The following is a 187,465-nucleotide window of genomic DNA, read 5'->3' on the forward strand; positions in this document are numbered from 1 at the left end:
GAGCGGCTACTGAAAGCAGAAAGAGCGCTGCTTAAGTTAATTAGAGAACGAACACTCTTTACATACCTTGATGAAGAATTGAAAGATGATTTTTCAGCACCATTTACGAATAATCGAATTGAAGGTGGCGTTAATTCGAGACTCAGAGAAATGCTGAGAAACCATAGAGGTTTGTCGATTGAAAGAAGAATAAAAGCGGTTTACTGGTGGTGCTACATGCACTCGCCAGAACCACTTCCATTATCTGAAATCGTAAAAGTGATGCCCACAGAGCAGAGCATAGCAGCTATATATCAGAGGATGAATGAGAAGAACCGATTGGAAAAAAAATAAATAATGTATAAAAAAAAAGCCCGTAAATACAGGCTTTTCCAGTGGAAGTAATGGGGCTCGAACCCATGACCTCTCGCGTGTGAGGCGAACGCTCATCCCAGCTGAGCTATACTTCCGTATTTATAAAATGTTTGTTCCATGGACCTGAAGGGATTCGAACCCTCGACCTCTGCGTTGCGAACGCAGCGCTCTCCCAACTGAGCTACAAGCCCCTGGTCAAATTTATCTGACTGTTTTATTGTAGCACGTTCGTTAAAAAATGCAAGAAAAAAACAAAAGAAAAAAGAGTTCTTCTTCAAGAACTCTTTTTTAAAACGTCGGCGTGACAGGATTTGAACCTGCGACCTCTACGTCCCGAACGTAGCGCTCTACCAAGCTGAGCCACACGCCGTTTTACTAACTCGCCGTCAGCAAGGTTTATATTATCATAAAAGAAGGAGTTTGTCCAGTAGAAAATTAAAAAAATGCAAAGTTTTTTCGCTAAACCAAAAACAGAGGAAGCTGTCGCTGAAACAGCTCCCCGTGGAATTATGGTTTGTGATCTCAGGAATGGAAAAGATGACTGATTCGCAGATAAAAGTCCGGATTCTTTAACAGAATGGAATTCGTCTCATTGGAGAAGATCAGGAGCAGTCCCCGGCTAACGGTGAGAAGCAGACCAAAGAGCACGATGATGTACAGAATCCGGGCGGAACGTGTTCCATCGTAGTGAATCTGGCTCAGAATCAGGAAGAAGGCTGTGAGGCTCATGACCAGGCTCAAATCGCACACGTAGCGAATGTGAATGCCTCCAAGCAGAAAGTCCAGATAACCGAGTATCAGAAGGGCAGGAATCAGGAGCAGAAGGATGGGTTTCTGAAGATTCCGAGAATTTTGACTGACGGCCTTCTTTTGGTAAAGCAGGCAGGGAGCCAGAAAAATACCCAGGTTCAGAGGCATTTGGAAGAGACCGACACTGTATTCCTGATAGAGGTAATTTCCGAAGTCCACGCATTTTTCAGTGGTGAAGCGCAGGAACGGGAAAAACTCGAGAGATACAAAGGGCTCCGCAAAGTAGTGATACAGCATGGAAGAAAGATGATGAAGGCTAAAGCTTATCTGATTGTAGCGAATATCACTTTCGGTCAACTGGTAGGAGGTTCCGAATTCAAAGAAGGAACCGAAGCGCAGATAATTGTAATACATGATGGCTGCAGCGCCCAGAACTACAGGAATCAGGAAGGGCAGTGCGCTTTCCAGGAAACGTTCCCTGGGGGAGCGCTGCCGATCAAAGAGAAGCTGAAGAAAGAGGGGAGCTGCAAAGGCCATGGCCAGCAGAACCGAATTCGGTCTGGACAGTACCAGCATCACCACGGACAGCCCGCAGAGGAAAAAGAGCAGACTTCGTTTCCGGGCAGTGGAGGCGGAGACGGCAAAGGAGGCCAGAACCGTAAAGGCAGCCAGCCATCCGGCTGCAGCCAGAAGAGGCAGATAGTAAAAGCTGGAGGCGGAAGCCTGCAGCATCCAGAGGAAGCTTCCGCCTGTGACGGCCAGCTCTCCGGTAAGGAACAGAAGCAGGTTCACCCGGGGCCGGAAGAGCTTCAGAAGCCCCTGAACGGCCAGAAAGAGAGCCAGAAGGGCAAAGACTGCCAGAACTCCGCCCGCAAATTCCGTGGTGGGCAGCATGCCGGTGAGCAGGTAGACGGGATAATAAACCATAAAGAGCGGAGCCAGTCCGAAGTAGGAGTAGTATTTTCCGTTATAGTAGGCCCGATCCCAGTGGCAGGTAATCTCCTTTTTATCCCGCTCACCCTTGTCGTAGGGATTGTCCAGGGCTTCCAGTTCCGGGTTCACATCCAGATCCAGTTCGAGCTGGCCCTTTTCAAAGGCGTCCAGCTGCTGCATATAGGCGTCAACCACCATTTCCGGAGAACGGATTTCCTCCAGAGTCGGATAGGGACGGAGCAGGGCGTGGGAGCTGTCACTTCCGTAAAAGACGCCGCCGGAAATCAGCAGGCACAGCAGAAGCACAGCCAGATTCAGAAGACGATGGCTGCGCCGGGCAGGCTGATAGTCCGTCTCGTAGAGACGGAAGCGGAACACCAGGAAGAGCGCAGTCAGAACCAATGTCAGGAGAAGAACGCGCAGCCCATTGATGGAGAGGGGCTGACGGGCATTCAGAGTCACGGAGAGCAGGAAAACCGGCTCCGTCAGAGTGTCTGTAAAGGTGATACGCAGACGGGAAAGAGTTCCGCGGCTGTCAATACGGGCGGTGAAGGTATTCTCCGTGCCGCCGGGATTCACCTGGAAAGAGGCGGCACCCACGGTCTTTACAGCGCTGGCTTCATCGCAGATGCCGATATTGCCGGAAAGCACGGCGGCGGGGCCGGAGGTACGGACTGTGACGCTGCGGACAGGGACGGAGAGATTCTGAAAGGAAACAGAAGGGTTCTCGGGCAGAAGGGCCAGGGCTTCCCCGTTCCAGCCGTCCAGGGTACTGAGATCCAGGGTGGTTTCGGGATAATCAGAAGAAACCTGCTGAAAATAGCGGAACTGAAAGACGCCGACTTCCAGAAGCAGGGAAAGAACCAGACCGGTGATCACAAAGAGGAAAGCGGATGCGGGAAGGGAAAGCTGCCGCATCCGGGCGGTTAATTTTTTGAGATTCGTAACGTTCATAAAGGAAGATCCTTTCTATAAAAAATTTCTAAAAAATATTTATAAAATATGAGATATAAAAGTGATAGAAAAAAAGCGTTTCTACTCTGATAATAACAGAGGCATGGTACTTTGACAAGGATAAGGAATTGACAAATTGACTGAAAACTTTTATGATAAAGATAAGATGAAGAAGCAAAGAGGAGGTTTTGTATATGGATCATTTTATCATTGCAATCACAAGAACCTGCGGAAGCGGAGCGACTTCTATCGGAAGAATTCTTGCAAAGAATCTGGGCGTGGAGCTTTACGATCGGAATATCCTGCGGCTGGCCTCGGACGATAGCGGAATCAGCGAGGAACTGTTCGCCAGAGCAGACGAGGATCAGAAGCAGAGCCTGCTGTTCCGGGCTTCTCAGAAGGTATATACAGGCGGTCTGATTCCTCCGGAGAAAGAGGATTTTACTTCCAATAATAACCTGTTCAATTATCAGGCAAAGGTACTCCGGGAACTGGCGGACGAGTCCAGCTATGTGGTCATCGGCCGGGCGGCGGACTATGTGCTCCGGGATAAGCCGGATCTGGTTCGTGTATACATCTACGCATCCAGAGAAAAGTGCATCCAGAAGGAGATGAACCGCCAGAAGATCGACTGGAAGGCGGCGGATCGGTTTATCTCCAAGACAGATAAGTACCGTCGGGATTATTACCGTTATTTTACCGGTCAGGAGTGGGAGAATATGCAGAACTACGATTTGTGTATCAATACCACCCAGATGACCTATGAGCAGGCTGCGAAGGCCATTCAGGACTTTGCGGAAAATATGCTGAGTGCAAAACAGTAAACAGAAACAGTAGAGATAAGAGGGGGGATCTCGGTGACTGTCTCTGCAGGGAACTGCGTGAGAGGTTCGGAGATCCCCTTGTTTTTGGAATGAATCATGTAGTAAGAGAACACAAAAGAGAAAGGGAGACGGAATGGCTCTGAAACGGGAATTTACCTTTCTATCGGGGGACGGAGCGACCCAAATCCATGGCATAGAATGGAAACCGGAGTCCGGTAAGATCTGCGGAATTCTGCAGATCTTTCACGGCATGGTGGAATATATCGAGCGTTATGAGGACTTTGCCGAATTTCTGACCGAAAAGGGCTTTCTGGTGGTAGGAAACGATCACCTGGGACACGGAAAATCCGTAAAAACCAAGGAAGAGTACGGATTTTTCGCAGAGAAAGACGGCAATAAAATCGTGCTGGGAGACCTGCACAGGCTGTATTGGAAGACGGCGAAAAAGTATCCGGGCGTGCCCTATTATATTCTGGGACACAGCATGGGATCTTTTTTACTGCGTCAATATCTGTTCCGCTACGGCAAGGAGCTGGACGGAGCTATCATCATGGGAACGGGAACCCAGCCGGAAGGAGTGCTGAAGCTGGGGAGAGCCCTGTGTTCCGTGATTGGTCGATTCCGGGGCTGGCACTATCGGAGCCGGCTGGTGGATAGCATGGCCTTCGGAGGGTATAATAAACATTTCAAGCCGGCCCGGACAGAACGGGACTGGCTGACCAAGGATGGGACGGTTGTGGACGCCTATCTGGCGGATGAACGCTGTACCTTCCGGTTTACGGTAAACGGCTATTATAATCTGTTTACCAGTATTCAGGAGGCATGCCGGGAAGAGAATATGAAGCGGATGCCCAAAGATCTGCCGGTTCTTTTTGTATCCGGAGCGGAGGATCCCGTGGGAAACTTCGGAAAGGGCGTGGAGCAGGCGCGAAAGGCCTTCCAGGCAGCAGGAATGGAGGATGTGACCTGGATTCTCTATGAGAATGACAGACACGAAATATTAAATGAGACAGACCGTGACACGGTCTATCGGGATCTGTACGCATGGCTGTATGTGCGGCTGGCGGATCCCCGGCGTAAAACAGGAGGAAATTAAAATGAAAAAGTGTAACAGATGGATTTCTTTATGCCTGGCTCTGGTTCTGACCCTGAGCTTCGGAATGACCGCTCTGGCTGCGGGCGATGAAAAGCCGATTCTGGCCCTGGGCGCGGATCTGAGCTCCGAACAGAAGGCCACCGTATTAAAGCTTCTGGAGATCGACGGGAACGATCTGGCAGATTATGATGTGATTACCGTAACCAATCAGGAGGAGCATCAGTATCTGGATGCTTATCTGAGCTCCAGTGTTATCGGAACAAAAGCTCTTTCTTCCGTACTGATTCGTCCGGCAGAGGAGGGCGCAGGCCTGAATGTATCTACTTATAATATCAGTTACTGCACCATCGACATGTACACCAACGCGCTTTTAACCGCAGGTCTGGAGGATGCGGATGTGTATGTGGCAGGTCCCTCGAATATTTCCGGAACCTCCGCCCTTATCGGAGCGGTTAAAGGCTACGCGGAAATGAATGGCAGCAAGGTGGATGAGCAGGCGCTGGAGACAGCGGTCAATGAGCTGGTGGTAACCGGAGAACTGGGAGACAGCCTGGGAGATTCCGAGACTGCTTCTGATATGATCGCTTATATCAAGCAGCAGATCATTGAGCAGGGCGTCAGCAGCGACGCGGACATCGAGACCATCATCCGGAACGCCATGAAGGAGTTCAATATCAATCTGACTGACGAGCAGGTAAAGCAGCTGGTTGAACTGATGAATAAAATCAGCAAGCTGGATATCGATGTGGACGCCCTTTCCAGGCAGGCAGGACAGCTCTATGACAAGCTGAAGGGAATGGGACTGAATCTGGATAATATCGATACCGAGAAGGTAGGAAACTTTATTACCCGCTTTTTTGATTCAATTATGAATTTGGTGAATAAGCTGATTGGATAAAATGCGGCATGGGGGAGCGGCAGTTTATGTATAAGGTATTGCTGGTGGATGATGAGGCGCTGATTCGCGAGGCGATCAGTGAAAATATCCGTTGGGAGGACATGGGCTTTCAGCTGATGGCCAGCTGCGAGAACGGAAGGGAGGCCATGGATGTGATCCGGCAGAATATGCCGGATCTGGTCCTGACCGATATTTGTATGCCTTATGTGGACGGCATCGAGCTGGCCCGGTATGTGTATGAGAACTGTCCGGATACAAGAACCATCATTATCAGCGGCTATGATGAGTTCGAGTACGCCAAGCAGGCGGTGCGCTATCAGGTGATGGAATATATCCTGAAGCCCATCACACCCGCGGAGCTTACGGAGATTCTTGTAAGGGCCCGGGAGCGGCTGGATGAGATCCACGCGAAGAAGCAGACCCTGCGGAAGCTGAAGGGCGCCTATCAGGTGAACCGGCCTCTTCTGCGGGGACGTTTTCTGAACAGTCTTCTGCGGGGGGATGAGAACCCGGAGAGTCTGCAGGAAAAGATGGAGGAGCTGGAGATCTCCCTTCCGGGGACTGTGTTCAATACGGCTGTGCTGGAGGGGGATGATCTGACACCGTTCCTGCAGCAGTATACGGGCGTCCGGGAGGAACTGGCCCGTTTTTCCATCTATAATATTACTCAGGAGCTGATCGAGCAGAAGCAGCAGGGCGTGGTATTCCAGAATATGGGCGGCCAGACTGTGATTATTTTTTACGGGGAGACCCGGGAGGAGCTGGAGGAACGGGAGAACAGGGCCCTGGCTGAGGTCCGGGAAACCGTAAAGGAGCTGCTTCATATCGAGACCTCCGTGGGTCTGGGAACAGAGACCACAGATCTGAATAAACTGTACCATTCCTGTGAGAAGGCGAAGGCGGCCCTGGAGTTGAAGTGGCTGCTGGGCGGTTCCCAGGTGATCCGTCCCGGCATGCTGGACGCCCGGAGAAGCACGTCGGTGGACGTGGCCCACTGGGCGGATCGGGTGCTTTTCTGCGTGAAGGGCGGCGATGAAGGAGAGATTGATAAGACCGTGAGGGCCTTTGCCCAGGAACTGCGGGAAATGCGGATCAACCGGAACCGGGCGATCATCTATATGCAGAATCTGCTGCTGACAGTGGTGAATACGGCGGATTTGACCGAGGAGCAGGAGACGGAGATCCTGAAGGACGAAAGGAAGCTGATGAACCGGCTTTATACCTATGAACGGCTCCGGGATATGTCCACGGACATCATTGCCATCTGCTGCAGTATCGCCCGGCTTTTGAACGAGCAGAAGGACAGCTACGGCAAGAAGCAGGCCATGAAGGCCCTGGAATATATCGATCAGAACTATATGAATTCCGATGTGAACCTGAATTCCGTCTGCAGCCATCTGGCCATGAGTACCAGCTATTTCAGTACCATGTTCAAAACCCACACGGGCGAGACCTTTATCGAGGCCCTGACCCGGAAGCGGATGGAGAAGGCCCGGTATCTGCTGGAGCATACCTCCAAGCGGGCCTATGAGGTGGCTGAGGAGGTGGGATTTGCGGATCCCCATTATTTCAGCGTGTCCTTTAAGAAGGCCACAGGGCAGACGCCCACAGAATATGCCAAGGAGAAGCGCAGGAAATGAGAAAAAGTATTCTGACGCGGTTTCGCAGCATCCGGACGTCCATGATCGTATCCTTTGCCACGCTGATCATTTTCGCGCTGCTGACCTTTTTAGTGCTCTCTCTGCGCTATACGGAGAGCACGGTTCTGGAGAATTCCACCGAGTACACCTCCCAGCTCATCGGGCAGGTGAACAATGATATCGATTCCTATATTAATTATATGGAGAATCTTTCCTTCATCGTGGCCAACAACACGGATGTGAGAGATTATCTGTTTGCGGAAAATCTGACAGAGCAGCGGAAAAACCAGCTGCAGGAGCGGATTACGGCTTTGTTTGAAAATGTGAAGGACACCCGCGGGGATATTACGAATATCGCTGTGATACCCCAGACCCGGGAGCCTCTGATCAATAACGGTGTGGAGCGGCTGAATCCCTATGTGGACGTGAAGGAGCTGTCCTGGTATCAGGAGGCCCTGAAGGCCCGGGGGGAAGCCGCTATTTCCTCATCCCATGTGCAGAACGCGGTGCAGGAGCATTACGACTGGGTGGTAACCCTGAGCCGTTATATCTCCAACCGGGTGACGCCGGAGATCGGCGGTGTCTTTTTCGTGGACCTGAATTATAATGCTATCCAGGATCTGTGCGAGCGGATCAGCCTGGGAAATAAGGGGTACATTTATATTCTGGATCAGAGCGGAGCCATCGTGTACCATCCCCAGCAGCAGCTGATCTACAGCGGTATGAAGCAGGAGCTGCTTTCAGAGGTCATGGAGACGGAGGAGTCTTCCTTTCTGACGGAGGACGGAAAGCTGTATACCATATCACGGTCAGAAGCCACCGGATGGACTGTGGTGGGCGTGTCCTATGTGAGCGAGCTGATGGCGGGGGCGGATTCCGCCAGACTGGTCTATGCCCTGACGGCTCTGGTGCTTTTCGCGGCGGCTCTGGCCCTGGCTTATCTGCTGTCCCGGGAGATCACCAAGCCAATTCAGCGGCTGCAGGGCTCCATGAAGGAAGTGGAGAGGGGTAACTTTGACAATGCGGCCATCCAGGTGTGGGACGACAATGAGATCGGATCCTTAAGCCGCAGCTTTAACATCATGACGGAAGAGATTCAGAAGCTGATGAAGCAGAGTGAACGGGAGCAGCGGGCTAAGCGGAAGTATGAACTGCGGGTCCTCCAGTCCCAGATCAGTCCCCATTTCCTGTATAATACCCTGGATTCCATCATCTGGATGGCGGAGTGGGGCAAGAATCAGGAGGTGGTGACCATGACCTCCTCCCTGGCCCGGCTGTTGCGGCGTACCATCAGCAACGAGCAGGAGCTGGTGACCATCGCTGAGGAGATCGACTGTACGGAGGCTTATCTGACCATTCAGAAAATGCGTTATAAGGACAAGCTGGAATATGAGATCGAGCTGGAGGACGGAATCGGCCGGGAGAAGATCGTGAAGCTGGTGCTGCAGCCTCTGGTGGAGAATGCGATTTATCACGGAATCAAGTACAAGGAAGGCCGGGGGCTGATTCAGATCCGGGTATTCTGCCAGGATGACTGCATCGTTCTCCAGGTGGAGGACGACGGAAAGGGCATGGATGAGGAGACTCTTGCCCATATCTTTGAGCAGCACATTCGGGATACCCGCTCCAACGGCGTGGGCGTCAACAATGTAAACGAGCGAATCCGTCTCTTTTACGGAGCGGAGTATGGCTTAAGCTTCAAGAGCGAGCCGGAAAAGGGAACCACAGCGACCATCTGGATTCCGCTGGGAAAGGACGGGGAGAATCATGATAATGAGTAAGAAAAAGACCCGTTTCTGCCTGGCGGCTGCAGCAGGACTGCTGCTTCTGGGCGGCGGAATTCTTTATGCCAAAAAGGAGAGTGACGCGGTGCGGGTGCAGAATATCGTGCTGATTCAGAAGGCCCTGGACGATACAGACTTCTGGACCTCCGTATACCAAGGGGGCCGGATGGCCGCCGTGGAATACAACGCCAACCTGACTGTGAAGGGGCCGGCCAACGAGCGCCAGGTGGTGGAGCAGAATCAGATGATTCTCGAGGCCATTGCGGCAAAGCCGGACGCCATTGTCCTGTGTCCCTGCAGCAGCGAGGAGACTATGCCTTATGCGGAGGCCATTGAAAAGGCGGGTATCCGGCTGATCATAGCGGATTCCACCATGGATGAGGAGCTGGGAAGCGCTGTGGTGGCCACGGATAATTATGAAGCAGGTTATAAGCTGGGCAGTTATATGAAGCAGTTTGTAAAAGAGGACACACAGATCGGTATCGTGGGCCATGTGAAGGGAAGCTCCACGGCCACTGGCCGGGAGGCGGGCTTCCGGGCAGGTCTGGAGGAGAAGGCGTCCCAGGTGGCGGAGATCGTGTTCTGTAATTCCGATACGGACAAGGCTTATGCCCAGACCCTGGATCTTCTGGAACGGTATCCCGGTATGGATATGATCGTGGGACTGAATGAGTATTCCGCTGTGGGCGCGGCCCGGGCCGTGCGGAAGCTTGGCATCGAGGACGTGGTCTGCATGGGCGGCATCGACAGCTCCACAGAGCAGATTCAGTTTCTGGAGGCGGGCGTCTTTGAGGCCCTGGTGGTACAGAAACCTTTTAATATGGGATATCTGGCGGTGGAAGCGGCCGTGGAGACCGTAAAGGGCGAGCATGTGGAGAAAAATATCGATTCCGGCTCCGAACTGATTACCCGGGAGAATATGTACACGGAGGAGAACCAGAAGCTGCTTTTCCCGGTGACGAAATAAAGGCTTAGCAGGCCCGGCGCGTATGCGCGGGTTTGTTAAATCTTTATTTATGTTGGAATTCAGTAGATTTTTTCCCTATTTACGTTGATTTAAAGAAGATTTTCACCTTTTCCAAAAAGATTTTCTATTACTTTATTCATAGTTTGGACATATAATAGTCATAGATTGACAGAGCGGACAAGACTTAAGAGACGGTTGTTCCGTTCCTTTCGTCTCTTCTGAGGGGAGGGACCGGAGGAACAGTCAGAAGTTAGGAGGAAGGAAAGTGGAGAAGATAAAAGAAAATGCATTCGTCAAGAAGATTGGCTTTAACACATTGGTTCTGCTGTGTGTTATGGTGGTGCTGTACATACTGTTTGCCATTGCAACGCCGCTGATTAAGACAAATGCAAGCTTTGTAAGTTATTCTCGAATCGTAAGTGCTCTGAATTACGCTTACTTTTTAGGATTTCTTGCACTGGGTGTAACATTCGTAATTGCGACCGGAGGAATCGATTTCTCAATCGGACCGGTGATGTTCTGTTCGGCACTGATTTCAGGATATATGCTGACCCTGAAGGGTGTACCGCTTCTGGTATGTCTGCTGGTAAGCGTTCTGGTAGGAACCATCTTCGGTGTCATCAATGGTTTCCTGGTAGCTTACGCAGGACTGCCTTCCTTCATTACCTCCATGGCGAGCATGATGATTGCGAAGGGCGTCGGCTCTGTATTTACCAAGACACAGTCTGTCAGCTGGCCCCAGTCAGCAGATGCCAACGGCTGGTTCCGTAATCTGGTAAAGATGAAGATAAACGGTATAGATATTCCCACCGGTCTTATCTACCTGATTATCGGCGCGGTTATCTGCTCCATTATTTTAAATAAGACAAAAGCCGGAAGATACATTCTCTGTATCGGAAGCAACCGCGAGGCGGTTCGTCTGTCCGGTGTAAATACAAAGAAATGGGAAATGCTTGCCTACATCATCTGTGGCCTGCTGGCAGGACTTGCAGCTATCTTCTATGTAGGAGCATACACCACCGTTCAGCCGGGTCTGGGCGATACCTTCAACAACGAGGCAATCGCAGGCTGCGTAATGGGCGGTACCTCCATGACCGGTGGAGTGGCATCCATCGCCGGAACTCTGGTAGGAGTTCTGATTATAGCCCTTCTGCAGGAAGGAATCCTGGCTATGGGATTCCAGATCAATTATCAGTATATCATTACTGGTATCATCGTACTGGTGGTTGTTTACGCTGACCTTAGAAGCCGGCGCAGACGGAATTAATCGGAAGGGGGAAGCGAAAAATGGGTGACGTAATTTTAACCATGAAGGGAATTGACAAGTCGTTCCCCGGCGTACATGCGCTGGATCACGTAGACCTGGAGGTCCGTAAGGGAGAGGTTCACGCCCTGATGGGTGAGAACGGAGCCGGCAAGTCAACTCTGATGAAGGTTCTGACAGGTATTTACCATAAGGATGCGGGAACCATTACCTATGAGGGTAAGGAAGTAGAATTCACCAATCCGAGAGAGGCCCAGGATGCAGGTATCGTTATCGTGCACCAGGAGCTGAACATGATGGGTCATCTGACCGTAGCTCAGAACATTTTTATCGGCCGTGAGTACATGAATGGAAAGCTCATCGACGATAAGAAGATGAATGAAGAAGCAAAGAAGCTGTTTGATCAGCTTGGCATCAATATCGACCCGAAGGAGACCATGAGCCGCCTGACAGTCGGAAAGCAGCAGATGTGCGAGATTGCGAAGGCTATTTCCCACGAAGCGAAGGTTATTATCTTTGACGAGCCTTCAGCAGCGCTGACCGAGGCAGAGATCGAGGAGCTGTTCAAGATTATCCGCGACCTGCGCGACAAGCAGATGGGTATCGTATATATCTCACACCGTATGGACGAGATTAAGGTTATTACAGACCGTGTAACTGTCATGCGTGACGGCGGATATGTGGGAACCCTGATTACCAAGGATTCCACCAAGGACGACATTATCAACATGATGGTTGGCCGTGTTATCTATGAGGACCCGAAGACAGAAAGCCAGGTTGCGCCGGACGCGCCGGTGGTTCTGAAGGTAGAGCACCTGAATGCGGGAAGAATGGTAAAGGATGTAAGCTTCGAGCTTCACAAGGGCGAAATCCTCGGCTTCTCCGGACTGATGGGCGCGGGCCGTACCGAGACAGCCAGAGCGCTGTTCGGAGCAGACCCCAAGGACAGCGGCGATATTTATGTCAATGGACAGAAGGTAGACATCAAGACTCCGCAGGACGCTGTTAAATGCGGTATCGGTTACCTTTCCGAGGACCGTAAGCGCTTCGGTATCGTAGTAGACAAGACAGTAGCTGAGAACTCCACCATGGCATCCATGGAGAACTTCATGAAGGGAATCTTCATTGATAAGAAGAAGGAGAAGGATACAGCGCAGGAATATGTAGAGGCCCTGAAGACCAAGACCCCCAGCGTGGATCAGCTGGTAGTCAACCTGTCCGGAGGAAACCAGCAGAAGGTGGTTATCGCCAAGTGGCTGGTAAGAAACTGCGACATCCTGATTTTCGACGAGCCTACCAGAGGTATCGACGTAGGCGCGAAGAGCGAGATTTATCACCTGATGAATGAACTGGTAGCGGAAGGAAAATCCATTATCATGATTTCTTCAGAGATGACAGAGATTCTGCGAATGAGTGACCGTATCGTAGTAATGTGTGAGGGAAGAAAGACCGGCGAGCTGGGAATCGAAGAAGCCACACAGGAGCGGATCATGCACGCGGCAACGCTTAGAAATTAGGAGGGAATAAGACAATGACAGACAAGAAAAACGGAAATGCTTTTACAAACAATCCGCTTGTGAGAGCGATTGGTTTACAGAAGATTGTCGTCGTGATTGTGCTGATTGCCCTGATAGCGTTCTTCAGCGCGGTAAGCCCCTCATTCCGGCAGTATTCTACACTGTTAAGTATCATGGATTATACATACTACCTGGCATTCCTTGGAATCGGTGTAACCTTCTGTCTGATTACAGGCGGTGTTGACCTTTCCATCGGAACCGGTATGTTCTGCTACGCGCTGATTGGCGGATACCTGATTACACGTCAGGGAATGCCGGTTATCGTAGGTATTCTGGTAACCCTGATTTGCGGTCTGATTATGGGTATCGTGAACGGGCTCATCGTTTCCAAGGGCGGACATGCTCCGTTCCTGGCGACCCTCTGTACCATGATGATCGCCAGAGGTCTGGGCGCTATCGCCACCGGCGGAGCCAGCGTAACCTGGCCGGGCGCTACCGCACCCAACGGCTGGACCAGAAGCCTGTTCAAGCTGACGGTAGGCGAGATAAAGCTTCCCCTGGGCTTCCTGTGGGTTATGATTCTGGCAGTGGTTATGAGCATCGTGCTCAATAAGACACGTACAGGACGTTACATCATCGCAATCGGAAGTAACAAAGAGGCAACCCGCCTGTCCGGTATCAACGTAGCAAAATATCAGACCATGGCGTATGTATTCTCCGGTATCTTCACAGGACTTGCAGCGCTGGCTTACAGCTCCGCGTTCCAGTCCATGGCACCCGGCGGCGGCGGTGGTGTAGAGCTGAACGCTATCGGCGGAGCTATCATCGGAGGAACCTCCATGAGCGGTGGAGCCGGAAGTATCTCCGGTACTATCCTGGGAGTATTCATTATGTCCGTACTCCAGACAGGACTTCCGCTTATCGGACTTCAGGCAAACTATCAGCAGATTATCATCGGACTGGTACTGATTGTAGCTGTTTACATCGACGTACTGAAGAATAAGAAGCTGGATAAATAAGGAAAATTCAAAACTATATAACGATGTGTACTGCGGCGAGCAGTTCATATAAAACAGAATCCAATAAGGAGAACTTAATAAAAGGAGGATTTTTACATGAAAAAGAAGGTATTGGCAGCAATTCTTGCAGCAACGATGGTAGTTGGACTGACCGCATGCGGCGGCTCCAAGGATGCCACCACAACCACAACTCCTGACGCGGCAACTGAGGAGACCACAGACGACGCAGCAGCTCCGGCAGCTGACGCAAGCGGAATGTCTTTCGAGATCGTTTCCAAGGGTCTGCAGCATCAGTACTGGCAGGCAGTTAAGAAGGGTGTTGAGCAGAAGGCTGCAGAGCTCGGAGTTACTGTTAACTTCGTAGGTCCGGACAGTGAGTCCAACATTTCCCAGCAGGTTCAGCAGCTTGAGAGTGCTCTGAACGCTAACCCGACAGCAGTTGGTCTGGCAGCTCTGGATACAGAGTCCGTTAAGGATCTGCTTCAGAAAGCAAAAGACAGCAACATTCCGGTAGTTGGATTTGACTCTGGTGTTCCGGGTGCTCCGGAAGGATCCGTACTTGCAAACTGCTCTACTGACAACTACGCAGCAGGCGCTCTGGCAGCAGAGAAGGTTTATGAGGCAGTTAAGGATCAGGTAGCTAACGCAACCGCTCCGGTTCGTGTTGGTGTAGTAGCTCAGGATGCTACTTCCGAGTCCGTTATCAACAGAGGTCTTGGCTTCATCGACAAGTTCGCTGAGCTGGCTAAGGCTGATGGCAAGACTGCTAACGTAGTTGGAAACGACAAGTACATCGCAGATTCCAAGGCTGAGAAGACCGATGGCGCTGACGTTGTTATCGACGTTCGTGTACCGGCAAGCGTTACCTCTGAGCTGTCTGCAGCAGATGCAACCGCTCTGATGAACGAGAAGGATACTATCGCAATCTACGGCTCCAACGAGCATTCCGCAAACGCTATCATCACCGCAAACGAGAACCTGAACAAGTGCGGCGTTGGCGAGGGCAAGATCGTTGCAGCAGGCTTTGACTCTGGCGCAGCTCAGATTCAGGCAGTTAAGGACGGCGTTCTTCTTGGTTCCATTACTCAGGCTCCGGTAGCTATGGGTGAGACCCTGGTTCAGCTTCTGTACGATGCAGCTACAGGCAATACCGCAGCAGTTAAGGATACCGATACAGGATGCCAGTGGTATACAGCAGAGAACTGCGGAGACGCAGAGATCGCTCAGAACCTGTACGAGTAATTCATAACCTTATCCAATCTGAAAATCAAATAGAAAACAGAGGGGCACACCGTTTGGTGTGCCTTTTCTGAAAGGAGCAGCTTATGTTAAAAGGAATTCCGAAAATTTTATCCCCTGAACTGTTAAAGGTACTCTGTGAAATGGGCCACAGCGACCGCATCGTCATTGCGGACGGCAACTTCCCGGCTGAATCCATGGGTAAGGACGCCATCGTGATCCGCTGCGACGGACATGGCGTACCGGAGCTTCTGGACGCCATTCTCCAGGTGATTCCACTGGATACCTACGTGGAGAAGCCCATGAACCTGATGGAAGTTATGCCGGGCGATCCGGTGAAGACCCCCATTTGGGATACTTATAAGGAGATTGTGGCAAAGCACGATGAGAGAGGCGCGGCCTGCGTGGGCAACATCGAGCGGTTCCAGTTTTACGAGGAGGCAAAGAAGGCGTACGCCATCATCGCCACCGGTGAGAGTGCGGTATACGCCAATGTTATGCTCCAGAAGGGCGTTGTCATTAACTAAATCGTGAAAAAACTGTGAAATATTCTTAATATTTTCGGTATTTTAGGGGATATGCCTTGCGGCATATCCCTTTTTAAGTTATACTTTACACCGTGTTAACAGAAAGAGACGGGGAAGTTATGAAAAAGTGGAAAAGATGTCTGCTGGTGTTGCTCTGCGCGGTTCTGACCCTGACTCCCGGAGCGGAAGCTCTGGCCTATGAGCAGGAAACGGTCATAGGAAAACGGCTGGAGTCGTTGATGCCGGAGCAGGCGGACTGTATGTTTGAGGACGGTGATGTGGTCGGTTTTATCGGAGACAGCATTACCCAGGTGGAATACACAGGAATCAGCTATCAGGAATTTATCTACAATTACTATATTACCAGACATCCGGACTGGAATCTGGAATTTCGGAATCTGGGAACCGCTTCCTATATGGCTTCTGACGCGGTGCGGCTGTACAGTAAAAGTGCCATCGTCACAGATAAGGCCATAGATGGAATCAACAAAGCGGTCATTATGTTTGGAATGAACGAGGCGCTTCATGACTGGGCAGCGGTCCGGTATATTCAGAGCGTCAATCAGCTGGTGACCATTCTGAATCAGAAGGGAATCAAAAATGAGGACATCATTCTGGTGGCGCCCACGCCCTTTGATCAGACCCGGAGCTCCAATTATACGGAGGATGGCGAGCAGATCGAGGATACGGATGACCGGCTGGCGGAATATACGGGAGAGCTGAAGATCCTGGCGGAGGAGCTTGGAACGTCTTTTATCGATCTGCATACCCCCATGCTGTGGATCAACAGCATTGTCCAGAGCAGGAATGCCGACGATACCCTGACAGTGACCGATAATGTGCATCCCAATGCCATGGGAAATGTCTTTGCGGGATTTTTCTTCCTGTATCAACAGGGAGCCGGAAAAGAAGTAACTTCAGTGGAGATTGGAGAGGATGATTCCATCGCGGCCCGAAATGCGAAGGTCAGCAGACTGAAGCGAAAAGGGGAGCGTTATGTGTCCTTCCGGTATCAGCCCTTCAGTCTTCCCATGGCGGTGTCCTATGAATTCAACGAGGCTACTCAGTATTTTGAAATCGTGGACGAGATCAGCTGGGAAAACCTGCAGATGGACGGGCTGCATGCGGATGTAAACTACAAGGTTTACATGAACCATCTGATGGTGGGCACCTTTACAGGAGAGGAGCTTCAGAAAGGCATCAATCTGACGAATCTGGATCTGAATCCGGGCCAGACAGCGGCCAAGCAGATCGAAGTATTGAATCAGAGCTGGCATACGAAATCCTCCGATTACCGGGCGGTGGTGCGGAAGGCCATGAAGCATGAGGCCACCCAGGAAGACGTGGACGAGGCCTATAACCAGTGGGTAGCCACCACGGAGGCCATCCGGGCCCAGATGTTTGATATCGCGGAGAATTATACCGAGCGGACAGTGATTGTGGAAGTAGTAAGTGAAGACTATCATGTCTTTATGGGACGGGAAGTATGGCAATGGCTGGTGGGAGCTGCAGCTTTCGTGGCGGCAGCGGGAACACTGGTCTTATGGAGAAAGCGGCGTAAGAGCCGGAAGAAAGAACAGGAGAATGAAGGATGAAAAAATTACTGGTAATGCTGTGTGTGGCAGGGCTGCTTACCGGGTGTGCCGTGAGCGGTGAAAAGAAAACGGATCAGAAGGATCAGAAACCGGCGGCAGAGGAGCAGAAGGAGCCTGTCGCTGAGGAGAAAACCAACGAGACGGAAGAAAAAGACGGAAAAGAGGCGGACAGCAAGGACTATCGGGAATATTTCCAGATCGAGGCAGACGGTATCGATTATCTTTCCGTGGACGATATCCAGATCCCGGAAGGATCTGCCATCGTGATGATTGGCAAGGATTCCGGCAGCGGCTTCTGGAAGCGGGTGAAAGCAGGAGCCGAGCAGGCGGTGACGGATCTGAACAGTGCTTTGGGCTATACCAGCGACGCAAAGGTGAAACTGACCTACGACGCGCCTTCGGGGGAGGATGTGTCCGAGCAGATCGATATTATTGACCAGATGCTGGACAAGAATCCGGACGCCATGATCATCGGCTTCGTGGATGTGAATTCCGGCAAGACCCAGCTGGAGCTGGCGGAGGCCAATGGCGTACCGGTGTTGACGGTAGATTCCGGCATTGAGAATTCTCTGATTGTAAGCAGTGTTCAGACGGATAATTACGCGGCAGGGGCAGAGGCGGCCAGAAAGATCTGCGAGGAGATCGGGGATGCAGGCCAGATCGCGCTGCTGGTGCACAGTTCTGAGACCGAGACAGGCATCGAGCGTGTGAAGGGATTCACCGAGGAGATCGAGGCAAATCATCCGGATGTGGAGATCGTAAGCACCGTATACCGGAACCAGGATGAGCGCAGTGTGGCGGATATCGTGGCCGCAGTCCGGGCGGAATATCCGGAGCTGAAGGCTTACTTCGGAACCAACGATACGGTGATGAAGGATCTGATCAGCGCATTATCGGTAAACGGCAGCGAGGAGGATACCCTTGTGGTGGCGGGCTTTGACGCCTCTGCCCGGCAGATAGACGCGGTGAAGAATGGAAAAGAGGCCGGGGTCATGGCTCAGGATCCATTCGGCATGGGATACGCAGCGGCAGTTTCCGCCTTCCGTTCTGTGGCGGAGCTGGACAATGCGCAGACTATCCATACGGGATATTACTGGATCACTTCCGGAGATCTGGAGGATCCGGAAACGGATATGCTGACCTATAAGTAAAGGAATAAAAGCAGAAAAGAATGGAAAAGCTTCTTCTGCGGCAGATTTTCAGCCGTGGAGGAAGCTTTTACTTGTAATCAGCGGGAGGGTATTATAAAATAATACAGCGAGAGAGTATGAAAAGAGGGATGTTATGAGTAAAATCAATCAGCAGGCTCTTTATGCAGACGAGACGGCGTCCTACCGGATTCCGTTGGAGCCGAAGGCCGGAGAGAGGGTAACTCTGCGGTTTCGGACTGCAAAAGACGATGTGGACAGGGTATTTTTTATCTGTGGCGAAGAGCGGAAGACCATGGAAAAGGTCTGTTCCAGAGGCCGGTTTGATTATTTTGAAATAGAGGAAGAGGCAGGAACTGAAACAAGCTATTATTTCTTTGAGATCCGTTCCGGGGAGGAGCGGATTTTTTATAATAAGCGAGGCGTGACCGATAATCTGCAGACCTGTTACGCGTTCAGTATCGTTCCGGGCTTTTTCACGCCGGACTGGGCCAAAGGCGCAGTCATGTATCAGATCTATGTGGATAGGTTCTGTAACGGAGATCCGTCCAACGATGTACAGACCGGGGAATACAGCTATATTCGCGAGCAGGTAGAGCAGGTGGCGGACTGGAATGAACCGCCCGAGGGCATGGATGTGCGCCGGTTTTACGGCGGTGATCTGCAGGGGATTCTGGATAAGCTGGACTATCTGCAGGAGCTGGGCGTGGAGGTCATCTATATGAATCCGATCTTCGTATCCCCCTCCAACCATAAATATGACTGTCAGGACTATGACTATATCGATCCCCATTATACCCTGATTAAAGAGGATGGCGGGGAGCTGCTTCCGCCCGGGGAGCTGGACAATAAAAAGGCTACAAAGTATATCAAACGGGTGGTCAGCAAGGAGAATCTGGAAGCCAGCAACGAGTTCTTTATCCATTTTGTGGAGGAGATTCATAAGCGAGGCATGCGGGTGCTGCTGGACGGCGTCTTTAATCACTGCGGTTCCTTTAACAAATGGCTGGATCGGGAACGGATCTACGAGGATGACAGCGACTACGAAAAGGGCGCCTATGTATCCGAGGACAGCCCTTACAGGAGCTTTTTCAAGTTTAATAATACCCATGAGTGGCCGTATAATCCCTATTACGACGGCTGGTGGGGACACGACACTCTGCCGAAGCTCAGCTATGAGACCTCAAAAGAGCTCTATGACTATATCATGGGAATTGCCCGGAAATGGGTGTCTCCGCCCTATAATGTGGACGGCTGGCGGCTGGACGTGGCGGCGGATCTGGGCCTGTCTGCGGAGTTCAACCACCGGTTCTGGAAGGATTTCCGGAAAAATGTAAAGGAGGCCAATCCGGAAGCTGTGATTTACGCGGAGCATTACGGAGACGCCACGGCCTGGCTGAAGGGTGACGAGTGGGATTCCATCATGAATTATGATACCTTTATGGAGCCGATTACCTGGTATCTGACCGGTATGGAGAAGCACAGCGACGGCTATGAACCGGATCTTCTGAATAATGCGGAGGCGCTTCTGGATACCCTGCGGGAAAAGTCCTGCGCCTTTTCCGGACAGTCCTTTCTGATCGCCATGAATCAGCTGTCCAACCATGATCATTCCCGGTTCCTGACCCGGACCAACCATCAGGTGGGCCGTGTGGATGAGCTGGGAAGCGAGGCGGCGGAGGAGGGCGTGTCCAAGGCGGTATTCCGGGAGGCAGTGGCTCTGATGATGACCTGGCACGGAGCGCCCACCATCTACTATGGCGATGAGGCGGGGGTATGCGGCTTTACGGATCCGGACAGCCGGAGGACCTATCCCTGGGGCCATGAGGATCAGGAACTGATTCGGTATCACAGGGAACTGAGCCGGATCCGGAAGGCGAATCCGGCCTGCAGGACAGGCTGCGGTACGCCGCTGTACGCCAAGGGCGGACATTTCGCTTTCGGCAGATTCCAGGATGAGAATTACGTGGTGACTGTAGTCAACAATACAAAAGAAGGAACCCGGCTGGAGCTCCCGGTCTGGCAGATCGAAGTGCCGGACGGCACGCTGCTGGAGCGGCAGATCCTGTCGGTGGAGGATGACTTCAGTCTGGTGAAGGCCCATTATCTGGTGGAGCATGGTGTGATGGACATCTTCATGCCGCCGTTTTCCGCAGCAGTACTGACGTATCAGGGATAATAAAAAGAATGGAGGAGTACACGTGATAGGCGAGATTCCCATGCGGATATTCGAGAGTGAAGTGAGAGACCGGAAGATCATAGCGGCCATGCTGGACGAGATTCCCATCGTGCATGTGGCGGCCCAGGACGGGGAATATCCCTATGTGGTGCCCTTGAGCTACGGCTATGAGATGACCGATGAAAAGCTGCTGGTCTACGTCCACGGAGCCAGAGAGGGACACAAGGTGGATGTGTGGCGGAAGAATCCCAAGGTGAGTCTGACCTTCAGTACCTTTTGCAATCATCCCAATGAAAAATATAAGGGTTCCCTCCATGACTATCGTTCCGTCATGGCAAATGGAATCATCCGCCCCGTGTACAGAGGGGAGCCGGGCGGAACCCATGGCCATGCGGTGCAGGCTTTAATGAACCATAACGGCCGGAAGCCGGGACAGTTCAGCGTCCGTCATTACGGCTTTATGGCCATGTTTGTGGTGGAGTGCGACTGGGCCCACGTGTCGGCAAAGACAGAGGTTCCGGTGGAGCGGCCGGAGGATATTCCATTCCCCACGCCGGAGGAGATACGGGCCGGCGCGGACAAGCCTTTTGACTATGCCTGTTATTTTAACCGGAAGCCCTATGGATATGAGGCGCTGCCGGGGCTGTTGGCGGCGGAGAGCCCGAAGGAGGAGCTGTGCCGGAGCGGGGAAACGGAGACCTGGCTTGCAGGGGTTCCGGGACAGGGGCTGCGGCTGCGGGTGAACTGGACAGGGGCTCCCGGCTTGGACTGCGATATTTCCGCGGTGCTGTTGAATGGCGAGGGGCAGGTGGCCCGCCGGTACGATATGGCCTTTTATAATCAGAGAAGAGATCGCTATCGGGCTGTGTACCATGAGGGAGACGATATCCTGAACCGGCCGGGGCAGGAAGCACTGCTGGTGGATGCGGACAGAATGCCGGAGGATTACCGTGAGGTGGTGGTTCTGGCCGGAGTCTATGACGCGGAGAACCGGGGGCAGTCCCTGGAGCAGGCAGGAACTTTTTATCTGACGGCGGAACTGGCAGAGAACGGAGAATTTCTGGGCAACTTCCGGGTGCCGATGGAAGCGGAAGCTGGAGCGCAGCCGGCCATGGCGCTGGCACGTCTGGTCCGCACGGAAGCAGGTTGGAATCTCTGCCGTGCGGGAGAGCCCTATGGAGACTGGCGGCTTACGGCCCTGATGGCCGAGTACGGATTGAAGCGCTGGAAGGAATAGGGGTAAGCCGGAATACAAAATAAAAAACAGGAGTTGACAAATCCCTATCATTGTGATAGCTTTATAAATAATTTAATGAACTAAACCGTTGAAGCGGAGATAACGATGTTCATGCGCGCCCAGAGAGTCCGGGGAGGTGGGAGCCGGATCGAAATGCAGGATATCAAATGGACCGCAGAGGGCGCAGGGAAAGGTTTCACCGGGAAACAGGAGGAAGCCGAGTATTCTGCGACGTAGGGCATACGTCAGTTGCCGGGAATATACAGGTATTCCGCAAAGCGCACGGGTCGTTCCGTGAAACAGGGTGGTACCGCGGGTGGTATAATTTTTGTAGAACTCGTCCCTGACAGATGTAGAAGTCTGTCAGGGATTTTTTTATGTAATAGGAAATTCCTATGGAATCCCCTATTACATAAAAAATATTATCGCACTCGGCGCAGTGGAAGATGGTTGCCAAGGCACATTCTTTTTAGAACAGGAGGAAAAAGTGATGTATCCAAGCCTTGAGGAAGTAAAGAACATAGCGTCGTCGGGAAAATACCGCAGAATCCCCGTAAGCCGTGAGCTATACGCAGACCGTTATACGCCGGTGGAGGTGCTTCAAACCTTACGGGGAGCCAGCCGCCACTGTTACCTGCTGGAGAGCGCCAGCCAGACGGAAAGCTGGGGGAGGTATTCCTTCCTGGGCTGTCATCCCACCCTGGAACTGAATCTGACGGACGGGGTGCTGACTCTCCGGCGGACAGCGGAGGCAGGGGCCCGGACAGGGGCAGAGGAGGCCGGAACGGGAAGAACAGCTGACGCAGACACATCGGAAACAATAGAAGTCCGAAAAGTCACTCACCCGGGTGAAGCCCTCCGGGAAATTCTGAAGGATTACAAAAGTCCGGTACTGGAAGGGCTTCCCCCATTTACCGGCGGCCTGGTGGGTTACTTCTCCTACGACTACATTAAATACAGTGAGCCGAAGCTGAATCTGACGGATGCGGAGCAGCAGGACTTCCGGGATATGGACTTGATGCTTTTCGACGAGGTCATTGCCTTCGACCATTATAAGCAGAAAATCTACCTGATTGCAGGTGTGCGAACGGAAAATATGGAGGAATCCTACCGGGAGGCGGAAGAAAAGCTTGCGAAGCTGGCAGAGCTTATCCGTACCGGACAGAAGCCGGAGTTCCGGCCGCTGACCCTGAAGTCTGAGATTCAGGCGAAGTTCCCGAAGGAACGCTACGGTCAGATGGTGGAGAAAGCGAAAGAGTATATCCGGGAAGGTGATATTTTCCAGGTGGTGTTGTCGAATCCCATGCGGGCCAGGGCCGAGGGCAGTCTCTTTGATACCTACAGGGTGCTGCGGGCCAGCAATCCTTCGCCCTATATGTTTTATTTCTCCAGCGACGATATCGAGATCGCCGGCGCGTCTCCGGAGACGCTGGTGAAGCTGGAGGATGGCCACTTGAGCACCTTCCCGTTGGCGGGCACCCGCCCCAGAGGCCGGACAAAGGAAGAGGATCGGGCGCTGGAGGAAGGGCTTTTGAAGGACGAAAAAGAACTGGCCGAGCACAATATGCTGGTGGATCTGGGAAGAAACGATATCGGAAAAATCAGTAAAATCGGAACGGTGCAGGTGGAAAAATATATGACGGTGGAACGGTTTTCCCACGTAATGCATCTGGGATCCACAGTCACCGGAACCATCCTGGACGATAAGGACGCCGTAGACGCGGTGGACGCCATTCTCCCGGCGGGAACCCTATCCGGAGCGCCAAAATTCCGGGCCTGCCAGATCATCCAGGAGCTGGAGCAGTCCAAGCGGGGCATTTACGGCGGGGCCATCGGTTATCTGGATTTCGCCGGAAACCTGGACATCTGCATCGCCATCCGGCTGGTCTACAAGAAAAATGGAGAAATCTGTATCCGCTCCGGTGCGGGCATTGTGGCGGACAGCATACCGGAGAAAGAATTCGAGGAGTGTTGTAACAAGGCCCGGGCTGTGGTGCAGGCCATCGAAAAGGCACAGGAGGGACTGGAATGATACTTTTAATCGACAATTACGACAGCTTTTCCTATAACCTCTACCAGCTGGTGGGCTCGGTGGAGCCGGACATCCGGGTCGTCAGAAATGACGAAGTCACTGTGGAGGAAATAGGAGACATGAAGCCGGAAGCGATTTTACTATCGCCCGGCCCCGGAAAGCCTGCGGACGCAGGGGTGTGCATCCCGGTTATCCGTTATTTTGCAGGCAGGATTCCCATCTTCGGAGTCTGCCTGGGGCATCAGGCCATTTGCGAGGCTTTCGGCGGAACCGTCTCCTACGCAAAAGAGCTGATGCACGGCAAAAAGAAGCTGATTCATAAGACAGGAGAAAGTCAGTTGTTTAAAGGACTGGACGATACCTTTCCGGCAGCCCGGTATCATTCCCTGGCGGCATTGGAGGACACCTTGCCCGGGGAGCTTCGGGTGACGGCCCGTTCCGGGGACGGAGAGATTATGGCAGTGGAACATACGAAATATCCCATTTTCGGCGTACAGTTTCATCCAGAATCGGTGATGACGCCAGATGGAAAACAGATGATAGAAAATTTTATGGAGGTAGTAAAATGATTAAGGAAGCGATTTTAAAACTGGCAAAGAAAGAAAATCTGACTTATGAAGAGGCAGAAGCAGTCATGAATGAGATCATGAGCGGCGAGGCGACGCCGGTGCAGATGTCCTCTTATCTGACGGCCCTGTCCCTGAAGGGTGAGACCATCGATGAAATTACGGCTTCGGCGGCTGGCATGCGGGCTCACTGTGTGAAGCTGCTTCACGACATGGATGTGCTGGAAATCGTGGGGACCGGCGGCGACGGCTCCAATTCTTTTAATATCTCCACCACGGCTTCCATGGTCATCGCGGCAGGCGGCGTCCCCGTAGCCAAGCACGGCAACCGGGCGGCTTCCTCCAAATCCGGCGCGGCGGACGTGCTGGAGGCCCTGGGCGTGAAAATTACCATTTCCCCGGAAAAGAGCGCAGAGCTTCTGAAGAAGATTAACATCTGCTTCCTGTTTGCCCAGAATTATCATATCGCCATGAAATATGTGGCTCCCATCCGCAAGGAGCTGGGTATCCGCACCGTATTCAACATTCTTGGACCCTTAAGCAACCCGGCGGGAGCCAATATGGAGCTGATGGGCGTCTTCGACGGCAGCCTGGTGGAGCCCCTGGCCCAGGTCATGGAAAATCTGGGCGTAACCAGGGGTATGGTGGTCTACGGACAGGATAAGCTGGACGAAATCTCCATGTGCGCGCCAACATCCGTCTGCGAAATCCGGGGCGGCAAGTTCATTTCCTGCGAAATCACACCGGAGCAGTTCGGCTATATCCGCTGTGAGAAGGATGCGCTGAAGGGCAGTACCCCACAGGAAAATGCGGAGATTACCAAGGCTATTTTAAATGGCACTGACAAAGGTCCCAAACGTCAGGCAGTCTGCCTGAACGCAGGCGCGGCCCTCTATATCGCAGGTAAGGCCGAGACCATGGAGCAGGGCGTGCGGATGGCCGAAGAGCTGATCGACAGCGGCGCAGCCCGAAAAAAACTGGAAGAGTTTGTAAAGGAAAGTAATGCGGAATGAATATTTTAGAGGAAATCGCGGGAAAGACAAGGGAACGAATCGAGGCGGAAAAGAGGCAGTGCTGTCCGGCGGAAATGCGGGTGCTGGCGGAAGAACGGCTTCGGACTGAGAAAAGCGGCGGAGCGGAGGTTTTGGCGGGCGCTGCAGGCGGACGCTTCTACCGGGCACTGGCGGCTCCGGGCATGTCCTATATCTGCGAGGTGAAAAAAGCGTCACCCTCCAAAGGGCTCATTGCTTCGGACTTCCCCTATCTGGAGATCGCGAAGGAATATGAGGCGGCAGGCGCGGCGGCCATCTCCTGCCTGACGGAACCCTTTTATTTTCAGGGGTCTGACCGGTATCTGAAAGAGATTACGGATACGGTAGGGATTCCGGTGCTGCGGAAAGACTTTACCGTGGACGAGTACATGATTTATCAGGCAAAGACATTGGGAGCATCGGCGGTATTGCTGATTTGCGCGATTCTCGACAAAGTGCAGCTTCGGGACTACCGGCAGTTGGCGGAAAGTCTGGGGCTGGACGCCCTGGTGGAGGCCCACGATGAAAGAGAAGTGGAAATGGCCCTGGATATGGGCGCAAAAATCGTTGGCGTCAATAACCGGGATCTGAAGACCTTTCAGGTGGATATGCAGAACAGTATCCGGCTTCGGAATCTGGCTCCCCGGGAAGTGCTTTTCGTATCTGAGAGCGGTATCAAAGGGCCGGAGGAAATCAGCATCTTGAGAGAGCATCAGATAGACGCAGTGCTGATTGGGGAGACGCTGATGCGGAGCGTGGATAAGAAAGCGGAGCTGGAACGGCTGAACGGAAGCCCGCTGAAGCGATAAAGGATAGGCAGTTTTCTGCGGAGCGCGCCGCAAGGAGTGAAAGAACATGACAAAAATCAAGATCTGCGGCCTGAAACGGCCCGAAGATATCCAGGCAGTGAATGAGGCAAAGCCAGACTTTGCGGGCTTCGTTATCGAAGTATCGAAGAGCCGACGGAATGTGAGCGCCGAACAGGTGCGGGAGCTGGTAAAAGGCCTGGCGGAACAGACAGAGGCTGTAGGCGTTTTCGTAAACGCGCCCCTGGAACTGGTGGCAGGACTTCTGAAGGACGGCACCCTGGCGCTGGCACAGCTTCACGGCGGCGAGGACGAGGCCTATATCCGGGAACTGCGGCAGATGACAGATAAGCCGTTGATCCAGGCTTTTTCCATCCGAACGAAAGCAGATATAGAACGGGCTTTACAGAGTACCGCAGACTACCTGCTTCTCGATCAGGGAGACGGCGGAACCGGCCGGTGCTTCGACTGGTCCCTGGTGCCGGAGCTTTCAAGGCCCTTTTTCCTGGCGGGCGGACTCAGCGTCGTAAATTTGTCCGAAGCCATTTCCCAGGTGAAGCCCTGGGCGGTGGATTTAAGCAGCAGCCTGGAGACGGATGGCGTAAAGGATCCGGCGAAGATACAGGCGGCGGTGGAAATGGTGCGAACACTGGAAACCGGTTCCCGGTAAAAGAGATAAAAGATAGAAACGATCAGACTGGGCGGAAAACGCGCAGCCAACATACAGGAGGAACAATATGTCAAAGGGAAGATTTGGAATCCACGGAGGCCAGTACATTCCGGAAACACTGATGAACGCAGTGATTGAGCTGGAAGAGGCCTATAATCACTATAAGGACGACCCGGAATTCAACCGGGAGCTCACCGAGCTTCTGAACGATTACGCAGGCCGTCCCTCCAGACTTTATTACGCGGAGCGTATGACCAGAGATCTGGGCGGCGCGAAGATCTATCTGAAGCGTGAAGATCTGAACCACACCGGGGCCCACAAAATCAACAATGTGCTGGGTCAGGTGCTGCTGGCGAAAAAGATGGGCAAGACCCGCGTCATTGCCGAGACCGGCGCAGGCCAGCACGGCGTAGCCACGGCCACCGCCGCGGCGCTCATGGACATGGAATGTGAGATTTTCATGGGAAAAGAGGATACGGAGCGGCAGGCACTGAACGTGTATCGGATGCGGCTGCTGGGCGCAAAGGTGCATGCGGTTACCAGCGGAACGGCCACCCTGAAAGACGCGGTTTCCGAGACCATGCGGGAGTGGACAAACCGGATCGCGGATACCCATTATGTGCTGGGGTCCGTCATGGGACCCCATCCGTTTCCGACGATCGTAAGAGACTTTCAGGCGGTTATTTCCAAGGAGATCAGGCAGCAGCTCATGGAAAAGGAAGGACGGCTGCCGGATGCGGTGCTGGCCTGCGTGGGCGGCGGCTCCAATGCCATCGGAAGCTTCTATCATTTCATCGGGAACCCGGAGGTGCAGCTGATTGGCTGCGAGGCAGCAGGACGGGGCGTGAATACGGCGGAGACGGCGGCAACTATTGCCACCGGACGCTTAGGGATCTTCCACGGTATGAAGTCCTATTTCTGCCAGGATGAATACGGACAGATCGCGCCGGTATACTCCATTTCCGCGGGCCTGGATTATCCGGGCGTGGGGCCGGAGCACGCACATCTCTACGATATGGGCCGGGCTCAGTATGTGCCGGTGACCGACGACGAGGCTGTGGATGCCTTCGAGTATCTGTCCCGGACCGAGGGTATTATCCCGGCCATTGAGAGCGCCCATGCGGTGGCCTATGCCAGAAAACTGGCACCGACCATGGGGAAGGATCAGATTATCGTCGTTACCATTTCAGGCCGGGGCGACAAGGACTGCGCCGCCATTGCCCGCTACAGAGGGGAGGATCTTCATGAGTAAGAGAGTCATGAATAAAAAAATTTCAGACGCATTTGCAAACGGAAAGGCATTTATCCCGTTTATCACCTGCGGCAACCCGTCGCTGGATATCACAGAACAGCTGGTGTACGCCTGCGAAGAAGCGGGAGCGGATTTAATCGAGCTGGGTATTCCGTTTTCAGATCCCACAGCCGAGGGTCCGGTGATTCAGGCGGCCAACATGCGTGCCCTGGCGGGCGGCGCGACCACGGACAGGATATTTGCCATGGTGGAACGGATCCGGCAAAAAACCGACATTCCCATGGTATTCATGACCTATGCCAACGTGGTATTTTCCTACGGAAAAGGCACGGAGGACTTTATTCGTAAGGCGGCGGAAATAGGAATGAACGGTCTGATTCTCCCGGATGTCCCCTTCGAGGAAAAGGAAGAATTTGACATCCCCTGCAAGAAGTATGGCCTCGACCTGATTTCCCTGATTGCCCCCACCTCCCATGAGCGTATCAAAATGATCGCGAAGGAGGCGAACGGATTCGTCTACTGCGTATCTTCTCTCGGTGTCACCGGAACCCGGACGGAAATCACCACAGATATCGGGGCCATGGTGAAGATGGTAAAAGAAGCCAAGGACGTCCCCTGCGCGGTAGGCTTCGGCATCTCCACACCGGAGCAGGCGAAGAATATGGCGGCTCAGTCCGACGGAGCCATCGTGGGATCCGCCATCGTCAAGCTCTGCGCGGCCTATGGCGCGGAGTGTGTGCCGAAGGTGAAGGAGTATGTGAAGAGTATGAAGGATGCGGTGCGGGAAAATTAACGGCTTCCGGGGTAGATCAACCTGTATAAATATGGTACAATACCAATGTTAGAAAGTTGTTTTCAGAAACGGAGGGAATCATTTATTATGGTAACATGGAAGAACCTGGATACACTGGAAAGTTATCAGGAACTGAAAAATACGGCGCGCGTGAACCTGAAAGAGGTTATGTCCGGTGAAAACGGAGCGGAGCGCGTGAAGAAATACAGCGTGCCCATGGCAGAGGGCATGGCATACAACTATGCGGCGAAGGCCGTGGATGATCAGGTGCTGGAGGCTCTGGCGAAGCTGGCGAAGGAAGCGCAGCTGACCGAGAAGTTCGCAGCTCTTTACAATGGAGAAGTCATCAATACCGGCGAGAAGCGCCTGGTACTGCATCACCTGACCCGCGGACAGCTGGGTGACAAGGTAGAGGCAGACGGCGTGGACAAGCGCGAGTTCTATCTGGAGCAGCAGAAGAAGGTGACAGAGTTTGCCAATAAGGTACACGCAGGCGAGATCACCAATGCAGCAGGAGAGAAGTTCACCACCGTGGTACAGATCGGTATCGGCGGAAGCGACCTGGGCCCCCGCGCCATGTATCTGGCCCTGGAGAACTGGGCGAAGAAGAATGGCACCTTCAAGATGGAAGCGAAGTTTATCAGCAATGTGGATCCGGACGACGCGGCAGCCGTTCTGGCCTCCATCGACGTGGCACATTCCCTGTTCGTACTGGTATCCAAGTCCGGCACCACGCTGGAGACCCTGACCAACGAGTCCTTCGTAAAGGACGCCCTGGAAAAGGCAGGCCTGGATCCCTCCAGACACATGCTGGCAGTCACCAGCGAGACTTCGCTGCTGGCAAAGAGCGACGACTATCTGGCAGCCTTCTTCATGGATGATTATATCGGCGGACGTTATTCCTCCACATCCCCAGTGGGCGGAGCCGTACTGTCCCTGGCCTTCGGACCGGAGGTGTTCGAACGCTTCCTGGCAGGCGCGGCCGCAGAGGACGAGCTGGCGAAGAAGGAAAATCTTCTGGAGAATCCGGCTATGCTGGATGCCCTCATCGGCGTATATGAGCGGAACGTGCTGGAGATGGGATGCACAGCCGTACTTCCCTACTCCCAGGCCCTGAACCGCTTCCCGGCCCATCTGCAGCAGGCAGATATGGAGTCCAACGGCAAGTCTGTAAACCGTTTTGGCGAGCCGGTAAACTATGTGACCGGACCGGTGCTTTTCGGCGAGCCGGGCACCAACGGGCAGCATTCCTTTTATCAGCTGCTTCATCAGGGAACGAATATCGTACCGCTGCAGTTTGTAGGCTTTAAGCAGAACCAGTGCGGCAGCGATGTGGTGATTCAGGGAAGCACCAGTCAGCAGAAGCTCTGCGCCAATGTGGCAGCCCAGATCATGGCTTTCGCATGCGGCAAAGAGGATGAGAACCAGAATAAGTATTTCGCAGGCGGCCGTCCCTCCAGTATCATCATCGGCGAGCAGCTGACTCCGGAGAGCCTGGGCGCGCTGCTGTCCCACTTTGAGAATAAGATCATGTTCCAGGGCTTCACATGGAATCTCAACAGCTTTGACCAGGAGGGCGTACAGCTGGGCAAGGTACTGGCAAAGCGGGTATTGGCTCATGAGACTGACGGGGCTCTGAAGGCATACAGCGATCTGCTGAATATCTAAATCAGGGGTTCGGAATAAGAAAAAGAAAGATCAAGGCTCTCATGTATGGAAAGGTTCTGTACATGGGAGCCTTTTGAATTTACAATTCTGTCTCCCCTGTGCTAAAATGCTGTTCATAAGGAGCCAAGGATACAACTATGGATATAAATCAGAAAAAGACAGTCACAACAGAATTTGGAGGCCCTCTGTACCGGAGTCTGAAGAAGTATGGGGATTCCGATTACTATGCCTTTCACATGCCGGGACACAAGCGGCAGCTGGGCCTGTTTGAGAATCCTTATCAGATCGATATCACGGAGATCGATGGCTTTGACGACCTGCATCATCCGGAGGCGGACGGGATCCTGGTCCGGGCGGAAGAACGGGCTGCAAAGGTATACGGGGCGGAGGAGACCCATTTTCTGGTCAATGGCAGTACGGCGGGCATTTTAAGTGCCGTATCCGGCTGTACCAGCCGGGGTGGAAAGATCCTGATGGCACGGAACTGTCATCGTTCGGTGTACCATGGAGTGGAGCTGCGGGCTCTGCATCCGGTGTATCTTTATCCACAACAGATCGAAAAGCTGGGGATAAACGGAGCGATTTTGCCGGAGAATGTGGAAAAAGCCCTGGAAAAGGAGAGAGACATTCAGGCGGTGATAATTACTTCGCCCACCTACGACGGAGTCTGCTCGGATGTGAGAAACATCGCTGAGATCTGCCACCGCTTTGAAAAGCCGCTGCTGGTGGACCAGGCTCACGGAGCCCATTTCCCCTTTTCGGAGTATTTTCCGGAGGACGCTCTTCGGGCGGGGGCAGACGTGGTCATCCACAGTGTTCATAAGACCCTGCCGTCTATGACCCAGACGGCGCTGCTTCATCTACAGGGAAGCCTGGCGAACCGGGAGCAGGTGCGCCGCTATCTGTCGGTCTATCAGAGCAGCAGCCCATCCTATGTATTGATGGCTTCCATCGACGCCTGCATGGAGCTGCTGGAGCAGGATGGAAAAGAACTGTTCGCGGAGCATGAGCGGGAGCTTCGGGTCTTCCGGGAGAGCTGCCGGGAGCTGAAGCTTCTGTATCTGGCAGGGACGGACAGCGAGAACGGAGGTAAATGGCAGGAGAAAAGGAAACAGACGGAATTCGGTCCGGGGGCGGATTTTGACCGGAGTAAGATCCTGATTTCTACAGGGAGAGCAGGAATCTCCGGCGGCAGGCTTTCGGAGCTTCTGCGGGAGCGCTATCATCTGCAGATGGAAATGAGCGGGCCGGACTATGTGGTGGCTATCGCGGGAATTGCAGATACAAAAGAAGGCTTCGATCGGCTCAGGGATGCACTGCTGGAGCTGGATCAGGAACTGGCGGAAGGACGGAAAATCATAGAAAAGACAGAAACGGAGAAGAGGAATTTCGGCGGCTATCGGCTGCCCGGGCTGCCTCTTCGGCTGGCGCCGGGAGAAGCCTGGGAGCGGGAGAGTACGCTTTGCGCCCTGGAGGACAGCGTGGATCGCACGGCAGGAACCTATGTCTATCTGTATCCGCCGGGCATACCGGTGCTGACGCCTGGCGAACAGGTGACCAGGGAGTTGACAGAGGAGCTTCGGGACTGGATGGAGCAGGGCTTCCAGGTACACGGACTGGAGAGTCATGGCGGAAGCCGGGCGCTGCTCAGGGTACTGCGGGAAGAGTAAGGAATAAAAGGAAAACAGAGATGGGAAAATTATTTTATGTAATAGGAAAAAGTTCCTCAGGGAAGGACACCATTTTCCAGAGACTGTTGAAGGAAGAAAGTCTGAAACTGCGGCCCCTGGTGCTGTATACCACCCGGCCCATGCGGGCGGGGGAGGAGCCCGGGGTGCAGTATCATTTTACCGATGAAGCGGGACTGAAGGCCTTGCAGGAGCAGGGGAAGGTCATCGAGCTGCGGGCTTACGATACGGTGTATGGTGTGTGGAAGTACTTCACAGCGGACACGGAAGCGACGGATCTGGAGAGCGGAGACTATCTGGGAATCGGCGTGCTGGAGTCCTACAAGGCCCTGCGGGATTACTACGGATCGGAACGGGTGGTTCCACTCTATATCGAGGTGGAGGATGGAGAACGGCTCCAGCGGGCCCTTAACCGGGAGCGCGCCCAGGAGAAACCCCGCTACGCGGAAATGTGCAGGCGGTTTCTGGCGGACAGCGAGGATTTTTCCGAGGAACATATCCGGGAAGCGGGCATCGAAAAGCGATTTTATAACCGGGATCTGGACGCCTGTATGGAAGAAATCATGGCCTGTATGAAAAATACTGTTTTTTAATGGAAATCTGTGATATACTAAAACGGAATGTGGAGAAAGGAGGGAGATTCTATGGCAGGTTTTAACGGAATCATCGGACATGAGCAGATCATCGAACATCTGCGGAACGCCATACAGCTGAAAAAAGTCTCCCATGCCTATATATTGGACGGGGAAGAGGGCGCAGGAAAGAAAATGCTGGCCGCCGCCTTCGCACAGACCCTGCAGTGCGAGGAGGGCGGAACGGAGCCCTGCGGGCACTGTCATTCCTGTAAGCAGGCGGAGAGCGGCAATCAGCCGGATATCATTTATGTGAGCCATGAGAAGCCGAATTCCATCGGCGTGGAGGAGATCCGGGAGCAGCTTTGCGGGGATATCCTCATCCGGCCCTACAGCAGTCCCTGGAAGATTTATATTGTGGACGAGGCGGAGAAGATGACGGTGCAGGCTCAGAATGCCCTGCTGAAGACCATCGAGGAGCCGCCGGCCTACGGCATCATTCTTTTGCTTACGACCAATGCGGATGCCTTTCTGCCGACCATTCTTTCCCGGTGCGTGACCCTGCGGCTGCGCCCGGTGCGCGATGCTCTGATTCGGGACTATCTGATGGAGCAGCTTCATGTGCCTGACTATCAGGCGGACGTGTGTACGGCTTTTGCCCGGGGCAATGTGGGACGGGCCAGGAAACTGGCGGAGTCGGAGCAGTTTACGGAGCTTAAAGATCATGTGGTACATCTGATGCGCCATATTGACGATATGGAGATCAGCGAGATTACCGACGCGGTCCGACGGGTTACCGAGTATAAGACGGAGATCGAAGATTATCTGGATCTGATCATGCTCTGGTATCGGGACGTGCTGCTGTTCAAGGCGACCCAGAAGATAGACGGTCTGGTATTTTCCGATGAGATCAATTATATCAGCGCCCGTGCGAAAAAGAGTTCCTACGAGGGACTGGAAACCATCATAAAAGCGCTGGAGAAAGCGAAAGTGCGTCTGAAAGCCAATGTCAACTTTGAGCTGACCATGGAGCTTCTTCTGCTTACGATAAAGGAGAATTAGAATGGAAAAGGTCATAGGAGTCAGATTCCGAAACGCCGGAAAGATTTACTTCTTTTCCCCGGGAAAGCTGTATATTCCCAAGGGGAAGCATGTTATCGTGGAGACGGCCCGGGGCGTGGAATACGGCTATGTGGTAGTGGGTACAAAAGAGGTGGATGATAAGAAGATCATTCAGCCCCTGAAGCCGGTACTGCGCATCGCCACACCGGAAGATGATACGAAGGAAGCGGCGAATCGGTTTAAGGAGAAAGAGGCCTTTCGGATTTGTCAGGAAAAGATCAAAAAGCACGGCCTGGAAATGAAGCTGATCCAGGCGGAATATACCTTTGACAATAATAAAGTCCTGTTTTATTTTACTGCGGACGGAAGAATCGACTTCCGGGATCTGGTAAAGGATCTGGCCAGCGTATTCCGTACCCGGATCGAATTGCGGCAGATCGGCGTCCGTGACGAGACAAAGATGCTGGGAGGCATCGGAATTTGCGGAAGAAGCCTGTGCTGCCATACCCATCTGTCCGAGTTTGTTCCTGTATCCATCAAGATGGCCAAGGAACAGAATCTGTCCCTGAATCCCACAAAGATTTCCGGTGTGTGCGGCAGACTCATGTGTTGTCTGAAACACGAGCAGGAGACCTACGAGGAACTGAACAGCCATCTTCCGGGTGTGGGCGACTATGTGACCACCGCGGATGGACTGAAGGGCGAGGTACAGAGCGTAAATGTGTTGCGCCAGAAGGTCAAGGTGGTGGTGACCGTGGATGGCGACGAGAAGGAGATCCGGGAGTATCCGGTGGAAGAGCTGAAGTTCCGTCCCCGGAAGCGGAAGGAGAAGGGCGACAAGGGAGGCGGCTCTGTGGAGAAGGAGCTGAAGAAGCTGGAGGCCCTGGAGAAGCAGGAGAGGAAATCAAAGCTGAATGACAACTAAACTGAAAGATGGAGAAAGGCTGGACGATCTGCAGCGAAACGGCTATCAGATCATTCAGAATCCGAATAAATTCTGTTTTGGCATGGACGCGGTGCTACTGTCCGGCTTTGCCCGGGTGAAAAAGGGAGAACGGGCGCTGGATCTGGGAACCGGCACGGGGATTATCCCCATTTTGCTCCGGGGAAAGACGCCGGGACGGGATTTTACCGGGCTGGAGATCCAGGAGGAGAGTGCGGATATGGCCAGACGCAGCGTGGAGCTGAATGGCCTGCAGGATTCGATTTCCATTGTACAGGGCGATATAAAGGAAGCGGCTTCTGTCTTTGGAGCGGCTTCTTTTGATGTGGTGACCTGCAATCCGCCCTACATGACGGGAAATCACGGACTGGTGAATCCGGATCTGCCAAAGGCCATTGCCCGCCATGAGGTGCTGTGTACCTTTGAAGACGTGGCGCGGGAGGCAGCGAAGATTCTGCGGTCGGGCGGCCGGTTTTATCTGGTTCACAGACCCTTCCGCCTGGCAGAAATTATAACCATGCTGGTGAGCTGCCGGCTGGAGCCCAAGCGGATGCAGCTGGTGTACCCTTACGTGGATCGGGAGCCCAATATGGTGCTTCTGGAGGCCAGCCGGGGCGGCCGTTCCCGGATGACGGTGGAGAAACCGCTCATCGTCTATAAGGAGCCCGGGGTCTATATGGATGAAATCTACGATATTTACGGATATTAGAACGAAGCAGGAGGACAGGCGGATGCAGGGAAGCTTATATTTGTGCGCCACCCCTATCGGGAATCTGGAGGATATCACCTTCCGGGTTCTGCGGGTATTAAAGGAAGTGGATCTGATCGCGGCGGAGGATACGCGGAACAGTATCCGGCTTCTGAATCATTTTGAAATTCATACGCCCATGACCAGCTATCATGAGTACAATAAGTTTGACAAGGGCCGGGAACTGGTGGAGAAGCTGCGGGAGGGAAAGAATATCGCCCTGATCACCGACGCGGGCATGCCGGGTATCTCTGATCCGGGAGAGGAGCTGGTGAAAATGTGCGCGGAGGCGGGAATCACCGTGACCGTTTTGCCGGGAGCTTGTGCCTGTGTGACAGCCTTGACGCTGTCGGGGCTGGGAACGAGACGTTTCGCCTTTGAAGCCTTTCTGCCTTCAGATAAAAAGGAACGGAAAGCCGTTCTGGAGGAGCTGAAGGAAGAGACCCGGACCATCGTTTTATACGAAGCGCCCCATCGGCTGGTGCGTACCCTTGAGGAGCTTCTGGAGACCCTGGGGAATCGGCGGCTGTCCGTGTGCCGGGAGTTGACGAAAAAGTATGAAACCGTGTTCCGGACTGACCTGGAGCAGGCCATCCGACATTATACGGCGGAGGAGCCCAGAGGGGAATGCGTGCTGGTGCTGGAGGGCCGGGATGTGAAGGAGCTGCAGCAGGAAAAGCAGGCGGAATGGGAGAAAATGACGCCTGCGGAGCATGTGGAGCTCTATGAAAAACAGGGAAATTCCAGAAAAGAAGCTATGCGGCTGGCGGCCCGGGATCGGGGCGTGTCCCGCCGGGATATCTACCAGGCGCTTTTGGAAACAGAATAAAGCAGAATAAAAGAAAAACCGGTAACCACGTATGTGGTCTGCCGGTTTTTTACGGACACTTAAATCAAGTTCGCCTTCTTTGCCAATTCTTCAATTGACTTTTTTGACACCATCTTGCCATGGAATTCAATGAGATCTTCTCTCTCTCCAGTGAAAATATCCGTCGGTGCATACTTTTTTAAAATAATTTTGTCATCTTCAACATAGATCTCAAGAGAATCGCGTTCTTCAATGCCGAATACTTTTCGTAATTCCATTGGAAGCGTGATACGTCCGAGTTCATCCAGTCTTCTGACAACTCCGGTGTTCTTCATTGCTTCTCCTCCTTATTTGATGGTAACACTTGATTCGACTATTATAGCAAATAATCCCATGGATTCCAATAGTAAATTTCACTGATTCCACAAAAACCTCGAAAGGAAATGTAAAAAATGTATGAAAAAAGGATAAAAAGGAAAATTAAAGAGGAAAATTTATACTGCATGGAAATATCTGAAAAATTGAGTAAATCGGGAAGAGGGAAAGGGGGACATACAGGCAGGGATCCGGGACATATATATACCAAAAAGGAAAAGGGGATAACCTATGCTGAACTATCTGTGGGCCCTGATGCTTCTGGTGGGGGTCCTGTACGGGGCTTTCCGGGGGCGGCTTCCGGATCTGACCGGGGCGGCTCTGGATTCGGCCAAGGAGGCAGTGACTCTGTGTATCACCATGACAGGTGTTCTGTCCCTGTGGGTGGGACTGATGGAGATCGCCCAGAAGAGCGGCATTATCCGGGGCGCGGCCAGGCTGCTGCAGCCCTTTATGGACTTTATGTTTCCGGAGCTTCCGAAGGAGCATAAGGCTCGGGAATATATGACCACGAATATCATCGCCAATATCTTCGGACTGGGCTGGGCGGCCACGCCTGCGGGACTGAAGGCTATGGAAGCCCTGCGGGATCTGGAGGAGGAGCGGAGAAAGCGTGGCGTTGGCCGGCCAAAGGGCACGGCCGGAAATGAGATGTGTACCTTTCTGGTACTGAACATCGCGTCCCTGCAGCTGATTCCCATTAATATCATTGCCTACCGGAGCCAGTACGGAAGTGAGAATCCGGCAGCGATTCTGGCTCCGTCCCTGGTGGCGACCCTGCTGAGCGCAGTGGCTGCGGTGCTGTTCTGCAAGAGCAGGAATATGGGGAGAAAAGGAGGCGGGCGATGATTCGGGTTCTCCTTTATCTGTCGGAAATCCTGGTGCCCTTTCTGATCTTTTATGTGGTGGCCCGGGGGCTGGAAGCCGGGCGGCCTGTCTATGAGGACTTTATCAAGGGGGCGGAGGAAGGCTTTCGTACGGTAATTAAAATTATGCCGACCCTGGTAGGCCTGATGACGGCGGTGGGAGTGCTGCGGGCCTCAGGCTTTCTGGAGTTTCTGGCGGAAATCCTCGCTCCGGTGACGAAGCTTTTGCATTTTCCGGCGGAGCTGGTTCCGCTGACGTTGGTGCGGATGTTTTCAGCCTCGGCAGCCACCGGGCTGGCCCTGGATCTCTTCAAGGAATATGGGACGGACTCTTATTTGGGTCTGGTGGCCTCGATTCTCATGGGGTGTACGGAGACAATTTTTTATACCATGAGTATTTATTTTATGACAGCCGGGGTGAAAAAGACCCGTTATACCCTGCCCGGCGCGCTGCTGGCCACTGCGGTGGGGATCGGAGTCAGTGTGTGGCTGGGCGGGCAGATGGCTCTGCCGGGGTGACAGTCCGGAGCTAATCCAGAGCGGTCCGGAAGGGGAGACAGGACCGGATGACGGAAAAAGGAGCGGGGCCTGTGCGGAGTAGGAAGCTGTGAAAGTCTTTCAGAGAAAATCGGCCGCCCAGGGCAGTTTCCGCTTCCTGCCGCAGCTTCAGGATCTCCAGAGCGCCCGCGTAGTACTTAAGGTAATTGGCGGGATCCTGTCGAATGGCCTGCCAGATCTCTGTAAGAGCAGCGGTATTTCGGATGCCATACCCCTCCCAGAAGCGGTTCAGCTCTTCCTGGCTCCAGCCATCCCAGTGGACGCCGATATCGGAACGGGCGTAAAGACCCAGCAGAAAAAAGGAGTGGGCGCCAAGAAGCTCTGCCAGATCCGGATCCAGCTTTGCGTAACCGTAAGAAAACCGTTCCGCGTATGCGGCCCAGCCCTCCACATACCCGCCGAAGTAAAAGAGACTGCGGACCGGATCCGGCTGGCAGGAAGCCTCAAAAACCGTCTGATACAGGTGGCCGGGAAAGCCCTCATGGGCCAGGGTGGTGAAGAGAGAGAGGCCCTGGCAGCCTGCGGCCGGATTAATGTAGATCACGTGGCTTTCCATGCGATCCAGAGGTGGAGTCAGGTAGAAGGCAGGGCTCAGCTGCTTCTGCAGGGAGGGGACCACGGTTTTGACCGTATAGGTCAGTTCATCGGCAAGGGCAGGAAAGTCCCCGGAGCAGGCTGACTGTAAATGCTCCAGAATCTGCTCCGGGGTCCGGGCAGAGCCCGGATCCAGTTCCCCGGACAGATCCGTTATCAGTTCCGGACGCCGGGCGGTGAGATCGGCCATGAGCCGGGCGTCCGAAAGAAGCTGATCTTCGATGAGACTTCGGATCTCCGGGATGGAACGCCCAGATCCGATGACAGAATCTACCAGAGCCTGGTAGTAAGCCCGCCCTTCCGGAAAATGGAAGAGGCCGCCCTCATTCCGGCCGGAATCTCGGAGCCGGGAAAAGCCCTGAAGCAGCAGTTCATAGGCAGGAAAGACATGATCGGTCAGAGCGTCCCGATTGGCCTCCTCCAGAGAAGCCCGTTCCTGATCTGAGAGAAAATCCGCCTCCGCAAGCCGCTCGGAAAAAGAAGTAAGCAGAAAATGCTGATCCTGGTTCTGCAAAAAGCTGCGGCAGCCCTCCATGACGCGGGAGGCAGTGTCGGAAGACATAAAGAGTCCGGCCTCCGCCTTCTGTTCCTGGTAGGTCAGCAGTGCTCTGTAATAAGCGTCCAGCTGGTTCAGCAGGGCAAGGTAGTCATCGATATCCTTCCTGCAGTAAAAGGCATATTCCGCCAGCAGCACCGGCAGCTGGGCCTGGACGCCAAGCAAGGGACTGCAGGGCTCCCCGTAAAAGGAAAAGGAGGACAGAGCCAATTCCCGGGGGAGCTGCGCATCCAGAATCTTCCAGGTGAGCCGGTTAGAGGAGGAGAGTGCATCCGGATCGAAGTCCGACAGCCGCTCCAGGGCGTTTTCCAGAACAGTGGCAGAAGAAAGGGAGCTGTATTCAGAATCTCTGGCGAAGGTGGCAGGAACCCGTGGGATACCAAAGGTCTCCGGGTCAGCCAGGGTATAGTGGAGATTCAGGGTGCTTTCCGTGATACAGGTGCGGAACAGGTCGTCGGTGTAGGCTTCAAAGACTTCATCGGCGGAAGACGTGTCCGATCCAGACAGACAGGAATGGGAGAGGAGAATCGCTGCAAAAAGAAGTGCAGAGAGTAACAGAAAAAAAGACAGGTGCTTACATAACAGTTTCATAGGGAACCACCGAAAGAGATCTTAAAGAAGTGTATGAAAAATTCACACAAAAAAGAAGCCCGCTCCCTCTGGAGCAGGCCCCTTATTTATTCCACTGTTCTGTTTGATTATGCCTCTGCGGTCTCGCCGTCAGCATCTTCATCCGCATCTACGGTAGAGTTGTGAACTTCGATGACGGTAGCAACGGTAGCTTCCGGGGAAGTGTGCAGGTCAATGGCAGGATTCTTGGCAATATCCAGATCCTTTACCTTCAGTGTCTCGCCCACCTTCATGTGACTGACATCTACTTTGATCCTGTCAACCAGATCTGCGGGCAGTGCCTTGTAGGTAATTTCCTGAAGCATCTGCTGTACCACACCGGCCTGTACGTCGTCCTGACCAAGCAGAATCACCTCAGCTACGGAATGAACCTTCTCATTGCTTACCAGTGCCTGGAAATCGATCTCCAGAAGCTGTCCTCTTAAGGAATCATAATCGATCTCCTTAATCAGCGCGTCGTAGGTCTCGCCTGCGACCTCCAGCATTACCTGGCTTCCTTTTCCTTCGGATCTTAAGATTTTCTCAGCGTCTGCCTTGGTAATCTGAAGAGGAATGGATTCCTTCATCTCGCGGCCGTAGATATTGCCGGTAACATAACCTTCACGTCTAAGTTTCTTGGCTTTCGTCAACATGTCTCTTTTTTCAGCTTTTAAAGTATTCATTTATCTTTTCCTCCAAAATCTGAATCGCTTAGCAGCCTTCCACTTTGTGTAACAAACAGGTATTGTTAAGTGGTTCTATATTCATTTACGGTGATTATTATAGCACTGATTTTTTAAAGTTAAAGAGTAAATTTCAACAAAAATAAGCATCGAAATTCGATAAAAAACTGAAAATTTTTAAAGGAATAAGAGAAGAAAAGTCGGCAGGCTTGACAAAAGGTTTTGGCCGTGTTACGCTTCTTTTATCTGAGCAAAATGCAAACGCGATGAAGAAAAGAGTAGGCTGTATGCGTCTTTTACAGAGAATTCCCGGTGGCTGAGAGGGATGGAGATAAAACGGCTGAAGATGGTTTCTGAGCGGCACGGATGAACGCGAAGGGATTTCTATATGGGAAATGGTTTTGCGATAAGCCGTGATGGGTGCGCCCGTTACAGCGTCAGGGTATGCAGGTACCCGCAGAGGCCGGATCCGCGAGGGTTCGGTGAACAGAAGTGGTAACACGGGAATCATCCCCGTCTTCTTTAAGATATAAGGAAGACGGGGTTTTTTTGCTCTATAGGAAACATGATACTATATGAAAGTGTAAAAGTTATGCTTCCTATAGAGCAAAACCCTCCGGGGGATCGCACTGCGGCGGAATGGAATTGTGTCGCTGGAGCGACCCGCCGCAGGCGGAGAATCCTGCAAAGCAGGATTCTTTCTTGATCTTTCGTTTGCAGAGAAAAGAGAGGTAAAAAATGGAAAAGAAAAAGTTTTACATGACCACGGCCATTGCCTACACATCCGGCAAGCCCCACATTGGAAACACCTATGAAATCGTACTGGCGGACGCCATCGCCCGTTTCCGGAGACTCCAGGGCTACGACGTATTCTTCCAGACCGGAACCGACGAGCACGGTCAGAAGATCGAGCTGAAGGCTGAGGAGGCAGGCGTTACTCCGAAGGAATTCGTGGACAATGTGTCCGGCGAGATTAAGCGCATCTGGGATCTGATGAATACTTCCTATGATAAATTCATCCGTACCACCGATGATTATCACGAGAAGCAGGTACAGAAGATCTTTAAGAAGCTGTATGACCAGGGCGATATCTACAAGGGCGCTTACGAGGGTATGTACTGTACTCCCTGCGAGTCCTTCTGGACCCAGTCCCAGCTGGTGGACGGCAAGTGTCCGGACTGCGGCCGCGAGGTGCAGCCGGCTAAGGAAGAGGCTTATTTCTTCCGTATGAGCAAATACGCTGACCGCCTGATTGACCATATCAATAAGCATCCGGAATTCATTCAGCCGGTTTCCAGAAAAAATGAGATGATGAATAACTTCCTGCTTCCGGGCCTGCAGGATCTCTGCGTATCCCGTACCTCCTTCAAATGGGGTATCCCGGTGGATTTCGACCCGAAGCATGTGGTATATGTATGGCTGGACGCGCTGACCAACTACATCACCGGCATCGGCTATGAGTGCGATGGAGAGTCCAGCGACCTGTTCAAGAAGGAGTGGCCGGCAGATCTGCATCTGATCGGCAAGGATATCATCCGTTTCCATACCATTTACTGGCCCATTTTCCTGATGGCACTGGATCTGCCGCTGCCGAAGCAGGTATTCGGTCATCCGTGGCTGCTGCAGGGCGACGGCAAAATGAGCAAGTCCAAGGGAAATGTGCTCTACGCGGACGATCTGGTAGATATGTTCGGCGTGGACGCGGTGCGTTACTTCGTGCTGCATGAGATGCCCTTCGACAACGACGGCGTGATCACCTGGGAGCTGATGGTGGAGCGTATGAACTCTGATCTGGCTAACACCCTGGGCAATCTGGTGAACCGTACCGTATCCATGTCCAACAAGTACTTTGACGGCGTGGTCAATAACACAGGCGTGCTGGAGCCGGTGGACCGGGAGCTTCGCGAGGCTGCTGTAAGCGCTGCAGAGAAGGCTTCTGCGAAAATGGACGATCTGCGCGTGGCAGACGCCATCACCGAGATCTTTAACCTGTTCAAGCGCTGCAACAAATACATCGACGAGACCATGCCCTGGGCCCTGGCCAAGGATGAGAGCAAGAAGGATCGCCTGGCGACCGTACTCTACAACCTAGTAGAAAGCATCAGCATCGGCGCAAGCCTTCTTGAGCCGTTCATGCCGGAGACTGCCGAGAAGATCCTGGCACAGTTGGGCGCGAGAAAGCGTTCCCTGGAGGTTATGAACATGTTCGGTCTGTATCAGTCCGGCAATAAGGTAACCGACAAGCCGGAGATCCTGTTCGCGCGTCTGGACGTGAAAGAGGTTCTGGAGAAGGTCGAGGCAAGGAAGGCTGCGGACGCGGCTGCAAAGGAAGAGCCGGAAGAGGCAAAAGAGGAAGCAGCTGATGTCATCGACATTGAGCCGAAGGCAGAGATTACCTTCGACGACTTCGCGAAGCTGCAGTTCCAGGTGGGCGAAATCATTGCCTGCGAGGCCGTGAAGAAGTCCAAGAAGCTTCTGTGCTCCCAGGTCCGTATCGGAAGCCAGGTAAAGCAGATCGTATCCGGCATTAAGTCTCATTACACACCGGAGGAAATGGTCGGCAAGAAGGTCATGGTAGTCGTGAACCTGAAGCCCGCCAAGCTGGCAGGCATCCTCTCCGAAGGAATGCTGCTGTGCGCCGAGGACGCAGAGGGAAACCTGTCCCTGATGACGCCGGAGAAGGATATGCCGGCAGGAGCAGAGATCTGCTAGAGGATAAAATTTCATAAAAGGGACGCTCAAAAAGCAGGAGCCCATCCTGACTGATACGCTTGCGTTTCCAATAACTCACACACGGCTGATTCGCTGCGGCTACCGCAAACTCACGCCCTTCGGGCGCTCAGACATGCTCTCGCCGCAGCTGCCAGTGTGTTCGCCTATCGGAAGCCGCGCTAACATCAGTCAGGATGGGCTCCTGCTTTTCGAGCTGGTTTTTTAAGAAATAAGTAGATTTCATCGATGACAGAACAGGAGAGTCCTTGCCCGGAATATGTTAGCTTGATTTTTGAGTGTTTCGCCTGCCGCGGATCAGCCGCGCGGGCGAAATGCCAAAAATCGGGCGTATGTTCCGGGCAAGGACTCTCCTGTTCGTACGTCGAAAGGCAGACTCAACGAAACTTCTCCACCTCAATCTGCCGCACCTGCTCCAGCAGAAACTTATAGCGCTTCTGCACCGAATAAATCTCATAAGTATAACAGTCGATCAGATCCGGATCGACCACCGATTCAAAATTTGCGTAGGCCGTGTCCAACGCATTCTTAGTAAGTGTCAGGTCTTCCATCAGCTGCCGTCTGGCCGAGAAACGTTCATACTCCTCCAGTGGCTCTTCTTTCTTAAAGAATCCCATAAAAACCCCCGTATCCGGAAAATATTTTATGATATGAGTATAGACAGGGTATCTGAAAAATATACGGGAAATAGCATATCCTGGATCCGGAAGCCATATATTTGAAAAAAAGAAACAGGCGGACATTATGAAAATCCTGAACTTTCTGCTTCGTATGGTATTTGGGGCTGTGGGAATAAAACTCATCAACGCGATACTGATTTCCCAGAATATTTCCATATTTGTAGGCCTGAATCTCCTGACCCTTTTGACAGTCGGAAGCCTTGGAATCAGCGGGCTCGGGCTGCTTTACGGGATTGCAGCCTTTGGAATTTTGTGAAAAATTTACAATAGACAGAAAAAACAGGAAACGCTATAATGCAGACATGATCGATCAGGTAACATTCTAAGAATCGGCGAAAGCCGGTTATCATTCAGGGTTGAATCAACCCACTATTTCCAACAGGAACACATAAAAGGAGGAGCAAATTTTTGCGTGCGCTGTGGCAAAACAGGGTGCGAAAGATAAGAATCCGGGTTCTGATGCTGGGAGCCGCCCTGGGAATCCAGCTGTCAGTCAGTCTTCTGACGGGACTTCTGTGTTACAGAGGAGGACTCAGATGAAAACAAAACAGATACTGGTTTGCGATCCGGATGAAAACTATCTGCTTCATTTTTTGAATTATGTAAACCAAAAGAAAAATCCACTTTTTGCAGCAAGGGGATTTCGTTCCCGGGAAGAGCTGGCGGCCAGCCGGGAGGCCGGAGAGGGGCAGAGCGTCATTTTGCTGTCGGAGCTTCTGGAACATGAGTTGGAGGAGAGCTTTTCCGGGAAAAATGTGATCCTTCTTGTGGAAGAACCCTGGCAGGAAAAGCAGGAAAAGGCCGTCTATAAGTATCAGTCCGGCCGGAAGCTTCTGAGCCAGCTGCTCAGTCTCTGCGCGGAGGAGGCGGAAGAAGAAAAACAGGTGGCCCTGCGCCCGGAACGGATGAAATGTATCGCCGTGTATTCTCCGGTGGGGAGATGCGGAAAGACGGACTTCGCTGTGACCCTTGGAAAAGAACTGTCCCGGAAAAAAAGAACCCTGTATCTGAATCTGGAGGCCTGTTCCGGGTTCGAGGTACTGTACGGGGACAGCGAACAGACTTTATCGGAGCTGCTATATTATCTGAATCAGGGCAAAGGAGCTTTTCCGGTGAAGCTAGAAAGCGTGATTCAGCGGATGGGGAACCTGGAATATATACCGCCCTTCCGGGTGCCGGGAGAACTGTGCCGTATCCCGGGAGAAGAGTGGAAAAAGCTTTTGGATACACTGGAACGGGAAAGCCGGTACGAGATTCTGATACTGGATCCGGACTGTGCCATGGACGGCCTTCCGGAGCTGCTGGAGCGATGCGAAGCCGTCTATATGCCGGTGAAGGAGGATGAAAGGGCGAAAGCAAAGATCCGGCAGTATGAGGAAACCCTGGAGGCTCTGGGGCTGGAACAGGTCAGGGAACGGGAAGAGAGATTCTGTTTTAAAAGTTATGAGGAACTGGAGACTGCGGCCAGAAACTGCGCCGGAAGGTGGTGTGGGGAATGAGACAGAATTCGGAAGAACTGCAAAGACAGATCCGGCAAAGGGTCCGGGAACGGATGGACTTGTCCCGGGAACTGACGGACGAAGAGGTACTGGAGCTGATCGATGAAGAGGTTTTAAAGGCAGGAAGGAACGAGCCCCTGTTTCTGGACGAGAAGCTGCGTCTCAGAAGAGAGGTTTTTCACTCCATGCGGGGACTGGACATGCTTCAGGAGCTCATAGAGGATCCGGAGATTACGGAGATTATGGTAAATGGAGCCAGCGATATCTTTATCGAGAAAGACGGAAGAATCCGACGCTGGGATCGGAAGTTTTCCTCCGGAGAACGGCTGGAGGATGTGGTACAGCAGATCGTAAGTCTCTGTAACCGCAGCGTGTCCCGGGCCAGTCCTGTGGCGGATGCCCGTCTGGCGGATGGATCCAGGGTAAATATCGTGCTGGAGCCCGCCGCGGTGAAAGGGCCGGTGATCACCATACGGAAGTTTCCCGGAACGCCGGTGGGAATGAGCCAGCTGCTGGCCTGGGAGTCTGTGACGGAGGAGGCCGCGGAATTCTTAAAGGCGGCGATCCGGGCCCGCTATAACATCTTTGTAAGCGGTGGAACCGGTTCCGGCAAGACGACGCTTTTGGGGGCACTGTCCGAATACATTCCCTCAGAGGAGCGGCTGATCACCATCGAAGACAATGCGGAGCTGCGGCTCATCGGAGTGGAGAATCTGGTGCGGCTGGAGGCCCGGGGAGCCAATGCGGAAGGCGAGCATGAGATCACCATCCGGGATCTGATCCGAACAGCCCTCCGAATGCGGCCGGATCGAATTATCGTGGGCGAGGTCCGTGGCGGAGAGACCCTGGATATGCTGCAGGCCATGAATACGGGTCATGACGGATCCTTAAGCACCGGCCATGCCAACAGCCCAGCCGATATGCTGAATCGGCTGGAGACCATGACCCTGATGGGAATGGAACTGCCTCTTCCGGCCATCCGGCGGCAGATCGCTTCGGCGGTGGATCTGATCGTCCACCTGGGGCGGCTGCGGGACGGAAGCAGAAGAGTACTGGAGATCGCGGAGGTGGACGGAATCCGGGACGGGGAAATCTGCCTGCATTCTTTGTTTTCCTTTGAGGAAGAAGAACAGGATACAGGTGGGAAAAACCGGGTGCGGGGAAGCTTAAGACGCCGGGGAGAGCTTTTACACCGGGAAAAGCTTCAGGCCGCGGGAACAGGAGGAACTTAGATGGATTACAGAAAGCTTCGGCTGGAACGAAACGAGATCATACGGTACGCCCTGGAAGCCGGGGCCCTCACCGGACTGGTGGGATTCTGTTTTTATAACAGTCTGGCTGCGCTGCTTCTCTATCCTCTGGTATTGCTTTTTTATCTGCGCTATAAAACGGAAACCCGGATTCGGCAGCGAAGGGAAGAACTGAAGCTTCAGTTCAAGGACGCGGTGCAGGCCATCGCAGCGGCCCTGCGGGCCGGATATTCTGTGGAAAATGCCGTGGCGGAAGCCGGGCGGGATCTGACCCGGATGTATTCCGAAAAGGCGGACATGGTACAGGAACTGGCGGCTATGCAGAGAAAGATGGAAGGAGGACAGACCATAGAGAGCGTCATGGAAAACTTTGGTGAGCGAAGCGGGATCGAAGAGGCGGAGACCTTTGCGGAAATTTTCGCGGTGGGAAAGAGGAACGGCGGCGATCTGATCGGTATCATGAATGATACGGCCAGGACCATCGCCCAGACCGTGGAGACAGAGCGGAGTGTGGCGGCGTCCCTTGGTTCCCGTAGATATGAGCAGCGGATCATGAATGCCATTCCCTTTGTCATGTTTCTCTATCTGCGGGTGGGCAGTCGGGGCTTTCTGGATCCCCTGTACGGGAATCTGACGGGGATACTGATTATGACCTTGTGCCTGGCGATCTATGTGGGAGCCTGGATGCTGGGGAAGAAGCTGCTGGGGATCGAGGTGTAGGGAGGAAGAGCTTGAAAGAACGATGGAGGAAATGGCAGGAAGCCCTGGGGAAACTGTGGGTGAAAAAAGCGGGAAAAAGCGCGGAACGGGAGAATATATCCCGCACCATGGAGCTGCTTTATCCGGAGGGCGACCGGGAGAAACAGGCGGAAAGCTATTGCCGGAAAAGATGGAAAGGAATGGCGCTGGTACTGGCAGCAGGTCTTTTACTGGCGGCGGTTCTGTGGCTTACTCAGAGCCAGAACGGAATCCTGGAGGATGGTTACCTGCTTCCCAGAAAGGAGCAGGCCTATGAACAGAAGATGGAACTGATCCCCGAGGAGGGAGAACCGGAGACCATCACCATTCAGGTGGCACCCCGGAAGCTGACGGACGGGGAATGCGAGAAGCTTCTGGAGGAGACGGTGAAGCAGATGGAAAAACGGATCCTGGGAGAGAATCGTTCTCTGGAAGAGGTGCGAAACGATCTTAATCTGGTACAGGAGATCGAAGGGACGCCGATAACGGTGGAGTGGGAGCTGGACAGTTATAAGGTTCTGAATCTGGACGGAAGTATCCGAAGGGAGGCGGTAAAGGAAGAGGGAAGCCTGGTGGAACTGACTGCCCGACTCCGGTGTGGGGATAAGGAGCAGATTTATCAGGCCAGGGCCCGGATTCTGCCGCCTATCCAGAGTCCCCTGGAACAATGGCAGGCGGAACGGGACGCCGCCGTGAAGGAAGCGGATACGAAAAGCGAGAAGGAGGATTATCAGGAACTGCCGGATCAGATAGGCGATAGAACGGTGAACTGGGCGGAAAAGAAATCCACAGCCGCCGGGGCAGTGCTGCTTCTTACACTGGTCTGCATTCCCTTCGTGTATACAGCGGGAGACCGGGAACTGAAAAAGAAGCTGAAGAACCGGGAACGTCAGCTACAGCAGGATTATGCGGGGATGGTGAGCAAGCTGCTGCTTCTCCTGAACGCAGGGGCTTCCGTGCGTATGGCATGGGAGCGGATGATACAGGATTACAGAAAGAAACGGGACAGAGGCCAGGGAGGACAGCGTTTTGTCTATGAGGAAATGATCCGGACAGGACGGGAGCTGCAAAACGGAATGTCGGAGGCCCGGGCTTACGAGCGCTTCGGACAGCGCTGTGGTCTGGTGTGCTATCTGAAGCTGGGCGCCCTTCTGGAGCAGAATCTGAAAAAGGGCAGCAAGGGACTGGGGGAGCTTTTGCAGGCGGAGGTTCTGGAGGCATTTGAGATGCGAAAGGATCTGGCCAGGGTTCGGGGAGAGGAAGCGTCGACCAAGCTTCTGTTTCCCATGATTCTCATGCTGCTTCTGGTGATGGTGTTTATCCTGGTTCCGGCGGGGATGTCCATGAGAATGTAAAGGCAAAAAGGAGGAATATGAAATGAAGGGAATCAAAAAAAGATGGACGGCGATCTGGAAGGATGAGAGAGGAATCGGAACCGTGGAAATGATTCTGATTCTGGTGGGAATATTAACCCCTTATCATTGAGTGGGTATAAGGTGTATAGAGTTAAAATATGTAGATAAACAGAACTGAATATACAGCGAGAGGTGAAAGTGTGTATGAGGTCAAAGGGAAAAACAGCAGATGGGATTGTAGTGCTCAGATATTATAATGTACTGTTTTACTTATTTTTTAGAGCTGAAGTAGATGATTTTAAGAGACAATGCTTAGTAAACAGAATCGATGCGGGGGAATCCATACGGATGAAGCAAATACAGGATTGGTGCGACTGTCACCAGATTCCATTTACAACTAGATTTATATATAGAAAGGATTTCCCAGTAAAAGCAAACCTGTGGAATCTATATTCATATTGTAGATTTAGGGCTGAACTGTTAATGTTACATTTGACAGGGTCTTAAATTAGTAATACTTTTTAATATGAAAAACATCTGAAAATAATTTGTTGAAAAATGTATTCAAAGCAGTAAAAGAATATTATAATGTGATTTAGAAATATTTTTGGAGGGCGGTATGGATACATTGAGATGGTTACATTTATCAGATGTACATTTTTCTGATGGTGAAAGTTATGAAATTAAGAGAATGAGAGACAGCATCATTGATAAAATGAAAGAAGTGTTCGAAAAAAATAAAGTGGATTTTGTTGTGCTTTCGGGAGATTTGGCGTATCAAGGTGGTGGATACGATGCAAATTTGAAAAAATTTATTGAATCTTTAGTAGATGTTTCTGGTGTAAGTATTGATGAATTGTTTATAGTGCCAGGAAATCATGATTTAAAAAGAACCCAGATGAGAAGTGTTTTGTTAAATGGGATGAGAACAGAGCAGTTTAAATTCGAAAAAGAAACAATAGAACAGTTACAAAAAGATTTCAAAAAATATATGACGTTTTATAATAAAGTAAAGGGTGAAAACAGTAACTACATATATCGTCTCGTAAAAAAGGAAAAGTATAATATCTTTTTAATGAATACTGCATTTACAGCAGGAACAGATGAAGATGATGGAAAACTAATTTTGGAAATAGATTCATTTTATAATGAAATAAAGCAGCTTAAAGATCAAGAGAATTGTATTAACATAGCGATTGGCCATCATCCTATTTCGTGTTTTATGAATGGTATTCAGAAAAAGATATGGAATAATTTTAATGATTTTAATATTGATTTTTATTTGTGTGGTCATTTGCACAAGGGAGCATATGATTATGACTTAAGTGGAGGTAGGACAATTCCAACATATCAGTGTGGAAGCGGTAGAGTAGATAATTATGCAACAGTTACATTTATAATAGGCGAATTAGATATGGATACTAAAAAAGGAAAGTTAATATCCTATAAATGGCTCAAAGATGAAGAATGCTGGGCGATTGGAGGAATAGATGGTCGGAGAGCGGTTCCTGGTGAAATGGAAATTAATCTTGATAGGTTTAAACAGGATTCAAATGTATATGTAGAGGATGAAGATTTAGATGAAGATGAGTTTCGAAGATTTATGATGAAATTTCATGAGAAATTGAAGCATAGCGGAATGGAAGATATTAATATAGACCCGAAAGATGTATTTGAAAAATTTTCAAATATGAAATGTAATAAAAGTGTTGAGAAACAATATCATTCCTTATGCAGATATTTTCCTGTAATTGATGAGATTATGGAAAGTACACTTTTGACACAAATAGAACGTGAAAGTATTCCTAATATAGTCATTTCTGAATATAACAAAGTGTGGAAAAAGGCTATAGATGGAAATGAAATAATAGAACTAATTGTAGAAAATATATTTCAGATCTATAAAGATGAATTAAATTATTCTAATACAAAATTAAAGACATATTTTAAAATATTAGTATACTGGTCAATTTATGAATGTGATATTTTTAATGATTCAATTCAGGAGGAATAATGGACTATTTTAAAATTAATAAATATTCATCAATAGAAGAAAATATTTTGTATATTTCTAAGAATATTATTGAGCTGCTAAAGGGTAGCGAAAAAGAGTTTGGTAAGATAGTAGAGTTATATGAAAAAAAGTTCTTTACAGAAATGAGTGTAAATATTGAAACAAGTATTTACTTAGCGATACTTTTTCTTTTTGGGATAGGTAAAATTGACATTGAAAATAAAAAAATCAAATTGGTGGTGGAATGATATGATTTTGAAAGAACTTTATGTTATTTCATTAAAAGAAAAAGAGATTATTAGAAAATACGTATTTAATACGTCCGGATTGAATGTAATATTAGGTGTCGCAAAAAAAGATTCTAATGGTGTAGGAAAAACGGCAATGGTTGATGCTATTCGAATGCTGTTAGGAGCGAAAATGCCAGAGGATTTTCAACACAAAGAAGAACTGGCCCAAAGAGATATTTTATTAGTGCTAAAAATTGAAGTTAATGGTAAGGTACTATATTTGGCAAGGCAAATAATCGATGACGAGAATGGGTACATTTCCGAAAATGTAGCATTGGATTTAAAGGGATGGAATATGTATGATCTGGAAAGTTATCGTATAAAAGTACAAGATTATGTTTTTGGCAATTTAAATTACGAAGAGGCTCCCTCACTTCAGACAATACGAGAATATCTGATTCGAGATGAAAAGCAAGGGTTTAGTGATATTACCTTAAGTAAACGTAAGGCTATTAAGAACAGTCAATGTTTAGATTTTTTATCACTATTACCAATCTATTATGAGACGGAAATAAATAAGCTGAAAAATGAACAGGCTTCATTACAAACAGAAATTAAAATTATAAAAACATTAGCCAAAGACATTACTAAGTTAAAAAGTGACAAAATTAAATTAGAATCAGAAATAAATAGAATGAAAAATATGTTAGATTCTGTCAATGTAAGTGATAAGATTGATTATGATGAAGAAAAATATATTTTAGCAAAAAAAGAATTAAAAAAAGTAGAATCACAAATTTTTAAGAAAGAATACAGTAAAAAACAGTTCGAGCAAAATGTTGAGGGTTTGGAACAGCGACACCAAAAAATGTGTGAATTAGTAAATTTGCAGATATATTATGAGCAGATATTGAAATATTTTCCGGAAGAGTTGAAGAAAAACTATGAAGAGATGGAAATGTTTTTTTCTTATATGCTTGAAAATAGAGGGGATTATTTTAAAAATCGGATAGAAAAGCTTGAAGGAGAACTTGAAAAATTACAAAATGAAAAAAAAGGTTTGCAAAAAATAATTTCGGAGAGCACCAAAATATTTCAGAACACACAGCTAGTGGATGATATACATAATATTAATGAACAATTAAATGTAGAATACCAAAAACTAGCAGATATTAAAATGAAAATTGATAAGTATAATGAGATCAATAAATTGACAAAAGAATTAAATGCAAAAGGAAAGGAGATATTAGAAAAAACATTTGAATATGAGAAGGATTATAATCAGTACGAAGATAATATAATAAATATTGAAACCCATTTTAAAACATTGACTGAAACGGCTTATGATGAATCTGGTGATTTAACTTATAATTATGAGAATGATGTTAAAAAAAGCTCTGCTACGGGTAGAGTGAAAATTACATGTCAGATTGCAGATGAAAACTCACATGGACGTTTGTATATGAAAATTAATATGTTCGATTTAGCTCTTTTCTTGAATAGAATAGATTTAAATGCGGGATGTCAATTTCTTATACATGATGGTTCTTATTGTAAACCAAATCCAGACGCTAAAGCAAAAGTAATAAAATATGTAGATGAGTATTTAAAAAGAAAGGGTACAGGTCAATATTTTATTACAATAAACAAATCAGAACTAGATGAAAAGGATTTAGAATTTTTGAAGAGCCAAGGAACGGTTGTTGCTGAATTCGACAGGGAGTATAAAGATACACATAGATTCTTTGGTTTTAAATATTAAATATTATATCAAGGAAGTCAGTGCTTACAATTATGTAATCACTGACTTTAAAGTTTTTGTAGAGATTTTGGAGGAGCTTATATACTTGAAAGTAGAATAAAGTGGACAGTTAACATATGGCTGATGGGGAAGGAGGGGTATTTTTAAGAGAATGCCATAGATTTGTGATTTTGTAGCTGAAATTATAGTAGGAACTTAAAAGGCAATCATGCTTTATTTAGCAAAGTGTGATTGTCTTTTTGGTGTTTAAAAACAGGTGAAAATAAAGGAGGAATACAATGATTCGATTTATGAGTGATACAACTTATGCTGGAGTGGAGCAGGAAATGCAGCACATACCGGGATTTCGTCCAAGAAGAAGCGGAATGGTTATCAGTCACCTTTCTGGTTGTCTAGAAAATCAGCGCAGCCTGTGTGAAAGCCATGTGACCGATTGTGTCCCGTTTTATGAGCTTCTGGAGGTGTTGGCAGAGGAAGTGGCTGTCAGCACCTTTGTAAACCGCGTGTGTCGTCTGACAGGGAGAAGAAATCCGTGCTTTTTTCAAAACGGTCATAGAGAACGGTTTCTGGCTATGGGAGAGAAGTGCAGCAGAGCCATTGAAGAAGCAGCGACCTGTTCTGCGGTTTATCTTCTTTCCGCAGATCGATTTTTGTGGAGCAGAGCATTAGAGGTGATTGACCAGGAGGGAATTCATTTTGCCAGAATCCATATCCATGGTGTTGATTTGGATGGCTATGTCTTGTTTCATATGGCAAGGGACCTATATCAGGGAAGCAGGCATATCCGTTTATCAGAACTTATAGATCCAGATCTGGTCAGCGACCGGGCATTTGAATGGATTATGACGGCCTGTGTGATTCGTAGGCATGGAAGCAGATTTTTACGAGAGGAGGAAAGAAGGATTGACAGGAGCAGAATTGGACAGCAGCAGTGAAAAAACAACAGAGCGTTCTGTGCTTCGGCTTTTTAGCCCTTTGACAGCTATCATATATGCAAAGGATGACTGGATAGAGTTGGAGGAATGCAGTGAGGAGGTATTTCCAGCTGAGTTGTGCAGCTATGAGACGGAAATTCTGGAACAGATTGCAAAGGAGTGCCTTCCGGAAGAAGGAGACAGAGGACTGGCGGTTTATTTGGATATTCCAGAATTAGAAGAAAAGATTTATAGCATGAAGCCTACTGTGGAAGTCTGGCAGGGGGAATTGTGGGGAGTGCTGGAAGTAGAAAGCTATAACCAGCTTTCTGAAAGAGAGATTGAAGCAGTGAAGGAGTACTGGGAAGGGCAGGAAAGCGATGGATGGGGAGAGGGGTTTGAACAGAGGGAAATCAAAATTTCAGAGGGAGAACTGTATGTCAGTTTTTGGAACAGTGGAGATGAATTCTTTCTGGTTACAGAAGAAGGTTTGAAAGGAGAAGAGCAGGAACCTGACATTCAGAAAGGAGGGATTGTTTTTGGAGCATTATGATAGAGAATTTTATATCTTTCGATAGTTTAATACCATGGAAGGAGAGCTGTATTTTTTGAATAGTATGCAAGGAAGGTACTCGTCTGACGGCTTATGAGATGGAAAACGATATGAATAAGGTGTAGAGGAGAATAGAAAATGACTTATGAAGAGTTTTTGAGATTGACGAAAGAGAATTTAAAACGATTTTTTCCGGACTCTTTTCAGGAGAGAAAAGTGGAAATCAAGGAGGTGTTAAAGAATAACAATATCAAATTACAGGGAGTATATCTGTCAGGTAGTCCAAGCTACACCTCCATCCCGCTTTTATATCTGGAATCCTATTATCAGGAGCTTGAGAACGGAAAGAAGCTTGAAGATGTGTGGCGGACCATCGCTCGGGATTATCAGAAGTGTCAGGAAACGGCAATAACCATAGATGGCATTTCCAGTAAAGAATGGGATTATGAAACCATAAAGAAGGGGCTGACCGTCTATGTCCGAAATGCACAGGAAAATGTTGATTTTCTTGCAGATTGTCCTCATGAAATATGTGAGGATCTGGCACTGGTTTATGGATTTCATGTTTTGGTGGACGGAGAAAAGGACGGAAGTGCCATTATCAATTATGACAGGCTGAAGTGGCTGGGAGTCAGCGAGGAGCAATTAAAGCAGGATGCCTGGGAAAACATGAAGCAGAGCAATCCTCCTTGTTTTTTGGATTTACAGGATATGTTGGCAAAAATGTGTTTTGACGAATCGGGAGATGTAAAGGCCGGTAGTTTGGAACATTTAGAGGATGTGGATCCCAATGCAATGATGTATGTTTTGACGAATTCAAATCAGGTCAATGGGGCGGTTTATATGTGTGATGAAGAAGTAATGTCTCTTATTGCAGAAAAGCTGGGATCAGATTTAATCGTGATTCCGTCATCGATTCATGAAACGATTATTCTAAAAGAAACAGAGAATATGAGCGTAAGAGAACTGAATGCGATGGTAGAGGCAGTAAATGCGGAAGCCGTGGATCCACAGGAAAGGCTGGGGAATTTTGTTTACCGATTTGATAGGGAGGCCCAAAGACTGGAAAAAGCAGTAGAACAGGCAGAGGAGCTGGATTTTGAACCTGGGATGTCACCGGTATTTGCGTAGGACTCAGTTATATGTTTCATGAGTATTGTGGATGTTAGGAGGGATGCAGAATCAACAGTTTTATTTCATGGGTTGGCGGAAAGAAAGCACTCCGCAGCCTGATTTACACAATGTTTCCGGCAAACTTTGATCGTTACATTGAAGTGTTTGGCGGAGGTGGTTGGGTACTGTTTGGAAAACCACCAGATGACCGGTGTATGGAGGTTTATAATGACTATAACTCAAATCTGGCAAACCTGTTTTATTGTGTTAAGAACCGCACGGGGGCATTCCTTAAGGAACTCGGATTTCTTCCGTTAAACAGTAGGGATGAATTTACAGTAATCCGTAAATTTATTGAAAAGCAGGAACCGGATACCCGATTTTTAATTGAGGAGTTGGAACTTGCAGAGAAGTATTTGCTGCCGCCGGATTATGAGGAAGTGAAAAAAATCCTGCTGGAAAATGCAGAGGTAACTGATGTAAAACGGGCGGCTGCATTTTTTAAATTGATCCGGTACAGCTATGGAAGTGGTTGTACATCCTATAGTTGCCGTCCGTTTGATGTGCGGAACTGCTTTGACACCATTTGGCAGGCATCTCGCAGGCTGGCAGATACCGTAATAGAAAATAAAGACTTTGAGGCACTGATTCGGCAGTATGACCGGGATAGTGCCTTTTTTTATTGCGATCCGCCCTATTATGAGACGGAAGGTCATTATGCAGTGGTATTCCGAAAAGAGGATCACAAACGGCTCCGAGACACTCTGACAGGGAGCAGGGGGAAGTGGATGGTCAGCTACAATGACTGCGATTTCATCCGGGAACTGTATGCAGGATATTTTATTACAGCCGTTACGCGCATCAATAACCTGGCTCAGAGGTATGAGGAAGGTTGTGAGTTTCCAGAGGTCATTATTACCAATTATGATCCTGGTGAGAGGGAGCGGTTAAAACCAAGACAGCTGGATCTATTTGGAATGTGGGGAGATGGAGAAACGGATCATTACGAAATCCGGGAAGAAATCTGTCCGGAAAGAGAGGTGCTATGAGAACAGAAAACAAGAGAAAAACAATGGTGCAAAAAAAGGAAAACGGTGTCCTTTCTGTGCCTAGTGAACTGTTACTGACGGCTGGGATTCCGCTTGATTGTGATTTGATGATAGAAACAGTCCCCGGAGTGATTCTGATTGGTATTGAGGCTCCGGTACAGACGGTTTGCAAACCCTATCTGAAGGTGTTCGATGAGCTGGGGATTGAACCCAATGAAGTGGAGGCATTGATGGGAAAGGAGAAAAGGACCAGATGAGTAAACCGATGTATCGTTTAGTGGATGGAAAGGGACGTGTCTTGATTCCAAAATCTATGAGGGAAGCGGCAAAGCTGGAGTATGGGGATATTGTTTGTCTGGGAATGGCGGGTGGAAAAATTACAGTCCGGAAGGTAGAGGTTATCGAGGTGGGAGATCAGTCTCCGGAGGCAGTGGAGGCATATGTCCGTACTGCATTTCAGTTTATGCCAGATAGTCTCCGACTGGATCTGATCGGAGAACTGAGTAGACTGCTGCAGAAAAAGGAGGGGTAAGATCATGCAGGAATTCACAGAAAAGGATTGTATGCAGACAGAAAAGGAGATATCTATCCAGAACCGGGTGGTGGTTCTTCCCTCAAAGGTATTACCAGAGCATTACACGGGGCAGCTTTTTTTCTGTACGAATATCCAGAAAACAGAAAATCCCAGACATTCCATTGCCCATTTGGTTTCTTTATCTACTGGGGAGGCATGGCACTGCTGGAACAGGGATGTGGTTGGTGTGCTGCTACCAGAACTGTTGGGGGAAAAGGAACGGCTCCAGCTCTCCCAGATCCGTCCATTTGGGGCGCTGGATTTACATGGACATTCCCCAGAATATTCTGGATACAGTTTTCTGCCGGATGGACGCTATGCGTCAGGGGTATGGCTGGCAAATCCAGAGGAAGTATGGAGCTATGTAATGATGCAGAAGGACTACCAGTATCGGATTTTGATCTGCGACAGGGATGATTTTGCCGTACTGGAAATGTTAGAGGGAAGGATGATCTTTCCTGATGTGCAGAGTCTGGAACAGTTTCAACAGGCACAGAAGGACGGGGGGATGGAGATGATTTAGAAATGAGGGAAGGGAAATGAAGCAGATTCAGATTGAAAATGGAGTGATCCGGTATTATGGGAACCGGGTAGGTCGTGTGACGGAAGGATGTGCAGTAGTGGATCCCATGTTTCAGAATGAAGCATTAGAAAGCTTCCTGCGTAAGCAGAGGAATATCCAAAAAATTCAGTGGCAGGACGGGATCTACGACCGGTTGGCAAATAGTCAGGAAGATATGGAATCGGCAAAGGGGTTAAAAGATGTACGCATCTGGCAACTGAGAGGAGATGTGGATGTGCATATGAAGTTCCTTGCACTTTCCCAGATGGAGCAGCAATATGGCTCCCCCAAGCCGGATTTTTATATCAAAGTCTATGAAGGGGCATCTGACACCAATGACCTGGAAGAACTCTATGATAAATTCCGGTATCATCCGCCGTCCGGTTATACAGGTCATGGGCTATCCATTAGTGATGTGCTGGAACTCTATGATGAAACAGGGAGTTCCTTTTTTTATGTGGATCGCTATGACTTTAAGAGAATTGATTTTACAGAGTCGCAACCGGCGGAGGAATTCATACACACCATGCAGTTTTAGCAGGCAGTTTTGGCTGCCTGTTTGACTGAAATAGATCCAGAAAGGAACGGTTTATGAGCAGAAAAAAACAAAGGAGGAAGAATCAGTATGCCAGATTTAGACGTTCGGATTACATCTATGTATCCACCAGGAGTACAGGGCGGGATCAGAGCCTATGCATCCGCCACAATCGCCGGGTGTTTTGCCGTCCGGGGAATCAAAATCGTCGAGGGAGGTAAGGATGGGCTTTTTATGTCTATGCCCAGTCGGAAAACACAGGATGGATACAAGGATATCTGTTTTCCTGTGACGGAGGAATTCCGCAACGAGCTGAAACAAGCGGTATTGGGAGCGTATGGAGAGGCACTGTCCATGGCACAGGCATCTACCTTACAGACAGCACCCCCTCAAAATCCAGGGCAGAACATGGTCTGATTTAAGGGGTACAGAGAACAAAAACAGAAAATCAATGGAGGAGATCAAATGAAGAATATTAAAAGACAGCTGGTAAATTATCGAAATGCAATGGTTATGCATATGTGGAACGTAAAAAACAAGCTTCAGGATACATCTGGTGAGGGATATGTGGACACAGCCATTAAGATCCTGATCGCAGTTGTGCTGGGAGCACTGCTTCTGGCAGGTCTTTATGCACTGTTTAATGATACCGTACTTCCTACACTGGTACGCAGGGTGCAGGAAATGTTTGATTATAGCGGTTGATATGGAGATCAGGATATCGCTGCTTCAGGCAGTACAGGCAGTGTTTTTTTTCTCGCTGCTTATTGCGGTTTCTGCCTGGGATCTTCGGTACCGGATTATTCCGGACCGATTCCAGGCAGGGATTGCCCTGCTTTCCTTTCTGAACTTTGCACCCAGACAGCTGTTTGGAGCTTTAGGGGCAGTGCCATACCTCATAGTTGCATTATTTTGCAAGAGGGAAGGTGGAATTGGCGGCGGTGATATCAAGCTGGCAGGAGCAACCGGCTTGGTACTGGGACTTCCTGCAAGCCTGACTGCTTCCTGTTTAGGACTGACAGGATTTGTGATGTATGGTTGTATGGTCTGCCTGTGGAATCGGTTCAAGGGAAAACGAGATAAAGAAGCATTTCCTGTGGGACCGTTTCTGGCAGGAGGAGCGGCAGCCGTTTATTGTATGAGATTAGGAGGATGGATGATATGAAGAAGAAATTATGGATCATGGTTTGTGTTGCAGTGCCGCTTACAATGATTGCGGCCATCATATACCACAACAGAAAATAGGTAGACAGCAGTCAGTGGAACACTGGTTAAAAAGGAACCAAAATAAGGAAAAGAGTTGGAGGAGATGAAATGCGATTTTTGAAAAACAGGACTGTACTTGGTGTGCTTTGCATCGTGCTGTCTTTAATCATCTGCTTTGCAGTTACACCATTGTTTAATAAGGCTATGAGTGAAAAGACGGAAATTGTACGTGTAGTAAAACCAATTTCAGTGGGAGAAGAAATTACTTCTGACATGGTAAAGACCATAGAGGTTGGCAGTTATAACCTGCCAGATGATGTAGTAAAACATTCGGATACTGTGGTTGGGGCATTTGCATCTGCAGATTTGGCGCCAGGAGATTACATCCTGACATCCAAGATTGCAGAAGAGCCGGCGGCAGAAAATGCCTATCTCTATCATCTGACAGGAGAAAAGCAGGCAATCTCTGTTACGGTTAAGGCATTTGCCAATGGATTGTCCGGAAAGCTAAAGAGCGGCGATATTGTGTCAGTTATAGCTCCAGATTATAGAAAGCAGGGAAAAACGGTAATTCCTGCGGAGCTTCAGTATGTGGAGGTCATTGCTGTGACTGCAAACAGCGGATATGATGCAAATACGGGAGAAGAACTGGAAGATGGAGCGGATCGTGAGCTGCCTGGAACCGTTACCTTGCTGGTAACGCCAGAGCAGTCAATGGTTCTGGCAGAGCTGGAGGCAGATGGAAAACTGCATTTGTCTCTGGTGTATCGTGGGGATGAAAAGAGTGCAGGGCAGTTTTTGGAAGCGCAAAACCAGATATTAACGGAACTGTATCCTCCAGAAGATATGGAAGGAGAAGCGGAAGAAAACGAGGCGCCGGATCATTCTGATAAGGAGCCAGAGGAAACCAAAGCAGAGGAGCAGGAGGAGTCCGAACAGGGCGAAACAGAGGAAAGCGAGGTGGAGTAAGCCTTGAATTTTCTGAAAAACAGTATTTTCAGCAGGGGAGCCGGGGACAGCTCTCCTGACTGGGAACCGGAAAATGAGAATCAAATGCTGGCAGTCTGGGGAAGTCCTGGATCTGGTAAAACCACGACAGCAGTGAAGCTGGCGGCGCGCCTTGCCATGCAGAAGAAGGATGTGGCTCTCCTTCTGTGTGATATGAATACACCGATGCTTCCCTGTATCTGTCCTCCTGGAGACCTGGAAGAGGAGCATTCTCTGGGGAGTGTTCTGGCAGCAACCCATGTGTCGGAATCGTTGGTACGCCATAACTGTATTACTCATAAAAAAATACGCCATCTAACAATCCTTGGAATGAGGAAGGGGGAAAATGAATACACATATCCACCTTACGAGCGGACACAGGCAGAGGAATTACTGCAGTGTTTAAGAAAGATCGCTCCCTATATCATCGTTGATTGTGGAAGCTGTATTGCCAATGACATTCTTTCGGCCATTGCCTTGATGGAGGCGGATGCAGTGCTGCGGCTGGTAAACTGTGATCTGAAATCCATCAGTTATCTTTCCAGTCAGCTTCCGCTTCTTAAGGACAGTCAGTGGGATGCAGAAAAGCAGTATAAAGTGGCGAGCAATGTATATCCCAATGAGGCCAGCGAACACATTGAACGGGTGCTCGGCAATGTGGCATTCCAGATCCCTCATTCCGAGGAAGTAAAGGCACAGGTTCTGGAAGGGAACCTTCTGAAAGAACTGGTACTAAAGGACAGTAAGGGGTTTAGAAAAAACATGGAAGCAATCACAAAGGAGGTGTTCGGATGTTAGGGGAAAGACGCAGCAAAGCCGCGTTTTCTGCGGGTTTTCCCGAAGCTGTTCGGGAAGAAACACGACAGGATTCTGGACATCTTCCGGAGGAGATCATGGAAACGGAGGCTTCTTTGGATGGCTTGGATGGAGGGGAGGGGACAGAAGAAAACTTTCAAAATGATAGCCTGTCGGAACAGGCTTGTGAAGGACAGATGCATGGAAAGGAGGATATCTGGTCAGAAGAGGAGGATATAGAGGCTCCTTTGTGTACTCAAAAAACGGGAGGTCGTTCTCTCCGTACCCATGACCTGTTTTTTGCATCAGAGGATGAAGGGCGTGACTTTCAGTCCGTGCTGCAGGAGATACAGGCGTATCTTTCCAAAGAATACAGTAATCTGGTAACCGGAGATGGAAACGAAGAAATAAAAGCACAGATCCGCCGATTTGCCGGGAAGTATATTCAGGATAACCGTATACAAGTACCGGGAAAAACCACGGATGAGCTGATTGATGCGATTTATTCAGAAATGGCAGAGTTCGGTTTTCTCACAAAGTACATCTACGGGGAAGAAATCGAGGAGATCGATGTAAATGCCTGGGATGATGTGGAGGTCCAGTATTCTGGTGGAGTGACAGAAAAATTGAAAGAGCATTTTGAAAGCCCCGAACATGCCATCAATGTCATTCGGCGTATGTTGCATGTGTCTGGGATGGTGCTGGATGATGCGAGTCCAAGCGTTCTGGGACATTTAAGTAAAAATATCCGTATTGCTGTACTGAAGACACCTCTTGTTGATGAGGATGTCGGGGTGGCAGCCTCGATCCGAATTGTGAATCCCCAGAGCATGAAGAAACAGGACTTTATAAAGGGAGGAACGGCAACCAGTCAGATGCTGGATTTTTTATCGGAGTGCATCCGGTATGGAATCTCTGTGTGTGTGGCGGGAGCCACAAGCTCCGGAAAAACCACACTGTTAGGCTGGCTTCTGACCACAATTCCGGACGGTAAGCGTATTTACAGTATTGAGAATGGTTCAAGGGAGCTGGCGCTGGTACGCAGAAAGGATGGGAGGGTAGTCAATTCCGTGATTCATACCTTGACCCGTGACAGCGAGAATGAGAGGCAGAGAGTAGATCAGATTGCACTCCTTGATATGGCGCTACGCTTTAATCCGGACATTATTGTGGTAGGAGAAATGCGTGGACCAGAAGCGAATGCGGCACAGGAGGCTGCCAGAACCGGTGTTGCGGTTGTGACAACCATCCATTCCATGAGTTGTGAGGCAACTTACCGCCGCATGGTTTCCCTGTGTAAACGTGCTGTGGATATGAGTGATGAGACTTTGATGGGATTTGTAACGGAAGCCTATCCGATCATCGCTTTCTGCAAACAGCTGGAAAACAAGGAACGCCGTTTAATGGAAATCATGGAGTGTGAGATTCTGGCAGATGGAACCAGACGATACCGTCCACTGTTTCAATATCAGATTACGGAAAACAGGGTGGAGGATGGAAAGTTTGTAATTGTGGGGCACCATAGACAAATTAACCCAATCTCGGACAGTCTGGCAAGACGGCTGATGGAGAATGGAATGCCGCAGGAAACGCTGGCAGGACTTTTGAATGTAAAAAAGGATAGAGAGGAGGAGAATGAATGACGGCGATTCAGCTATTGGCGTGTGTGGGAATGATCGTGGGTGTATTTTTACTGCTGGGAATGAAGCCAGTGGAGTTTACGGACAGCCTGTTTGGATTTCTATTGAATCCAAAACGAAGTCTGCGGGAAGACATCAGGGAATCATCAGGAAGAAAAAAATCAGGGATTTTGCGCAGGGAACTGGAGGAAGCACAGAACATCCTTCAAATGACGGGCAGGGGGAACCGGTTTTCCATCATCTGCGCAGTTGCTCTGGCACTGTTTTGCGCTGGGGGATCCATTGCTATTTTGTTGGGGAATTTTTTCCTGGCTCCGGTGATGGCAGTGGGTTTTTTATTTCTACCATTCTGGTATGTGAAACTGACTGCCAATCATTATAAAAGGGATGTGTCTGCAGAACTGGAAACGGCGCTTTCGGTCATTACCACAGCATATCTGAGGACAGAAGATATTGTGACGGCGGTGGAGGAGAATATAGCATATTTAAATCCTCCAGTGTCCAGAGTATTTCAGGATTTTCTCATCCAGATTAAAATGGTAAATCCGGATGTTCAGGCCTCCCTTCGGATTTTGCGGGGAAGGATTGATAATGAGGTGTTTCGGGAGTGGTGCGATGCAGTTAGTGACTGCCAGCATGACCGGAGCTTAAAGACTACACTGCCGCCCATCGTATCAAAGCTGTCAGATATGCGGAATGTGAACGCAGAACTGGAATACATGATCGCAGAACCAAGAAAAGAGTTTATGATCATGGTTGTGTTTGTAGTAGGCAATATTCCTCTTATGTATCTACTGAATCAGGACTGGTATGATGTACTGATGCATACGGTACTGGGACAGTGTATTCTGGCTGCCACTGCGGCGGCTATTTTTATATCCGCTGGCTTTGTAGTGAAACTGACCCGTCCCATTGAATACAGGAGGTAGCTATGGAAGGCTTGTTATTTTTATTCGGGCTGTTTTTAGCTCTGGGACTTTTCTTTTTAACTGCGTCTGTTCTAAAGTTACCTACCATGGGTGCGGCGAAGGCCATGCTGGGTACGGTAAAACAGGAGCGGAAAGCGGCAAAGACATTGGAGACTTATTTTATGATCCTAGCAGTGCGACTGTCTGGTTTCATCCGGATGGATGCATATAAGAGAAGCAGGATGCAGAATGTGTTAAAAGCCAGTGGAATGAATATGACCCCGGAAGTGTATCAGGCGTATGCTCTGGTAAAATCAGGCGCAGTACTTTTGGGGGCGATTCCCTGCATGTTCCTTTTTCCGCTACTGGTTCCTGTCGTGGTTGTGCTGGCATTACTTCTTTACTTTAAGGAAAATCAGAAAGCGGATGAAACCTTAAAGGCAAAGCGGGAAGAGATAGAGGGGGATCTTCCGAGAATGGTGGCGACTATGGAACAGGAACTGAAAGCAAGCCGTAATGTGATCGGTATGTTGGAGCGGTTCAAGGGGAATGCGGGACCAGCGCTGACTGGAGAGTTAGATATTCTTCTGGCGGATATGCGTTCCTCCAATTATGAAGCGGCGCTGACACGATTTGAGGCAAGACTGAACTCGCCCATGCTGTCCGATGTGGTACGTGGATTGATTGGTGTCCTTCGAGGGGATGACAGCACAGTGTATTTTCAGATGCTGGCTCATGATTTTAAGCAGATCGAACTGCAGAGATTAAAAGCACAGGCACAGAAAATCCCTCCCAAGATCCGTGTTTTTTCCTTTGTCATGCTGGTATGTTTTCTGCTGACTTATTTGGCGATTATCTGCTATGTGGCATTGGAGAGCCTTGGAGGAATGTTTTAGACAGGAAGGAGGAGAGGATGAGGAGTCATCGTTTATGGAGAGCGCTGTCAGAAAGACGGGGCGAAGGATATGTGGATGTGATTGTGCTGGTTTTGTGTGCGGTCATGGTGCTTGCCCTTGCCATGCGTGTGCTTCCGGTTTTTATTCAGAAACAGCAGCTGGATACCTTCGCTACAGAACTGGTGCGTGAAGCAGAGGTAAGCGGGCGCGTAGGTGCAGAGACAAGCCGCCGTGCCGCTGTGCTGTCGGAAAAAACAGGGCTTCATCCGGACATTTTATGGTCCAGTCATGGAAGAATCCAGTTAAATGAAGAGGTTACCGTTATCCTGACGATGGATACAAATATCGGTCTGTTTGGCGAGTTTGCTTCTTTTCCGGTTACGCTTCGCGCACAGGCAGCTGGAAAATCAGAAGTTTACTGGAAATGAGGTGGAGGGATTGCGGAAACGGATGAAAGAGATACTGAGAGACAGGCGAGCCTCCTCATTTCCCATGACCATTGGGATTGTTCTTTCGCTGATTATTCTGATGTGTGGGATTAGTGAGTATTTCCGGCTTCAAGTCATTGCGGCAGGTGTGCGGGAAGCCGTGGAGGATGCTGTCATTTCCACAGTCAATGATAATTATGCAGGTGTGTATCATGGAGTCAGGGAGGGATATTCTGGCAGCTATGTTCCCTTTGGAGAGGGAAGCTGGGAAGAAGATCTGAATGAAGGGGACATTTATGATTATCTGGATGAAACCATAGGGACCCAATTGTCTGGCGGCAGACATGTAAAGTATGCGGATACTGGAACTGCAATGGAGTTTGCCATAGATAGCCTGCAAGTGACGCTTCGGAATGCACCTCTGGCCCCATCGGATCCAGCCCATGCGCAGCGGTTTGAGGCAGATGCCATTGTTAGACTGGAGGTTCCAGTTCGGTTTGGCGGCCGGATTCTTCCATCCATGTGGATCACATTGAAGGTACAGGCTGGATATACAGAGGTGTTCTAGGGAATGACCTGGACTTTGAGAGGATTGTATAGTATGTTGTGCATAACAAAACAGAAAACAGGATAAAGGAGGAGCAGAATCATGAAACTGACAGAGAAGATGAAAAAGAATCTGGCAATTTTGGGCGGCGTGCTCATAGGAATCGGCCTGATCGCTGCCATTGGAATGCAGTTTGGTCCGAAACCGTCCGGTGAAGATGTTCTGCCAGGAACAGGGGAGACGGAAACAGAATTGATTGTAGATCCTGGAGATTTTGAAAAGAAGGAAGAGGAAAGTAAAGTAGTATCCAGAGAAGAAGAGAGCCTTGTGATTCATCCAGGAATCGGAGAAAATCAGGAAACAGACACTCAGGCGGTGGACAGCCGGTCGCCACAGACTGATCAGACAACGCAGAGTATCCAACCAAAACCAGCTAAACCAGAACCGCCAAGCAAGGAGATCCTGACAGATCCAACACAAAAACCAGATGGTACAAAGCAGGATACCCCTCCGGTTCCCGTGGATCATGAAGCGGTAGAAAAACCGTCCGAACCGGTAGCAGATCCGGAACAGCCGCAGGCAGGAGATACTTCCGGGAACCAGATCTATGTTCCAGGATTCGGCTGGGTAGAAAACCATGGAGGAGGAGGCTCTGGAACTGCAGCAGAAGATATGTATGAAAACGGGAATAAGATTGGCATTATGGATTAAGACAGAAAGAAGAAGCACCACATCAATGTGGTGTTTTTTCTTTTCCCAGATACCAGGGAAGGAAACAAGGCTTCCTGTGGTTGGAAAGGAGGATACTTGAAACAGAAGAAATGTGTGTTTTTCATAGTCTCAATCGTACTGTCTTTGATACTCTCCATCCAGGTTTATGCAGTAGGGGACGGAAATCTTGATGGGGGCGGCGGAAGTATGGGACAGGGGACCAGTCAGAATTCCTGGTCACCGGGAAATGAAGGGGTGCGGGTTACTGTCATTCGGGCAGAGAGCCATGATCCGGTAACAAGACCGATTGACTTAACAAACAAGCATCCGAATATTGCCTACTCCTTTGGGAAAGTCAGTAAAATGTCTTATACCAGAGGAAGTGCTTTGATGATTGATACCAATCCATATGAGTATGTAAATCCGGCACAGTCTCTACCCAGAATCATCAGCTCGAAAAGCTTGGGGCAAGCCAATATTGAGCAGATCAAAAGCTATTTTACAGATGAACAGGTGGTGCGCAGCATTGCCGGACTAACCGGAATGGACTTTGATACACTGGTGGGAGGAGAGTACCGGCTTTTATTGGAGCCAATCAGTTTTCTAAAATTTCAGGGAACTCTGATTGCGGTCACGGCAACAGAGGCAGCACTCTATGATGAGATGTTAAGCGGAGGGCTTCGAGCTGTTCTTCCAACCGTGGCATTTCAGAACCTGCCGCTGTCCATGTTTTTGGAAACACCGGATCTGGGATATCCGGCCTGGGGAGGTCCGACATCGGGAGTCCGTTCCAACAGTGAAATAAAGAGTTCCTTGGGTCTTGGTATTGTACGGTTCCGGGATGTGCCTCCAGAAGAACCGGAAATCACGACCTATGATTATGAATATCGGACGAATACGGAAGTGATTACGGCAGTAGAGGTAAGCGGCGGGCAGAGTGATCCGGATCATCCGGTATCCGTAACATTTTCTGTAGGAGGAAGAAGCTATGAGGTAGGGGAGGTATATTATCCATCCGGCGACAGCCAGTTGGCTTGGATCCGTTGGACAACACCGGAAGAACCCCAGGCCATGACGATGACCGTCCGTGTGCGAGGTGGAGGAGGAACCAGTAAAGGGACTCTTCATATCAATGTCGTGGATCTGGATGAAAATCCACCGCCAGATCCCAATGCGGATGACCGGAATGACGGATTTACAAGGCCTGTGATTCCTTCTAATGCAGAAGTAACCTCCGCATCCTGGAGCGTGTGGAGACCATGGTGGCAGGAACATTGGGTATGGCACAGCGGAGATGAGGATGATGACGGGTACTGGTGTGACCATGGCTGGTGGGAGTTTGACCTGGATCGATACTCCGCAAGCCTGACTGCAGATATGAGAATTACAACCGATGAAAAGTCTCCTACCGCTACGGGAAGGACGATGAAATCCGGTTATGGATTCCAAGAGAAGGTAACGACACATGTCAGCACCAATCAGAGTTCTGCAGTGACATCTGCGCAGAATGCGGTGACTTATTTTCCGGAATTTCAGTATGAGAGGTTTTGGAGGCTTTTGGAACGGATGAATGGCGGCTATGATATGACCCATGAGTTTAAGAAAAATGGTTACAGTACCTATGAGAGGAGAACGCATTTTACACCAATTTGGTATCCGGATGGAAGTTATACGCCATATACTTGGCTGCTGGATTGCTGGACACCGGCTGGAATGCTCTCCATGAATCTGAATGATTCTATTATCATTGATGGGAACTTGTGGAGTGACTGGCATATCGCACCACAGAAACCAGAGTAGGAGGAAGTATGTCATATCAACAGACGGAGAAACCAAGGGGATTTTTGTATCATTACACAACCCGTGACCATTTGGAAGATATTCTGAGGGATGGCAGGATACGAAGGATGGGTGATAAGGAATGCTGGTTTTGTACATCTTTAGAGGATACACTGGAATTAATGCAAAAGACGGTGATGATGGAAGGGAAGCCTTACTATGGAGTTGGAGGAGTATTAAGGTATTATCCTGTATTTGTTCCGGAATCCTATGTGATTTTGAGATTGCAGCCACGTTTTCAAAATGGGGAATGGGTTCGGTGGAATCAGGAACTTCCACTAGATGCACCTACTTCTTTGCAGGAGGAGGCAAAGCGGTTTAGCAGTTTAAAAGTTGGCTTTCGGGGAGATCTAAAGTTTCAGGAACATCCGGATATTATCGAATTGGCTCCTCTTCTTGAAAGACAGCAAAGAATGGGGCTGAAACTCACACAATCTTAGTAGAAAGGAAAAATAAATGAGAACAAAGAAAATTTCAGCAGTTATGTGCATGGTATTCGTACTGGTAGTTTTGTTCTGCGTTCCGGTATATGCATCGGGCGATGTAGCCGGTGCGATTGAGGGAACTTGGCAGACGGCATCCCAACAGATTAAAACAGTTGTCGATCATGTTGTATTTCCCGCTATAGATTTGATCCTTGCCGTGTTCTTTTTTGGAAAACTGGGAACGGCATACTTTGATTATCGGAAGCACGGACAGTTTGAATGGGCAGCACCTGCAATTCTGTTTGCCTGTCTGGTATTTACCCTAACTGCACCGCTTTATATCTGGCAGATTCTTGGAATTTAGGAGGTATATCATGGGATGTTGGGGAATTACTGCGTTTGAGTCCGATGCTGGACTGGATGCCATCAGTCTCATACGGAAACATCTTCCGGAACAAGGGGATGTAGAACTCCGGCAGATGCTTGCCTGGCTGAAGGCAGATTCTTGGAATGCCCCTCCGGAAGTGTCAGAAGGGGTGTCTCATACAAGCCCAATGGCAGTGGCAGAACTAATTGTAAAATTCCAGGAGAAGGATTTTTCTGCACTGGATGGAATCAGGGGGGATAAGAAGTTTTCCTCCCTGTCTTCTTTTACAGCATCGAAAGAATCCCTTCAGTGGGTAAGGGAATATCTGTCGGAAACTCTTTTTTACAGCCGTAAATGTGCAAAAGAGCAGGAGAAGTCGGGAGTTTTGTGGTGCGGCTGGTTTCAGGAACGGGATTGGAAGCACTGGCAGGCGCATATGGAAAAACTGATTGGAAGGATGGATGAACTGCTTACAAGAGAGGGAGAAACAGTTGCATTATGGACAGGAAGCGTTTGCCAGAAGGTGGAACCGGGAAAAATGGCAGGAAAGAAAGAAGGGGAAGAACGTGAGAACCCACATAGGTCGGAGGAGGAAAGCATGACATTTTTTGAAAGGGAACTAAAAAAAATGTTTGGAACGGGAGCGAGCTTTTCAGAACCAAGGTTTGTTGGGAATTGTTGTTATGGAAGGCTGACGGATCAGATCCGTGTCAAAATCAACTTTCAGACAGGCATGGTTGCGGATCATTATGACCGATTGAAAGTGACCCTTTTGAATCGGAATGAAGGAATGATCGACAGCATGGTTGTGAAATTTAGAGATGTGTGGGGCCTGAAAAACACGACGAACCCTAATTTTCGTGATGGGGTAAATCCCCACATTTGGTCCTATGGAAAAGAGACCAGCTGGTATGTATATCAGCCCGGGAAAGAAGATTATAAAGTACTCAGCGAGGCGATAAAGACTTATTTGGAAGTGTTTCAAGAACCGGAGGAAGCTATGCAAATGGGACAGAAGATGTGTTAAGGGGAGGTGGTTAAAACTTGTTTATCTGGGATTTTGTTGCAGATACGGTTCTGGGACAGATCATTGACTGGCTGTATGGTCAGATTGTTGGATTTCTGGGAGATTTTTTCATGCAGATGGGAAGCATGGGGGCTGAACTGTTTGAAATGAGCTGGGTGCAGTCTGTCGTGCTTCTTTTTTCTTATCTGGCATGGGCACTTTATGTGACGGGAATCGTAGTGGCAGCCTTTGAATGTGGAATTGAATATCAGAATGGCAGGGGCAGCATACGCGACACGGCACTGAACGTAATCAAGGGATTCCTGGCAGCCAGCCTGTTTACTACTGTTCCAGTGGAACTGTATAAACTCAGTGTTTCCCTTCAGGGAAGTTTTACAGCTGGTATTACAGGATTGGGAGAAGATATTGGGACAGTTGCGGCAGGGATTGTGCAGTCTCTTCAGGATGCCGCCACCTGGCAGGAGGCTGCCGCATCAGGTGTTTTTGGTGGAATCGGAATGATTAGTAGCCCGATTTTTATGATTTTTCTCCTGATTCTCATGGGTTATGCGGTAATCAAAGTGTTCTTTGCGAACTTAAAACGGGGCGGGATCCTGCTGATTCAGATTGCAGTAGGGAGCCTTTATTTATTCAGTGTGCCAAGGGGATATATTGATGGATTTGTTGGCTGGTGCAAGCAGGTAATCGGTCTGTGCCTGACCGCATTTTTACAGGCGACGGTCCTGATCGCAGGTCTGATGGTCGTTAAGGATCAGGCACTGCTTGGTCTGGGGCTTATGTTATCGGCAGGTGAGATTCCGCGGATTGCGGGGCAGTTTGGGTTGGAAACAGGAACCAAAGCAAATGTGATGGGAGCAGTCTATGCAGCGCAGGGAGCTATGAACCTAACAAGGACGGTTGTGCAAGTGGTTTCCAAGTAGAGAGGACGGTGAAGGATGGAACACAACAAACTGGTGTATATTGCATCTCCGTATTCTGGAGATGTTGAGCGGAATGTAGCATTTGCAAAGGCAGCCTGTCGTTATGCCATGAACCAGGGGGTTACGCCAATTGCCTCTCATCTGCTATATCCGCAGATGCTGGATGATGGAGTCCCAGAAGAGAGAAAGCTGGGAACAGATATGGGGCTTCGGATTTTGAAGGTTTGTGAGGAAATCTGGGCGTGTGGAAGTGAACTGTCTTCAGGAATGGAGCAGGAAATCCGTGCAGCAAGGCAGCTCCGGATTCCGCTTAGACGGGTCAGCGAACAGGAAATTGGATGGGAACTGTGTGAAGTACCGATACAAAAGGGAATGGAGATGGGCGGATGATGACACTGGGGAGCCTATTTGATGGGATTGGAGGATTCCCTCTGGCGGCAGTTCACTGTGGAGGTGTGCCGGTATGGGCCAGTGAGATAGAACCGTTTCCCATGAGGGTAACCAAACTCCGGTTTCCAGATATGATCCATGTAGGGGACATTACAAAACTGGATGGAGCAAAATTGCCGCCTGTGGATGTAATCTGTGGAGGCAGCCCCTGTCAGGATTTGTCAGTAGCCGGATTACGGAAAGGATTGGCAGGGGAGCGCTCCGGCCTGTTTATGGACCAGGTACGCATAGTAAAGGAGATGAGAGCAGAGGATGAAAGACGAGGGGTATCAGATGACTTTATTCGACCTCGATACCTCGTTTGGGAAAATGTCCCTGGAGCATTCAGCTCCGCAAATGGAGAAGATTTCCGGGCGGTCATCGAGGAGATTGTCCATATCAAGGACAGTACCTGTCATGTGCCTCGACCTGACACCGGGCGCTGGGAATCTGCTGGGGCTGCCATTTTGGGAGATCAATTCAGCTTGGCTTGGAGAGTCTTGGATGCTCAATACTGGGGAGTCGCCCAGCGCCGCCGTAGAATCTTCCTTGTCGCAGATTTTGGAGGACTCACCGCACCAAAGATATTATTTGAGCAGGAACGCCTGCTTAGGGATCCTGCGGAGGGCCAAGGTCAGGGGAAAGGAGTTACCACCGCAGCTGGAAACAGCTCTGCGGATTCAGGCGGGAGTAGAGTAGCAGAGGAAAAACAGGTGGATATTTTTGCGTTCCATATTAATCAGAGGGAAGAAACGATCAACCTCAACGGAATATCCGGAGCTTTGATGGCAACGACCAATATGCAGATGCAGACCTTTGTGGCAGAGGGGATGAGGAAGTTTGAAAGTGCAGAAAAAAAAGAAGAGTGTCTGTGCCTCAATGACCAAGGAGGAGAGCGTATGGATGTTTCGGTCGATATAACAGCAACCCTGCGGGCAGGGATGAGTGGTCATCCGCCTCTGGTGATGGGCATCCAGCAGGGGAGTGCTGGGACAGAGGAAATTCCGGATCCAGCTCTTACAGAGGAGGCAGAAACCGGCGGGAACAATCAGCAGATTCTGTTTGAGAATCACGGGATTGATGCCAGATATACAGGTCCGCATGAGGTGGCCCCTACCATGTCAGCCCGGTATGGAACAGGAGGAAACAATGTCCCACTGGTCTCAGATATGCCGGAGAGTTATTGTATTGCCGGAAATATCATTGATCGGGAAGTACAAAATGGAGGAAATGGTCTGGGATGCCAGCCGGATATTTCCTATACTCTTACTAGTGCAGACCGTCATGCAGTGTTCAGCCGCCAAAGAAGTGATGAATTTCTGCAAAATCGGGTAACAGCGACTCAGAGTGCCAGACAGCATAAGGATGCTACGGATTTGGTGTGTGAGCCGTATCAGAATACGGTAGGAACCATTGGATATACAGATCATAAGGGGATCAATAATCAATATGTCAGCGAAGATAAATGTATTGTTGAGAACCGGAAATTGATCCGGAGGCTGACGCCTTTGGAGTGTGAACGGTTGCAGGGTTTTCCGGATCACTGGACAGATATCCCTGGTGCCTCGGACAGTGCCCGTTACAAAGCTCTTGGAAATAGCGTAGCGATACCGTGTGTGGATTTTGTTCTCCGTGGTATCGCTTATTTTTTGCGGAAGATGAAGGAGGAGAAAGAACCATAAGATTGGTAGTTCTGCTTCCGTTTTCAGGCAATCTTTGTTGGGTATCGTCATAGCTATCTCATCTCTTTATGGATATACTTGGCTTGTAAAAACGAGGAAAGGAGAGTCAAATGGAAGAGCGTAAGAAAAATTTATGCGCCATGATTCCAGAATCCCTGCATAAGAAAGTGAGGGAAGAACAGGAAGAATGGGGAATCAAGCTGAACGAGTATATGGAACGGATTCTAAAAGACCACTTTGAGAAGGGAGAAAGAGAGATGGCAAACGGAATCAGGACACTGGCATTTCAGGTATCAGAGGAGTTTTTTCAGAGGTTAAAAAAATACCTCAAAAAGACAGGACAGAGCCAGAAAGAATTTGTGATCTGACTGATTGAAGATGTACTTTCGCAGGAAGAACATGTAGTATCTGGAGAGATGCAGGAGACAGAGGGAAAGGCAGAACTTGAGGAAACTGAATAAGAGGAAGGATCGAACATACCGCCGGCAGAGCTTCATCATGCCGGCGGTTATTATTTGGAGGTGATCGGTTGTATATTTATCCGGACCATTTGAAATCAAAAGCAACACTTTGGTTATGGCAGCTTCGGGACATTGGGATTCTTGGTATTTGCGGATTGGTCTCCATTTTAGTAGCTACGCAGGCGGGATTTATGTTCCCTTGTGTTCTGACAGGGGTATATGGATTTCTGACGATCCGATTTGAAGATACCAGCATTCTGGATTTTGTCCGGTATGCCTGTGCGTATTTTTTTATGCGTCAGCAATTTTTTGAGTGGAGGTATGAATGAGCAGGGAGAAAAGAAAAGCGAAAAAAGAGGCAGAGAAGCGCCTCTCCACACGGCAGTTCATTGGTGCAAAGGAGATTACAGACTACAGTCTGGTGACCTACGGACAGGGGGAGCTGGTGTATTTTATTGTAAAACCAACGAATATTTCTGTTTTGTCCGAATCTAGTGTCGGGGCAAGAATCTATGCTCTTATGACTGTGCTAAAAGGAGTGGCAGAGATTGAGATGCTGTGTCTAAACAGCAGGGAAAGCTTTGAAGACAACAAGCGGTTTCTGAAAAGTCAGATGGAGCAGGAAGAGAATCCAGTCATACGCCGTCTTTTGGAACAGGATCAGACCCATCTGGACCGGATTCAGGTGCAGATGGCGACAGCCCGTGAATTTCTGATTATGCTGCGGTTAAAAGATGAAAAGGAATCGGATATTTTTCCGTACCTTTCCAGGATTGAAAAATCCCTGAAGGAACAGAGTTTTTCTGTTAAACGGGCAGATAAAGAGGATATCAAACGTATCCTGGCTGTTTACTATGAGCAGAACGTGACCACAGAGAAGTTTGAAGACTTTGACGGGGAGCGGTGGATCATACCAGAGATTTAGAGTGAGGAGGAGATGACTTGAAAAAAGGAAGAACAGCAGTTGATGACAGGGAAGATAATGTGCGTATCCAGGAATTTCTGGATATGATCGCCCCGTCTGTCATTAAATTTGAAACAGATCATTTTATTTGTGGTAACACCTATCGTTGTGTCTGGGCACTGCGGGAGTACCCGACTGCTACGGAAGAGCAGGCAATTCTCTCCCATTTAGGGGAGAAAGACGGTGTAACCTTGCGGATCTATACTCGTCATGTGACACCCGTTGAGGAGCGGAAGATCATCAGCAATGCAGCCAACAAAAACCGGATGGATCGGAGCAATACCAGTGATTTACAGCAGACCGTTCTGGCTGAAAGTAATTTACAAGATGTAACTACCATCGTAGCCCAGATGCACCGCAACCGAGAACCCCTCCTCCATACGGCAGTATATCTGGAGTTGTGTGCCCATGATCTGGAGCATTTGAAGCTTCTTCAGACAGAAGTACTAACGGAACTGATCCGGTCAAAATTGAATGTAGACCGACTGATCCTCCGTCAGCAGCAGGGGTTCCGGTGTGTAATGCCAAGCGGTTATAACCTGTTTAAGGATCAGTTTGAGAGAGTGCTTCCGGCCAGCAGTGTGGCGAATCTGTATCCCTTTAACTATTCAGGAAAGACGGATCCTCACGGGTTCTATATTGGGAGAGATAAATTTGGGAGTAATGTACTGGTGGATTTTAACCGGAGAGCAGATGATAAGACGAATGCCAATATCCTGATTCTGGGAAACAGCGGACAGGGAAAAAGCTATCTGCTTAAATTGCTGCTGACGAATTTAAGGGAGTCCGGAATGCATATCTGCGCTCTGGATCCGGAAATGGAGTATGAAGATCTGACCAATAATCTGGGAGGGTGTTTTATCGACTTAATGAGCGGGGAGTTCATTATCAACCCTCTGGAACCGAAAACCTGGGACGAAGCGGGAAGCCCGGAGGATCTGGATGCACCTCAGACCTTTCGCATCCGATCCAGATTATCCCAGCATATCAGTTTCTTAAAGGACTTTTTCCGAAGCTACAAGGATTTTTCCGACAGGGAAATTGATGTGATTGAGATCATGCTGCAGAAGTTATATACCAGATGGGGGATTACAGACGAAAGTGATTTTGAATGCCTGGTTGCGGAGGATTACCCGGTTCTCTCCGATCTTTATGCGTTCATTGAGGAAGAATATCAGGGATTTGACGAAAACAGAAGACAGCTTTATACAGCAGAAATGCTTCAGAGTATTCTTCTTGGGCTGAATTCTATGTGTGTGGGAGCTGAGAGCAAGTTCTTTAATGGACATACCAATATCACCGATGATGGCTTCATTACTTTTGGGGTAAAAGGACTGTTACAGGCCAGCAGGAGCCTTAAAAATGCATTGCTTTTTAATGTGCTTTCGTTTATGAGCGATGTTCTTTTGACACAAGGCAATACGGCAGCCAGCCTGGATGAGTTTTATCTGTTCCTTTCCAACCTGACTGCAGTAGAGTATGTTAGAAATTTTATGAAGCGTGTGCGAAAAAAAGATTCTGCAGTTATCATAGCAAGCCAGAACCTAGAGGATTTTAATCTGGATGGCGTGAGAGAGTATACCAAGCCGCTGTTTTCCATCCCGACGCATCAGTTTCTGTTCAATGCGGGGAGCATTGATGCCAAGTTTTATACGGATACCCTGCAGCTGGAGGATAGTGAGTATAACCTGATCCGGTATCCACAAAGGGGAGTTTGCCTGTATAAATGTGGAAATGAGCGGTATAACTTAATGGTAAATGCCCCGGAACACAAAGCCAGACTGTTCGGAAAGGCAGGAGGACGTTAAAAGGGGAGACTATGAATGGAGTTAAAGGAGCAGAAATTTGGCATTGAGATTGAGATGACCGGCATTACCCGTGCGAAAGCGGCTGAGGTAACGGCAGAGTATTTTGGAACTAGAGTCAAATATCTGGGAACCTATTACGATACCTATGCAGCCATTGACACGGAGGGGCGGCAGTGGAAATTTATGAGCGATAGCAGTATTCACGCAGAACGGAAGGTAAATGGAAGCAGGGTAAATGCTGATGTGGAATACCGGACAGAGATGGTAAGTCCAATCTGCCGCTATGAAGACATTGTTACCATTCAGGAAATTATTCGGAAACTGAAAGAGCATGGTGCCCTGACAAACAAGAGCTGCGGAATCCATGTGCATATCAATGCAGAGCCGTTTGATGCCAGAACTCTCCGTAATATCACCAATATCATGGCATCCAAGGAAGACTTGATCTATAAAGCGCTTGGAGTGTCTGTGGAAAGGCAGCATCGTTGGTGTCAGCCGGTGGATACACGATTTTTGGATGAGTTAAACCGGAGAAAACCTAGAAGTATGGAAGCTGTAGAGCGGATCTGGTACAACGGAGAGAGCCGGAGGGATGCGCATTATGATGATAGCCGCTATCATTGTCTGAACCTTCATTCTGTTTTTCAGAAAGGAACTGTGGAATTTCGTCTGTTCAATGGGACGCTTCATGCAGGCAAGATTAAGGCCTATATCCAGTTTTGTCTGGCGATTGGCGCCCAAGCGCTGAATCAGTCCTGTGCCAGCAGAAGAAAAACTCAGACCAGCAATGAGAAGTATACATTCCGCACTTGGCTTTTACGGCTAGGATTAAATGGAGAAGAATTCGCCACAGCTCGTCAGCATCTGCTGGCAAATCTGCCGGGCTGTATTGCCTGGAAGGATCCGGCTCAGGCGGAAGCACAAAAGGAAAGAATGCGACAGAAGCGGGAGAAGGAATTGGCAGAACGGATCCAGAGACAGGAAATCATTCATCCAATTGAGGAATTAGAATCAGCTGGGGAAGCACAGGAATCCTCGGCTTTTTGTATGCGAATGTGACAGGAGGAAGCAAATTGAAAGGAAAACAAAGACTTTATATTGCCTATGGGAGCAATCTGAATCTGGAGCAGATGGCATTTCGTTGTCCGACTGCGAAGGTAGTAGGAAAGAGTGAGTTAAAAGATTATGAACTGTTATTTCGGGGAGGCCGCAGGGGAGCTGTGGCAACCGTAGAACCTAAAGCAGGGAGTACTGTGCCGGTGCTGATCTGGGAGATCCAAAACAGAGATGAGGCATCGCTGGATCTTTATGAAGGGTATCCCAATTTGTATGGGAAGCAGATGCTGGAGGTTGAACTGGATGGAAAAACTGTTCCGGCCATGGTTTATGTGATGACACCAGGGCATTCATTTGGAATTCCCTCTGACCATTATGCCAATGTAATCTGGCAAGGGTACGAAACGGCAGGGTTTGAAACCCAGTTTCTGGAGGACGCAATCGAACATGCTTATCAGCTTGTACAGAAACAGGAAAGAGAGGGATGCTTCTATCAGCAGAGCCTGTTTCATATGGGGGGCTATGATGGAATGAAATAAATCCTGATGCGTCAGATGAATATCTCGATAAAAAGTGTGGAAGGAGTGATTTTATGGCCGTCTCAGCTGCCGCTGTGACAGCAAAACTGGTAGCGCTTACCCTCTCTGACCGGAATGGGCGGACTGTGTTTTTTTCTGTTATTGCAGCATTAGTAACCCCTGTTATTTTAATTGTCACCATGATCCTGTGCACGCTTTCTGGGACTGCAGACCATAACATTTCTGCTGTCCAGAAGTCCTTTCATGGGGGGTATTTGTCCTCAAAGGTGCCAGCAGAGTATCGGATGTACATCGAAAATATGCAGGACAGTTTTGAAAAACTGGATGGGGTGTTAAATGAAATCAATGGTATGGCAGAAGCCGAAGAAGTAGATCCCTACCAGGTAAAAGCGATTTTTTATGCCCTGTTTTTTGGTAAGGAGCACCCTCGGATGGATGAGGGGGACTACCGGGCATTCGCAGATTGTTTTGTAGAGTATGAGGAGAGAGAGGATGAAGAGGGAGAAACCTATACGGTTGCAATTCCAATCCAAAGCCTGAATATGGTCTATGGAAATCTTGCTGCAGAATTAAACCAGGAGGTTTCTCTGGAAGATAAAACGAATGTACAGCGCATCTATATGCTGGCAAAATACGGTGTGAGTGTACCGGGTGGAAATGGTCTTCCTCCCGGACAGGCTATGGGAGATGGGAGTTTTTCCGCGCTGATGGCAGAGGCAACCCGTTATATTGGTTATCCCTATGTATGGGGCGGTAGTTCTCCAGATACCAGTTTCGACTGCAGTGGATATATCTGTTGGGTCTACACGAGATCCGGGGTGTATCATCTTTCTAGAACAACAGCTCAGGGGATTTATGACCAGTGTGCGATTGTGTCAAGAGAGGAAGCTAGACCCGGAGATCTGGTGTTTTTTACGGGAACTTATGCATCTGCAGGGGCGGTCAGCCATGTGGGGATTTATGTTGGAGGCTCTAGGATGCTGCATTGTGGTTCGCCTATTGGCTATGCGGACCTTACTTCTCCTTACTGGAACAGCCATCTGTATGCTTTTGGAAGGCTGGCAACTATTCCGGAATGAGACAGCTAAAAATGAAATTTGTGCAGATTTGCCTGGACAGTTTATGGATATGTGATATCGACTTTTAGAAAAAAGTTCGGTATTGTGTGTGGCTGAAAGGAGGGAAGTAACCGATGGATGAGATTATGGATCAGTTAAATCAGGTAATCGAAGAACGAGTTCTGGAGTTGAAGAGGAAAAGTGAAGAGGACAAGGTTCCCGCTTATTGCACAGAGACCAAGGAGCATGTCCTCCGCATGGATCGAATTCTCAATAGCCTTTCAGAGGATGACCGACAATGGTTGGACGACCAACTTATGGCTAAAATGGATATACCGGAACAGGAGCGTCTGAGGTATTATAAGGCAGGTCTTGCAGATGCCATTGAACTAATCCATTATTTAAGAACCTGATGAAACGAGATCGGGCGGCTGTGTGAGCAGCCGCCTGATTTGCTTTCTGAAAGAAAAAGGAGATTTGAAATGAGAAATACTACGATCAATGTCAGTTTTAACACAGAAAAATTGGATGCGTTAAAGTTCCATATGGAAAAAAGGGATACCGATCTTCAGGGGGAATTAAATGATACAGTACAGAAACTGTATGAAAAATATGTCCCACAGGCTACCCGTGAATATATTGATGACAAGGTGGCAAGAGAAATATCCGCCAGAGAACGTACCCGGAGAGCTGATCGGACTGCGAGACGGGAGGAGTCCCAGCTGGAAGAATCAGAAATCGTATGATAACCAGAAAAAAGGAAACGGAATCCCCAGTCATCCATGACATCCCCGTGTAGCCCCCTGTGTGCCCCTGTGTCGGGCTTTGGACAGCTAGGTGGCATCGTGGTACCCATACGAGGATTTTAAGCGGTGTTGGGCAAATGTGAGAGAAGGTTATGGAAACAGCAAGAACACGGGGGAATACGGGATTCTTGAGTGGTTGGCTGGGTCGAAACGTGTGCAGGTTAAAGGGGGTATGCTGCTTTTGGCAGCCCACCCCTGGAAAACACCGACCGGCAAAGCCGTTCGGAAAATCTGGTTTGAATACTTTTGGGGAAGGCGGTCGTAAGAATGGTGCTGGATTTTTGAAAGTGGCAGAATTTTGGAGGAAATGAGAGAGATTTTGTGAATACCAGGGTTAGGAGGAAACGATGGGAAGCGAACATACGAAAGTACGTGCGGGAATTTATGTCGAAAAGGAAATCTTAAACCAGGCAGATGGTCTGTTAGAGACAGCCAATGTGCGTTCCCGGAATGAATTTGTAGCAGAAGCGCTTAAATTCTATATAGGGTATCTTCTTGCAGGAAAAGCAGAAAATTATTTTTTGCAGTCGTTGGCTTCTGTGCTTACGGGAACCATTCAGGATAGTGAGAACCGTCTGGCCAGAATGGACTTTAAGATAGCAGTGGAATTGTCCAAGCTCTCACAGGTAATTGCCTACACTCATGATGTGGATGAAGAATCTTTAAACAGGCTGCACGCAAAATGTGTTGATGAAGTGAGGCGGATCAATGGAACTGTGAAGTTTGAAGATGCGTATCATTATCAAAAGCGGGATGTGTAGATATTGTTGGAAAAGAAAAGATGGAAAGAAAATTTATATGTACTTCCCTCTGGTTGTGTGATGAATTTTCAGAAGAGATAAAATATAGATTTGTCCTTTACGATGCAACAGCTCATCGATTATAATATATAAGAAACGAATCGAGGTGTAGAATTTTGAATGAGAGAGAACAAATCATTCAACTATGGTTCAAAATGTGGCTTACACAACAGGATCTTGGTATGGATGACATTTTTGCGGAAGACGTGATTTATACTGAAAGCTGGAGTCCAAAATATAATAACCGTCAAGTTGTAAAACATTGGTTTAATGAATGGAATACACGTGGCAAGGTGATGGAGTGGAAGATCAAGCAGTTCTTTCATAAAGATAACCAGACGGTTGTAGAGTGGTATTTTAAAAATGAAATGAATAATGGGAATATAGAGGAATTTGACGGAATGTCCTTGATTGTATGGACAGCAGATAATAAAATAAAATCATTAAAGGAGTTTGGATGTAACTTAAACAGTTATAATCCTTATGAGGATAGTGATACGCCTAAATTTAGAGATGAAAAGGCGAGTTGGTTTTAATTAGAAACAGAAAAATTATATGTGTTAATCTGGCCGAGGAGGCTTGATTATAAAAGTAAAGATAAAAACGCAACGTATGCAGTGATGCATACCAGAGCCGGTAGGTAGCCCGGCCGTCCTGCATATCAGGGTAAGTAACCTGCCCCTCCGGGTTGTCCATTCTTTGCTCATTTCAATCATTAAGGAGGGATTGCCATGAGTATAAGGACAGGCAAGCTGACAGTGTTTTTTGAGGAACCATTTTGGGTAGGTATTTTTGAGAGAGTTGAAAATGGGAAACTTTCCGTTTCCAAAGTAACATTTGGAACTGAACCAAAGGACTATGAGATTTGGGAGTTTGTGCTAAAGGAATATGATCGTTTGCGATTTAGTCCATCTGTGGAGGTTACTGAAAAGGAACTAACAAAAAACCCAAAGAAGCTCCAGCGTGAAATTCATAAACAAATGTTGGATAGGGGCGTTGGAACAAAATCTCAGCAAGCACTAAAGCTGCAGCAGGAACAAAGGAAACAGCAGCGTAAGTCTAAAAGCCGGGAAGACAAATTGGCAGAAGAGAAAAAAATGTTTGATTTAAAACAAAAAAAGAAAAAAGAGAAACATCGAGGACATTAAGAATGTAATGTATTCTTACACAAAATTTGGTTTGAGGTAAACGATGGCATCAAGCAAAAATTATTTACAATTTATTTTAGAGCAGCTGTCCGAGTTGGATGAAATTACATACCGTGCTATGATGGGAGAATTTATTATTTATTATCGTGGCAAGATTATAGGAGGTATTTATGATGACAGACTGCTTGTAAAACCTACAAAGTCAGCAATTGCCTATATGACAGATTCGGTATATGAAGTACCTTATGAGGGAGCAAAAGAGATGCTGCTGGTAGAGGAGGTTGATCAGAAAGAATTTTTGACAGGACTGTTCCACGCGATGTATGATGAACTGCCGCTGCCCAAATCCAAAAAGAAAAAATAGGTATTGTGAAGGGAAAACAAATAAATGGACAAGGCAATTTTGTATATACATGGTAAAGGTGGAAATCCGAAAGAGGCAGAGTATTATAAAGCGCTCTTTGAAGAATATGATGTAATTGGTTTTGACTATTCCTCACAGTCACCTTGGGAAGCGAAAAAAGAGTTTCCCGGATTGTTTGACAACCTATGCGGAACATATGAAACGGTAACAGTGATTGCGAACAGCATTGGTGCTTTCTTTGCTATGAGTGCTTTGGCAGACAGCAAAATAGAGAAGGCATACTTTATTTCTCCGGTTGTAGACATGGAAAGATTGATTCGGAATATGATGCAGTGGGCGAATGTGACCGAAGATGACTTGCAGAAACAGAAAGAAATCCCGACATCCTTTGGAGAAACACTTTCCTGGGCTTATCTTTGTTATGTGAGGGAGCATCCTGTTACCTGGACTGTTCCAACGCACATTCTGTATGGAGAAAAGGATAACCTGACATCGTATGAAACAATAGCTGAGTTTGCAGATAGAATCGGAGCAACACTTACAGTTATGGAAAACGGGGAGCACTGGTTTCATACGAAAGAGCAGATGGACTTTCTTTCTGACTGGATCAAGCAATGTACATGATATGTTCAAATGTTGAAACTATGTAACGGAAGAAGATGTGATAAAAAGTAAAAGGAGCCATGGTGTGTGATAAGCCATAGGTTCCTTTTTGCTTTCTAAAAAGGAGTAACATGGCAAAACTTATTTTTACTTCCCGATATTTAAAAGATGCAAAACCATCTCAGAAAGAAAATTATGTCCATTACATTGGAACGCGGAAAGGGGTAGAGAAAATTGATACAAGTAAAAAGCACCTCCCAGCAACGGTGAGTCAAAAGAAGTTAGTGCATCAGCTCCTGCAGGATTTTCCGGCGACAAAAGAAATGCTGGAGTATGAAGATTATCAAAGAAAACCAACAATCGAAAATGCCTCGGAATTTATTTCCTGTGCATTGGAACAAAATCTTGATATAGCAGCGACGCGAAAAAATTATGTGGATTATCTGGCGCATCGTCCCCGTGTAGAAAAGATTGGGGAGCATGGCCTGTTTACAGATGAGGGAGAACCGGTGGTTCTTGGACAGGTGCAGAATCAGGTGGCAGATCACAAGGGAATTGTGTGGACACATGTGATTTCCCTTCGGCGCGAGGACGCAGCCCGGTTAGGGTACGACAGTGCTGTTCAGTGGATGGCATTGCTGCGTTCCAAACGGGCAATGCTGTGTAAGCATATGAAAATTGACAGCGCCAATCTGAAATGGTACGCTGCATTTCATAATGAAAGCCATCATCCTCATGTTCATCTATTGGTGTACTCAGTAAAAGATGGAGAAGGGTATCTGACAAAGCAGTCGATTGAGGCCATGCGTTCTGAGCTGGCACATGATATTTTCCGTCAAGATTTTGCAAATATTTATGAGGAGCAGGCACAGTCTCGTATGGATTTAAAGGAACGGTCGGAAGTTGTAATGAAAACATGGATAGATGAAATACGGGCGGGGACGCTTAAGAGTTCGGAAATTGAAACCAGTATGATGCAGCTTTCTAAACGGCTGCAGAATACAGGCGGGAAAAAGGTTTATGGCTACCTGAAGAGAGATGTGAAGGATCTGGTTGATCATATCGTAGATGAGTTGGAGAAAGATGACCGGGTGTCTGCCCTGTACCGGGAATGGGGGCTATGGCAGGATGAGATTGTGAAGACCTACCGAAAACAGACGGAAGAATTACCGCCTTTATCAAAACAGCCTAAATTAAAAAGTATCAAAAATATGGTGATTGCAGAAGCATTGAGGCTTGGCAGTCATCATTTTTTGTTTGAAGAGAATGAAGATGGATACTCAGAACCAAAGGACGATTTTTTTATACAAGAACCAGATCCGGTAGCAGAGCTGACAGGGGAACTAGATTCGGACTATGCGGAGGAGGAACTCAAGCAAGAGCTTTTTCCTAATGGCAGAAAAGAAAAATCCAGTTCCAACTGGTGGACAGATGGATATATACAGGCTAGGAATTATTTGTATGGCAGCGATTCTACATTACAGGATTTTGAAAAGGCATATCAGAAGTTCCTTCAGGAAGCAGAGCAGGGGAATGGGTTTGCCATGCACGACCTTGGCCGGATGTTTGCGGATGGCTTGGGACGGGATGCGGATGTGGGGCTGGCACAGAAATGGTATGAGAAAGCATTGGAAGCATTTCTTGTAAGAGAAGAATCCGTAAAGAAAAAGGAGAAACCATATCTGCAATATCGTATTGGGAAAATGTATGCTTCTGGTTTGGGAGCAGAACAAAATTATGAAAAGGCGGCACACTGGTTTTCTCAGGCGGCTGCAATGGACCATAAGTATGCCCAGTATTCTCTGGCTGGGCTTTACCGACGGGGACGGGGGGTGGAGCAAAATGATATGCGGGCATTCTCTTTATACAGGAGTTCGGCAGAACAGGGAAATCCTTATGCCAGTCTGGAACTGGCAAAGATGTATCGGGATGGTCTTGGTACAGAGCCGGATCCCAAACTAGCAGAGAGAGGATTTCAGGATGCGTATTCCGGTTTCGTGATATTGGAAGAAAAAAGTCATGATGATAAACTGCAGTACCGAATTGGTCAGATGCTCCACACAGGAACGGGAACCGAAGCGGATGATAAGAGAGCAGCTGAATATTGGGAAAAGTCTGCCAAGCTTGGAAATACCAATGCTCAGTATGCACTCGGAAAACTCTGGCTGGAAACGGGAAGTGGAGACAGCGGCCAGGCAGTGGAATGGCTTACAAAAGCAGCAAATGCAGAGCACTCAGCTGCCCAGTATGTGTTGGGGAAATTATACCAGGATGGTGTGTATTTTAATAAAGATATGGATCAGGCCATGAAATGGTTCCGCTCTGCAGCAGAACTTGGAAATGAATATGCTGCATATCGGATGGGATGTTTGTTGCTTTTGGGGGAGGAAATACCGAAGGATGTGGAAGCGGCTGTGAAGTGGCTCAGTCTGTCAGCGGAAAAAGGAAATCCGTATGCGCAGTATCGGCTTGGAATGCTATATCTCAAGGGGGAAGAGTTTTCTCCCCAAGTGGAAGTGGCAATGAAATGGCTTCAACAGGCAGCGGAGCAGAAAAATGAATGGGCCTTTTATCAGTTAGGGAAGTTATATCTTTCAGGAGAACATGTAACGAAAAATGTGGAAACAGCAGTACATTACCTGGGACTATGTGCGGAAAAAGGAAACCAGTATGCTCAGTATGCGTTGGGAAAGTTATATCTCTGTGGCAGAGATGTTTCCCGTGATCGGGAAAAGGCAGTGGAATATCTGACAGCATCGGCAGAACAAGGAAATCTGTATGCCAGTTTTTTACTGGAACATCTGGATGCATATCAGGATCCGTCCTTGTTTCTGGCAGCAACCAGACTGCTTCATCATCTGGAAAAGCTGTTTTGCGAAGAAGTACAGAGACCAATGGAAATGAAGCGGTATCAGATTGACCGGAAACGACGCAGGAAACTGTCAGAGAAAAAGCAGGCTCAAGGACATCATAGGGATGATCAGGAGCCGGCACAAGGTATTTATTGACGAAGGAGGATGGCATGGGAGAATTTGTTTATTTTACGGAAGAACAGAAACAGAGGGCCAATGCGGTGGATCTGGAAGATTTTCTTTCCAGGCAGGGGGAAAAGCTGCTTCGTTCTGGAAGAGAAAAGCGCCTGGCCAGTGATCACAGTATTACAGTGAGGGGAAATCGATGGTATGATCACGCGACAGAAAAGGGAGGCTGTGCCATTGACTTTGTGCGGATGTTTTATAACCAGAGCTTTCCGGACGCAGTTACAATGCTGCTTAGCGGAGAACAGGGAGTTGCATACCAGGAAAGCGTGAATCAGCAACCAGAACCGAAAAAGCCATTCGTACTTCCAGAAGCGAACCAGACCATGCACCGTGCTTTTGCGTATCTGATAAAGACAAGGTGTGTGGATCCTAAAGTAGTATCTGTATTTGCAGGAAAACACATGATTTATGAAGATGTCAAATATCATAATGTTGTGTTTGTGGGTTTTGATTCAGATGGAATTCCACGCCATGCACATAAAAGGGGAACCTGTCAGAAGGGACAACCATTTAAGGGGAATGTAGAAGGATGCGATCCAAGGTACAGTTTTCGTTGGGTTGGGAAGAGCAATACCGTGTATGTATTTGAGGCACCGATTGATATGCTGTCTTTTATTTCCATGTATCAAAAGGGGTGGATGGATCATAGTTATGTGGCACTCTGTGGGGTGGCAGAACATGCGTTGATGCAGCTTTTGAATGATGCACCGCACATCTCCCAAATTGCTTTATGTCTGGATCATGATAAGGCGGGAATCCAGGCAAGGGAACGGATAAAGAAAAACCTGTCTGAGCGGGGATACCATATGATATTCTCGCTTTTTTCAAATCTTAAGGATTGGAATGAGGATCTTCAAGAACTGAAGAAGCCACCGCCGGAATATATGAACAGACAGCAGACAGTTATACAGATGATGTGAGAGGAGGGGAGTAGGATACAGGGAGTCATTATATTTATTTGTATAGGTTTGGGGATGTTCGCTGTAATCGGCAGTCTGGTAATGATATCAAATCATTATACCTTAAACGGAATTAAATCGAGAACGGTAGGAGACGGGCAGTATGGAACTGCACGGTTTGCAACGGAAAAGGAAATACGGGAAACGTATGCTCATGTACCATATGAACCGGAGCAATGGAGAGCAGGAAAGCGTCTACCAAAAGAGCAGGGGCTGGTAGTTGGATACAAAAAGAAAGGAAATTCCATCACAGCACTGGTAGACAGTGGAGATATTCACTGTCTCATGATCGGGGCAGCAGGAGTGGGTAAGACCGCAAACTTCTTATACCCCAATATCGAATATGCCTGTGCTTCTGGAATGAGTTTTCTCACCACAGACACGAAGGGCGATCTGTTTCGTAATTATGCAGGTATAGCCAAGGAATATTATGGCTATCGGATTTCCATTCTGGATTTACGAAATCCCACCCGTTCTGATGGCAACAATATCCTGACGCTGGTTAATAAATACATGGATGAGTATTTAAAGAATCCTGAAAATCTGGCAGCAAAGGCAAGAGCAGAGAAGTATGCAAAAATTACAGCTAAAACAATCATCTGCTCTGAAGGGGCTTCTGCCAGCAGTTATGGACAAAATGCTTTTTTCTATGATGCAGCAGAAGGTTTGCTGACTTCTGTGATTCTGTTGATTGCAGAGTATTGCCCGCCAGAGAAACGCCATATCATTTCTGTGTTCAAGCTGATTCAGGATCTTCTGGCGCCATCCCCCGTGAAGAACCGGAGCCTGTTCCAGTTACTTATGGATAAGCTACCACCTACTCACAAGGCGAAGTGGTTTGCAGGAGCAGCTTTAAATTCTGCGGATCAGGCAATGGCCTCTGTGCTATCCACAACCATGTCCAGATTGAATGCGTTTCTGGATTCTGAAATGGAACAGATCCTGTGCTTTGAGAGTACCTTGGACACGGAAACATTCTGTAGGGAAAAGTCAGCAATTTTTATTGTGCTGCCGGAAGAAGATAACACGAAGTATTTTATGGTATCCCTGTTTTTACAGCAGCTTTACCGGGAAATGTTGACGATTGCAGATGAACATGGAGGAAAGCTGCCCAACAGAGTCATGATGTTTGCGGATGAAATCGGAACCATACCGAAAATTGAATCCATGGAGATGATGTTTTCTGCAGGCCGTTCCAGACGGATCAGCATGGTTCCTATCATTCAGAGCTTTGCGCAGTTGGAAAAGAATTATGGAAAAGAAGGTTCCAGTATTATCATCGATAACTGCCAGGATATTTTGTTTGGAGGTTTTGCACCAAACTCAGAGAGCGCAGAAATCTTATCCAAAGCATTGGGAAACAGAACGGTGTTGTCTGGTTCTATATCCAAAGGAAAAAATGACCCCAGCCAGAGCCTGCAGATGATGAGCAGACCATTAATGGCGCCGGAGGAGTTAAAGACATTGCCAAAAGGGAATTTCATTCTTGCTAAGACGGGGGTATGCCCTATGAAAACAAGACTTCCTTTGTTTTTAAGATGGGGTATCCGGTTTGAGGAGGTTTATGAAGTCCCGGAACAGGCAGCAAGAGAAGTTGTATATGCTGACCGATTGGAATTGGAGGAGGAAATAGTAAGGCGGTCTGATTTTGATGAGGAAGATTTATGGAGGGGATCTGTTGAAAGCGGAAAGTTGGAGGAGGCTTCTTTTTTAGGAGGAAAGGCTCATGGAGAGACAGCGAAGGAAAAACAGCATAAGGCAGCTACTCGAAGACCACCTCTTAGAACCGATTAGCAGAGAGGAGAACAGATGGCTTATTTTTCTAAAATTTATTCTTCAGATCTGCCCCATCGGGCTAAAGCTGTGTATATGTATTTGAAAGACCGGAGTAATACAGACGGACAATGCTATCCTGCGATTGGTACTATCGCAAAGGAATTAAACCTATCACGGAGAACTGTAGAGCGGGCGATTCAGGATCTGGTAAAGGCTGGGCTTATAAAAAAGGAACAGAGGTGGCGTGAAAACGGAGGAAAAAGCAGTCTTTTATATACGCTGATAGACAGCAGCTAGAAGATACGCCACCAAGGGATCAGTTTGTTTTCTTGGTGGCATATGGGATATGGCAATATGACATATGAAGAGAAGGTATCACTTGAAGAAATATAATAATCAGAGAAAAAATTAGACAGTTATCTATAAAAAAGGAAGGTGGGTGTGAGGTTAATGCGTATCAATTTTTGGTGAATATAAAACAACTTAGGGTAAGAAAAATATTCCCGAATAAAACAATATGTGGTATAATAAAAAAAAATGCTATGTGAACAAAAAGGGTGCTGCGATGAAACAATATATTGGACAGCAATTTGCTGCTTTAAGATACGAAAAAAATATTTTGGTTGTTGAAGAAACTACATCTGCTGGTGGATGCGGCTCCTTCAACGCGGCTTCTTCATGTCCTGCGTCAGCCTGTCTTTATGACAGTGCGGCGTGGGGCTTTTTTATTGCCTGAAAGGAGTATGAGAACATGAGTCTGAAATATACCTGCCCCAGCTGTGGAACCCCCTTGGGTTATGAGGGATTGTGTTGGAAATGTAAGTGCGAGCAAGAACGGCAAGCTGCTCTTGCCTGGACGCCGGAACAAATCACGCAGAAACAGAAAAACCTGATCCAGAACATCCAGAAGCTGGCTGATATGGAGGACCCGGAGTTCACCGACTTTTGGCAGCTGCTTGGCTACCATGATGCCATCACCCCGGAGATTCAGCAGGTGGCACTGGCCGCAGAGGTGTTTTGGCCCTGTGAGCTCTACTACCACGCGCCAGAGGATGTGCGGGACGCTTTAGTTGCTGCCCTGCTAAAAGCAGAATACTCTCGGAATGCCGCCGACCTGATGAGTTGCCTTGCTATGCAAGGAGATGACAAGGCAATGGAGACTCTGCTGGAGCTGGAGCGAAATCCCCGGCCCTGGCGCAAGGGTCTCTATGTAGACTCATCCAGCTATGCGCAGATCGGAGGCTGGACCTTCGACAAGGAGGGCCAGAGAATCCAACTCAACTTCGACACCTGCTATCCTATGGTCAAGGGAACCACTGGCGAGAAATCTCCCATCCGCATTGGCCGAGCACGGGAGGACACCTGTCCCCACTGCGGCGGACACATGGTGGATATTTTGGTGCTGGATGGCCGGGATGAGCGGCTGAAATTCCTGGGGCTGGACGGCATCCTGACCGCCACCTGCTGCCCCAACTGTGTGGGATTTTTGAAAGGCCCCGCCTTCAACCGCTTTACTCTGGACGGCGGCGTGGAGGTCTTTCCCTCCGAACTCTTTGATGGTGCGGAGAAGACGAAGTGCTATGTTCGGCCCGAGGACTACAAGGCCCTCACTGAAAATCCCTTTGTGCTGGGCAAGACGCCGGTACCCTTGTTTTACGGCGCGGCCTGTCAGGATGTGAACACCATCGGCGGCTTTGCCAACTGGGTGCAGGACGCGGAATATACGACCTGTCCTCACTGCGGCAAGCCCATGAAGTATCTGGCCCAAATCCAGTGGGATACGGTGTTTGACTGTGCGGAGGGCACGCTCTATGTGGAGTTCTGCCCGGACTGCCATATCGTGTCCATGCAGCACCAGCAGACCTGAAAGGGAGAACGCCATGAAAAAGAGAACGGTTAAGGACTTTATTGCTCTGTACGCCCCGGAAGATGAGGAAAAGCTGGTACTGATTCAGGACGGTATCAGCGCGGATAAAACTTTTCTGGATACCTTCTGGGCGGCGCATACCCATGTCCTCGCAATGGCAGATGTCCAGACTGGACAGGTGATCTCCAGTCGATGCTACCTGAGCTGGCCGCTGACGGACAAGGAACGGGATGCCGGTGACTATTCCAAGCGGTTCGCCAAGGGCCAGATATACCGGATCAAAGCCCGCGGCTGGAAAGGTGATGCCCTCAGTGAACCCCAGTGGTATGTCACGGAAGTGTTGGAGGAAGGTGTGTCCTGTCCGGCACTGGAGGAAATCTGGGCGGAATATACAAAACCCATTCTTCTGAAAGATGAAGTGCTGGGAACCCTCACGCTGGATCGTGAGATGAGCACATTCGATGGGACCTGTAAGTGGATGGGAAAAGAAGTCCAGATCTCGTTGGATGTGGAGATTGAAAAGAAAGCGTCCTGGACCCGCGTCACCAATGTGATGAAAAAACTGCTGGCAGATCAGGAAGTCTGGGATAAATCTCTGCGAACTATGGCTGCCCAGAAACTCACTGCTCAGGCCAACGAATGGCTGGCCGACAATGACCAGACTGACCGAAACCCGGAGAAAGACCCCATCACCGAGGATGAGTTCGCCCGGCGCATCCTGCTCACCGAGTTTACAGTATCTCCTGGTGGGCGTTTTACCGTCTGGTATGAGGACGACGATATGTTCTGGGGCCATGTGGTCACTGTGGATGGGACACTGAAAAAAGGCCCTGTTGACGCTGATATACAGGGCTGACTACAACCGTTTATGGAAGGAGGTGCCCATTATGTGCGAGCACTGCCGAAACATTCAAATATGGAGAAAATTTGATGCCCCCAAGGACTACCTGGCCTGTATTGCTTATATTCAGCAGTTGGTGGGACAAGGCGAATTTGAACTGATAGCAGAGGACTCCACCTGCTCGCTGGAGAAGGTAAAGACTGAGGATGGATGGGCAGACGAAATTATGGCTCACATGATTAGGTGCAAGCACTGTGGCCAGATCTTCACCTGTGTGGTCAACACCTGGCGAGGCAGTGGACACTTCAAAAAAGGCAAGGGATAACACAGAAAAGGCGGTGAAACGATGAATCGGACAGAAGAAATAAAGCTGCTGGAGCAACTCGAACAGTGGAATAGCAAGGACGAGTATTCCCAGTGCATCCAGGCCATCGAAGCTATCCCGGAACAGGAGCGGGGCTATTTGCTGACCGTCAAGCTGAGTCGGGCTTACAGCAATCTGGCGGTTCTGGGAGATCATGGAGTGCATGGGACCGACGGTGAAGTGGACGAGGATCTCATCCGACACGCCATTGATCTGCTGGAGTCCGTCCGCACCCAGGGAGAGAACGACCCTTACTGGAACTCCCGGATGGGCTATTCCTGCCTGATGGCATACCGCTCCGCAGCCACCGCCTATGAATACGCAAAATGCTGGCTGGCCCTGGCCCCGGATGACCCAGCCGCCCAAAAGCTGGTTCGGGACTGCGAGGAATATCTGGAGGAGGAAAAAGCTCTGGAGCTGGATTTAAAAGAGCGGGAGGAAATCATCCGAAAGGAAACTCCCGATGATGTAAAGGGGGGTATCTGTAAATGAACAGTGGACAGATCACAGCATTTTTGCAAGAGCATTGGTACATTGCCTGGGTGCTCATCGGGGCCGTGATTTTAATTGGGGCGATCCGCAACTGGAACTGGCTCTGCGACCCCACTGGTACGCGGGATGCTCATCGACACAGCAGAGGATACCGGCGTGTGGTTTTCTTTCTGCTGGGTGTCCTCCTGATTGTGGTGAGTATCTGGGGATTTGTGCTGAAATTGAAATAGGAGGAGCAATCCCATGACCCAAGAAGAACAGATCCGACTCTATCGGCTGATGGAAAAACTCAACTGGTTTTTCCACCAAGAGATGCACTACCTGAATAGAGATATTGCGGAAAAGACCGCACGGGAGTGTTACCCGGAGATTCGGGATTTTACATACGATATTTTGTGGAATGACCTGCCCAAAGAGGTGCAAGAACAACTTGAAGCAGATTAACCCCCAATGACTTTGTACTGGCTCAGGAGGTGGAACTACAATGTCGATCACTGCTTATAAAATAGAAGCCGTCGGCCATGACCGAACCGGCGAAGACTATGGCTATGTAAATATCATGTACCGCTACGGCAACAAACAGCCCTGCCCCCGACCGGATCAGTGCGAAAAGATGGAAGTCATGTGGGCGAATGAGAGCGTCTATGGACCTCCTGCCCCCGGCAGCAAGGTGGGGGATTCTATACAGACATGGCTGATGGGCTCCTGGAACTGCGGCGTGTTTACCCACTGGGAGATCGCCCAGCGGCTGATGGATGCCTTCACTGGCCTGAAACTCAAGGAGCTGGAATGGTTCGAGAACCCCAGAGAAAAGACACTGAAAAACGGCAAACCCCGTGCGCGCCGGGCCAAGTGGCTGCCGGAGCGGGAGGCGGATTTGGTCTATCTCTACGCCGACCACTACATTGACGCCAGAAATCCGACTCCCGCAGAAACCGACTTTTTCACCGTCACAAGGATGGACGCCTGGGGCGTGAGCACCTGGTTTATGTGTACCCCACAGGCCGCTGAGAAGCTGATTGCCATGGATTACGACAATCTGGCCGTCAAGGAAACCACCATTGTGGGATAGGAGAAAACGAATGATGACTTTGGAACAACTGCCTCCCAAGGGCGTAAAGCGAGAACAGGCCATTTTGGAGCTGGGCAAGGATGAAGCAAACGGCGAACTGCTGTTCCAGCTTGTGAATACAGAAAAGGGCAAGTGCAAAACGGCTGCTCAGAAGGCCTTGGCGCAGCTGGAGTATGCCCCTGCTGCCCCACTGTGGGCCAAACTGGTCAAGGGCAAATGGATGGGCAGCAATATCATGTCAGATGCCTGCTCCGACTGTGTATCGGAGCAGATCGCCCCGGTTATTCTGAAGACTCTCTCCCAGCTGCTGGACGAGGGGGACACAAAGCCACTGGATATAGAACAACTGAACTTCTGTTTCCATTTGATGTTGGGGAAAGCCTCGCCTAAAATGCTGGAGGTCTACCGCTTCCTGGCGGAAAACACCCAGCGGATCGCCCAGCTGAAACGCACGCCTGTTTATTCTCGTGATGATTGTACCTCCTGGTGGATTACGGACGGGCTTCGCATTTGGGATGCCACACCCAAGGAAAAAGAGAAAATTCCCGCTGTAGTGCTGACCGCCGCCCTGATCCGCAACCCGGATGAGCGACTGCAAGCATTGGCTGATGAGCTGAATGAACGCTACGGCGGCAGCTGGCTGATGCCGGTCTTTATGAAGGCAATCATCACCCAGCCCAAGGAGCAGGTGTATGAGACCTATTCGCCCCTTCTGGATACGCCGCAAAAAGGCTATTTGTTCCATGCGCTGGGAATGCTCCATTACCGCTGTTATCCGGAAGGCTGGACCTATGAACGCCTGGGCCCGGATGGAATGATCGCTCTGATTTTTTGGGGTTATTATAGCTATGGAACCTATGACACAAGGTTTATGATTGAACGCTATGTGGATCTGGATGAGCGGTGGTTCTTTGATCTGGCTAAAGACCCAGAAGGACGCAAACCTACGGTGACATGGCAGACTTACAACCGGGGCGGTGTTCTGTATGGAAGCTACGACGAAATGTTCATCAGTCTGCTGCCCCGCAAGGTGGAAAACCCGGAACTGAAGCGCATTCTACGGGACTACTTCCGTATTCGCAGCGAAAAAGTGAGAGTGGAAGAAAGTATTACTGTTTACAAAGACGCTGCTGAGCGGTTCGGAGATGAATAATAATTGAAACAACAACGAAAGCAGGTGTCTTATGTACCAAATTGCATATATTGGCCGCTGGGAGACTCTCCCGGAAACGGCTGCCGCCATCTGTGATCATGACACTCCCAAGCTGGAGGCGCTGCTCCAAGACGGTCTGGATTTAGATGTTCCCATCCAACTCAGCGAATACATCAAGCTAATGCCATTGGAAATCGCGGTTTTTCGGAATGATGTGCCCATGATTCACTTCCTACTGGAGCATGGAGCTGATTCCGGTCTGGCAGAGGAACAGCCCTTGCTGCTCACCGCTGTCCGCTGTTGTGGGTCAGAGGTGGTGGCGCTCTTTGCTGGACAGGCCGCAAAACTCAGCCCGAAGCAGAAAGAGCGGGCCTTCCAGGAAGTGCGCTGGGGCAAGCGCCCGGAGAATATCCAGGTGCTGGAGCAAGCCGGGATCACAGTGGACAAGTTTGGCGGCGAGGCATTCCGGGCCGCTGTGTCCGAAGGTAATACCAAACTTGCCCGACTGCTTCTGGAAAAAGGGGCAGACATCAATTACCACAAGCCGGACATGGTGTTTCCGAACGCCTCCACCGCTGTCACTGAAGCTGTCCGACACAAAAATCTCCCCATGGTGCGTTGGCTCATTGAGCAAGGAGCCGACATCACCATTGCTGACAAATACGGCGACCGGCCTTACACCGTGGCGGTGCAGAACAAAAATCAGGAGCTGGCCGACTACTTAAAAGCCTTGGAACCGGAGGAATGGCACAACGAACAGGAAAAGGTCCGGCAGCTCATGCCCTATAAGCTGCCCGCCAAGCTGGTGGAATATCTAAAAACCGGCCCCCTGCGGCTGGAGTTCCAGGAGCAGGAATGGGTGAAATGGGCGGAGCTGTACGCCTACATGGATGTGCAGGAGATGACCTGGAAACGAAAAAAGCTGCTCTCCCTCATGGCGGCCATGGATAATTACAGCGACTACCTGCTGCTGTGGAGCCCCAGGGACAAAAAGCTGTGGTATCTGGACATCGAGCATGAGGAATTCCACCCTCTGGCCAAATGGGACGACTTCATCGCAGACCCAGGCCGGTATCTGAACGGGATGATCGAGGGTGAGTTTGAGGAATAAGGAGCAAACCGATGACAGAAGAAAACAGAACTTACATCACCCATCTCAAAGCTGCCTGCATTGAGGGGTAAGGAGGATACCATGATGAAACTGAATTGTAAACGCATTGATTTACCATATACGCCCGGCGAGGAGATCTTCACCTTTCCCGAGGAATCGGGACTTCCCTTTCTTTTCGATGTAGAGGAAGAACTGACTGCTGATCCTGCCGCTATGGATGCGGTGGGAGAAATGCTGGATGAGGCGGAGAAACTGGCGGAAAAGGCCAAAGCCGCTATCAAAGGGGCGCTGGCGGACGAGGACAGCTGCTACCATAGCGTTGTGACATTTTTCATGGAGTTCCACCGGGACGAGGTAGGCCCTGATATTGCGGCGGATCTTTTTCCAGGAACCGACCTGGCCAAGCTGTCCTTTACTGAGATGGTGGACTTTTTGCGGCTCAAACGGTTTGGCAGCCTGGTGGATAGCGAGATGAACCAGCAAGTTTTCATTCTGGATCTGTCCTTCAATCCGGAAATCACCGACGAACTGATGGTGGTCTACTTTGATTTGAAGAAGGAGATTTTCTGTATCACACATGAGAGCTGAGGAACGAAAAAGAGAAAAATATCTGCCCACACTTCTGATCCAGCAGATCCGCCTGCAATGGTATAAAGACTGTCGGGGCGGAAACGCCGCCGCACAACGAAACCAGTATCCCAGAGCGATGCGGCTGCCTAAAGACTTCTTCTCTTACTATTCCTTTGGCCTGCCTACACACTTTGTATCTATCTTACAGAGGCCCGATGGATTTCAGATCGATAAGGACTGTCGCAGGCTAATGGAATGGAAGCCTAATAGCACAATGCGGCTTCACCCTTTTGAACTGATTCAGCTGGAGTCCGGAATCCAGGTGCGTTACCGCTATGATTGGCATATTGGTGCGATGCCGGAGCGATATACCTATGATAAGACCGGGCAAAAACAGCCTCTCAATGAGCTGGCACTGGATTTGATTCCTGGTGATTATGGTCGGGCTGTCTGCAATGGGCGGTTCCGAGACTGGGACACCGGGATCTGGTATTATGTGCTGGACATTTTGAATGTGATGCCGCTTGCAGAACCCACCGACTCATTGACCAGTTTTATGGACAGAGAACCGAATAAGATATATACCCAGATCGACCGGCTGTGGTGACGAAAGACAGGAGGATACTACCATGACGAAAGAACGCATCCCTATCTCTGGCGATCTGGGCAGCAAGGTTAAGCAGCTGATGGAGTACGCCGGATGGTACGAAGGCCGCAGTGTGGATATTTCCATTGCGGAGAAGTATTACGCCGATCATGGCGTCCCGATGATGAAGACCACCCAACGATTTTACCGCAAGTATTTCGGCCTGTGCTGCGAGTGGTACTTGGCGCAGAAAAAGCTGAAATGGGCGGCTGACTTTGAGTTTGCTTTGTTCCCTTACCTGGTCAACGAGATCAAAAACCATTTGGAAGAAGCCTATTTCCGGGATATGTCCGGCTGTGAGCTGGCGGAAATCGAACAGGCTGCCGGTCAGAAGTGCCAGCCCATCGGTCACATCGGCTACTACTACCCGGCAGAGGTTTGGATCTCGGAGTACGGGAAACTGTATGCGAAATATGAGTATCAGGACGAGATTGAGTGCTTTCCTGATGTGTTTGCCCTGATCGAACGGGAACTGCGGCAGTGCAACTTTGATTCCGCTGCCATGAAAACAGTTGAGGCACTGGATGGAAAGGTATGACGAAACAATAAGGAGAAAATGTTATGAACATGAAAGAAAAACTGGAGTCGTTGGGCAAAAACAGCATTGTGTTGAAAATTGCTAAGAAAGAAAAATATAAGCTGGGCGCCACCCGCTTCGGTGGGAAGCCGGATGTGCCCCCGGACTTCGTTTGGCCTACTTATGAGGGCGAGAGCTATGACCATGTGGTGAAGGATCGTCCCCTCACTTTCCTGGCACAGTTCAACTGTGAGGAGCTGGCCCAGTTTGACAAAGAGCATCTTCTGCCCGATCACGGCCTGCTCTCCTTCTTCTATGAAACGGATACCCAGTGCTGGGGCTATGACCCCAAGGACAAGGGCTGCGCCCGCGTCTATTGGTTTGAGGATCTTTCGGCACTGTCCGCTGCAAACTTTCCTGTTGATATGGAGGAAGATTTCAAATTTCCTATGGTCAAGATCAAGATGGACGCAAAATACTCCTATCCTTCCTGGCAGGACTTCCATGAGGTGTTCCCGGATGAGAAGGATGACGAGGCTTTCAACGATGCATGGGAGGAACTGACCGGCGAGGACCCAGAGGACCCGGATGACCGCTCCCAGCTGCTGGGCTGGCCCTATGTGATCTAGAACAGCATGTTTGCCGAATGTGATTTGGTTAACCAAGGATACTATCTGGGCAATGGCTGGGTTAAGATTCCAAAGGAGGTTCGTCAGCGGGCGGAAGAAACGGCCCGTGACCGCTGGATGCTGCTGTTCCAGCTGGATATCGTGGAGTATGGCGACTTCGAGCTGATGTTCGGAAACTGCGGGCACATCTATTTCTACATCACCAAAGAGGACCTGGCAGCCCGCCGCTTTGATCGGATATGGCTGGTCCTCCAGTGCTACTAAAAACATGAAACAGGACTTTACTATTTGGCGCAATCAAATATTACAGAATCCGCGGGACATTTTACCGCTGAAATTCGGAATATCGCAGGATGAGGTCATAGAAATCTTCGGGAATCCTGATGCCGTTTCCACCATGAAAAGCGATGGGAAACCTTTGATCCTCAAATACCATGACATTGAACTGCATTTCGATAGAAAGGCTCCTCATGGGCTCTACTTGATTTACAGCGACGATGAGATTGAACTGAGCATCACAGCCGAGCACGAAGAAACGCTGCAACCAATCACCAACACAGAGCCGGTGGACAACGAATTTTTCCTTCGGGATGGAGCCGTCTATTTCTCTGGCCTATATGAAAACGGCTTGTTGAAGGGTGTTGCGCCCAAAGACTTCTGCTGCTGGCGTTACTGGGGCAAATCCTCTACGGCCTGCTTTCTCGGCGGGATTCGCCTGCGTGGAGCAGTCCCGGCATCGTTTCGGGTGTTAAACTATGCCTACGCGATTGACAAAGCAGCCGTCTACACCACCAGCGGGAGAATTCCAGATGTAGATCTGGCAGCCTTCCAGGTATTAGACAATGGCCAGAACGATTCAGGTGCGCCCCAGGGATATGCAAAGGACAGCCGGCAGGTCTACTTTCATAACGGGGACGGCAGGGTGAAAATCATCAAGGGCGCGGAAGTTTCCTCTTTCCGCTCGTTGGGCGATACCTATTTTGCCAGGGATGAGAAACGGATCTATGCCTACGGCAAACAGCTTCCAAAGGCAGAGCTGACTTCCTGGGAACTACTTGGGCACTGGTATTCCCGCGATGCCAAGCGGGTGTATTACCTCAACCGGGAGATCAAGGGGGCGGATCGGGACAGTTTCACAGTCTGCACTCCTATGGATGCGGCTCCGCTTGCCGATCATCTGGCCCGCGACAAAGACCATTTTTACCAGAACGATGAGATGATAGACGAAACACTGTGGCTGGAAAGGCTGCACGAGATAACCTAAAAACCGTAAACGGAGGAAAACGACAATGGACTATTTGAAAATACTGCATGAAAACCCTGATTTGGCAGAGGAATTTGATTCGCTGTTCGACTTCTTCCTGCTGGATGAGTTATCCCCGCGGGATGACGCGGAAGGCCGATGCACCTTTTCAATGCCCGGCATGGCGTTTGCCAGAGATGGCTCCGGCGGAGAATACCACCTGTTGGAAGATGGCTCCATTGGATATTACAGCAGCGAAGGTGAGGCAGGCCGTCTGGCCGAGAGCATGGACGCTCTCTTTTCCCTGATTGTGAGCTGTATCTGCTGGCACGACTGCTGTGACGCAAAGCAGTATGTAGATTCCAAAACACTGGAGGAATATGGGCAGAGACAGCGTAACACAAACTTGGAAGATATGGATAGCTTGCGGCGGGTGTCTGATGCGCTCGGTATCCCTACCGGTGAGCCGCTGGCTCCGGTTCTGGAGCGGTTCCGCAAAGCAACCCAGCGTGAGCCCGTGTATCAGTGTATATTCCACGAGGACGACGGAAGCTTGACCGAATCATACGGTTTGATGTTTGAATGAGAAAGGAGGAATCACGATGAAAACATTTGATCCGAATTATAAACTGCTGGACGAGATGTATCAGGACGATTACTATCCTGCTTTTCTGGTAGACAAGGTAAAGGACGAGCTTCAGAAGGTCATCGACCTGTTGGAAGGCGGCGAAACCGATACCGAAGTGGTGCAGGAAACGCTGGACGAGGCGGTCTGCGGCATCAATGATCTCCAGGAGGAGTTTGACGAGAACGACAGCGAGATCGAAACGGTGGCACGGGAATGTATCGCGGCAACCGTGGCCTACATTCTGGAGTGGTTTGGCATCCCCATTGACACCGAGGAGGCCATCCGGGAAAGGGATTGGTGAAAACGATGTCCATTGAAAAAATGTTTGGCGAACTGGATAAGATCGACATTCTGGCAGAAACCAAAACCGGAGAAGTTCTAATGGTTTTGGTCTGCAATGGCTTTATTGACGGCTCCCCGGAAACGCAGAAGGCCCTGCTGGACAAGATGGAGGGCTATCTGAACCACACCCAGAGCGAGGAATTTCAAAAGGAATATGGGGATCGGCCCGTAATTCTGCGTGTGACCCTTGGCCGGGAGCCGGATGAGCACATCCTGGCCCTGCTCAGCAAGTGCCCTGCTTGGGCAGAGGACTATGGCGTAGAGCTGGAAATAGAAATTGGAGGAAAACAGGTTCGCATTGTAGAGAGCTGACCGATGCTTAAACCGAATCAACAGGAGGAAACCACTATGCCGACTACCGAATGGCTAAATAAATACGAATCAATCAAGGATAAACTGGTCTGCAAAACGGACCTGGACGCTCATTTCACAGAAAAAGTGATTGGGAACATGGGCGTGAATGTGCTGGACATTGGTGCCGTCCACTTCCCTACCGGGACGATCTTCGCCTGCGATCCTCTGGTGGAGCTGGAGGATACACCGCCCTTAATCCAGACGATCCCCGCCGGGACTTATCCCGTAAAGATCTGCGTGGTGCCCAGTGAAAAATACGGCGACCGCTACGCCTGTGTCAAGGTGGAGGTCAGTCGGGAGAAGCCTGTCCGCTATGAGTTGGGTATGACGGGCAAAGAAGATCTGGACGAGGGACTGGATGAGGACGATTATTTTGGCTTTGGCGTAGACGCCGGGATGGGCTGCGTTGCGGACATCCAGACCCAGGCGGCTTTCAAGACATACTGGGCTAAGCGGCTGGAGGAAGCCCCGGACATTGACCCCTACAACGACCTGTTCTGCGACTTACTGGAGGAAAACGCCCAAGCCTACCCCAAATATCAGGGGGACTGCGGCGACTGGCTCAACTGGACAGTGCCGGACACGGACTGCAACCTGCCCATCTTCTCCTCCGGCTGGGGTGATGGTTACTATCCCGTCTACTTCGGCTACGACGCCAAGGGCGAAGTCTGCGCCGTGTATGTGCGCTTCATCGACATTGAAGCCAGCTACAAGGAGCAGGAATAAGGAGGCGCACTATGGAATTACCGAAACGGGCGCGGACAGTGAACTGGGAGAGCGGTGTCCTGACCTTAGATGGGGAAAAGCAATTTGAAGTCCCGGAGCTGACCGCAGAGATCATGGAGCAACTGGCCGGTTACACCCTGGTGGGCTTTCATGTGAAAGGCTATCCGGTGACCGATGAACTGCTTGCCCCCTTTGCCGGGCATAAAAGCATGGCCAACTTCGGCGTGGAGGACGGTGCGCTCACCGACGCCTGCTTTCCCGTTTTTTCTGCTATGCCCAAGCTGCGCTATCTGCTGTTGGACGGCAACGCCGCCATTCACGGCAGCGGCCTGTCCTCCTTGCAAGGCTGCAAGCTGGACCTTTTGACCCTTAACCGGACCGGGCTGGATGATGCCGGTCTGCTCCAGGCGGCTTCCATCCCCAAGCTCTCCCACATCCAGATCGACCATACCGCCGTTACCTATGAGGGCCTGTTGGCCAGCGCCGGCAACAACCGCATTGAGCCGGTATCCCATGTGCAATTCACCAAGAAGCAGATGGAACACTTCTCCCAGCTCCAACGGGAAAAGGCCAAAAAGCCCGTCCAACTGGATGGGCAGGCGGCGGAAGAATGTCGCAGAATCTTGTCCGCTTTCTTTGCCGAGATGACAGAATGGGAGAAATACATGGAGCAGGCTGGGTTTGAAGATGCTGATGCTGTGCCCCGCGTGCTGGCAATTTGGGAGAAGTATGTGAGCGAAAAGCCCCGTCCGGGCTATCGACCTCTGGGCCTCTCATACAGCGCCCAGGGCACCTACAACGGGGAAGAATTCCTTGACGCAGAGCAGATTACCAAAAACAAGCTCTACATTTACACCAGAGAGAAAAACACCGGCTTTGACCGTCGTTTCCTCATGAAGCGCGTGGGCGAGGGCTGGATGATCGATGCGGTGCAGGAGCGGCTGGACGGCTGGCAGCGAACAGGATTGTGAGGCATCACATGGCTTGGGAATATGAAACCTTTGGCTCGGACGGTCAATGCAAATTGTTCGGTGTGAACATCTTTGACTACGACTGGCAACCCACTGGGAAGCGAGTAAAAGTCCAAGACCCGATCTATCACCAAAACCATACCTTCGAGGTCTGGCAGGTAGAGATTGACGGGCAGATCCACCGCTTTGCTGCTGGAGAGTTCTCCAACTGCGTATGGGGATTTTATTTAGAGAAAGACGGATGAAAGGAGTGTGTGGGCGCATGAGCCGAATTGTTGATGAACCCTACTTTACATATAGTGCCTACAGCGCCCTCGCCACCGGCATCCAGGTGAAATGCCCCAAGTGCCACGGCGCAGGTGTGGTGACAGCGGATGATGACAACGCCTATTTCCGATGCCTGAGCTGCGGTCATCAGGAAATCTGTGACTGGACGATTTACCGCTATGATGTTCATAACCAATGCAAAAACTGCGGCAGGTACTACCGAGTGGATATTGAAGATACAGCAAAACAGCACTTTTCCGTTCTCCATGTGGCCTGTCCCTATTGCGGGGCAATCATGTCGGGAGAAGTCCATAAAACAGCGGAGGCTTTCTCCTACATTGCTGATATTCAGAACGGACGAGAACCCTATTTTGGCCTGGAACTTTGGTTTTTGACCTCCTTCCAGGGTAAGCCAGTCTGGGCCCTCAACCGGGAGCACCTTGCCTATCTGATCGACTATCTCAGTGCCGATTTGCGGGAAAAGCCGCCGGGAAGAGCGAAAAAGACCCAGGCCGATCATCTTCCAACCTTTATGAAAACCGCAAAGAATCGGGAGCGGATCGTGAAGCTGCTGAAGAAAATGTAGGAGAAATGAGAATGGAACAGAAAGTAATTTACAACGGCCAAATTCTTACTCTGACTCACTTTTGGGCAACGGGAGAGCCTTGCCTGTGGATCACCGACCCACAGCAGATCGGGATGCCTAAAATGGAGTTTGTGGGAGGCCACCCGGACGAATACTGCATTTTCCTGAAAAATCTGACAGAAACAGAACTGTCACAGATCACATCTCTGGACGGTGCTCCACTGGATTTGAAAGAAGAACTAAGCGACATCGAATGAGGAGAACACTATGAAAGACCTTTGCCAATACGGAAACCGGCCAGAGGACGAATGGGAAATCTTGCCCTGGATACCTGATCTGCGCCCGCCCTTCAAAATTTGGGTGAAACCAGAGCAGATCGCGCCATTCTTTCTCATTCCCCACCACCCCTATGCGATCTCCCTTCTGCTAAAGATCAGCGACGGATTCCGGACAGAGGAATTCCGACGACTGGGACTGATCGGCAGCAGCAAGGACTGGGAACAGCTTGTCCGGGGCGTGATCCAGGAGTTCGAGGAAAGTAACAGCGGCGTGGATCTGTTTCACTTCGACTCCGACGAGGATGTGTTCTGCGTGTACTCCCAGTACATCGACGATTTGATGCTGCTGTCCAAAATGATCCGGGCGGCCTGTGATGATGTAAAAGCGATGCGGACTTATCTGGGTATAGGTGAGGTGGAACATGAGAAATAAGGAGCAGGAGTTTGCATGGCGAAAAGTAATAGAAGCCTGCATGGAGGATGTGAAAAATCACTTCGCTGACATCCAGCAGGCCATTGAGTTTGGTTGGTACATCCAGACGGACAACTACTTTGTGTCCTACATCTTTGCCACCGACTCGCAATTAGAGACGGCGCGGCGGAGCGGCCTGACGGAACAGATCAATTCCTATCACAGAGAGCAGCTGATAAAGCGTCATTACCCCATTGAGGGAATCAAGGACTGCACCTTTGCCTCCCAGGAGGAATGTGACCGGGAATTTGGCGGGAATTGGTATTACTATTTCAAATGATACGATGAGGGTATCGAGATGATTGAATATATCAAGCTCTTTTGGGAGGACGCACCGGAGGGAGAACCATTGGTGATCCTCTATGAAGTGGATACAGGAAATGAGCGGCTGGCTCTCCGCTCCATTGACATCTTTGCGGATGGCCGCACCCGCAATATCCCTGCTCTTTACGAAGGCGCTATCGAGATCACGCCGATCCCCACCGTGGATGAACTGAACGCCCATGTCTGGGGCGAGGAATTCCACGCCTGCGTCATAGAGAAAGCGGAATTTGAGGCTATCTGGGAAAGCCGATTTTATAGCGGAGCGTTTTGAAAAGCGAGGAATGACAATGGTTGAGATCAATCGCGTCTGGATCAATGTGGATACAGACACCAACAAAATCATACTATTCGGCCGCCCCCGTGTATCCATCCGTGTGGATGAGTACATTTGGAGTTTGATCGAAGAACATATCGTGAAGCCCCATAAGCTCATGCGCAGCGAAAAGCATAGGTATCTGCTGAAAATTTCGTTTCACCGATTTGATCCGGTGCGGCACCGATATTATCCGCTTTCCCCGTACAACGGGCCGCTTCGGGAAGGCGTCAAGCCGGACAGCGCAAACGGATGGTATCCCCGTGAGGACTTTGCAGACGCTGAGGAACGCGCCACCTGGTTCTCTCCTGATAAAATCTGGACAAACTGCGGAAACAAGGTTCTGGATGTCAATATTGATGCCGCCAATGTGAGCGCGAGCATCACCACCAGAGAATATGCTGACCTGCTGTTCGATGGAATCGGGTCAGCATTGGTGTTTAATTTCAAAAGGCTCAAGCGCGAGGAGTTTGATGCGTTGAAATCCGAGATCGACTGGAGCGTGGTAGAGAGTTTTCCCTTTCCCGCACCCTTTGAAGATCAGCAATACATTGGAGATGAAGGCAAAATTCATGTGTATTCCTGGGATGGCAGACAGGAAACGACTCTTGTAGGCCCCTATTCCGTGCGGGAATTGTATCTGGAACATTTCGGAGAATAGTTAGGAGGAATCTGATGAAACAGACAGATATTTATACCGAGGCTCTGTCTTGCCTGCGCCTAATTTTGTTGGCTGATCACCCTGAATTTGAAAACTGGATCGACTGGCTGGAGCGGGATATTGAGGACTGGACCCAGCGGCGGGAGGTCGCCCACCACCTTCGGGCATACGGAGGCATGGGTTCCTTCAACGACCTACCCAGTATGCGTGGAAATCATGACTATATTTTCGGCTTTCTCAAGTCAGTGTGCTATGCCTTCGGCCACCTTTATGGCAAACGAGAAGGAGTTTCTCCGGAGGCGTTGATGGAGGAATGCGTTCGCGGCATGGAGCAGGAAGATTATTATTGCCGCAAGGAACTGAACCAAGCCATTGCCCAGCACTTGATGCAGGGCGATTTGCAGGAAAATTGGGATAAGCTGTAGGAGGATAAATGATGGTTCAAGCGTGGCGCAAGGTGGATTTTGGCACCGGAACGGTCACCTTTCTGGATGACACACAAAAAGAAGATATACTGCAAGTGGAATATCCAAACGGATTTTTGTTGGATATGGGCTGGTATCAGGACAGATATATCATTCTTGTCATTCGGGATTTTGATTGGGTGCATCCGGTCAAGCAGTATGAAACGGCAGATAGGGATCAACTTCCTGCGCTGTTGACAGAGGCGGTTCGCAGTGTAGAACGGGCATCTCAGAATGACAAAGTGGAGAAATGGTGCAAAGAATCGTGAGGTAAGCGTATGGCAAAGGACATCAGGGAGTGCCTGCTGGAGCAGGCAAGAAAATTTCATCAGTGGCAGGAAATCACTTATCCCGGAAAAACCACCGAGGAGATTGGCGGTGTGTGGGAGGTTGATTACCCTGCGTGGAATGATATATTTGATGCCTTTTGCCATGTGTTGACCCAAATGAATGTAGAAATGGCAGACAGCGTCCTGATGGATGAGATGGTCTATTTAATTGCCAGGGACAACGAAGCGGAGGGATTTATACAGGAAACCACTTCCCATCCCCAATGGTTTGAGTGCCTCTGCCGCAGGGCCTCAGCCTCCAATGAGAGTGAGGCCAAGTGGCAGTTTGCCGCCTATCTGCCGGAATGCTCATGTAGTCAGAAAGTCAGGGACATAATTCTGGATTTCGCAAAGGACCCCAATGAATATGTGAGCCGTCGGGCGCTTTTGGCGATGCCCGCTCTGCGTCCTGACTGTGTGGAACAGTTCGCTCCGCTGTTTTGGGAGCGCAACTGTTACTCTCCTGAGCTTCAGGAATACCAGCGGATCGCCGTTCTGGTCTCACTGGATGCCATCCATTCCGACCTGCTTCCACAATACTTGGAACGGGCCAAGCAGGATGGTCGGAGCTATCTGCTGGAACACGCAAAAAGGATTGAAGGAGGACTTTCCATGAACGAAAAACTATTTCGCACCCAATTCAATCAAATGGAAAACACCGAGAAGCAGGCGCTGATGGAAAGCCTGGCTGCTCGTTATGATATGACCTTTCTCGGTCTACATACCTTTGACCGTTGGGGCCAGAGCTGCACCACCGGCATCTTCGAGAAAGATGGCCGGGAGTTCGTCTTTGTCCCCGGAGATACCGTCACCCTGGGCTGGGAGCAGTTTGCCGTGGGACTGAATCAGGAGAGCCGGGAGGAATTGGACTATCTGTTCCAGGAGTGGGAGATGGAACCGCAGAACCCGGAGGAGATGATCCGGGAAAGCATGGCTCCCGTTCGGCAGGCGGCCATTGGCCCCATGCTGGTGGGCCGGGAGTTGGAGGAACTCTGCTGGGAGCCAGTCAAGATAGATGATTCCAGACTGACCGCCCATCCTGACTGGCTGAAGGAGTTCCGGGATTTTGCCTGGAGTGACAGCAGCAGTCTTACCTTGCATCAGTCGGCTCGCATAGAACGGACAGAAGATGGATTTCAGACCTGGATTTATAACCGCACAGACTACAATGCGCTTCTTGCCAGGCTGGAAAAGCAGGGGCTTTCGCTGCCCACGGTGGACGAGTGGGCCTACCTGTGTGGCGGCGGATGTCGGACCCTGTTCCCATGGGGAGATGGGTTAGACTACTCCATGCATCTGCACTGGTTTGAGGACATGGATGAGGATGAGAACCGGCCCTATGACATGGAGGAACCCAACTTCTTCGGCCTGTCCATCGCCTACGATCCCTATATGCGGGAAGTGGTGCAGGCTGATAGGCTTACCACCTGCGGCGGCGATGGCGGATGTAATATCTGCGGTGGGCTGGGCCCATTTCTCGGTTTCCTGCCCTGTTCGCCCCACTGTAAGCCGGAAGTGCAGGAGGACAATGAACTAAACGGAGATTATGACTTTTATCGGCCTATCATTCGGCTGGAGAACTATGATTGACAATAGAAGCTTGATACAAAATAAAGAAAGAGAGGTGCCGACATGGGAGCATGGGGCATAAAAGCATTAGAGCGTGACGAAGGGCTGGATGTACTGGACATCCTTAAAAATGAATATGTACCGGAGCATCCGGTAATGGATCTGGGCGAGATGATCGAACTGATGAAAGAGGAGGTCATGCTGGGATCTGACTTCTCACAAATCGACTTCCTCTTTGACAATACTGCGATGGCTCTGGCGGAGCTGTATTTCCAATGGAAGGATAACGGCAAGCTGGACTACGATCATGAAGAAGCTATATGGGATAAAGTTACCGGTTTCACAGCATCCAAAGAAGCCCTTGCCTTCCTGCTGTGTCAGCTCACCGACATCAAAAACGAAGTGCCGGACGAGGACGGCATCCGTGAGATTGTGGATCTTTGGAAGAACGAGGACAGCGGTGAGATCGCTCCTGCATGGTTGGAACACTTGAATCAGCTCATTGAGCGACTGGCTTCAGAACAGGAGGCACGACAAATGTATATCAAAAAATACTGGGGCAACTTTATTGGCGGTTCCGATGACAGTCTGAACCTTGTGGCATTTTTAGAGGATCAGAAAAAGGAGGAGATCCCCCTCAGCGAGATTTTCGCCAAGATCGGTCTGGACAAGCAGAACTGGGACTTCCGCCAGACTGTGGAGTATCTGGAGTTCACCCACTCCAATGGCGTGGAGATGGACTTCCACTTCGCCATTGATGTGGTCACCGACCTGGCCGCCATCCTGCTGGAGTGCAGCGTCAGCGGCAGTGTGAACCTCCACGATCTGGACGAGTGCAACACCCCCGCCCGCCGTATCCGCATCACCGCCACGTTGGAGGAACACGAGGCCATGGACAAGGTCCTGGCGGACTTTGTCCAAGATCCTCTGTCCTATGACATCAGTGAGATGATGGGCGAGGATGAGATCACGGATATGGCTTATCAGGTGGAGATGCTGCGGAAAGAGCTGTACGAAGTCTCCGGCCGTAACCGGAACTACCATGTAAAGGCGGAAGATGTGAAACGTCTGCTTCCCGACTGGGAAGGTGCCGATGGCTGCATCGCCACCAACCGCATCACGGTGGAGGGCTGCAAGGTTGGCTACTGCTACCGGGAGGAGCCGGACGGCGGCTGGGACAGCGGCTGGCGCTTCACCGCTGGTGACGAGAGCGAGGCGTACATGGACGACCCCAACAACGCAGGGATCTACAAGCTGAATACGATCTGCAACGACGATTCCGACATCATTCCGCTGCTGCATATGCCCGCTCCCTGCGCCTTTGAGCGGGATGAGAATGGCGTGTTCCAGCAGATCAAAGACTGGAAACCGGATGAGGACGAGGAGGAGCCTGATATGGATATTTTGAAGCAGTGCCAGAAGTGGCATGAGGAGAGCAAACACCAGAAGATCATTGACGCGCTGGAGGCCATCCCCGCCGAGGAGCGTACCCCGGAAATCGATATGGAGCTGGCGCGAGCCTACAACAACCTGGCGGACCCCAGCGAGCCGGAGGGAAGAAAGCTGCTTCACAGGGCACTGGAATTGATGAAGTCCCACGAGGAGGAACTGGGAGACACTAATTCCTGGAATTTCCGCATGGGGTATGCCTATTATTATCTGGATCAGGAGGGCCGCGCTCTGCGGTATTTTGAAAAAGCTCTGGAACTGCATCCCGGTGATGATCCTAAGCTCAACACCAGACAGGACATTGAGGAACTGATCGACTGGTGCGGGAAGGGCATTTCCCTGCCGCAGTTCTCGGAGTGCTTCCGAGAGCGGACAGAGAACTGGTGGGAAACCTTTGCCGAAATGGAAGCAGAATTGCGCCAGATGATGGACGAGGACAAGGATCACACCCGTGGTGCGGAGATCGTGGCCCAAATGCAGGAAACCCTGAATCTGGTTTTTGATGAAATTTCCTTCGAAATGGGCTTCAATGGCGAAAAGCATGAGCTGATTCTCACCCCGGAGGGGGACAAGGTCAAGCTGTTTGAGCTGGTCTGCTTCCAGAAGCACGCCCCCAAAGAGGTGCTGGAGCACTGGAACATCCTGGTGGGCCGCCAGCCCATCCGAAACATCGGCCTGCGTACCGAGGATGGCTGGGACATCTCCGGGGAGGATGTGCAGATCTGGCTGGAGGAGCAGGGTGAAAACAGCTTCGCCATCTCCGCCTACTGCGAAAAGCTGCTGCCCATGCTCCGGGAGGAGGAAGGCCGGGCCTGGTGGATGCTCACCACCCTCACCGATCAGGTGCTGGGCGAGATCCCACACATGAGATACATAGACAACTTTGATGTGTTGGTGGAACCCAAGGCGGAGCCGTCCATTCTTATGTCCCAGCTTCCCGACGCTCTGAAGGAGCGGGGGCTGGAACTCTCCACCGATCCGGAAGCCTATCTGGAGAGCTACCTTGGCTACAAAATGGAACCCAACCAGGACCCGGACGCCGACTGGCGGCTGGATGTGATGGCCGGTTCCACCAACTGTGTGCCACTCATCAACGGCTATCTGAATGTCGACAATGACTTCATGGACGATCTCCACGCCGATGGCGCGGTGGCGGGCTTCTTCTGCTATCCCTTGGATACCCTGCGGGAGGAGGAAGGCAGTCAGAAGATCTTCGACTTCCGGGACAAGCTGGAGGAATTGTTCACCACCGGTGACGGACCGGAGGTTCTCACCCTTACCGGTGGGGCCACCGGCCTCTACTGCGGCTATGTGGACTTCATCGCCTGGGACATCCGAGAGGCACTGAACATGGCGAAAGAGTTCTTTGAAGGCACGGACATCCCATGGGCCATCTTCCACACCTTCCGCCGTGAAGCAGGTTCTGTGCCCCTAAAGCAACAAGATGATGGGCCAGAAACTGAGAATCAGGATGACGAGTTGGACGAGACGCTGACGGGCATGGACTATATTCCTTATACCCAACAAAACGCCGAAGCATTCTTCGCTCAGTTGGAGCAGTGGAACGATGAGGACGAGTACACCCGCTGTATTCAGGCATTGAATGCCATCCCGGAGGACTGGCGGAACTACCGCACCGCCTACGCCCTGGCGCGGGCACTGGAGAACTACGCCATCATCGGGAACCATGACGAGGGTACTTTGAAATCCAAGGGAGACAAAGCCCTCCTGAGGGCCATTGAGGTGCTGGAGTCTGTCCGGGAGGAAGGCCAGGACAAGTCAGAGTGGAATATGCGGATGGCCTACGGCTATCAGTATCTCTATGGGCAGGAGGAAAAGGCCATTCCCTACGCCCAGCGGTGGGCAGAGCTGGACCCGGAGGACGCAGATGCCCCGGCGGTGATTCAGGAGTGTAAGGAGGAGATCCGGAAACGCCAGCGCAGCCGGAACAAGAAGGCCAAATTCGTGCCCGGTGATACCCCCTTTGAGGATTTCGACCTCACCAACTTCTGGGATGATAATTGGTATGCACTGAAAGAATATATCAGTGAGCCGCCTTCCGATGAGCTGATCGCCAGTGTGGAGGAGGAGCTGGGCTACAAGCTGCCCGCCGCCTACATCTGGCTGATGAAGCAACACAACGGCGGCATTCCGGTGAATACCTGCTATCCCTGCGATGAGCCTACCTGTTGGGCAGAAGACCATGTGGCCATCACCGGCATTTTCGGCATCGGACGGGAAAAAAGCTACTCCCTCTGCGGGGAATTGGGCAGCCAGTTTATGATTGATGAGTGGGAGTATCCTGCCATCGGAGTGGCCATCTGCGACTGTCCCAGCGCCGGACACGATATGATCTTCCTGGACTACCGGGCTTGCGGCCCCCAGGGAGAGCCTGCGGTAGTCCATGTGGATCAGGAAAACGACTACAAGATTACCCATCTGGCAGACAGCTTTGAGGAATTTATCCGCGGACTGGAGCATGAATCCTTATATGATCTGGATGAAGATGTAGAGGATCTTAACGAAGATGATGACGCTGACGAGGAGGAAACTGACTGTAAAGGCTCCTTTGCCGGGTCTGTGCTCCTCTCCAAAGCAGAGTGGGACAAGGAGCAGTTGATCCGGGATCTGCGGGAAGAATGGGGCATCGTAGATGAGGAGCCGGATGATGGCGACGAAGATGATGAGAACAGTGATGACGCTGTGGTAATGCGGATCGGCAACATGATGCTGATTGCGACACTCTTCCACGGCCATATCCCCGACAATGAAGCGGAAATTAACGCTGAAAACAACTATATGTGGCCAGAAGCTATAGAAGCGGCCAAAGCGCACAAGGCCCATATCATGGTGGCTGTGTTGGGCGAGGAGGAAAAACTGCTGGAACGGGGTAAGCTGTTCACCAAGGCGCTGGCAGTGTGCTGCAAGCAGAAATACGCCACCGGCATATATACCAGCGGTGTGGTATTTGAGCCTCGTTTCTATGAGGGCCTTGCCGATATGATGAAAGAGGACGAACTACCCATCTTCAACTGGGTCTGGTTTGGCCTGTACCGGAGAGAGGGGGGCTTGAACGGCTACACCTACGGCATGGATGTGTTTGGCAAGGAAGAGATGGAGGTGCTAAACACCGACGCCGAGCCGGAGGAACTGCGGGACTTTTTGGCAAGCCTTGCCTCCTATGTGTTGGCGTGTGATGTGACGCTACAAGACGGCGAGACTATCGGTTTTTCTGCGGACGATAAGCACACCATCACCCGCAGCCCCGGTGTCTCTCTGCCAGAGGAACAGATGACCCTGAAGATTGGTTACGAGCCTATAAAGGGAGATCCGGAGGATGACAGCTGCGACCACTCAGACAATGATGACACGCAGGATGAGGAAGAATTCAGTAATCCCGAAGTCTACACTGAGGAGGAGATGGAGGCCGTCGAGGGGCACATCCAGCAGTATTTCGGTGAGATCGAGAATGTGTTCCACGAGCTGGTTTCTCCCGACATCCATGTGGACATCTGCATGGTGCCGCCCACTGAGGAGCGGGACTATTACACCCTGGTCACCATGGGTATGGGCGCTCACCGGATGAATGTGCCGGAGAAGCTGGCGGAATACAAGCTGGAGCGGGCGGAGTTGGCTATCGCCCTGCCTGCGGACTGGAAGCTGGATCAGGAGTCCATGAAAGACGAAAAGTGGTACTGGCCCATCCGCCTGCTGAAAGTGCTGGCTCGCCTGCCCATTGCCAGTGATACCTGGCTGGGCTTCGGCCATACCATGGACAATGAGGATGACTTTGCAAAAGATACAAAGCTGTGCGCCGCCATTCTGACCGGTCCCCAGGACACTGAAGATGGCAGCGAGGTCTGCATCCTGCCGAGCGGCGAGGAGGTCAACTTCTATCAGGTGCTTCCCCTCTACCGGGATGAATTGGAATATAAGATGGCCCATGACGCGGATGCCTTGCTGGACAAAATGGACGGCATCAGCTTTATGGTGGAGCCGGATCGCCAGGATGCCATCACCAGAGGCACCCTTTCTAACGATGATTTTGACGGCGAGATGGACGATGCCTCCTATCACCTTGAGAGCATTGAGGAGAAGGAACTGCCTATTGCCCCCATCAATGCCTACAACCACATGGCCATCTACTTGCGCTGGTGCATGGAGCACGACCTGATGGGCGAGGACTTCCTTAAAGAATACAGCGAAGTGGCCAAACAGGTCAAAGCCGACCCTGTCAGCGTGGATCTGCGGGAGTTTATCCGGGATGAGCTGGACGGCTGTCTGTTCTCTGTGCTATTCAATCAGCAAGGCCGTGCCTTTGCAGGCTACTACTACGGAGAGGGCGACAGTCCCTACTATCCTGCCGATGTTGACGACAACGCCCTCCGCTTCTTCGGCCCAGAGCGGTATCACTCCGATGAGTTCCAAGATGAAGCCTACCTGTTCATCTCCTTTGACGAGGACTACTATGAGGCTATGGCTCAAGTGATTGAGGAACGCTTCGCCAACTGGCAGGGACAGGACTTCGACGAGGATACGCTGGAGCCTTCCGAGGTGGCTCAGGCCATCATGGAGTATCTGGACTGCGAGTGTACCTATTTCCCATCCATGGCAGATGATGACCCCATCATGTCGGCATACAGCTACGCCCAGCGGCTGGGGGTACGGGAGGGCTTTGTTCCCGTGCTTATCCAGGCGGATGATGAAACGCTGTTGGAATGCCTGGTAATGAACGCCGACCCGGAGCATGATGCGGACTGCTATGAATTTGACCTCAAAACCGTGGAGGAGTACCGGAAGAAGATACTGACTGCCCCTGTAAAAGACGGCAAGGCGGTTCTGGAGGAATTGACCGGCCAGCGCAAGGAAGAAGCCGAGGATGACGATATGGACTGGGATGAGGAAGTCCTGGGCGAGATGGAGGGCGGAGAACCCAACGACCGCTTCGCAAACTATTGGAACGATGATACCGGAATGACATATCCGCTCATTCTGGCTAAAATTCCGGTAAAGAACCCCTGGGAGATATTCGCCTATCTGCCCTTTGGAAATTGGAATGAGTGTCCCGACACACCGGACCTGATGGCAGTGGCAAAATACTGGTTCGAGCAGCATGGTGCCATCCCTGCCGCCATGAGCCACGATGAATTGGAGTTTGAACTTTCAACTCCGATCTCCAAGGAAAGAGCTATGGAGGTGGCTGTGGAGCAATATGGCTTCTGCCCAGATCTGGATCAGAATGAGGATGGAAGCATTGGCTCCTTGGCAGATGTCTTGTGGCAATCCACCGTCTGGTATTTCTGGTGGGATTGATGGGAGGTTGTGACCATGAACGAATACCTAAAGCAATATATTGAACTACAAAAGCAGTTTCGGGAGACAGAAGGAAATCCAGACAGTGTCCGCGCTCTCTATACTTTTAAGGAGGAACTGGAGCAGAGTGAGGAGCAGCAGGCCAAGGAAGTGCTGGTGGATGTGTATGACCTCCTGGACTTTAAGAAGGACGCCTACGAACTGCTCTGCCAAATTGGAAATCGTTCCGACAAGAAGACCCTCAAGCGGCTGGGAGTCTTGAAGGACTATGCGGAAAACTGGGGCAATCATTACGCCATCCCCAAGCCCAAAACACCAGAGGAAAAGCAGAACGAGAAGGAGCGGCAGACCCGGCTGGGCCTACCCACCTTCCGGTATCATCCGAATCCGTTGGCAACCGGCGCTTTTGAGGAATCCGCAGACGGCGTTGTCTGTGACTGCTGCGGCAAGATGACCCATATTTTCTATACAAATCCGTTCTTTTCTGTGGAGGATATTGCATATCTGTGCCCAGAGTGCATCGCCAACGGCGAAGCGGCCCGGAAATATGATGGTAGTTTTCAAGATGATTTCTCTCTGGATGATGGTGTAGACGATCCGGAGAAGCTGGACGAGCTGATCCACCGCACTCCCGGCTATTCCGGCTGGCAGCAGGAATACTGGCGCGCTCACTGCGGCGACTATTGTGCCTTTTTGGGCTATGTGGGTGCCAGAGAACTGCGGGCGCTGGGCGTGCTGGAGGAGGTGCTGGACGACCCCATGTGGGACGATGAGCAGAAAGAAATGATTCGGGAATCCGTCAATGGCGGGCATCTGCAATGCTATCTGTTCCAGTGCCTCCACTGTGGAAAGCACCTGCTTTGGATGGATTTTGATTGAGGAGTTTTCAAAAGGTGGGATACAAGTGATGAACCCCAAAACACTGACCATTCAATTCAATGATGAACAACTGCCCATCCTTCCAGTGGAGCCGGAAGCCCACCTCTCCTTTGCCACTCATGCCGATGGAAATGAATTGGAATTAACGGGAAACCGGGCTGGGCTGCTCCTATTGGCGAAAGCCGCTCTGGGTATGGCAGAAACCATTCGTGAGGATGGATTTCACATCCATCTGGATGACCTGTATGGCATCAACGCCGAGGGAAAAAGCATCCTGATCCGAAAGGAGGAACAATCAAAACCATGATTGAAAAAACATTCCTCAACCCCGCCACAAATAAGCAGTGGCGGATTGAAATTGACGGACATACCATCCGAACCTGCTTGAATAGCGGGAAGGTCAAGGAGATTCTGTGCGACTCCGCCTTCCAGGTCAAGAGCAAGGCGGCCAGCGCCATGATGGGCCAGATGCGGAAAGGATTTGTCTATCAGAATCCGGACGCCGCCGTTGAAGAAGCGCGATGCCATCGGTTTGTCGGAAAGGATAGCAACGGTTTTATGCCCTTAGCTACCGCTCTCACACGGGATGACTTCTTCCTGACGAGGATGGCCGGAGATTTTGAGGACGAGATCCTTTATCACTTCGATGGCAACGGGGAGATTCTTGAAACGGTCTCTTTGGGTGCCAAGCGGATGACCTATGAGCAGGTTCTCTGCCCCAATGATACCCTGCTGCTGAACAACAGCTATCTTCTCCAGCAGTTCTCACTCCGCACCCATGAGGTCACGCCTTTTGCCAACAAGAAAAACAGAATGAAGACCATGCTGGATGCCAGCGGCGACCTGGCCCTGTGGTACACGGGCGAGGAGATCATCGTCTTTGACTTTGGCAGCAACACAGAGGTGTGGCGGGAAACGGTAAAATGCAAGAAGTCTAAGAATCCGAATTTTGCCTATTACTGCTTTGGGATGCTCTCTCCCCGGCAAAGCAAAGCGGCCTACCGTGTCACCGAGGGTGAGTATGTGCTGGTCGATCTGAAATCTGCCCAAAAAGTAGTGATTCCCAATGAGGGCTGGCATCCCTTCTTCTCCCCGGATGACCAGTGTTTCTCGGTGGGCGGTAAGTTCTATCTGACCCAGACCGGAGAGGAGATAGACAATCCTTTCCCGTTTTCTGTCCGGCAGGGGCTGAGTTTTTCAGACACCTGTATGGTGCGGACAAGGGGCAGCCTGATGGCTGTTCAGCAGGATCGTGGCAGTTCCCCCATAGAGCTGTGGGATATCGGCAGCGGCCAGCTGCTGGCCACTATTGATGACCCCTTTGTGGTGCGGCAGGTGAATTTTGCCTTTACTGGGAGCGGACTTGTTCTGCACACCGATTACGGGGCCATGAGCATCTATTCCTGCTCCCCAGACGGAGGATACCCCGGATTGCGCTCTGCTGGCGGGAGAGCTGGCGTCTAAACTGCTGGCAGCTCAGCGGGAGCAGAATCTCCAGGAACTGGCCGCCGAAATTGCCCCAGACTGGAACCTCCCCACCGAGGCGGTACAAAGCGGACTGGAAACGCTGCGTTCCCATCTGGAGCTGGTGCAGGGCGACGCTGCCCTGCTGTATGAAATGATATAGACAAAAAAGGAGAAAAACTTATGGGACTTGACATCTACGCCGGAACACTGACACGGTACTATTCTCACAACTGGAAAACCATCGTCCAACAGTGGGCGGAGGAAAACGGATATACTTTCAACCGCATCACCCCGGATGGAGAACCTGCTGACAACGAGGAGGAGCTGTCCCCGGCTGAGGTTCAGGAAACGGTGGAGAACTGGCGGGATCAGATTCTGGCAGCTATTTCCCAGCCGGACCAACCGCCCTACACCCCCTGGCCGGAGGACAATGAGAAGCCATATTACACCGACAAGCCGGATTGGGATGCGTTCGGCGCCATGCTGCTGGTGGCTGCCTGCCATACATATGAGGAACCGGTGCCACCTACTGTGGAGAAAGACTGGGACTTTGGGGAGCATCCCCTGATTGCCCGCCTTGCATCGGACGAGGAGCGGGTGTGGTCCCTGTTCAGTGGGGCTACCTGGTGGCTGCCTCTGGCGGATTCCTTCTTATTTCAGGCGCTTCTGCTCACCGATGATCAGGCGGTGATCGCCACTCTGGGCGGACTGCGGAAGGAACTGGAGAAGCTGAACCAGCTGGCGTGGCAGGCCGATGAGGATACCATCCTTGGCTGGGCCGACACTGAGGGATACCCGGTAGATGGAACCATAGACGCAGATGGACGGTACAGCAAGGCGGACATCCCGGAACACACCCCGTATGACACCCAATCCCTTGCCAAGTTTGCCTTCTCCATGTTCTGGCGAGCCATGCGGTTTGCCGAGGAACAGCAGGTGCCCATCCTGCTGGATTATTAAGGAGGAAACCAAATGAGCAATAAAGTTTTCCAGCAAAACCTGGACGACAAAAAAGGTCCCCAGCCCGGAGGCCCCTATCTCATTCAGATGCTGTTCAAAGAGCCGGTAGAAATGCCGGATAAAGAAAAAATGACTGCCGTAATGGAGAAGCACATCGGATCAACCGAGTGTTTCTGTTATGATAAGAAAATGGCCGGCTTTGCCGCACAGGAGCATATTGCAGAGTTCAAGGACGGAAAATGCCCGGTGCAGCTGATGGTGATGAAATGCGACAAGTTCAAGGGCAAAGGCTTTGATGCCTTCCTGATGAGCCAGATGTGGGATTGCCAGGAGGACCGGGAGCGGATCTTCCGGGAGTGCAAATATCAGGTGGTAGCCACCGATATGCTGGCTGCGGCGCTTCCGGCGCTGGAGCGTGCCAATCTGGATGCCGACTTTTTGGAGGCTCTGGCGGAGCTATACCCCACCTGTGAGGCATTCTATTTCCAGAACTGCGGCAAACTGTTTCTGGCGGAGGATGTGCGTTCTCACCAGATTGAAGGCTCGGATCGGTTCATCCGCTTTGGCGTCAATGTCCGCTTCTTTAACATTGAGGGCACCGAAGATATGCTCATCGACACGGTGGGCATGAGCACCCTGTTCCTGCCCGACCTCCAGTACCACTTCCACGACATGGACCCCAACTGGGTGGTAAACCACGCCTACAATGTGGCATCGTACATATTGGAGCATGATAACCCCATTCAGGATGGGGAAACCATAGACGGCGTGGCGAATGGCCAGATGTGCCGGGAGATTCAGTGGAAGTGCCAGTATGAGGACGCCCTGATCCAGCCGCCCAGAGGGGTGCTGGACATTAATATGGGAGAGTGTGCGTCTGGAATGCGTTAATATAAAATGATGCCATATAAAAAAGATAGTTGACATTATATCGTAAAATGACAGCTATCTTTTTTATATAAGGGTTTTGGTTAAGATTTTCGTTCTACAAACCACCGGCCTATATAAGCTCCCGTTAAATTTGTACTGCGTTCAAAAAAGAGATGGCTTTGCTTTCCGTTTACCAAAATTGTATAACAGTCGCCCTGACCTCCAGCTTTCCTTGCGACAGAGGGTTTCACATTCAAAATGCGGTCAATTGTATAAGGTGTTCCGTCTTCCCAGGTAAGTTCTTCTGGAAGCATCTTTCCGTCTGGAAGGAAGGCTGCTCTTACGTTTACATAAACTTTGCAGTCTGTCTGAACACCGATCATATAGTTCTACCTCCTTAAAAAGTTTTTTAACTTCTTCCAGTTCTTCCTCAAGTGTAGATGCATCGGAATGGAAAATGAGATGCGCTTCATCCTTTGTCCATCCGCATAGCAGATAATCACCGGTATGTGCTAGCTCAGAGGTATAGTAAAAATATTGCTGCTTATCTAATTGACAGCAGAAATAGACACACCGGGTAAGAGGGGAGAGGACAGGAGATGGAGTAATAAGCTGATAGATGATAGTTGTCCCATTGTTGCAAAGTTCTTTTCTAAGGGAAAAATCGTTTTCCGTATATGGACAAATATAATCAGACTCTTCCTGATACATGGCATGGAACAAGTCAAGGTATAGATCGGGGCCATTTTTTTCAAGATCCTGGCAAAATGATTTTGGGGAAAGATAGAAAAAATGGGGGTTCCATTTATGTTCTACATAGTATATATCGCGGATAGTATCTTCGTTCATCAGTAGTCCTCCTATTCAATTGTTTTCAGAAAATTCCCATGTGATACGATGGGAGACTCCAGTTTATAACCTTTACGTTTCATGACACGAAATTTAAAGTCCAGTAATTCTGCTGGTACATAAAGAGCTTTGGCTGCCTGAAAGAAAAACTGGTCTTCGTTTAATGCATTTAATACGCAGTCATCAGATAACAGCAGTTCGGCAGCAAAGAGATTTGCTTCATATTCCTGCCGATCTGTATCGTCAAATAGTGTAAATTCATGAAATGCAGCTGTTATGTTTGCATGAAGCACGGAATGAGCAATTTCATGAGCCAGTATGACCCGTTGAATCACTTCCGGCAAATCGCTGTTGATTGTGATATGTTTGATTCTGCGGTGCTGAACATAAAATCCTTTGCAGCACCCCTTATATCTTCCCATCGGTTTTAATACCACGATAATTTTCATTGCCTGTGCCAGACGGAATGGATCCGATTCACCATATTTTTTCTGGATCCGTCTGACTTCTTCAGATATGGATTGAATAGTCAAAACAGCTCCCTCCTTTCGGACTATATTACGGGAGAAGATTATTGTGGATTTTTCTTTTTGCCAAAGGTTTTTCTGGCTGCTTTTTTACAGTCATAGTATGCTTCGGCAACTGCCTGAAAATAAGCATCTTTTGCTTCTTCGCTTAGAGTGCCTCCTGCAAAAAGAGCTGTGTTCTCAGCCAGCATTTTTTGTAGATCCAATGCCTCTCTGGTTCCGCTTTTTTTTCTCATATCTTCTACATATTCCATGCGGTCTAAACCATAAGATGGATCCTCTATGTTATCGTTTTGCAGATACTCGGTTGATACCTCCAGTGCCTTTGCCAGCTTATAAAGCTGTGCCTGGTATGGTTTTCTTTCTCCTAATTCATAAGAAGTAATTGTTCGGATACCCATTCCGGCTTTTTCTGCTAATTGTTTCTGACTTAATCCAAGATTTCCACGTTGTTCTTTAACTTTAGCACCAAAAGATTTCATGTCAGACCTCCATTCGTTTTAGTGTGCGTAAACTTGCTAACTGTGCTATTGACAAGTGTGCATGTAGTTGCTAATATTTGAATTAGCAAGAATTAGCAAGTATCAGTGACTATATGCACATTATAATAGTGAGTGTGCAAGCTGTCAAGAATAAGTGTGCTAATAATTGCTAGAAAAAATTGGAAGAGGGTACAGAATATGAATCGGACAATCCTTCATAGTGATATGAACTGTTTTTATGCTTCTGTAGAAATGATGCTGAACCCAGAGCTACAGGGAAAAGCAGTAGCAGTGTGCGGGTCCACAGAAAACCGTCATGGAATTGTTCTTGCAAAATCAGAGAAAGCGAAACAAGCAGGAATAAAAACAGGGATGGTTAACTGGGAGGCAAAACGACTTTGTCCGGATTTGATTTTGGTTCCACCCCAGTATGAACAGTATTTAAAATATTCCAACATGGCAAGAGAGATTTATCAGGAATATACAGACCTGGTAGAGCCTTACGGAATGGACGAGTGCTTTTTGGATGTGACAGCAAGTCAGGTTCTTTATGGTTCTGGAAAAGAAATTGCAGACCAGATTCGCTGCAGGATGAAGAATGAACTGGGATTGACTGTTAGTATAGGAATTTCATTCAATAAAATATTTGCAAAACTGGGAAGTGATATGAAGAAGCCGGATGCCATAACTAGCATTGAAGAATCAGAATGGAAACAAAAGGTTTGGCCGCTTCGGGTATCGGAATTATTATTCTGTGGCCGCTCAACTACAAAGAAGCTGGAGCAAGTTGGAATTTATACGATAGGAGATCTGGCAGAAATGGATCATGATTATGTGAACCAGCTTCTTGGTAAAAATGGGCTGATGCTGTGGTCATATGCAAATGGTCTGGATGATAGTCCGGTAATGGAGAAGGACTTTGTGTCTCCGATGAAAAGTGTGGGGCATGGAATTACTTGTACAGCAGATCTTAAAACAGAAGAGGAGGTCTGGAAGGTTATTCTGGAATTATGCCAGGACATAGGACATCGATTAAGGATTCATGGATTGAAAGCACAGGGGGTTCAGATAGCGATTCGCAATCAGGAATTATTTACAAGGCAGTATCAAGGTCAACTTTCCCTTCCGACGATAGTGCCTTTGGAAATTGCAAAACTGGCGAGGGAACTATTTCAGAGAAATTATGATTGGAAGGAACCTGTGCGTTCGGTAACTGTTCGTGCAATCAACTTGGTATCAGCAAAAGAACCGGAGCAAATCTGTTTGTTTTCGGATCCAATCCGGCTTGAGAAAGAAGAAAAATTATTTCTGGCGATTGAGGAAACTCGGCGGCGATTTGGAAAAAGGGCTATCTATCCAGCGGCCTTGATGAAGGATCTGAAGATGCCGGAATATCGAGATCATGGTTTGATTATGCCGGGAGTTATGAACCGGTAAGATAGGAGGGGCTTATGGGACGGAAAAACTCATTGGCAAAAAACAGTATTCAGATGCTGTGTGTGATGCAGCATCTGGATGAACAAAATTTATATGAAAGGTCAAAATTGTTATTATCTATTTATCGAAATGTATGCTGGACGGCCTGTGACCGTGCTGCAATGCTTCGTGAAGAAGCAGAATATTGTTATGGTAGAGAACTGGAGGAGGGGCTTCTATATCTGAATGATTTTGCTCCTACTGTAGAGAGGGAAAAGTTTGAAGAAACAGTAAAAAGCCTGTTCCAGACCAAGTGGCTTGTGGAACTGGTAGACTCGGCCATGGTTAAAATGCGTGATTTTCCATATTCACCACAGCTTTATTTTGACATTGTGTTTAAGTGTTATTTAAGCCGGTTCCGATATACAGAGCCTGAATTACTGGAAACGCTTCGGATGGAAAGAAGCACATATTATGATAGAAAAAAGGAAGCAATTAAAATATTCGGTCTATCTCTTTGGGGGAGTGCTCTTCCTCAAATCAAACAGGCTTTGGAAGAACCGTTACTTTATGAATAGAGGAGAGGTGGTTTTATGAGCAACAAAAAGAAAATGGAAGTTTTGTATTTTGTTGAGCAATACATAAAAAGGTATGGATATCCGCCTACTGTACGGGATATCGGAAAAGGTTTAGGGTATCGTTCCCCATCAACTGTGCATGGTTATCTTCGGCAATTGAAGGAAGAACATCTGATTGAAAGTGACGGAAGCAAACCGAGAACGCTTCATATCAATTAAATAGTCCGACTAAAGTCCGACAAGAGTCCTACTGAAAGTCCGACTTCTCTCATGTTATAGTCAGTACACTGGATGGTCAGTGTGCTGAGCGAGAAGATCTCATACAGAAATGTATGGGGTCTTTTTTATAGTGTTTTGTGCGCTGCATCCAATTTCTAATTTGTTAAAAGCCAGCGGGATCCTCCCGTTGGCTTCTTTTTTTCTAAGGAGCAGCGTATGGAGAAAAGCTCTTGCTTGAGGATTGCCAGAAACCTATGTCGTAGTCCGCCACTTGTCCTTCGTTTTCACCACCCAACGAAAACTAAGGAGGACAGGAACATGGCAAAACCGTATAAGATACCGGATTTTAGAAAAATGTATCCGGAAGCCAGCGAGGAAGTAATCGCTGTATTGAGAACAAGTGAAAGAAAAATGCAGTATCAGGAATATGACTTAAAAAGAGCAAGAAATATCGTAGATCCTAAAACAGGAGAGAAAATGACCATTCCTAGCAGAGAGGATTCCTATGAACGCCTGCAGGAAATGGCTGTGCAATTTCCAGAAGAAAACAGAAGTGTGGAGGATCAGATTCTGAAAAAAATAGAGTGTGAACAGTTACATAAATTCCTTTTAGAACTCTCGAAAGAAGAACAGTGGTTGATTCAGGAACTCTATTTTGAGGAACGGACGGAACGGGAGGTAGCTTCGGTACTTGGATTGTCACAGAAGGCGATAAACAAACGGAGACAGAAGATTTTAGAGAAACTGAGAAAATTATTTTAATTATTTTTCTGTTTTTGGTTCTCAAACTTCTCTGCCAGCGTGGAAGGAAGTGAAGGGGACTGATTTCTCTTTCTGTTCTTTGGCAAAAACTGTGTGAAACAGTCATATCCGGCAATACAGATACCTTAGTTGTTCAGCCCAAAAGGAAAAGCACAAAGGAAAATCCGCCACGACCACCTGCAGATAGTCAGAGTGTCTGTCAATAAGATGACATCAAAGGTGCAGAGCGAAAAAAATTTGTCCTTAAAGCAGTTTTGGCAGACTGCCTGCAATGACCTGAACAGCCTATAATGATACTTCCGTCCAGTCACAGCCCCGCAAAACGGGAACACGCAATGAGGGCGGCTCGGAGAGACCCTCGGAGGGGAACAATCCCATGACAGCCTTAAGCCATGGCTGGTCAGTGTTGCCGCCCAAAGATATCGGTTGTAACAGGAATATCAGTATTTCCGATATCTGGTTCCGGGAAGTTGTGTCGAATAGGAACTTTTGAAAATGAAGAACAAGTGATTTTTAACAGAAACTATGGCGGCAGCTTTATATTTATCCAGCGGAAAAGGAAAGATAGATCAACTGGATAAGGCTGCCGCTATCCTTGTGTTCTAAATCACAAAATGATAAGGAGGAAGATGTATATGCGTGTCAAAGAATTTATGGAATTATATCCTGACAGCAATTTTCATTTTATGACATCGAAAGGATATTTATTTCTGAATTCTGACCAGGTAAAATCCATACTTTTGCAAGGGCAGAAAGAAGCAGCCAAGAAGGAGCTGGGAAAGGGAATCCGAGCGGATGAACTTTTGGCAGGCGAGGTCATCAGCGTAAGATGGAAAAAAGGCATTTGCCATATGATGGCAGAATTACATAGAGATAGAGACTTTTCATAAAGAGTAGGAACATTCGTAGTCCAGAGTAGATGGAAGGAGGGGAAGTGTTACGATAAAAAAAGGAGATATATATTATGCAGACCTGATGCCGGTAATAGGCTCTGAACAGGGGGGAATCCGGCCGGTTTTGATTATTCAGAATGATGTTGGTAATTGTTACAGTCCAACCGTCATTGTGGCAGCAATTACAAGTCGGCCTAATAAGCACTGGATACCTACACATATCGAATTGGGAAATCATGTAAGAGGACTCCATAATGATTCTGTTATTTTATTGGAGCAGGTAAGGACGATTGACCGGATAAGATTAAGAGGGTATGTAGGAAGTCTGAGTGGAGCCATGATGCGTAAAGTAGATGAGGCAATTCTCGTGAGTTTTGGTGTAACAGTACAGAGAAGAACATAAAGGGTGTTTGGAAAAGGAGCAGGAGGCAGGAATGGGTCAGGGAAAACGTGCGTGGATCTATTGTGCGATTGATGCACCGGAAGATAGAAATGGTGCATTAAAAAGTCAGTTTAAACAGCTGATTGATTATGGAGAGCAGATGGGATTTGAACTGGTTGGAAGTTCCAGTGATGTGGGGACAACTCCGCTTTGGAATCGAAATGGATTTCGTCATTTTATAGAAGCGGTCCAGAAAGAACAGGTAGATGTTCTTTTGATTGTAAACCGGGGCAGGCTGTCCAGATCATCCATGCAGCTCGCAAGATTTCAGATCCTTCAGGAAAGCTATGGTGTCGATGCATATTCGCCATTGGAAGGGAAAATTGAGTTTGGCAGTTAAAAAATAGGAGAGAAGATTTTATGAGAGCAGAAGAAAAGAATATGGTAGAACGGATCATGAACACAGAAACGATGGGATATGCCTATGAGTATCCATATGGTGGGGGAGCCAGAAAAGAATATATGTTGGCACTGACCCCGGAGAACTTGGCAAATTTTATCGGTGCGAGAGGATATGATGCTAAAAAAATAGTGATTACCGATGTGTTGGATCGCCTTATTGTGAATACCTGTATGGGGATGCTGGATATTTGTCCGGACCAGAAATTATGTGGGAGAATTATTAAGTATTTGGCGCCGATCCAGCTGGGAGAGAAGGAGGCTGGAGAGATTTTGGCGGTGGAACGCAATGTGGCAGATGAATATTTTGCTATGGAAGATGAAGCGGTTACGATGGCAGAATGCCAGATGTTATAGAGATTGTTGAGGAGGTAGAACGATCATGATTGGGATATTGATTGTTGCGGCAGTTGGAATTATTGGATTTTTGTTAACTGCAGGTATTGCATTTGGAATAGCAGGGAGTTATCAAATCGATTGACGTTGTTTATTGATAATGCTTCGTTTGAAAAGGAAAGATTGTTACATTGTGTGATAGCTATGAGAAGAGTAACACGGTATACTGTGTATAGCGTTAGAGGAAAGGAGTAAAGTAATATGGCAAGGTATATTGTGGATTCCCAGATAGATAATCACGAAAAATATTATTTCATTCGTGAGCAGGAGAGCCAGGATATAGTGTTACTGCCCTCCAAGTATCTAATGCATAAAAAAAGATCAAAATTGTCACCTAATACTATCAGAAGAAGTGCAGGAGCCATTTCATACTATCTGAATTATATAGATGAGACTGGCATCCAGTTAGATGATGTATGGGAGATGCCATATGATAAGCAGCAGGAACACTTTACAGACTATTTGATATGGTTACAGGCAGGATTGCATAGTGGAGATAGTTACAAAAAGAAACCATATAATGAGACCTGTAATGCGTATTTAAAAGAGGTGTTCCGATTTTATAGATTTTCTGGACAGCAGGATGAATCTATAAAGCAATTAAAAGTCCTCTCTGATATGAGAATTATTGTACATAATTCAGTGGGAGTAAAAAGGACATTATACCGGAATACATTTCATGGATATCTACAGGAAAAAGGACATATAGGGAAGACCATAGAGCAGGATAAGATCGTGATTTTATTAAAGGCATGTGCCAATTGTCGCGATCAAATCCTGCTTTTATTATTAGCAGAAACGGGATTTCGCATCGGGGAGCTTTTGGGAGTCCGGTATGCGACAGATATTGATTATGAGAGACACTTACTGTATGTCAATTTTAGAGAAGATAATGAAAATGGAGCCAGGGCTAAGAATGCAGAATACCGGAAGGCAAAAATCAGCGATGCCACCTTTGAAATTCTGCAGTTTTATATAGAGGAATATAAAGACCTTATTTTCCAGCAGGAGTACTTGATTATTAACATTTCGGGAGATTATGCTGGAAAACCGATGCAGGACTCAGGCGTCTATGCATTGATGGAACGGCTGCAGAAGAAGACTGGGATTAAAGTAACACCACATATGCTGCGGCATTATTTTGCAAATGCTCGCCGGAAGGCTGGATGGAAGTTGGAACTTATTAGTCAGGCACTTGGGCATCGAAATATAGAAACAACGATGAGATATTTAAATATATCGGATCAGGAGTTGATTGATGTCAGCGATGAATTTTATAGAAAACATCAGTCCATTTATGAAATCGACAAATTACTTTAGGGAAGGAGGAGAAGCATGTGCCTGCATTAAGATTATTGAATACGGAATCACAGGATAAAGCGGATTATCTTCATAACCAGTTGACAACGGATATAAATGTACCGAGTACATACTGGGAGTGTGCAGAGTCTTATCTAAAAGGTGTAGGAATATATGATGTTTTTCTTATAGAAGAACAGGATTTCCGTAATTATAAAATCTTTTTGCATGAAACGGGGAGCTTTACAAAGAAACAGGTGTTTGAGCGAACTGGATTCTTGAGAAATTTGCAGAAGGCACTTATCCGGAATGAGTATAAAGAATTGCTGGATGAAATTGAGCGGTGCAATACAGTGCAAGAACGCTTGAAAGGAAATGTTAGGAATTTTTTGATACGGCAGGGAATTCATCATGTAAGGGAAATTGATTATAGAACCAGAGAACTGTATGAAAGTGAGTTACGTAGGACAAAAACTTTCTCTAAAAGCCTTGAATATTTGAAGACATTGGATCGGATCAAACAGTTTGACATCCGAAAAGAAATGGAAACACTTTCTGGAAGAAACAAAGAACAGCTCAAGTATGAAGGGCAAGTGATTTTTCTTCCCTACATACCAGATCAGGACATAGGGTCAGATTTTGATTATATCCAGGATAAAAGCGAACTGGTATGGGATTTTAGCCAAAAGGCGTCAGAAAATTTAAAAAGGCAAATTTTTCAGATTTTATGCTATGCCTTGAGGAATATAAAAGACAGCAAGGATCGCAGAGTGCGTTATCTACTTCCTTTAAGGTGGATGTATGAGTTTTGCATAGAGGAAGGAATTGATGATATCGAGCGTCTTGAACTGGAGCAAATAAAGAAATTGGAAACAATTGTAGCCAGGAAAGTTGTAAATGTGAAGAACAGTATGCAGATTGTGGATAACAGTCGCAAAATACTATTTATGAGTGGAAAAGAAATTCACTGGTATGCAAATGTCTGGTATATGGAAAGGTTCAATTTTGCACCAGAGCGTGTAAACCCAAGTAATCCTGTTCAGCGACTCAGTTTTTACGAAGTGACGAATGAGAGAAACAGGGAATTGCTACAAGAGTATATGAAATATCAAGTAGGTATCAGTGATTTGGCACTAGGAAATATACGAAGTCAATTGTGTTACATTAAAAAATTTCTAGTTTACTTTAATACAATAGAATCCATATGTGAAATTACGGAAGAACAGATAGCAGAGTACTTCAAGCTCCTGCAGGAACAGGAAATTAAGGCAGAAACAGTAAACAGGCAGATATTTGATATTCACCGATTTTTTGCATACTTAAATGTTAAAGGACATATCAAGGGGCAAATTTTTGATCAAAACTATTACAGCCAGAAAGTCTACCCATATCACCATGATCGAAGTGTTCAAGAAGATGAGTATATGGAAATATTAAAAAAGCTAAAGTTTTTCCCAGAAGTACAAAGGCTTATTTTCCTAAATTTATGGGCAACAGGATTACGGATCAGTGAGGTATGTACATTAAAAGGAGACGCATATTATTGGGATGGAGAAGATGCATGGATTAAGGTTTATCAAATTAAAATGAAAGCGGAAAAAATGATACCAATTTCATTGGTGCTTTATCGAATTATGAAAATTTATATAAAAAAGCATCATATCAAATCCACTGATTTCCTTTTCAACTCAAAGGATGGTGGGGCATATAGGATTGGCACATTTGTTAAGGGATTCAAAGCAAGTTGTAAGAAGTATGGAATATATATTTCGGGCGAAACATTCAAAACGCATGATTACAGGCATACATTGGCAAGTAGTTTCTATGATGATGGAGTGTCCATTCAGACGATTCGGGATTACTTAGGGCATAACAATGAAAATATGACAAAGCAGTATATAGACTATATGCCTAAACGGATCGAACAGGCGAATATGGAATATTTCAATCAGACAGAAAATCTTCTTGCAACTGGGATTATTCCAAAGAAGCGGGGTGAAAAAACTGGAAAATAAGATACATATCTATGAATTAGACTGCTATAAGAATGCGACAGAAGAACAGAAAAAGAAAATGAGGGTCCGGAAAGAACGTTACTTCGACCTGGAAGGACTTCCATCAGAAGCAGTAAGAAAGCTCCTGGAAGATTTTGTATGGGAAAGGGGAAAGGAACTTGCTCCAAGTAGTTTGGCGTCCGAAATATTATATTTTAATAATATCCGGCATTTTCTTATAAAAAAGAATATTAAAACATTAAGATATGAGGATGAGAATAAGATTATTTTGCAGCTAAAGAGCTGGATGATGGAGCAGGGATATGCCCTTACAAGTAAGAAGTATCGAAGCGTTTATGAAATTGTAGCAACAGAAACACCTGGCATAGTAAAGCATATGAAGAAGATTCTGAGGTATTCTCAGAAGGATGAGGAGTACTTAGAACAGGATAGAGATGTGTGGGAATTGGATAAGTTTGAATTTCCTCTTCGCAGCAATCCGATAAAGAATGTAAAGACTATAAATTTTAAAGGAATCAGTCAAATAACAATCCGAAAAGAAGTTAAAACAGTAGTTTTTATGCATTTGAAATATATGGCAATAGGAAGTATTACGGCTGAAATGGTAGCGACTAAAAGGTTTTGCAGATATCTGGCATTAAGGTATCCCAAGATTAAATCATTACTAGATTTGACACGGGATATTATGGAAAACTATTTGACCTATCTTCAGACAGAGGCAAAAGAGAGGAAAAATTATCGCTCTGATTTATATGGCTTACGAAGAGTGATTGAAGATGTGGGAAATCATTATGATAGGCAAGATATCAAAAACCTATTTATAAGTACTGATTTTCCTAGCACACCAAGATATCTATTTAAGTTTTATTCGGATGAAACCGTAAAGAAGCTGAATGAAAACATTTTTCAGATGGATGAACAAATAGCGAGGGCATTAATCCTTCATCAGCTGCTGGGAACACGAATTTCGGATACGCTTACACTAAAAACGGACTGTTTGAGCATAAGAGAAAATCGATATTTTATACGAATCGAGCAGGTAAAATCAATCACATTTGAAAAAGCAATTAGTGATGAAATAGCACAGCTTATTATAAAGTCAATTGATTATACCGAGGAACATTATGGAAAGACAAAATATATTTTTGTAAAAAAAGAGGATCTATCGAGACCATTTCAGTATAGCATGCTTCAACATCGAGTCATGCAGATGATTAGGAAAAATGATATTCGGGATGAGAATGGAGAGCTGCTGAATTTTGGAACACATACATTCCGACATTGTTATGGGAAAAAGCTGACAGAGATGCATATCGACGACTGGATGATCGCAAGGCTTTTGGGCATAAAACATTACAAAGTGTACATCATTACCGAAAGATTGGGAACAAGATAATGGCGGATGAAACGAGGGCAGTCAGAGAGAAAATCGATATGATTTTAATGGATGTGGTAAAGGAGTGGGATGGATATGAAATATGATAAGATGATAGCCGTTAATAAAGCTGAGAGTGAACAGAAAATAAAAAAGGCGATTCGGGCAATAGATGATATGGGTGCCAGAGGACTGCCGATTTCTGTAACAGAATTGGTTCGTTGGACAGGTTTATCAAGAGGATTTTTTTATAAGAATGAGCAAGTCCGTCAGAAACTGGAGGAAGCTATTAAACAGCCACGGCGGATAGATGTACAGCAGTCATCTGAAGAAAGAAATGTTGCAGGTCATAATTTTCAAGAATTGAAGAAAGATTTTAACAGCTGTCAGTCAGAGAATCAAAGGTTAAAGGTTGAAAATGAGCAGCTTCTTCAAAAGTGCAGTATACTTCAAAAAGAGGTGGACACGCTGAAGAAACGGTTGGATCGAAAGGAAATTGCATTGTTAAAAAAACTATAAAGGTTGTGATTAAGGATGAAAGCAAATAAAATCATCGAAATGAGCCAGGAAAAAAGCAGGCAAAAAGTAAAACTGGCAATGGATGAAATTCAAAGAATGCGTAATGAGGGCGAAAGGATTACAGTTTCCGGATTATGCAAAAGAACAGGCTTATCTAACTCGTTTTTTTACAGAAATCCAAAAATCAAAGAAGAAGTACATAAAGCTGTTGATATTCAAAATCAAAGCTATAAAATGAACATAGACGAAGTGGAACTCCTTGATGAGTATAAGGAAAAATTGTTAGCTATGAGAATCGAAATTATAAAGTTGAAAGCAGAAAATCAAAAGCTAAAATCAGAGTTAGATTTTTTGCGAATACAACAGGAAGGTGTGAGTGATGTTAAATGAAGTATGATAAAATCGTAGGGCTCAAGAAACAGCAAGAAAAAGAGAATTTAGAAATTATTCAGAGAGAGATTGATGCGATGCTTCGAAGAAAGGAGCGGATATCAATTACTGCATTGGCAAAATATGCAGGGGTGGATAGGAGCTATTTTTATAGAAATTTGCAGGCCAAACAAATGGTAGAAGAGGCACAATTGAAGCAGGGAGAATGTTATAATCCTAAAAAGGCAATTTTTGATAGAGCAACTGAGGAAGTTAATAAACAGCTGAAAAGACAAATGATTTTATACAAGAGACGAATTAAAGAGCTAGAGCTGCAGATAGAATTACTAGAAGAGGAAAATCAGAAGTTGAAAGAAAGCAAATAGGTAATTTTACATAAAGTAAGAGAGCAGACTTTTGGACAAGAGGATATCCAAGAGCCTGCTTTTTTACTAAATTAAAAAGAAAAATAATTTACACATCGGAGTGATGTGAAAGATGTGAAAAGTATTTTCAAGCATTCCGGGGCAGGTACTGGATTTTATTGTGGTTCTGATTGCGCTGGTCCTGATCTTCAAAAAGCAGATGACCACCCTGGTCAATCAGATTTTTGACAAGATCACCAGCCAGAGCAAGCTGGTATGATATGTGGAAAAAGGGAGAAATCACAGTTTTCCTGAGCCTGGCGCTGGCAGTCTTTCTCATGGTATCGGAGGTCTGCCTCCGGTCGGCGGGCTATGCAGTGAGGCGAAGCGAGCTGGAAGAAGCGCTGGAGCTTACAGAATATTCGGTTCTGGCCGAGTACGAGCGGACCCTGCTGGAGCGGTTCGGCCTGTTTTATCTGGATCTGGGCTATGGAACGGGACAGGAGGATGTGGCGTATCTGGAGCAGCAGGCAGTCTTTTTCATGAAGCAGAATCTTCCGGCGGGCAGATTGCTGCGGCTGGAGACAGACGCCATGGCCCGGGCCACCGATGGAAGAGGGGCGAGCTGGTATGAGCAGGCCGTAGCCTGTATCAGGAACGGCACAGGGCTGGAGGCGCTGGAAGAAGGACTGGGAAAATGGCAGGATTATGGAAAGGAGGCGGCGGAAAAAAGTCTGGAATATGAAGAGGCAGACAGCCGGGAATCCAGCCGTCTGGAGGAGCTGCGCAGACAGCGGGAGGAAGAGGAACGGGAGGGAACGCCGGATCCCACGGCCCATACCATGGAGCTCCGACGGGGAAGCATCCTGCATCTGGTGGTGCAGGATACGGAGAAGCTGTCCGGAAAAAAGGCAGAACTGAGTTCAGCGCCCTCGGCGCGGAGCCTCAGCACCGGAGCGGGTTCCAGGGGGCGATATCCGGCCGGGGCCCAAAATGACCTGTATTTTCATGCCTATCTGCAAAAGTATTTTACCAATGCAGTGGACTTCCTGACGGAAGAAAAAGCAGTCGGGGTGTGGCTTGACTATCAGCTGGAATATGTCATTGGAGGAAAGGACAGCGACCTGGAGAATCTGGAAGCGGTCTGCGCCCGGCTGCTGGCAGTACGGGAGGGCATGAACTATGCCTGTTTGCTGTCGGACGGAGGAAAGCAGGCGGAATGTGAAGCATTGGCAGCGGCCCTGGTGGGCGTTACCCTGATTCCGGGTCTGGTGGAAGCGGTAAAACAGGTGCTGATGCTGGCCTGGGCCTTTGCGGAAAGCGTACTGGATGTGAGGATTCTGCTGAACGGAGATCGGACGGCTTTTGTGAAAACCGGTGATAACTGGCGGCTTTCTCTGACGGAGGCGCTGGAACTGGGGGAGCTCTCCGGGTACGATGGGGCGGAGGATCCGGAAGGAATGGACTATCAGGAGTATCTGGGAATCCTGCTTCTGATGACAGGCCGGGATGAAAAGAAGATGAGGGGCCTGGACGTGCTGGAGGGTGTAGTGCGAGAGACAGAAAAACGCAGCTTTCGCATGGACCTGTGTACGGATGGCTTCCGGTTCCGGACCGACTGGGTAAACGGACAGGAGCTGACGGCGGAAAGATGGTTCTGCTATGAATGGTAAAGGAAAAAGAAGGGAGGTGTACCGTGATGCTCTTTTGTGCGAAGGTGTGTCTGAATCCATATCATGCTCTCCAGGCAGTAGGCGGCCAGAGGACCGCCGTTCTAAAAAATTCTGAAATTTCTCTTTTCCCACCGGAGGATCAAAGAGCATCACGGTGCGCCTTCAGAAAGGAAAAGGAGAACTGGCGACGGGGAAGCATGACAGTGGAAGCGGCGCTGGTATTTCCGTTTTTCCTGATGTCTGTGGTGGCATTCCTGTATCTGTTTTTTCTGCTGGAACTGTATACGGAGACGGGACGCATGCTGACGGATCAGGCGAAGAATCAGGCGGTGACGGCATATCTGACGGGAGGCGGGACAGGAGACGGGATAGCGGATTCCCTTGTTTCAGCGGGGCTGAGCAGCCTTCCCGGGGTGAAATGCCGCTGGGACAGCGATACATCGATTCTGACGCTGCAGGCATCCCATCGGGTGCAGCTGCCGCCGGGACTGGGCTGGTTCCATCCGGTGGAAATTACACAGAAAAAAACGGTGCGGGGCTGGACGGGCTTTTCCGGGAGAAGGGGAAGCGGGGCCGGACAGATGGATCAGGTGGTGTATGTGACGGATTATGGTACGGTCTATCACAGGGAACTGGGCTGCCGTTATCTGCATGTATCGGTACGGCAGGAGAGCTTGGCACATACGGAAAGTCTGCGGAGCAATGATGGAAGCAGGTATTATCCCTGTGAGCGGTGCTGGAAGGAGGGCAGCAGTCTGGTATATCTGACGGAAGAAGGAAACCGGTATCATCAGAATCTGAACTGTCCGGGTCTCTCCCGGGGAATCCGAAGCGTTCTTTTGTCAGAAACTGTGCTTCCGCCCTGCTCTCTCTGCGGAGGTGGATAAGAGAATGACAGAAGGATGGATAAAAAGTGGCTGTGTACTGGTATTTCTGATCTGGAATGCCTGCACGGACTGGAAAAGAAAGGAAATTGACTTGAGAAGTGTGGGATTGTTCGCAGTTCTGGGCGTGGCTCTGAACCTGTGTTTCGGACTGCCGGACAGTACAGCAGGGACAGTGGAACTGATACTGGGCCCGGCGCTGGGACTTCTGGTGCTGACACTGGGGTTTGTGACCGCAGGAGGGATCGGTTTCGGAGACGGACTGGTGCTCTGTGTGACGGGGCTTTATCTGGGCGGAGCCGGGAATTTGCGGATGTTCCTTCATGGGACAGTGCTGTGCGCGGTGGTGCTGGGGACAGGCTGCGCTCTTGGAAAAGCCCGGTGGAAGGACTCTTTTCCGCTGATTCCCTTTCTGATGGCAGCTTATCTGGGAGGTCTGATATGGGACATGATAAACTGAAAAAATGGAAAAAGGGGAGCCTGACCATAGAGGCGGTCTATCTTCTGCCCTTTTTATTTCTGTGTATCTTTGTATTGTTGGTTCTGCTTTTATGCCTGCACGACCGCTGTACCCTGACGGCTGCAGCGGCGGAGCTGGCGGGAAAGGGAGAACAGCAAAAGTACAGGGCGGCGGAACGGCTGGAAAACGAACTCTATCTGGGCGGCGTGGAGGCTGCAAAAGAGCGGCTGATTCTGATGCAGCCCGAGGAGATCGAAGCCTCAGTGGGGAAAAATCAGGTCTGGATGTATTTTGAGATGAGTACACCGATGCTGGGTGGGATCCGTATGCAGGCGGAGGAGCAGGCGGCGCGCCGGAATCCCTGCGGCGAGATTCGGAGATTTCGGAAAGGGAAGGAGGCTGCGGGAGTATGAAAGCCCGGTATAAGCGGGAACTGAACCACAATTATCTGATTCTGGAGGAAGAAACGTATGAGGAAACCTATCAGGTGAAGATGTTGACGCGAAACCGGATTCCCGGCTTTCTGGAATGCCGGGTCAGCAGACTGGGAGAACGGGCGGACTTCAGCTATGATATCACCTCCCGACAGAGTCTGAGTCTGGTGCTGGAACGGAAGCGGATTTCAGCGGAGGAATTTCTGAATCTGCTCAAAAGCCTGGAGAGGGCTGCAGAGTCCTGTATGGAATACTTCCTGAACACAGAAAATCTGGTACTGGATCCGGACTATATTTATCTGGATCCAGACGGGTGGAACCCGGAGTACTGTTTCTTTCCGGGAGAGGAAGAGCCCATGGGGGAAAAGCTTCTGGGTCTGGCGGAATATCTGCTGGACCGGCTGAATCGACAGGAGCCGGAGGCGGTGACTATCGGATATGAATTTTACCGGATGGCAGGGGAAGAGAACGGTTCCCTGGAAGAGCTTCTGGAAAAGTGGAAGCATCTTCCGGAAAAAGAATCCCCGGAGGCCGGGAAAAAGCAGCCGGAAGGTCCGACGGATGGCGGGACCGTATTCCTTCGGCCGGAAAAGAAGAAGCTGATCCTGAAAAGTGAGGACGGAAACTGGCCGGACTGGCAGGTAGAGGGCGATACCTTCCTGATCGGGAAAAAGAAGGACGCCGTGGACGGCTGGCTGAAGTCCCGCGGTATCTCCCGAATCCACGGAAAGATTTCCCGGGAGGGCGACTGCTACTACCTCACAGATCTGAACTCCACCAACGGAACTTACCTGAACGGAGGACGCCTGGAGGTCAACGAAAAGGCCCGCCTCCGCCCCGGAGACTGCGTGGGCTTCGCAGATGTGCGGTATGTGGTGGAAGGGTAAAAGAAGCTTGTAAACAGTGCAAAAATCCGCTATACTGAAAGTGCAGAAAGGCGGTGGAAAGAGTGGAAGAAATGCAAGACAAAGAATTATTGATGATTTTGATTGACCAGTACACAAATTTGCAGCGTATCAAAAAAGCGAATGGTGAAACTGTAAATGAAGAACTGGAGTATCAAATCAGAGCTACAGCGGCAAAGCTGACCTCTGTGGGAATGAACCTGGAGGAACTGACCCTGTAGGGGGAGACAAAAGAATATGGTGATTACAAAAGATAAACAAGTTGAGAAGATACGAAGATGAGGATGCTGTACGGGAGAAAAATACAGCATTCTCATTTTCTTTCTATGAAATACAGAACAGGTTCACAAAAAGCGGGAATTATGTTATGCTAGAGAGCGAAATCAGGAGCTATAGAAAAAGAAAAGAGATGCAACATGATATTTGAAAGTCACGCACACTACGACGACGAAGCCTTTGACGGAGACCGGGAAGCGATCCTGGAGCAGTGTCAGAGGGATGGAATCGAATATATTGTAAATGTCAGCGCCAGCCTCAGCACGGTGAAAAGCACCCTGGCTCTGGTGGAGCGGTATCCGTTCATGTATGCGGCGGTGGGCGTTCACCCGGACGAGGTGGGCGAGCTGAACGAAGAAAACTTTGCCTGGCTGGAAGAACAGTGCCGGAATCTGAAGACGGTGGCCGTGGGTGAGATCGGACTGGACTACTATTGGGATAAGGAGAACCATGAGCTTCAGAAAAAGTGGTTCCGCAGACAGATGGAGCTGGCGAAGAAGCTGGGGCTTCCCATGATCGTACACAGCCGGGAGGCTGCTTCGGATACACTGGAGGAGATCAAAAAGGCCCAGGACGAGAGACTCCGGGGCGTGATTCACTGCTTTTCCTATTCGCCGGAACTGGCAGAGGAGTATCTGAAGCTGGGATATTATATTGGTATCGGCGGCGTGGTGACCTTCAGGAACGCGAAGAAGCTGAAGGAGGTCGTGAAGATGCTGCCTCTGGAACGGATTCTTCTGGAGACCGACTGCCCCTATCTGGCGCCGGAGCCCAACCGTGGCAAACGGAATTCGTCCCTGAACCTGCCCTATGTGGCGGCGGCCATTGGGGAGCTGAAGGGCGTGGACGCGGACGAGGTGATCTGGGTGACGAATCAGAATGCGAAAAGGATGTATTTTGAATAGCATACTTTATATAGAATACTTTATTTGAGGAGAACGATATGAGCAGACCCCTTCCCACCCTGGGAAATCCGAAAAATACCATCGAAGTGTTAAATAAATATAAGTTTGTCTTTCAGAAAAAGTTCGGCCAGAACTTTCTGATCGACGAACATGTTCTGGGGAAAATCATCCGTTCCGCGGAGATCACGGAAAATGATTTCGTTGTGGAGATTGGGCCGGGTATCGGAACCCTGACCCAGTATCTGGCGTCGTCGGCCAGAGAGGTGGCGGCCATCGAGATCGACGACGCATTGATTCCCATTCTGGAGGACACCTTAAGTGTCTACGACAATGTGACGGTCATTCATGAGGATGTATTGAAGGTAGACTTATGTAAACTGGCTCAGGAGAAGAACGACGGCCGTCCCATCAAGGTGGTGGCGAACCTTCCCTATTACATTACCACGCCGATTATCATGGGCCTTTTTGAAAATCATGTACCGGTGGAGAGTATCACTATCATGGTACAGAAGGAGGTGGCTGACCGGATGAAGACCGGTCCCGGTTCCAAGGACTATGGAGCCCTGTCTCTGGCGGTGCAGTATTACGCGAAACCGGAGCTGGTGGCCAATGTGCCGCCCAACTGCTTTATGCCGAGGCCCCGGGTGGGTTCGGCGGTGATTCGTCTGACGCGGCATGAGGCACCTCCGGTACAGGCGGCCGATGAGAAACTGATGTTTCAACTGATTCGTGCCTCCTTTAACCAGCGCAGAAAGACCCTGGTGAACGGACTGGGAAATGCGCCTGAGCTGCATATTTCAAAAGAAGTGACGACGGCGGTTCTGGAGGAAATGGGACTTCCGGCGACCATCCGGGGAGAAGCCCTGACGCTGGAGCAGTTTGCGGAGCTTTCCAATCGCATCGGAGAGAAAAGAGCCTGAAAAGCAGGTATGAATGAGACAAGTCCGGCATAGAATATGTTAGCAAACAGGAGAAAGGGAGGGGTTCTATGTCGGCCTATAAGAGGTTTGTCTCCTATATCTACGGATATGATCAGGGAGAAAAGAGAGAAAATACAGGATTTGTCAAGGTAAACGCCAGAGGCGGCGAGTGTAAAATCTGGGTTCATGTGAGAGGCTTTTATACCCATCATCAGAAACCGTACCGGGTGTACGCCTTCCGGCCCGCCCGGGAGCGGCTGGAGGGCCAGTATCTGGGAGAGCTGGAGAGCAGAAACGGGGCTCTGGAGTGGAACGGCGTGACGGATACGGATAGTCTGATGGGTGGCTTCAGTCTGGAGGAGAGCCGGGGCATCTACATACAGGGCGAAGACAAAATCTATGCGGCAGAGTGGGACGATTATCCGGTGGATGTGAACCGCTTTGTGTCCCGGGAGGAGTCTGCCAGGCAGGAGCGGATGGAAGCGCTTGAAGGAACGGATGTGGCGGATACCGTGGATACAGAAACAGATACTCGCACCGGGTATCCAGAATCACAGGAAACCCTCGGAGAAATCCGGGCGGCGGAGGTAGGGAAGGAATACGGAGCGGAGCAGGAAGCTTCCGGCCCGGCGGATGTGAGGGCCGGGCAGTGGCACTATCTGGAAGAGCATTTTCCGGTGATGCGGTATCAGGACGGAGCTGGAGGAACCATTTCCAGCATCCGCTTAGGCAACCGGGATCTATCGCGGATTCCCAGAGATAAGTGGGAGCTGGGCAATAACAGCTTTCTGCTTCACGGCTTTTACCAACACCGGCATTTACTGCTGCTGCGGCGGGAGACGCCGGAGGAGATCAGCTACTATCTGGGCGTGCCGGGGATCTACAATGAAAAGGAACAGATGCTGGCTTCCATGTTCGGCTTCCGGGAATTCCGGAGAATGAAGGAACCGGAGCAGCGGGAGGGCATCGGCGGATACTGGTGTCGGGAAGTGAAATAAAGGAACCGGGCTCGGGAAGACGGGCAGGAAGTAAAAAATGACGACAGATGAGAAATATATGAAAGAGGCCATACGGCAGGCAAAAAAAGCGGAAGCTCTGTTGGAGGTCCCCATCGGCTGCGTGATCGTCCAGAACGACAAAATTATAGCCCGGGGATACAACCGGAGAAATACGGATAAAAACACCCTTGCCCATGCGGAGCTGAACGCCATCCGCAAGGCCAGCAAAAAAACGGGCGACTGGAGGCTGGAGGACTGTACCATGTACATTACCCTGGAGCCCTGTCAGATGTGTGCCGGAGCCATCGTCCAGGCCCGGATGGGCCGGGTGGTCATCGGAGCCATGAATCCTAAGGCGGGCTGCGCCGGATCCATCCTGAATCTGTTGGAGATGTGTGAGTTCAACCATCAGGTGAATGTGGAGAGGGGGGTGCTGGAGGAAGAGTGCAGCGCTATGCTCAGTGAGTTCTTCAAAAAGCTCCGGAAAAATAAGGAAAGGTTAAAAAAAGCGGCCCGGGAGGCCGGAGAATCGCAGGAAAACGTTGACAAACAGAGCGATTAAAGCTATACTGAAAAAGATCGTCTGATCGACGATCTCAAATATGTCATAAAGCTTCCGCGCAGCCGGGGATTTAGCGGTTCCCTGTACCTGCAATCCGCTACAGCAGGGGTGATGTTCTGCCCCGGACTTTATGGACAGTATGCAGCCCCCTGTAAGCAGCACTGACGCCTGGGTCTTGCGCAACAGGAATCTGCGAACCGAGTCAGGTCAGGAATGAAGCAGCTCTAAGCAGAACCTTCTGTGTGCCGCGAGGTCGCCTGGGCCGAGCCGGCTGCAGGGGTAACGGTACTGTCCATGGTTCAAAGCAGAACGCGCGGATTTAAAAAAATAAAAGCAAAGGTTCTCATCACGGGTCAGCGATGGGAACCTTTTTTGCGGTGTGAGAACTTCTTATTTCTGCAGGCTTCTTAAATGAAGATAGACCGTGTTTTTGGAAATTCCCAGAAGCCCGGCGGTCTTGGATACGGAATCCTTCAGGTTAAAGATGCCTTTCTGGTATAAAAGGCTGATGATTTCCTTGTTCCGGTTGGTGGAAGAAATGGAGGAATCGTCCATAACCTGTTTTCGGGCCGCCAGAAGAGCGGATGAGATAAGCGCATCCACATCTTCAGAAAATTCTTCTGTAATCGGTGAATTCTCTTCCTTACCTGTATTGACGGCAACAATGCTGTTCATAAACGTGTCAATGGAGGCGTGAAGATGTAGGTTCATACAGAGGAGACCGATGACCCGTTTGTTTTCGCCGCGGATAGCGATGGTACAGGATTTTAGAGGGAGCCCCTCTTTATTGGTGGTATGATAGGAGATATAATCCTGAGCACCGTCCTTTTCAATGGAGGTGAGCATTTTCAGCGCGAGATCGGTGACCGGCGAACCGATTTTCCTTCCGGTATAATGACCGTTGGTGATGGCGATAACAGAATTATCCAGATCCTCCAGGCTGTGCAGAACCAGTTCGTAGCAGGGTCCCAGATAATCGGCCAGGCCCTCCACGAGACTTTTATAGGAATTCAGGATTTCACGATCGGTGGTAGTGAGCTTCATTTTTCGGGCTGCAGAACAGCTGTCCTTTCTAAAATTTATCTTATGGAAAGAATTATACCATATATTTTTCTGAAAAAGTGAACTTTTTCAATAAACTAAAATTTAATTCATTAAATAAAAAATTAACTATTTACATTATTTTTTTGCAATATTATAATAAAATAAAAAACGGAGGAAATGAAGATGAGTTTAAAGAAAGTTGCAACAGAGCAGGCTCCGGCAGCAATCGGACCTTATTCACAGGGAATCGTAACCGGAAATCTGGTATTTGTGTCCGGACAGCTTCCGATTGACCCGAAGACAGGGGCTTTCGCGGAGGGCGACGTCAAAGCGCTTACGACACAGTCAATGAAAAATATTTCAGCGATTCTTGAGCAGGCGGGAAGCAGCGTGGATAAAATTGTAAAGACGACGATCTTTGTGGCGGATCTGGCGGATTTTGCAGCAGTCAATGAGGCTTATGCGGCATTCTTCCCAGGAATTGCGCCGGCCCGCAGCTGCGTGCAGGTGGCAGCCATTCCGAAGGGCGCGCGGGTAGAGATCGAAGCCATCGCAGAGCTTTAAAACATAAGAATAAAGAGGGGTGCCTATGTACAGCGGAAAAAGCAGATGTCTGAAATGCGGGCATATATTTGAACAGGAGGACATTTTCGAAGGGTGTCCTTATTGTAAAACGGAAGATTTTGTGTCGAATATCACACCGCTCTATGAGCTTCCGGAGACGGATGGAAGCAGAGCGGACTATGAAAGACTGTTTGGAGGAAAAACCCTGGAGAGCTATCGGGAGATTCTTCCGTTTCGCAGAAAGGAAAAGCTGGTATCGCTCAATGAGGGAAATACAGCGCTGACAGAGCTCTCACGCCTGGGAGAAGAGCTGGGAATCGAGCTTTACGCAAAGGATGAGACAAGGAATCCCACCTGGGGTCATAAGGATCGTCTGAATGCGGTGCTGGTCAACAAGGCCCTGGAACAGAAAGCGCCCGGCGTCATTTACGCGTCCACGGGCAATAACGGAGCCTCCGGTGCAGCTTATGCGGCAAAGGCGGGGCTGCCCTGTATCGTTCTGACGGTAAAGGGTGTAAACCCCACGCTGGAGACCTTTATGCAGGCCTATGGAGCGTGCGTCATAGGCGCGCACAGTGCAGCGGAGAGATGGACGATTCTGAAGGAGTGCGTGGAGAAGTATCATTGGTATCCGGCCACAAACTATACGATTCCCATTGTAGGAAGCAATCCATGGGCCATCGACGGATATAAGGTGATCGCCCATGAACTGTACCAGCAGATGAAGACCCTTCCGGATAAGATCGTGGTTCCCATTTGTTACGGCGACGCCTTGTTCGGTATTATGAAGGGCTTTGAAGAGCTGAAGGAAATGGGCTTTGTGGACAAGGTTCCCCAGATGCTTTCTGTGGAAGATTATGGCCCCATTGCCCGGGCATTTTCCAGAAAGAGCGATATCATCGAGCCGGTGGAGGGTTGGGGAAGCGTGGCGTCCTCCATCTGTACGCCCTACGGAACCTACCATTCTCTGTATACCGTGAAGAAGTCCGGCGGTTCCGCCATCAGTCTGGATAATAATCAGCAGCTTCTGGACGCGCAGAAGGATTTGGCGAGAAAGGAAGGGCTGTATTGTGAATCTGCGTCGGCTGCGGCGCTGGCCGGGATAAGAAAATATATTGCCTCAGGACAGATTAAGCCCGGAGAAAAGGTAGTCATGCTGATTACGGCAGCGGGTGTCAAGGACACAAAGGTGACGGCTTCCTACATGGGCGAGATTCCGGAGATAGACGCGTCCCTGGAAAGCATGGAAAAAGTGTTGAAGGATGTATATGGTGTAAAGTTACAGTAAGAGAGGAGCGAGGGTTATGGAAAAAGAACCGAAGAAAAAACGAGAAATGAATTTCCTGGCAGCAGTATTGCTTTTTGCTATCGTATGCGCGGCGATCGCCATCCAGAAGGCGGTATTCGGCGGCGATATGGGCGCTATGTTCTTTATGCTCTGGGTAATTTTGATTCCGGTGGGTATGTTTTTTGGCTACAGTTCCCATGAGATGGAAGAGGTAGCACTGAAATTCACACAGAAAGCACTGGGCGCTGTCTTTATTCTGCTGGCTGCGGGCGCGCTGATTGGCTGCTGGATCGCTTCTGGTACGACACCGGCCATTATTTATTATGGTATTAAGCTGATTAATCCGAAGCTGTTTCTGGTGACAGCATTGCTTCTGTGCTCTGTGGTATCCTTGTTCTGCGGCACTTCCAGCGGTACGGTGGGTACGGCAGGAGTGGCGATGATGGGGATCGGAACCAGTATGGGAATTCCGGCACCGATTACAGCCGGAGCGGTTATCTGCGGAGCGTTCTTCGGAGATAAGATGTCTCCCATGTCAGATACGACGATTCTGGCATCCTCCATCAGCGAAGTAAATATCTTCAAGCATATCCGGCATATGATTTATGACCAGGTACCGGCATATCTGATATCGGTAGTGTTTTTCCTTGTCCTGGGTCTGCGCTATAACGGTGATGTAGCCTCTGCGTACAGCGCGCAGCTGATGGACGGTCTGCAGAGTAACTTCCGTCTGGGTCTGGTAGCTTTTATTCCCCTGATTATCACCGGCGTGCTTCTGGCTTTGAAGCAGTCAGCGCTTCTTTCCATTCTGGGAGGCGCAGTGTCCAGTATCCTGGTGGCTATTTTCTATCAGGGAATGGGGGTAGCGGATGCCTTTAATGTATTTTACAATGGATTTTCCATTGACACAGACATCGATGCTCTGGCTACTTTGTTGAACCGTGGTGGTATCGCCAGCATGTGGAGCTTGGCGGGAATTACCCTCTTTGGCTTTACTGTAGCCGGTATGCTGGATCACATGGGCGTTATCCAGAAGCTGGCAGAGGCCATGATGAAGTGTGTTCATACTCCGGTGGGAGTCAGCGTTATGACGATTGTGTTCGGTTTCCTGGGAAATGCTATCGCCTTCAGTCAGAATTTTGCCATCGTTATGACCGGTACGCTGATGGCTCCGGTTTATTCCAAGTATAACATGCAGCCGAAGAACTGCTCCAGAGACTTGGAGGCAGGAGGAACCTATGGCGCCATGTTTATTCCCTGGAATGCCAATGCAGTATTTGCGGTGGCGACTCTGGGTGTCGGCGTGACAGAATATCTGCCTTATATTCCGCTGTTGTATCTGACTCCGATTATTGTCATCCTGTATACCATCTTCCGTTTTAAACTGGATAAGATTTATGATGATGCGGGATACGTGGATGTAAGTGATAGACTGGCTGCGGATCCGGAAAGGCAGAAAGAGATTGCGTCATAAGAGATAAGATTGTAAGTGGTATAAAATAGAGAATATAAAAGCATTAGTGTATAAAACCAGCCATCCGTCTGTCGTTGCAAGACAGCTCCGGATGGCTGGTTTATGTGTGAAAAGAGGGATGATTCTGATTATTAATAAAAATAATAGCTGCCGAGGATGAAATTAACTCTTGCAAAATACCCGTAGGGGGTATATAATGAACGCGAAACGAGGAAAGAGTAAGAGGGGAACCGATGGAAAAAGATATGGAAAAGAACGAAGAAAGCATGCAGACAGAGAAAAAAGAATGTTGCTGCTGCAGTCATAAGACAAAGGAACGTACGGAAAAAGAATATAAGGATCTTCTGAACCGTCTGAGCCGTATCGAGGGTCAGGTCCGCGGCATCCGGAAGATGGTGGAGACCGACTGCTACTGTACCGATATTCTGGTGCAGGTATCCGCGGTAAATGCGGCGCTGAACAGTTTTAATAAGGTTCTGCTGGCCAACCATATCCGCACCTGCGTGGCGGAGGATATCCGGGAGGGTAAGGACGAGACCATAGACGAGTTAGTAACCGTATTACAGAAGCTGATGCGATAGCGGAAGGGATACGAAATGAGGAGGCATAGATTATGAAACAATACAACGTAACGGGCATGAGCTGTGCAGCCTGCAGCTCCCGCGTGGAAAAAGCGGTGAACAAAGTACCGGGCGTTACAGCCTGCTCGGTCAGCCTTTTAACCAACTCCATGGGAGTAGAAGGAACGGCGGATCCGTCCGCGATCATTGCGGCGGTGGAGGCGGCCGGATACGGTGCGTCCGAAAAAGGCGCGGAGAATAGCGGTGCGACAGCGACAGCTGCAGCCGACGACGATTTCCTGAAGGATACCGAGACCCCGAAGATTCGGAGAAGACTGATAGCGTCGCTGATCTTCCTGGCACCGCTCATGTACCTGTCCATGGGCCATATGATGTGGGGCTGGCCGGTACCGGGCTTTATGGAAGGAAATCACGTCGCCATGGGACTGGCCCAGCTTCTGCTGACCGTCATCGTCATGGTCATCAACCAGAAGTTTTTCATCAGTGGCTTCAAGGGTCTGATTCACGGCGCGCCCAATATGGATACGCTGGTGGCCCTGGGATCCGGCGCATCCTTCGGTTACAGCACCTATGCCCTGTTCGCCATGACGGTGGCACAGGTGAATATGGATATGGACGCTGTCATGTCCTATATGCATGAGTTCTATTTTGAGTCCGCAGCCATGATCCTGACGCTGATTACCGTGGGCAAGATGCTGGAGGCCCATTCCAAAGGCAAGACCACCGATGCCCTGAAGGGCCTGATGAAGCTGGCTCCGAAGACTGCGGTTCTAGTGCGGGACGGCGCGGAGGTTCAGGTTCCCATCGGACAGGTTCGAAAAGGCGACGTATTTGTGGTACGCCCGGGTGAAAATATACCCGTGGACGGTATTATTCTGGAAGGAAACAGTGCAGTAAATGAGTCTGCCCTGACCGGTGAGAGCATTCCCGTGGATAAAAATGTGGGCGATGCTGTATCCGCAGCGACCCTGAATCAGTCCGGGTTCATCCGCTGTGAAGCGATCCGTGTAGGCGAGGACACCACCCTGTCCCAGATTATCCAGATGGTCAGCGACGCGGCGGCGACAAAAGCGCCTATCGCAAAAATCGCGGACCGGGTATCCGGAGTATTTGTACCGGCCGTCATCAGCATTGCGGCTGTGACCATCGTCATCTGGCTGCTGGCCGGACAGAGCGTAGGCTTCGCCCTGGCCCGCGGTATCTCCGTACTGGTTATCAGCTGCCCCTGCGCCCTGGGACTGGCGACGCCCGTGGCTATCATGGTAGGAAATGGCATGGGTGCGAAAAATGGTATCATGTTCAAGACCGCCGCATCCCTGGAAGCCACCGGAAAGACTCAGATCGTAGCGTTGGATAAGACCGGAACCATCACAAGCGGCGAGCCGAAGACTACGGACATTCTTCCGGCAGAGGGCGTCCAGGAGGCGGAGCTTCTGAAGCTGGCCTACGCCCTGGAGAAAAAGAGCGAGCATCCGCTGGCAAGAGCCATCCTGGAGACCGGCAAAGAGCGCGGCGCGGACGATACCCTGGAGGTGGCGGACTTCCGGGCCGTACCGGGCGGAGGTCTGACCGGAAAGCTGGACGGCGCAGTCCTGACCGGCGGCAACCTGAAATACATCAGCGAGACTACAGAAGTCTCTGGCGAGATTCGCAGGCAGTCAGAAGCTCTGGCCGAGGACGGTAAGACCCCGCTGTTCTTTGCCAGGGATGGCGAGTTCATCGGAATCATTGCGGTAGCAGACGTGATCAAAGAGGACAGTCCCCAGGCTGTGCGCGAGCTGCAGGGCATGGGTATCCATGTAGTTATGTTAACCGGAGACAATGAGCGCACCGCCAAAGCCATTGGCCGTCAGGCGGGCGTGGACGAGGTCATCGCCGGAGTCCTGCCGGAGGGCAAGGAGAGTGTCATCCGGAACCTGAAAAAGAAGGGCAAGGTGGCCATGGTGGGCGACGGTATCAACGACGCTCCGGCCCTGACCCGGGCAGACATGGGTATCGCCATCGGAGCCGGTACGGATATCGCCATCGATGCAGCGGACGTGGTACTGATGAAGAGCCGTTTAAGCGATGTACCCGCGGCCATCCGTCTGAGTCGGGCCACCTTACGGAACATTCACGAGAACCTGTTCTGGGCATTCTTCTATAACGTCATCGGAATCCCGCTGGCGGCAGGCGTGTGGATTCCCTTATTCGGCTGGAAGCTGAACCCCATGTTCGGCGCTGCAGCCATGAGCCTTTCCAGCTTCTGTGTGGTAACAAACGCCCTGCGTCTGAACCTGTTCAAGATGCACGACGCGAGTAAAGATAAAAAAATCAAGGCGAAAGCCGATAACAAAAAGGAGGAAACAACCATGACAAAGACTATGAAAATCGAAGGTATGATGTGTGGACACTGCGAGGCTGCCGTAAAGAAGGCACTGGAGGCAGTGGCAGGCGTAGAGGCGGCAGAGGTAAGCCATGAGGCAGGAACTGCAGTGGTGACCCTGAACGCAGAGGTGGCCGACGATGTGCTGAAGAAGGCCGTTGAGGACAAAGATTACAAAGTAACCGGCATCCAGTAAAATACCCATATTCCGTCGAAAGTCAGACGCCCGCAGGCTTCGAGAGAGGTTTGCGGGCGTCCTGCTTGGCAGGATTCTTTCTTGTAAATTCATTGCCGCCCGGAACAGGGCGTGCTATAATGATAAATTATTGCAGGAAACAGAAAAAAGGAGTTATGAAAAATGGAGTATATCTATAAAACCAAAGGTACCTGTTCATCCAAAATCCGTCTGGACATCAACGACGGGGTAATCACCAACGTGGTCTACACCGGAGGCTGCGACGGCAACCTGAAGGCCATTCCCCGCCTGGTGGACGGCATGACCGTGGAGCAGATCGAGGAGAAATGCAAAGGTATCCACTGTGGCTTCAAGTCCACATCCTGCGCGGATCAGCTGGCCTGTGCAGCCCGGGAAGCCTACGAAGCAGAGCAGAAGCAGAAAGCATAAGACACAGACCGGTTATCGGACAGAAACTGGGGGAAGCGGTATGGTGGAAGAGAGAGTATCAGAAACAGTGACAGCGATCAAAGCAGTTCGGATTCGCCGGGCCACACCGGCAGACGCGGAAGCACTTCTTGGGATTTACGCGCCTTATGTGGAACATACAGTCATTACCTTTGAATATCTGGTCCCCACCGTGGAGGAGTTTCGGGAGCGGATCCGGCATACTCTGGAGAAATACCCCTATATCCTGGCGGAGCAGAGAGAGACCGGAGAGATCCTGGGATATGCCTATACAGGTCCCTTTAAGGAGCGGGCGGCCTACGACTGGGGCGTGGAAACTACTGTCTATGTGAAGCAGGACTGCAAGCGGGGCGGTATCGGGAAGAAGCTGTATACAGCCCTGGAGAAGGTATCCGCGGCCCAGCATATTCTGAATATGAACGCCTGCATCGGCTATCCGGTGGAGGAGGACGAGTATCTGACTCAGGACAGCGCTCATTTCCATGAGCATCTGGGCTACCGTCTGGTGGGAGAGTTTCACAGCTGCGGCTTCAAATTCGGCCGTTGGTATGATATGATCTGGATGGAAAAGCTTATCGGAGCCCATACAGCGGAGCCGGATCCGGTGATTCCCTTCCCGAAACTGGATGAAATGACGCTGCATGGGTGCGGAATGGAATAAGAGAACAGGAGATGTCATTTACCATGATCAGACAGGCAGACATACAGGAGCTGGCGGCCATCGAGGCCGTATACGCCCACGCGAGAAAGTTTATGGAGGAGACCGGGAACCCGAATCAGTGGGGAAAGCATCATCCGCCCCGGGAGACCCTGGAGAGCGCCATCGGGGCCCGGAAGCTCTATGTGCTGGAGGAGGACGGACAGATTCACGGATCCTTTTATTTTGCCCTGGAGGCGGAGCCGAATTATCAGAAGATCGACGACGGCGCCTGGCTGTCTGACGCGCCCTACGGGGTGATTCATATGGTGGCCAGCGACGGCACTGTACACGGATTCTTACAGAAGGTGGTGGCTTTCTGCGATAAAACCACGAAGCACCTTCGCATCGACACCCATGAGGATAATAAGGTGATGCAGCATGTAATTCTGAAAAATGGCTTTACCCGCTGCGGCATCATTTATCTGGTGACGGAGAATGGCGATCCCCGTATCGCCTACGAAAAACTGGGAGCATAGCAGACATGAAGCTTTTACTGACCGCTATCAACGCAAAATATATTCATTCCAATCTGGCAGTCTACAGCCTCCGGGCGGCCGCAGGGTCCATCCGGAAGCAGGTAGAGCTGGCGGAATTCACGATCAATCACAGAACGGAGGACATTCTGCGGGACATCTACCGCAGAAAGCCCGACGTTCTGTTCTTTTCCTGCTATATCTGGAATATGCTGTATGTGACGGAGCTGACCGCCGAGTGCAGAAAGGTCCTGCCGGAGGTGCCTATCTGGCTGGGCGGGCCGGAGGTATCCTACGACGCGGAGCAGTTCCTCAGGGAACATCCGGAGGTGGACGGGATCCTCTGCGGCGAAGGTGAGGAGAGCTTTCACAGGCTGGGAGAATGTTATGTAAACTGCAAAGCGGATGTGGAGCATCTGTCGAAGATACCGGGACTTGTGTTCCGAAAAAGTCTGACTGGCTGCTGGGAATCCGCAGAGGCGGAGCAGATTCAGACGAATCCCCCGGCTCCGCTGGTGGAGCTTTCCACCCTCCCATTCCCCTATGAGGCCCTGACGGACTTGGAGAATCGTATCATCTACTACGAGTCCAGCCGTGGTTGCCCCTTTTCCTGCAGCTACTGCCTCTCTTCCATAGATAAGAGCGTGCGGTTCCGGAACCTGGATCTGGTGCTGCCGGAGCTGCAGTTTTTCCTGGACCGGAGGGTACCCCAGGTGAAGTTCGTGGACCGCACTTTTAACTGCCGCAAGAGCCACGCTATGGCCATCTGGCAGTATCTGCTGGACCATGACAACGGCGTCACGAACTTTCATTTTGAGATAGCGGCGGATCTGCTGGACAGAGAGGAGCTGGAGCTTATCGCCCGGATGCGGCCGGGACTGATACAGCTGGAGATCGGCGTCCAGTCCACGAATCCCCGGACACTGGAAGCCATTTGCCGGAAAACGGATCTGCAGGAAATCCGGGAAGTGGTATCGAAGATCCACGGGGGAAAGAACATCCATCAGCATCTGGATCTGATTGCCGGCCTGCCCCACGAGAACTATGAGAGCTTCGGCCTCTCCTTTAACGACGTCTATGCCATGGAGCCGGATCAGCTTCAGCTGGGCTTCCTGAAGGTGCTGAAGGGGTCTCAGATGTACCGGGAGGCGGAACAGTACGGCATCGTCCGCCGGACGCTGCCGCCCTACGAGGTTTTACGGACGCCCTGGCTGCCCTTTTCCGATGTTTTGCGACTTAAAATGATTGAAGAAATGGTGGAGAACTATTATAATAGTCATCAATTCGATGAAACATTGAAGGAGCTGGTTCCGGCCTTTCCTTCTCCCTTTGCCTTTTTTGAGAAGCTGGCGGAGTTTTACGAAGGACGGCGGGAGGAGCAGCGCAAGCACTCCCGGGTGCAGCGGTATGAGCTGCTGTTGGCCTTTATCCGGGAGATGCTTCCGGAAAGGGAGTGGCATTACCGGCAGCTTCTGACCATCGACTACTATCTGCGGGAGCGGGCCAAGGCCAGACCGGCCTTCGCGCCGGATCAGACGATCTATAAGGAGAAGCTGGCGGAGCTTCTGCGGAGAACCGGAAAGCAGAACCATGCAGAGGCGGTGTCCGCTGAAGACGGACAGGTCCGGTATCTGGTGTTCGACTATGAGCACCGGGATCCCCTGAGCCACGCCGCAAAAGTGACTGAATATACCGAATAGACAGGTCGGAAAAAACGCAGGACGAGGAGAAGAAAACATATGATAGAAAGCTATATCGCGCTGGATCTGGAGACCACAGGCCTAAGCCCCTCGGAGGATCGGATCCTGGAAATCGGCGCGGTGAAGGTAAAGGATGGAACGATCTGTGACCGTTATGAGACCCTGGTGAACCCAGGTATGGCCATCAGTTCCCGGATCCGGGAGCTGACCGGCATCGATGACGCTATGGCGGCGGCAGGAAAGGGAACAAGGGCAGCAGTGACAGAGCTGGTGGAGTTCTGCGAGGATCTGCCCCTTCTGGGTCACAATATCCTGTTTGACTACAGCTTTGTGAAAAAGAATGCGGTGAATTTCGGCCTGCTCTTTGAAAAGGACGGGGTGGACACCCTGAAGATTGCCCGGACTTTGCTTCCGGATCTGGAACATAAGAATCTGACCTATCTCTGCGGATATTATCAGATCGCCCGGGAGCGGGCGCACCGGGCTTCTGACGACGCCTGCGCGGCCATGGAGCTTTACAGGCGGCTGGCGGCGGAGTTTCCGGACAGTCCGGCGGAGCTTTTCGCTCCGAAGCAGCTGGTGTATAAATGTAAAAAGCAGGGCCCTATTACCCCGGCGCAAAAAGGATACTTGAATGATCTGATAAAATATCATAAAATAACCTTAAGTGTGCAGATCGACACACTGACCAAGAACGAGGCATCACGCATCATAGATAGAATTATTTCCGAGCATGGGAGGATTGTAAGATGAACTGGTACGATAAAAAGAGCAGAAAAATCATTTCCACCATCATAATTGTCATCGTGGTTCTGGCAATGATACTGCCAATGCTGACTTACGCGTTATAAGAGCATCAGAAAGCAGAAACGGAGAAGAGGAGATATTATGAAAAGAAGACAGTGGTTTGCCGGACTGATTCTGGGGGCGGCTTTTCTCACCGGAAGCAGCACGGCATTTGCAGCAGGCAAAGCAGAGATTCATGCTGGAGTGTACGCGGACGGCATCGACCTGTCCGGTATGACGAGGGAGGAAGCGCTGACGGCGCTGGATACCTATGTGCAGGAAATGCAGGACGAAACCCTGACCCTGCATATCGGGGACAATGAGCTGACTCCGACCCTGGGAGAGCTGGGGCTGACCGGAACCAACGAGTCCGACATCGTGGAGGAGGCCATCGGCCTGGGTAAGACCGGCAATATCATCAAGCGCTATAAGGAGCGCAAGGATCTGGAGCATGAGAATAAGAATTATCAGCTGACCTGGGCCCTGGATACAGATCTGGTGACCGCTTACGTGAACGACACCTGTACCCAGTTTGATCAGGACGCGGTGGACGCCACCCTGAAAAGAAGCGGCAGCGGCTTTGAGGTGGTAGGCGGCCAGACCGGACTGGTACTGGATACGGCAGCTTCCATTACAAAGATCACAGACTTTGTGGAAAATGAGTGGGATCATACCAACGGCTCCATGGAGCTTCCGGTGGAAACGGATTATCCCAAGGGAACCGCGGAGGAACTGGGCAAGGTGAAGGACGTACTGGGTACTTTTACCACCAGCTATAATACATCCGGTGCGGCCCGGTGTAAGAATATTGCCACAGGAACGGCTCATATCAACGGTACAGTCTTGTATCCGGGCGATACTTTTTCCACCTATGAGACTGTCAGCCCCTTCTCTGAGGCCAATGGCTATGCGATGGCGGGCTCTTATCTGAACGGTAAGGTGGTAGACAGTCTGGGCGGCGGCATCTGCCAGGTATCAACTACCCTGTACAACGCAGTATTGCGGGCAGAGCTTGAGGTGGTAGAGCGCTCCAATCATTCCATGATTGTTACCTACGTGGATCCGGCGGACGACGCGGCCATCGCAGGTACCTATAAAGATTTCAAGTTCACCAATAACCTGGACGCTCCCATCTACATCGAGGGCGTGACCAGCGGAAAGCAGGTGACCTTTACCATTTACGGACAGGAGACCCGTCCGTCTAACCGTACCCTGAAGTTTGAGAGCGTGACCTTAAGTACCACAGATCCGGGTGTCCAGATCGTGGCGGACGCAGGTCAGCCCATCGGATACATCGTCCGTGAGAGTGCTCACAAGGGCGTGGTGGCAGAGCTCTACAAGCATGTTTATGTGAACGGGCAGGAAGAGAGCGTAACCAAGCTGAACAAGAGTACCTATAAGGCGACTCCGAGAACCATTACGGTAGGTATCGCAGGCGATCCGGACCTGTCCAACGAACTGCAGGCGGCCATTGCCACCCAGGACGAAGCTACCGTGAACGCCACCCTTGCGTCCTGCGTCGCCAGAATGCAGTAGAGGAGCCAAAGATAAAGGAGCGGACAGCATGAAGGTCGGAAAAGTCTCAGAGACGATTTTAAAGAGAAGTATATTCAAGCAGATTCATACCAGACGGGACGAGGTGCTTCTTGGAGCAGGCGTGGGCGAGGATTGCGCGGCCATGAAGCTGGCTCCCGGGGAGATATTCGTGATTTCCACCGATCCGATTACCGGAACGGTGAAGGATATTGGAACCCTGGCTATTCAGATTACGGCCAATGATCTGGCCAGCAGCGGCGCGGAGCCAGTGGGCGTCATGCTTACGGTGCTTCTGCCCGAGGAGATCGAGGAAGCGGATATTAAGCAGATGATGGGAGAAGTGGAAGCGACCTGCGCCCGTTTCCATATCCAGGTCATGGGCGGCCACACCGAGGTCACCCGAGCCGTGAACCAGCCGATTATCAGTGTTACCGGCGTGGGAAAGGTGCAGGAAGGGCATCTGGTGTCCACGGCAGGCGCGAAGCCGGGCCAGGATATTGTGGTGACCAAGTGGATCGGCGTGGAGGGAACCTCCATCATTGCCAAGGAAAAGGAAGAAGAGCTCAGGAAACGTTTCCCGGCTGCCTTCGTGGAGACGGCCAAGGGCTTTGACCAGTATATTTCCGTAGTAGAGGATTCCAGGATTGCGGTGAAGCACGGCGTCAGCGCCATGCATGACGTGACCGAGGGAGGCATCTACGGCGCGCTCTGGGAGGTGGCGGAGGCTTCCGATATTGGTCTGGAGATCGACCTGAAGGCCATCCCCATCCGGCAGGAGACCGTGGAGATCTGCGAGTGCTTCGAGCTGAATCCTTACTACCTGATTTCTAGTGGCTGCATGCTGATGGCGGCGGACCGGGGACATGATCTGGTGCGGGAGCTTGAAAAAGCCGGCATTCCGGCGGCGGTTATCGGAAAAGCCACCGACGGCAAGGCAAGACGTATCGTAAACGGCGGGGAAGAGAGTTTTCTGGAGCGGCCGAAGACCGACGAATTATATAAGATTTACGAGTAAGTTTCCGGGGTCTGCAGGCCCCGGCTGATAAAAATATCCTGATGGGAGGGCGAAAGCAATGAGAGAAAAGATTTTGACATTCATTGAGAAAAACAGCCGCGTGGATTTGGCGGATCTGGCAGTGATGCTGGGAGTAGAGGAGGCGGCGGTCGCCAATGAGATCGCGGATATGGAAAAGGAAGGCATCATCTGCGGTTATCATACCCTGATTGACTGGGATAAGACCAGCGAGGAGAAGCTGACAGCCCTGGTGGAGGTCAAGGTTACACCCCAGAGAGGCTTCGGTTTTGATAAGGTGGCAGAGCGTATCTATAATTACGCCGAGGTGGACAGCGTGTACCTGATCTCCGGCGGCTTTGACTTTATGGTCATGATCGAGGGCAAGACCATGCGGGATGTGGCACAGTTTGTATCCGATAAGCTGTCTCCGCTGGATTCAGTTCTCAGTACTGCCACACATTTCATATTGAAAAAATACAAAGACCATGGTTCAATTATGGCACATGAGAAAAAAGACGAAAGGATGCTGGTGACACCGTGAGAAACCCATTATCAGACAAAGCAGTTTCTATCCCCTGGTCCGGCATCCGTAAGTTCTTTGATGTGGTAAATGAGATGCCCGACGCCATTTCCCTGGGCGTGGGCGAGCCGGACTTCGATACCCCCTGGCATATCCGGGACGAGGGTATCTACACCCTGGAAAAGGGGCGTACCTTTTATACCTCCAACGCAGGCTTAAAGGAGCTGCGTGAGGAGATTGTGCGCTATCTGGAGCGCCGCATCCATGTGAGCTATGACCCGCTCCGGGAGGTGCTGATCACCGTGGGCGGCAGCGAGGGCATCGATATGGCCTTCCGCGCCATGCTGAATCCGGGCGACGAGGTGCTGATTCCCCAGCCAAGCTACGTGTCCTACGAGCCCTGCTGTGTGCTGGCAGACGGCGTGCCGGTGATCATCGAGCTGAAGGAGGAGAATGAGTTCCGACTGACCGCTCAGGAGCTGCGGGACGCCATCACCGATAAGACAAAGATTTTGGTGCTGCCCTTCCCGAATAACCCCACCGGCGCGATTATGACCCAGAAGGATCTGGAGGAGATTGCTGAGGTGATCATTGAGAAGGATCTGTATGTGCTGTCCGACGAGATCTATTCTGAGCTCAGCTATGCAGGAGATCATGTGTCCATCACCGGCATTCCGGGTATGCGGGAGCGTACCATTCTCATCAATGGTTTTTCCAAGGCCTATGCCATGACCGGCTGGAGACTGGGCTATGCCTGCGGACCGGCGGAGATCATCAGTCAGATGACGAAGCTTCACCAGTACGCTATCATGTGCGCGCCGACGAACAGCCAGTACGCGGCGGTGGAGGCCCTGAAGAACGGCGATGACGATGTGGCCGTGATGCGGGAGGCCTACGACCAGAGACGCCGTTTTCTGGTACATACCCTGCGGGAAATGGGACTGTCCTGCTTTGAGCCCTACGGCGCATTCTATATCTTCCCCAGCGTCAAGGAATTTGGCATGACCTCCGAGGAGTTCGCCACCCGGTTCCTGAAGGAGGAGAAGGTGGCCGTGGTTCCGGGAACTGCGTTCGGAGCCTGCGGCGAGGGATTCCTTCGAATCTCTTACGCGTATTCTCTGGAGGATCTGAAAGAAGCCACCAGCCGTCTGGCGCGCTTCGTGGAGAAGCTTCGGGCGGAAAAGGGAGCAAAATAATGGCGTTCAATATCGTACTTCTGGAGCCGGAGATTCCGGCCAATACAGGAAATATCGGAAGAACCTGCGTGGCCACCGGGACGCGTCTGCACCTTATCGAGCCCCTGGGCTTCCGGTTGAGTGAAAAGGATCTGAAGCGGGCGGGCATGGACTACTGGCCCCAGCTGGATGTGACGACTTATGTAAACTACGAGGACTTCCTGCGGAAGAACCCGGGAGCCCGGCCCTATATGGCTACCACCAAGGGGCCGAAGGTCTACACGGAGGCGCAGTTTGAGCCGGACTGCTATATCATGTTCGGCAAGGAGAGCGCCGGGATTCCCGAGGAGATTCTTCTGGAGAATCAGGAGCGGGCCATCCGGATTCCCATGCTGGGTGAGACCCGATCCCTGAACCTGTCCAATTCCGTGGCCATCGTGCTCTATGAGGCACTGCGCCAGAATGATTTCCCGGGCATGCGCATGGAGGGGCACCTGACGAAATACGACTGGAAATAAAGAGACTAAAAAAGGAACAGAGGCTATGAAACAGCATTCACTTCAAATGAAAATGGCATATCGGTTGGGAGCAGCCGCCCTTGCGCTTTCGCTTGGGTTTACTTCCTATGCCGTGCCGGATCAGAGCGATGTGGATGATATTCAGAATGAGATCGATAAGGCCCAGGACGAGATCGATAAGACTAAGAATGAGATCGACGCCACCCAGGATAAAAAGGATAAGCTGGAGCAGGCCAAAGGCCAGATGGAAAGCTATCTGAAGGATCTGAACAGGCAGTATTCCAGCCTGGAGGATCAGATCACGGAGCTGAATCAACAGATTCAGGACAAGAAGGCGGAGATCGAGCAGACCCAGGCGGAACTGGAGGAGGCGAAGGCCACCGAGGAGAAGCAGTATGCGGACATGAAGGCCCGCATTCAGTATATGTATGAGAATCCCCGGAGCTCCTTTGTGGAGATTCTTCTGGAGTCCGGCAGCTTCGCGGGAGCCCTGAACCGGGCAGACTATGCGGAGCGTATCACGGCCTATGATCGGGATATGCTGGAGTCCTACGCAGCCCACAAGGCAGAGATCCAGGAAAAGGAAGAGAAGCTGGAGGCTGAAAAGGCGGCCCTGGATGAAATGCAGGCTTCCCTGGAGAAGAAGCAGGGAGAGGTGTCTGCCCTGGCCAGCAGCACTTCCGGCAAGATCAGCCAGCATGTGAGCGATATCGCGGCAGCCCAGGCAGATCTGGACGGCAAGAGCAATACCCTGGCCAATCAGCAGGAAGTACTGAAGCAGCTGATCGCGGAAAAAAAGAAAATCGAGGCCCAGATCGAGGCGGCCAAGGCGGCTGAGATCATCGGCTCTCTGGGCGATGTGACCGGGGTGCGGACCACAGAGCTGGAGTACGTCCAGTACGGCGCGTACGGCGCAAGTGACGATGAGGTAAAGGCGCTGGCGACGCTGATTTACTGCGAGGCAGGCAATCAGGGAGCCGAGGGCCAGTTGGCCGTGGGCGCTGTGGTTATGAACCGGATCCGGGATCCCCGGTTTGCCCAGGGGGATATCATGAGCGTAATCCGCGCGCCGAAGCAGTTTTCTCCGGTTACCTCCGGCCGTTTTGACCTGATGCTGACCGATGGAGCGGATTCTGTCACAGAATCCTGCTATAATGCTGCCCGCCGTGCCATTGCGGGCGAGTCCAATGTGGGCAACCGTACCTTTTTCCGTACCTATGCCAATTACCCTGCCCTCAGCGGTCTGGTGATTGGCGCGCACATTTTTTCCTATACCTGGAATTATTCATCCTGACAAAGAAGTCAGCGTACAGAAGAAAACATCTGCTGTGCGTTGGCTTTTTATGTATTAGAAAATGTTAATAAAAGAAGCACATTTTCTAAAAAATTTTCAAAAACCATATAAAACCTATTGACAAAGTAGGATAATAAGGGTTATGATTGCAACAACGAAACGACGTGAACAGTCAAAAGGAGGATTATTATGAGAAATTTAAAATGGCTGAAAAAAGCAACCGCGTTATTGCTGACCATTGCACTGGCAGGAAGCCTGGCGGCATGCGGAAGCAAGGCAGATGAGACACCGGCTGCAGATACCGCACAGGAGGCAGAGGCTCCGGCGGCAGAGGAGACCACCGCAGACGCAGCAGAGGAGCCGGTAGCGGCAGAGATCGACAAAGACGCCTTTGACGCACTGATTGCAGACGGTATCGTAGCAGACGACGCTGACATCGCGGCAAGCCAGTGGGCTACCGCAGTAAAGGAAGCTGGCGTTCTCCGCGTAGGCGGAACCAGAACCTCTTTCCTGTTCAGCCAGCTGGATGAGACAGACAACGGCGTCCGCGGCTTCGACGCAGGACTGTATCAGCTGCTGGCACGCTACATCCTGGGCGATGAGAGCAAGTATGAGCTGACACAGGTAGATTCCAGCACCCGTGAGTCCGTTCTGACCAGCGGCCAGGTAGACGCAGTATTCGCTACCTACTCCATCACAGACGCACGTAAGGAAGTTATCTCCTTCGCGGGCCCCTACTACACATCCAAGCAGGCAGTCCTGGTAAAGGCAGGCAACACCGATATCACCGGCGTAGACGACCTGGCTGGAAAGATCGTAGCGACACAGTCCGGTTCCACAGGCCCGGACATTCTGGCTGAGTTTGCACCGGAAGCTACTGTTCAGGAGTTCGCAAACGACCAGGAAGCACGTACCGCTCTGGAGCAGGGCCGTGTGGACGCTTATGTAACAGACTACACACTGCTTCTGAACGCCATCGTGAAGAACCCGGGCGTTTATGAAATCGCAGGCGACACCTTCGGACCGGAGGACAACTACGGTATCGGACTTCCCCTGGATTCTGACGGCGTGGCATTTGTAAACGACTTCCTGAAGAAGATCGAGGACAATGGAACCTGGGCAGAGCTGTGGAAGATCAGCCTGGGCGACCGTACCGGTATCGAGACTGTACCGGAGGCTCCGGTTATCGAGTAATTCGAATCGAAGCGCGGTAACTGGTCAGGTACGGAACAGTTACAAAAATAAAGACAGGAAGAAGGACCTTCAGTAGTTTTGAAGGTCTTTTTCCGCAGGAGGAATCCATATGGGTATTCAGGAACTTCTTTCCCAATACGGAGACAAATACCTACAGGCGCTGTTCGTTACCTGGAAGCTGACGGCAGTGTCCTTTGTGCTTGCATTTCTGATAGGCATTCTCATTACCATCATGCGGGTATGTCCCGTGAAACCGCTGCGGTGGGTGGGAGATTTTTATGTGCAGATCTTCCGGAATATTCCGGGAGCGACCCTGCTGATTATGCTGGTCTACGCGCTGCCTTATCTGAATGTGGTGCTTTCTTATTACACCTGTGTGCTGACGGCCACATCCCTGATCCCGGCGGCGTTCTGCTCCGAGTATCTGATGGCCGGTATGAATACGGTGAGTATCGGACAGATCGAGGCGGCCCGGGCCCTGGGCATGTCCTTTGGCAAGATTCTGAAAAATGTAGTTATTCCCCAGGCCCTTCGTTCCAGCGTGCTTCCCATGACCAATCTTCTGGTGGCTACCATGCTGACGACGGCGCTGGCTTCCCAGGTGCCCATGAACCCCACGGATCTGACCGGTCTGGTATCCCATATCAATACCAGAGCCGTAGGAGGCGTGACGGCTTTCCTGATTTCCGCGGTGCTGTACTGCGCAACGGCCGTGGTGATCGGACAGATCGGCAACCTGATTGACCGGAAAGTGAGGATTTTGCGATGAATAACGGACAGACATCCATACGGGACGCACTCTACGAGGCGCCGGGCCCCAGGGCCCGCAGATGGATTGCCGCGGGAACTGCGGCGGTACTCCTGCTTCTGGCGGCGCTGATTTACGGCGTCATCCATCAGTTTGCCATCAACGGGCAGCTGGACGCCAGATACTGGTCCTTCTTCGCCCGGTATACCACCTGGCGGTTTATCGGAAATGGACTTGCAGGTACGTTGACCGCCGCCTTGACGGCAGGTGTGATCACATTTTTCGCGGGACTTTTGCTGATGTTGGGCAGAATCAGCGGAATCAGGCCGCTGGAATGGCTCTGCACCGCGCTCATTGAGTTCAGCCGGGGCGTGCCGACCCTGCTGTTTATCTATTTCTTCTTCCTGGTAGTTCCCCAGTTTGGCATCAAGCTGCAGCCGATCTGGAAGATTGCCATGCCGGTGGCCATCTCCGCAGCAGGCGTGGTGGCGGAGGTGCTTCGCTCAGGTGTCAATGCGGTGCCAAAGGGACAGACTGAGGCGGCCGTTTCTCTGGGAATGCAAAAGGGCAGCGTCTTTTTTAAGATCGTATTTCCCCAGGCTCTGCGGTATGTGGTTCCGGCGCTGATTTCCGAAGTGGTTATCGTGCTGAAGGATACCACCTTCGCTTATGTGGTGAACTACGCAGACCTGATGCAGAACGCGAAGGTGCTGATCAGCAATTACGACGCATTGCTTTCCGTCTATCTGGTGGTTGCAATTATCTACATTCTGATCAATTATATTTTAAATAAGCTCTCTGTGGCCGTGGCCAGAAGAGGCGAAACAGCAAAACCCGTAAGGAGCAGATAATATGGAACAGGTGGAAAAGAACGTAAACAATGTGGAAAATGTGCCGGTTATCGAGCTGCGGCATGTGGATAAACACTTCGGAGAGCTGCATGTCTTAAAGGACATCAATCTCTCTGTGAAAAAGGGCGAGGTTGTGGTAGTGATCGGTCCTTCCGGATCCGGTAAATCGACGCTGTGCCGGACCATCAACCGGTTGGAGACCATTGACTCCGGAGAAATCCTTATCGACGGCACGAAGATGCCCGAGGAAGGACGGAAGCTGGCAGGGCTCCGTTCCCAGATCGGCATGGTATTCCAGTCCTTTAACCTTTTTGCCCATAAGACCATTCTGGACAATGTGACCATCGCCCCCATGGACGTGCTGCATAAGTCGAAAAAGGAGGCCCGGGAGGAAGCCATGGAGCTTCTGAAACGGGTGGGCGTGGACAATCAGGCGGCCAAGGTGCCGGCCCAGCTCTCCGGCGGACAGCAGCAGCGTGTGGCCATCGCCCGGGCTCTGGCCATGCACCCCAAGGCCATTCTCTTTGACGAGCCCACCAGCGCCCTGGATCCGGAGATGATCGGTGAGGTGCTGGATGTTATGACCGGACTGGCAAAGGACGGTATGACCATGGTCATCGTCACCCATGAGATGAATTTCGCCAGACGGGTGGCGGATCGGGTGATTTTCATGGATGACGGAAGCATCATCGAAGAGGCAGCGCCGGAGGAATTCTTTGAGCATCCGAAGACCAGACGTGCTCAGGACTTCCTGAATTCGGTGAAGGCCCACTAGAAAAAACGAACATCTATGGAAAGCGACAGAAACAGGGAAAAGAGGAAATACAAATGTGTGAATTATTTGGCCTGTGCAGTGCCGAAAAAGTAAATTGCAATGAGATTCTGGGAACCTTCTTCAGTCATGGGGAGACCAATCCTGACGGCTGGGGACTGGCACTCTTTGACGGAAATTCCGCGAATATCGAGAAAGAGCCCATTTCCGCGGCGGAAAGCGTGTATCTGAAGCATCGCCTGACCGATGAGATTACCGAGGACGTGCTTCTAGCCCACATCCGAAAGGCCTCCAAAGGCGGTCTGGAGTATAAGAACTGCCATCCCTTCAAGAAACGGGACGCCTCCGGACGGCTGTGGACCCTGATCCATAACGGAACCATCTTTCAGAGCGAGCTGGTGGACGCTTACATCGGAAAGCAGCATGGCGGCACCGACAGCGAGCGGATCCTGTACTACCTGATGGATCAGGTGGACGCGGCTATAGCGAAAAAGGGCGGCGAGCTGACCGACAAAGAACGCTTCGACACCGTCAATCAGGTCATCCGCGACATTACCCCGGAAAATAAGGTGAACCTGCTGATCTATGACGGCGATTTATTCTACGCCCATACAAACTTTTATGAAACCCTGTTCCGTCTCCAGAAAGGCGACACCCTCATCGTGTCTACCAAGCCCCTGAGCGATGACCCGGCCTGGGAAAAAGTCCCCATGAGTACGCCGCTGGCCTACCGTAAAGGAAAGCTGGTCTTTGAGGCCGAGCAGCATCCCTATGAGTTTATCGACAAGGAGCCGAGGGACAGCGAGTACAATAAACCTTTGTAAAAAACGGAAGTAAAAACAAAAAATTGCTTGACAAACATATTCTAATCGTGTAAAATCATCACTGTTGTGACACATGAATATGTGAAAGCAATTAGCCCAGATAGCTCAGTTGGTAGAGCAGAGGACTGAAAATCCTCGTGTCACTGGTTCGATTCCGGTTCTGGGCACGCATTGAGCACTTGGCGAGGTTCTTTCGAGCCTGGTGACACGGTGTATCCTTATAATTTTTCATTTGCGGGTGTAGTTCAATGGTAGAACACCAGCCTTCCAAGCTGGATACGTGGGTTCGATTCCCATCACCCGCTTATTTTTATGTCTGAGTTTAAGAGATCCGGAACCTTCCGGGTCTTTTATTGTTCTAAAACCCTGATTGACGGAGCCTGCACATTGCAGTAAACTATTCGTAATTAGAAGAGTACAAGGAGGATGCAGCTATGGCAATTTCATATGGAAAAATGGTAATCATCGGCGCTGGCAAGGTGGGAAGCGCGATTTTGAATTCAGTTCTGCGGATGAATATCCTGGATGAGATCGTGGTGGTGAACCGCAATCAGAAGAAGGCCCTGGGCGAGGTGCTGGACGCCAGCCATACCACGGCGTTTGCCTATAGCGCCAACGCAAACATCCATGTGGGCGGCTACGAGGAGTGTGCGGACGCCCAGATCATCGTGGTGACCGCAGGCCCCAGCATCCAGCCGGGCAATTCCCGGGACCGCATGGTACTTCTGGAGAAAAATATAAACGTCATGAACGATATCATGGAGCAGATCACACGCTACACCCGGGAGGCCATCATCATTGTGGTGTCCAACCCGCTGGATATTCTGACCTACATTGCCCAGAAGAAGTTTGATTATCCGGCCAATAAGATCTTCGGCACCGGCACCCTGCTGGATACCGCCCGCTTCAATAAGATGCTGGGCGATCTCTGCGGCGTGGATGCCAAGAATGTGACCGGTTTCGTGCTGGGCGAGCACGGCTCTACCTCCTTCATTCCCTGGAATACGGTGAACATCGTGGGCGTGCCGTTTGCGGAATTTGAGAAACAGTTTGAATTAAAGGAAAAGCTGGACAAAGAGAAGCTGCTTCACGACACCAAGGTCATCGGCCTGGATATCGTAGAGCTGAAGGGCTATACCAGCTCCGGCGTGGCCTTAAGCGCATGCCGTCTGATCGGCAGCATTGTCCGCAACGAGAAATCCGTGGTGCCCGTCTCCACGGTTCTGTCAGGCCAGTACGGCCTGACCGGAGCAGCCATGAGCCTGCCCTGCGTCATTTCCAAGAACGGCATCGACCGGGTACTGGAGCTGCCCCTGGACGAGCAGGGAAAGAGCGATCTGCAGAAGTGCTATGAGCATCTGCGGACGGCCATCGAGAGTGTATACAGCGAATAATGAATCAAGATATACCGCCAGTCGCGAAAAGGACTGGCGGTAATTTGTCGGGGATGTAGTCGGGTAAAAATTGGGTAAATTCCTGTATACAATGTAGAAATTTATATACAGCGCGGAAGGGATATGTTATAATTTCCCTTGGTAACAAATCACAACAATAGAATAATATGCAAAATAGGTTTTCATGCGTCAAGTGTTCAGCGGATGGGGAGTTGCCGCCGAAACGAAAAGTTCGTCTTACGGTATGGAGACCGCACCCGTTGCAGCAATATAAGATTCATAAACAGCGTCTCATATTGTGAAGGGATATTTTCGTCATATGTTCTGTCACAGTCTGGAGGTGCTGTTTTTATGATGGATTATGAGAAAATCAAGGCCGGAGTCCAGCTTATGCTGGAGGGAATCGGCGAGGACGTAACAAGAGAAGGCTTATTGGAGACGCCGGATCGGATTGCGCGTATGTGCGCTGAGATCTACGGCGGTCTGTATGAGGATGCGTCGGTGCATCTGAAAAAACAATTCACAGTCGAGCGGAACGACATCGTAGTAGAGAAGGATATCACCTTCTATTCCGTGTGCGAACATCATTTACTCCCCTTTTACGGAAAAGCGCATATCGGGTATATACCGAACGGTAAGGTAGTAGGCTTAAGCAAGCTGGCCCGTACCGTAGATGTATTTGCCAGAAGACCTCAGATTCAGGAAAAGCTCACGTCCCAGATCGCGGACGCGCTGGAGGAAAGCCTGGCTCCTCAGGGCGTTATCGTTATGCTGGAGGCCGAGCACATGTGTATGACCATGCGCGGCATTAAAAAACCGGGCAGCAAGACCGTCACCATGGTGACTACCGGCTGCTTTGAGAACAATTTCGAGCTGCAGAACCGCTTTCTGAGCATGGTGCGCCAGTAATGAGCGGCATGGAGCGTGTAAACCGGATCTGGATCCACCCGGTCTATCAGGAGGCTTTGAGAAAGCTGACAACCTACGAGGCAGAGCGGGAATTCTGCCGCCATACGCCGGAGCATTTTCTGGATGTGGCACGCCTGACTTACCTGCTTGCCCTGGAAAATGGGGTGGCCGCCGATCGGGAAGTCATCTACGCGGCAGGGCTCCTGCACGATATGGGCAGATATCTTCAGTATGAAAATGGGACGCCCCACGATGAGGCAAGCGTGATGCTGGCCGGGCCCATTTTGCAGGACTGCGGTTTTTCAGAGGACGAGAGTGCCGAAGTATTGAACCTCATCGGAAGCCACCGGACCAAAAGCGACGCGGCCGATCTTCCGGGATTGTTCTACCGGGCGGATAAGCTGTCGCGAAACTGTTTTCTGTGTCCGGCCCAGGCAGACTGCAACTGGCCGGAGGAGAAGAAAAATCTGGAAATTAAAGTATAAGGTAAAAGGGGAAAAGGTATGAGAATCGGAACCAAAGAATTTGACGTAAAAAATAAAACCTATATCATGGGAATCCTGAATGTGACCCCGGATTCCTTTTCTGACGGCGGCAAATGGAACCACATGGACGCGGCTCTGGCCCATGCGGAGGAGATGATCCGCGAGGGCACCGCCATTCTGGATATCGGCGGCGAGTCTACCCGGCCCGGCCACCAGCAGATTACCGAGGAGGAGGAAATCGAGAGGGTAGCCCCGGTCATCGAGGCAGTGAAAGCCCGTTTTGACGTACCCGTATCCATCGACTCCTACAAGGCGAAGGTGGCGGCGGCAGCCATCGAAGCGGGAGCCGATCTGGTCAATGATATCTGGGGTCTCAAATACGACCCGGAGATGGCCGACCTCATCGCCCGCACCGGCGTAGCCTGCTGTCTGATGCACAATAAGAATAACACCGAGTATCAGGATTTCTACCCGGATATGCTGAAAGAGACCGAGGAGTGCGTAAAGCTGGCGAAGGAGGCGGGTATCGCTGACGATAAGATTATCCTTGACCCGGGCGTAGGATTTGGAAAAAATTATGAGCAGAATCTGGAGACCATTTTACATATGGAGCGATTCCATGAATTGGGATATCCCATGCTGCTTGGTACATCGCGTAAATCTGTGATCGGTCTGACCCTGGATCTGCCGGCGGATCAGAGAGTAGAGGGAACCCTTGTGACGACCGTGATGGCTGTGATGAAAAAGTACGCCTTTGTCCGGGTTCACGACATCAAAGAAAATCAGCGCACGATCCGGATGACCGAGGCGATTCTGAAAGCAGGAGAGAACTAAATGGATAAAATACAGATCAAAAATCTGGAAATATTTGCTAACCACGGCGTATTCCCGGAGGAAAATAAGCTGGGCCAGAAATTTGTCATTTCCGCAACCCTTTACACCTCCACCCGGAAGGCGGGGAAGACGGACGATTTGACTGCCTCCATTCATTACGGCGAGGTCAGCCAGTTCATTACAAAATTTGTTCAGGAGCACACCTGGAAATTGCTGGAAACGGTGGTGGAGCAGCTGGCAGAAGCTATGCTTCTGCAGATTCCCCATCTGGAAAAGGTGGAGCTGGAGATCAAAAAGCCCTGGGCTCCGGTGGGACTGCCCCTGGAGACTGTGTCTGTCTCCATTGAGCGGGGCTGGCATACCGCCTACATCGCCATGGGTTCTAATATGGGCGACAAAAAAGCTTATCTGGATATGGGCGTCCTGGGCATGCAGCTTACCAAGGGCTGCATCGTAGAAGCTGTGGCTGACTACCTGGCCACCGAGCCCTACGGCTACACGGAGCAGGACGAATTTCTGAACAGCGTCATGAAGATCCGAACCATTCTGCCGCCCCATGAGCTGCTCGATCGACTCCATGAGCTGGAGCAGGAGGCCAACCGGGTCCGCGTGATCCACTGGGGTCCCCGGACGCTGGATCTGGATATTTTATTGTACGATGATCTGATTCTTGACGATGAGGAGCTTCATATTCCCCATATCGAGATGCACAAGCGGGATTTCGTGCTGATTCCGTTGGCCCAGATTGCGCCCTGGGTGCGGCATCCGGTGTATAACCAGACGGTGCAGGAGCTGCTGGATAGATTAAAATAAGAAAAGCGGCGGCGGTTTTCACATAGACGGGATTACGGAAAAACAGTAAAAAATAAAAAGCAAGACAGGACTGTATCATGGAAATTCAGGATACGTCCTGTCTTGCTTTTTGCTATAAAGAAACGGAGGAGGAGGGATTTGAACCCTCGCGCCGGTGCTACCGACCTACTGGTGTTCGAAGCCAGACCCTTCAGCCACTTGGGTACTCCTCCATTGCTGAGAACCAGCGACTAACAGTATAATATATTTTCCGATGCATTTCAAGAGCGGGATTTCAAAATCGCCTGCCTGTGTTATGGTACAGAGGATCTGATTTATATAAAAGAAAACCATTTTGGTGCTTCACTACATTCTATAAGTGTAAGATAAAATTCTTATAAGTCGACTTAAAGAAGAAAGGTAAAAGGATAACCATTTATGAATGATCATGAAATCGAGCAGTTTATCCTTACATATGGCTGTGATATTCTGCGCTTTTGCCGGATGACTGCCGGCGGAAGCGAGGCAGGAGACGATCTGTATCAGGATACCATGCTGAAGCTGACTGAAAAAAAGCAGACATTACTGCTTGGTCCGCACACGAAAAGTTATGCCTTATCCACAGCCTTGTTTCTCTGGAAAAACAGCAGAAGAAAATACGCCGCCAGAAACCGCATACTTCCTATGGAAAGTGTGGAGGCGCTGGAAGATACCGGCTGGCAGTGTCCGGCTCAGGCCAGTGTCATTTCCCCGGAGCAGGAGCTTTTGCAGCAAAATGAACTGGAGACGGTACGAGGTGTTGTTGCCGCTTTGCCTGAGAAATATAAGCTGCCCGTTTACCTGTTTTATTCTGCCGATATGCGGATCTCCGAAATAGCGGAAATTCTGCACATTCCGGAGGGGACGGTAAAAACAAGGCTCAGAAAGGCGAAAAATTTATTAAAAGCCAGATTGGAGGCACTCGGTTATGAACGATGAGAGACTGGAGCAGCTTTTAAAGCAGGCCCTTATTCCTGAAATTAAGGAGGATGATTTGAAAATGAAGAGAAAGATAAGAAGTTCATCTGTAACTCATAAAACTGTTCCGAGAAGAACGATAAAAAATCGGAGGCACCTTCCGGCAGCAGTGGCTGTGGCAGCACTTCTCATAGCCTCATCTGTTACTGTCTTTGCTGCCTGGCACTATCTCTCTGCCAGGGACGTGGCAATGGCCAATGCGGACGAGCAGCTGGCTTCGCATTTTGAGCAGAGCAATTGGCTTTCAGAATATGAAACACAGCACTGCAGTGATTATGATATCACACTTCTGGGTGTGGTCTCCGGCAACGAAATCTCCGAACATTTATCCAAGGATGATCAGGGCAAGGTGGATGGAGACAGGACCTATATTGCGGTAGCTATCGCCTACGCAGACGGAAAGCCCATGCCGGATGTGCAGAGCGACAACTTCGAGCGCACACAATTTTTTGTATCCCCCTATATTCATGGCCTCAATCCGGAAAAATATAATGCCTATACCTTAAGCGGCGGTGTCACCTGCTTTGTCTCAGACGGGATCCAGTACCGGCTGGTGGAGACTGACAATGTGGAATACTTTGCGGACTACGGCATCTATGTGGGAGTGTCCGATGGCGATATGTATAATAATCAGGCATACATCTATGATACGGATACCGGTGAAATACTCAGGAGCGAGACCTATCAAGGGGTAAATGCCCTGTTTGACTTGCCGGTAAACACTGCAAAAGCAGATTCTGTAAAAGCTTCCGGAATTATTGCCGACATCAATGATTCGGAACCGAACGGAGGATATCTTTGGATATTATCGGAGGGCGACCGGTGGCTCAACAGCCTTACAACGGAAAATATAAATGAAAAAGCCAAACCGGTGGAAGACTCCAGAAAAACCGTTACCGCAGAGGAATTTATCTTTGAGGAATCCGGAGAAACATTGGCTGATGCGGATACGGCTGCTGCAATTATGAAAGAATATTTCCCGGACGGCGCCGGAATGAGTGTCATCATGGAAAAACATACGGCCGCCATGGACGATGCCTGGGTGGAGACCTATACGCTGAATCCGGACGGAACGATTACCTGTCTGAGATATGTTCCCAGATAGCGTCCTTTAAAAGTCATAAGAAACATGTTTTCTTTCCGGAAATGCTGTATAATGAATCCGGAGGTGAACAGGATGACAGAATTAACTGCTTATTATAAAAACCTGAAACGGCTGAAAAAACAAGCCATTCTCCTTTATCTCGGTCTGATTGCCGCGCTGATGGTTCTGGTGAGTCTCTTTCTGGGCGCACCGTTTCCTCATCGGGAGACAGTACTTTTCTTTACTTACCGGGTAAATGGCTGGTTTTTTGATAAAACCTGGATCATGTATCTGATCATTGCCCTTTCCGCTTTGCTTACATTCATAGCAGAGGGAGTCCAAAGCTACCGGAATGTCAATGCTTTCCGGGCGATTCTTTATCAGGACTGCGACAGCGAGAAGCTGCTCCGTCTGGCTGACGAGGGAATCCGGTATGTTCCCTATGAATTCTACAGGAGCCGCCGGAAAGCGGAACGGGTCTTCCGGCTACAGCTCTGTCTGTTTGAACGTTTTTATGTGGAAGCGCTTATGGCCTGCGGACAGCCGGATACGGCAGTACATTATCTGGAAAATGACTGGAAATCGCCCCGAAATTCCAATGTATACAAGTTCCTTTCCGCCAATGCCGGCTCCATTCTTGCCTACCAGGCCGGAGACGTGGGGCAATTTAAGCAGCTGTCCGCGCAGGGCGGAAAGCGTCTGCAGCAAAGCGTAACCTGCCTGGCCCGGCTGGACTGGCTGGAGGGACGTTTTTCAGAGGCCATGGAACGGCTGAAGGCCGCCAACCCAAGATTTCCTTATGAAAAAGTGCTGTTTGCCGGAATGCTGGCAGATTTCCTGAACCAGTCTGGCTGGAAAGAAGAGGCGCAGGAATATGAAGCATATGTCCTGAAACATGGCGGAACCCTGGGTGTGCGGCAGGCACTTTTAAAACCATAGCACAGGTCACTTCCTCCTTGTGAGAATTCCGAACTTATGCTACACTAAAGATAACTATCGCCAGGCAGTTGCCGTGGTGAACTGGAATAGAAAATATAATCATGGAGGCGTGCAATATGAAAAGAATTGGAATGCTGACCAGCGGTGGAGATTGCCAGGCACTGAACGCGACCATGCGTGGAATCGTAAAGGGTGTATGCAACGCACTGGACGAGGTAGAGCTTTACGGCTTTGAAGAAGGCTATAAGGGCCTGATTTACGGCAATTACCGGATGCTGACCCCGAGAGATTTTTCGGGAATCCTGACCAAGGGAGGAACCATTCTGGGAAGCTCCCGCCAGCCCTTTAAAATGATGCGGGTACCGGACGAGAACGGCCTGGATAAGGTGGAGGCCATGAAGCACACCTATCACAAGCTGCGTCTGGACTGCCTGGTGATCCTGGGAGGCAACGGAACCCAGAAGACCGCGAACCTTCTGCGGGAGGAGGGCCTGAATATCCTGCACATGCCGAAGACCATTGACAATGACATCTACGGCACGGACATGACCTTTGGCTTCCAGAGCGCGGTGGATATCGCTACCCAGTGTATCGACTGCATCCACACCACAGCGGCTTCCCACGGCCGTGTATTCATCGTGGAGGTCATGGGACATAAGGTAGGCCAGCTGACCCTGCACGCAGGTATCGCCGGAGGCGCGGATATCATCCTGATTCCGGAGATCCCGTACAATATCGACAGTATCTGTAAGGCCATCGAGGCCCGCAATAAGCAGAAAAAGGGCTTTACCATCTTGGCCGTAGCCGAGGGCGCGATCCCCAAGGAGAGGGCGGAGATGAGCAAAAAAGAGCTGAAGAAGTTCATGGAAAATTACAAGTATCCGGCCGTATCCTACGAGATCGCGGATCAGCTCACCCAGCGTCTGGGCACCGAGGTACGGGTCACTGTCCCGGGCCACACCCAGCGGGGCGGCAGTCCCTGTCCCTATGACCGGGTACTTTCCACCAGACTGGGCGCAGCGGCAGCCCAGGCCATTGTGGACGACGCCTACGGCTACATGATCGGCATCGTGAATGGCGAATGCAAGCGGATTCCGCTGGAAGAGTCCGCAGGCAAGCTGAAGTTTGTGGATCCGAACTCCTCGATCATATCCGAGGCGAAGATGATCGGCATCAGCTTCGGCGACTAAGTAATTAAAGGGGAAGAAACCAATGTCGTATATGGCCCTCTACCGGAAGTTCCGGCCCACGGAGTTTGGGGATGTCAAGGGACAGGATCACATTGTGACCACACTGAAAAATCAAATCATGGCAGAACGGATCGGACATGCCTATCTGTTCTGCGGAACAAGGGGTACCGGAAAGACCACCATTGCCAAGATCTTCGCCCGGGCGGTGAACTGTGAGCATCCGGTGGACGGGAATCCCTGCGGAACCTGCGCGGCCTGCCGCTCTATCGCGGCAGGCACTTCCATGAATGTGATAGAGATCGATGCCGCTTCCAATAATGGCGTGGACAATATCCGTCAGATACGGGAAGAGGTGGAGTATTCTCCCACGGAAGGCAAGTACAAGGTTTATATCATCGACGAGGTGCATATGCTTTCCATCGGAGCCTTCAACGCGCTTTTAAAGACCCTGGAGGAACCGCCCTCTTACGTGATCTTTATCCTGGCTACCACCGAGGCCCACAAGATTCCGGTGACCATCCTGTCACGTTGCCAGAGGTACGATTTCCGCCGGATCACGGCGGACACCATCACCGCCAGACTGCAGGAGCTGACGGAAAAAGAGGGCGTGCAGACTGAGGAAAAGGCCCTGCGCTATATCGCCAAGGCGGCGGACGGCTCCATGCGAGATGCCTTAAGCCTTCTGGATCAGTGCATCGCCTTTTACCTGAACCAGGAGCTGACCTACGATCATGTGCTGGACGTACTGGGAGCCGTGGATACGGAGGTCTACAGCAGGCTGCTGCGGCTGACCCTGGAGCGGAACCTGACCGGCGTCATGGGAGAGATCGAGGAACTGGTGGTACAGGGCCGGGAGCTGGGACAGTTCGTGACGGACTTCACCTGGTATCTCAGGAATCTGCTGCTCTTAAAGAGCTCCGAGAACATGGAAGACGTGGAAGAGGTGCTGGATGTATCCTCGGAGAATCTGAGGCGTCTGAAGGAAGAGGCGTTGCAGATCGAGACGGATACTCTGATGCGCTATATCCGGATCTTTTCCGAGCTGGGCGGCCAGATCCGCTATGCTTCCCAGAAACGGGTGCTGGTGGAGGTGGCTTTCATCAAGCTTTGCCGTCCGGCCATGGAAAACCGGGCGGACGTGATTCTGGACCGGATCCGGGTACTGGAGGAAGAGTTTGAGCAGAAACTGGGAGAACTGGCCTCGGGAGCTATTTCCTATGGGGGATGGCAGAACGGCGGCGAAGCCCCGGCGACCCAGGCAGAGCCACAGAAGCAGGAGCCCCAGGCCCCGACGCCCAAATCCCTGCCTGAGGACGTGCAGAATGTGGTGAAGAACTGGCACAACCTGCTGAACCGGCTCCATCCCCTTTTGCGGGTGTACTTAAAGGACGCCCGGTTAAAGGCCCTGGGGGACGGGCGGCTTGGTATCATAGCGGCCACGCCCACCGGGGAAGCTTTCCTGAACGAGGGAAAGCATCTTGCGGAGATACGGCAGGTGATCCTGCAGGAGACGGGAAAGGATATGGAGATTCAGGTGGCCTGCATGGAGAATGACCCCCACGGGGATGTGGGAGCTATCGATATCGAACAGGTCATTCATACAGACATAGAATATGAAGAGGAGTAAGGAGGATTTTTGAAATGGCAAAGAGAGGCGGATTTCCGGGAGGCATGGGCATGCCCGGCAATATGAATATGAACAATCTGATGAAGCAGGCACAGAAGATGCAGCGTCAGATGGAAGAGAACCAGAAGGCTCTGGAGGAGAAGGAGTATACAGCGGCAGCCGGAGGCGGAGCCGTAGAGGTAACCATGTCCGGTAAGAAGGAGATCACAAAGGTGACCATCGATCCGGACGCGGTAGATCCCGAGGATGTGGAGACCCTGGAGGATATGATTATGATCGCGGTTAATCAGGTACTGCGGCAGCAGGAAGAGGATTCCGCTTCCATGATGTCCGGACTGACCGGCGGTATGGGCGGAGGCTTTCCGTTCTAATGGATTATTACAGCAGTCAAATCAGTAAGCTGATCGAGCAGCTCTCATCTCTGCCGGGCATCGGCGGAAAGACGGCCCAGCGGCTGGCTTTCCATATCGTAAATATGCCCGTGGAGAAGGTGCAGGCCCTGTCGGATTCCATCATCAGCGCCAAGAAAAATGTCCGTTACTGTAAAGAATGCTTTACCATGACGGATCAGGAGCTGTGCCCCATTTGCGCCAACCCCAAGAGGGATCATAAGGTGATCATGGTGGTGGAGAACACCCGGGATCTGGCAGCCTACGAGAAGACCGGCAAGTACGACGGCGTCTACCATGTGCTCCATGGAGCCATTTCCCCCATGCTGGGCATCGGACCCTCCGATATCCGGCTGAAGGAGCTGATGACCCGGCTTCAGGGGGATGTGGAGGAGGTCATCATCGCCACGAACTCCAGCCTGGAGGGCGAGACCACAGCCATGTATATCAGCAAGCTCATCAAACCCACAGGAATCAAAGTCAGCCGGATCGCCAGCGGCGTGCCGGTGGGCGGAGATCTGGAATATATCGATGAAGTGACACTTCTGCGGGCCCTGGAGGGACGCGTAGAACTGTAAGGAAAAGCTTGACCTGAGGGGAAACAGTCGCTATACTACAAGAAGAAGCAAAAAACAAAACAATATAATAAAAGGTGGGACAAAAATGACGAATTTAGAACTCCAGAAGACGGCTAATGAAGTCCGCAAGGGCATCGTCACAGCCGTTCACAGCGCAAAGTCCGGTCATCCGGGCGGATCTCTGTCAGCAGCAGATGTATTTACCTATCTGTATTTTGAAGAGATGAACATCGATCCGAAGGATCCGAAGAAGGCAGACAGAGACCGTTTCGTACTGTCCAAGGGACATACGGCACCGGGTCTGTACGCTACCCTGGCAGAGCGCGGATATTTCCCGAAGGAGGATCTGACCAGTCTGCGTCAGATTGGATCACATCTTCAGGGACATCCCTGTATGCAGCACACACCGGGCATCGACATGTCCAGCGGATCTCTGGGACAGGGCATCTCCGCAGCAGTAGGTATGGCGCTTTCCGCTAAGGTATTTGGAGACAGCTATCGTGTATATACACTTCTTGGAGACGGTGAGATCCAGGAGGGCCAGGTATGGGAGGCTTCCATGTTCGCCAGCGCGAAGAAGCTGGACAACCTGTGCGTGATTGTGGACAATAACAACCTTCAGATCGACGGAACCATCGTAGAGGTAAACTCTCCGTACCCCATCGACGAGAAGTTCAAAGCATTTAACTTCCATGTAATCAACGTAGACGGTCATGATTTCGACCAGCTGAGAGCAGCGTTTGCGGAAGCAAAGACTGTAAAGGGACAGCCCACAGCCATTATCATGAAGACTGTAAAGGGTAAGGGCGTATCCTTCATGGAGAATAACGTTGCATGGCACGGCTCCGCACCGAACGACGAGCAGTACGCTATCGCAATGGCAGATTTAGAGAAGGCAGGTGAAGCATTATGTCAGAAGTAAAGAAGATCGCAACGAGAGAAAGCTACGGCAATGCTTTAAAAGAGCTTGGCGCAGAGAACCCGAACGTAATCGTACTGGATGCGGACCTTGCAGGAGCAACCAAGACAAGCGTATTTAAGAAAGCATATCCGGATCGTTTCTTTGACTGCGGTATTGCAGAGGGAAACATGGTAGGTATCGCAGCTGGCATCGCTACCACCGGAAAGATCCCCTTCTGCAGCACCTTCGCTATGTTTGCTGCAGGACGTGCCTTTGAGCAGATCCGTAACGCAGTGGGATATCCCCATCTGAACGTAAAGATCGGCGCTACCCACGCAGGAATCTCCGTAGGTGAGGATGGAGCTACCCATCAGTGTAACGAGGATATCGCTCTGATGCGTACTATCCCGGGCATGGTTATCATCAGCCCCTCCGACGACGTGGAGGCAAGAGCTGCAGTAAAGGCAGCGGCTGAGTATGTGGGACCGGTATATCTTCGTTTCGGAAGACTGGCAGTGCCGGTAATCAACGACGAGGCTACCTACAAGTTCGAGATCGGCAAGGGCGTTCTCTTAAGAGAGGGTACCGACCTGACCATCGTAGCTACCGGACTTTGCGTAAACAGCGCTCTGGAAGCAGCTGAGAAGCTGGCGGCAGAGGGCGTATCTGCAGAGGTGATCAATATTCACACCATCAAGCCGCTGGACGAGGAGATCATCCTGAACTCCGCAAAGAAGACCGGAAAGGTGGTAACCGTCGAGGAGCATTCTGTCATCGGCGGCCTGGGCAGCGCAGTATGCGACGCACTGAGCGAGAAGCTTCCGACTCTGACCAAGAAGATTGGTATCTACGATACCTACGGCGAGTCCGGCCCGGCAGTAAAGCTGCTTGAGAAGTACCGTATCGATGGAAACGGTGTATACGAGCAGATCAAAGAGTGGATGAAATAAAAAGCTTACATAAAGAGAAGGACGGGCGCGAAAGCGCTCGTCCTTCTCTTTTGGCTTTATTTCAAGGTGGAATAGGAAGGATTCGTCTGTATGGACGGCCTTCCGTCCTCCTCCAGAATCAGGGTGTGGAAGCCCCGATCCTGAATGGTGGCATAGTCGTGTCCGGCGTCGGCCCGGTAAGCGTAGAATACAATGAGGGGCTCTGTGCCGGTATTGATACAGCGGTGGGCGTAACCCCTGGCGGAATAAGCGGCCTCCGAGGGCTTCATGGGAAGGAGAGAGACCTCTCCGCCCTTCGTCTCAGTCAGCAGATAGCCTTCTCCGCTGAGGCAGTAATAGATCTCCGCCGTATCCGGGATCACATGGAAATGCCCCTTTGTCATATAGTATTCTTTCCCGATCTTCCCTGGATAGAGCCGGGTGATGCCAAAAGCCAGATCTCCGGGATGGGAGGGAGGAAGCATATCCTGTACCTCATAGATCAGGGGATCCTCCGTCTCCAGTATCGTTCGGGCCGCCTCCCGGTCGGAGAAAAAGTCCGGAAACTGGGAAAGATATCTGCGGGTCCAGACTTCAGGGTGTTCCTGGGGGTTTCCCATGGAAAGGTGAAAGCCCCGGGCCCAGTTCCATATATCTGCCATAGGATACCTCCTTTTAGAGAGCTTCTATGATTTTTACGCCTGCGCTTGCGCCCAGTCTGGAAGCGCCTGCTTCGATCATGGTAAGAGCGTCCTCCAGGGTACGGATGCCGCCGGAAGCCTTGACGCCCAGGCCGTCGCCTACAGTCTGACGCATGAGCGCCACATCATGGGCGGTGGCTCCGCCGGTGGAAAAGCCGGTGGAGGTCTTTACGAAATCAGCGCCCGCTTCCATGGAAGCCTGGCAGGCCTTTACCTTTTCTTCATCTGTCAGCAGACAGGTCTCGATAATCACTTTCAGCTTCGCACCGCCCTTTACGGCGTTCACAGCTTCAATGTCTTTTTTTACCCCATCCCAGTCGCCACTTTTAATAGCGCCCACATTGATGACCATATCGATTTCTTTCGCGCCTGCGGCAATGGCGTCCTTTGCCTCGGCTGCTTTAGAAGAAGAAAGACCTGCGCCCAGCGGGAAGCCGATGACGCTGCAGGGGGCGATATCCGTTCCGGCCAGCTCTGCGGCTACGGTGGGAATCCAGTAGGAATTTACGCATACGGAGGCAAAATGATAAGTTTTTGCCTCCTCGCAGATTTTTTTAATCTGCGGAAGTGATGCGTCCGGCTTTAAGAGCGTATGATCAATATAAGAGGCAAGCTGTTCTCTGGTAAGGTTTGTACGTTCCATAATAAGAACCTCCTTTAAATAGTGTTTGATAAGTGTGAAATGAAAATATTAAAAAACGATAACAAACAATCACATACAACAATCATATCACGGAGGACGTGGGGTGTCAATCGCGAAAAATATGTGCAATATTAACAAAACGAAAATAAATAACAAATACATATTGACAAATAGTACAACAGTGGTTATCATTTGAATTACAAACGATAATAAATAATAACAAAAAGCAACGAAAGCAGGAACAAAACATGAAAAGTGAGAACCGGAAGAAGGTACCGGCTTCACTATATAAACAATTTTTATAAGGAGGAAGAGTATGAAGAGGTTAGTAGCAATGTTATTGGTGGGCGTTATGTCATTGGGACTGGTTGCATGTGGCTCAAAGGGGGAGACCACAACCGACACACCGGCACAGGCTGAGACCACAGAAACCACAGATGACGCGGCAGCGGCAGAGACCACAGGGGACACCTACACCATCGGCGTCCTGATGAAGACACTTTCCAGTCCCTACTGGCAGTCCATGGCAGAAGGTCTGGAGAAGAGAGTGGCAGAGTTGGACAATGTCACCATTGAAATCTTCGGCGCTGAGTCTGAGGACGATCTGAGCGGACAGCTGAATCTGATGGAGAATATGATCACAAGCGGTAAGTACGACGCGCTCTGTGTAGCTCCGATTACCCCGACCAACCTGATTTCAGGAGTGGTAAAGGCAAACGAGGCGAATATCCCGGTGGTAGATATCGACGAGAAGTTTGACATGAACGCGCTGAACGAAGCAGGCGGCTATGTGGTGGGATATGCTACCTCTGACAACGTGGCAGTAGGAAAGATGGGCGCAGACGAGATCATGAAGAAGTATCCGGACGGCGCTGGCGTTTGTATCATTGAAGGTATCGCAGGCGCGACTTCCGGCGAGCTTCGCCGTGACGGCTGTAAGGACGCTCTGGAAGCGGCAGACGGCTACGAAGTACTGGATATCCAGCCGGGTGACTGGGACAGACAGACTGCTCTGGATGTGGCGACCAACATGATTAACAAGTACGGCGATAAGCTGAATGCTATCTTCACCGCAAATGACACCATGGCAAAAGGCGTTCTGCAGGCCATGATCAACACCGGACGCGAGGACATCTATCTGGTATCCACCGACGCTGATACCGAGGTTCAGAAGGGTATTAAGGACGGACAGCTCATTGCAGTTGTTCAGGATCCGGCCGGCATCGCACTTTCCTGCGTAGAGCAGGCAGTTGCGGCTCTGGAGAGCGGAAACTACGGTTCTGTAGACAATCAGCCGGAAGATACACTGATTCCTGCTACTGTATACACACAGGAGAACATCGACGAACTGCTGAATGCACAGTAAATAACAGAACGAAACAGAGAAAACATTTTCGGGGCTGCCGGTTTGCGGCAGCCCCGCTCTTAATCAAGCGGGCAATCGAGGTGGAAGAATGGGAACATTGGTGGAAATGAAAAACATCAGGAAGGAATTTCCGGGAGTCGTTGCCCTGGACAGCGTCTCTTTTGATGTGAAGGCAGGAGAGGTACACCTGCTTCTGGGTGAGAACGGAGCCGGAAAGTCCACGCTGATGAAAATATTAAGTGGAATCTATACGCCCACTCAGGGAACGATCGTGGTAAACGGAGAGGAATTCTCCGAACTGACGCCGAAGAAATCCAAGGAATTGGGAATCAGCATCATTTACCAGGAGCTGAGCGTGGTAAACGAGCTCTCTATAGCGGAGAACATGTTCGTAGGAAAGCTTCCGGTGAAGAAATGGCTGAATCTGATTCCTGTGGTGGATCGGGCGGCCTATATGAAAAAAGCGGAAGAAGCAGCCAGACGCGTGGGACTGAAAAAACCGGTCACCACCCTGGTGGAGGATCTGTCCATCTCGGAAAAGCAGATGGTAGAGATCGCGAAGGCCCTGGTGGAGGATTCAAAGCTTCTGGTCATGGATGAGCCCACCTCCTCCCTGACGGACGAGGAGACTCAGAATCTTCTGAAAATCATCCGGGAACTGCGGGAATCCGGCATCGGGATCGTATATATCTCCCATAAGATGAAGGAACTGCGGGAGATCGGCGACCGGGTCACCATCCTGAAGGATGGAACAACGGTGGCCACCAAGGATATGTCAGAGATTCACTCCGAAGACGAGATCATCTCCATGATGGTCGGCAGACAGCTCCAGAGAACCTTCTTTGGAGAAAAAGATGTGGTCTATGAGCCGGAGAATATCCTGTTCAAGGCAGAGGATATCCGGAGGAAAGACGGAAAGACAAAAGGGGTTTCCTTTGAACTGTACCGGGGCGAGGTGCTGGGTGTGGCCGGACTGGTAGGAGCCGGAAGAACCGAGCTGATGAACGTCATCTTCGCGGGGGAATCCTATGAAAGCGGAAAGATTTATCTGGATGGAAAAGAAATCAAGATAGGAACACCCTATACTTCCATCAAAAACGGAATTGCGATGATTACGGAGAACCGACGGGAGACAGGTATCTTCCCGAACTTCGGAATCAAGGAGAATCTGGTTCTGGTGAGCCGGCTCCTGCGTTCAAAATGGGGTGGTTTCTATGGAACAATACAGGGCAAACAGGAAGAACAGCTGGCAGAAAAAGAACGGGCGGAAATGCAGGTGAAATGCGCGTCCCTCTCTCAGCTGATTACGGAACTGTCAGGCGGAAATCAGCAGAAGGTCATCGTGGGAAAATGGATGGCCGCAAACGCGAAGATGATTATTTTCGACGAGCCCACCAAGGGTATCGATATCGGGACTAAGACCGAGATGTACCGCATTATGCGGACCTTGGCAGGCCAGGGCGTGGGCGTTATCATGATTTCATCGGAAATGCCGGAGCTGCTTGGTATCTGCGACAGAATTATGGTTATGAATCAGGGACAGAAAAAGGGAATACTGGACAAATCAGAAGTGACAGAAGAGCTGATCCTTCAGACTGCGACCATGTAATAAAGGAGAGAGAGTCTATGAAGATGAAAACAAATAGTTTCAAAAACTATTGGGAGAAATTTGGAACGCTGGCGATATTTGTGGTAATGTGGTGCGTATTCGCGGTGGTTGCGCCTGCCAGTTTCCATACAGCCGGAAACTTTATTCAGATCGTAACTCAGAGTGCGACCATCATGCTTCTGGCCTGCGGTGAGTTCTTCGCCATCCTGCTGGGAGGTATCGACCTTTCCATCGGCTCCATTGTGGCCTTCACCGGCATGGTGACAGCGAAGCTGATGGTGAACTTCGGAATGAATCCCTTCCTGGCGGTTCTGCTGGGCGCGGTCCTGGGCGGAGCTTTATGCGGCTTCATCAACGGTACGCTGATTAACCTGACCGGCGTGCATCCGTTTATTATCACCCTGGGTACCCAGTCCATTTTCCGGGCTCTGACCCTGATTATCTCCAATGCCCAGGCTACTTTTGGTATGCCGAAGATCTTCACCCAGATTTTCGGAGGCCTGTATCACGGCGTTCCCATGGCGGTAGTTATCGCACTGGTGGTGGCGGTCCTGTGTTGGTTTATCACCTCGAAGCTGACCTTTGGCCGAAATCTGTATGTCATGGGCGGCAACCGGGACGCAGCGTGGTTCTCCGGTATTAACGTAAAGCAGCATCTGCTGGCGGTACATACCATTTCCGGTCTGTGCGCCGGTATCTGCGGCGCCGTGATGGCGGCACGTCTGGGAGCGGCGGAGCCGAATACTTCTATCGGAGCGGAGACCGAGGCCATCGCATCAGCCATCATCGGCGGCACCAGCTTTTTCGGTGGAAAAGGTAAGATTCCCAATGTCATTGTGGGCGCTTTGATTCTGGGCCTGATCAGCAACGGACTGAACATGTGCAGTGTCCCCACATTCTATCAGAATCTGGCCACCGGTCTTCTGCTGATCGCGGCAGTGAGCCTGGATCACGTAGTATCAAGAAAATAACAGAGGGGGAAAATAAATATGGCACAGAAATTTGCGCCGTCCTTAATGGGCATGGATTTTATGAACGTACAGGAGCAGATCGAGGGACTGAATCCCTACGCGTACTATTATCATATTGATATCATTGACTGGCATTACGCGAAAAATATGTGCGTATCGCCCCAGTTCATCGGACAGCTGCGGCAAATCACAGACCTGCCTCTGGATGTACATATTATGGTAAAGGACATGGGCCTGGACATGATCGAGGCGGTCATCGACGCAGGCGCGGATATTGTGTCCCTTCCGGAGGAGGAACTGGGACAGAATGTATTCAAATACATTTCCTATATCAGGGAGCGGGGCAGAAAGGTCGGCATCGTCCTGGGACCCACAGCGACCCTGGAGGATACGAAGTACTATCTGGATCAGGTGGATTTGCTGACCTTCATGGGCGTAACCCCGGGCTTCGCGAAGCAGAAGCTCATCGAGCCGGTGCTGGATAAGATTCGTGAGGCACATCGGATCCGTGAGGAGAAGGGCTATACCTTTGAGACCCAGATCGACGGCGGCTGCAACCGCAGCACCATGAAGCGGGTCAGCGAAACTGGCGTGGATATTATTATCATGGGCTCCACCTGCCTGTTCAGCCATGACAAGGACACGGCAGTGGCCTGGAAAAAGATGCTTGCAGACTATGAGGAGTGGGTGAATGAGTAAAAAAGCGATAGGGATTGATATCGGCGGAACAAATTTCCGCATGGGTCTGGTGTCGGAGGACGGAAGCGTCGAGTACTTCTACAAGGCCTCCAGTCGGGAGATCTGCGACAATGGAGAAGCGGTGGAGCTGCTGGCAGATAAGATTGAGCTGTATATACAGGAGCATGGCATGCAGGGGCAGCTCTCTGCCATCGGCATCGGCTTTCCGTCGCCCATCGACGCGGCCAGAAAGGTGGTCTACAACTGTCCGAATCTGCAGAATTCCACCGGCGGCTTCGACGGGAGAAATGTGGTGCATTCCCTGCAGCAGAGATTGGGGATCCCCACCTTTATCAATAAGGATGCCTGCAACCTGCTCTGGTACGAGATTGAGATGCACAAGTGGAAGGGAAGCGGTATCACCATCGGCTTCTACTACGGAACCGGCATCGGAAACAGTGTCTATCTGGGCAATGGCTTCCTGGATGGAAAGCACGGCGTGGCCTGCGACGTGGGACATATTCCCTTCTATCTCAGCGATCGCTACTGCACCTGCGGAAACAGAGGCTGCGCGGAGTGCTACGCCAGCGGCAGAGTGCTGCGGGATATCTGGCAGGAGCACTGGCCGGAGGAGGAATTTACCGACATCTTCCGAAACCACAGCGACAGCAAGGTGATTCAGGAGTACCTGGAGGGTATGGCCATTCCCATGGCCACCGAGATCAATATCTTCGATCCCGATCGGATCGTGGTGGGCGGCGGCGTCATGGATATGAAGGATTTCCCGGAGAAAATGTTCTGGGATTATGTGTATGAATTCACACGGAAGCCCTTTCCGGGAACAGATTTTGCTATTGTACACGCAAGTAAGGAGCCGGGAGTCGGCGTAGCCGGATCTGCCCTTTACGCGTTTGAACAGCTGAGACTGAAAGGAAAGAACTGAGGAGGCGGCTATGGATAAGGAAAAAGAGAGACAATTAAAAAAAGGTTCCGCGGAGATTCGTCTGGAGACACTGAAGATGCTGAAATGGCGTGGATACGGCCATCTGGGCGGTGCCATGTCTATTGTGGAACTGCTTTCGGTACTTTATAACGACATTCTCCGCTACAAACCGGAGGTTCCGGCCTGGGAAGACCGGGATTATGTGGTGCTTTCCAAGGGACATTCCGGGCCCTCCCTTTATGCGGCCCTGGCTCTGCACGGCTTCTTTGACAAAGAACTTCTGTATACCCTGAACGAAGGGGGGACCTCCCTTCCCTCTCATCCAGACAGGCTACGGACGCCGGGCGTTGATGCTACTACAGGCTCTCTGGGACAGGGAACCTCCGTGGCGGCAGGTATCGGAATGGCACTCCGGAAGGAAGGGCGCAGCGGTCAGAAGGTCTATCTGATCGTGGGAGACGGTGAGCTGAACGAGGGACAGTGCTGGGAGGCCTTCCAGTTCCTGGCCCATCATAAGCTCCATGAGGTTATCGTGATCATTGACTATAACAAGCGTCAGCTGGATGGAAAGCTGACCGATATCATCACGCCCTTTGATTTTCATAAGAAGATGGAAAGCTTCGGTTTCCGGGTCTTCGATGCGGACGGCCGGGAGGAAAGCTCCATCGACGAGGCCCTGAAGGCGGCCGGACAGGTGACCGATTCCGCAGTCTGCGTACTGCTGGATACGGTGAAAGCCCAGGGAGTTCCCTATTATATAGAAAGAGAAGACAGCCATGCACCCAAGTTCGACGCGAAAGCCAAGGAAGAACTGGACAAAACCATCCAGGCACTGGAGCAGTACGTGGCAGAAGGAGGGCGGTAGTATGTGGAAACGGGCAGAACAGACAGGAAGCACGGAAATGCGCGGCGTTTTCGTGGAAACCCTGCAGGAAATGATGGATCAGAATAAAAAGGTAGTGGCCCTGGAGGCGGATCTGGGCGGAGCATCCGGATTCTCAAAGATTCAGAAGAGCCATCCGGATCAGTTCCTGAATGTGGGAATTGCGGAGGCTAATATGGTGGGAATCGCGGCGGGTATGTCCATGCGGGGCTTCGTACCCTTTATCCATACCTTTGCGCCCTTTGCTGTAAGGCGCGCCTGCGACCAGATCTTTCTGGAGGGCGCTTACGCAGGGAATACCATTAATATCTACGGTTCTGATCCGGGTGTCTGCGTGGCCCAGAACGGAGGAACCCATACCACCTTTGAGGATATGGCCATCATGCGGGCCATTCCCACGGTGGAGGTTTACGATCCGGCGGACGGCGTGCAGCTCCGGTGGCTGATTCACAGCCTGGAGCATAAAAAAGGCGTTCATTACATCCGGGCGGCCAGAAAGGGTATGCCGGATATCTATGCGGAGGGTTCTACCTTTGAAAGTGGCAAAGCCAATGTGCTCCGGGAAGGAAAGGATGTGCTTCTGGTGGCAGCCGGACTGGGCCTGAAGTTGGCCCTGGACGCAGCGGATCAGCTGGCGGAAGAGGGGGTCGAGGCAGCGGTTCTCGATATGTTTACAGTAGCGCCCTTTGACGTGGAGACCTTCCGGCAGCAGGCGGCGGGCAAGAAGCTTATCGTCACAGTGGAGAACCACAGTGTCACCAACGGACTGGGAAGCGCGGCGGCGGATATTCTGGCGGAGGACGGCAGCGGAATCCGGCTCAGAAAAGTAGGCATCGAGAACCGGTTTGGTCAGGTGGGCAGCCAGGATTTCCTGATGAAGGAATACGGCCTGACGGTGGAACATGTATACCAGATCGTGAAGACCAACTTGTAAAAAGCAGGGAATCGTGCTATGATGACAAAGATAACAGCACGAAAAACAAATATAAAAACTGCAAAAAATTTCAAGGGGGGGGGGGTGAACATGGCAGGAGGACAGAATCCCACTCAGTTATTTTCGGAGGAACGGAAGGAAGCGATCATCAAGCTGCTTCAGGCCCAGAATAAAATCGTGGTGCCGGAGCTGTGCGATTACTTTGGCGTGTCGGCGTCCACCATCCGGAACGATCTCAGACAGCTGGAAAAGGAAAAGCGTCTGACCCGTACCCACGGGGGAGCCATCGGCTCCACTAAGACGGGACTGGAGTATCTTCCGGAGAATAAGGAACGGATGATGGAGCAGAAGCGTGCCATAGCGGAAGCGGCGTTGGGACGCATCGAGAACGGAGACCGGATCGTGATCTTTACCGGAAGCACGGCATTTGAGTTGCTGCAGAGACTTCCCGAGCGAAAGAATCTGATGGTGATTATCAATGATATTACATTTGCGAACTGGCTGGAGCAGAATACGGATTTTGATATCTGGATTCTGGGCGGAGCCCTTCGGAATAGGTATCATTATACCACTTCGCCATTTCATAACGAGTTTCTGGATATGATCAATATTGACAAGGCCTTTATCACCTGCACGGGAATCACCGTGGACAAGGGAATTACCACGCCGGATCTGGATACGGCGCTGGTGATGAAGAATATCATCCACGCGTCCAATGAAAAGATTCTCATGTGCGACAGCAGTAAAATGGGCAGAGTCTCCTTTGCCCAGGTCATGGAGCTGAGTGAGGTAGACGAGCTGATCACAGACAGCGGCATCGAGCAGGAGGATCTGGAGGCTTTCCGCAATATCACCAGCGTGACACTGGCGTAGGCTGGAAACAGAATCAGGATCAAAACAGAATCAGCGTATCAGGCAGGGCGGAACCCCGGAAGGGATCCGCTCTGTTTTTGTCGAAAAAATTCCTGTTTTCTCCGACAGAATCCGCTAAATCATGCAGAGCCTCTGTGTTACCATGCAAAAAAGAGGGGGTGCCCTGCCCGGGGCGGACCCGATGCCCAGCGTATGGGCAGGCAGAGGAAAATGAGGTGAGAGTATGATTGAATTCGTTTACAGGGAAAATACCAGAGAGCCCGGACCGGAGCGAAAGGCAGATCTGCCGAAGAATGTGCGACAGGTGGGAGAGCTGGAAGAAAAACGCAGGATCTATATAGAAGATTATGTGGTGACCTATCTGAAGCATTTTGCGGAAGAAGAGAGCCTGAGCAGCAGAATTGCAGTGCTTCTGGGACAGACGGAGCGGGCGGATGGGATTCCCTGTCTCCTGATCCGGGGAGCGGCGGGAGTGAAAAGCCTGGAATACACAGACCGGGGGATTCCATTTACGGACGAGGCCTGGGCGGAAATCTACGGCGTCATGAAGGAGTACTTCGCGGATATGGATATCCTGGGCTGGTTCCTGTCCCTGCCCGGCTATCCGGTGGAACTGGGGCCGGAGGTGGAAAAGACCCATGTGAATTACTTCGGCGGAGTGGACAAGGTTCTGTTGGCGGCCGAGCCCACGGATGGGGAGGCGGATTTTTATGCCTATGAGAATGGCCGACTGACCCGACAGCGGGGCTATTACATCTTTTATGAACGGAACGGGAGCATGCAGCGCTATATGATTGAGACGGGAAAAGGCGAGAGCGTGGATCAGAAGGAAGACTTCGACGATCACGCCATCCGGAGCTTCCGGGCGCTGGTACAGGAGAAAAAAGAGCTGTCCGGCCAGAAACGGGTACTGACTTTCCTGTACGCGGCCAGCACTTTCCTGGTCATGGTGGTACTGGTTATCGGTATCACCCTGATCAATAACTATGAGAAAATGAAATGGTTGGAGACGACCCTGGGGGAGATCTCCCGTTCCCTGGAAAATCAGAGCGCCGGAGAGAGTTCGGATACCGCCCTGATGGCAGCTTATGCGGACGGTGGAAGCGCGGAGGAAAAGCCGGAAGAAGGAGATGGACAGGCTGAGGACGGGAATTCAGACGAGATTGCGGGAGAAAATGGGGAAGAGAAAGACAATGATGCGGGAACGGAAGCGGGAGAACCGGCGACCGGGACAGGAGAGACCGTAGAAGCTTCCGGCGAGTCTGCTGCCCGGGAGGAGACAAGCACAGAAGCGGACAGTACGGTTCCGGAAAGCTATGTGGTGCAGAAAGGCGACACTCTTCTGGAGATCAGCCGCAAAATCTACGGCCGGGACGACCGTATAGAAGCCATCTGCAGTCTGAACGGAATCCGGGACAGCGATCGGATCCTGGCGGGTCAAAAACTTTTGCTTCCCCAATAGTTTTATGCTATCATATAGAAAACTATAATACGGAAAACCGTACAAAAACCGTAATACAGAAGGATAAGGCAATGGCAAATATCATGCAGCTTCACCCTCCGAAGGGCCCGGAAGGAGATATGAAGGAATATAAACAGAAACTGATCCGTCATCGGGCGGGCCTTGGGGCCCGCTTCTTTGTGGTTCTGGCGGTGATTTTGGGTGTGTGCCTGGCGATTTATTTTTATCAGCGGAACCGAAGCTATACGGACTATGAGGTGTGCGTCACCGTGGAGCGCAGCGATACGGTGAACACCCAGTATGCTGAGTATAACGGAAAACTTCTGAAGTACAGCCGGGATGGCATCTCCTGCGTGGATGCCCAGAACAAGGCGGTCTGGAGTCAGACCTACACCATGCAGACGCCTATCGTGGATATCTGCCAGAATGAGGTGGTGGTGGCCAGCCAGCAGGGCAATGAGATCTATGTCTTTGACGGAAAGGGTCTGCAGACTCAGATTACCACCCTGCTTCCCATTCAGCAGGTGAGCGTTTCCGCCCAGGGCGTGACGGCGGTGCTTCTGAATGACAGCACCTATGCCTGGATCTATCTGTATGATAAAGAAGGAAATCAGCTGACAGAGGCCCGGTGCAGTCTCGAGGAGACGGGACAGCCCCTGTCCATCAGCCTGTCCTCAGACGGAACCAAGCTGGCTGTGTCTTATCTGCAGGTGCAGGAAGGAACTGCCGGAAGCTGCGTGGTATTCTATAACTTTGGTTCGGTAGGCAGTAACTTCGTGGACAAGATCGTGGCGTCCAAGGTATACAGCGACACGCTTATCCCGAAGGTGAAGTATCTGGGGAGCAGCCAGTGCGTGGCCATTTCCGGAGAGGGCATTATTTATTATGAAGGAGCCGAGATCCCGGAGGAGCAGCACACAGTAACGGTGGAAAAGGAGATCCGGAGTATCTTCTTCGGAGAAAACCGGGTGGGTCTGATCCTGGAGGGAGAAGGCGGAGACGCGGGTCGGTATCAGCTCCGGCTCTATGATATGAAGGGAAATTTGGTGCTGTCGGAGACGTCAGATCTGGATTATCGACAGGCGAAGCTTTCTGGAAAGTACCTGATCCTGTATGGTGCCAACGAATGCGAGATCTACAGTGACAGGGGCGTGCTGAAGTATACGGGAAGCTTTGACAGCGAAATCGCAGATATTTATAAGACCAAAGGACTGGAGCGTTATGTGCTGGTATTCTCAGATCGGACTGAAGAGATTAAGCTACAATAAGAGACGGAGGAGAAACAAGACATGAACTGGTTACTGCCGGTGATCCTGTTATTTTTATTACTATGCGCATGGGACGGACACAGAAAAGGGCTGATCCGCAAGTCGGTGGGCATCCTGTCCCTGGCGTTGACGCTGGTACTGACTGCGGTGCTGACGCCCATGGTGGCGGCAGTTCTGAAGGTGGAGAGCATTCTGGCTTTTCTGATTGTAATGATTCTGGTGGGGGTACTGGTACGGGGAATCGCGTTCTCCCTGGATCTGGTATCTGGTCTTCCGATTATCCATGGACTGAATAAGACGGCAGGTATGCTCTTTGGAGTGGCGGAAGGGCTGGTGGCTGTATGGGTATTCTTTTTCGCGGTGACTGTGCTTTCCTTTACCGAGACAGGAGGCATGCTTCTGCGCATGACACAGCAGAGCACCATCCTCTCCTGGCTGTACCGGAATAACCTTCTAAATCTGCTTCTAAAATAAATTCAAAAAAATTGAAAAAAGTTGTTGACAACTGTCGAACCGCGTGGTAAAGTATAGAAGCTGTCGCGAGAGACAGTGCTTCACTTCTCAAGTGAGTCCGGGAACTTCAAAAACTTCTTCAAAAAAAGTTAAAAAAGTTCTTGACAAGCGAGAATGAATGTGATAAGATAGTCAAGTCGCTTCGGTGAGGAACGACAAAGACGAATAAGCGAACCTTGATAACTGAACAGTGTAAAACCTTGAAAATTCTAAGAGAATGAATTCAAGAACAGTTCGATTCTTAGAAATAAGAACGAACACCTTTTAACAGTAATACGGGAAAGAA

At 50.2% G+C, this 187,465-nt stretch carries 203 protein-coding genes, 6 tRNA genes, 1 other RNA gene, 2 pseudogenes, 1 riboswitch and 1 other annotated feature; of the genes and pseudogenes, 197 read left to right on the forward strand and 15 right to left on the reverse strand.

Going from position 1 to position 187,465, the window contains the following annotated elements:
• A pseudogene (locus H8S44_RS13110) lies at window positions 1–324 on the forward strand (IS256 family transposase); the annotation flags it as partial.
• 51 nt (window positions 325–375) lie between these two features.
• Here the strand turns inward: H8S44_RS13110 and H8S44_RS13115 are convergent.
• From H8S44_RS13115 to H8S44_RS13130, 4 genes are all read right to left on the reverse strand, one after another.
• Window positions 376–449 (reverse strand) — tRNA-Val (locus tag H8S44_RS13115).
• 23 nt (window positions 450–472) lie between these two features.
• Window positions 473–545, reverse strand: a tRNA-Ala gene (locus H8S44_RS13120).
• Window positions 546–650: 105 nt separating this feature from the next.
• A tRNA-Pro gene (locus H8S44_RS13125) sits at window positions 651–724 on the reverse strand.
• A gap of 152 nt (window positions 725–876) precedes the next feature.
• On the reverse strand, window positions 877–2,991 hold the full coding sequence (locus H8S44_RS13130) for a hypothetical protein (RefSeq protein WP_186872539.1): 2,115 nt from the start codon (window positions 2,989–2,991) through the stop codon (window positions 877–879).
• Window positions 2,992–3,185: 194 nt separating this feature from the next.
• On the opposite strand from H8S44_RS13130, the gene H8S44_RS13135 reads away from it, so the two are divergent.
• From H8S44_RS13135 to rsmI, 30 genes are all read left to right on the forward strand, one after another.
• Window positions 3,186–3,815 carry a cytidylate kinase-like family protein gene (locus H8S44_RS13135; protein ID WP_186872540.1) on the forward strand — a complete coding sequence of 210 codons (630 nt, stop codon included), beginning with the start codon at window positions 3,186–3,188 and terminating at the stop codon, window positions 3,813–3,815.
• 139 nt (window positions 3,816–3,954) lie between these two features.
• Window positions 3,955–4,911, forward strand: coding sequence for an alpha/beta fold hydrolase (locus tag H8S44_RS13140; protein ID WP_186872632.1), 957 nt, complete (start codon window positions 3,955–3,957; stop codon window positions 4,909–4,911).
• A 1-nt stretch (window position 4,912) separates the two neighbouring features.
• Window positions 4,913–5,809: a DUF1002 domain-containing protein gene (locus H8S44_RS13145; RefSeq protein ID WP_186872541.1), complete on the forward strand. Its 897-nt coding sequence runs from the start codon at window positions 4,913–4,915 to the stop codon at window positions 5,807–5,809.
• A 26-nt stretch (window positions 5,810–5,835) separates the two neighbouring features.
• Window positions 5,836–7,449, forward strand: a complete 1,614-nt coding sequence (locus H8S44_RS13150) for a response regulator transcription factor (protein ID WP_186872542.1) — start codon at window positions 5,836–5,838, stop codon at window positions 7,447–7,449.
• Window positions 7,446–9,230 carry a cache domain-containing sensor histidine kinase gene (locus H8S44_RS13155; RefSeq protein WP_186872543.1) on the forward strand — a complete coding sequence of 595 codons (1,785 nt, stop codon included), beginning with the start codon at window positions 7,446–7,448 and terminating at the stop codon, window positions 9,228–9,230. The genes H8S44_RS13150 and H8S44_RS13155 overlap by 4 nt, the downstream gene beginning before the upstream one ends.
• The gene (locus H8S44_RS13160; protein WP_186872544.1) at window positions 9,223–10,200 is read left to right on the forward strand and encodes a substrate-binding domain-containing protein; all 978 of its coding nucleotides are present in this window, start codon (window positions 9,223–9,225) and stop codon (window positions 10,198–10,200) included. Before H8S44_RS13155 ends, H8S44_RS13160 begins: the two co-directional genes overlap by 8 nt.
• Before the next feature lie 265 nt (window positions 10,201–10,465).
• The gene (locus H8S44_RS13165; RefSeq protein ID WP_186997537.1) at window positions 10,466–11,467 is read left to right on the forward strand and encodes an ABC transporter permease; all 1,002 of its coding nucleotides are present in this window, start codon (window positions 10,466–10,468) and stop codon (window positions 11,465–11,467) included.
• A 20-nt stretch (window positions 11,468–11,487) separates the two neighbouring features.
• Window positions 11,488–12,981 carry a sugar ABC transporter ATP-binding protein gene (locus H8S44_RS13170; protein ID WP_186872545.1) on the forward strand — a complete coding sequence of 498 codons (1,494 nt, stop codon included), beginning with the start codon at window positions 11,488–11,490 and terminating at the stop codon, window positions 12,979–12,981.
• A gap of 14 nt (window positions 12,982–12,995) precedes the next feature.
• A complete protein-coding gene (locus H8S44_RS13175; protein ID WP_186872546.1) occupies window positions 12,996–14,000 on the forward strand; it encodes an ABC transporter permease in 1,005 nt (334 codons plus the stop codon).
• Window positions 14,001–14,096: 96 nt separating this feature from the next.
• Window positions 14,097–15,242 (forward strand): substrate-binding domain-containing protein, encoded by a 1,146-nt coding sequence (locus H8S44_RS13180; protein WP_186872547.1) that lies wholly within the window; start codon window positions 14,097–14,099, stop codon window positions 15,240–15,242.
• 83 nt (window positions 15,243–15,325) lie between these two features.
• A complete protein-coding gene (locus tag H8S44_RS13185) occupies window positions 15,326–15,766 on the forward strand; it encodes an RbsD/FucU family protein (RefSeq protein WP_186872548.1) in 441 nt (146 codons plus the stop codon).
• Between the two features lie 119 nt (window positions 15,767–15,885).
• Complete coding sequence (locus H8S44_RS13190) at window positions 15,886–17,361, forward strand: GDSL-type esterase/lipase family protein (protein ID WP_186872549.1); 1,476 nt, start codon at window positions 15,886–15,888, stop codon at window positions 17,359–17,361.
• Window positions 17,358–18,512, forward strand: coding sequence for an ABC transporter substrate-binding protein (locus tag H8S44_RS13195; protein ID WP_186872550.1), 1,155 nt, complete (start codon window positions 17,358–17,360; stop codon window positions 18,510–18,512). The genes H8S44_RS13190 and H8S44_RS13195 overlap by 4 nt, the downstream gene beginning before the upstream one ends.
• A gap of 133 nt (window positions 18,513–18,645) precedes the next feature.
• Window positions 18,646–20,688: a glycoside hydrolase family 13 protein gene (locus H8S44_RS13200; protein WP_186872551.1), complete on the forward strand. Its 2,043-nt coding sequence runs from the start codon at window positions 18,646–18,648 to the stop codon at window positions 20,686–20,688.
• Between the two features lie 22 nt (window positions 20,689–20,710).
• Complete coding sequence (locus tag H8S44_RS13205; RefSeq protein WP_186872552.1) at window positions 20,711–21,925, forward strand: TerD family protein; 1,215 nt, start codon at window positions 20,711–20,713, stop codon at window positions 21,923–21,925.
• 111 nt (window positions 21,926–22,036) lie between these two features.
• Complete coding sequence (locus H8S44_RS16615) at window positions 22,037–22,162, forward strand: hypothetical protein (RefSeq protein WP_279288100.1); 126 nt, start codon at window positions 22,037–22,039, stop codon at window positions 22,160–22,162.
• Window positions 22,163–22,415: 253 nt separating this feature from the next.
• Window positions 22,416–23,957 carry an anthranilate synthase component I gene (trpE, locus tag H8S44_RS13210; protein WP_186872553.1) on the forward strand — a complete coding sequence of 514 codons (1,542 nt, stop codon included), beginning with the start codon at window positions 22,416–22,418 and terminating at the stop codon, window positions 23,955–23,957.
• Window positions 23,954–24,526 (forward strand): anthranilate synthase component II, encoded by a 573-nt coding sequence (locus H8S44_RS13215; protein ID WP_186872554.1) that lies wholly within the window; start codon window positions 23,954–23,956, stop codon window positions 24,524–24,526. Before trpE ends, H8S44_RS13215 begins: the two co-directional genes overlap by 4 nt.
• Window positions 24,523–25,536 (forward strand): anthranilate phosphoribosyltransferase, encoded by a 1,014-nt coding sequence (gene trpD, locus H8S44_RS13220; RefSeq protein WP_186872555.1) that lies wholly within the window; start codon window positions 24,523–24,525, stop codon window positions 25,534–25,536. The genes H8S44_RS13215 and trpD overlap by 4 nt, the downstream gene beginning before the upstream one ends.
• On the forward strand, window positions 25,533–26,363 hold the full coding sequence (gene trpC / locus H8S44_RS13225) for an indole-3-glycerol phosphate synthase TrpC (RefSeq protein WP_186872556.1): 831 nt from the start codon (window positions 25,533–25,535) through the stop codon (window positions 26,361–26,363). Before trpD ends, trpC begins: the two co-directional genes overlap by 4 nt.
• Before the next feature lie 46 nt (window positions 26,364–26,409).
• A complete protein-coding gene (locus H8S44_RS13230) occupies window positions 26,410–27,030 on the forward strand; it encodes a phosphoribosylanthranilate isomerase (protein ID WP_186872557.1) in 621 nt (206 codons plus the stop codon).
• A 67-nt stretch (window positions 27,031–27,097) separates the two neighbouring features.
• On the forward strand, window positions 27,098–28,282 hold the full coding sequence (gene trpB / locus H8S44_RS13235) for a tryptophan synthase subunit beta (RefSeq protein ID WP_186872558.1): 1,185 nt from the start codon (window positions 27,098–27,100) through the stop codon (window positions 28,280–28,282).
• A 7-nt stretch (window positions 28,283–28,289) separates the two neighbouring features.
• Complete coding sequence (gene trpA, locus H8S44_RS13240) at window positions 28,290–29,075, forward strand: tryptophan synthase subunit alpha (RefSeq protein WP_186872633.1); 786 nt, start codon at window positions 28,290–28,292, stop codon at window positions 29,073–29,075.
• Between the two features lie 87 nt (window positions 29,076–29,162).
• Entirely contained in the window at window positions 29,163–30,743 is a 1,581-nt protein-coding gene (locus H8S44_RS13245; protein ID WP_186872559.1) for a glucose-6-phosphate isomerase, read from the forward strand.
• Window positions 30,744–30,880: 137 nt separating this feature from the next.
• Window positions 30,881–32,413 carry an aminotransferase class I/II-fold pyridoxal phosphate-dependent enzyme gene (locus tag H8S44_RS13250; RefSeq protein WP_186872560.1) on the forward strand — a complete coding sequence of 511 codons (1,533 nt, stop codon included), beginning with the start codon at window positions 30,881–30,883 and terminating at the stop codon, window positions 32,411–32,413.
• A gap of 20 nt (window positions 32,414–32,433) precedes the next feature.
• Window positions 32,434–33,024 (forward strand): nucleoside/nucleotide kinase family protein, encoded by a 591-nt coding sequence (locus tag H8S44_RS13255; protein ID WP_186872561.1) that lies wholly within the window; start codon window positions 32,434–32,436, stop codon window positions 33,022–33,024.
• A gap of 51 nt (window positions 33,025–33,075) precedes the next feature.
• Window positions 33,076–34,065 (forward strand): DNA polymerase III subunit delta', encoded by a 990-nt coding sequence (gene holB, locus H8S44_RS13260; protein WP_186872562.1) that lies wholly within the window; start codon window positions 33,076–33,078, stop codon window positions 34,063–34,065.
• Window position 34,066: 1 nt separating this feature from the next.
• Complete coding sequence (locus tag H8S44_RS13265) at window positions 34,067–34,990, forward strand: PSP1 domain-containing protein (RefSeq protein ID WP_186872563.1); 924 nt, start codon at window positions 34,067–34,069, stop codon at window positions 34,988–34,990.
• Complete coding sequence (locus tag H8S44_RS13270; RefSeq protein WP_186872564.1) at window positions 34,980–35,717, forward strand: tRNA1(Val) (adenine(37)-N6)-methyltransferase; 738 nt, start codon at window positions 34,980–34,982, stop codon at window positions 35,715–35,717. Before H8S44_RS13265 ends, H8S44_RS13270 begins: the two co-directional genes overlap by 11 nt.
• 22 nt (window positions 35,718–35,739) lie before the next feature.
• Window positions 35,740–36,585, forward strand: a complete 846-nt coding sequence (rsmI, locus tag H8S44_RS13275) for a 16S rRNA (cytidine(1402)-2'-O)-methyltransferase (protein ID WP_186872565.1) — start codon at window positions 35,740–35,742, stop codon at window positions 36,583–36,585.
• Between the two features lie 59 nt (window positions 36,586–36,644).
• Here rsmI and H8S44_RS13280 read toward each other — a convergent pair whose 3' ends face one another.
• Window positions 36,645–36,899 (reverse strand): AbrB/MazE/SpoVT family DNA-binding domain-containing protein, encoded by a 255-nt coding sequence (locus H8S44_RS13280; RefSeq protein ID WP_186872566.1) that lies wholly within the window; start codon window positions 36,897–36,899, stop codon window positions 36,645–36,647.
• Window positions 36,900–37,170: 271 nt separating this feature from the next.
• Between H8S44_RS13280 and H8S44_RS13285 the strand changes: the two genes are divergently transcribed.
• On the forward strand, window positions 37,171–37,788 hold the full coding sequence (locus tag H8S44_RS13285; protein ID WP_186872567.1) for a nucleoside recognition protein: 618 nt from the start codon (window positions 37,171–37,173) through the stop codon (window positions 37,786–37,788).
• Window positions 37,788–38,324, forward strand: coding sequence for a spore maturation protein (locus H8S44_RS13290; RefSeq protein ID WP_186872634.1), 537 nt, complete (start codon window positions 37,788–37,790; stop codon window positions 38,322–38,324). The genes H8S44_RS13285 and H8S44_RS13290 overlap by 1 nt, the downstream gene beginning before the upstream one ends.
• A 10-nt stretch (window positions 38,325–38,334) precedes the next feature.
• Here the strand turns inward: H8S44_RS13290 and H8S44_RS13295 are convergent, their stop codons facing one another.
• On the reverse strand, window positions 38,335–40,104 hold the full coding sequence (locus H8S44_RS13295; protein ID WP_186872568.1) for a DUF885 domain-containing protein: 1,770 nt from the start codon (window positions 40,102–40,104) through the stop codon (window positions 38,335–38,337).
• A gap of 107 nt (window positions 40,105–40,211) precedes the next feature.
• Window positions 40,212–40,805 (reverse strand): 50S ribosomal protein L25, encoded by a 594-nt coding sequence (locus tag H8S44_RS13300; protein WP_186872569.1) that lies wholly within the window; start codon window positions 40,803–40,805, stop codon window positions 40,212–40,214.
• A gap of 257 nt (window positions 40,806–41,062) precedes the next feature.
• Window positions 41,063–41,329, forward strand: a binding site (T-box leader).
• Window positions 41,330–41,543: 214 nt separating this feature from the next.
• On the opposite strand from H8S44_RS13300, the gene metG reads away from it, so the two are divergent.
• On the forward strand, window positions 41,544–43,517 hold the full coding sequence (gene metG / locus H8S44_RS13305) for a methionine--tRNA ligase (RefSeq protein WP_186872570.1): 1,974 nt from the start codon (window positions 41,544–41,546) through the stop codon (window positions 43,515–43,517).
• 395 nt (window positions 43,518–43,912) lie between these two features.
• On the opposite strand, the gene H8S44_RS13310 is transcribed toward metG, so the two are convergent.
• On the reverse strand, window positions 43,913–44,152 hold the full coding sequence (locus tag H8S44_RS13310) for a DUF2508 family protein (protein ID WP_186872571.1): 240 nt from the start codon (window positions 44,150–44,152) through the stop codon (window positions 43,913–43,915).
• Between the two features lie 127 nt (window positions 44,153–44,279).
• On the opposite strand from H8S44_RS13310, the gene H8S44_RS13315 reads away from it, so the two are divergent.
• The 89 genes and pseudogenes from H8S44_RS13315 to H8S44_RS13745 all read left to right on the forward strand — a co-directional run bounded on the left by H8S44_RS13315 (window position 44,280) and on the right by H8S44_RS13745 (window position 118,301).
• Window positions 44,280–44,471 carry a pro-sigmaK processing inhibitor BofA family protein gene (locus tag H8S44_RS13315; protein WP_186872572.1) on the forward strand — a complete coding sequence of 64 codons (192 nt, stop codon included), beginning with the start codon at window positions 44,280–44,282 and terminating at the stop codon, window positions 44,469–44,471.
• Window positions 44,472–44,623: 152 nt separating this feature from the next.
• Window positions 44,624–44,755: a hypothetical protein gene (locus H8S44_RS16620; protein WP_279288101.1), complete on the forward strand. Its 132-nt coding sequence runs from the start codon at window positions 44,624–44,626 to the stop codon at window positions 44,753–44,755.
• Window positions 44,752–45,714 carry a P-loop NTPase family protein gene (locus tag H8S44_RS13320; RefSeq protein WP_186872573.1) on the forward strand — a complete coding sequence of 321 codons (963 nt, stop codon included), beginning with the start codon at window positions 44,752–44,754 and terminating at the stop codon, window positions 45,712–45,714. The genes H8S44_RS16620 and H8S44_RS13320 overlap by 4 nt, the downstream gene beginning before the upstream one ends.
• Complete coding sequence (locus H8S44_RS13325) at window positions 45,711–46,946, forward strand: CpaF family protein (protein WP_186872574.1); 1,236 nt, start codon at window positions 45,711–45,713, stop codon at window positions 46,944–46,946. Before H8S44_RS13320 ends, H8S44_RS13325 begins: the two co-directional genes overlap by 4 nt.
• The gene (locus tag H8S44_RS13330; protein ID WP_186872575.1) at window positions 46,947–47,684 is read left to right on the forward strand and encodes a type II secretion system F family protein; all 738 of its coding nucleotides are present in this window, start codon (window positions 46,947–46,949) and stop codon (window positions 47,682–47,684) included. It abuts the gene before it with no gap.
• Between the two features lie 11 nt (window positions 47,685–47,695).
• Window positions 47,696–49,057: a secretion protein F gene (locus H8S44_RS13335; protein ID WP_186872576.1), complete on the forward strand. Its 1,362-nt coding sequence runs from the start codon at window positions 47,696–47,698 to the stop codon at window positions 49,055–49,057.
• Window positions 49,058–49,676: 619 nt separating this feature from the next.
• Entirely contained in the window at window positions 49,677–51,071 is a 1,395-nt protein-coding gene (locus tag H8S44_RS13340) for a metallophosphoesterase family protein (RefSeq protein WP_117472016.1), read from the forward strand.
• A complete protein-coding gene (locus H8S44_RS13345) occupies window positions 51,071–51,319 on the forward strand; it encodes a hypothetical protein (protein ID WP_117472014.1) in 249 nt (82 codons plus the stop codon). The genes H8S44_RS13340 and H8S44_RS13345 overlap by 1 nt, the downstream gene beginning before the upstream one ends.
• 1 nt (window position 51,320) lies before the next feature.
• On the forward strand, window positions 51,321–53,063 hold the full coding sequence (locus H8S44_RS13350) for a DUF2326 domain-containing protein (protein ID WP_117472011.1): 1,743 nt from the start codon (window positions 51,321–51,323) through the stop codon (window positions 53,061–53,063).
• 278 nt (window positions 53,064–53,341) lie between these two features.
• Entirely contained in the window at window positions 53,342–53,998 is a 657-nt protein-coding gene (locus H8S44_RS13355; protein ID WP_117472009.1) for a hypothetical protein, read from the forward strand.
• The gene (locus H8S44_RS13360) at window positions 53,967–54,530 is read left to right on the forward strand and encodes a hypothetical protein (RefSeq protein ID WP_117472007.1); all 564 of its coding nucleotides are present in this window, start codon (window positions 53,967–53,969) and stop codon (window positions 54,528–54,530) included. The genes H8S44_RS13355 and H8S44_RS13360 overlap by 32 nt, the downstream gene beginning before the upstream one ends.
• 138 nt (window positions 54,531–54,668) lie before the next feature.
• Window positions 54,669–55,661 (forward strand): DUF5688 family protein, encoded by a 993-nt coding sequence (locus H8S44_RS13365; protein ID WP_117472005.1) that lies wholly within the window; start codon window positions 54,669–54,671, stop codon window positions 55,659–55,661.
• Between the two features lie 50 nt (window positions 55,662–55,711).
• Window positions 55,712–56,692, forward strand: a complete 981-nt coding sequence (locus H8S44_RS13370) for a DNA adenine methylase (protein ID WP_081034906.1) — start codon at window positions 55,712–55,714, stop codon at window positions 56,690–56,692.
• A 23-nt stretch (window positions 56,693–56,715) separates the two neighbouring features.
• Window positions 56,716–56,949 (forward strand): hypothetical protein, encoded by a 234-nt coding sequence (locus H8S44_RS13375; protein WP_243015272.1) that lies wholly within the window; start codon window positions 56,716–56,718, stop codon window positions 56,947–56,949.
• The gene (locus H8S44_RS13380) at window positions 56,946–57,224 is read left to right on the forward strand and encodes an AbrB/MazE/SpoVT family DNA-binding domain-containing protein (RefSeq protein ID WP_002593826.1); all 279 of its coding nucleotides are present in this window, start codon (window positions 56,946–56,948) and stop codon (window positions 57,222–57,224) included. The genes H8S44_RS13375 and H8S44_RS13380 overlap by 4 nt, the downstream gene beginning before the upstream one ends.
• A 4-nt stretch (window positions 57,225–57,228) precedes the next feature.
• Window positions 57,229–57,789, forward strand: a complete 561-nt coding sequence (locus tag H8S44_RS13385; RefSeq protein WP_055650597.1) for a hypothetical protein — start codon at window positions 57,229–57,231, stop codon at window positions 57,787–57,789.
• Between the two features lie 16 nt (window positions 57,790–57,805).
• Complete coding sequence (locus tag H8S44_RS13390; RefSeq protein WP_002593824.1) at window positions 57,806–58,366, forward strand: YodL domain-containing protein; 561 nt, start codon at window positions 57,806–57,808, stop codon at window positions 58,364–58,366.
• Window positions 58,367–58,453: 87 nt separating this feature from the next.
• Window positions 58,454–58,780, forward strand: coding sequence for a SpoVG family protein (locus tag H8S44_RS13395; RefSeq protein ID WP_002593823.1), 327 nt, complete (start codon window positions 58,454–58,456; stop codon window positions 58,778–58,780).
• Between the two features lie 48 nt (window positions 58,781–58,828).
• Window positions 58,829–59,068 carry a DUF6133 family protein gene (locus tag H8S44_RS13400; RefSeq protein ID WP_002593822.1) on the forward strand — a complete coding sequence of 80 codons (240 nt, stop codon included), beginning with the start codon at window positions 58,829–58,831 and terminating at the stop codon, window positions 59,066–59,068.
• A 1-nt stretch (window position 59,069) separates the two neighbouring features.
• A complete protein-coding gene (locus tag H8S44_RS13405) occupies window positions 59,070–59,528 on the forward strand; it encodes a prepilin peptidase (protein WP_055650598.1) in 459 nt (152 codons plus the stop codon).
• A 149-nt stretch (window positions 59,529–59,677) separates the two neighbouring features.
• A complete protein-coding gene (cpaB, locus tag H8S44_RS13410) occupies window positions 59,678–60,538 on the forward strand; it encodes a Flp pilus assembly protein CpaB (RefSeq protein WP_117472002.1) in 861 nt (286 codons plus the stop codon).
• A 3-nt stretch (window positions 60,539–60,541) separates the two neighbouring features.
• Window positions 60,542–61,354 carry an AAA family ATPase gene (locus H8S44_RS13415; protein WP_055650600.1) on the forward strand — a complete coding sequence of 271 codons (813 nt, stop codon included), beginning with the start codon at window positions 60,542–60,544 and terminating at the stop codon, window positions 61,352–61,354.
• Window positions 61,348–62,994 carry an ATPase, T2SS/T4P/T4SS family gene (locus tag H8S44_RS13420; RefSeq protein ID WP_117472000.1) on the forward strand — a complete coding sequence of 549 codons (1,647 nt, stop codon included), beginning with the start codon at window positions 61,348–61,350 and terminating at the stop codon, window positions 62,992–62,994. Before H8S44_RS13415 ends, H8S44_RS13420 begins: the two co-directional genes overlap by 7 nt.
• Window positions 62,991–63,920 carry a type II secretion system F family protein gene (locus H8S44_RS13425; RefSeq protein WP_117471998.1) on the forward strand — a complete coding sequence of 310 codons (930 nt, stop codon included), beginning with the start codon at window positions 62,991–62,993 and terminating at the stop codon, window positions 63,918–63,920. The genes H8S44_RS13420 and H8S44_RS13425 overlap by 4 nt, the downstream gene beginning before the upstream one ends.
• A gap of 2 nt (window positions 63,921–63,922) precedes the next feature.
• A complete protein-coding gene (locus tag H8S44_RS13430; RefSeq protein ID WP_118696828.1) occupies window positions 63,923–64,795 on the forward strand; it encodes a secretion protein F in 873 nt (290 codons plus the stop codon).
• A gap of 17 nt (window positions 64,796–64,812) precedes the next feature.
• Entirely contained in the window at window positions 64,813–65,223 is a 411-nt protein-coding gene (locus H8S44_RS13435) for a DUF4320 family protein (RefSeq protein WP_117471996.1), read from the forward strand.
• A gap of 22 nt (window positions 65,224–65,245) precedes the next feature.
• Window positions 65,246–65,791 carry a hypothetical protein gene (locus H8S44_RS13440; RefSeq protein ID WP_002593814.1) on the forward strand — a complete coding sequence of 182 codons (546 nt, stop codon included), beginning with the start codon at window positions 65,246–65,248 and terminating at the stop codon, window positions 65,789–65,791.
• Between the two features lie 81 nt (window positions 65,792–65,872).
• Window positions 65,873–66,481 (forward strand): DUF6550 family protein, encoded by a 609-nt coding sequence (locus tag H8S44_RS13445; protein ID WP_118696827.1) that lies wholly within the window; start codon window positions 65,873–65,875, stop codon window positions 66,479–66,481.
• Window positions 66,482–66,577: 96 nt separating this feature from the next.
• Window positions 66,578–68,281, forward strand: coding sequence for a hypothetical protein (locus H8S44_RS13450; protein WP_117471992.1), 1,704 nt, complete (start codon window positions 66,578–66,580; stop codon window positions 68,279–68,281).
• 8 nt (window positions 68,282–68,289) lie between these two features.
• On the forward strand, window positions 68,290–68,760 hold the full coding sequence (locus H8S44_RS13455; RefSeq protein WP_117471990.1) for a hypothetical protein: 471 nt from the start codon (window positions 68,290–68,292) through the stop codon (window positions 68,758–68,760).
• Window positions 68,761–68,776: 16 nt separating this feature from the next.
• Entirely contained in the window at window positions 68,777–69,109 is a 333-nt protein-coding gene (locus H8S44_RS13460; RefSeq protein WP_008400387.1) for a DUF3852 domain-containing protein, read from the forward strand.
• Window positions 69,110–69,224: 115 nt separating this feature from the next.
• Window positions 69,225–70,139, forward strand: coding sequence for a hypothetical protein (locus H8S44_RS13465; RefSeq protein ID WP_408609389.1), 915 nt, complete (start codon window positions 69,225–69,227; stop codon window positions 70,137–70,139).
• Window positions 70,140–70,156: 17 nt separating this feature from the next.
• A complete protein-coding gene (locus tag H8S44_RS13470; protein WP_117471984.1) occupies window positions 70,157–71,059 on the forward strand; it encodes a conjugal transfer protein TrbL family protein in 903 nt (300 codons plus the stop codon).
• 15 nt (window positions 71,060–71,074) lie between these two features.
• Window positions 71,075–71,449 carry a DUF7768 domain-containing protein gene (locus tag H8S44_RS13475; RefSeq protein ID WP_117471981.1) on the forward strand — a complete coding sequence of 125 codons (375 nt, stop codon included), beginning with the start codon at window positions 71,075–71,077 and terminating at the stop codon, window positions 71,447–71,449.
• The gene (dcm, locus tag H8S44_RS13480; protein WP_181968502.1) at window positions 71,446–73,170 is read left to right on the forward strand and encodes a DNA (cytosine-5-)-methyltransferase; all 1,725 of its coding nucleotides are present in this window, start codon (window positions 71,446–71,448) and stop codon (window positions 73,168–73,170) included. Before H8S44_RS13475 ends, dcm begins: the two co-directional genes overlap by 4 nt.
• A gap of 110 nt (window positions 73,171–73,280) precedes the next feature.
• Complete coding sequence (locus tag H8S44_RS13485; RefSeq protein ID WP_117471979.1) at window positions 73,281–73,538, forward strand: 4-oxalocrotonate tautomerase; 258 nt, start codon at window positions 73,281–73,283, stop codon at window positions 73,536–73,538.
• Window positions 73,539–73,699: 161 nt separating this feature from the next.
• Window positions 73,700–73,960 (forward strand): hypothetical protein, encoded by a 261-nt coding sequence (locus tag H8S44_RS16905; protein ID WP_117471977.1) that lies wholly within the window; start codon window positions 73,700–73,702, stop codon window positions 73,958–73,960.
• Window positions 73,957–74,556 (forward strand): hypothetical protein, encoded by a 600-nt coding sequence (locus tag H8S44_RS13490; protein WP_002593804.1) that lies wholly within the window; start codon window positions 73,957–73,959, stop codon window positions 74,554–74,556. The genes H8S44_RS16905 and H8S44_RS13490 overlap by 4 nt, the downstream gene beginning before the upstream one ends.
• Before the next feature lie 17 nt (window positions 74,557–74,573).
• The gene (locus H8S44_RS13495; protein ID WP_117471975.1) at window positions 74,574–76,403 is read left to right on the forward strand and encodes a VirB4 family type IV secretion system protein; all 1,830 of its coding nucleotides are present in this window, start codon (window positions 74,574–74,576) and stop codon (window positions 76,401–76,403) included.
• A 15-nt stretch (window positions 76,404–76,418) separates the two neighbouring features.
• Window positions 76,419–77,462 carry an amidoligase family protein gene (locus tag H8S44_RS13500; protein ID WP_117471972.1) on the forward strand — a complete coding sequence of 348 codons (1,044 nt, stop codon included), beginning with the start codon at window positions 76,419–76,421 and terminating at the stop codon, window positions 77,460–77,462.
• A gap of 71 nt (window positions 77,463–77,533) precedes the next feature.
• Window positions 77,534–77,998 carry a gamma-glutamylcyclotransferase family protein gene (locus H8S44_RS13505; RefSeq protein WP_242990551.1) on the forward strand — a complete coding sequence of 155 codons (465 nt, stop codon included), beginning with the start codon at window positions 77,534–77,536 and terminating at the stop codon, window positions 77,996–77,998.
• 53 nt (window positions 77,999–78,051) lie between these two features.
• Window positions 78,052–79,077: a C40 family peptidase gene (locus H8S44_RS13510; protein ID WP_117471968.1), complete on the forward strand. Its 1,026-nt coding sequence runs from the start codon at window positions 78,052–78,054 to the stop codon at window positions 79,075–79,077.
• 113 nt (window positions 79,078–79,190) lie between these two features.
• Complete coding sequence (locus H8S44_RS13515) at window positions 79,191–79,469, forward strand: hypothetical protein (protein ID WP_002593799.1); 279 nt, start codon at window positions 79,191–79,193, stop codon at window positions 79,467–79,469.
• 69 nt (window positions 79,470–79,538) lie between these two features.
• Window positions 79,539–79,802, forward strand: coding sequence for a DUF6103 family protein (locus H8S44_RS13520; protein ID WP_055650613.1), 264 nt, complete (start codon window positions 79,539–79,541; stop codon window positions 79,800–79,802).
• A gap of 407 nt (window positions 79,803–80,209) precedes the next feature.
• Window positions 80,210–80,623, forward strand: a complete 414-nt coding sequence (locus H8S44_RS13525; RefSeq protein WP_117471965.1) for a hypothetical protein — start codon at window positions 80,210–80,212, stop codon at window positions 80,621–80,623.
• A gap of 155 nt (window positions 80,624–80,778) precedes the next feature.
• On the forward strand, window positions 80,779–81,198 hold the full coding sequence (locus H8S44_RS13530) for a nuclear transport factor 2 family protein (RefSeq protein WP_117471963.1): 420 nt from the start codon (window positions 80,779–80,781) through the stop codon (window positions 81,196–81,198).
• Window positions 81,199–81,393: 195 nt separating this feature from the next.
• On the forward strand, window positions 81,394–81,810 hold the full coding sequence (locus H8S44_RS13535) for a YjdF family protein (protein ID WP_117471961.1): 417 nt from the start codon (window positions 81,394–81,396) through the stop codon (window positions 81,808–81,810).
• 43 nt (window positions 81,811–81,853) lie between these two features.
• Window positions 81,854–82,174, forward strand: coding sequence for a TfoX/Sxy family protein (locus H8S44_RS13540; protein WP_117471959.1), 321 nt, complete (start codon window positions 81,854–81,856; stop codon window positions 82,172–82,174).
• 24 nt (window positions 82,175–82,198) lie between these two features.
• Window positions 82,199–82,798, forward strand: a complete 600-nt coding sequence (locus H8S44_RS13545) for an alpha/beta hydrolase (protein ID WP_117471957.1) — start codon at window positions 82,199–82,201, stop codon at window positions 82,796–82,798.
• Between the two features lie 110 nt (window positions 82,799–82,908).
• A complete protein-coding gene (gene mobP3 / locus H8S44_RS13550) occupies window positions 82,909–85,785 on the forward strand; it encodes a MobP3 family relaxase (protein ID WP_117471955.1) in 2,877 nt (958 codons plus the stop codon).
• A gap of 14 nt (window positions 85,786–85,799) precedes the next feature.
• Window positions 85,800–86,738, forward strand: coding sequence for a DUF3991 and toprim domain-containing protein (locus H8S44_RS13555; RefSeq protein WP_117471953.1), 939 nt, complete (start codon window positions 85,800–85,802; stop codon window positions 86,736–86,738).
• Between the two features lie 54 nt (window positions 86,739–86,792).
• The gene (locus H8S44_RS13560) at window positions 86,793–88,571 is read left to right on the forward strand and encodes a VirD4-like conjugal transfer protein, CD1115 family (RefSeq protein ID WP_186872577.1); all 1,779 of its coding nucleotides are present in this window, start codon (window positions 86,793–86,795) and stop codon (window positions 88,569–88,571) included.
• A 15-nt stretch (window positions 88,572–88,586) separates the two neighbouring features.
• Complete coding sequence (locus tag H8S44_RS13565; RefSeq protein WP_002593789.1) at window positions 88,587–88,850, forward strand: helix-turn-helix domain-containing protein; 264 nt, start codon at window positions 88,587–88,589, stop codon at window positions 88,848–88,850.
• Window positions 88,851–89,118: 268 nt separating this feature from the next.
• Entirely contained in the window at window positions 89,119–89,289 is a 171-nt protein-coding gene (locus H8S44_RS13570) for a hypothetical protein (protein ID WP_181968292.1), read from the forward strand.
• A gap of 15 nt (window positions 89,290–89,304) precedes the next feature.
• On the forward strand, window positions 89,305–90,420 hold the full coding sequence (locus tag H8S44_RS13575) for a hypothetical protein (protein WP_117566503.1): 1,116 nt from the start codon (window positions 89,305–89,307) through the stop codon (window positions 90,418–90,420).
• A gap of 13 nt (window positions 90,421–90,433) precedes the next feature.
• Entirely contained in the window at window positions 90,434–91,276 is an 843-nt protein-coding gene (locus tag H8S44_RS13580; protein WP_117471946.1) for a DUF2262 domain-containing protein, read from the forward strand.
• A gap of 31 nt (window positions 91,277–91,307) precedes the next feature.
• Window positions 91,308–91,586: a hypothetical protein gene (locus tag H8S44_RS13585; RefSeq protein ID WP_117471944.1), complete on the forward strand. Its 279-nt coding sequence runs from the start codon at window positions 91,308–91,310 to the stop codon at window positions 91,584–91,586.
• A gap of 21 nt (window positions 91,587–91,607) precedes the next feature.
• The gene (locus H8S44_RS13590) at window positions 91,608–92,117 is read left to right on the forward strand and encodes a hypothetical protein (protein ID WP_117471942.1); all 510 of its coding nucleotides are present in this window, start codon (window positions 91,608–91,610) and stop codon (window positions 92,115–92,117) included.
• Window positions 92,114–92,347: an immunity 17 family protein gene (locus H8S44_RS13595; RefSeq protein WP_117471940.1), complete on the forward strand. Its 234-nt coding sequence runs from the start codon at window positions 92,114–92,116 to the stop codon at window positions 92,345–92,347. The genes H8S44_RS13590 and H8S44_RS13595 overlap by 4 nt, the downstream gene beginning before the upstream one ends.
• 13 nt (window positions 92,348–92,360) lie before the next feature.
• Window positions 92,361–92,561, forward strand: a complete 201-nt coding sequence (locus H8S44_RS13600) for a hypothetical protein (RefSeq protein ID WP_117471938.1) — start codon at window positions 92,361–92,363, stop codon at window positions 92,559–92,561.
• A 40-nt stretch (window positions 92,562–92,601) separates the two neighbouring features.
• Complete coding sequence (locus tag H8S44_RS13605) at window positions 92,602–93,189, forward strand: hypothetical protein (RefSeq protein ID WP_117471936.1); 588 nt, start codon at window positions 92,602–92,604, stop codon at window positions 93,187–93,189.
• 10 nt (window positions 93,190–93,199) lie between these two features.
• Window positions 93,200–94,342 (forward strand): hypothetical protein, encoded by a 1,143-nt coding sequence (locus H8S44_RS13610; protein ID WP_117566502.1) that lies wholly within the window; start codon window positions 93,200–93,202, stop codon window positions 94,340–94,342.
• A 31-nt stretch (window positions 94,343–94,373) separates the two neighbouring features.
• On the forward strand, window positions 94,374–95,453 hold the full coding sequence (locus H8S44_RS13615) for an ankyrin repeat domain-containing protein (RefSeq protein WP_117471932.1): 1,080 nt from the start codon (window positions 94,374–94,376) through the stop codon (window positions 95,451–95,453).
• A gap of 84 nt (window positions 95,454–95,537) precedes the next feature.
• Window positions 95,538–96,041, forward strand: a complete 504-nt coding sequence (locus H8S44_RS13620; RefSeq protein WP_117471930.1) for a DUF2004 domain-containing protein — start codon at window positions 95,538–95,540, stop codon at window positions 96,039–96,041.
• Window positions 96,031–96,630 carry a hypothetical protein gene (locus H8S44_RS13625; protein ID WP_117471928.1) on the forward strand — a complete coding sequence of 200 codons (600 nt, stop codon included), beginning with the start codon at window positions 96,031–96,033 and terminating at the stop codon, window positions 96,628–96,630. Before H8S44_RS13620 ends, H8S44_RS13625 begins: the two co-directional genes overlap by 11 nt.
• Window positions 96,631–96,652: 22 nt before the next feature.
• Window positions 96,653–97,207: an SUKH-3 domain-containing protein gene (locus H8S44_RS13630; RefSeq protein ID WP_117471926.1), complete on the forward strand. Its 555-nt coding sequence runs from the start codon at window positions 96,653–96,655 to the stop codon at window positions 97,205–97,207.
• Between the two features lie 29 nt (window positions 97,208–97,236).
• A pseudogene (locus H8S44_RS13635) lies at window positions 97,237–98,079 on the forward strand (YwqG family protein).
• 154 nt (window positions 98,080–98,233) lie between these two features.
• Window positions 98,234–99,079 carry a DKNYY domain-containing protein gene (locus tag H8S44_RS13640; protein ID WP_243167612.1) on the forward strand — a complete coding sequence of 282 codons (846 nt, stop codon included), beginning with the start codon at window positions 98,234–98,236 and terminating at the stop codon, window positions 99,077–99,079.
• 25 nt (window positions 99,080–99,104) lie between these two features.
• Window positions 99,105–99,644, forward strand: coding sequence for a hypothetical protein (locus H8S44_RS13645; protein ID WP_117566501.1), 540 nt, complete (start codon window positions 99,105–99,107; stop codon window positions 99,642–99,644).
• A gap of 16 nt (window positions 99,645–99,660) precedes the next feature.
• On the forward strand, window positions 99,661–99,987 hold the full coding sequence (locus H8S44_RS13650; RefSeq protein ID WP_117471920.1) for a DUF5713 family protein: 327 nt from the start codon (window positions 99,661–99,663) through the stop codon (window positions 99,985–99,987).
• Window positions 99,988–99,992: 5 nt separating this feature from the next.
• Window positions 99,993–100,340, forward strand: coding sequence for a DUF6572 domain-containing protein (locus H8S44_RS13655; RefSeq protein WP_117471918.1), 348 nt, complete (start codon window positions 99,993–99,995; stop codon window positions 100,338–100,340).
• 36 nt (window positions 100,341–100,376) lie between these two features.
• Complete coding sequence (locus H8S44_RS13660; protein ID WP_330593489.1) at window positions 100,377–101,108, forward strand: DUF4241 domain-containing protein; 732 nt, start codon at window positions 100,377–100,379, stop codon at window positions 101,106–101,108.
• Window positions 101,109–101,119: 11 nt separating this feature from the next.
• Window positions 101,120–102,079, forward strand: coding sequence for an NTF2 fold immunity protein (locus tag H8S44_RS13665; RefSeq protein ID WP_117471914.1), 960 nt, complete (start codon window positions 101,120–101,122; stop codon window positions 102,077–102,079).
• Window positions 102,080–102,087: 8 nt separating this feature from the next.
• On the forward strand, window positions 102,088–102,324 hold the full coding sequence (locus H8S44_RS13670) for a hypothetical protein (protein ID WP_117471912.1): 237 nt from the start codon (window positions 102,088–102,090) through the stop codon (window positions 102,322–102,324).
• A gap of 17 nt (window positions 102,325–102,341) precedes the next feature.
• Window positions 102,342–102,932 (forward strand): hypothetical protein, encoded by a 591-nt coding sequence (locus H8S44_RS13675; protein ID WP_117471910.1) that lies wholly within the window; start codon window positions 102,342–102,344, stop codon window positions 102,930–102,932.
• An 11-nt stretch (window positions 102,933–102,943) separates the two neighbouring features.
• Window positions 102,944–103,189, forward strand: a complete 246-nt coding sequence (locus H8S44_RS13680; RefSeq protein WP_181968291.1) for a hypothetical protein — start codon at window positions 102,944–102,946, stop codon at window positions 103,187–103,189.
• 10 nt (window positions 103,190–103,199) lie between these two features.
• A complete protein-coding gene (locus H8S44_RS13685) occupies window positions 103,200–103,643 on the forward strand; it encodes an Imm51 family immunity protein (RefSeq protein WP_117471906.1) in 444 nt (147 codons plus the stop codon).
• Window positions 103,633–103,962 (forward strand): hypothetical protein, encoded by a 330-nt coding sequence (locus tag H8S44_RS13690; protein ID WP_186872578.1) that lies wholly within the window; start codon window positions 103,633–103,635, stop codon window positions 103,960–103,962. Before H8S44_RS13685 ends, H8S44_RS13690 begins: the two co-directional genes overlap by 11 nt.
• An 18-nt stretch (window positions 103,963–103,980) precedes the next feature.
• Window positions 103,981–104,277 (forward strand): DUF6881 domain-containing protein, encoded by a 297-nt coding sequence (locus tag H8S44_RS13695; protein ID WP_117471902.1) that lies wholly within the window; start codon window positions 103,981–103,983, stop codon window positions 104,275–104,277.
• 16 nt (window positions 104,278–104,293) lie between these two features.
• On the forward strand, window positions 104,294–104,980 hold the full coding sequence (locus tag H8S44_RS13700; RefSeq protein ID WP_242990539.1) for a hypothetical protein: 687 nt from the start codon (window positions 104,294–104,296) through the stop codon (window positions 104,978–104,980).
• Between the two features lie 14 nt (window positions 104,981–104,994).
• Window positions 104,995–105,405, forward strand: a complete 411-nt coding sequence (locus H8S44_RS13705; protein ID WP_117471900.1) for a DUF6966 domain-containing protein — start codon at window positions 104,995–104,997, stop codon at window positions 105,403–105,405.
• Window positions 105,406–105,413: 8 nt separating this feature from the next.
• A complete protein-coding gene (locus H8S44_RS13710) occupies window positions 105,414–105,713 on the forward strand; it encodes a hypothetical protein (RefSeq protein ID WP_242990538.1) in 300 nt (99 codons plus the stop codon).
• A 9-nt stretch (window positions 105,714–105,722) separates the two neighbouring features.
• A complete protein-coding gene (locus H8S44_RS17035; protein ID WP_181968290.1) occupies window positions 105,723–107,363 on the forward strand; it encodes a hypothetical protein in 1,641 nt (546 codons plus the stop codon).
• A 42-nt stretch (window positions 107,364–107,405) separates the two neighbouring features.
• Window positions 107,406–114,104, forward strand: coding sequence for an immunity protein Imm33 domain-containing protein (locus H8S44_RS13720; RefSeq protein ID WP_186872579.1), 6,699 nt, complete (start codon window positions 107,406–107,408; stop codon window positions 114,102–114,104).
• A gap of 15 nt (window positions 114,105–114,119) precedes the next feature.
• Entirely contained in the window at window positions 114,120–114,983 is an 864-nt protein-coding gene (locus tag H8S44_RS13725) for a CbrC family protein (protein ID WP_117471898.1), read from the forward strand.
• Between the two features lie 28 nt (window positions 114,984–115,011).
• On the forward strand, window positions 115,012–115,290 hold the full coding sequence (locus tag H8S44_RS13730; protein ID WP_117472068.1) for an Imm32 family immunity protein: 279 nt from the start codon (window positions 115,012–115,014) through the stop codon (window positions 115,288–115,290).
• Window positions 115,287–116,447, forward strand: a complete 1,161-nt coding sequence (locus tag H8S44_RS13735; protein ID WP_117471897.1) for a hypothetical protein — start codon at window positions 115,287–115,289, stop codon at window positions 116,445–116,447. The genes H8S44_RS13730 and H8S44_RS13735 overlap by 4 nt, the downstream gene beginning before the upstream one ends.
• Before the next feature lie 183 nt (window positions 116,448–116,630).
• Complete coding sequence (locus H8S44_RS13740) at window positions 116,631–117,410, forward strand: hypothetical protein (RefSeq protein WP_117471896.1); 780 nt, start codon at window positions 116,631–116,633, stop codon at window positions 117,408–117,410.
• A gap of 12 nt (window positions 117,411–117,422) precedes the next feature.
• Window positions 117,423–118,301: a DUF4261 domain-containing protein gene (locus tag H8S44_RS13745; RefSeq protein ID WP_117471894.1), complete on the forward strand. Its 879-nt coding sequence runs from the start codon at window positions 117,423–117,425 to the stop codon at window positions 118,299–118,301.
• Window positions 118,302–118,544: 243 nt separating this feature from the next.
• Here H8S44_RS13745 and H8S44_RS13750 read toward each other — a convergent pair whose 3' ends face one another.
• From H8S44_RS13750 to H8S44_RS13760, 3 genes are read right to left on the reverse strand one after another with little or no spacing between them, the layout of a single operon-like run.
• On the reverse strand, window positions 118,545–119,129 hold the full coding sequence (locus tag H8S44_RS13750) for a hypothetical protein (RefSeq protein WP_117471890.1): 585 nt from the start codon (window positions 119,127–119,129) through the stop codon (window positions 118,545–118,547).
• 11 nt (window positions 119,130–119,140) lie between these two features.
• Window positions 119,141–119,662 carry an ImmA/IrrE family metallo-endopeptidase gene (locus H8S44_RS13755; protein WP_117471888.1) on the reverse strand — a complete coding sequence of 174 codons (522 nt, stop codon included), beginning with the start codon at window positions 119,660–119,662 and terminating at the stop codon, window positions 119,141–119,143.
• A gap of 38 nt (window positions 119,663–119,700) precedes the next feature.
• Complete coding sequence (locus tag H8S44_RS13760) at window positions 119,701–120,138, reverse strand: helix-turn-helix domain-containing protein (RefSeq protein WP_117471886.1); 438 nt, start codon at window positions 120,136–120,138, stop codon at window positions 119,701–119,703.
• A 198-nt stretch (window positions 120,139–120,336) separates the two neighbouring features.
• Between H8S44_RS13760 and dinB the strand changes: the two genes are divergently transcribed.
• The 26 genes from dinB to ffs all read left to right on the forward strand — a co-directional run bounded on the left by dinB (window position 120,337) and on the right by ffs (window position 139,519).
• Window positions 120,337–121,575: a DNA polymerase IV gene (dinB, locus tag H8S44_RS13765; RefSeq protein WP_117471884.1), complete on the forward strand. Its 1,239-nt coding sequence runs from the start codon at window positions 120,337–120,339 to the stop codon at window positions 121,573–121,575.
• Window positions 121,576–121,589: 14 nt separating this feature from the next.
• Window positions 121,590–122,132: a hypothetical protein gene (locus H8S44_RS13770; RefSeq protein ID WP_002593748.1), complete on the forward strand. Its 543-nt coding sequence runs from the start codon at window positions 121,590–121,592 to the stop codon at window positions 122,130–122,132.
• A gap of 15 nt (window positions 122,133–122,147) precedes the next feature.
• On the forward strand, window positions 122,148–122,351 hold the full coding sequence (locus tag H8S44_RS13775) for a LexA family protein (protein WP_002593747.1): 204 nt from the start codon (window positions 122,148–122,150) through the stop codon (window positions 122,349–122,351).
• Between the two features lie 318 nt (window positions 122,352–122,669).
• Window positions 122,670–123,113: an RNA polymerase sigma factor gene (locus H8S44_RS13780; protein WP_002593746.1), complete on the forward strand. Its 444-nt coding sequence runs from the start codon at window positions 122,670–122,672 to the stop codon at window positions 123,111–123,113.
• A 635-nt stretch (window positions 123,114–123,748) separates the two neighbouring features.
• Complete coding sequence (locus tag H8S44_RS13785; protein ID WP_242990537.1) at window positions 123,749–124,003, forward strand: hypothetical protein; 255 nt, start codon at window positions 123,749–123,751, stop codon at window positions 124,001–124,003.
• A 52-nt stretch (window positions 124,004–124,055) separates the two neighbouring features.
• Window positions 124,056–124,409, forward strand: coding sequence for a type II toxin-antitoxin system PemK/MazF family toxin (locus tag H8S44_RS13790; RefSeq protein ID WP_038292372.1), 354 nt, complete (start codon window positions 124,056–124,058; stop codon window positions 124,407–124,409).
• Between the two features lie 31 nt (window positions 124,410–124,440).
• Window positions 124,441–124,788 (forward strand): recombinase family protein, encoded by a 348-nt coding sequence (locus H8S44_RS13795; protein ID WP_117471880.1) that lies wholly within the window; start codon window positions 124,441–124,443, stop codon window positions 124,786–124,788.
• Window positions 124,789–124,808: 20 nt separating this feature from the next.
• Window positions 124,809–125,204: a hypothetical protein gene (locus tag H8S44_RS13800; RefSeq protein WP_117471878.1), complete on the forward strand. Its 396-nt coding sequence runs from the start codon at window positions 124,809–124,811 to the stop codon at window positions 125,202–125,204.
• A gap of 240 nt (window positions 125,205–125,444) precedes the next feature.
• Window positions 125,445–126,563: a tyrosine-type recombinase/integrase gene (locus tag H8S44_RS13805; RefSeq protein WP_117471876.1), complete on the forward strand. Its 1,119-nt coding sequence runs from the start codon at window positions 125,445–125,447 to the stop codon at window positions 126,561–126,563.
• Window positions 126,564–126,580: 17 nt separating this feature from the next.
• Window positions 126,581–128,557, forward strand: coding sequence for a tyrosine-type recombinase/integrase (locus H8S44_RS13810; RefSeq protein WP_117566496.1), 1,977 nt, complete (start codon window positions 126,581–126,583; stop codon window positions 128,555–128,557).
• Window positions 128,538–129,953, forward strand: a complete 1,416-nt coding sequence (locus H8S44_RS13815) for a tyrosine-type recombinase/integrase (RefSeq protein ID WP_330593491.1) — start codon at window positions 128,538–128,540, stop codon at window positions 129,951–129,953. The genes H8S44_RS13810 and H8S44_RS13815 overlap by 20 nt, the downstream gene beginning before the upstream one ends.
• Window positions 129,954–130,028: 75 nt before the next feature.
• On the forward strand, window positions 130,029–130,451 hold the full coding sequence (locus tag H8S44_RS13820; protein WP_242990749.1) for a DUF6262 family protein: 423 nt from the start codon (window positions 130,029–130,031) through the stop codon (window positions 130,449–130,451).
• A gap of 15 nt (window positions 130,452–130,466) precedes the next feature.
• Entirely contained in the window at window positions 130,467–130,841 is a 375-nt protein-coding gene (locus H8S44_RS13825; protein WP_117472700.1) for a DUF6262 family protein, read from the forward strand.
• Window positions 130,838–131,206 (forward strand): DUF6262 family protein, encoded by a 369-nt coding sequence (locus H8S44_RS13830; protein WP_117472702.1) that lies wholly within the window; start codon window positions 130,838–130,840, stop codon window positions 131,204–131,206. The genes H8S44_RS13825 and H8S44_RS13830 overlap by 4 nt, the downstream gene beginning before the upstream one ends.
• A gap of 160 nt (window positions 131,207–131,366) precedes the next feature.
• On the forward strand, window positions 131,367–131,465 hold the full coding sequence (locus H8S44_RS13835; RefSeq protein ID WP_330593493.1) for a Flp1 family type IVb pilin: 99 nt from the start codon (window positions 131,367–131,369) through the stop codon (window positions 131,463–131,465).
• Window position 131,466: 1 nt separating this feature from the next.
• Entirely contained in the window at window positions 131,467–132,858 is a 1,392-nt protein-coding gene (locus H8S44_RS13840) for a DUF5702 domain-containing protein (protein ID WP_186872580.1), read from the forward strand.
• A 197-nt stretch (window positions 132,859–133,055) separates the two neighbouring features.
• Window positions 133,056–133,745 (forward strand): hypothetical protein, encoded by a 690-nt coding sequence (locus tag H8S44_RS13845; RefSeq protein WP_186872581.1) that lies wholly within the window; start codon window positions 133,056–133,058, stop codon window positions 133,743–133,745.
• A 4-nt stretch (window positions 133,746–133,749) separates the two neighbouring features.
• A complete protein-coding gene (locus tag H8S44_RS13850) occupies window positions 133,750–134,202 on the forward strand; it encodes a prepilin peptidase (RefSeq protein WP_186872582.1) in 453 nt (150 codons plus the stop codon).
• Entirely contained in the window at window positions 134,184–134,615 is a 432-nt protein-coding gene (locus H8S44_RS13855; protein WP_186872583.1) for a TadE/TadG family type IV pilus assembly protein, read from the forward strand. Before H8S44_RS13850 ends, H8S44_RS13855 begins: the two co-directional genes overlap by 19 nt.
• Window positions 134,612–135,523, forward strand: coding sequence for a DUF6382 domain-containing protein (locus H8S44_RS13860; protein WP_186872584.1), 912 nt, complete (start codon window positions 134,612–134,614; stop codon window positions 135,521–135,523). Before H8S44_RS13855 ends, H8S44_RS13860 begins: the two co-directional genes overlap by 4 nt.
• A gap of 62 nt (window positions 135,524–135,585) precedes the next feature.
• The gene (locus tag H8S44_RS13865) at window positions 135,586–135,762 is read left to right on the forward strand and encodes a hypothetical protein (protein WP_186872639.1); all 177 of its coding nucleotides are present in this window, start codon (window positions 135,586–135,588) and stop codon (window positions 135,760–135,762) included.
• 195 nt (window positions 135,763–135,957) lie between these two features.
• Window positions 135,958–136,722 (forward strand): TatD family hydrolase, encoded by a 765-nt coding sequence (locus H8S44_RS13870; RefSeq protein ID WP_186872585.1) that lies wholly within the window; start codon window positions 135,958–135,960, stop codon window positions 136,720–136,722.
• Window positions 136,723–136,760: 38 nt separating this feature from the next.
• Window positions 136,761–137,642, forward strand: coding sequence for a 16S rRNA (adenine(1518)-N(6)/adenine(1519)-N(6))-dimethyltransferase RsmA (gene rsmA, locus H8S44_RS13875; protein ID WP_186872586.1), 882 nt, complete (start codon window positions 136,761–136,763; stop codon window positions 137,640–137,642).
• 68 nt (window positions 137,643–137,710) lie between these two features.
• Window positions 137,711–138,640: a DUF6128 domain-containing protein gene (locus H8S44_RS13880; protein WP_186872587.1), complete on the forward strand. Its 930-nt coding sequence runs from the start codon at window positions 137,711–137,713 to the stop codon at window positions 138,638–138,640.
• Window positions 138,641–138,677: 37 nt separating this feature from the next.
• Window positions 138,678–139,202, forward strand: coding sequence for a tRNA adenosine(34) deaminase TadA (gene tadA / locus H8S44_RS13885; RefSeq protein WP_186872588.1), 525 nt, complete (start codon window positions 138,678–138,680; stop codon window positions 139,200–139,202).
• Window positions 139,203–139,256: 54 nt separating this feature from the next.
• Window positions 139,257–139,519, forward strand: an RNA gene (gene ffs / locus H8S44_RS13890) — signal recognition particle sRNA large type.
• A 73-nt stretch (window positions 139,520–139,592) separates the two neighbouring features.
• Here the strand turns inward: ffs and H8S44_RS13895 are convergent.
• Window positions 139,593–140,246, reverse strand: coding sequence for a helix-turn-helix transcriptional regulator (locus tag H8S44_RS13895; protein WP_186872589.1), 654 nt, complete (start codon window positions 140,244–140,246; stop codon window positions 139,593–139,595).
• Between the two features lie 183 nt (window positions 140,247–140,429).
• Here H8S44_RS13895 and H8S44_RS13900 point away from each other — a divergent pair, with 183 nt between their 5' ends.
• The 28 genes from H8S44_RS13900 to folK all read left to right on the forward strand — a co-directional run bounded on the left by H8S44_RS13900 (window position 140,430) and on the right by folK (window position 165,702).
• Entirely contained in the window at window positions 140,430–140,810 is a 381-nt protein-coding gene (locus H8S44_RS13900) for a RidA family protein (protein ID WP_186872590.1), read from the forward strand.
• Window positions 140,811–140,835: 25 nt separating this feature from the next.
• A complete protein-coding gene (locus H8S44_RS13905; protein ID WP_186872591.1) occupies window positions 140,836–142,098 on the forward strand; it encodes a threonine synthase in 1,263 nt (420 codons plus the stop codon).
• A 16-nt stretch (window positions 142,099–142,114) separates the two neighbouring features.
• Entirely contained in the window at window positions 142,115–143,572 is a 1,458-nt protein-coding gene (gene nhaC / locus H8S44_RS13910) for a Na+/H+ antiporter NhaC (RefSeq protein WP_186872592.1), read from the forward strand.
• 233 nt (window positions 143,573–143,805) lie between these two features.
• Entirely contained in the window at window positions 143,806–144,153 is a 348-nt protein-coding gene (locus H8S44_RS13915) for a metal-sensing transcriptional repressor (RefSeq protein WP_330593497.1), read from the forward strand.
• A gap of 32 nt (window positions 144,154–144,185) precedes the next feature.
• A complete protein-coding gene (locus H8S44_RS13920) occupies window positions 144,186–146,714 on the forward strand; it encodes a heavy metal translocating P-type ATPase (RefSeq protein ID WP_186872593.1) in 2,529 nt (842 codons plus the stop codon).
• 162 nt (window positions 146,715–146,876) lie between these two features.
• The gene (locus tag H8S44_RS13925; protein WP_186872594.1) at window positions 146,877–147,143 is read left to right on the forward strand and encodes a TIGR03905 family TSCPD domain-containing protein; all 267 of its coding nucleotides are present in this window, start codon (window positions 146,877–146,879) and stop codon (window positions 147,141–147,143) included.
• A gap of 40 nt (window positions 147,144–147,183) precedes the next feature.
• The gene (locus H8S44_RS13930) at window positions 147,184–147,822 is read left to right on the forward strand and encodes a GNAT family N-acetyltransferase (RefSeq protein WP_186872595.1); all 639 of its coding nucleotides are present in this window, start codon (window positions 147,184–147,186) and stop codon (window positions 147,820–147,822) included.
• 23 nt (window positions 147,823–147,845) lie between these two features.
• Window positions 147,846–148,337, forward strand: coding sequence for an N-acetyltransferase (locus H8S44_RS13935; RefSeq protein ID WP_186872596.1), 492 nt, complete (start codon window positions 147,846–147,848; stop codon window positions 148,335–148,337).
• Window positions 148,338–148,342: 5 nt separating this feature from the next.
• Window positions 148,343–150,034, forward strand: coding sequence for a B12-binding domain-containing radical SAM protein (locus tag H8S44_RS13940; RefSeq protein WP_186872597.1), 1,692 nt, complete (start codon window positions 148,343–148,345; stop codon window positions 150,032–150,034).
• A 39-nt stretch (window positions 150,035–150,073) separates the two neighbouring features.
• Entirely contained in the window at window positions 150,074–150,787 is a 714-nt protein-coding gene (locus H8S44_RS13945) for a 3'-5' exonuclease (RefSeq protein ID WP_186872598.1), read from the forward strand.
• 135 nt (window positions 150,788–150,922) lie between these two features.
• Window positions 150,923–152,356: a VanW family protein gene (locus tag H8S44_RS13950; protein WP_186872599.1), complete on the forward strand. Its 1,434-nt coding sequence runs from the start codon at window positions 150,923–150,925 to the stop codon at window positions 152,354–152,356.
• A 28-nt stretch (window positions 152,357–152,384) separates the two neighbouring features.
• Window positions 152,385–153,371, forward strand: coding sequence for an AIR synthase family protein (locus H8S44_RS13955; RefSeq protein WP_186872600.1), 987 nt, complete (start codon window positions 152,385–152,387; stop codon window positions 153,369–153,371).
• 58 nt (window positions 153,372–153,429) lie between these two features.
• The gene (locus tag H8S44_RS13960) at window positions 153,430–153,912 is read left to right on the forward strand and encodes an Lrp/AsnC family transcriptional regulator (protein WP_186872601.1); all 483 of its coding nucleotides are present in this window, start codon (window positions 153,430–153,432) and stop codon (window positions 153,910–153,912) included.
• Entirely contained in the window at window positions 153,909–155,087 is a 1,179-nt protein-coding gene (locus H8S44_RS13965) for an aminotransferase class I/II-fold pyridoxal phosphate-dependent enzyme (protein ID WP_186872602.1), read from the forward strand. The genes H8S44_RS13960 and H8S44_RS13965 overlap by 4 nt, the downstream gene beginning before the upstream one ends.
• Window positions 155,087–155,584, forward strand: coding sequence for a tRNA (cytidine(34)-2'-O)-methyltransferase (locus H8S44_RS13970; RefSeq protein ID WP_186872603.1), 498 nt, complete (start codon window positions 155,087–155,089; stop codon window positions 155,582–155,584). Before H8S44_RS13965 ends, H8S44_RS13970 begins: the two co-directional genes overlap by 1 nt.
• A gap of 25 nt (window positions 155,585–155,609) precedes the next feature.
• Window positions 155,610–156,878 (forward strand): cell wall hydrolase, encoded by a 1,269-nt coding sequence (locus H8S44_RS13975; protein WP_186872604.1) that lies wholly within the window; start codon window positions 155,610–155,612, stop codon window positions 156,876–156,878.
• A gap of 189 nt (window positions 156,879–157,067) precedes the next feature.
• Window positions 157,068–158,072, forward strand: coding sequence for a glutamate ABC transporter substrate-binding protein (locus tag H8S44_RS13980; RefSeq protein ID WP_186872605.1), 1,005 nt, complete (start codon window positions 157,068–157,070; stop codon window positions 158,070–158,072).
• 109 nt (window positions 158,073–158,181) lie between these two features.
• Entirely contained in the window at window positions 158,182–158,841 is a 660-nt protein-coding gene (locus H8S44_RS13985) for an amino acid ABC transporter permease (protein WP_186872606.1), read from the forward strand.
• Entirely contained in the window at window positions 158,838–159,671 is an 834-nt protein-coding gene (locus H8S44_RS13990) for an amino acid ABC transporter permease (RefSeq protein ID WP_186872607.1), read from the forward strand. The genes H8S44_RS13985 and H8S44_RS13990 overlap by 4 nt, the downstream gene beginning before the upstream one ends.
• Window position 159,672: 1 nt before the next feature.
• On the forward strand, window positions 159,673–160,446 hold the full coding sequence (locus tag H8S44_RS13995; protein WP_186872608.1) for an amino acid ABC transporter ATP-binding protein: 774 nt from the start codon (window positions 159,673–159,675) through the stop codon (window positions 160,444–160,446).
• 53 nt (window positions 160,447–160,499) lie between these two features.
• Window positions 160,500–161,267 (forward strand): class II glutamine amidotransferase, encoded by a 768-nt coding sequence (locus tag H8S44_RS14000; RefSeq protein ID WP_186872609.1) that lies wholly within the window; start codon window positions 160,500–160,502, stop codon window positions 161,265–161,267.
• 94 nt (window positions 161,268–161,361) lie between these two features.
• Window positions 161,362–161,434, forward strand: a tRNA-Phe gene (locus H8S44_RS14005).
• Window positions 161,435–161,501: 67 nt separating this feature from the next.
• A tRNA-Gly gene (locus H8S44_RS14010) sits at window positions 161,502–161,572 on the forward strand.
• 129 nt (window positions 161,573–161,701) lie between these two features.
• Window positions 161,702–162,661 (forward strand): L-lactate dehydrogenase, encoded by a 960-nt coding sequence (locus H8S44_RS14015; protein ID WP_186872610.1) that lies wholly within the window; start codon window positions 161,702–161,704, stop codon window positions 162,659–162,661.
• A 168-nt stretch (window positions 162,662–162,829) separates the two neighbouring features.
• A riboswitch (THF riboswitch) is annotated at window positions 162,830–162,926 on the forward strand.
• Window positions 162,927–163,012: 86 nt separating this feature from the next.
• Window positions 163,013–163,570, forward strand: coding sequence for a GTP cyclohydrolase I FolE (folE, locus tag H8S44_RS14020; protein WP_158363939.1), 558 nt, complete (start codon window positions 163,013–163,015; stop codon window positions 163,568–163,570).
• Window positions 163,570–164,055, forward strand: coding sequence for an HD domain-containing protein (locus tag H8S44_RS14025; RefSeq protein WP_330593500.1), 486 nt, complete (start codon window positions 163,570–163,572; stop codon window positions 164,053–164,055). Before folE ends, H8S44_RS14025 begins: the two co-directional genes overlap by 1 nt.
• Window positions 164,056–164,073: 18 nt before the next feature.
• Window positions 164,074–164,889, forward strand: coding sequence for a dihydropteroate synthase (gene folP, locus H8S44_RS14030; protein ID WP_186872611.1), 816 nt, complete (start codon window positions 164,074–164,076; stop codon window positions 164,887–164,889).
• A complete protein-coding gene (gene folK, locus H8S44_RS14035) occupies window positions 164,890–165,702 on the forward strand; it encodes a 2-amino-4-hydroxy-6-hydroxymethyldihydropteridine diphosphokinase (RefSeq protein WP_186872612.1) in 813 nt (270 codons plus the stop codon).
• A 123-nt stretch (window positions 165,703–165,825) separates the two neighbouring features.
• On the opposite strand, the gene H8S44_RS14040 is transcribed toward folK, so the two are convergent.
• Window positions 165,826–165,914 (reverse strand) — tRNA-Ser (locus H8S44_RS14040).
• A gap of 205 nt (window positions 165,915–166,119) precedes the next feature.
• On the opposite strand from H8S44_RS14040, the gene H8S44_RS14045 reads away from it, so the two are divergent.
• The 9 genes from H8S44_RS14045 to H8S44_RS14085 all read left to right on the forward strand — a co-directional run bounded on the left by H8S44_RS14045 (window position 166,120) and on the right by H8S44_RS14085 (window position 174,356).
• Window positions 166,120–166,659, forward strand: coding sequence for an RNA polymerase sigma factor (locus H8S44_RS14045; protein WP_178040161.1), 540 nt, complete (start codon window positions 166,120–166,122; stop codon window positions 166,657–166,659).
• A complete protein-coding gene (locus tag H8S44_RS14050) occupies window positions 166,649–167,803 on the forward strand; it encodes a hypothetical protein (protein WP_186872613.1) in 1,155 nt (384 codons plus the stop codon). The genes H8S44_RS14045 and H8S44_RS14050 overlap by 11 nt, the downstream gene beginning before the upstream one ends.
• Window positions 167,804–167,875: 72 nt before the next feature.
• Window positions 167,876–168,721: a hypothetical protein gene (locus H8S44_RS14055; RefSeq protein WP_186872614.1), complete on the forward strand. Its 846-nt coding sequence runs from the start codon at window positions 167,876–167,878 to the stop codon at window positions 168,719–168,721.
• Between the two features lie 116 nt (window positions 168,722–168,837).
• Entirely contained in the window at window positions 168,838–169,911 is a 1,074-nt protein-coding gene (locus H8S44_RS14060) for a 6-phosphofructokinase (RefSeq protein WP_186872615.1), read from the forward strand.
• Window positions 169,912–169,933: 22 nt separating this feature from the next.
• A complete protein-coding gene (gene dnaX, locus H8S44_RS14065; protein WP_186872616.1) occupies window positions 169,934–171,538 on the forward strand; it encodes a DNA polymerase III subunit gamma/tau in 1,605 nt (534 codons plus the stop codon).
• Between the two features lie 14 nt (window positions 171,539–171,552).
• Window positions 171,553–171,909 carry a YbaB/EbfC family nucleoid-associated protein gene (locus tag H8S44_RS14070; protein WP_186872617.1) on the forward strand — a complete coding sequence of 119 codons (357 nt, stop codon included), beginning with the start codon at window positions 171,553–171,555 and terminating at the stop codon, window positions 171,907–171,909.
• Window positions 171,909–172,505, forward strand: coding sequence for a recombination mediator RecR (gene recR, locus H8S44_RS14075; protein WP_186872618.1), 597 nt, complete (start codon window positions 171,909–171,911; stop codon window positions 172,503–172,505). Before H8S44_RS14070 ends, recR begins: the two co-directional genes overlap by 1 nt.
• Window positions 172,506–172,590: 85 nt before the next feature.
• A complete protein-coding gene (locus tag H8S44_RS14080; RefSeq protein WP_186872619.1) occupies window positions 172,591–173,427 on the forward strand; it encodes a transketolase in 837 nt (278 codons plus the stop codon).
• Complete coding sequence (locus H8S44_RS14085) at window positions 173,415–174,356, forward strand: transketolase family protein (RefSeq protein ID WP_186872620.1); 942 nt, start codon at window positions 173,415–173,417, stop codon at window positions 174,354–174,356. The genes H8S44_RS14080 and H8S44_RS14085 overlap by 13 nt, the downstream gene beginning before the upstream one ends.
• Window positions 174,357–174,412: 56 nt before the next feature.
• On the opposite strand, the gene H8S44_RS14090 is transcribed toward H8S44_RS14085, so the two are convergent.
• Both H8S44_RS14090 and deoC read right to left on the reverse strand, forming a co-directional pair.
• Complete coding sequence (locus tag H8S44_RS14090; protein ID WP_186872621.1) at window positions 174,413–174,997, reverse strand: glucose-6-phosphate isomerase family protein; 585 nt, start codon at window positions 174,995–174,997, stop codon at window positions 174,413–174,415.
• 13 nt (window positions 174,998–175,010) lie between these two features.
• On the reverse strand, window positions 175,011–175,679 hold the full coding sequence (gene deoC / locus H8S44_RS14095; RefSeq protein WP_186872622.1) for a deoxyribose-phosphate aldolase: 669 nt from the start codon (window positions 175,677–175,679) through the stop codon (window positions 175,011–175,013).
• 316 nt (window positions 175,680–175,995) lie between these two features.
• Here deoC and H8S44_RS14100 point away from each other — a divergent pair, with 316 nt between their 5' ends.
• From H8S44_RS14100 to H8S44_RS14150, 11 genes are all read left to right on the forward strand, one after another.
• Entirely contained in the window at window positions 175,996–177,045 is a 1,050-nt protein-coding gene (locus H8S44_RS14100; RefSeq protein WP_243167613.1) for a substrate-binding domain-containing protein, read from the forward strand.
• Between the two features lie 88 nt (window positions 177,046–177,133).
• Window positions 177,134–178,654, forward strand: a complete 1,521-nt coding sequence (locus H8S44_RS14105) for a sugar ABC transporter ATP-binding protein (RefSeq protein ID WP_186872623.1) — start codon at window positions 177,134–177,136, stop codon at window positions 178,652–178,654.
• 17 nt (window positions 178,655–178,671) lie between these two features.
• Window positions 178,672–179,625: a D-allose ABC transporter permease gene (gene alsC, locus H8S44_RS14110; protein ID WP_243167614.1), complete on the forward strand. Its 954-nt coding sequence runs from the start codon at window positions 178,672–178,674 to the stop codon at window positions 179,623–179,625.
• An 18-nt stretch (window positions 179,626–179,643) separates the two neighbouring features.
• The gene (locus H8S44_RS14115) at window positions 179,644–180,324 is read left to right on the forward strand and encodes a beta/alpha barrel domain-containing protein (RefSeq protein ID WP_186872624.1); all 681 of its coding nucleotides are present in this window, start codon (window positions 179,644–179,646) and stop codon (window positions 180,322–180,324) included.
• Window positions 180,317–181,246 (forward strand): allose kinase, encoded by a 930-nt coding sequence (gene alsK / locus H8S44_RS14120; RefSeq protein ID WP_186872625.1) that lies wholly within the window; start codon window positions 180,317–180,319, stop codon window positions 181,244–181,246. The genes H8S44_RS14115 and alsK overlap by 8 nt, the downstream gene beginning before the upstream one ends.
• Before the next feature lie 10 nt (window positions 181,247–181,256).
• Window positions 181,257–182,111, forward strand: coding sequence for a transketolase (locus H8S44_RS14125; protein WP_186872626.1), 855 nt, complete (start codon window positions 181,257–181,259; stop codon window positions 182,109–182,111).
• Between the two features lies 1 nt (window position 182,112).
• Complete coding sequence (locus H8S44_RS14130; RefSeq protein ID WP_186872627.1) at window positions 182,113–183,063, forward strand: transketolase family protein; 951 nt, start codon at window positions 182,113–182,115, stop codon at window positions 183,061–183,063.
• A 90-nt stretch (window positions 183,064–183,153) separates the two neighbouring features.
• Complete coding sequence (locus tag H8S44_RS14135; RefSeq protein WP_186872628.1) at window positions 183,154–183,936, forward strand: DeoR/GlpR family DNA-binding transcription regulator; 783 nt, start codon at window positions 183,154–183,156, stop codon at window positions 183,934–183,936.
• 223 nt (window positions 183,937–184,159) lie between these two features.
• Window positions 184,160–185,398 (forward strand): LysM peptidoglycan-binding domain-containing protein, encoded by a 1,239-nt coding sequence (locus H8S44_RS14140; protein WP_186872629.1) that lies wholly within the window; start codon window positions 184,160–184,162, stop codon window positions 185,396–185,398.
• Between the two features lie 71 nt (window positions 185,399–185,469).
• A complete protein-coding gene (locus H8S44_RS14145) occupies window positions 185,470–186,666 on the forward strand; it encodes a DUF5711 family protein (RefSeq protein ID WP_186872630.1) in 1,197 nt (398 codons plus the stop codon).
• Between the two features lie 21 nt (window positions 186,667–186,687).
• On the forward strand, window positions 186,688–187,140 hold the full coding sequence (locus H8S44_RS14150; RefSeq protein ID WP_186872631.1) for a CvpA family protein: 453 nt from the start codon (window positions 186,688–186,690) through the stop codon (window positions 187,138–187,140).
• The last annotated feature ends 325 nt before the right edge of the window (window positions 187,141–187,465 follow it).

Source organism: Anaerosacchariphilus hominis (assembly GCF_014290175.1).
Taxonomy (GTDB): domain Bacteria; phylum Bacillota; class Clostridia; order Lachnospirales; family Lachnospiraceae; genus Laedolimicola; species Laedolimicola hominis.

Excerpts from the sequence above, each read along its gene's own strand:
- H8S44_RS13130 (WP_186872539.1), bottom strand. The coding sequence starts at position 2,991 with ATGAACGTTACGAATCTCAAAAAATTAACCGCCCGGATGCGGCAGCTT.
- H8S44_RS13135 (WP_186872540.1), top strand. The coding sequence starts at position 3,186 with ATGGATCATTTTATCATTGCAATCACAAGAACCTGCGGAAGCGGAGCG.
- H8S44_RS13145 (WP_186872541.1), top strand. The coding sequence starts at position 4,913 with ATGAAAAAGTGTAACAGATGGATTTCTTTATGCCTGGCTCTGGTTCTG.
- H8S44_RS13150 (WP_186872542.1), top strand. The coding sequence starts at position 5,836 with ATGTATAAGGTATTGCTGGTGGATGATGAGGCGCTGATTCGCGAGGCG.
- H8S44_RS13155 (WP_186872543.1), top strand. The coding sequence starts at position 7,446 with ATGAGAAAAAGTATTCTGACGCGGTTTCGCAGCATCCGGACGTCCATG.
- H8S44_RS13160 (WP_186872544.1), top strand. The coding sequence starts at position 9,223 with ATGAGTAAGAAAAAGACCCGTTTCTGCCTGGCGGCTGCAGCAGGACTG.
- H8S44_RS13170 (WP_186872545.1), top strand. The coding sequence starts at position 11,488 with ATGGGTGACGTAATTTTAACCATGAAGGGAATTGACAAGTCGTTCCCC.
- H8S44_RS13175 (WP_186872546.1), top strand. The coding sequence starts at position 12,996 with ATGACAGACAAGAAAAACGGAAATGCTTTTACAAACAATCCGCTTGTG.
- H8S44_RS13180 (WP_186872547.1), top strand. The coding sequence starts at position 14,097 with ATGAAAAAGAAGGTATTGGCAGCAATTCTTGCAGCAACGATGGTAGTT.
- H8S44_RS13185 (WP_186872548.1), top strand. The coding sequence starts at position 15,326 with ATGTTAAAAGGAATTCCGAAAATTTTATCCCCTGAACTGTTAAAGGTA.
- H8S44_RS13190 (WP_186872549.1), top strand. The coding sequence starts at position 15,886 with ATGAAAAAGTGGAAAAGATGTCTGCTGGTGTTGCTCTGCGCGGTTCTG.
- H8S44_RS13195 (WP_186872550.1), top strand. The coding sequence starts at position 17,358 with ATGAAAAAATTACTGGTAATGCTGTGTGTGGCAGGGCTGCTTACCGGG.
- H8S44_RS13200 (WP_186872551.1), top strand. The coding sequence starts at position 18,646 with ATGAGTAAAATCAATCAGCAGGCTCTTTATGCAGACGAGACGGCGTCC.
- H8S44_RS16615 (WP_279288100.1), top strand. The coding sequence starts at position 22,037 with ATGCGCGCCCAGAGAGTCCGGGGAGGTGGGAGCCGGATCGAAATGCAG.
- trpE (WP_186872553.1), top strand. The coding sequence starts at position 22,416 with ATGTATCCAAGCCTTGAGGAAGTAAAGAACATAGCGTCGTCGGGAAAA.
- H8S44_RS13215 (WP_186872554.1), top strand. The coding sequence starts at position 23,954 with ATGATACTTTTAATCGACAATTACGACAGCTTTTCCTATAACCTCTAC.
- trpD (WP_186872555.1), top strand. The coding sequence starts at position 24,523 with ATGATTAAGGAAGCGATTTTAAAACTGGCAAAGAAAGAAAATCTGACT.
- trpC (WP_186872556.1), top strand. The coding sequence starts at position 25,533 with ATGAATATTTTAGAGGAAATCGCGGGAAAGACAAGGGAACGAATCGAG.
- H8S44_RS13230 (WP_186872557.1), top strand. The coding sequence starts at position 26,410 with ATGACAAAAATCAAGATCTGCGGCCTGAAACGGCCCGAAGATATCCAG.
- trpB (WP_186872558.1), top strand. The coding sequence starts at position 27,098 with ATGTCAAAGGGAAGATTTGGAATCCACGGAGGCCAGTACATTCCGGAA.
- trpA (WP_186872633.1), top strand. The coding sequence starts at position 28,290 with ATGAATAAAAAAATTTCAGACGCATTTGCAAACGGAAAGGCATTTATC.
- H8S44_RS13245 (WP_186872559.1), top strand. The coding sequence starts at position 29,163 with ATGGTAACATGGAAGAACCTGGATACACTGGAAAGTTATCAGGAACTG.
- H8S44_RS13250 (WP_186872560.1), top strand. The coding sequence starts at position 30,881 with ATGGATATAAATCAGAAAAAGACAGTCACAACAGAATTTGGAGGCCCT.
- H8S44_RS13255 (WP_186872561.1), top strand. The coding sequence starts at position 32,434 with ATGGGAAAATTATTTTATGTAATAGGAAAAAGTTCCTCAGGGAAGGAC.
- holB (WP_186872562.1), top strand. The coding sequence starts at position 33,076 with ATGGCAGGTTTTAACGGAATCATCGGACATGAGCAGATCATCGAACAT.
- H8S44_RS13265 (WP_186872563.1), top strand. The coding sequence starts at position 34,067 with ATGGAAAAGGTCATAGGAGTCAGATTCCGAAACGCCGGAAAGATTTAC.
- H8S44_RS13270 (WP_186872564.1), top strand. The coding sequence starts at position 34,980 with ATGACAACTAAACTGAAAGATGGAGAAAGGCTGGACGATCTGCAGCGA.
- rsmI (WP_186872565.1), top strand. The coding sequence starts at position 35,740 with ATGCAGGGAAGCTTATATTTGTGCGCCACCCCTATCGGGAATCTGGAG.
- H8S44_RS13280 (WP_186872566.1), bottom strand. The coding sequence starts at position 36,899 with ATGAAGAACACCGGAGTTGTCAGAAGACTGGATGAACTCGGACGTATC.
- H8S44_RS13285 (WP_186872567.1), top strand. The coding sequence starts at position 37,171 with ATGCTGAACTATCTGTGGGCCCTGATGCTTCTGGTGGGGGTCCTGTAC.
- H8S44_RS13295 (WP_186872568.1), bottom strand. The coding sequence starts at position 40,104 with ATGAAACTGTTATGTAAGCACCTGTCTTTTTTTCTGTTACTCTCTGCA.
- H8S44_RS13300 (WP_186872569.1), bottom strand. The coding sequence starts at position 40,805 with ATGAATACTTTAAAAGCTGAAAAAAGAGACATGTTGACGAAAGCCAAG.
- metG (WP_186872570.1), top strand. The coding sequence starts at position 41,544 with ATGGAAAAGAAAAAGTTTTACATGACCACGGCCATTGCCTACACATCC.
- H8S44_RS13310 (WP_186872571.1), bottom strand. The coding sequence starts at position 44,152 with ATGGGATTCTTTAAGAAAGAAGAGCCACTGGAGGAGTATGAACGTTTC.
- H8S44_RS13315 (WP_186872572.1), top strand. The coding sequence starts at position 44,280 with ATGAAAATCCTGAACTTTCTGCTTCGTATGGTATTTGGGGCTGTGGGA.
- H8S44_RS13320 (WP_186872573.1), top strand. The coding sequence starts at position 44,752 with ATGAAAACAAAACAGATACTGGTTTGCGATCCGGATGAAAACTATCTG.
- H8S44_RS13325 (WP_186872574.1), top strand. The coding sequence starts at position 45,711 with ATGAGACAGAATTCGGAAGAACTGCAAAGACAGATCCGGCAAAGGGTC.
- H8S44_RS13330 (WP_186872575.1), top strand. The coding sequence starts at position 46,947 with ATGGATTACAGAAAGCTTCGGCTGGAACGAAACGAGATCATACGGTAC.
- H8S44_RS13340 (WP_117472016.1), top strand. The coding sequence starts at position 49,677 with ATGGATACATTGAGATGGTTACATTTATCAGATGTACATTTTTCTGAT.
- H8S44_RS13345 (WP_117472014.1), top strand. The coding sequence starts at position 51,071 with ATGGACTATTTTAAAATTAATAAATATTCATCAATAGAAGAAAATATT.
- H8S44_RS13350 (WP_117472011.1), top strand. The coding sequence starts at position 51,321 with ATGATTTTGAAAGAACTTTATGTTATTTCATTAAAAGAAAAAGAGATT.
- H8S44_RS13355 (WP_117472009.1), top strand. The coding sequence starts at position 53,342 with ATGATTCGATTTATGAGTGATACAACTTATGCTGGAGTGGAGCAGGAA.
- H8S44_RS13365 (WP_117472005.1), top strand. The coding sequence starts at position 54,669 with ATGACTTATGAAGAGTTTTTGAGATTGACGAAAGAGAATTTAAAACGA.
- H8S44_RS13375 (WP_243015272.1), top strand. The coding sequence starts at position 56,716 with ATGGTGCAAAAAAAGGAAAACGGTGTCCTTTCTGTGCCTAGTGAACTG.
- H8S44_RS13380 (WP_002593826.1), top strand. The coding sequence starts at position 56,946 with ATGAGTAAACCGATGTATCGTTTAGTGGATGGAAAGGGACGTGTCTTG.
- H8S44_RS13385 (WP_055650597.1), top strand. The coding sequence starts at position 57,229 with ATGCAGGAATTCACAGAAAAGGATTGTATGCAGACAGAAAAGGAGATA.
- H8S44_RS13390 (WP_002593824.1), top strand. The coding sequence starts at position 57,806 with ATGAAGCAGATTCAGATTGAAAATGGAGTGATCCGGTATTATGGGAAC.
- H8S44_RS13395 (WP_002593823.1), top strand. The coding sequence starts at position 58,454 with ATGCCAGATTTAGACGTTCGGATTACATCTATGTATCCACCAGGAGTA.
- H8S44_RS13400 (WP_002593822.1), top strand. The coding sequence starts at position 58,829 with ATGAAGAATATTAAAAGACAGCTGGTAAATTATCGAAATGCAATGGTT.
- H8S44_RS13405 (WP_055650598.1), top strand. The coding sequence starts at position 59,070 with ATGGAGATCAGGATATCGCTGCTTCAGGCAGTACAGGCAGTGTTTTTT.
- cpaB (WP_117472002.1), top strand. The coding sequence starts at position 59,678 with ATGCGATTTTTGAAAAACAGGACTGTACTTGGTGTGCTTTGCATCGTG.
- H8S44_RS13420 (WP_117472000.1), top strand. The coding sequence starts at position 61,348 with ATGTTAGGGGAAAGACGCAGCAAAGCCGCGTTTTCTGCGGGTTTTCCC.
- H8S44_RS13425 (WP_117471998.1), top strand. The coding sequence starts at position 62,991 with ATGACGGCGATTCAGCTATTGGCGTGTGTGGGAATGATCGTGGGTGTA.
- H8S44_RS13430 (WP_118696828.1), top strand. The coding sequence starts at position 63,923 with ATGGAAGGCTTGTTATTTTTATTCGGGCTGTTTTTAGCTCTGGGACTT.
- H8S44_RS13435 (WP_117471996.1), top strand. The coding sequence starts at position 64,813 with ATGAGGAGTCATCGTTTATGGAGAGCGCTGTCAGAAAGACGGGGCGAA.
- H8S44_RS13440 (WP_002593814.1), top strand. The coding sequence starts at position 65,246 with ATGAAAGAGATACTGAGAGACAGGCGAGCCTCCTCATTTCCCATGACC.
- H8S44_RS13445 (WP_118696827.1), top strand. The coding sequence starts at position 65,873 with ATGAAACTGACAGAGAAGATGAAAAAGAATCTGGCAATTTTGGGCGGC.
- H8S44_RS13455 (WP_117471990.1), top strand. The coding sequence starts at position 68,290 with ATGTCATATCAACAGACGGAGAAACCAAGGGGATTTTTGTATCATTAC.
- H8S44_RS13460 (WP_008400387.1), top strand. The coding sequence starts at position 68,777 with ATGAGAACAAAGAAAATTTCAGCAGTTATGTGCATGGTATTCGTACTG.
- H8S44_RS13465 (WP_408609389.1), top strand. The coding sequence starts at position 69,225 with ATGCTTGCCTGGCTGAAGGCAGATTCTTGGAATGCCCCTCCGGAAGTG.
- H8S44_RS13475 (WP_117471981.1), top strand. The coding sequence starts at position 71,075 with ATGGAACACAACAAACTGGTGTATATTGCATCTCCGTATTCTGGAGAT.
- dcm (WP_181968502.1), top strand. The coding sequence starts at position 71,446 with ATGATGACACTGGGGAGCCTATTTGATGGGATTGGAGGATTCCCTCTG.
- H8S44_RS13485 (WP_117471979.1), top strand. The coding sequence starts at position 73,281 with ATGGAAGAGCGTAAGAAAAATTTATGCGCCATGATTCCAGAATCCCTG.
- H8S44_RS13490 (WP_002593804.1), top strand. The coding sequence starts at position 73,957 with ATGAGCAGGGAGAAAAGAAAAGCGAAAAAAGAGGCAGAGAAGCGCCTC.
- H8S44_RS13500 (WP_117471972.1), top strand. The coding sequence starts at position 76,419 with ATGGAGTTAAAGGAGCAGAAATTTGGCATTGAGATTGAGATGACCGGC.
- H8S44_RS13505 (WP_242990551.1), top strand. The coding sequence starts at position 77,534 with ATGGCATTTCGTTGTCCGACTGCGAAGGTAGTAGGAAAGAGTGAGTTA.
- H8S44_RS13510 (WP_117471968.1), top strand. The coding sequence starts at position 78,052 with ATGGCCGTCTCAGCTGCCGCTGTGACAGCAAAACTGGTAGCGCTTACC.
- H8S44_RS13515 (WP_002593799.1), top strand. The coding sequence starts at position 79,191 with ATGGATGAGATTATGGATCAGTTAAATCAGGTAATCGAAGAACGAGTT.
- H8S44_RS13520 (WP_055650613.1), top strand. The coding sequence starts at position 79,539 with ATGAGAAATACTACGATCAATGTCAGTTTTAACACAGAAAAATTGGAT.
- H8S44_RS13525 (WP_117471965.1), top strand. The coding sequence starts at position 80,210 with ATGGGAAGCGAACATACGAAAGTACGTGCGGGAATTTATGTCGAAAAG.
- H8S44_RS13535 (WP_117471961.1), top strand. The coding sequence starts at position 81,394 with ATGAGTATAAGGACAGGCAAGCTGACAGTGTTTTTTGAGGAACCATTT.
- H8S44_RS13540 (WP_117471959.1), top strand. The coding sequence starts at position 81,854 with ATGGCATCAAGCAAAAATTATTTACAATTTATTTTAGAGCAGCTGTCC.
- H8S44_RS13545 (WP_117471957.1), top strand. The coding sequence starts at position 82,199 with ATGGACAAGGCAATTTTGTATATACATGGTAAAGGTGGAAATCCGAAA.
- mobP3 (WP_117471955.1), top strand. The coding sequence starts at position 82,909 with ATGGCAAAACTTATTTTTACTTCCCGATATTTAAAAGATGCAAAACCA.
- H8S44_RS13555 (WP_117471953.1), top strand. The coding sequence starts at position 85,800 with ATGGGAGAATTTGTTTATTTTACGGAAGAACAGAAACAGAGGGCCAAT.
- H8S44_RS13560 (WP_186872577.1), top strand. The coding sequence starts at position 86,793 with ATGTTCGCTGTAATCGGCAGTCTGGTAATGATATCAAATCATTATACC.
- H8S44_RS13565 (WP_002593789.1), top strand. The coding sequence starts at position 88,587 with ATGGCTTATTTTTCTAAAATTTATTCTTCAGATCTGCCCCATCGGGCT.
- H8S44_RS13570 (WP_181968292.1), top strand. The coding sequence starts at position 89,119 with ATGAAACAATATATTGGACAGCAATTTGCTGCTTTAAGATACGAAAAA.
- H8S44_RS13575 (WP_117566503.1), top strand. The coding sequence starts at position 89,305 with ATGAGTCTGAAATATACCTGCCCCAGCTGTGGAACCCCCTTGGGTTAT.
- H8S44_RS13580 (WP_117471946.1), top strand. The coding sequence starts at position 90,434 with ATGAAAAAGAGAACGGTTAAGGACTTTATTGCTCTGTACGCCCCGGAA.
- H8S44_RS13585 (WP_117471944.1), top strand. The coding sequence starts at position 91,308 with ATGTGCGAGCACTGCCGAAACATTCAAATATGGAGAAAATTTGATGCC.
- H8S44_RS13590 (WP_117471942.1), top strand. The coding sequence starts at position 91,608 with ATGAATCGGACAGAAGAAATAAAGCTGCTGGAGCAACTCGAACAGTGG.
- H8S44_RS13595 (WP_117471940.1), top strand. The coding sequence starts at position 92,114 with ATGAACAGTGGACAGATCACAGCATTTTTGCAAGAGCATTGGTACATT.
- H8S44_RS13600 (WP_117471938.1), top strand. The coding sequence starts at position 92,361 with ATGACCCAAGAAGAACAGATCCGACTCTATCGGCTGATGGAAAAACTC.
- H8S44_RS13605 (WP_117471936.1), top strand. The coding sequence starts at position 92,602 with ATGTCGATCACTGCTTATAAAATAGAAGCCGTCGGCCATGACCGAACC.
- H8S44_RS13610 (WP_117566502.1), top strand. The coding sequence starts at position 93,200 with ATGATGACTTTGGAACAACTGCCTCCCAAGGGCGTAAAGCGAGAACAG.
- H8S44_RS13615 (WP_117471932.1), top strand. The coding sequence starts at position 94,374 with ATGTACCAAATTGCATATATTGGCCGCTGGGAGACTCTCCCGGAAACG.
- H8S44_RS13620 (WP_117471930.1), top strand. The coding sequence starts at position 95,538 with ATGAAACTGAATTGTAAACGCATTGATTTACCATATACGCCCGGCGAG.
- H8S44_RS13625 (WP_117471928.1), top strand. The coding sequence starts at position 96,031 with ATGAGAGCTGAGGAACGAAAAAGAGAAAAATATCTGCCCACACTTCTG.
- H8S44_RS13630 (WP_117471926.1), top strand. The coding sequence starts at position 96,653 with ATGACGAAAGAACGCATCCCTATCTCTGGCGATCTGGGCAGCAAGGTT.
- H8S44_RS13645 (WP_117566501.1), top strand. The coding sequence starts at position 99,105 with ATGGACTATTTGAAAATACTGCATGAAAACCCTGATTTGGCAGAGGAA.
- H8S44_RS13650 (WP_117471920.1), top strand. The coding sequence starts at position 99,661 with ATGAAAACATTTGATCCGAATTATAAACTGCTGGACGAGATGTATCAG.
- H8S44_RS13655 (WP_117471918.1), top strand. The coding sequence starts at position 99,993 with ATGTCCATTGAAAAAATGTTTGGCGAACTGGATAAGATCGACATTCTG.
- H8S44_RS13660 (WP_330593489.1), top strand. The coding sequence starts at position 100,377 with ATGCCGACTACCGAATGGCTAAATAAATACGAATCAATCAAGGATAAA.
- H8S44_RS13665 (WP_117471914.1), top strand. The coding sequence starts at position 101,120 with ATGGAATTACCGAAACGGGCGCGGACAGTGAACTGGGAGAGCGGTGTC.
- H8S44_RS13670 (WP_117471912.1), top strand. The coding sequence starts at position 102,088 with ATGGCTTGGGAATATGAAACCTTTGGCTCGGACGGTCAATGCAAATTG.
- H8S44_RS13675 (WP_117471910.1), top strand. The coding sequence starts at position 102,342 with ATGAGCCGAATTGTTGATGAACCCTACTTTACATATAGTGCCTACAGC.
- H8S44_RS13680 (WP_181968291.1), top strand. The coding sequence starts at position 102,944 with ATGGAACAGAAAGTAATTTACAACGGCCAAATTCTTACTCTGACTCAC.
- H8S44_RS13685 (WP_117471906.1), top strand. The coding sequence starts at position 103,200 with ATGAAAGACCTTTGCCAATACGGAAACCGGCCAGAGGACGAATGGGAA.
- H8S44_RS13690 (WP_186872578.1), top strand. The coding sequence starts at position 103,633 with ATGAGAAATAAGGAGCAGGAGTTTGCATGGCGAAAAGTAATAGAAGCC.
- H8S44_RS13695 (WP_117471902.1), top strand. The coding sequence starts at position 103,981 with ATGATTGAATATATCAAGCTCTTTTGGGAGGACGCACCGGAGGGAGAA.
- H8S44_RS13700 (WP_242990539.1), top strand. The coding sequence starts at position 104,294 with ATGGTTGAGATCAATCGCGTCTGGATCAATGTGGATACAGACACCAAC.
- H8S44_RS13705 (WP_117471900.1), top strand. The coding sequence starts at position 104,995 with ATGAAACAGACAGATATTTATACCGAGGCTCTGTCTTGCCTGCGCCTA.
- H8S44_RS13710 (WP_242990538.1), top strand. The coding sequence starts at position 105,414 with ATGATGGTTCAAGCGTGGCGCAAGGTGGATTTTGGCACCGGAACGGTC.
- H8S44_RS17035 (WP_181968290.1), top strand. The coding sequence starts at position 105,723 with ATGGCAAAGGACATCAGGGAGTGCCTGCTGGAGCAGGCAAGAAAATTT.
- H8S44_RS13720 (WP_186872579.1), top strand. The coding sequence starts at position 107,406 with ATGGGAGCATGGGGCATAAAAGCATTAGAGCGTGACGAAGGGCTGGAT.
- H8S44_RS13725 (WP_117471898.1), top strand. The coding sequence starts at position 114,120 with ATGAACGAATACCTAAAGCAATATATTGAACTACAAAAGCAGTTTCGG.
- H8S44_RS13730 (WP_117472068.1), top strand. The coding sequence starts at position 115,012 with ATGAACCCCAAAACACTGACCATTCAATTCAATGATGAACAACTGCCC.
- H8S44_RS13735 (WP_117471897.1), top strand. The coding sequence starts at position 115,287 with ATGATTGAAAAAACATTCCTCAACCCCGCCACAAATAAGCAGTGGCGG.
- H8S44_RS13740 (WP_117471896.1), top strand. The coding sequence starts at position 116,631 with ATGGGACTTGACATCTACGCCGGAACACTGACACGGTACTATTCTCAC.
- H8S44_RS13745 (WP_117471894.1), top strand. The coding sequence starts at position 117,423 with ATGAGCAATAAAGTTTTCCAGCAAAACCTGGACGACAAAAAAGGTCCC.
- H8S44_RS13750 (WP_117471890.1), bottom strand. The coding sequence starts at position 119,129 with ATGAACGAAGATACTATCCGCGATATATACTATGTAGAACATAAATGG.
- H8S44_RS13760 (WP_117471886.1), bottom strand. The coding sequence starts at position 120,138 with ATGAAATCTTTTGGTGCTAAAGTTAAAGAACAACGTGGAAATCTTGGA.
- dinB (WP_117471884.1), top strand. The coding sequence starts at position 120,337 with ATGAATCGGACAATCCTTCATAGTGATATGAACTGTTTTTATGCTTCT.
- H8S44_RS13770 (WP_002593748.1), top strand. The coding sequence starts at position 121,590 with ATGGGACGGAAAAACTCATTGGCAAAAAACAGTATTCAGATGCTGTGT.
- H8S44_RS13775 (WP_002593747.1), top strand. The coding sequence starts at position 122,148 with ATGAGCAACAAAAAGAAAATGGAAGTTTTGTATTTTGTTGAGCAATAC.
- H8S44_RS13780 (WP_002593746.1), top strand. The coding sequence starts at position 122,670 with ATGGCAAAACCGTATAAGATACCGGATTTTAGAAAAATGTATCCGGAA.
- H8S44_RS13785 (WP_242990537.1), top strand. The coding sequence starts at position 123,749 with ATGCGTGTCAAAGAATTTATGGAATTATATCCTGACAGCAATTTTCAT.
- H8S44_RS13795 (WP_117471880.1), top strand. The coding sequence starts at position 124,441 with ATGGGTCAGGGAAAACGTGCGTGGATCTATTGTGCGATTGATGCACCG.
- H8S44_RS13800 (WP_117471878.1), top strand. The coding sequence starts at position 124,809 with ATGAGAGCAGAAGAAAAGAATATGGTAGAACGGATCATGAACACAGAA.
- H8S44_RS13805 (WP_117471876.1), top strand. The coding sequence starts at position 125,445 with ATGGCAAGGTATATTGTGGATTCCCAGATAGATAATCACGAAAAATAT.
- H8S44_RS13820 (WP_242990749.1), top strand. The coding sequence starts at position 130,029 with ATGAAATATGATAAGATGATAGCCGTTAATAAAGCTGAGAGTGAACAG.
- H8S44_RS13825 (WP_117472700.1), top strand. The coding sequence starts at position 130,467 with ATGAAAGCAAATAAAATCATCGAAATGAGCCAGGAAAAAAGCAGGCAA.
- H8S44_RS13830 (WP_117472702.1), top strand. The coding sequence starts at position 130,838 with ATGAAGTATGATAAAATCGTAGGGCTCAAGAAACAGCAAGAAAAAGAG.
- H8S44_RS13840 (WP_186872580.1), top strand. The coding sequence starts at position 131,467 with ATGTGGAAAAAGGGAGAAATCACAGTTTTCCTGAGCCTGGCGCTGGCA.
- H8S44_RS13845 (WP_186872581.1), top strand. The coding sequence starts at position 133,056 with ATGACAGTGGAAGCGGCGCTGGTATTTCCGTTTTTCCTGATGTCTGTG.
- H8S44_RS13850 (WP_186872582.1), top strand. The coding sequence starts at position 133,750 with ATGACAGAAGGATGGATAAAAAGTGGCTGTGTACTGGTATTTCTGATC.
- H8S44_RS13855 (WP_186872583.1), top strand. The coding sequence starts at position 134,184 with ATGGGACATGATAAACTGAAAAAATGGAAAAAGGGGAGCCTGACCATA.
- H8S44_RS13860 (WP_186872584.1), top strand. The coding sequence starts at position 134,612 with ATGAAAGCCCGGTATAAGCGGGAACTGAACCACAATTATCTGATTCTG.
- H8S44_RS13870 (WP_186872585.1), top strand. The coding sequence starts at position 135,958 with ATGATATTTGAAAGTCACGCACACTACGACGACGAAGCCTTTGACGGA.
- rsmA (WP_186872586.1), top strand. The coding sequence starts at position 136,761 with ATGAGCAGACCCCTTCCCACCCTGGGAAATCCGAAAAATACCATCGAA.
- H8S44_RS13880 (WP_186872587.1), top strand. The coding sequence starts at position 137,711 with ATGTCGGCCTATAAGAGGTTTGTCTCCTATATCTACGGATATGATCAG.
- tadA (WP_186872588.1), top strand. The coding sequence starts at position 138,678 with ATGACGACAGATGAGAAATATATGAAAGAGGCCATACGGCAGGCAAAA.
- H8S44_RS13895 (WP_186872589.1), bottom strand. The coding sequence starts at position 140,246 with ATGAAGCTCACTACCACCGATCGTGAAATCCTGAATTCCTATAAAAGT.
- H8S44_RS13900 (WP_186872590.1), top strand. The coding sequence starts at position 140,430 with ATGAGTTTAAAGAAAGTTGCAACAGAGCAGGCTCCGGCAGCAATCGGA.
- H8S44_RS13905 (WP_186872591.1), top strand. The coding sequence starts at position 140,836 with ATGTACAGCGGAAAAAGCAGATGTCTGAAATGCGGGCATATATTTGAA.
- nhaC (WP_186872592.1), top strand. The coding sequence starts at position 142,115 with ATGGAAAAAGAACCGAAGAAAAAACGAGAAATGAATTTCCTGGCAGCA.
- H8S44_RS13915 (WP_330593497.1), top strand. The coding sequence starts at position 143,806 with ATGGAAAAAGATATGGAAAAGAACGAAGAAAGCATGCAGACAGAGAAA.
- H8S44_RS13920 (WP_186872593.1), top strand. The coding sequence starts at position 144,186 with ATGAAACAATACAACGTAACGGGCATGAGCTGTGCAGCCTGCAGCTCC.
- H8S44_RS13925 (WP_186872594.1), top strand. The coding sequence starts at position 146,877 with ATGGAGTATATCTATAAAACCAAAGGTACCTGTTCATCCAAAATCCGT.
- H8S44_RS13930 (WP_186872595.1), top strand. The coding sequence starts at position 147,184 with ATGGTGGAAGAGAGAGTATCAGAAACAGTGACAGCGATCAAAGCAGTT.
- H8S44_RS13935 (WP_186872596.1), top strand. The coding sequence starts at position 147,846 with ATGATCAGACAGGCAGACATACAGGAGCTGGCGGCCATCGAGGCCGTA.
- H8S44_RS13940 (WP_186872597.1), top strand. The coding sequence starts at position 148,343 with ATGAAGCTTTTACTGACCGCTATCAACGCAAAATATATTCATTCCAAT.
- H8S44_RS13945 (WP_186872598.1), top strand. The coding sequence starts at position 150,074 with ATGATAGAAAGCTATATCGCGCTGGATCTGGAGACCACAGGCCTAAGC.
- H8S44_RS13950 (WP_186872599.1), top strand. The coding sequence starts at position 150,923 with ATGAAAAGAAGACAGTGGTTTGCCGGACTGATTCTGGGGGCGGCTTTT.
- H8S44_RS13955 (WP_186872600.1), top strand. The coding sequence starts at position 152,385 with ATGAAGGTCGGAAAAGTCTCAGAGACGATTTTAAAGAGAAGTATATTC.
- H8S44_RS13960 (WP_186872601.1), top strand. The coding sequence starts at position 153,430 with ATGAGAGAAAAGATTTTGACATTCATTGAGAAAAACAGCCGCGTGGAT.
- H8S44_RS13970 (WP_186872603.1), top strand. The coding sequence starts at position 155,087 with ATGGCGTTCAATATCGTACTTCTGGAGCCGGAGATTCCGGCCAATACA.
- H8S44_RS13975 (WP_186872604.1), top strand. The coding sequence starts at position 155,610 with ATGAAACAGCATTCACTTCAAATGAAAATGGCATATCGGTTGGGAGCA.
- H8S44_RS13980 (WP_186872605.1), top strand. The coding sequence starts at position 157,068 with ATGAGAAATTTAAAATGGCTGAAAAAAGCAACCGCGTTATTGCTGACC.
- H8S44_RS13985 (WP_186872606.1), top strand. The coding sequence starts at position 158,182 with ATGGGTATTCAGGAACTTCTTTCCCAATACGGAGACAAATACCTACAG.
- H8S44_RS13990 (WP_186872607.1), top strand. The coding sequence starts at position 158,838 with ATGAATAACGGACAGACATCCATACGGGACGCACTCTACGAGGCGCCG.
- H8S44_RS13995 (WP_186872608.1), top strand. The coding sequence starts at position 159,673 with ATGGAACAGGTGGAAAAGAACGTAAACAATGTGGAAAATGTGCCGGTT.
- H8S44_RS14000 (WP_186872609.1), top strand. The coding sequence starts at position 160,500 with ATGTGTGAATTATTTGGCCTGTGCAGTGCCGAAAAAGTAAATTGCAAT.
- H8S44_RS14015 (WP_186872610.1), top strand. The coding sequence starts at position 161,702 with ATGGCAATTTCATATGGAAAAATGGTAATCATCGGCGCTGGCAAGGTG.
- folE (WP_158363939.1), top strand. The coding sequence starts at position 163,013 with ATGATGGATTATGAGAAAATCAAGGCCGGAGTCCAGCTTATGCTGGAG.
- H8S44_RS14025 (WP_330593500.1), top strand. The coding sequence starts at position 163,570 with ATGAGCGGCATGGAGCGTGTAAACCGGATCTGGATCCACCCGGTCTAT.
- folP (WP_186872611.1), top strand. The coding sequence starts at position 164,074 with ATGAGAATCGGAACCAAAGAATTTGACGTAAAAAATAAAACCTATATC.
- folK (WP_186872612.1), top strand. The coding sequence starts at position 164,890 with ATGGATAAAATACAGATCAAAAATCTGGAAATATTTGCTAACCACGGC.
- H8S44_RS14045 (WP_178040161.1), top strand. The coding sequence starts at position 166,120 with ATGAATGATCATGAAATCGAGCAGTTTATCCTTACATATGGCTGTGAT.
- H8S44_RS14050 (WP_186872613.1), top strand. The coding sequence starts at position 166,649 with ATGAACGATGAGAGACTGGAGCAGCTTTTAAAGCAGGCCCTTATTCCT.
- H8S44_RS14055 (WP_186872614.1), top strand. The coding sequence starts at position 167,876 with ATGACAGAATTAACTGCTTATTATAAAAACCTGAAACGGCTGAAAAAA.
- H8S44_RS14060 (WP_186872615.1), top strand. The coding sequence starts at position 168,838 with ATGAAAAGAATTGGAATGCTGACCAGCGGTGGAGATTGCCAGGCACTG.
- dnaX (WP_186872616.1), top strand. The coding sequence starts at position 169,934 with ATGTCGTATATGGCCCTCTACCGGAAGTTCCGGCCCACGGAGTTTGGG.
- H8S44_RS14070 (WP_186872617.1), top strand. The coding sequence starts at position 171,553 with ATGGCAAAGAGAGGCGGATTTCCGGGAGGCATGGGCATGCCCGGCAAT.
- recR (WP_186872618.1), top strand. The coding sequence starts at position 171,909 with ATGGATTATTACAGCAGTCAAATCAGTAAGCTGATCGAGCAGCTCTCA.
- H8S44_RS14080 (WP_186872619.1), top strand. The coding sequence starts at position 172,591 with ATGACGAATTTAGAACTCCAGAAGACGGCTAATGAAGTCCGCAAGGGC.
- H8S44_RS14085 (WP_186872620.1), top strand. The coding sequence starts at position 173,415 with ATGTCAGAAGTAAAGAAGATCGCAACGAGAGAAAGCTACGGCAATGCT.
- H8S44_RS14090 (WP_186872621.1), bottom strand. The coding sequence starts at position 174,997 with ATGGCAGATATATGGAACTGGGCCCGGGGCTTTCACCTTTCCATGGGA.
- deoC (WP_186872622.1), bottom strand. The coding sequence starts at position 175,679 with ATGGAACGTACAAACCTTACCAGAGAACAGCTTGCCTCTTATATTGAT.
- H8S44_RS14100 (WP_243167613.1), top strand. The coding sequence starts at position 175,996 with ATGAAGAGGTTAGTAGCAATGTTATTGGTGGGCGTTATGTCATTGGGA.
- H8S44_RS14105 (WP_186872623.1), top strand. The coding sequence starts at position 177,134 with ATGGGAACATTGGTGGAAATGAAAAACATCAGGAAGGAATTTCCGGGA.
- alsC (WP_243167614.1), top strand. The coding sequence starts at position 178,672 with ATGAAGATGAAAACAAATAGTTTCAAAAACTATTGGGAGAAATTTGGA.
- H8S44_RS14115 (WP_186872624.1), top strand. The coding sequence starts at position 179,644 with ATGGCACAGAAATTTGCGCCGTCCTTAATGGGCATGGATTTTATGAAC.
- alsK (WP_186872625.1), top strand. The coding sequence starts at position 180,317 with ATGAGTAAAAAAGCGATAGGGATTGATATCGGCGGAACAAATTTCCGC.
- H8S44_RS14125 (WP_186872626.1), top strand. The coding sequence starts at position 181,257 with ATGGATAAGGAAAAAGAGAGACAATTAAAAAAAGGTTCCGCGGAGATT.
- H8S44_RS14130 (WP_186872627.1), top strand. The coding sequence starts at position 182,113 with ATGTGGAAACGGGCAGAACAGACAGGAAGCACGGAAATGCGCGGCGTT.
- H8S44_RS14135 (WP_186872628.1), top strand. The coding sequence starts at position 183,154 with ATGGCAGGAGGACAGAATCCCACTCAGTTATTTTCGGAGGAACGGAAG.
- H8S44_RS14140 (WP_186872629.1), top strand. The coding sequence starts at position 184,160 with ATGATTGAATTCGTTTACAGGGAAAATACCAGAGAGCCCGGACCGGAG.
- H8S44_RS14145 (WP_186872630.1), top strand. The coding sequence starts at position 185,470 with ATGGCAAATATCATGCAGCTTCACCCTCCGAAGGGCCCGGAAGGAGAT.
- H8S44_RS14150 (WP_186872631.1), top strand. The coding sequence starts at position 186,688 with ATGAACTGGTTACTGCCGGTGATCCTGTTATTTTTATTACTATGCGCA.